Source organism: Paenibacillus sp. FSL W8-0186 (genome assembly GCF_037969765.1).
Classification (GTDB): domain Bacteria; phylum Bacillota; class Bacilli; order Paenibacillales; family Paenibacillaceae; genus Fontibacillus; species Fontibacillus woosongensis.
The window spans coordinates 2,902,672-3,133,357 of record NZ_CP150207.1 but is presented as its reverse complement, the minus strand read 5'-3'; the positions used below and the strand labels follow the sequence as shown (position 1 = coordinate 3,133,357).

The window sequence follows — 230,686 nt, the reverse complement described above, 5'->3', positions numbered from 1 at the left end:
GTAGTTATGGTCTCCCAGACGCGGCCACAGCAGGTTCCTGATAATTTTCTCGTCTATCCATTTGTTCCTCAATTAAAAATGTTGCAGCATGCTGAGCTGTTTATCTCCCATGGTGGAATGAACTCGGTCATGGAGTCGCTGTGGTATGGTGTTCCCCTTCTGATGGTGCCGCAAAGCTCCGACCAACCGCTTGTAGCCGCCCGGGCCGAGGAGCTGGACCTAGGCAGAAAGCTGGAATTACAAACGATTACGCCAGACCTGCTTCTCGCGAAGGCGGAGGAGATTCTCGCGGATTCAGCAATTCGCGAAAGCGTACGCTCCATGCAGTCGATCCTGCATCATGGCGGGGGAAGCCAGCGGGGCGCGGATGTGATTCAGCGGTACTTTGCTGCTCATATACGGCGAGAGCAGTTGTTGAATTCAGTGACTGAGCAGAATTAACAAGCAAGCCCGCAAGGGCTTGTTTTATTTCGATCGATAATATAACAGTTTGGTAATTGCTGGACGATAATGTAGTAGGACAGGACGATCAATGCTATTGTGTTCGGACAACCCTCCGAACTTGAGCTAATCGAACGATTACAAAAGATGCTATTAAGATCCTATTAAGATCTAATTCAAGCAATCCAGTTGATTTTGTTAAATTCTTTGCTGATATGAACATTCAAGCGGGCAAGAATGTTGACGTGAATCCATTAGCGCTAATTAACCAACAGCAGGATTTAGATATAAGTTCACGCGAAGCCGAAATTAAATATGCATTGTCTCAAGTAATGAATCATTCAGATCAAAGAATCTAACTATCAAATCAAAAGGGCATTGTAGATTATAAGTTTTAAAGGGGAGAATATATGTTATTTATAGAGCAGAAAATTAACAGAGCTACCAAAAATAACGCAAGAGGATCGTTTATTCAAACCGTAAGGTTATTTGCAAAATATACGAAAAAAGACTGGCTGTCACTAACATCAAAGCAAAGTTGGCTTACTCGTATGAAGGCATTTTATCTGTATATAGAAGCGCTTCTTTATTCAGAACAAGTTGAAAAAGTGGAAAACCAATATTTTGAGTTATTCAAAAACATTTACACTAGAGGTTGCGATACTTATGGATATGACAAGACTGCTTCTTTATTGTTGCAGCTTGTAGAAGGCAGCTTAGCTGTGTTTCAACAATATGTAGACCCTGGAAAGGTCATGCGAACTTTTGGTCCTTTATTAGAATCAGGGCGATTGAAGCCTGAGATCATCTTTAAGATGACGTATTATATGGCTCTTGCGAATGTGAAAGATGGAAACCTTGTGGATGCAAAAGCAAAGCTTTCTTCCGGGTTGGAGACGAAAGAGCCTTTCTGGAACAGCAAATGGCAGGAGCTTTGCTGCACTGTAGAGGAGTTACTAGATCCCGGGACTGGAGCGATGAAAGCGAACAATTCTTTGTTTGAGGAAATAGCTCATGGTCAGCGATGGATTGGCGACACTGCATTAAGTCCCGATGGTTCTTTAACGGCCGTAATGTATATGGGTGGACTACTAAAAATATTCAAGACTGAAAGTGGAGAAGAAATATTTGTTTGTACAGATCATGTTCTGCTCTTTGAAGAAGAAAAGGCTACTCATATGAGACTAGCATTTAGTCCGGATGGATGCTTTTTAACATTAGGTTTAGGTGTGGGTATTGTGAAAATTTACGATATGAAGCTGTTTAAGCTTCATGCGGAATACCATCTTCCGGGTCTGTTTTGGGAGGACATAGAACCCAATGCTTATTATAAGGAATATACCTATGTCCAGTTCAGCCCATTCCAGAAATATATGGTTGTAGTACCTACTGCTGAAAACTACGACCCGCAAGGGGATAATGGTTATCCGATACCTGAACAGTATGGAACATTCTATATTATAGATTTCAGCACTGGAGATGTAGTATTTGAGCATACCTATAAGGATCGAAAAATAGGTGCCGTTTCCTTTAGCCCAGATGAGCAATTATTTGCAGTTGCTTTATTGGGCGAAGAAGTGGACATTTGGAAAATCCAATCCCAGTCATTAATTTTTACAAGCAACGATTTCGTTTGGCTTGGACTTAGCGATCGTGTAGGTATGACACAAACCTTGTCATTCTCGGCTCAAAGCGACAGATTAGTATACGCAGCAAAAGAGAATAGACTAGTCGTTGTAAAGTTATTTCAACCAGATGCAATTTATTCAATAGACTTGGGCGGTAATTATAAGGCTTGTGCCCTGCATGTAGATTCTCAAGATCATATTATTGCAGTTAAATACATATCCAATAGACCTGTGATCCTTTGTAAATGGAAAATGAGCGATTTTAAAGAAGAGGTACTATTTACAGGAGGTACTTATGCGGTAAAGGAACTACTTGTAGATGAAGATCATGATGAATTATGGCTCTTCGACACGTCAATTGCTGAGCTTCGAAAATACAGTACAGGTAGTCTGGTTCGCAAATGGGATCCTTATGGCTGGTGGTATTCATACAGTGTGATTTTTAGTTCAATTTCAATTAGCAGTCAGGTTGGTATGGTAGCCATAAGTCATAAAGAAGCCGTTCGGATCGGGCGCTCAGAAAGGGAACTAAGCTAGGAGGAATATTTATATTTTCTTATCACAGTTTACCTCTAAAAATACAACAGCGAATTGATACGCTGATCGCAGAGAAAAGGTACGGGTTTGTGCAGACTTACGGCTTGCATGAGGATCCATATCACGTTTTGAACTGGGTAGTATATTCTGCTAGAGAGCGTGGCAGATTTCAAAGGGTATACTTAGGATCAAATTATATTGGAAAAATGGATAGAGATAATGAAGATGAATGCTACCGCCGTATACTTTCCAGGCTTTATTACATCACGGAATATATTTCTCAGGTTGATGAACATAGTAGGCTGCTGCTACTATCCAGAATCCATTGCGTGAGGTTTGTAGAGGATTCCACGGTGAAACAACCGGTGGTATCTTACATCAAAGTATCACCAGATTATGGATTCGAAAACACTAAAATAGTAATCAGGATGAGACGCTATGATTGGGACGCTATCCGGGATTTTGTTGCTGGAAATTTCCGCAATGAGCTTTTGCATGGAGTTCTTTATGCACTATTGGGCTATAGTGGAGAAGGTGAGCATCCTTATATTGATTACAACTTCACCAAATGGTTCCGGGCATATAAATTTACACCGTGGCTGAACCGATTAGGGGTAAAATCCGGGGCTAAGGCGATTCTTGCATTGAAAAACTGGCAGCGTTTCTTCATGAAGGAATCAATTAACGGTGTAGATTATTTGTTTGGGATTCCGCATCCAAGCATACCGGATAATGCGAAGATATTTACAAGAAGAGCTCTTAACCTGGAAACTGGTCAAATGGTTCGCGAAGGTACGATGGAGGACATTAGAGTTTTTACTCAAATGCTAAATTTATACCTGGAAGAAGCTTTAGTCAAATGGGTGAAGTCGAGCTGCAAGGTCAAGATACTAGAGCAGGATGAAAGTGTTCGCAACAATACGACCGTTCGGTTCGATGGTACATTCTTACGTATTTATTTGCCCGCTGATGTTCTAACGCCGTGGAGTAATCGCTTTGAAGGGCATGCTCGTTGTTTGGAGCTTCATTATTCAGTCCCCCAATTGGGAACCCTGATTTATATGATGATGATGTACAGCTTTGGTTTGTTGGATATTTCTAAAGGCTTAGCCCGGCAATTTAGTGATTTAAGGCTTAGTATCACTACAACTCGTTTTATGGATGACGAAACTCAATTCGAGGAGGACAACGGGACTAGGCTCATCAAGATGAAAGTTGGCGGTATTTCTTACTTAGCCTTGTTCCGGTTCCGTTCTTCTGTCTGGTATATCCTGAACCTTCAGGAAGGACGAGTGATTTCAACAGAAGATGCGGAATATCGTGTTCTTTTGGATGCTCTTGGAGTAAGATAAATAATGAAGCAAGGATTTACAGAGCATACTAAACGGGTAATCCTTCTTATCCGGAGCGGCTAGAATACGACAACTAACGTGAAAAGTGGAGATACGATGACAGAGAATAAAACAACAATTGCAGAAGCAGGATGGAAATTTGATAACAGCTACGCTCGGCTTCCTGAAATATTTTACACCTTGCAAAAACCGTTGCCCGTGCGCGCACCTGGACTGGCCGTGTTTAACGAGCCGCTTGCGGCATCCCTGGGATTGGATCCTCAAGCGCTGCAAGGCAGCGCAGGCGCGGCCGTGTTCGCGGGCAATGTGATACCCGAAGGAGCTTTGCCGCTCGCTCAGGCTTATGCCGGGCATCAATTCGGTTATTTCACGATGCTGGGCGACGGCCGGGCCGTGCTGATCGGCGAACAGATCACGCCGCAAGGGCAGCGGGTGGATATTCAGCTGAAAGGATCGGGCCGGACGCCATATTCCCGCGGCGGGGACGGCCGCGCGGTGCTTGGGCCCATGCTGCGCGAGTATATTATCAGCGAAGCGATGCATGCGCTTGGCATCCCGACGACACGCAGCCTCGCGGTGGTAACGACGGGACAGACCGTCATGCGCGAGTCGGAGCAGACCGGGGCGATATTGACCCGTATCGCGTCCAGTCATTTGCGCGTCGGCACGTTTCAATATGCCGCGCAGCGGGGAGAGGGCGAAGAGCTGCGTGCGCTGGCCGATTATGCGTTAAAGAGGCATTATCCCGAAGCGGAAGAGGATACGGCGGCAGGCGGGAATCACTATCTGGCCCTGCTTCGGCAGGTTATTCGCCGCCAGGCTGAGCTGATCGCAAAGTGGCAGCTGGTCGGTTTCATTCACGGGGTGATGAATACCGACAACATGACGATCAGCGGAGAGACGATTGATTATGGGCCATGCGCCTTCATGGATGCATATGATCCGGCGACCGTCTTCAGCTCTATCGACAGTCAGGGCCGCTATGCCTATGGCAATCAGCCCTATATCGGCGCATGGAACCTGGCGAGATTCGCGGAAGCCCTGCTCCCGCTGCTGCATGAAGACGAGGAGCAGGCGCTTAAACTGGCGGAAGAGGCCATTGCCGGATTCACCGAACAGTTTCACGGCTACTGGCTGGCAGGGATGCGGGCAAAGCTCGGGCTGTTTAACGCGGAGCCGGAGGATGAAGCGCTCATAAAAGAGCTTCTTAAGCTGATGCACAAACACCGCGCAGACTACACGAATACGTTCCTTGCATTAACCTTTGAGCGGTGGCAGGACATATCCTTGGTTGAGGATGAGGCATTCGAGCCATGGCTTCAGCAGTGGCGGGAACGGTTAGGGAGGCAGGAGGAAACGCAGGAAGCTTCGCAGCAGCTTATGCGCAGCAGCAATCCTGCGGTCATCCCGCGCAATCATCGGGTGGAAGAGGCGCTTGAAGCCGCCGAGAAGGACGGAGATTACAGCCTGATGGAGCGGCTGCTCGGCGCGCTCGCGGATCCTTTTGCCCATACGGAAGAGCAGGCGGAATATTGTAAGCTGCCGGAGCCATCCCAGCGCCCGTATCGAACCTACTGCGGCACGTGAGAAAAATTATAGATTGTACGAGAGCAGGTAGTGAAGCGAATATAGAAAGAGCAGGGGACAGCGGCAGAAAAGGGCTTGATGGCAAGCCCTTTTTTGCTGTGCTTCGTTTATATTTCATCTTCTGTTTTTGAAGGCCGGTATGCTAAACTTAAAATAATCATCACTCGGATTAGGAGCAGTTTATGCGTACATATTGGGTTTGGTTGACTTTGTTTGGCGCATCCTGGGTTTGCGCCCTTCTGCATGTATCTTCGAACGCGGCGATGCTCGCTCCAAGATTGATGGGCAGCGCCTTTTTCTTTGCCGCTTATTTTATTTCTCCGCTTCTGCGGGCGAAACCGCTCCTGCTGATGATCAATCTGAGCGCAGCATCAATTACAGCGAGTATCGTGTTATGGCCAGAGTCTTCAGGCACAGCTAATCCTTACGCAATTCTAGTGTTCACCCTGCTCGCAGGAAAGGCTGTTTTCAGATTGCCGCAGGCACATGCCTGGTTCGCAGGCGTTGTAATTGTGCTAAGCGCCATTGCTCCTGAAGCGGCACAATATCCATCTTTGCCTCCCGTCTATCTTGCTTTGTATGCGGTCATGCTTGCGGCGGGGCTGATTGTCTTTCGCATAAGCTGGAAGCGGGGAGAGGAGGCGGAGGCGCGAAACGAAGCCTTGCTAAGCGAGTACCGCAAAATGAAGCGGCGCGTCGCTTCCGATGAGGAACTGGCCCGGCAGGAAGAACGCGCCCAGATTGGCCGGGAAATTCATGATTCGGTCGGGCACAAGCTGACGGCGCTGTTAATGCAGCTCGAAGTGTTTCGCTTGCAGGCCAAAGGCGAGACAGAGTTGCAGGCCCGGCAGCTGAAGGAGCTGGCGCGGGAGAGTCTGGAGGAGACGAGAAGCGCCGTCAAGGCTCTGAAGCGGAGTGAGCCTGGCGGATTACCGGCAATCATGAGGCTGATCCGCAAGCTGGAGGCGGAGAGCCTGATCAAGATCCATTTTACAGTGAAGCATGGGGCGATGTCCGCGCCGTTAACAAATGAGCAGTCGATCGCGGTATATCGCGCCGTGCAGGAAGCCCTGACGAATATCATGAAGCACAGCAGATCCCGGGAGGCCGAGGTCACTTTTGAAGCGCCTGGGGGCAGGGTATTCCGCTTTGAGATTGCGAACCCTGGAACTCCAATCGACCATTTCAAGGAAGGCTTCGGGCTGCAATCGATGCGGGAACGGATGGAGAGCCATCATGGCCGGCTGGAAATCCTTCAGCACCATGACCGTTTTATTGTAAGCGGCGTGCTGCCGCTAAACTTACATATGACCCAAGGAGAGACGACCGGATGATCAGAATATTGCTGGCCGAGGATCAGGCGATGGTTCGCCAAGGCTTAAAAATGATGATAGAGACAGATGACCAGCTTCGTGTTACGGGGGAAGCCGCCAATGGCCGGGAGGCGGTCGATTTGAATGAACGGTATTTGTTCGATTTGGCCATTCTCGATATCCAGATGCCGGTTATGGACGGTCTCGAGGCGGCGCGCATCATTCGCGGCAGATGGCCGGAGCGGAAAGTGCTGATGCTTACTACGTTTAACGATGATGAATATGCGCTGGAGGCGTTGAAATGCGGTGCGAGCGGATACCTGCTCAAGGACGCTGAACCCGAAGCTTTGATTCGCTCGATCCGCAGCTGCATGTCTGGCGGATTATCTTTGCAGGACGATGTGGCAGCCAAGGTCATTCCACGCTTGCTTCGCCGAACCGAAGCGGAGGAAGAGCGTTCCATCGATCCTGCTATTACGCCGCGAGAGCTAGATGTACTCAAGCTTGTCGGCGAAGGACGCAGCAATCGGGAGATTTCCGAAGAACTGGGGCTGTCCGTTGGAACGGTGAAAAATCACATGAGCCAGCTGATGGATAAGCTGGAATTACGCGACAGGACCCAGCTTGCCATTTATGCGATCCGGCATAAGGTCGTATAGAAAGAAAGTAAATTTTACATCCATGACTGGAGTCATGGGTACAGAGCAGATGGATGACGGTAGACAGTGTGAGCACTGTCTTTTTGTTTGTATACTGAGCCATAGATTAAGGATTTGCATGCGGAATTGCGAATTGAAGGAGGCAGAAGACATGATTGAAGCCTTGGAGCTTAGAAAGACATTCAAGGGAAAAGCCGCTGTAGACGAGGTGAGCTTCTATCTGGACGAGGGGGAATCCGTTGGCCTGCTAGGGCCGAATGGCGCGGGAAAATCGACGACGATTTCCATGATATCTTCTCTTTTAAAACCGAATGCGGGAGATGTAAGACTGAACGGAACGAGCGTCATTGGCAAGCCGCAGCTCATTCGCCAGGTGCTTGGCGTCGTGCCGCAGGAAATCGCGCTTTATCAGGAGCTGAGCGCTTATGAGAATTTGAAATTTTTCGGCGGGTTATACCGCCTCAAGGGTCAACAGCTAGAAATGAAAATCCAGGAGCTGTTGGAGATTGTCGGGCTGCGCGATCGGCAGAACGAGCTGATCAAGACGTATTCCGGCGGGATGAAGAGACGGATCAATATCGCCGCAGCCCTGCTGCACGATCCGAAGATCGTGATCATGGATGAGCCGACGGTGGGCATTGACCCGCAATCCCGGAACCACATTCTGGAGACCGTCCGATTATTGAATCGCGAGAGAGGAACGACGGTCTTATACACAAGCCACTACATTGAAGAAGTCGAGCAGCTCTGCAGCCGGATTTACATTATGGATCACGGCCGGATCATCGCCTCGGGGACGAAGGAAGAGCTGCGGCGGATTTTATCCGGGGAAGACACGCTGCTGCTGCAGCTTGATAAGCCAAGCCCAGAGCTGGTTCAGGAGCTTCGATTGCTTCCTCCGGTCCGGCAGGCCGATGAGACAGAGAACGGGCTTAGGCTGATTGCCGCGAAGCAAAGCGATCTGTTGTCCCAAGTTGTTCAAGCGGCTGAACGGCATCATGTTCAGATCACCAGCATACATGTACAGACGCCAAGCCTGGAAGATGTCTTCCTGCATCTGACCGGGCGGACGCTTAGAGACTAGGGGGGAGCCCAAGTGATCCCGTTTTTGAAAAAGGATTTACTCGTATTTTGGAGGGATAAGAAGGCATTGGCGGTTTCGCTTGTCATGCCGCTCATTCTGATTGCCGTGTTAGGATTCGCTTTACCGGGCTGGATCGAGAATCCGGCGAAATTGCTTGAGATGAAGGTTGCTCTTGTGAACCTGGACGATGAAGCAGCCGCAGTACAGCAAATACAGAGCGAGCTGGGTTCTGATCCGGGTACGGAGTGGATGTCGCCCATTCAAGCTTTAACCGGGCTGCTTCAATCCGAAGAGGTGAGGAGCTTCGTTCATCTGCAGGAGCTAAGCAGCGAGGAGGCGCGCCGGCAGCTTGAGGAGGAACAGATCGAGGCCATCATCACCATACCGGATGGATTTTCACTGGGGGCATTTCATAAGATGCTGCTGAATGAAGGCGATGGGGCCGAGGTGCAAGTAACGGCCAGGGAAGCTTCGCTCCAGGTCGATGTGCTCAAGGAATGGATTACAGGACTTATGCATTCCATGAATTTCCATGCTGCATTGCAGCATGCGGGGGGCCAGGAAGTGGCTGCTGCAGCTGCTGTCGTGCTGGCTGAGGGAGACGCTTTGGGCGGACGTGAGATCATACCTGGAGCCGAGACGGTGACCTCGTTTCAATATTTCGCTTTGGCGGTCAGCATTGTATTTGCTTTGCTCTTATCGACGACTTCATCGACCAAAGCATCGGCAGAGAAAAGGGAGCAAACCCTGCAGCGCATCCTGCTTACAGGCTCGCATCCAATGAAGTATTTATCAGGGAAAATGAGCTCAACCTTCTGCTTCTCTATGCTTCAGTTTGCAGTAGTAATTCTGGTGTCGCATTTAGCTTTAGGCATATTCCCTGGACGTTCACTGCATTTTTGGCTAGGCATGTTCTGTGTGCTGGTTTTTCTCTCGCTTTGTGTGGGCGCGCTGGCGGCCCTATTCACTGCCCTGGTGTTCCGGCTTGAAGACTCCGTGGCAAGCGGCCTTTCTTTTCTTGTCATTTTAATCGCCGGGACGATCGGCGGCAGCTTCGCACCGATTTACGTGCTGCCGGGATGGCTGAAAGCCGCAGGAGAATGGACGCCGAACGGGCTGTCCCTGGCAGTGCTTCTGGATTGGCTGCAGACGGAGACGAACGCAAGCCTGACCCTGCCGCTGATCAAGCTGGGAACTTTCGCTTTGGCTGCAGCCGGCTTGGCCATATGGCTGTTTCCGAGAAGGGGGCGTATCTGATGAATCCGATATTTTTGGCGCAATGGATGAAGGAGAAGCGTTCTCCGATGATGGTAATCGCATTTTGCGGTCTAAGCATACTTGCTACGCTGATATTCGGGCTGGGCATGGACCAAAAAATCAAAATTGGCGTTTTTCCGGCGCAAGGCGTGGAATCCTCCATGACCAAGCAGTGGATTGAACGCCTAAATGAAGGCGATGCGATTGAATTCTTTCTGCAGGACGAACAAGCGGCGCGTTCCGATGTGCGCGGGGGCCGGGCCGACGCGGCGCTTCAGGTCAGTCAGGCTGATTATCGTCTGATTGCGTCCATCGAGAATCCGAATGTGCAGATTGTGGATCGTCATATCCGCGCCGTATTCTTAGAAGAATTGCAATTGCGTGCAGCCGAGTCTTACACAGCAGATGCGGCGGGGTTTCGGGATGAAGCCAAGCGATATCTAGAGCAGCCGCCTATTACCATAGAGGTGCTCGCGATGGACGGAAGCGAACTGCTCCATCACAATATGGGTCTGCAGCTGCTGTTTACGTTTACGTTATTTCTAGCGGCCTTTACGGTCGGCTTTAAAGTCAATGCCATCACGATGGAGAAAGCATCCGGCATCTGGAGTAGGATGGTATTATCGCCGATCCGCAAGTCGGAGATGTACCTCGGGCATTTGCTCTACAGCATGCTGATTGGTTTTGTACAAATTTTAGTCGTTCTGCTGTTGTTCCGTTATATTATTGGATTCAATATGGGGAACCATTTTGGTATGCTGATTGTGGTTGTTGCACTGTACACACTGACGATCGTGGCTTTTTGTATGCTGCTCGCTGGAATCGTCAGAACCCCCGAACAGTTTAACATGGTGTTTCCGTCTTTAATTCCACTGATGCCTCTCATCAGCGGAGGCTACATGCCGCCGGGGACGATTACGAATCCATTCCTGCTGGGAATATCCGAAATATTCCCCTTGAAGCACGCTTTGAATGCTCTCACGGAAATTGCAATTTACGATAAAGGCTGGCTGGATATTTTTCCACCGCTGGCTAAGCTGTGCATCATTGCTGTGGTCTGCATGGGGATTGGCATTAATTTGATGGAGCGGCGCAGGGGTTAACTTATGTGATTATGGGACATAAACAATGGTGATGTCATGTTATTGTAGGAATTAATTATTTTGATTCACAGGGAGGGGCCTTATAGAGGCCCCACTCTTTATTAATTAGGCTAAACAGATCCCAACCGAAGCATTTCAAGATATTGTTGAGATGGATGAGACTTACTTTCTGTACTCGGAAAAAGGCAAGCGAAATATCATTGAACGCAAGCCACGTAAACGTGGTGACAAAGCTAAATATCGTGGTATAAGCCATGATCCAGTGTGCGTACTGGTTCCCCGTGACCGTCAAAAAATTACTCTGGCGTTCTTGGACGCCGGCGAATTCGAACAACGAAATTGGACGAAGCGATTGGTGGTCATTTATCCGACTCCAACGTACTATGCACTGATTCGTGGAGGGCATTCAGTTCCTATGCGAATGCTAAAGGCTTAGCTCATTACCGATTCAAGTCCGACAGCAAGGAATATGAGAATACCGCATCAATTAAGAAAAATATGTTGGTCAAATCATGCCTATTTACTGTGACCGACACGAATGCCAAACTTCGGCTTTCTGCTTATTCTTGTTAAGCTAACGGGCGGTCTAATTCAAAAAAACTGCTACGAATCTTATTCAAATTGTGATAGTATTGTTGAAATATCTTCCAAGGGGATGATTTAGTGAAATTTGTTATAATATTTGGTCCTCAGGCGGTAGGAAAAATGACAGTAGGACATCAATTGGAGAAGGTAACTGAACTAAAGTTGTTCCACAATCACGTAACCATTGAAATGTTAGCTCCCCTATTCGGTTTTAATCATGAAATGTGGAGATTAGTAAATAAATTTCGTCAAGACATATTTGAAGCCGCCGCTGATAGTGATATGTATGGAATGATTTTCACTTATGTATGGGGATTCGATTTGCATGAGGATTGGGACTACGTTGATAAAATTTGCAAAACAATCGAAGATAAAGATGGCGAAGTGTATTTTGTTGAGCTTGAAGCCGATCTTGAGAAAAGAATTGAGCGTAACAAGACTCCTCACAGACTTGAACACAAACCAACAAAAAGGAATGTTACTCGTTCTGAACAGGATCTATTACAGACAATGGAGCAACATCGATTAAACTCCTTTGAGGGAGAAATTAAAAGAGAAAATTACATCAGAATTAACAACTCGAATTTAAGTGCTTGTGAGGTTGCTGAAATCATTAAGAACAGATTCGCTTTATAATGATTTTTATTGTTGTACTAACGGATAACGATAGCAATAAACCGCCTATTCTACGAAGGCGGTTTTCTTTTGGTCAAATATCAACATTAGAATCTAACATAGACATTAATTAAATAATCTTTTTGTATTTCCATTCTTCCTTGAGCAAGCCATAAATAATCCTATCATGATATTCTCCGTTCAAATATTCATAATTTTTAAGTTTCCGCTCGCCACGTTAATTTCAACTTTTTTAAGGTCTAGTTCTTCAAAGGAATGGTTAATCAATAGCTTGGCTGCTTTTGTAGCTAAACCCTTACCTATGTATTCATCTCCCAACCAATATCCTATCTCGGTTTTTCTTGCCTTCCAATCCATATATATAAAAATCCGATAGAGCCTGCAATTGTTCCTTTATGCCAAATGCCAGCCCAATATCCATTATTTTCGGATAATCTTTTAAAGATTTTTCTATAAATGTTAGGGAATCTTCAACTTTATTAGTTATCGTGGGAAAAGTAAGCCATCTGCCTATATTTTCTCGACTGCTATCAATTAATTGATATAATAACTCTTTTGCGTGTCTAGGCTCTAACACTGCCAGATAATTTTCTTCGTCTATGGCCGCTTTATACATTTTCAATCCCCCTTATAAACATCTGCTATTTGGTAAATTTTTATAGTGTAACTGTATCATACGTTACTTCCGTTGAACATAAGCACCTTATAGCACGTAAACAGCCGGGTCGGATTGACCCGGCTGCTGCTTTTATAAGGATTGGAACAATACGACGACGGAGAGGATCATTGCCGCTATTCCGGCTACTTTGCACATGAAATAATAGAAATCACTTGGCTCAGCCTCTCTGACCCAAAGCCAATACATCGACATTTTGAAAAGAATGTTTTGGAATTTCTCATATCGGTACCCACACCATCCGTAAATGAAGATGAGAATAGATAAAACAAATAAAATCGGCTCGCCTTGCTTCTCGTGGTATTCCGAATAAGCAGCGGTGACAAGCCCGCTGGGATTAAGGAGTTCAACTTCGCCTTTTGGCAAAATTTTTTGTCCGTTGGAGTCAAAGGCGGTTATGGGGACAAACCAATCTCCGTTCTCATCGTAACTCACAAGCAGACCGCCATGGTCATTGACCTGAAACAGCCTGCCGTTTGGATAAGCCACTTCATATTTGATGTTAAACGGATCCCCTAGCTTACGAATGGCATACTCTTCATTGTTGATAGTGATTTTACGATTACTGCCTTCCTTATGTACTTTGATTGGGGGCCCTGACAAGCTGTGATATTCGGTAACATTGTCTTGCTCAAGGGCTTGTTTATACTTATGCTGCTCGAAATAGAACACGGATTCATTGAAATAGGAAAGGAAAAAAGGAACGACTAACATGATAAAGAGCAGGATGCCAGCGATCGCTAACAGGGTGGAGACCTTTATTCGTCTGAGTGAAACCGAATTGTTCATGAGACCTCTCTCTTTCTGAGCCTGTAATAATTATGTTACGCAAGAAGAGAACCTTAGGTTGCATCAACCAATGAGGTGATTCGACAGCGATACCTGAGCATTTGTTCCGCTATGTAAACTTATATAACAATAATAAGCGTAACTGTACATATACATTAGAAAGATTGATTTGCAAAAGGAGGGGGCGAAGATCGGGCATTCGTTTGGAGCAAGCGTTCCCAGAAGGGAAACAGGCGAGAAGATTACCGGGGCAGCCCGCTATATTAATGATTTTTCGAGACCGGGGCTTTTGCATGCCAAAATAGCCGTTAGCCCCCATGCCCATGCGAAAATTAAATCGATAGATACGTCGAAAGCCTGGAGGATACCAGGTGTAAAAGCCGTCATAACCGGTGAATATTACCCGGTATTGACCGGGTCCCCTTTGGCAGACCGGCCGCCTCTAGCAATGGACAAAGTAAGATATTATGGCGAGCCTGTTGCTCTGGTGGTCGCGGAAGAAGAGTACACTGCCGAGATGGCTGCGCTTCAAATTCAAGTGGATTATGAGGTTCTGCCTGCTGTCTTTAGTCCAAGCGAAGCTTTACGGATCGGCGCACCGCTCCTTCATGAGCAGCTGGCCGCATATGAAAGAAGTGAACAGGTCTACCCGGAGCCCGGCACGAATATTGCGAACCGGACTAGAATCCGCAAAGGGAATATGGAGGAAGGGTGGAGGAATAGTGAGCAAATCGTTACGGTTCAGGTCCGATTGCCTCAATCGGATCATGCCGCGATGGAAGTGCGATGCAGTATAGCAGAAATTAAGCCCGGCGGCAAAGTCAGCATCCATTCCGCTTCGCAATCCCCTTATGTAATCCAAAAGGATATTAGCCGCTACTTTCATATTCCGCTTCAAGAAGTCACCGTTCACACTCCGCTGGTAGGAGGAAGCTATGGCGGCAAATCGGCAGTTCAGTTAGAATATCTCGCTTATTTGGCTTCGCTTGCCGTTGGCGGAAGAGCTGTCAAAATGGCAAATTCCAGGGAGCTGGACATGGTCTCCTCTCCGGTTCATATCGGATTGGAATCGACAATCAAGCTTGGCTGCACCCGGGAAGGGAAAATCATGGCCGTAGAAATTCTGCATCTGTTTGACGGCGGGGCCTATTCGGACCGGGGGCCGATTATGAGCCGTGCCGGAGCTACCGATTGCACAGGGCCTTACCGCATTGATAACGTCCAATGCGATTCCTTATGCATGTATACGAATCATCCCTATTCGACTTCCTTTCGCGGCTTCGGACATCCGGAGCTGACGTTCGCTATGGAAAGGGCTATGGATATGATGGCGGACCGATTAAATATGGATCCTCTAGAGCTTCGTTATATGAATGCCATCGGACCGGGAGATACAACCCCGACGCAAACCCTGTTAAATAGAAGCAATATCGGTGATTTACCGGCATGCATTGCCAAATTGAAAACGCTGATCCATTGGAATGACCGTCCACAAATCGAAACAAACGGCCATCTCGTCAAAGCGAAAGGGATATGCTGCTTTTGGAAAAACTCAAATACGCCAACCAATGCCGGGGCGGGGGCTATGATCAAATTTAATCCGGAGGGAAGCATTCATCTGCTATGCGGTGCCGTGGAAATTGGCCAAGGCACCAGGACGGCCCTTACTCAAATATTGGCGGAACGATTCCGCATGGATGATCGGAAGATAGAGATTCATATGGACATAGATACTGATAAAGACCCCGAGCTATGGAAGACGGTCGCTAGCCGGAGCACCTTTTTGGTGGGGAATGCGATTCTGCAGGCCGCTGACGATGCAATCATGCAGTTAAAAAACCTGGCTTCTATCGTACTTCAATGCCCGCCGGCAGACCTCGATGTCGGCGGAGGGAGAGTCTTCCGAAAAAACCGCCCCGAGACAGGAGTAGCTATCGAACAAATCGCCAACGGATACACCTTCCCGAACGGCAACACGATCGGAAGTCAGGTTATCGGACGCGGAAGCTACGCGATGCGACATTTAACTTTTTTGGACCCTGTAACAGGCAGGGGGAATCCTGGACCGGAATGGACGGTAGGCGCACAGGCCGTTGAAGTGGAGTTAAATACAAGAGATTACACCTACAGAATCGTTAAAGCAGCAACAGTCATCGATGCCGGCCGGGTTATTAACCCGGGTTTTGCCCGTGCTCAGGTTACGGGCGGCATGAGTATGGGGTTAAGCCTTGCCAGCCGGGAGGCATTTCGCTTCAATCCAGACGGGGCCATATTGAATCGCCAGTTTCGAACTTACAAGCTCATTCGCTATGGAGAACAGCCCGAGTACATCGTGGATTTCGTCGAGACACCTCATCTGGAAGCGCCATATGGACTGCGCGGAATCGGTGAGCATGGCTTGATTGGCATGCCTGCAGCACTGGCGAACAGCTTGTCAGCAGCTGCTGGCGTAGAGCTTAATCAGCTGCCCCTGACGCCGGAGATGATTTGGAGGACAATTCATGATTCCGTTTGATTTTGAATACTACCTACCTTCTACCATTCAGATGGCTGTAGATTTATATCAGCATCTGCACGAACAAGGGAAGAGGCCCCTGTATTATGCTGGAGGGACGGAAATCATTACCTTTGCCCGAGCCAACTCTATTCACCCGGGAGCTGTTATCGATTTGAAGTCCATTCCAGAGTGCAACGTACTCGCGATGCAGAAGGATATGCTGATTATTGGTGCGTGCGTGACGTTATCGGCTTTGTCCGGAGCCAACCCGTTTCCGCTGCTCAGTGCAGCGGCACAGGGAGTCGCTGACCAAACCGCCCGGAATAAAATCACGCTGGGAGGCAACATTAGCGGCAAAATTCATTACCGGGAGGCCGTTCTTCCCTTGCTTGTAGCGAATAGCCGGATGGTAATAGCAGGAACTCACGGGACCAGAGTGACTTCTATTCATCAGGTCTTCAACCAACAACTGAGGCTTGCGGGCAGAGAGTTTATTGTCCAGGTTCAAATCGATCGCGACTATACATCACTGCCATTTGCGTATTTCAAAAAACGGGAGATTGGCCATGTCGGCTACCCGCTCGTTACATTAGCTGCGCTTAGGATGAATGATGAGATTCGCACCGCCTACAGCGGTGTGTGCGCATTCCCTTTTCGATCCGCGGAAATCGATGAGGCGCTGAACGATTCATCCTTACCGCTTGAGGCAAGAATTGAACTGGCCATCAGTCATCTTCCTGCACCATTACTGGATAATGTGGAGGGTTCACCCGCGTACCGGGAATTTGTATTGAAGCAAACGATGGCTGATGCAGTACATAGACTGGAAAGAAGGTGAAAGAATGTCCTCCTTGGATGCCGATCAACATCGAGTCGAATTGCAGGTGAATGGGGAACAGCGAACGGTCCGGGTGAGGGCTGCCGAGACCCTGTTGTATACGCTTCGCGATCATCTCGGGCTCACAGGATGCAAGCCGGGTTGCAATAACGGAGACTGCGGCGCGTGCACGATTCTCGTTGATAGCCAGCCCATGAAATCATGCCTGATGCTCACTGTGGAAGTCTGGGGGAAGCAAATTACAACGATCGAGGGACTAATGGGCACTGACATTCAGTGTGCTTTTGCCGAAAATCAGGCCTTTCAATGCGGTTACTGTACCCCTGGATTTATCATGAACTGTGAAGGACTGCGGCATGCCTATCCCCATGCCAATGAAGAAATTGTTCGAATATGGCTGGAATCCAACATATGCAGGTGTACCTCCTATGAAGAAATTCATCGCGCCGTAAAGGATGTCTTTACACCTCATACGGATAAATGAAGGAACCTATAAGCTTTGGAGCTGAGGAGGGGCAGGTTTGGAAGAAATTCATCGTATTGTGGAAACGATTCAGCAGACCAGTTTAAGAGGCGTACTTGCGACGATTATTCATGTGGAAGGGAGCGCGTATCGCAAAGAAGGAACCTCCATGCTGTTTCTTGAAGACGGTTCGCAAATCGGGGTGCTCAGTGCAGGCTGCCTGGAAGCTGCGCTGGCGCACAGCGTGCCGGATATTCTGGCCTCAGGGACTTCGCGCAGATTCGCGTTCGATATGCAATCCTCGAACCCGCTGTCCTGGGGGGAAGAAACAGGCTGCGGCGGTGTTGTTCATGTAGCGTTGGAACCGGTCAATGATGTGCTGGCAGCGCATTTAGGCACTTTAAAAAAATATTTGGAGGTTCGCTCCGAAGTTAAGCTGGTGAAAAGGTTTGACGCTGATGGCTCGGTGATTGATTATGGATTCCTGACCAGGGATCAGCACCCGTTCGGGGAGTGGAGGGGAGAATTCCCGCCATCGCTGCTGGAATGGACGCCGCCTGGACAATCGCCGAACAGCGGAATGAAGTTCGTGGCAGCCCTGCAATCGGATGTTTTTGTCCATACCTATTATCCCAAACCGCGGCTGATTCTGTTTGGTGCCGGACCAGATGCCAGACCGCTAGCCGCTATTGCCGCGAAAACTGGTTTTTCCGTCACCGTCACTGACTGGAGGACCGATTATTGCGAGCGGCGTTATTTTCCGGATGCCGAATCCATAATCATAGGTTTCCCTGAGGAAACAATGCAGCTGATTCATGTGACACCCGACGATTACGCTGTCGTGATGACGCATAATTTCAGGAGGGATCAGCAGCTGATTCGGTTGCTGTCTGAACGGCAGCTGGGTTACCTTGGCATCCTGGGATCGAAGACTAGAACGGAGCGCTTGCTGCGAGACAGGCCGGTGCAGATGAAGGTCCATTCTCCGGTAGGACTTGCGATTGGTGCAGAGGGACCGGAGGAAATCGCAGTGAGCATTCTCGCAGAGATCATCCAAACGTACAGAACAAAAAGAAAACTTAGTAGTGATTCCCGGTGATGGGAAATCCAATCGTTGGCATCTATTTGGCGGCAGGGCATAGTACCCGAATGGGTTCGGATAAACTTCAGCTCCCACTCGGTTCCATGAAGCTGGGAAATTATGCGCTGGCCGCGGCTCTAAATTCTCAACTGGATTATGTTGTGGTCATACGAAACGACGCTGCGGGGGATTGGATGGATGATGCCTTATACCGGGATCCGGTCAGACGGAAATGGTCTTCCATTTACTGCCCAGAAGCCCGTTTGGGCCAAGCGCATTCTCTTCGTTGCGGCGTAAAGGCCGCGCTCGCGTTGGAAGCGGCAGCCGCGATGATATTGCTGGCGGATCAGCCTCTAATTACGGATGCGATGATTAATGAACTGCTTGCCTATTTTAAAACACAGCAACGAGCCAACAGCAGCGTTGGTTTCACGGCCGCAAGTTATGAGGGACTGCCAAGACCACCCGCTATTTTTGCTCGGCGAATGTTCCCGCAGCTTCTGGAGCTGCAAGGCGACCGGGGAGCCCGTCATCTTATCCGTAAGGAAGGGACGGGAAATTGCCTCGATTTCTCCATCCCAGATCTGTTCATGGATGTAGATGACGCAGAAGATTATCGGGCTTTGCTGGATAAAGTCGCTGCTAGACGGAAATCCTGAACGACTTGTTGGGCGTTCGTATATAACGCGATCGGGTACTGATAGTTTTCCATATGGGCAGGCGTCTTTATTTGTGGGATCGCTTCATCGGTAACCAAGCTGCAGGCCGCCGGATCATCGAAAGTGCCTCTCCAATCCGTAATTAGCTTCGCTAATACGTTCAAATGCGCGGCCCACGTCCGCTGATCCTCCGCTGCAAATTTGCCGCTTTCGGACCAGTTCGTGAATATTCGGATCATGTCGGCAAGATTGGCAAACCCTGACCGGAGCTGCTCCATCTGCCGGTTTAATTTTTTTAAGGCGACGCGTTTTTTGCGGCCCAGCGGATTGAATCGCAAGCTTTGCTCGGCTTTGTTCAACTCGGTTGTCGTTTGATGAAGCTCCTGGAATAAGGATTGCAATTCGGTTTGCAATGTATTGGCTTCGTATGAAGGGGAGCCTGCATTAACCCAATGTGCTGCATTCATGTAATGATGGGATAGATGGCCCGCGAATTGTCTCATCTTTGTTTGCGCTTTGTTTACGGAATCAGGGGGGAAGATGAATATCTGGATGAGTAAGGCAACGATCGCGCCGATCACCGTATCGCGGATTCGATCCAGGGGATAGCTGGGCATTTTGTTGTGAAAGTACAGCACTAATAAAATGCTGAGCGCAACTTGGATTAAGAGGTCATGCTCCAATTTCAGCCCTGTTACGATCAAGGCGCCAACAAGAAGAAGCAGTCCGATGCTCCAAGCGTTCAAACTAAGATATGGCGCTATAGCTGCAGTAAAAAGGACGCCAGCGACGGTGCCGATGACCCGCTGCCATGCAAACTGCACGGACTTGTCCACGGTTAATTGAATCGACAAAATGACCGTCAGAGGAGCTAAGTAAGGATGTTTAGACCCAGCCCATTCCGCGATCGCCCAGGACAATGCTGCAGCTAATGGGGGTTTCCATACCATCCCTTTGTATTTGATAAAATCGATCCATTTAGATGTCATCTGGTTACTCTCCATATTTAGCTTTAAAGTCAGCATTATTTTTCCCATTTCTACCGGATTGATGTGCTTGAACCGAAATCAATGGCGGTATAACTTGTCCATCCACAAGCAACGCCCCCAAGCTTTAAATAGCTCGGGGGCGTTAACTCATTCCTTTTATTTGATGGAGGCTTCATAAATCTCTTGTATGGATTTGGACAACATGGCATTGAATTCATCATCTGATTGCCCAGCGGTAAGCCCTTCGGCAAGAGCCCGGGAGAAGCTGGCGATCAATCCATGATTGCGCGCCAGTCTGTCATTGGCTTCCGCTTGCGTATAACCGCCCGACAAAGCCACAATTCGCACAACGTGCGGATCCTCCATGAAGTCGCTGTAGAAATTATCCTCCGTTGGAATCGAAAGCTTCAGCATAACCTTTGCGTCTTGATCCAGGGCAGACAATTGAGCGGAAATTTCATCTTTTAAAATGGTTTCCGAAGCTCTCTTATCCGCACTGTGAATATCGACTTCCGGTTCAATAATCGGAACCAGTCCCTTATCTATAATTTGCTTGCCGATGGCAAACTGCTGTTCAACGACTTTTTTGATTCCTGCAGAATTGGCTTCCTTGATGATCGAACGCATTTTCGTTCCAAAAATGTTGCGTTTGACCGCCCGCTCCAGCAGGTCGTCTAAATCCGGGATGGGCTTCATCAGCTGAACTCCGTCTTCCAGCTCAGCGAGACCTTTATCGACTTTTAGAAAAGGCACAATGCCTTTTTCCTCCCATAGATAATCGGCCGTATGCTTCCCGTCGATCAACCGGTCCATCGTATTCTCAAATAGAATGGCCCCCAAAATGTACCGGGAGTCAAACGCACTGCTCTTGATCATACGCGTTCTCATCTCGTGAACCAATTCATACATCTCTTCTTCGCTGGAGTAGCTGCTTTCATGAATCCCATACTGCAGCAGAGCCTTTGGAGTACTTCCGCCGCTTTGATCCAGGGCTGCTATAAAACCCTTTCCCTTATGGATTTGCTCAAATTGCTTTGTGTTCATCAATGCTCCTCCTTCCGTGAAATGGAACTGAATGGAATCTTGATCTCATCAATTATAACATTCCAGTGGCAGGCATTCCTAATTTGGGAAGGGGAGGAGCGAGTAGCTATTTTCTTATTAGTTCAAAATTGTCAAAAGCTGCCCAGTTATTAGCGTTCGCATCCGTCCAAATGCCAATTTCGATTTGGCCGTTAGTAACTGGGATGTTATCGATCGTATAATTCGGTATCGGACTGCTTCCCATATTCGCAGCCATTTCAGGAGCGCCGAAGTTCTTCGCAAATAGCCTTAGCACATACCGCCTCAAGATAGTCTCCATTCATGGTCATGTTATCAAATAAATTGGCCATCGCCAGATGCATGTGGAAATCCGAAGCGAGACGCGGATAATTTGATGTGCTGTTATGAATGACGTTTCTGCTCGTCCACATGCTCGACAAAGTGAAGCTGGTCTAGCTGTTGCATTTTGGATCAGGTTATCGCTGCCCCGGAGCATATCCATTTCCGCCTTCACCTTTATATTGAGGCTTTTGGAAATGCATATTTTGGATCGTAAGAGAACGGGATTGCATGATGGTCACACCGTAAGACAACAAATGATAATCCCCGGTATTGGAACTTGGCTTGTAGGAATTAACGTTGTCCAGCCAGCTGTTCCTGGCATTTACGAACGTGATTGCTTTAGAGTCATGCACATCATAGGCTCCTGTATCGGACTTATTGTAATCCAGATCTCTCCAGCCTGAATAGAGAGATGGCGCTCCATGAGGATAAGTTAGTGGAGCGGATTGTTTATGATCGGGAAGGGATCGGGTAGAGCTGACAGTTTGCTATATATAAAAAAATCAAACGATTTTACTGTTAAGTTTTAGTAAAATATCCGATATAGTTTGTATGATAAGGAACTATATTATCAGATAAAAAACTGTATGAAAGCCGGAGAATCGAATGGAGAATAAAAGAAAGTTTTTTGAAGAGTTTTTTGAACTTGAGAATTATGATATTGAATTTGAAATAAAAGAAATTATTAGTAGATTTCGACAGTATAGACCATCCGAGGTTTTTTGGTTGATAAATAGTTTGATTATGGATAACACAAGATATGCTTTTGAAAATAGAGAGAAGCGGGTTTCCCCCAAATTGGTAAATAGATTATTTTATTTGTATAAAAAGAATTCAGCTATTAATAGTAATATGAAGATTAAGAATAGACCTAACGAGTTAGAGTGGTTGAGGGAAAAGTTCATTAAAATAGTAAACTATTACTGCATGGAACAGTTTAATCAGAAAGAAGAGTTGGAAGACGTTCATATGTCTTTACGGAATTTTCATTCCCAAAATTTTATTAATTATCATTTTGATTATCCCAATACCGCTTGGTTCCAATACTTGCTTGCTTTAGAAATCAACAGTAAGGCTATTGATAAAATTTTTATAAAAGATAATCTTACAACTCTTGAAATAGAAAAAGGTCTATTAATTTGCATTCTATATGATTTTATATATCATACTTGTCAAAAAAGCCGACTTAATGACCTATTATACGAAAAAGAAAAATATAAATTTGAGAGTTTCTTGACTAGCTTTTCCATGAAACAGTTTTCACATATTCTAAGAAGGTTTGGAGTTAGGGATAAAGAGTTTATTGCTAGATTTTTTCCAGTGTTAAAAAATGTAGAAGAGATAAATATGAGTTATCCGACTGATAAATATTATAAAGAAGAGTTCTCCATAGGGATTTGTCATAATGAGAGAATATTTTTCCCCCGTTCAAATTTTGTACTTGATGAGTTCTGGAATTTTATATTAGAACATGAAGAAATGGTTGGTAGGAAAGACGATTTTGTTGAAGATTACACAACTATGTTACTAATAAACTTTTTTGGAGAAGAAAATGTATACTGTAATTTGTTCGATGAAAATGGTGCTGAACAAGATATTATTGTTCTTTATGGAGAATATATATTATGTTTTGAGTGCAAATCGGAATTGTTAAAAGAGCCATTTAGGGATTCCAATAAATCTCAAAAAAGAATGCAGCAAAACTTTAACAGAGTTATTCAAAAAGCTTATAAGCAAGGATTAAGGGTTAAAAATAATATAAGAAATAACATGTGTAGGTATTACGACAGTGATAAGAAGGATCTCCGTAAGATAATACTGGATCTAAATAAGTATGATTATAAAAAAGTGACTATGGTTTGTGTAACTATTAATAATTACTTAAATCTATCTAATCGTGTGAATATGTATCTTAAATTTGAAGATGATGAAAAAGCTTATCCTTGGGTTATTGATATATTTAGTTTAGAGCATATCCTTAATAAAATAAGCTCTATTAACAGAGGTGAAGAATACTTTATTAAATACGTTAGGGATAGAATTAAATCATATCTAGGTTTTCAAGCTATGGGAGCGGAAGAACTGGAGTGTTTTGGGTATTATTTGCGTTATGGAGAATTTAGTAACTCTCTAGATGGCTGGGTGACTACAAATTTAGGAAATGGGTATGCAACATTTGTTTTGGATTATATACCTAGCCCGGAAATTAATTTTATGTATTTATATTTTTGGGAACTTGCTTCCGTTACTGAACAAGATTAATTGCGAAAAAGACATTCCATCAGGAGAAAAACCTATCTTTATATATATTGGGTATAGTTATTTATTGACCCACACGTACCTGTCACTAATGAGAAATTCGTAAATATTGATGTAAATTAGAAATTGACGGAGATTTACCTTATACATTAAATAATAAATTACATCCCAACCACCCAAGAGCTGTCTACAAGGTCTTCATACCTTGCAGACAGCTCTTCTCTTTCCCCCAAACCCCCTTCAAAAACACACAAAACTTCTTTTGTCAAGGAGTGGAAATTAAGGAATAAACCTTGAAAACACCTCATTGTCTAGGTAGTGAATCAGGTATATGCTCAAAGATGTAATTGGAAGGATCAACCAAATCATGAGAGGGGAATGGGTTTGAAGAGAACGATGAGAACGATTGCATTCCTGCTGGTCTCTATCATGCTTACCGTATTGGTTGCGGCTTGTAACCAAGGCGGGGGCAAGGTCGATGTAGGGATTGTGCTGCCGACCAAGGATGAGCCCAGATGGGTGCAGGATGAGCAAAGATTCAAGGATGCTCTGAAGGGCACAAATTATTCGACGGAGATTCTATTCAGCCAAGGATCGTCTGCGAAAGAGAAAGAAAATGTAGACTCCTTGATCGCCAAAGGCATTAAAGTGCTGATCATTTGCCCGCAGGACGGGGACGCAGCCGCTGCTGCGGTGGAAGCGGCCAAGAAAGCGGGCGTTAAAGTCATCTCCTATGACCGTCTGATCACGAACACGGATGCGGTAGATTACTATGTCACGTTCGACAGTGTCGCCGTTGGCAAGGCGCAGGCTCAATACTTGGTCGATCACGCGGCCGGCAGCGGTCAACCACTGTACCTCTACGCAGGAGCTGCTTCCGACAACAATGCTTTCCTGTTCTTCCAGGGGGCATGGGAGGTGCTGCAGCCTAAGGTGGCGGACGGCACGTTCAACATCGCCAACTCCAGCGAAGCCGTTGCCCTCCAGAGCACAGCGGAGCTATCCCGCGACCAGATGAGTAAAATCATCGGCCAGGTCACGACGAATTGGGATCCGAACGAAGCCAAGAACAAAGCGCAAACCCATCTCACTGCGGCAGCCGCCGGGGATAAGGGAGATGTCGTTATTCTGGCTCCAAACGACGGTACGGCCCGTTCAATTGCAGACGTATTTGCTTCGGATGGCGCAATCACGAGTTTTGTGGTCACGGGTCAGGATGCGGAAAAGGCATCGATCCAGTACATTATCGACGGCAAGCAATCGATGACGGTATTCAAGGATGTCCGTACGCTGGTCAAAGACGCGATGGGCATGGCCGTAACGCTTCTGGACGGCGGATCGCCGGATACAACCGGATCTTATAACAACGGCACAATCGATGTGAACGCCAAGCAAACCGACGTCATCGTTGTTGACAAAGACAATGTGCAGACCGAGCTCATTGATTCGAATTATTATGAAGCCAAAGAATTTACGGGACTATAATTCTTCATTAACTATAGCCAAGAAGGAATAGTGATAGACGTGTCTATCACTATTCCTCATGCTGTGAGTGGTTGAATTCTATCAGTCCTGTGTAAGGAGTGCGGGAGCGATGAGCGAATACTTGCTGGAGATGAACAGCATCTCCAAGGAGTTTACGGGCGTAAAAGCGCTGAGCAGCGTGAATTTTAAAGTACGCAAAGGCGAGATCCACTGCCTCATTGGCGAGAACGGCGCCGGCAAGTCAACGCTGATGAAGGTGCTTAGCGGGGTATATCCGCATGGTACATATTCGGGGGATATCGTCTTTGAAGGACAGGTCCAGAGCTATGCCAATATTAACGACAGTGTAAGAGCCGGCATCGCGATCATTTATCAGGAGCTGGCGCTGTTCCCGGATCTGACGGTTTATGAAAATATTTTTGCCGGCAATGAAGTGGAGCGAAGAGGGGTCGTGGACTGGAACCGGACGATCGTACGTGCGAAGGAAATGCTTCGTAAGGTGAAGCTGAACGTAAACCCGGAGACGCTGATCAAGGATTTAGGCGTGGGCAAGCAGCAGCTGGTCGAAATCGCAAAGGCGCTGAGCAAAGATGTGAAGCTGCTCATATTGGATGAACCAACCGCGGCGCTCAATGAAAATGACAGTGATAACCTGCTCAAGCTGCTGCGTGAATTGAAGGAGCAAGGGATCACCTGCATCATGATCTCCCACAAGCTGAAGGAGGTCATTGAGATCGCGGATCAGGTCACCGTGCTGCGCGATGGCCAGACGATCGTCACCCTGGATGCGTCCAAGGACGAAATTTCGGAGAACGTGATCATTAAGAGCATGGTCGGCCGGGAAATCGACGATATTTATCCGAAAAGAATGGATAAGCAATTTGGCAGCCGTATTCTCGAGGTGCGAGGCTGGACGGCGTATGATCCGAATCTGGGCCGTGAAGTCGTGAAGGAGGTTGATCTTCATGTATGCAAAGGGGAAATCGTCGGCATCGCCGGTTTGATGGGATCGGGGCGTACGGAACTGGCGCAGAGCATATTCGGCAACCCGAAAGCTTATAAGCTGCAAGGCGAGCTGTGGGTAAAAGGAGCTAAAGCCGTGTTCCGCCATCCGAAGGATGCGATTAAAGCGGGCATAGCTTACGTGACAGAGGATCGCAAAGGGGACGGGTTGTTTCTGCTTCAGGACATCAAACAGAATATTTCCGCAGCGAATGTACATTCCATCTCCGACCGGGGTGTTATTAACAACAATGAGGAAGTAAAAATCGCCGGCAGCTATAAGCAGTCTCTCAATATTAAAGCCCCATCTGTCGAGCAACTGGTCGGAAACTTAAGCGGCGGCAATCAGCAGAAGGTATCGCTCGGCAAATGGCTGTTCGTGCAGCCGAGCCTGCTGATCCTGGATGAACCGACGCGGGGCATCGACGTAGGCGCCAAGTTCGAGATTTATACGATCATGAACAAGCTGATCAGCCAAGGGCTTAGCATCCTCATGATCTCCTCCGAGCTGACCGAAATATTGGGCATGAGCGACCGGATTTATGTCATGGCCGAAGGAAGAATTAAGGGTGAGCTGCCCATTGAAGAAGCGGATCAGGAAAAAATCATGAAGCTTGCCACGTAATAGGAGGAAGACCGGTGAAATTATTAGGCGAAGCAAGATCGTTGGTAAAGGCGAACATACGGGATTATGGGATGTACATCGCTTTGATTATCATCATGCTGACGTTTTCGATTCTGACGGACGGACTGTTCATGTCGTCCCGCAATATCAGCAATCTGATTGATGCTACTGGTTACATTGCAGTATTAGCGGTGGGAATGACACTGGTTATTGTCATCAGGCATATTGATTTATCGGTCGGTTTTGCGGCGGGTTTTCTAGGGGCAATTGCCGCTATTTTGCTAACCCAGATGGGAATCCCCTACTATCTCACAATTCCTATCATTTTGGGGTTGGGTATTGTCGTAGGCTTGTTCAACGGCTTTCTCGTGGCGCAAATCGGCATTCCCTCGTTTGTGGCCTCTCTGGCGGGCATGCTGATTTTCCGGGGCGCGCTGCTGCGGGTCACGGAGAAGAGCGGAACGATCATCATCAAGGATGAGCAGTTCAACGCGATCGGCAACGGGTTTGTACCTGCGATTGCCTATGTGAACGGATTGAATTTGTTCTCGCTAATCTTGGGACTGCTCTTCATTGCGTTCTATATTTATAGTGAAATCTCCAAGCGCCGGAATAAGCTCAAATACCATTTCGAAGTTATTTCGGGACCGATGTTTACGATCAAGGTGGTGTTCATTTCTGCGATTATCGCTTATATCACCTGGATCCTGGCCGGTTACAACGGATTCTCTTGGACAGTCATCATTATGCTGCTGGTGGTCGCGGTCTATCATTTTTTAACGACTAAAACGGTGCTCGGACGTCATATCTATGCCGTCGGCAGTAATCCGGAGGCAGCGAACTTAAGCGGCATTAGCGTCAAAAAGATTACGTACATCGTTTTCGGTTCCATGGGAATGCTGTCCGCGTTATCGGGCATTTTGTTTACAGCCCGCCTTCAGTCGGCGACGACAACGGCGGGTACGCTGTTCGAGCTTGATGCGATTGCGGCGGCTTACGTCGGCGGCGTATCGGCGGCCGGGGGCGTAGGGAAGGTCACGGGCTCGATCATCGGCGCCATCGTTATGGCTTCGCTATCCAGCGGCATGAATCTGCTTGGCGTCGGCATTTCCTATCAATATATGATTCGCGGGGCTGTGCTTGCGATTGCGGTCGTATTTGATGTGATGACACGGAGGAAGAGAGCTTAAGGCCATGGGGCGGCCTGATTCCATAATAACGAGGGATACCAATAGGGATCAGGTCGCCTTGATCATAGATCGCTAAATTTTTTGCTCATTTACTTACTTAATATTCATAATATTCAAATATATGGAGTTCTGGGCGATATATATAGAAGGAGGTGGTTCATTTGATTGCTTGATAGATTATATCACTTTATTTATCATTGATGGGTAATTTTGTTGGTTTCGATTTGATTTATAACGAAATTAAGGTGATGCAGACGAATCTTTAATCTTCATATTTATAAATGAAGGGAATGATCGTTGATGAAGCTGAAGATTTTATCCATTACCAAATGGACTTGCGAAACCGGTATCGGTTGCTTTGGAAACAATGAATTGCAGTACTCTAAATAGAATGAATTCTCATGGGAGGCCTAATTATGATTAGAAAAAAACTGTTATTACTGCTATTGAGCCTATCCTTGCTCTTTAACTTTTCTGCGATAATTACGCCGTCTGAGGCGGCTCCGGGAGACCCGGGGCGGATTGAAGCCGAGGATTTCATGGACATGAGCGGGATCGAGCTGGAAGAGAGCTCCGAAGGCGGATTTCATATCGCTTATGTGGACGGCGGGGACTGGATGGATTACAGCGTCAATGTGGAAAACGCCGGAACCTATTTAGTCGAATTTAGTGTTTCCAGCCCCTATGATGGAACCCAGCTGCAGCTCCAGAAGGCCGGACAGGTGCTGGCCACGTTAACCGTTCCGAATACGGGCGGCTGGCAGAACTGGGAGACGGTGTCGGCAAGCGTTCAGCTCCCTGCGGGCAGCCAGACGCTGAGAGTGTATGCCGTGACCAATGGCTGGAATTTGAATTGGCTGAACTTCAGCTCCAGCACCGAACAAGGAGAGGTCAGCATCCCGGTGACAGGCCCCTATGCCCAGTACTTGGAGATGGGACTTAGCCCAGCGGATTTGAATCAGGTGACCACATTAAAAACGCAAAATACGAGCGTCAATCACACCCTGAAATATAACGCGGGAACAACGGTAACCTTGGGTGTGAACTACATGGTGGAACAGAAGCAGGTGCTGTTCAAAACAACCGATCAGAACGGCAATCCGCTGCAGGGAAATCCGCTGACCTTTACGGTGCATTTAGGTTCGAGCATCCAAGTGGATATTATAGATCAGGCGGTTGTAGCGGTGCCCGTATTCACACCGAACGGGGGAACTTATGCAACGGCACAAAATGTAACGATAACGAGTGCGACCCCAGGAGCTGCCATTAAGTATACGACCGACGGTTCAACACCTACCTCAGCTTCACCAACGTATACCGGACCGATTTCCGTGACAGCTACGGCGACGGTCAAAGCGATTGCCACCAAGGCAGGTATGACCGATTCAGCGGTGGCTTCCGCGACATATACGATAGGCTCCGATTCTGGTGCAAGCAATTTGGCGCTGAATAAGCCAGCGATGGCATCCAGCAGTATCGGCGGGAATGCGGCAGACGCTGCATTTGACGGCAACAGCGGGACGCGCTGGGAGTCGGAATTCAGCGATCCCCAGTGGATTTACGTGGATCTCGGCACGAATCATACGGTGACCGGGGTCAGGCTGCATTGGGAGACAGCCAGCGCCAGGGCGTATAAAATCCAGGTCTCCACGGATGCCTCCGACTGGACGGATGCATACACCCAAGCCTACGGAACGGGAAATACCGAAGACATTACCTTTGATCCGGTAACCGCCAGATATGTACGGATGCATGGGACGGAGCGGACTACCGATTACGGCTATTCGCTGTGGGAATTCGAAGTATTTGGCCAAACGACGCCTTTGCCGCCCAAAGTATCTGCCCCTGTGTTTACTCCAGCTCCAGGCACTTACACATCAGCGCAAAGCGTGACGCTGACAAGCGCCACGGCGGGAGCGGCAATTAAATATACGACGGACGGCTCCACGCCGACCCAGGCTTCCGCAACCTATACCGGACCGATTCAGGTTCCAGTTACAACTACGATCAAAGCGATCGCTGTCAAGCCTGATATGACTGACTCGGAGGTCACAACGGGTACCTATACGATTACGGCATTTAAGGTGGTATCCCCGGTGAACGGCCAAATGGTGACGACGACCCGCACGCCGACTTTGACCTGGGAGCCCAAGGCAGGGGCGGTGAAATACGAAGTCTGGGTGAACCTGACAAGAAACGACTATGATTGGAATGCTCCAGGGAATTTGCTTGACCGCTTCACGAAGGTAGCTGAAGTGACGGGTACCCAGGTCAATGCGCCATCTCTGGTAGACCGCTGGACATATAAATGGTACGTCGTTGCCGTGGACGGAAGCGGCAATAAGAGCCAGTCCGATATTGGGCAGTTCAGCGTGTATCTTCCGTATATTGAGCAAGTGGATGACGGCGTAAATATCATTAACGGCAGCCGGGATTTGAACAAAAATGGCACCATCGAACCTTACGAGGATTGGCGCAACCCGATCTCCGTACGCTTGGACGATTTAATGTCGCGGATGACGACGGAGGAGAAAATCAATCAGCTGTTCTTCTCACCGGAATCACTCGATGGACTGAATGAGAAAGCGGGATATGTGTTCTCTTACGGCACGACCAATTTCATGACGGATGCGCAAATCAAAGTCTCGCGTACGCAGCGTCTTGGGATTCCGATTGCTTTTACCGGAGATAAAATCCATGGCTGGAAGACGGTCTTCCCGACCGGGCTTGGCCTTGCAGCTACCCGAAATCTCGACCTCGCCTGGCAGGCTGGCGACCTGCAGCGCCGCGAGCAAAAGGCTTGGGGCTTCACGGGAACGCTGTCTCCGGTCGCCGAAGTGAACACGAAGGTTCTCTATCCTCGCGTTCAGGAAGGAACGGGGGAGAATGCCGACTATTCCGCAGCGATGATGCGCGCCATGATCGCCGGCATGCAGGGCGGACCGGAGGTAAACCCGAAATCGATCATGATTACCGTCAAGCACTGGCCTAGCCAAGGTGCGGGCGGAGAGCAGACGGTAGTCTATGATAGCACAACGATCAAATGGCATATGAAGCCATGGTATGCTGCGATGGATGCGAACCCGGGAACGGTGATGCCGGGTTATGGCTCAGCCCCTTTCCTTGACCCGAACAGCGAAGGGGCGGGCGTCAGCAAGCCGACCCTGGACTATTTGCGGAATGTCATCGGCTTCCAGGGGGTAGTCATGACGGATTGGCTGGCTTCAGCCACCGACATTTCCGTACGAAGCATCCGCGCAGGCAGTGACGTCATGGGCGGAGCCGTAGCTTCGGGTACCGATTTCAATACGCTAGTCAATGCAGTAGGCATGTCGCGAATCGATGAAGCAGTGCGCAGAGTGCTGGAGCTGAAATTCAAGCTGGGTCTGTTCGAGAATCCATATGGCGATCCGGATTACCCGACGACGATCTGGCACAGCGTCGAGAGCAACAACATTGTCAATGAAGCAGCTCGTCAATCGCTGACCCTGCTCAAGAACAACGGTGTTCTTCCATTGAAGGTGAATAACGGAGATACCCTTGTCGTAGCAGGACCGCGGGCAACAAGCGATGATTTCGCGACCTACAATATTGCGAACGTGATTTGGCAGTCGATCTATCATGACAATCCTCAGGCCAAATCTTACTACCAGGGAATCAAAGACCGGGCGGGGACGGGCGTCAATGTCGTGCTGAATGATGCGGCGCAGGCGAAAGCAGCCATCGTTGTGATCGGGGAGAAAAGCTATACCCATGGCACGGAATGGCCGGATAAGCAGCCGACCATCCCTGCGGATCAAATCGCCCAGATCGACAAATTCCACAGCCGCGGCATTCCGGTCATCGCTGTCGTTGTCATGCCAAGACCTTATGTCTTGACGGACATTCTCGACAAATGCGCAGCTGTTGTCGTTGTATACCGCCCGGGGAACGGCGGAGGCACGGCGACCTCGGAGCTGCTGTTCGGCGACTATTTGCCAACAGGAAAGCTTCCGTTCCAGCTTCCGCGCTCCGTCGACCAGATCGGAACGGATCACGTGAACAACCAGCTGGAGAAATGGGATCTGCCTTACGACCTCGGGGCAACCGAAGGCGAACGCGCCCAAATTCGCAGCTACATTAACAATAACCAGCCGGTGCCAACCGACTTTGGTGATCCTCTTTTCCCCTATGGATATGGACTGCAAAACTTTAATCCTTCACGATAAGTTAAAATTAGGACGTCGAGAATTCATTCTCGGCGTCTTCTCATTGGCAAGAAAGTAATCGATTAACGGCACGCATGACGATCGAATTTCGAATGCTATTTGGAGTTATGTATATTTAAAAGAGATAAATAAAACGGCAAATACTTATGTAAGAATTTAGAATCTTAATTGTACAGGGGATACGTGGGATTTTATCAATTACAAAATTATTGTATTCCAAAAAAATTCAAAGAGGAAATCCGGTATCAATTCTGAGTAATCTTAGTGATACTGGTTCTATTAGGTGAATATTGATAAACAACCTTATTTAGGGAAAAATAAAAAACGCCCACACTTGAGCGTTTCAATGAACATTAAAGTTGAACAGCATCAAAGTTATTTTCTGTTATCAAAGGTTTGATCTTATTGGCGATATTATTAACCTTCCAGTTAATTCTACCACCGTTAAACATTAATGTAGATATTCCGCCGAATGAATTTGAATAGTTAATGTTTAAATAATATTCAGCTTTTCCCCTTACTATCTCCCCTAGTGTTATGATTTGAGTCATTTCTATATCTGTTTTTACTTCTACCGCTCTAATCTGATGAATTGCCAGATTAAATGTTGTGCCGCCACCTACAACAGTAAGGTTGTCTTTGGTTAAATAAAGATCACAATACGTATATTGGGTAATCGGAAGACCTGCAACATGGTGAAGTTTCGTTGATACAATAAGACCCAGTTTCTTTAATTCCATTTTCTTTGCTTGTCTAGCAAGAACTGCTTTTGATTTTCCCTTTACAAGAAGCCCGCCCACAAAAAAAACAACCGCAATAATGATAAAAAAACCGCCGTCTTCAAGTTCGGGAATCAACACATCAAGCATAAATAATATGAAGAATATAGCAGCAATAATAAATAATATCGTTGCACTAATAACTCTAAGAGCTTTCATCTTTCTTCTCCCCCAGCAGGTAATATTACCCATAATATTAACATAATTTACGGGAGTATATTACTATTGATTTATTTTTCTAGATGTACATTGGAATCATATTGGGAATCATGGGCTTTTTGATGAAATTTATGTTCATGAATTAGAGAAAGATTGATTATTGAGAGGAATACCAGGCTTGACTGTTGAGGTTATTCGTAGAGATGACGAATCTTCCTAACTTTCATCCAAGGAAGGCTAACATCCTTTCGAACGTCTTTTGGCAGTCGATCTACCATGACAATCCTCAGGCCAAATCTTACCATCAAGGCATTTGGGAATCCGCTATATTCCCTTACGGCTACGGCTTGCAGAACTTTAACCCTTCACCATAAGCGGAGAGGGGATAGGCCGACTAAGGGAGATAAACACCATAGATTGAGGTAAAACATCATTCATGAGGATAGAACGCAACAGTTGGAGGTAAAGCTCGATTAGTAAAAGTAAAGCAATAGCGTAGAGTTAGTTGAATCCTATTCATTGATGGAGCAAGGCTTCACCGTAGGCGAAGACGCCGAGATTTTGATCTCGGTGTCTTCTTTTTGGCGGATTGATGATACAATATGTACGACTTGACGTATTTTGGAAAAAAGGAGATTGCCTGAATTGAGAATGCAAACGGGGAAATCAGCGCGTATTTTTAAGGCGGGGCTCGTCATTGTACTGCTCATGATCATTTCTGGATTGCTCGGCTCAAACGACAGGAAAGACCAGGATGTCTTCGGTCCGTATTTGTCGCAGGACAACTACGCCTTTTCGCTGCTGATCCTGGCGGAGGAGACCGACTATACCAACCAAACTTACATACTCAATGAGATGATAGGTGCGTATCCGGGCTATTTTAGCCAAGCAGGTGTATTGACCATAGACTCGGGTGAGGGCAAGCAAATTCGCGATGAAGTGGACATCCGCCAAATTCCGGCCTATATTCTGCTGGATGATACCCAGGTTACCCTTGTCGAACATAATCTGGAGGCATTTAGAAGCGAATCTACGCAAATGATAGAAGAGAGGCGGCTTTCCCGCTAACCGTAACAGGACACGATCGGCTTAGTCTGAGGCTAAGAGGTCGTGTTTTTTTTGCTCGGGTGCACGCTGACTATCTGCTTATGGACCCTGGTTCCACTATTTCCGAAAAAAGCCATAACAAGCGAGACTAACGGACCGTAGTTCCGCTATTCCATCATATGGGGCTGGAAGCAGGTGCTTTTTGAGCAAATAAGTTCATCTGTGTCCGCTAGCTCGTGAAAAAAGGAGAAATGGTGCAAATAGCGCATCTGGTGTCCGTTCCCGAGAGCAGACCGACGGTGATTCGCCCATCACTTCCCATCAAATCCTATCAAATCCTATCAAATCCTATCGACTCCCTATCAAGAGACTATTTGCAGCTGTAACTGCGGTAGTCTCTTTGTCTATTTCAGAGAGAGCCGATAGAGCATCGGGCGAATGTTATCCAAAATACAATCTTTTAAGGGAAAATATTCAAATAAATAACGATTTCTTCCGATAACAATAGAAAGTCTCAAAATTTTCAAATTCGGAAGGAGCGAAGATTTGTGAAGCATTTGGATGAAACGATGATCGCCATGCTGCAGAGGCAGCAAGCCCAGCAGACGCAGGAGAATGCGGCGGCCGGGAAGACGTGGCAGGATTTTGCCGAGGTGAAGCTGGATCAGCCGTTTGTACAGGTAGGGCGGGAGACGCTGTCTTTTCAGCGGTACGCTTTGTTCGAGGATCAGTTGTCTTTGGTGATGCCCAGCATGTTCAAGCCGATGACCTCGCAAATGGCAGCTTTGAAGTACCCGTCAGAGCGCAGACCCCAGCTGATCTACACCAACGCGCTTAGCACGATTAATGTCGCCTTCAATCATACTGCAACTCCGGTGCGGGGCAGGGAGATTGAGGAATTCACGCAAGGCATCACGCAGATTCTCCGCCGAACGCAAAAAATTCTCAAATGGTACGGAGACGGCGTAGTTCAGTCGCCTAATGCAGCCGTCGGTTATTGCGAGTTCGTCACGCCGGTGATGAATGGAAGCATTTATAACTTCATGTTTTTCCTTTCGCTCGAGGGCCGGGCGCTCATGTGCACCTTCAATTGTCTGGATCAAGAGATGAACGATTGGAGGCCGGTAGCTAAGAGCATCATGGCATCGCTGCGTATGACGGACAAAGATGCACCTTCTGACCTCAGGGAATCGGGACAGGGAGGTGCGGAAGTATGACAGAGGCAGCTCTTACTTACGACAGTCTGGTCGTCAGCCCGTTTGAGCTGGTGAATTTGCTCGAGCTGACGATTGCGAAGAAAGTGAATGATCACGCTTGTTTGAAATTCACGGGCATTGTGTCTGAGGAGGTAAAGGACAGCTATGTGCTCATGTGCGATGCCAGAACCACCGTAAAGATCAGCCAGCGCAACGAGCAGGGCACACTGTCCCCGCTGTTCTGCGGCATCGTGCGGAACATTGCCGTGAAGGCCGTCCGGGGCGTATATCATTTGGAAGTCGAAGCGGTGTCGCATACCTTTGAGCTGGATGTGAAAAAAAGAAGCCGTTCCTTCCAGAATAAAAATATGACGTATCCCGACCTGCTGAATGTGGTCAAAGCGCCTTACCCGGGCATTGACATTATCGACGAGGCGACCGGAGGCGGGGCAATCGGGCGGTTCACGATGCAGTACCTGGAGACGGATTGGCAGTTCCTGACCCGGCTGGCCTCGCGGCTGCGCACCGTGCTGATTCCTTCGGTCGTCTTTGACGAGCCTAAATTCTTCTTCGGCTTGCCGGATGGCAGCATCAAAGGAGCGATTAAGGAGAGCCACTATCAAATCACGAAGCGGATGGACCCGTATCGCCATACGACGCAGAACACAAGCGCCAAGGTCCAGGAGAACGACTATATCTATTACGAAGTAGAGTCGGAGCGGGTGTTCCAGCTTGGGGATACTGTCCAGTTCAAAGGGTCCTTGCTGTATGTCATTGAGGCATGGACCGAAATGAAGCAAGGTCAGCTGACCCACCGCTATACTTTAAGCTCCCGGGAGGGGCTGCGGCCGAATCCTTTTTACAATGATCAAATTATCGGCGTCTCCATTCAGGGACAAGTCATTGCCGTACAGAAGGACACGGTCAAAGTTCACCTCGCCATCGACGATGTCCAGCAGGCCAGCGATGCGCATTGCTTTCCGTATGCCTCGGTATATACGGCCGAGGGGAACAGCGGCTGGTATTGCATGCCTGAGGTCGGCGACCATGTGCGCGTCTATTTTCCCGGCAACCGGGAGGAGGAGGGCGTGGCCAGCAGCTCGGTGCGGCAAAATTCCGACGAAGGCGAGACGAACAAGCTGGGCAACCCCGATCACAAATATTTCCGGACAGCCGCTGGCAAGGAGCTGATGATGACGCCGGAGGAAGTGGTCATTACAGGAAAGGACGGCGAGATATTTATCCGCCTGAGCGAGAGCGGCGGCATCGAAATATCCAGCAGCAAGGAAATCAAGCTGGTTGCGAAGGAGGACATTCTGATGAATGCCGAGCAGAATATTACGATTTCCGCCAAGGAGAAAATTACGCTGACGAGCAACGAGACGAGCACCATCGAAATGGACGGCCGCACGGTGATTTCGGGACTGGAGCTGAAGACGAACTAATCCTGGTTCTCCGGTTCAGGAAGGACAAGAAAGGAGCGATCAAGTTGAGGAATGAAAGTGCGCTGGCTCATTTTCGCGACGAGGTGATTCGTCCGCAGCGGCAGATCATGCTCGAGCAGCTGGAACAGACTTATCAAGGCTGGCGTCCGGAGCTGATCAGGGAGTTCATCGCTTCGTTTCGGGCCTGGTGCCGGCAGCTGCTGGAGCTTCAGGCTGCGGGGAAGAAGGAACGGATCGGCTATTTGACCTATTCGATGCTGCGGACGGCGATGCAAAACGGAAAGATGACGTATTTAGGGGAGGCGCAGGACGAGAACTGGTTTATGGATCCCCAGCCCGTCAGATGCAGCTATGAGGCCAAATGGGCTTACTTGCCGCTGGAGAAGTGGAAGGAAGCGGTCATGTCCAGACGGCGGGAATATGCGGGACAGATCAGCGAGATGGATGTGGAGATGGAAATGCAGCATGAAGCCGCCTATGTTCATGGCTATGTCGTTGCGTTAATTCGCCAGGCGATGCCTGAAGCTGTGCGGCTGGAGGAATTCATCCAGCTTGATAAGGAGGCGGTGGTTGAAATCCGCGTAGGCGAGTATTTGGATCACAGCGAGGTCGTCTATAAGCTGGACGAGCGGAATTTGGACAGCGCAGAGGTGAAGGAATGGCTTGAGGCGGGAAAAGAGGCCGAATACGCTTACGAGGTATACCGCAAGCTGGATTTGGCTGACGGGGATTACAGCGCATTGGATTTTCGCTACGCACGGTTCGAGGATACGCGGTTGAAGGACAGCCAGCTGGCGGAATGCATGCTGGTCGGCACGCGCTTTGAGAGATGCATGCTTGCAGGCGCGAACTTCTCAGGATCTTTCTTGCATGAAGCCAGCTTTGAGTATTGCGGCCTGCAAGGGGCGGATTTCAGATTCGTTGAAGGGATGAGCGGTACGGCAGGCACGGAGGAATGGGACATTCCCGGGTTCATTGGCGTGAATTTTGCCGGGGCGGATTTATCCGAGGCCGATTTCACGAGTGCGAATCTGCGCGGTGCCCGGTTTATCGGCGCGAATCTGACTGGTGCTAGCTTTATTGGAGCCAATGTTCAGGGTGCTGATTTTACGAATGCGGTATTAACGGACGCTGATTTTACCGGTGCCAACCTGGACGGAGCGCTCATCGATGAGAGCATTGCCGGTACCAGTACCCAGGCTGCGCGGCGAGCCTTGCTTGCTTATTTCACCGAAGCCGAGAGAGAGGTGAATCTCGATGGAGCTTGATTTGTTCAAGCTGAGCGTGGACGAGCGTGTGCATGACCCGGCTGTTCCTGTGGGTGTTTTTGCGGAGATCACCAAAGAAATGCTGACGGAGGAAGGCTGTCATGCGCTCCATGAAGTCAGCTTGCAATTTGCGATCCAGGACGCCGAGCGGGTGCAATACCCGGATTATTTGGAGCATCCGCTGCCCTTGTTATCGACCCGGCTGAAGCTATTAGTCGAGAAATTCTGTCCGCGGATGAAGTTCTTCGCGGTGCGTTTGCTGGATCTTCGGCGCAAGCATAGCGAGACCTATTGGCTGATGATCCCGCCGCGGGTTGGCTGTTTGTCTGCGGAGAGCGAGTTTCGGCCGGATGGGGCGCTTCGTCGTCTCGTGGTAGAGGGAGAACAGCTAAATTCATGGATGCTGTTCCAAGTGGCCGGTATTGCGGAGACACAGATTTTGGTTCATCTGGCGCTGGCGGAAAGCCTATTGCGCAGAGATTTTGACGGAATCCGGTTAACGCGCGTTGAGCGGACGGGGACTGGAAGCAGCGAAGCTGCTTACGGCAGTTGAGAAAGTTGAGTGAACCCGAGCGAGGAGGTTGTTCGAAGATGGAAATTGTCGGTGCATATTCCACCAATGAAACAGCAGGCGAAGAACAGAAAAGCTATGTCGTGGCCGGTGCAATCTTAAGCTGCAGCTGCGGAACGCAATTGAACCGGCTGAAGACACCGCTGTGTCATGGCGTGCATTTGAAGGAGAAGGCGCAAATGAATGTTGCGGATTATGAGCCTATGGTGAATATCATCCCTTTTGGCAACTGCTTCAGCATGCTGAATCCGGCGGTGCAGAACGGGGAGATGGATATCGAAGGTTTGCAAAAAGCGCCTTGCGTTCCCGTCATTGCAGAGAAATGGGCCGGGGGTAAAGAGGATGTTCTGATTGAAGGAGAGCCAGCGCTGCTCAGCGACTGCACGACCTTTTGCATCCACGGCGGACTTATTCAGATTGAGGACGACGGCCAGGAACTCGATGGAACGTCGGTGGGGTGAGTCAGGTAGGAAAAGGAACGGATTTATTTTGGAAAATGAATACCAGCTGTACGAATCATTTAGCGACAGACAGGAGGTAATGATGTGCAAGCAGAGTCGACACAGGCAGCAGCAGGATATGGCCAAGTGCGGCTCGTGTGGCCTTACCGCATACAACAAATTAGCGAGCTGCGACTAGAGCGGAACGTAGGTGAGCACGCCAGGCTGTGGTTAACCGGGATTGTGCCGGAGGAAGACAAGGATCGTTATATTCAAGAGGCTAGAAGTCAGGACCCGATCGCGTTGGAAGAAACGGACGAGCAGGGAAAGACCAAGCGTACTCTGTTCCAGGGGATTCTGGACACGATCGCGGTTCGCGTTGTGCGGGGCATATACTATGTCGAGTTGACGGCTGTTTCCTGCTCAGCCCTGATGGATGTTCAAGCCAGAACCCGTTCTTACCAAAATCGGGAGATGAAATGCAGCGAATTAGTAGAGTCGGTCCTAGCGGCTTACCCTGGATCGGATTTTATCGATAACGCCATGAGCCATCAGCGTATCGGCCAGTTTACACTGCAGTATAAAGAGACCGACTGGCAATTTCTGAAGAGGGTAGCTTCGCGGTTTGGGGCTGTCGTCATTGCGGAATCTGCGGCAGCGTCTCCGAAGCTGTGGATGGGGCTCCCTCTGGGCCGGCTTCATCCGCTGCCGGAAGATACCCCTTATACAATTCAGCGTGATTTAAGTGCTCTGGAGGAGGCGCGTGGTGACGGAGCTGCGGATTTGCATCCATATGATTTTACCCGCTATGCGGTAGACCTGGTGAACTGGTATCCGCTAGGCGATATCCTGGCATTCGCGGGACAGGAGCTGGTCATCTTCTCTGCGGTCACGCGATTTACAGGAGGAGAGCTGCGGCATCAATACATACTTAGCCCGGAGAGAGGCATCCGGCAGAACAAAATTCTCAATACGCCGCTGGCGGGAGCCTCGCTGGAAGGGAAAATCATCGATGTCCAGAAGGACCAGGTACGCGTCCATATGGATGTGGACGGGAAGCAGGCGAAGGAGGAAGCAAGCTGGCTGCCCTATTCTTCGATTTATACCGCCGAGGGCAATAGCGGTTTCTACTGCATGCCGCAGCAGGGAGATTCGGTGCAGGTGTATTTTCCAAGCCCGCGGGAGGAAGAAGCGATCGCGATGAGCTCGATCCGCCGAGGGGGCCAGCTTTCGCCGAAGATGGAAGACCCCAGCGTCAAGTATTGGGGAACCAATTACGGCAAAGAAATGAAGTTCGGAGGCAGCGAGCTAACGCTAACCGCCACGGAAGGAAGCCTGTTTATCTCCTTGGAGGACGAAGCGGGCGTGCTGATTCAGAGCGACTCTGGAATAATCATGGCGAGCAAGAAGGATTTGGAGCTTGCTTCGGAGAAGGAAATAAAGATCGAAGCGGAGACAGCGATCTATCTGGTGTGCGGTGACAGCAGCATCGTCATGGACGGGGATACGGACATCCAGGGAACGGAAATCGTTCTGGAGGGGCTGCAGAAGTGCCCGGTATACGTCGAAGATCTGGAGCCGGAACCGGAGGCGCCTTTTGTATCCGAAGTAGAGCCGCCTGAGAAGAAGAAGAGCTTCTGGGAGAAAGCACTGGATGTGGTTCAGGTCGGTCTGGATGTCGCGGGGCTGATCCCGGGGCTAGGAGAGATCGCCGACCTCGTGAATGCAGGGATCTATCTGGCTCGCGGCGACTATGCGAATGCGGCATTGTCTGCAGCGGCGGCCATTCCATTTGCCGGATGGGCGGCGACTGGGGCGAAGTTCGTCAAGCGCGGCGTCGAAGCGTTCAAGACTGGGCAGAAGCTGATGAAGGGCGTAGACCGGGCGGTGGACGCCTTCCAGGCGGTGAAGAAGACGGCCAGCATGGCGCCGAACGCGATGAGGCAGGACCTCGGCAAGGTATGGACGTCAGCCCGGAAGCTGGGCAACAACCTGGGGCTGGGCGAACAGCTCGGGAAGATCAAAAATGCCATGCAGCGCTTGTCAGTCAGCCATCCAAGGCTCGCCCACGCCGTAAGCACATCGGCTAGCGTCAGCCAGCACGTCGCCATGCAATATACCCGCAGCTTGGCGATAGAAGCCGCTATGGAAGCAGGCGGCCGGATCGAATTCATCGGCGACTTCATCGAGCAGATCGGCGGAGACAAGATGCGTGCCGCGCTCACCTGGGTATCTATCGCTACGAACAAGGGGCGGGGGAAGGGCACTACTGGCCTTAACCGCAATCTTGGCTTTACCAGTGGGGGTAATGGTGGCTTTGGGAAGCGTGGGGGAAGTAATGGGGGGACGAACAATCTAATTGACGAAAGGGCAAAAAAGGCAGGACTTGATTTAACGCCTAAATCTAGTCCGTATACGCAATTAGGATCTAAAACAAAAAAGAAATTAGAAGATAAGGTAAACAACCGTACTATAACTAAAGAAGAATGGAAAAGGCTTGAATGGAATAAGCGGCTTGCGAGTCGAAGGGATGCAGGTGTTAAGGAATTTTGGCAACAAGAGAAGAGAAGGATTAAAATGGGGGAAGCGACAACCAGAAATTGGTCCCAGGAACAAAGAGAAGCAATATTAAGCAATAAAGTTCCTACTTTTGGAGGAAAGCCAATTACTGGACATCATGCCTACAGTGTTTCAAAGTATCCTCACCTTGCAAATAGAGGAGAGATTATTTATCCTGCTACAGTAAGGGAACATTTTACTCGTTGGCATGGGAATTCATATAGAAGAAGTCTACCCGGTAAACCCTATAATCCTTCATTCCCAGAGGAATTTTAATTTCGGATTTAAAAGATATAGAAGGAGGAACTCAATTGACAAGAATATTTATGACACTGCAATCTATAAGTAATAGTAATTTGCTAATGATAATTAAGAAACATACAGGTTTGGGTATATCAGAAATTAGGGACCGTATTAGTAATGACAAACCCCTTATGGAAGTTAATTTCGTTAATAATGTTGAGATGGAAAAAATGAAAGATATTGTCGAAGATCTAATTAAATATAATGCGAATTTTAAACTTTTTGAACAGGATGAAGACTACAAAGAGGAGTTACCTCTTGAACATTTTATGAACAGTTTTGAAATGTCACGACAAATAGCAGAAGATAGAGAGAGAATGGATGATATTTTAATTGAGGAAGACGAATAAAAGAAAATTAGGAAAGAAGCCAAATGCTGACTTAGCCTCATTAATATAATAATAAACATAATCCATGTAATATCCGGTGAACAGTTTTTCTTTTAGTAATTAATTACATCAGATGTTAGTCTTATTCCGTAGTAATGTATTTTCCTTAAATTGAGCAGGTCAATTATGGCTGTAGATCACCATGATTGATCTGTTTTTGTTATCTTCGTAATCATAAGATGATTAATTCATCAAAGGTGCCACTGTCCAACTATTTAGAGTAAGTATTATTACCGCTTTATGTAATTTAGCTCAATGATGTTTTCGGAATATTTGGTAACACCCAGTTAACGATACAGTTTATGTGCGTTTAGATTATTTAGGATGGTAGAAGTTGTAATATGCAAAGGAGTGAAGAAGTTGGCAGAAAAATTAGTACCGACTTTGTTCGGAATATCAATGTACCCAACCGTCTCATTAGATAGTGAGGAGTTAATAAATCAATACCTGGATGTATTTGAATCGGATGAGAAATTTGTACCAATAGAGTGGGGAGACAGTGAACTAATAAAATTAGATTATTGTCGAACTGAAGCTATAAAAAGGGTAAGCGATGGAAAAGTATCAGAACTCTACCTTCATCGAAATAAATCTATTAAATACACGGGTTATGTAGATGTACAAGCTGATCCAAGATCATATCTCAGTTTAAAGTTTGATAAAACTATGTCCCGGAAATATTGGTCACAATTTTTTGAATTATCTAATCAATTGGCCAATATTGTAAGACCTCGTTTCGGGAGCACACATATATTTTGGCCAGCAAAATACCCATGGAATAATGAACGAGAGCGTGATCTTGTATGGATGAATATAAGCGCGCAGCCTATACCCGTTAGATTTCTTCCTAATGGTCCGCTGGGCTTAGGTATGCGAACATATTTTGGAGGTCACGTTTTAGAAATGTTGGGTAGAGATTTTTTAAAACGAACACCAGCAATAGTCACGGAATTAGAATGGGGTGGTATTTGTATAGATTTATTGGAAGAACCATGGGAAGCAGATGTCGAAGAAGTATTGGATATCTGGCTTAAGGTGATGGATTATTTCTGCAGCTCCAAAGCGTTTGCAATTCCAAGTTTTGATGAAGATCGGATGGGTGTATCATTCAGTCCTAATCAAGCATGGGAAGATTATTTAAAAAGTTAATTTATACAAAAGGTAGGTGTCATATATGGAGGAGCATTCGAATGAAATAGATAAAATAATGGGACTCATTAATCAAGCTAGAATAGATGAGGAAATATTAGATTATATAGAAATGGGCGGTCTTGATCTCTCATTTACAGACTTATCCAGTCTTAAAGCGGATCGCATCATGGCTCATAAAACAAATTTTAGAGCAGCAACCATGTTAAATGTTTCATTTCGCGATTGTGAATTTGATAAGGCCAATCTTGAAAGCTGTAATTTGGAAGAAGCGGATATAGCGGACTGTGTCTTCAGTGAGGCGAATCTTCGTAAAGCACAGATGAAACATGCAGAAATCCGGATTAGTACCTGTATAGAAACTTGCTTTGATGAGGCCGAATTTTCTTATGGTAATTTATCAGGAACGACTCTTATTGAGGCTACATTCAGGAATGCGAATCTAACAGGTATAAGTGCAGTAGAAGCGTTCTTTGATAAAGCTATCTTTAATGGTGCAAATCTCTTAGATGGAGACTTTTCGGGATCTGACTTTATTGACGCTGATTTATCTGATGTTCAAGCTATGAAAGCGAATTTTACTGATGCAAACTTGTCAGGTGCAAATTTAACTAATGGTAATTTTCACGATGCTGACTTCACTAATGCAGACCTGAATGGTGTTATTTGGAAGGGCGCTAACATAGAAGGAGCCAAATTTGATAATGGTTTTAGGGAAATCATTTTAAAACAAATATGATTAAGTTTTCATTTCGGCGGTCATCTAGATTATATAGATGGCCGCTTTTTATATTTGGATTTCCAACTTAACTTACGAGATAGAACAGAATATCCGATAAAGTATATGGGGAATTTGGAAGATTTTAATCATTGAAGCCTAATTTCCCAATTGACAAATGATTAACCAGAGCAAGGGAGCGATTTTCTTGATTAGACATGGAGGACATTGATGAAGAGGATTATTTGCCTTGATACAAAAATATGAGCTTTAATTGCTAAAAGTTTTACTGAGTTTATACATGATTATTTGTAAATCAACAATAGAAACTATAAGTTTACGCCAAGTGATAGCCAGTTACCCGTAAAAATACAAATGAAGAGGAAATGTCAATTGAAATGAACAATTTTACAAATCTTATGAATAGCATTTGGTACGGAGAGTTTTCAGATTCTACGAGTTTACTTATTAAAGAAAACATCAAAAGTGCAAAGACGGAACAAGACATTATATTTGGACTCATAGAACTTTTTAAGTTGGGGGATTTTACACAAAAACCACTTTTATTGCAATTATTAAACCAGACTCAAGATGAGGCAGTATTAAATCTTTGTATTCGGGTATTTTGTTCAGTATGTACGCATGAAGATTTAAGAGACTCGAATAATTTTAGATTTTTAGAAGGGGCGACAGAAGATACGGTTAATACTTTTGCTTCAGCAGCAGTTACGACCTTATCTATAGATGTAGTACCCTATCTACTAGCCTTACTTGAAGATTGGGATGAAATTAATGATACTTCGATCATCATAAGGGATTCTATTGATGCATTTATTAACTTTGAAGAACAGTTAGGCAATGATGCAAGTGTGGAAGAGATTGGTCAATATTATTTGGATTACAGTAGTGGATGTGATTCAGAAATGTATTATTATGATCAGAAATTGGCTTTTCCCGGCGATCTAGCAAAAAAATTAATAGAAAGAGTTATGACTGCCGCTAACTCAGAAGAACCTTTAGAAATGGAATTAGTTCCGTCTTTATTGTCCATTTGGTCTGGAATAAAAGTTCCTGGCGATTATTGGACGGTAATAAACGCAGATAACTACAGCGATTTCATTATCTATGTCGAGACGCTATCAGAGAAAAACTGGGTAAAAGGACAAAAGTATTTTTACGGATATCAAGTTTAAATTGAGTAATTTATTATACTAATAGTGAAATAAAACTTGCTTGAGTATATGTTACTTAACCAAGGTTTATTTTTAACTCCCAAAAATGAGAGTTGTTTTTTAGAAGTTCAATTCTGCTGAGATCCGGTATTGTCCGCAGAGGTGGTAATACTGTTTGCGGACGATAGCGATCGCGGCAAAGGTTGTGAAACGTAACATCGAGGCTTTCAAGACAGGAAAGAAGCATTGACTATTCCAAAGAATATTCATCAATTAAATATCATAAAGGGGTTCGAAGATGAAGTTAATAACAGTGAATACGAAGGCTTTTTGATTTCTAAAAATAGGGCAAGCAATACAGAATGATCTAACATTTGAGAAATAGCATACATAGCCCATACCATATAAGGTTCAAATTATTCACTCTACAAATATTTAATGGAAGGATGGTAGAAAAAATGTTTGATTATTTAAAACAGTATATTTTTGATGATCCTGAAGATGATGTTGTCTGGGAGAACAAACATGCATTTTTTAGTATTGATGAAGGTGAGATAGAAGAAACTGAGGAGATTTTAGGAAGAAGATTACCGCTCGAACTATAATCCTTTTATGAAAATATAGGCTATGGATTTTTTGGTATTGGGGTAGGTAGTAAAGTAAACCGTGTAATATCAGCTATTGAAATAGCGGATTTTGTTAAAGGAATAAATGATTACGACAATGACCCTAGAAGAGAGGATTATAATGACCCTCGTAAAATGGTGTTTTTCGAGGTATCTTCCGACGACTTTATCGTAATTGATCTGGGGCAGGAAAACTTAAATGGACAGTGTCCGTTATATTATTTTGACAAAAGAATAGCTGATTCTATTGAAGATTTTATAGTGAAAATGGATCAAGATCCGAATTATTATATTAATTATTAAACCTAGCAAACAAGAAAATACATCACCAACAAAACCTAAAGGAGAAAAAATGAAGCCTGTGTCAATAAACAGTCAATTAACTATAAGGAACTTATGGAAAGGTTGTATACTTGCGTCGATAGCACATGCAATAATGGTTGCTCATTACCCTGAGCTAGCATATGAACATTCTTGGGATGGTGATAACTATAGTGTTATTGATGGTTCGGGAGGAAGAGGAACAATTACATTTAAAGCCAATTATATTGTTGGTGCTTTTCGAAATGAGAACTATACTCGAACGGATATTCCTACAGCTTTAGATTTTTTTACTGGTGCCCCTAAAGATGTTTTTGAATTGGCTATAAATGAAACTCTCGAATATCTGCTTGATGAAGATGAGGATGGCACGATTTCACCGTCAATCACTACTGCATTTTGGGGTGATAACGATTCTATTACTTCAGTTGATAATATCGTAAGAATGATACAGTGTGGTGCATATTTATTAGAAAGGCAGTTCATGGAGATTGAGTATGCAATTGAATCTTGGCGGGAGTATTATGATATGACACAGGATCAAGTAAATTTATTAAAGTCTTTATATGAAAGAAAAGTAAATAAACCTTATGGAAAAATCACTTTGTCAAAAGATGAAATTGAAATAATTGGAGCAGAAAGTCCCGAGGGTATGAGTGAGAGTATGACGTCGTTTGAAGAAATAAGGGTATACTGGGGGCGGTAAAGCCCTGAACTTTATCATCGATTCACCAGTTTATAGATAGATTAGAAACGATAAAGCTAAATAAATTAATTTATTATATATATGGTGTAGTAATAAAATTAATAATACTTATGAAATAAATTTATTAAAGGAAGAAGCGAAAATGTCAAAAATTATGGATGATTTTATTGTTGAAGAAATTGCCCCCCTAAGCGTTATTGAAAAATACAAGAATGATATACCCACGAAGGTAGTTGAAATATGGGAAGGTCACGGATTTGGTAGTATTAATAATGGATATCTCAGGGTTGTGAATCCGGACTATTTTCAAGAAATAATAAAAGATACATATAATAGGCATGAATTGGCTACTCCATTATTCACTACAGCTATGGGTGATATTTTGGTTTGGGAAGATGATTATTTATTGTCGCTTAATTATCGGAAACATGATGTAAACGTAGTTGCAAAGAATTTCAAGTTCTTTTTTACCGATATATTTGATGCTTATTACTTGGAAAATGCACTTGATTGGTCTCCTTATCCAGATGCGATAAAAAAATATGAAATACCTGCTTTTGACGAATGTTTTGGTTATGTTCCTCTTCTTGCGTTAGGAGGAGCAGAGAAAGTTGAAAATTTAAAGAGAGTGAAATTCAAGGAGCACATCTATATGATAACTGAACTCATGGGTAAAATTAAATGATCTTCAAATAAGAGGGAAGTAAATTCATCATATATTATGAACCAAGATGTTGCTGTTTAGTGAATAACCTAATATTTTTATTACATATTCATTCTTAATAATAAGCTAACTTTGAACAGGTAATTATGGTTTTATACCACCATGATTGACCTGTTATTTTTTGCCGAGATTTAAGTTTTTGTCAAAACATTAAGTAAGCATTTAATAGTTGTCCCTCCTAGAAGGGTATATAATATCGGTTATCAGTTTGGCTGCATATTATATAGTTCATTAAAGATTATCAATTCTACTTTATACGAATATCGTATATTTTGGGCTGAATGCTGGTTCGTTGTTGTAAAATATGTAATTGATGTTTAACAACCAAATTATTAGTGAAAGGATGTAACGTCAATGGATAGCATTATAGAAAAAATCTATAATGGATCGCTGCAGCCAGACGCGTACATAAATCCACAAGATCCCGAATACCGCAAGCTTACGAAGCAAACCTCTGATCTCATGGAGGAATGTCAGAAGAGATTCTCCGAAAATGACTTTAGATTCATTGAAGGCATCATCGATTTATATGGGAAGACTTACTCTATGCATTCCACAGCGTCATTTGTCCATGGCTTTAAAATCGGCGCAATGATGATGATCGAAGTATTGGATGAAAAGGGCTAAAGGGCTGACGAAACAGCCCTGGAGAGTCACTTGCTGAGAGACCTGCTTGTAATTAAACAGGCTTTTTATATGTAAATCGATGCCTGGAGTGCATTCCGCACTCTATGTTCAATCCATAATAATGGTTAGTGAATCCTTGCTTTAAAATATACCCTCTTTGATACAAGTAGGTTTACATGCCCCACATGAGGTGCATTTTCCCCAAGTACAAAAGAAACAAGTCTTATTTCGATCAACCGTGCCTGATTTACATTTCCAACAATAAATCGGAATAGGTTTCCGATTTCTTTGTTGCTCCATTAGTTTTTCTCTGTGTTGTAAAATCCGGGGATATAACTCTCCTCTTTTATTCAATTCTGATAATTGTAGGAGGTTTTCATCCCTTGCACTATTTGATATTTCTGAATCAAGTAACCCTTGGAGAAATCTTTGGTAATACTGAGCTGTTGTTTCAGACTTCCCAAAGAAACCACTAACTAGGGAAGGGCCGGCGCCATTATCAATAGCAAAGAGGCATCTTTGTAAAATGGTATAGAAGCTGCGTGAATGTATGAGCATCTCATCTTTTCGAGCGGCAATATTACGTTTTTTCTGCTCTCTTTCCTCTTGCCATTTTTGAGAGAGCTGCTTCAATTTTTCTTCGTCCTCTTTTAACTGATCTGCAGTTTTATGGATCAGCTCGAATTCAAAACCATAGGTTGTAACTAATTTTTCAGTAGCAACAATTTTTGCAAGGGGAGCCTCATAAGGCCGATGAATATACCCTATGTATGCCGAATCATAATAAACATCGGTTCCAATATGATCTTGACTTGGTCTTAATTCGACGATCATTCCTTTTTTTAAAGATCTAGCGACACGCACATCTTGTCCAACTTTTTTATCCAGTTTTATCATGTGAAGTGAAGTCTCCTACATCCTTATTCTCGTAGAAATCATAATGTTATCGTATCACTAGCACTTCATAGTTAAAAGAGAGAAATCGATCTACTTTGTTCAGTCTTCAGTTATAACGCAGATGTTTGGGACTTTTGAATATAAATCCAAAAACAAGCGGCTGCTGATTCAGCAACCGCTTGTTCCAAATCTATTGAATTCTCTTCCGCAACAGGAGCAGCAGCCAGATGATGCCTGCGGCCAGAATCGTGTGGCCGAGTCCGGCGATGTGCGGCAGGAAGCTGATGTCGGTGCCGTTGATTTGCAGCATGCCGCGAACTGCCATGGCGGCGATGGAAATAATAAGCCCGAGGTTGTACACGATATACCAGGCTCCGAATGATTTTGCTTCATGCACCTGGAACAGCTTGGCCAGGATCAGGGCGACGGTGAAGAAGAGGAAGCCCAGCACCAAAATATGCGTATGAAGGGCCACGAGAACGGTCTGCCCGGTGAAGTCGCTATGCTTGGTGATTTCGCGATAGGCTACGCCGGCAAGCAGGCCGAGAATGGCGTAGAAGAAGGACGTATAATACAATTTTTTCATGATGAAGTCTCCTTTAAAAGTAGTTCGTTCTAACTTTACGGAGAGTATAGCACGGTTAAATGAACGCAATATGAACACATTATGAAGGATTTTTAACAAAGTGATACGTTTCACATTCAAGCGAACAAGAAAATAAGCCGCCGGTTCGAGGCCGACAGCTCATTTATAAATATGCATTAATAGGAATAATTATTCACGGTAGTTATAGAAATGCTAGATTATGAATGGCTGTTTTCTTCACTTCCGTTAACCACGATCTCCAGCTCACCGGTCGTGGAATCGATCAGCAGGCCGTGAACCGGGATGTTTGGCGGCAGCAGCGGGTGTTTTTTCACGATTTCGACGGTATGGGTGACGCCTTCTTTTTCGTTGCTGAAGCCGCGCAGCCATTTTCTCAGCTTAATTCCGGAGTTCTCCAGGGTGTTCAGCACGTCGTCGGAAATTCCGCGTTGCTTGATTTCGCCGATCATATGCTCCGAGTTCAATGAAGCCATACCGCAGCCGGTGTGACCGACGATGAATACTTCCTCCGCTTGAAGCTCATAAATGGCGACCAGCAGACTCCGCATAACGGATCCGAAAGGCTGGGAAATGACAGCGCCGGCATTTTTGATGATTTTCGCGTCGCCGTTCCGCAGGTTCATGGCTTTAGGCAGCAGCTCGACTAGCCGTGTATCCATGCAGGTGACGATGGCGATTTTCTTGTCCGGGAACTTGTCCGTGATGTACGCTTCGTATTCCTTGTCCTGGACGAATTTCTTGTTATGCTCCATGATTGTTTCAATTTGACTCATAGTTGTTACCTCCTTAATTGCTGTTATCTAATTCTGATTTGCTTCCTCACGACGATCGGCAAGACGCATATTCGCTTTGTACAGCTGGGAGACGCCTTCTAAACGGAAGGTTCTGCTGGACTGATCTCCCTGAAGGAACAATTTTTCCTCAAAAAAAATGGCTTGCTGACGGTTTATCCAAATGGGATACGAATCGCATTCCACTTTGATATCTTGCGGACCCGGCTCGCTGACGAGCTCCAGTCCCGGGATGCCGCTCATTCCGCATCCGCAGCCCTCCATGTCATAAACGAGGCGCAAATGGCCTGGCCGTTCGCCTAGCAACTCGTGAATGATGCGGTCAGCTGCGAAATCCAGAGTCAATTTCATGGGAAAGCTCCTTTACTTAGGTTGCGACTAACGAGATCATTCGTATCGGAATCATCACAAAAAACATGGTTTCAAAATTTGATTATACGGTTTGTAAAAAGTATCATCAAGAGGAGAAGTTAAATTTCTGGATAGAGGTGGGAAACAATATGAATCAGACAACCGCTTCAACATGGGAACAATTTCAAGGACTACTACACAAAATCAAAAGCTATCATGAAGCTGTAGCGCTGATGCATTGGGATCTTCGCACCGGCGCGCCGAAGAAGGGGGCACAGGGCCGTTCCGAAGCGATCGGCGTGCTGATGACGGAAGCATTCAAGCTTCAGACATCGGAGGAAATGGGAAAAATGCTCGCAGAATTGAATTCCCCGGCCGTATATAGCGAGCTTGACGAAATAAAACAGCGGATCATTACGGTCACCCAAGAGGAATACGACCGCAGCGTGAAGATTCCGCCTCATAAATATCAAGAATATACCGAGCTCACCGCTCTAGCGGAGACGCTATGGGAGGATTTCAAGGAAAACGGCGATTACGCCGGGTTCGAGCCTTATTTGGGGCAGATCGTAGAAAAGACGAGTGAATTTATCGATTATTGGGGGCCGAAGGCGACGCGTTATGATACGCTGCTCCATCTGTATGAACCGGATTTGACGGTAGAGAAGCTGGATCAAGTGTTCGGCCAGTTAAGGGATCGTCTTGTACCATTGGTGGAAGCGATCAACGGGGCATCCAGCCAGCCGCAGGCTCCTTTTATGAATCAATTGTTCGATAAGGCGCAGCAGGAGAAATTTGGCATGTTCATGCTGGAGCAAATTGGTTATGATTTCGAAGCCGGCCGCGTGGACGAGAGCGTGCATCCTTTTGAGATTACTTTAAATCAGGGAGACGTTCGGATTACGACAAGCTATATGCAGGATGACGTGACCTTTGCCTTGTTCAGCTCCCTGCATGAGGGCGGGCATGCTCTGTACGAGCAGAATGTGGATTCTGGCCTTGCGGGAACCCCGCTTGGGGAAGGGGCGTCCATGGGAATCCATGAATCCCAGTCCCGGCTGTGGGAGAACTTCATCGGCCGGAGCCGGGAGTTCTGGACACGATACTACGGCGATCTGCAGCAGCATTTTCCAGAGCAGCTAAAGGACGTTACAGTAGATGAATTTTACAAGGCGATTAACCGGGTCGAGAACTCGTTAATCCGCATCCAGGCGGATGAGTTGACCTACAACCTCCATATCATTATCCGTTATGAAATCGAGAAGCAGCTGTTCAATGAAGGCTTGTCGGTCAATGATCTGCCGAAGGTGTGGAACGAGAAGTACCAGGCTTATCTTGGGCTTACGCCGCCGAATGACAGCCTTGGCGTACTGCAGGATGTACATTGGTCCGGCGGCAGCTTCGGTTATTTCCCATCCTATGCGCTGGGCAACATGTATGCGGCGCAAATCGTGCATACGATGCGCAAACAGCTGCCGAACTTTGACGAGCTGATCGCCGAAGGGAACTTCGCCCCGATTAAGGAGTGGCTGACCGAGCAAATCTATAAATATGGAAAAAGCCAAAAACCGGCGGAAATCATCAAACGGGTCACCGGCGAGGATTTGAATCCGGATTATTTGGCCGAATATTTGGAGCAGAAGTACAAAGCGATCTACGGGCTGCAATGACCATTAGATTAATCACTAGACCAACCCTAGATCCATGGAAACAATAGAATACAGAATGGAAGCCGCATAGGCTTCAATCTCCAAACCAGGGGCCGTCGCTAAGGATATACGACATATCGTTAGCGGCGGCCTCTTTGTGCATGTCATAACCAAATCAAGGGCATTCGCATATTCTTTACTAAAGCTTCAATAAGAAAGAGGTGACGGATATGAGGGTTATGCGTTATGCCGCAGGCTGGATTGCACCGCTATTCATCTTCCTTGCGCTGCTTGGCGGCTGCGGAGGGGACGGACAGACGCATAAAGTAAGGATCGGAGAAGTGACGCGCTCTGTATTTTATGCGCCGCAGTATGTCGCTTTGGAGAAAGGTTTTTTCAAAGAGGAAGGATTGAATGTGGAGCTGCAGACGACAGCCGGGGGCGATAAGACGATGACGGCTCTATTGTCTGGTGCGATTGATGTGGCGCTGGTCGGAGCCGAAACCTCGATATATGTCTATCAGCAGGGAGCGGAAGATCCGGTGATCAACTTCGCGCAGCTGACGCAGACAGATGGCACTTTTCTAGTATCCAGGGAGCCGATGGATGATTTTGACTGGTCACAGCTCCAGGGGGCGGTATTTCTTGGGCAGCGCAAGGGCGGAATGCCGCAGATGGCTGGAGAATTCACGCTGCGCAAGCATGGCATTGATCCTCAAAGTGATTTGGAACTGATCCAGAACGTCGATTTCGCCAATATCGCTGCCGCCTACGCCTCTGGAACAGGGCAGTTTGTCCAGCTCTTCGAGCCGCAGGCCTCGATTTTCGAGCGGGAGGGCAAGGGCCATGTCATCGTATCCTTTGGTACGGAGAGCGGGCGGCTGCCTTATACCGTATTCATGACAAAGCAGAGCTACATGAAGAAAAATGACGAGATCGTCCAGAAGTTCACGAACGCGGTCCATCAGGCGCAAAAATGGGTGCAGGAGCATACGCCAGCGGAAACGGCCAAAGTGATATCGCCTTATTTCAAAGATACCGATCTGGATATTCTCGAGAGCGCTGTAAAGCGTTATCTGGAGCAGGGCTCCTATGCGGAATCGCCGGCCATCGCCGAGGAGGCATGGAATAATCTGCTGGACGTCATGGAAGGGGCGGGAGAATTAAAGGAACGGGTATCCGTGGCTGAACTGGCGGACAACAAATATGCCGAAGCTGCTGTTCAGGCATCCCCATCGCCATGAGGAGAGGAAGGTGATCAACCGCATGGTGCCTGTCATTCAACTGAAGGATGTTGATCTTGCCTACGTAACGGATCATGCAGCGACGCTGGCACTCCAGGATATGAATCTGTCCGTGGAGGACGGGGAATTGGTCAGCTTGGTCGGTCCGAGCGGCTGTGGCAAGACGACGCTGCTGTCCCTTATGGCCGGGCTGATCTCCACCTCCAGAGGGCTGGTGCTGCTCCATGGCAAGCCTGTAACCGGGCCTACGCCCGAGGTAGGCTATATGCTGCAGCAGGATTATCTGTTTCCGTGGCGGAGTATTGTCGATAATGTTCTGCTCGGTCTTGAATTAACGAATCGCCTCACCAAGCAAAGCGCGGAACTGGCCGAGGAGCTGCTGGAGGGGATGGGACTGTCCGGGACAGCCCAGCTCTATCCGCATCAGTTGTCCGGGGGAATGAGGCAGCGGGTGGCGCTGGCCAGAACACTGGCGACGAACCCGGACTTACTGCTGCTGGATGAACCCTTTTCCGCGCTCGATTACCAGACGAAGCTTCAGCTGGAGGATCTCGTAGTCGATACGCTCAAGCAGCGAAGAAAAACCGGCATCCTCGTAACGCATGATTTATCCGAAGCGATTGCAGTGAGCGACCGGGTCATTGTGCTGGGCTCCAAGCCGGGCAGAATTCGCAGCGTGTTTGAAGTGCCGAAGAATATACGCGAGGCACTGCCGTTTTATGCGCGTGAGGAGCCGGGATTCAATGCACTGTTCCATGAAATTTGGGGAGAACTTGAAGCGTCCGAAAGAAGGGAGTGAGTCTGATGAGTAGGGAGGAGCAGCGCTTAGACTATCTTACCGACAAGGATCGCCATAACCGTAAGGGTGTGGATTCGCAGACTTGGCTGGCGCAGAAATGGCAGCAGCATCTGCTGGCCAAACGAAGAATGAAACAGGGCGTATTTGCTGTTCAGGCCAGCATATTGCTGCTGTGCATACTCCTCTGGGAAATAGCCGGGCAGCTGAAGTGGATCGATGTGCTGATTTTCAGTTATCCCTCCAAGGTAGGGCAGCAAATTGTGAAAGACATCGTCAGCGGGGAGCTCTGGCCGCATCTTGCGATGACAGTATCCGAGACCGTGGTCGGCTTCCTGCTAGGCACGCTGATCGGGACGCTGCTTGCCGTCGTCATCTGGTGGTCACCGTTTCTGTCCAAAGTGCTTGATCCCTATATGGTCGTCTTCAACAGTATGCCGAAGGTCGCCTTAGGCCCGATATTCATCGTGCTGTTCGGTGCCGGATTTACCGCGATCGTCGTCACGACCTTGTCCATAACGGTCATTGTTACTACGCTTGTCGTATACACGAGCTTCAATGAAGTTGATGCCAACTACACGAAAGTAATCCGCACCTTCGGCGGCAGCCGCCAGGACGTGTTCCGCAAGGCGATATTGCCCGCCTCGTTTCCGACCATTGTCTCCACGCTCAAAGTGAACGTCGGCATGGCCTGGGTAGGCGTGATCGTCGGCGAGTTTCTGGTCGCCAAAATAGGCCTGGGCTATTTGATCGTCTACGGCTTTCAAGTATTCAATTTCACGCTGGTACTGTCCAGCCTCGTTATTATTGCGCTCGTAGCTACCGCCATGTACCAGTTTGTCGTCTATATCGAGCGCAAGCTCGTGCGCGAGCGCTAGATCGTTGTGCATGCAAGCTCGCCTTCCCGATTTCATGACGTTCGAGGACAGCTCAGCTCGACCGGTGTGGGGTTGGGGAGGTTTTTTGAATGGAACTAGTTGATGGAAGGCGAATCTAGAAGTAGACGCAAGTAATTGAAGTGCGGCCGGGGCACGGTAAAGGGACAGGCTCTGGTAGAAGAGGGGGAGAAGGAGTATGTGGATCGAAACCGACAACAAGCAGTAGCTTATGGAAAGTAGTTGCTTATGGCAAGAAGTTGCTTACGGAAAAGTTGCTTACGGACCTACGTTCCGCTATTTGTGCAAAATGGGGTAAAATATAGTAGTAACGGACACAGGGGAAGCTATTTCAAGAAAACGGGCCCGAAATAGAGCAAAAGTAGCGGGATAAGGGCTTCTGGGTCCGTAAGGGAACGGGAAAGCACTCTTTTGCGGTAAATAAGGGCTTCTGGGTCCGCTAGGACCCGTCTAAGTAATGAAACTCCGGCGGCGTTGACTACAACAAATTCAGAAACTAACGGAACTACCGATACCACCGAACTACCGGCACTGGAACTACCGGAGCCACCGGAACCACCGAACTATCGGCACTGGAACCACCGGAACCACCGAACTACCGCAACAACCGCAACTACCGCAACAACCGCAACTACCGCAACAACCGCAACTACCGCAACAACCGAACTACCGCAACAACCGCAACTAACGCAACTACCTGAACTAATGGAAATAATGATGTAACTAATGGAAGTAGTGACGCGGGAACCATGGGAATCCACTGGAGCTGTTGGCTTGCTTGGAGTTGTTGGGGCTGTAGGAACTATCGGAACGAGTGAGCGGTTAGAGGGATTTCAGATGCTGAGGCTTAGCCGTGCTTAGCATCAGAATTGTCACTGTGCTTTTGCCGCAAACCTAGTACGATACTAATAAAATGCCTAGTGGCAGCATAATCAAGTGAACGTATTTTTTCAAACTAATCTTTGTTCTATAAAGGGTGATGGCATGGGGTTTCGAGTCATAAAAACGGCGATTGCAACGCTAATCGCTATTATTATCGCAGATGCGTTTAATATTCAAGGGGCGCTGTCGGCAGGGCTGCTAGCAATTTTAGGTGTGGATGTGACGCGGAAGCGGAGCCTGCTAACGGTGTCTTCCCGTTTTTTCGCTTCGGTTCTCGGGCTGCTGCTCGCGTTCGGCTTATTCTTTATCCTGGGCTTCCATATTTGGGTGCTTGTCCTGTACATATTGATCGCTTTCCCGCTCATGTCGCGCGCGCATTTCAAGGAAGGAATCGTAACGAGCTCCGTTGTCGTATTTCGCGTTTTTGGCGGGGAGGAGCTAAGTTTGCATGTGATGCTGACGCAAATCGAGCTGCTATTGATCGGACTGGGTTCGGCGATGGCCGTGAATCTCATCTACATGCCGAATGAACAGCATAAATTAAGCGAAATTCGTCATAAAATCGACGAGCTGTTCGCGGAAATTTTTAGCCACATTGCCCTGACACTTCACCATCCGCAGCATGTATGGGACGGCAAAGAATTGATTGAGGCCTCCTCTCTAATCAAGGACGGGCTCGCCAGAGCGAAGCGCGCGCTGGAGAACCAGCTTGTTTCGCCTGATGAATCGTGGAGTGTGTACTTCTACATGCGCAAGCAGCAGCTGGAGCGGATCGAATCGATGCTGGAGCTCATTGCGCAGGTGTTTCAGCGGATGCCGCAAACGGATATCGCCGCCCTGCTGTTCGAGCGATTGAGCCTGGATGTGACCAAAGAGGAATATACGGGCCGAACGGAGGCTATGCTTGCAGAGTGGGAACAGGAATTCAAAAAAATGGAGCTGCCCTCCACGAGAGAGGAATTCGAAGTTCGCTCCGCTGTACTACAAATCTGCCGCGAGCTGGCGATGTATCTGGAAATTGCCAAAAAAGATAAAGTTCCCACGTTTTCTAAGACATAAGATTCTGCGCTCGGGCTTATGTTTGTATGGTGCGCGAGCGGTCTGTCTTCCTAGAAGGTACTTCGATTGACGTTTTTCTTTAGATATAAGCAAGTCTAAGCATCCTGGGTTCATCATCCTTATATCGCAAGAAAAACTACCTTTAAAAGCGGTCTGTCTTCCTAGAAGGTACGTCGATTGACGTTTTTCTTATTATTTTACTTCGTCCAATCAACATTCGCCTATGTCCTGCATACAATTGTAGTGAATGATGTATGGAGGAGGTTCGAACATGTCATCGAAATATCAAAGTAGAGAGATTATAACGAAAGCGATCTGCGGCAAAGGTCGTAAGTTCTCTACCGTAACCCATACCGTGACTCCGCCTCATAAACCGACCAGCATACTTGGCGCGTGGATTATAAACCACCAGTATGAGGCGGTCTCCGCAGGCGACGGAATCGAAGTTATTGGTAGTTACGATGTGAACATCTGGTATTCCTTCAGCAAAAACTCCCAGACCGAGGTAGCCAAAGAGACGATTTCCTATGTAGAGCACGTGCCACTGAGCTATGTAGACTCCAGGCACCGCTCTTCAACGGTGGAAGTATCCGCGGAGGCAACGCAGGAACCGAGCACCGTTGAAGCCGGCGTATCTGGGGATGGCCGTGTATCCATCCGCGTAGAGCGGGAGTTCGCCGTCGAGCTTATCGCTGAAACGAAGATCAATGTCCTCGTTGTGCCGGGCGGCGGTTACGAAGACAAGGAGTTCGATTTTGGTTCTGATCCGGGGGATTACGAAGATCTGGATCCGGATCTCCTCGACGACGAGCTGTAGCTTCGGGAGGACACGCGCTAGGTGAAGATAATCTAATATATGCGGCAGGGGCGGCGTCGTCGAGGGCGGCTGCCCTCTTTTTGTATAAAAATAAAAAATATACACCAATCATCGCCGCCACAGGAGGGGACGAGAAAATGGAGGGACTTCGCCCGATCGGAACGCGGACTCATATCATCCGCGGAGCATCTGCGCAGAAACTGCTTGATGCAATAACGGCGCTGTCACAGTCCGTAACGGACCAGGTGGGCAGCGGCGTAAGGCCAGTAAGCATATCGAGGCGCCCACTGTCAGGCTCAAAGGAATGGATAGAAATCAGGTTCTCTGAAAAAAATCCACAGGTGCAAGACGAGAACAATAGCTTTCATACGATCAATGGTCACTTGAACGAATTTCTCGTATGCCCGATTGCGAAACGGCAGAAGCGCTTAAGCATAAGCGGGTTGAACGCTGTCCTGGCTTTTGACGGAGCGGGACCTCAGCTCACGCGCAGCAATCGCAGACTGCTACGCCGCTTCGTCGTTCAAGTCTTTCACTTAAAAGCGACTTACATGGCTGAGCTAGGTGTCGGGGGAACCCGCCGTCCGCTGCCGCAAGGAGAGGAAGGACGCCGCACGCTGCTGGAACGCCGCCTGGAGAAAACCGCTATCCGGGCGCTTTATGCTTTGCAGCTGGAAATGGGAGAAGTGACACTTCAGGCTGGCGAGGATGGGAAGTTTACGGTCGAGCAGGTGACAGCAAATCCAGATTACCGTACGGAGGAACAGGCTATGCTTGCTGCCAAAGCGATGTGGCAAACAGCGGAGGAGTTGTGGAAGCATCAAGGTACTGCAAAAAAAAGCCGCCCGGCGGTGCTCCTGGGGATGGACCCGGAATTTCTGCTCTTTAACCGGGCGACCGGCAAAGTGATTCCGGCTTCCCGGTATTTAGGGTTCGCTGGGGAGGCGGGATGCGACTCTTTGAGGTACCGGGGGGAGCGCCGCTTTCCGCTTGTGGAGCTGCGGCCCCAGCCTGCCGTCGAACCGCGCGAGGTGCTCGTGCAATTGCTGCACGCCTTCCGGGTCGCTTACCGCTTCATCGAGGATAAGAAGCTGTTGTGGCAAGCCGGGGGAATGCCGCAGCGGGGTTTTCCTTTAGGCGGGCATATCCACTTCAGCGGCATTCCTCTGACCTTCGAGCTGCTGCAGGTGCTGGATAACTATCTGGCGCTGCCTGTAGCTGCCATGGAGGATCGCCGGAGCTTCGGGCGGCGCCCGCTTTACGGTTATTTAGGGGACTTTCGGCTGCAGCCGCATGGGGGATTCGAATATCGGACATTGCCCAGCTTCCTGATCTCGCCTGTAGTCACGAAGGGCGTCGTCGCGATTGCCGCGCTGATCGCCGGGAATGCGGGCCAACTGCCCCGCAGGCCGCTGAACGACGGAGGAATGCAAGCCGCTTTTTACCAAGGGAATCAGGAACAACTGCGAGAAGTGCTGCCACAGCTGTATGCCGATCTCCAAAAGCTGGCGGATTACCCCCGATATGAGGGTTATATTGCGCCGTTCATGGAGGCGGCATGCTCTGGGCGAACCTGGGACGAGACGGTGGATATTCGCAGGTCTTGGAAATTGGAAAATCATTCGTAAGCGGAGGGCGCTTTTGATATAATAGAAGTCTACGAAATGGGCATGGAGGATGATCATGGCAACCTATACGCCGATGATTCAACAATATTTGAGTGTAAAAGCCCAGGCGCAGGATGCGTTTCTTTTCTTCCGGCTGGGCGACTTTTATGAAATGTTTTTTGACGATGCGATACTGGCTGCAAAAGAACTGGAAATTACGTTAACGGCCAGAGCAGGAGGAACCGACGAGAAAATTCCGATGTGCGGCGTTCCTTACCATTCTGCCGAGAATTACATTCACCGGCTAATTGAGAAAGGGTACAAGGTTGCGATCTGTGAACAAACGGAGGACCCGGCAGAAGCAAAAGGCGTAGTGCGCCGGGAAATCGTGCGGGTCGTTACTCCGGGTACGGTCATGGAAGGGAAAACGGTCGGCGAGAAGGCGAATAACTACATTCTATGCATTACGGAGCGGCAGGGCATGATGGCTATCGCCTCCTGCGACCTGTCCACCGGAGAACTGTATGCCAGCTCTGCTCCGGCCAGCAAGGAATGGCTGAGGGACGAGGTTGGGCTATACGATCCGTCCGAAATTATCGGGGACGGCGCGCTGCTGGATTGGCTGCGCGAGTCCAGCAGTCCTATCGGCAAACCGACCGTATATACGCCGTGGGATAAAACGAAGGACGAGCTCGGCCGCAAGCAGTTCGGAGAGGCGGCTTGGGTACGGCTTGAGCCGGAACGCCGCGACTGTGTGGCGCTGCTGGTCGGCTATTTAAGCGAGACGCAGAAGCGTTCCCTCGGGCAGTTGACAAAGATCTCGGCATATGAGCCGGAGAACTTCATGATTCTTGATCCGTTTACCCGCCGCAATCTGGAACTGGTCGAAACCGTGCGTGAACGATCCAAACGCGGTTCGCTGCTGTGGCTGCTGGACCGGACAGAGACGTCGATGGGGGCGAGAATGCTGCGGCGCTGGATCGATAAGCCGCTGCTGCACCGCAGCCTGATCGAGGAACGGCTGGAGGCGGTCGATCATCTGTACGGGTCTTTTATACTGAGGGAGGATTTGAAGGAAGCCTTAAAGCAGATCTATGATTTGGAGCGACTCGTAGGCCGGATTGCCTTTGGCAGCGCCAACGGGCGCGATCTTATCGCCCTGAAGCAGTCCTTGCGCCAGGTGCCGGCAATCAAGGCGCTGTGTCAGGCTTCGGCTTCAACGACACTCGCCCGGGTTGCAGTAGAGATGGATGAGTGCGTTGATCTGGCAGATCAAATCGAGGCGGCGATTGCGGACGAGCCGCCCGTATCCGTCCGTGATGGAGGCATCATCAAAAAAGGCTATCACGAGCGCCTCGACGAGCTGCGGGAAGCGGGAACGAACGGCAAGCGCTGGATTGCTGAGCTGGAAGCCGCCGAACGCCAGGCTACCGGCATCAAATCGCTGAAGATCGGCTACAACAAAGTGTTTGGCTACTATATTGAGGTGACAAAAGCAAACTTGTCCCTGCTACCGGAAGGAAGGTACGAGCGGAAGCAGACGTTGGCGAATGCGGAACGGTTCGTGACGCCGGAACTGAAGGAGAAGGAGACGCTGATTCTCGAGGCTGAGGAGAAAATGGTCGACCTGGAGTACGCTTTGTTCACCGAGCTGCGTGAGCGGATCAGCGGGGAGATCACCCGTCTGCAGCGTCTGGCCGAGCAGTTGGCCGTGATTGATGTGTACCGTTCCCTTGCCGCGGTGGCTGCGGATAGCGGATTTGTGAAGCCCGTGCTGACGGACGGCTATAATATGGTCATCGAGCAGGGACGGCATCCGGTCGTGGAATCGGTTATGAGCGATGCCGCATTCATAGCCAACAGCACGAAACTGCAGCAGGAAGAAGCGAGCATTTTGCTCATTACGGGTCCGAACATGGCCGGAAAAAGCACGTACATGCGCCAGGTGGCGCTTATATCGATTATGGCGCAAATCGGCAGCTTCGTGCCTGCTGCGTCGGCGGAAATTCCAATGATTGACCGGATTTTTACACGTATCGGCGCGGCCGACGATTTGATCGGCGGACAAAGCACCTTCATGGTTGAAATGGCCGACATTCAGGTCATGACCGAGAAAGCCACCTCGCGCAGCTTGATCATTATCGATGAGCTCGGACGCGGAACGTCGACGAGTGAAGGTATGGCCATCGCACAGGCGGTTATCGAATACGTCCATGATCATATAGGCTGCAAGGCGCTCGTATCCACGCATTTCCATGAGCTGGCCCATCTGGAATCCAGCCTGTCCGGCCTTAGCAATTATTCGATGGCCGTACAGGAGAGAGGAGACAAGGTGCACTTCCTGCGGAAGCTCATTCCGGGCGCGGCGGATTCAAGCTACGGCATCTACTGCGCCAGATTGGCCGGGCTGCCGGGCGGAATCATCGACCGTGCGTATGGACTGCTGCAGGACTTCGAGCAGGCGGCAGCAGAGGTCGCTTCTGGAGGCGTTGAGCGCCGAAGCGGGCAGGCCGTCCAGCAGTCAGCAGAAGCTGCGGATGGACGAGTCTCAGGAGTCGCTGTACAATCGGCTAATCTTTCAGGCGGACTTGCACAGGCTGGCTTACAGGGTGAGGCGGCAGGGCAGCGTGTACTTAAGGAGATCGAGGCTGGTGACGAGGCATGGTCTGGCGGCGCAGTTCTGCATCAAACAGGGACGGAAACTGTGAAGGAAGCCGTGGCGGAAACCGCAAAGCAGGCTTGGAGCGCAGCGTCGCCGCAGGAACCGGGTAAGTCAACGGCCGCTGAGGGAGTCGAAGGGTCGAAGGAAGCGGGTAAGTCAACGGCTGCTGAGGGAGTCGAGGGGCCGCAGGAACCGCATCAGTCAACGGCCGCTAAAGAGATCGAGGGCCCGAAGGAGGCATCCTCCTCAGCGCCAAACGAGCCGCCGGGAAATGGGGAAGTCGTGCAGCTCTCTATTTTTGGAGACGAATTGCCGGTCGCAAAAGCAAGATCTTCTGAGGAAGACGCCAAGGTGCGCAGCATACTTAATATGGTGAAGAATGCGGATCTGCTGAATATGACGCCGCTTCAGGCGATGCAGCTGGTCAATGATTTGAAGATGAAGGCTAAAAATTTATAATTTATGTAAGGTGAACTCCACAATGGGACGAAGGGAAGGGAAAACATCTCTTGAACCTATTTCATCTAGGAAATCTAGGAGAAATAGCGGTTGTAGGAGCGATTTACGTTCTTGCCTCCCATTCATTTTTATCGTTTAACTTATAATAATTGGATTTATTGCGGTTAGTTTCTGCGGTAAAAAAGGGAAAATAGATTTAAATGGATTTCATGTCGTTAGAAGCAGGGAAATTGCCAATGATGGGCTGGATGTTTGGTTTTAGGTGTATAAAATCCATCTATTTCCCTAAAACAATTGTTTAGAGCCTTATTAGATGCATGAATTCCATTTAAAATATGACGTTTGGGATTTGTACCCTAGTACGGTATCTTGTGTACGTTACAATGGTCTATAGAATCTTAATGTACATCAGCTAATATTTAGTGAACTAGACCCTTACTGGCAAGGGAGATCATCCAAGAAATCCGGGAGGATCATTAGTTCATCTTATACTTACAAAATCCCAGATAAGTGCAGGAAGAGGTGAGTGATGATGGCCCATATTGTTGTACTGGACGAGCATATTGCCAACCAGATTGCCGCTGGGGAAGTCGTGGAGCGCCCGTCTTCGGTCGTCAAGGAGCTGGTCGAAAACGCGGTTGACGCGGGAGCCCGCAAAATTGACGTTCAGGTCGAGGAGGGCGGGCTGCAGCTGATCCGGGTCACGGATAACGGCTCGGGGATCGAGGCGGAGGATTGCGAGAAGGCGTTCTATCGCCATGCGACGAGCAAGCTGCTCTCCGGGCGCGATTTGTTCCAAATCCGCAGCCTCGGGTTCCGCGGCGAGGCGCTGCCGAGTATCGCGGCTGTCGCCAAGGTGCAGCTAGTGACGAGCAGCAATGACAGCGGCCTTGGCCGGGTCATCGTGATCGAAGGCGGCTCCCTGAAGCAGAACGAGGAAACGGCCGCCCCGAAAGGAACGGATATTACGATCAAGGAGCTGTTCTATAACACGCCGGCCAGATTGAAATACATGAAGACGATCCAGACGGAGCTCGGGCATATCTCCGACGTGATGTACCGTCAGGCGCTGGCACACCCTGAGATCGCCATCACGCTCCGCCATAACGGCAATACACTGCTGCAAACGCAAGGCAACGGAGATTTGCTGCAGGTGATCGCGTCAATTTACGGGATCAATGCTTCGCGGGCCATGGTTCCGATCGCAGCGGACAATCTGGATTACAAAATAAGCGGCTTCGTCGGGCGGCCTGATCTGACCCGATCAAACCGCAGCGGCATGTCCACGATCGTGAACGGCAGGTATATTCGCAACCAGGGACTGTATCAGGCCATTCTGCGGGCTTATCATACACTGCTGCCGATCAATCGCTATCCGCTGGTCGTACTCCAATTGGAGATGCACCCTTCCCTGGTCGATGTGAACGTGCATCCGTCCAAGCTCGAGGTCAGGTTCAGCAAAGAGGCCGAGCTGAACGCGTTCGTCGAGGAGAGCATCCGCCGGCTGCTGCAAGGCCAGGTGCTGATCCCGCAGGTCGTGAAGCAGACCATCGGCAAGGGTGCGAACCGCTCGGTTATTCAAGAGCAGTTCCACTTCCCGGCGGCTCGCACAGACGCCGCTAGCGCCGGGCTGTCCCCGCACGGCTCCGCAGACGCGGGGCACGCCCCAGCGCCAGGCCCCGCAGCAGCGGAGCCTGCGCCTGCGGCGGGCGCGGAGCGCCGCACGGACCGCGTTGGTGGCGAAGCCCAGCACCAACGCCCCGCCAGCGGCGCCGAGCGCCCTGGCAGCGCGTACAGCCTCGGCCGTCAAGAGACGGCCGCAGGCTCCGCCGCGCTGCGCGAAGCCGCCCCGCCTTACGGCGGCGGGGCAAGCGCCTCCCCCGGCCGCGATGGCGGGCCGGGAGCGACGCGGCTGTGCGGCCAGCGCCGCAGCCGCAGGGCCGCCCTGCGGGGCGCGGGGGAGCTGCCGCCTATGGGGGCGGCAGCGGTTATACCGCCCCGCAGGCGGGCGGCCGCATGCCGGAAGCGCTGTACGGCTCGCCAGAGGCGGCGCCGGAGCTTCCGGCCTTCCCGGAGCTGACCCTGATCGGGCAGCACCACGGAACATACCTGATCGCGCAGAACGAGGACGGGCTGTATCTTATCGATCAGCACGCCGCTCATGAGCGTGTCAATTATGAATATTTCTATGAGAAATTTGGTCACCCGGCGGACGCTTCCCAGGAGCTGCTCATTCCGATCACGCTGGAATTTACGTCAGCGGAAAGCGAGAAGCTCAAGGAACGGCTGAACTGGTTCGAGAGCGCTGGGGTCATACTGGAGCATTTCGGCGGCGGCACGTTCCGCGTCGTCTCCCATCCCTACTGGTTCCCTTCGGGGGAGGAGGCGGCCATCATCGAAGAAATGGCCGAGTGGGTGCTGCAGGAACGGCAGATCGACCTGGCGAAGCTGCGGGAGAAGTCTTCGATTCTTGTCTCCTGCAAGGCATCGATCAAGGCGAACCAGAAGCTGACACCAGAGGAAGCAACAACCCTTATCCAGAGGCTGGCAGCCTGCAAGCAGCCGTATACCTGTCCGCATGGTAGACCGATTGTAGTCAGCTTCTCGACCTACGATTTAGAGAAGCTGTTCAAACGAGTCATGTGATCGGAGGAAGAAGATTGATAATTACGACCGGAGAGCACAATGCGCCGGCCGCCGTGGAGCGTGCCGCCGCCCTTGCAGGCAAGGCCGGCTGCCGTTTTGTCCCAAGGAACCGGGCATCGATGAAGCGGCTGACCGAACGGTATCCCGGCGAGGATATCCTCGTCGTACTCGAAGGCGGAGCGCGTCTGCACCGCCCGGGCGAGCAGCCGATGGCCTTCCATCCAAGCATGTCGTTCGTGCGGGCGAAGCGGCTGTTTAAAGGCGAGAAGGACACGATGCTGGAAGCAGCGGGCGTCCGGCCGGGCGACACGATCATCGATTGCACGGCCGGGCTCGGTTCGGATTCTATTATGTTCTCGCTTGGCGCGGGGCCAGAAGGCAAGGTGATTGCGATGGAAGATTCACTGCCGCTATGGGCGCTGCTTTGCGAAGGATTGGCTTATTATGAGTCCGGGCTGCAGCCTTTTGATGAAGCTTTGCGGCGCATTGAGCCAAGGCATGGCCATCATCTGGGGCTCCTTGAACAAATGCCGGATAAGAGCGCGGACGTCGTCTATTTCGACCCGATGTTCCGCGATCCGGTGCTGGAATCCTCCTCCATTTCGCCGCTGCGCGCGTTCGCCAATAACAGCTGCCTGGAGGAGGCGGCTATATTCGAAGCCTGCCGCGTTGCCCGGAGGACGGTCATTTTGAAAGAAAAAATCAGCAGCGGCGAGTTTGAAAGACTGGGCTTTCGCGTCCCGGGGCGCGTCCGGTCCAAAATAACGTACGGAGTGATTACCCTTTGAACAGGCAACATAAACCCAGGCTGCTCGTCCTTGTCGGGCCGACGGCCGTTGGCAAGACAAAACTAAGCATCGAGATTGCCAAGGCTTTCTCCTGCGAAATTATTTCCGGCGATTCGATGCAGGTCTACCGGGGTATGGATATCGGTACGGCTAAAATTACCCCGGAGGAGACACAGGGAATCCCCCATCATCTCATCGACGTCCTGGAGCCGGATGAGCCGTTTTCGGTGGCCCAGTTCCAGGAATGGAGCAAGCAGCTGATTACGGAAATCCATGAACGGAACAAGCTGCCGTTTATTGTCGGAGGCACAGGCTTATATGTCGAATCGGTCTGCTATGAATATCAATTTACGGAAGCGGGAATAGATGAGGCATTCCGCGAATCGCATAAACGCATGGCCGAGGAAGAGGGCGTGGAGGCGCTGCACCGGAAGTTAGCCCTCATTGACCCTGATTCTGCGGCCAGGCTGCACCCGAATGATGTGCGCCGGGTCGTGCGGGCGCTGGAGATTTATCATCTGACGGGGGAGACGTTATCGTCGCAATTGGAGGGCCAGAGTAAGCAGTCGCCCTATGAATTGTGCTTAATCGGTTTGACAATGGACCGTCAAATGCTTTATAACCGTATTGAACAGCGAATCGACGAAATGATCGCTAACGGACTGCTAGATGAGGTAAAGGGACTGCTGGATAAAGGATATAACCGGGATATGGTATCCATGCAGGGACTCGGCTATAAGGAGATGGCTGAACATCTTCAGGATGGTGTGCCCCTTCATGAAGCGATAGAGAAATTAAAGAGGGATACCCGGCGGTTCGCCAAGCGTCAGCTCTCTTGGTTTCGGCGGATGAAGGACATTTCGTGGATCGACGTGGGCGACGGCCAAAATTTTTCCGGGAATTTAAATGCCGCTCATGCTATAATAGCAGGAAAGTTTCCCACTGATCTTGAATATAATTCAAAACACTAATGATTTCTATTGGGGGTACGGCAAATGAACAAGTCCATTAATATCCAAGATACGTTCTTGAACCAATTGCGTAAAGAGAGCATCCCTGTTACCGTCTTCTTGACCAACGGTTTTCAGATTAGAGGGACGATTAGAGCATTTGATAATTTTACGATCGTGATCGATAGCGACGGACGCCAGCAAATGGTGTACAAGCATGCGATTTCGACGTTTCAGCCGCAGCGCAACGTTTCGCTGATGCAGGAAAATCAAGGCGAAGCTTAAGCCCGTTGAAACTTTTTTAAAGCTGTTACGTTTAATGGTATAGGAAATGGAGCGGAGCAACCTGATACAAGGTTGTTCTTTTCTTTCCTGTACAATGTGACACTGGCAAGAAGGGAGTCAGAGATAACCATGTCTACGAAGAGACCTTCCAGATTGGAAAGAAGCAGCAGGCCGGATTCGAAGGCGGCGAAGCCGAAAGCCAAGAAAAAGAAGAAGCTGACGGCTAAACGAATATTGTGGACTTCGTTTTTTACGATTGCGTTAGCTATATTTTGCGCCATTGCGGGTTACCTGTATATTACGATTAACGGCGAGAAAATATTGGCCGAGAACAGAGAGAAGCTGACGGTATACGAGACGTCGAAGGTGTACGACCGCAACGGCAACTTGATGGGTGAATTGTCGCTGGAAAAAAGCGAGCCCGTCACGTCCGAGCAAATTCCGAAACTGCTCAAGGACGCATTTATTGCGACGGAGGACAAACGATTCTACGAGCATAACGGTGTCGACCTGTGGGCGATCGGCCGGGCCGCCGTTAAGGATGTCGTCGCTCGCAAGCTGGTTGAGGGCGGCAGTACGATTACCCAGCAGCTTGCAAAAAATATTTTCCTGGACTTCGACAAAACATTCTTCCGGAAAGCGACGGAAGTATCGATCGCGATGGCGCTGGAGCGCAACAACACCAAGGATGAAATCATTACCTTGTACCTGAACCGGATTAACTTCGGCGGTACGGTGTACGGCATTAAGGCTGCATCGATCCGCTATTTCGGCAAGAGCGACCTGAACGATCTGAAGTTGTGGGAGATGGCCACCTTGGCGGCGATGCCGAAAGGGCCGTCCAAATACAATCCGCTCCGTAATCCGGAGCTGTCGATGCAGCGCCGGGCGGTTGTTCTCCAGCTGATGTATGAGCAGGGATACATTACCCAAGCAGAGATGGAGGAAGCTAAAGCGGTCGTGTACGACTACGTCCCTCCGACAAAAGGCCAGAGCTTCGAGGCCTTCAAGGATTATGTCCTGGATGAAGCCGAGGACAAGTGGGGCATGACCGAAGACCAGCTTAACCGCGGCGGTTATAAAATTTACACCACGATGGATATGAAGGCGCAGAAGGCGCTGGAGAAGGCGTTTGAGAACGACGATTTCTTCGAGAAGAGCAAGGATGACCAGCAGGTTCAGGCCTCGATGGTCATTATGAACCATGAGAACGGAAGTCTGGTTGCGCTGCTTGGCGGACGCGATTACCAGCGGAAGGGCTTCAGCCGTCTCGACAGCCGGAGGCAGCCGGGTTCAACGTTTAAGCCGATCGTTTCCTTTGCGCCGGCGCTGGATACTGGGAAGTTTACTCCCGATTCTATGGTTAGCAATGAGAAGCAGTGTTTCGGCAACTATTGCCCTAACAACCTAGGCGGGTCATATTCCAAGACGATAAGCTTTAGAACTGCATTAACGAAATCGATCAACATTCCTGCGGTATGGCTGCTTAATGAGGTGGGCGTCTCTACCGGCGTGAAATATGCGACGGAAATGGGCATCACCATGGATAAGGACGACCGCAACCTGGCGGTTGCTCTCGGCGGTTTGACGCATGGAACGAATACCCTGGAAATGGCCGCGGCCTTCAGCGTTTTTGCGAACCAGGGGAAATATAACGAGCCGTACTCGATCAAGTCTATTGTCGATCATAGCGGCAAAGAGGTTCACAAAGCGGATGCGCCGAAGCAGAAGCAGGTGCTTAAGGAGCAGACCGCGTATCAGATGACGGAGCTGCTGCAGGATGTCGTTAACGAGGGAACGGGGAAGAAAGCCCGCCTTAACCGGCCGGTTGCCGGTAAAACGGGAACGACGCAGCATGGCATCAAAAACCTGAAGAGCAGCAAAAACCGTGACGTCTGGTTTGTCGGCTATACGCCGGAATGGACGGGAGCGGTCTGGATGGGTTACGACAATCCGGATAAAGATCACTTGCTGAATGGAAGCAGCGGACAGACCGCAGCGCTGTTCGCGGCCGTGATGAAGGAAGCGCTGGAAGGCGTTCCAGTCAAAGACTTCCCTGTGCCGAAGAACATGCAGGAGACGAAGCCGCCTGAGGATCAGCTTGACACGCCGAGCGGCCTAACGGCTTCCTATAGCGAGGATACGCAGACGGTATCCTTGAATTGGAACGGTGTTGACCAGGAAGGCGCTGTCTACCGTATTTACCGTAAGGAAGCCTCAGAAGCCGAATTCACCTATTATTTGGATGCAGCAACGGCATCGATCGAGGATTTGAGCGTTGTGCCGGGAACGAGCTATGAGTATTACGTTACTGCGTACGATCCGGTAAATGATGCCGAGAGCGGCCCGTCTAATAAGGTAACAATCGATATTTCCGGAGGGGAACCGATGGACGATATCGACCCAGGGCAGGAAGAGCAGATTCCATTCCCGCCGGATGATGGCCAGAACGGCGGCGCTCCAGAGGGAGGCCAGGGTGGAGACGGCCAAGACATCCCAGGTCAAGGCCAAGGCAATGGAAATGGTCATGGCAATGGCCAGGGCAACGGGAACGGGAACGGGAACGGCCATGGTCATGGCAATGGTTCTAACGGCGGCTCAGGCGCGATTCCTGGTCAAGGCGGAACCGGAGACGGCAGCGGTAATTCCGGAGGAGCCGACGGCTCCGGCGGTGCCGAATCCGGCAGCGGCGGTGCGATTACACCTCCGCCAGAGGACGGTGGCTTAGTTGATCCATTCGCTGATCCTGCCGCAGGGTTGAACACAGGAGGTTAAGGCAAGGCTAAAGGCCATAATTAGAGGCAATACCGATAACACCGGCAGTCTTATGAACAAGACTGCCGGTGTTTTTGCTGCTTAGCGGAAAGAAACAGTTAATATTGCTGAATTGTATAATTTCAGTTTTGTGACTCTCTTTCAAATATGGTAAGCTGAGATTACATTGTGTTGAAAGGGTTTATACCATGAAGCGAAAATTTGGAGACCGAGCGAACTGGCGACGCATTACACAGCGTCAATTTAAATCCAAGTATGTGGAAAGCGACAGGTTTACCGGCTATGTGACGTTGTACACTATTTTTGCGCTGCGAGATCCCTTGTGGAAGACTTACGGGGGCCATACCTTTCGCATTGCGGATAAAGGCTATACCTGGCTCCAATATTATCCGAAAGGATGCCGCTATGTTGTCACGGCGATGTTCGATGACAAGGGCGAAATTGTCGAGTGGTACATTGATGTATGCAAAAATCAAGGCATTACTGATCAAGGCGTTCCCTGGTTCGATGACCTGTATTTGGACATCGTTGTGCTGAAGAATGGGGAAGTATTCCTGATGGACGAGGACGAGCTGGATGAAGCGCTGACCAAGGGCGATATTACGGTGAAGGATTATGATATGGCAATGGAGACGGCTCGGGAAGTGCTGGACGCAATCAACCGGCATCAGTTCCCTTATTTTGAAATGTCCCTTGAGCATTTCCGCAGCGGCTTTATGGATTCCGAGCCGTTCCGTTCTGGAGGTTAAGATGATTCGTTTTGGGAGAAGGACAAGGAATCGTTCATATTTAGGCATGCAGGATAGGCGCAAACGGCGCCCGCTATACATTCGGCTGCTTCGTTGGGGGATCGTGTTCGCCGTGTTATGCGTTTGCTGGTTCCTGTACGTGCTGGCACAGATCGGCAGCGTGGAACGCAGCCCTGCCTTGGCGACCATGGATACGCCGCCGGCGGATGTCGGCATTGTTCTAGGGGCTGCCATGTGGGGAGATCGGCCAAGCCCGGGACTTGAAGAGCGGCTTCGCCATAGCCTTAAGCAGTACGAGGCCGGCAAGTTTAAGATGTTTCTCCTTACGGGAGGCTTGGATCAGGAAGGCTACAAGTATACCGAGGCCGAAGGCATGGCGAATTATTTGGCCGAGCATGGCGTCCCTCGGGAAGCTATGCTGCTAGAGAATGAGGCAACCAGCACGTATGAGAATTTGAAATTCAGTCAAGAAATAATGAAGGAGCATGGGCTTGTCTCCGCGCTTATCATGACCCATACGTTTCACGGGAATCGCTCCCTTGAAATCGCCAATGCCTTGAATTATCAGCATCCAAAGCTGTCCCTGACGAAGTCGAATGTGCTGAAGCCGGTTCCGAATACGCTTCGCGAAGTGCTTGCGTACACGAAATGGAAGCTGGATCAGGCCGCCCTTGCGCTAGGTCTGGATTTATAGTCTTCTAATAATGGTTCGGAAGAGAGAATACACTGGAGGAAGAGAGTGATCCTACCCCTTATACGAAGAGGTGATTCTACGATGCCAGGGCATGTTGTGGCCAGAAGCGGATCTTCCGAAGAGAGGCCTTCCAGACAGATCAACGTAATTCTCCGAAACCCCGAACCCCCCGTCGTTACGCAGAGCCTAGCGGAGGCTGAGCACCAGTCAACGGCCAAAGCGATCCCTCAGCAAGGTGCGTTCGCAGAAATACAAAAGGAATTAGACCAACTCATAGGACTTAATCACATTAAGGACTTAATGTATGAAATATATGCGCTGCTGCAAATTACGGATATGCGCTCAGAAGCAGGGTTGCTGTCGAACCCGCAAGTCTATCATATGGTGTTCAAGGGAAATCCGGGCACAGGCAAAACTACGGTGGCCAGAATCGTCGCGAAGATGTTCCAGCGGCTTGGCGTGCTGAGCAAAGGCCATTTGATCGAGGTGGAGCGTGCGGACCTTGTGGGGGAGTATATCGGCCACACAGCGCAGAAGACAAGAGACCTCGTTAAGAAAGCGCTGGGCGGCATACTGTTTATCGATGAAGCGTACAGCCTTGCGCGCGGAGGCGAGAAGGACTTCGGCAAGGAAGCAATCGACACGCTGGTGAAATCGATGGAGGATCAGAAAAACCAGTTTATCCTTATCCTGGCCGGTTACTCGGATGAAATGGACTTTTTTTTGCAATGCAATCCGGGGATGCCCTCGCGTTTCCCGATCGTGATCGATTTTCCAGATTATACCGTCGATCAATTGATCCAAATTTCAGAAGGCATGGCCAAGGAACGGGACTATATTCTGATGCCGCAGGCGATACTCAAATTAAAGCAGCATCTGCTGCGGGAAAAGTGTGAGGGCGAGCATGCCTTTAGCAATGCCAGATACGTCCGCAACGTCATTGAACGTTCGATTCGCAGCCAAGCGGTCCGCCTGTTAACGCAGTACAGCGGCGGATCGCCCGGCAAACTGGAATTAATGACGCTGCGGCAGGAGGATTTGAAGCTGGATCTGAAGGAAGAACGGCGCCTATAAGGAGCAAAGATGAATGACGAATTCGCTGTACGAGACGAATACGGAATTACCTGACCGGGCGATCCTGGTCAGCCTGACTACGCAGGAAGTGAAGAACGGCGGGGTCGACCCCGCCTATTCCATGGATGAGCTGGTGCAGCTGGCACTGACCGCAGGGGTCGAGGTGGCGGACACCCTTGTCCAAAACCGGGATAAGCCCGATCCGAAATGGTTTATCGGCAAAGGGAAGGTCGATGAGTTGCACGAAGCAATCCAGGATTTTAATGTGACCACAGTCATCTTCGACCAGGAGCTGTCGGGGGCTCAGGTACGGAATCTCGAGGATATTCTCGATGTAAAGATTATTGACCGGACGCAGCTGATTTTGGATATTTTCGCCCAGCGCGCAAAGACGCGGGAAGGGATCATTCAGGTGGAGCTGGCTCAGCTCACCTATTTGCTGCCGCGCCTGTCCGGCCATGGCAAAAATTTGTCCAGGCTGGGCGGCGGAATCGGCACCCGCGGTCCGGGCGAGAGCAAGCTGGAGACGGACCGCCGGCACATCCGGCGGCGTATTGGAGAGCTGAAGCGGCAGTTGGAGGAAGTGACCCGCCACCGCAAGCTGCACCGGGAACGCCGCAAGGAGACGGGCGTCGTTCATTTGGCATTGGTGGGTTACACCAACGCCGGCAAATCGACGCTGCTCAAAGCGTTGACTGCGGCGGACGTATATATCGAAAATCAGCTGTTCGCCACGCTTGATCCGACCACCCGTTCATTGGAGCTGCCGAGCGGCAAAGAGGTCATCATCACCGATACGGTTGGCTTTATTCAGAATTTGCCGCATGATCTGGTTGCCGCCTTCCGGGCCACACTGGAGGAAGCGAACGAAGCGGACCTTATTTTACATGTCGTTGACGCTTCTTCGCCGATGCGGGAGGATCAGATGGAAATCGTGCAGCGGATTCTGGAGCAGCTCGGCGCGGGAAGCACGCCGCAGCTCGTGCTGTTCAACAAGAAGGATATGTGTTCCCCGGAGCGGCTGGAAATGCTTCCGTCCGGAAAGGGATACCTCAAAGTGAGCGCCTTTGATGAAGGCGATCTACTGCGTATCCGGGAAGCGGTACAGCAGCATTTGTACGGAGGGACTTTTACGTTCCGCATTCCAGCGCAGCGCGGGGATCTTGCTTCCTTGCTATATCGCGTAGGGAATGTGATCGATAGAAGCATTGAGGAAGACGTCATTGTCTACCGTGTCATCCTTAACCAGAAGGATTATGAGAAATACGGCTCGGCGCTGGCGTCTTATCGAATGGAGCATAACACATAACATCATCGGCTGCGGCCGGGAAATTAAATAAATTGATATACATGGGCAGAGGAGAGTTTTGACATTATGGCAGTTTTTGCAGAAGAAATCGTAGCATGGCTGGAAGAAGCGGAGCAGCAGGTTGCTAGCCAGTTTAAGGTGATCGACCGCATCGTCGACCGGAACCAGTGGAAGGTGATCGAAGCGTTCCAGCGGCATCAGGTTAGTGATTATCATTTCTCCGGCTCCACAGGCTACGGTTATAATGATCGCGGGCGCGAAGTGCTTGATCTTGTGTATGCCGATGTATTCGGCGCCGAGGCGGCACTGGTGCGTCCGCATTTTGCGTCGGGCACGCATACGATCGCTACGGCGCTTTTTGGTGTGCTTCGCCCTGGCGATGAGCTGCTCTACATCTCGGGCACGCCGTATGACACCCTGCATAAAGTAATCGGTCATCCAGGCGATGGAACAGGGTCGCTGCAAGACTTTGGCATTGGCTATGACGAGGTGGCATTGCTAGAGAACGGAGAGATAGATTGGGAGAGTGTGCGCGCGAAGGTGACCGAACGGACGAAAGTGATCGGAATTCAGCGGTCCCGCGGCTATGATTGGCGCAACTCCTTTACGGTAGCCCAGATTGGCGAAATGGTTCGCCAGGTGAAGGAAATCAAACCGGACTGCATCGTCTTCGTCGATAACTGCTACGGCGAATTTGCCGAAGAGCTGGAACCAACGCAGGTTGGGGTCGACCTGATGGCGGGCTCTTTAATCAAAAATCCAGGCGGCGGCTTGGCGGAGACGGGAGGCTATATTTGCGGCCGCGCGAATTTGGTGGAGCTCGCCGCCTATCGCTTAACGGCGCCGGGCATCGGCGCGGAGGTAGGAGCCATGCTGGGAACGACGAGAGGCATCTACCAGGGATTGTTCCTCGCTCCTACGACGGTGGGACAGGCGATCAAGGGCAGCATTCTCGCCGCTGCCGTGTTCGAGCGTGCTGGGTTTGAGAGCCGTCCAAGCTGGAATGATACCCGGACTGATTTAATTCAAGCCATCTCCTTCAGCGGGCCTGAGCATCTGATTGCATTTGTGCAAGGAATTCAGCGCGCCGCCGCCGTGGACGGATACGTCGTGCCGGAAGCCTGGGACATGCCGGGCTACGAGCATCCGGTCATTATGGCCGCAGGCACCTTTATACAGGGAGGCAGCCTGGAATTATCGGCAGATGCGCCTGTACGGGAGCCTTATATCGCGTATATGCAGGGCGGACTCACTTATTCGCACGTGAAGTTCGGTCTATTGACGGCGCTGCAAACGATGAAGGATCGGAATTTGTTATAAGACGATGTATTTGTTAAGGAAAACAGACCGCGATTTGCGGTCGTTTTTTTTGAAAGTGTCCAGCTCGGCTGAAAGCTATGAATGGATCATTTAGAGAAATCTAGTGAAAATCTAATAAATACCTTACATGCTTGTTGACATGTCAGGTTATCTGACATAGAATATTTTTCGTGAAATATATGCGGAAGGTTGAGAGCGGTGAGTGAGGAAATTCGCAGAAACATGGCTTTGTTTCCGATCGGTATCGTCATGCAGCTTACTGATTTGACAGCACGGCAGATTCGTTACTATGAGCAGCATCAGTTGATCATGCCGGCCCGTACCTCGGGGAACCAGCGTCTTTTCTCGTACAACGATGTGGAACGATTGCTGGAAATTAAGAAATTGATTGAACGGGGCGCTAATATAGCGGGAATTAAACAAGTCATGGCACCCGTAGTCAAGGAATCTCCGGAGACGACGGTCATGACGGAGGATACCGAAGAGAAACGGAAGGAACTGACGGATTCAGAGCTTTATCGCCGGCTGAAGCAGGAGCTGGTAACTGGGAACAGACGGGGTCAGGTTTCGCTGATCCAAGGAGAGTTATCCCGCTTTTTCAAAATCTAGTAAATCGATAGGAGAGAGAGATCTTGAGTTATTCCAAAGAAGACATTTTACGCATTGCCAAAGAAGAGAACGTGCGATTTATCCGTTTGCAATTTACTGATTTGCTCGGAACGATCAAGAACGTAGAAATTCCTGTCAGCCAATTGGAAAAAGCGCTTGATAACAAAATGATGTTCGACGGATCTTCCATTGAAGGATACGTTCGTATCGAGGAGTCCGATATGTATCTGTACCCGGATCTGGATACGTGGGTTATTTTCCCATGGGTGGCCGAGGATCGTGTGGCACGGCTGATCTGTGATGTGTACATGACGGATGGCACACCATTCTCCGGAGACCCGCGCAACATTCTGAAGCGCGCGCTGAAGGAAGCGGAAGCGATGGGATATACCGCCATGAACGTAGGTCCTGAGCCTGAATTTTTCCTCTTCAAAACCGATGAAAAAGGCAACCCGACGATGGAGCTGAATGACCAAGGCGGTTATTTCGACCTTGCTCCAACGGATCTTGGGGAGAACTGCCGTCGCGAAATCGTCCTCACCCTCGAAGAAATGGGCTTTGAAATTGAAGCATCCCACCATGAAGTTGCTCCAGGTCAACATGAAATTGACTTCAAATATGCAGATGCCATCAAGGCGGCTGACCAAATTCAAACATTCAAGCTTGTGGTGAAGACGATTGCCCGTCAACACGGCTTGCATGCGACATTCATGCCTAAACCGCTGTACGGCGTAAGCGGCTCCGGTATGCATTGTCACCAATCCTTATTTAAAGGGAACGTCAACGCGTTCTATGATGAAAGCGACAGCCTTGGTCTTAGCAAAGACGCTCGTCATTACATGGCCGGTATTTTGCAGCATGCCCGCGCATTCGCTGCGGTAACGAACCCAACTGTTAACTCCTACAAGCGTCTTGTTCCAGGCTACGAAGCGCCTTGCTATGTGGCTTGGTCGTCCAGCAACCGCAGCCCGATGATCCGTATCCCGGCATCTCGCGGATTAAGTACGCGCGTTGAAGTTCGCAACCCGGACCCTGCTGCCAACCCATACCTGGCCCTGGCTGTTATGCTGCGAGCTGGCCTCGACGGCATCAAGAACGAACTGCCGCTTGTTGCGCCAGTTGACCGCAACATCTATGTGATGTCTGAGGAAGAGCTGATTGAGGAAGGCATTCCAAGCCTGCCGTCCGATCTGAAAGAGGCGCTGAACGAAATGATCAAGAGCGAAGTCATTTGCGATGCGCTTGGCGAGCATGCCCGCACTCATCTGTATGAATTGAAAGAGATCGAGTGGGATATGTATAGAACTCAAGTTCACGAGTGGGAACGCGACCACTATATGACGTTGTATTAATAGAGGAATCCCCTGACGCTGTGAGCGTTAGGGGATTTTTTTGTACATATTGATTTGTTCTAGTTGTCTACATTAATTCTCATAAATAATGATCAATTAGTTGGTAATACTACCATGTGTATTATCGAATAAAATGAAAAAGGAGTAGAGGCAATGTCTGAGGTTAGAGGATTAGGGTTAATTCCATCCCCAATAGATAAGCGGGATATTTTGATGTCATCTATTTTGCCGGAGTTTTCAATACCTCGACAGTTTGTGGTTGAGAATATCACGCCTGTCAGAGACCAAGGGCCGGACGGAACATGTGTAGGTTTTGCTTGTGCTGTAGGGATGAAGGAATCTCAGGAACAAAAGGAGCATAATAAATATATTGAGCTATCACCGAGATATCTGTATCAGAAATGCAAGGAAATTGATGGTATTCCTGAAGCGAATGGAACGTATATTCGGGTTGCCATGGAAATTTTATATCATATAGGGGTTTGCGAAGAAATATTTTGGCCATATCATCCAACACAAATTGGCCGACCAATGCCAGGGGCTGATGAAAACGCCAAGAACTATAAAGTGAAGTCATATTGTAATATGGGCAAATCGTTGGATACAATGAAGAGAAGTTTAGTTGTAAACGGCCCTTTTGTCATCGGTGTTACCGTATACGACAACTGGAGAAATCCCGAGGTAGGGAAAACAGGAAAAATACCATTGCCAAGTGGAAATATCCTGGGTGGTCATGCACTATGTGTTGTTGGCTACGACGACGACACACAAATGTTCAAATTTAAAAATTCTTGGGGGGATAAATGGGGAGACAGGGGCTTTGGTTATTTACCTTATCCATACACAGAAGCGGATACCTATTTCGAGGCGTATGGGGCAACGGATTTAATTGACGACGTTGAGGCGTTGGTAAAAGCCAAGGAAAAAGTGTTGCAACAAATGGGTGAAAATTTTAAAGAAAATGCAAAGCCTGGTGACTGGGGCGGAGAGCAAAAAATAAACTATCATTAAAAGAAAGTCGGGTAATACATGGTTATAGCCATTGAAGAAAAAGATAACGGAAAAGTGATCCGAGTAAAGAAGGGTGAAAGGCTTATAATTTCTTTGCCTGAAAATGCTTCAACAGGATATACATGGCTAGAAGAGGTTGGTCCTGTTAGAAATATGCTGAGCCTTGAAAAGGAAGAATATGATGGCAATCACTCCGTCATCGGGGCACCGAGTGTTCGAAATTGGACATTTATAGCCATTAAGGCCGGACAAGGTAACATAAAGTTTCATTATCAAAGACCTTGGCTGGAAGAGGCTATAAAAAGCTTTGAAGTCACCGTTGATATTGTTTAGGGTATTGGGTAAAAGTATAAAATAATTTAGCCTCAAACATGCGTTTATACACCTACTGTTTGGGGCTATTTGTAAATCCTTAAAACACTAATTACTGATTTTATGAAAAGAGGATCATGTAACTAGATGTCAGAACCAGGTAACTAGATGTATTTCATGCAGTTAGTTCATCGGTATTGGCCGTGTTAAAGGGAACTAACTGCAGAACTTACATTTAGATTTAAGCTTTTTTGAACGAATGAGCTCCATTCAGGCAAACTAACTGCATGTTTTGCATTTAGCTCATGTATTTTTTATAAAAGAGCTTAACTAGTTGTATTAAATACAATTAGATTTTACGGACAATGCCCCCCCCAATTTGCGATTGGATATGTAAGCATATATTGTATATTTATAACAATGTATCTTTTTAAGGGAGGAGTCATTAAATCACTAATTTTCTATTTGATGCCGTTTTATTCATAGCGCTATGCTGTATCCTGAACGAGATCATTAAATATTTGGATCGCCGAAACCATGATGAGCCTGCGCCATGGCAAGTAAAGCTATGGCTCGTACCGTTACTGGCCCTACTTATGCTAGCACCAATCATTGGTTTTGCTTTCTTGTACAGTCTATTCTTTTATTCCTTTTCGGAAATAAGCAGCATAATGGATTATGAGCAATATCCTGATTTGCTTGTGTTTTCCATTTACATCATCGTTGGCTTTCTTATATTTGAGACTTTGATTAATCCTCTTATAATTGCGGTTATAAGATATATTTTGAATAGACAAATATCTGTTTATGCAAAAAATGCGATAACAATTATTGCTGATAGTATTATTATTTATTTGCTTGCGGGTTTGTTCAAAGGGATATTTATAGAGAGCATTTGGGCTGCCTTATCTGTATCCGTCTTCTATCATATTTTCGAGTGGATTTTGATTTGGGCTCTGGATCACTTTAAAAAGAAAGATTAGATGCTCCTCCAGCTTGAATACCAATATTCCAGCAGGACTACCGGAAGGCGACAGATTTATCGAAGATGGAGGTGTCAGTAGTCTTGCGCAAAAACAGTATAGGAGAACGCGCATTATTATGGCTCGTGTTCGCGGGAATTCTCCTGGTTTTGATCTCTATTTTAGTATCTGCAGTCTATTCGCTGCAAAGCTTCTATTTTATTCAGCTCCGCATTTCTTCGATGGGATCGGCGTTTGCATTTATAGGATTATTGTTGCTGGGGCTTGGTTTTCTAGGCGTGATCGGAACCATGCTGGACAGCCTGCGGAGACATTTGTTCAAGGATCGGCCCGTATGGGCAGCCCGTCTAGTGCAGGAGAGTCTGCTAATTGCTATTTTTGGTGTGATGCTCTATGTGATTGATCAATGGATAGACGGCGTGGAAATCGGTAATATTCAAACGGAGATTTTACTAGCGTTATTCCTGTATGGCCTGATCACCCTGCTAGGGAAGCTTGGTGATCAAATTAAAAAGCAGGATGCGAAAAACAATGGAGAAGCATAGCTCAACTGCAAAAATTCCCCGGACCCAACTGCAGGCCCATACCTGAGCATTGGCTGAATCGAGAATCCCCTGGCGCTGTGGGAGCTAGGGGATTCTTCTGACTGGACTAGTCGAAACTATTTTTTAAGAACGTTCAAAGCGGCTCTTAATTTTCTGGCAAACACGATTGGATTTTCAACTGATTCAATATGCAGATAGATCAATCTAGGCTTTTCAAATAACCAATGGTTATGAATTGCGGTTACTTTGATATTTCGTTTTCGAACTGCATTAATAAAGCGCTGCACCTCGGACTGTAGTAGTGTAATTTCCCCAGTGTTAAGAGTCGTTCCGTTTTGGAGGGATTGAATCGTTACTTCATGTTCAGTTTCATAATTTCTTCCAAGGATTTTTGCATTTAATTTTCTTTCAATCATGATCGAGCAGCTTTTGCCATTAGACATGCCTGTTCCGCCAAGGATATTGGCCAGGCGTTTACAAAGGGCTTCTGAGATTTTCATAGGATCAGCTCCTTTCCTGATGTAACACAATATGTAGTTTGTAAGGAGAATGAATGTATCAGTGACTATTTATCGATAAATGTACTAAAGGTGAATGAAGGAGCTGCTATGACTGAGTAGCTTTAGAAACGCTAATAATGATCGAATCCTTGGCTGATTTGCCATGTATTATTGGAGAGCATATAAAAAGAGTAGCAGCAATGTCTGGAGTTAGAGGAATTAGGGCTAATTTCATCCCCAAAAGAAAAACGGGATATTCATTTTTGCCTACTTCGATAGCGAGCGAGCGATCTATAGGGGGCAGGTCTCCGGAAGCGGCAGCCAGGAGTGGAAGAGGATCTAGCAACAAGTTTCAAAGAATTACTGCAACAACAAATAACCCCATCATAGCTGCTTAAAAGCAAGTCACGATGAGGTATCAAGGTTAGGGAAATAACCTGGGCTCTATCCTAAACATAAATTTAAGAGATGTAATTCAAATTTCTGCAAAAACAATATAATCAATAGTTCCACTAGGTTTTAAAGCATGATCAAGCATTTCTTTGGATTCTAAATAAATTGAGTTATGAACTAATACAGAATTCGGATCTTCGTCTAAAACTCTGCAGATAAGCCCAACTCCTATTGATTCAGTTGTTATATTTCGATTTGTACCGTCCGCTTCCTTTATCTTCGGAAAGTCAAAATTGAATGAGCTTATTGCCGCCCAGCAAGCTTTTACAGGTGAATCAAACTTAACAACTTCATCAAACGTAAAGAAGCTTGGATCCGTTGATGTATTCATTCTGATCGCAGCACGATTTCCGCTTGTTACAATTCTAAAGGTTAGCGCCATAATCTAAGTCTCCTCGAAGTTTATGTTGAATTAATAATTATTTTCGTCATTTTTCAATATTGTTCTTTCAAAATTGTTCATGCTTATCTTTCTAAAATCAGAAGAATTCATATGCTTTAGTTCTTCCCTTGCAACTGACTTAAATTTACTTATTACATCTAATCTATCTCCACCGGTGTCATCGCCTGGGCCGTTGCCAGCGCCACCGCCTGAAGTTGGTTCTTTAGGCTCTGGTTCAGGGTCGGAGTCACCAGGTTGTCGTGGATATATTCCATATAGTTCTTTATCAGACAAAATAATAAAACCCCCTCTACATTAATTTTATGTATTATTTCGCTGTGGAAATTAAATCATTCATACAAAAATTTGGGAAATCTCGAGGTGGACACGGTCCAGATACAAAGTGAGGGAATAACACCCCATTGCCAGCGCTTACACTTGCGGGTAGGATAGTCATTGAGGTGATGGGGATGGACAAAAAATGGCTGGCCGCCGCGGCGGTCTTGATCGGCTTACTTACATATCTGTTTATCGGCTTCGCGCATCATTCCGGGAAAATGAGCAGCATTGTGAGGGAATTGCAGGGACATGAGGGGAATGGGACACAGCGATATCATATCGTGCTCATTGAGCAGGAGCGCTATCATCCGTATTGGGAAATGGTAGAGAAGGGGGCGCAGCAAGCGGCGGAGGAGTATGGGATCGATATCGAATTTGTCGGGGCGGTCCGCAACAACATGGACGAGCAGTTGAATTTGCTGGAGAAGGCGATTGCCGCCCGCGTGGATGCGATTATTGTACAGGGGCTGAACGAGGAGAAGTTTACACCGCTAATTGATAAGGCGGTGGCGCGAGGCATACCGGTCGTTACGATAGATACGGATGCACCGGATAGCAACCGGCTGGCCTACGTCGGAACGGACAATTTGGCCGCAGGGGAGAGCTTGGGCCGCTTGGTCGTTGAAAGAACCGGCGGATCCGGCAAAATCGGCGTCATTATCGGCAGCGAACTTGCTGAGAGCCAGCTGCAGCGCCTGGACGGGCTGAAGCAGGTTGTAGAGCAGTACGGCGGTCTGGAGATTGTCGCTGTGCGCAGCTCCAACATCTCACATATGGAGGCGATTCAGCAGGCGTCGGAGATGCTGCGGGAGCATCCGGAAATCAGCATCATGGTTGGCACCAGTGCCACGGATGCGTTAGGGATGCTGCAAGCGGCCAAGAGCTTGAAGCGGGATGATCTGGCGATTATCGGCTTTGACAACCAGAAGGAGACGCTGGCTGCGATTCGCAGCGGGGGGATTCAAGCGACGGTGGCGCAGCAGCCCTACTTGATGGGCGGAACGGCGGTGAAGCTGCTATATGACCATTTCCAGGGAAGGCAGCTGCTTCCCGCATATTATACCGAGGTTAAAGTGCTGGATCGCAGCAACGTGCAGGAGGGAGAGAGCTTATGACGATCCGCAAAAAGCTGTTTACCGTTATTCCGCTGCTGGTGCTTCTGCTGAGCTCGGTTTCTTTTTTCCTGTTCGAGAGCGGCAAGACGGTGCAGGAAAGCTATCATCTCATGATGAACCGAATTCTGTTATATAAAGAAGTTTCCTATGAGGTCGGGGAAAATATGCGGTCGATGAACCGCTATATTATGCAAATGGACGCGGAAAGCATGCCGGAGGTTATCAAGCATCTCAACAACGTAAAAATGCTGCGAGCGGAGCTGGACAGCCTGGCTACCATCGGTCCCAGCGATCTGCCGCTGGTCAACTACCGCAATATTATCGATACGTTTATCGAGCAGGCGGAAGGGATGATCGCCGGAATCGATGATCAGGATTCGGGCACAATGGCGGGGCAGTATATTGAAGCAGAGAGAACGGAGCGCTTCATTCGCGAGGAAGCCCAGGCGCTTGTCGACCTTGAACTGGAGCAGTACAAGCCGATCTATCAGGAGATGATGTTTACATCGGAGCGGTTGAATACGCTGGGCATTTTGCTCGTAATCACCATGGGGGCGCTCAGTATTCTGCTCGCCCTGTGGCTGTCGAAGAGCATTACGGAGCCGATCCGCCGCCTTGTGGCTACCGCGAAGCAGATTTCAAAGGGACGGATGGATACGAAGGCGCCGGAAAGCGACAGCCATGATGAAATCAGCATTCTCTGCCGCGCCTTTAACGGCATGATCGATAACATACAGCGGCTGATGGCGGAAAATATGGACAGTTTGGAGAAAGACCGTCTGGTCAAGGAACTGGAGCTGAAAACGCTGCAAAGCCAAATTAATCCGCATTTTCTGTTCAATACACTGAACTCGATTTCCAAGCTCGCCTACATCGAAGGAGCCACACGGACGAGCGATCTTGCTGTTTCCGTCTCGCGTCTGCTGCGATACAATTTACAGAAGCTGGATCAGGCGGTTCCGCTCCGTGAAGAGGTGGAGCATGTGACCGAATATATCAATATCCAGAAGGCGAGGTTCCGCGACCGGATCGAATTTGTAATGGACATTGACGAACGGGCGCTGGACTGCATGATCCCATGCCTGACGCTGCAGCCGATTCTTGAAAACGCATTCGTGCACGGCATCGAGCAGATGGAGGCGGGCGCGATGCTGAAACTCGGCATTAGTTATTCGGAAGACAGCGTGGAAATCGAAATTCGCGACAACGGCATCGGAATGAGCGAAGAGACGGCGCAAATGCTGCTCCAGTCCATTCGCGAGGCAGCGCCGCGTTATGGCGGCAGGAAAGGACAATCTACCGGTCTAGGTACGCATAATGTATTCAAAAGATTGCATTTATTCTTCGATGGGCAGGAGCGGATTGAGATTGACAGTGCAGAGGGGGAGGGTACTGCCGTGCTCTTTACCCTGCCGTTTCGTACAGCGGCTTAAAAGATTAAATTTTCTATATGGGGGGATAGCCAGTGTACACCTTGCTTATTGCGGATGATGAAGCCCTTGAACGTGAGGGGCTGGAGCTGATGATCCGGCATATGCTGCCGGATACCTTTAAGTTTCTCCATGCGGAGAACGGCAGACGTGCCATTCAGCTTGCAGAGGAGGCGCGGCCGGATTTTATCTTTATGGATATCAAGATGCCTGGGATTCAAGGGCTCGAGGCGGTTAGGGAAATACTGGCGAAGTATCCGGCGACAAGGATCGTGATGATTACGGCCCATGATTACTTCACCTATGCCAAGGAAAGCCTGGCATTGGGGGTACGGGACTATCTGCTTAAACCGGCCAAGCGGGAGGAAGTGCTCGAGGTGCTGAAAACGCTGATCGCGGAGACGGAAGAGGCGCGGCGGGAGAGGGATGAGCGGCTGGAAATGCAGGAGAAGCTGTCTCAGCTGCTGCCGCTGGCGGAGAATGAGCTGTCACTCATGCTGATGCTGGAATGCGTGCAGGAGATCGAGGTGGAGCAGCTGGCCCATTTATTGAACTTGCAGTGGCCGAAGGGATATGCGATGGTGCTGTCTTTTGCCCGGCATGCCGCCAAAGATTGGGAAGGTTTCCAGCTCGTCAAAAAAGAAGTCTACGAAGCTATCAAGCAGTTCGCCAAGCCGAATCTCTCCTGCCTGGTCAGTCCCGTGGTCGGGCACCAGATGGCGTTATTTATTCCTTTGCCTCCTGGTCAGCCGGGGTATTCCCAGCGCGTGAAATCGCTCGAGTGGGGCGAACGTGTAAAGAATCTCATCGAGGAACGATTCCATCTCACCGTGTCTGTAGGCATTGGTTCAATCCGTGAAGGCTGGGACGGGATGAGCCGGTCTTACCGAGAAGCCGTCCGCGTATGCGCGGATGATCAGGATCTCTTCAGTGTCCGGCATTATGACGATATTGCGCAAAGCTCGGGACAGAGGGTTATTACGCTTGACGAAGAGAAGAAGCTGCTGGATGCGCTGCTGCGGCAGGATAAGCTGGAGGCGGCGAACCGGTTTGCCCTGTTCTGGGAACGGCTGATGGAGAGCGAGCCTGCCCATTTGCCGCGTCTGCGGGGAGAGGTGATTGGATTGCTCTTATATTTAAGCCGGAGTACGCAAGCTGGGGATGGGGCGGAATTAATCAGTACTTTAAGCGCCATAGAGGACCGGGAAACATTAAGGCAGGGCGCGCAGCTGTGGCTGGATACGTTCATCGATGGCCTGAAGGAGGAAAAGGAACGCGGCCGTTCGCATGTGCTGCAGCGCGCGCTGCTCTATATCGGCCAGAAGTACAAAGAAGACATCTCGATGGAGCAGAGTGCTGAATACGTGAATCTAAGCCCGTATTATTTCAGCAAATTGTTCAAGCAGCATACCGGTGAGAACTTCATTGATTATGTAACACGGCTGCGTATGGAAGAGGCCAAGAGACTGATCGGAGAACAGCGCCTCAGCTTGAAGGAGATTTGTTTTGAAGTCGGTTATAATGACCCGAACTATTTCAGCCGCGTCTTCAAGAAGACGACGGGAATGACACCTACCGAGTATCGCCAGCAGTTAGAGAAGCCAAGTCCTTGTTGAACAACAAGGACTTTTTTGTTGTATAGAACAAAATTGTGCTATGAAAGCGCTGTCCATGAAAATCATTACATCAGGCCGCAATTCAATGAAGGTGGAGAGCAAACAAATGCAGGTCATTGTCCGCCCGCAGGTTCTTTTCCGGTGCTAAGATTTAATTGTAAGCGCAATCAAATCAATTTATCCGATGAAAAGGGGCGAAGAAAGAGTGAGAAAATACGGTCATTTGTTACGGTTAAGCTTAGCTGCATTGTTGCTGGCATCTTCATTGGCAGGCTGCGGCGTGGTGTCGGACGGCAGCGCGAATACGAAGAACAGCGCAGGAACAGGAAATGCAGCAACAGGCAAAGATGACGGCAAGATCGTCATTGGGCTGTCGATGGACACGCTGAAGGAGGAGCGCTGGCAGAAGGACCGGGATATTTTCTCGGCCAAGGTCAAGGAGCTCGGCGGGGATGTGAAGGTGCTGGCAGCGAACGGCGATGATGCCACGCAGCTTAGCCAGGCGGAGCAGCTGATTTCACAGGGCGTCGACGTCCTTGTCGTTATCGCGCACAATGCGGAAGCGACCGCGCCGATCGTAGAAAAGGCGCATAAAGAAGGCATCAAGGTTATCGCGTACGATCGCATGATCAATAATGCAGAAGTGGACTATTACATTTCTTTTGACAACGTCCGGGTCGGGGAACTGCAGGCTCAGGCGGTCATCGACCAAGCGCCGAAAGGCAACATTGTCTACATCGGCGGAGCCGATACGGACAACAACGCGCATATGTTCAAGACGGGGGCTATGAACATTTTGAAGCCGCTGGAAGAGAAAGGCGACATCAAAATCGTATATGACCAGTTCTCCAAAGACTGGAAGCCGGAAGAAGCCTTGAAGAACATGGAAAATGCGCTGACCGCCGTGAAGAACGACGTGCAGGGCGTTGTAGCAGCGAATGACGGTACGGCAGGAGGAGCAATTCAGGCCCTGACCGCTCAAGGCATGGCTGGCAAAATTCCGGTATCCGGACAGGATGCGGATTTGGCCGCGGTGCAGCGGATTGCAGAAGGCACGCAGCAAATGACGGTGTATAAGCCGATTAAATCGATCGCCACAAAAGCGGCCGAAATGGCCGTGGCAGCTGCAAAAGGTGAAGACATTGCCACGGACACGTCCGTTTACAACGGCAAATTCGATGTACCGTCCGTATTGCTCGATCCGATTCCGGTCAGCAAGGATGAGCTCTCTATTCTAATCGAGGACGGCTTCCACAAGCTGGAGGATGTCTACAAGAACGTTCCTAAAGATCAATGGCCGCAGCAGTAAGCTTTAGCTAAGTGAATCCGGCAAGGGATCAGCGGGGCAGTTGAAGTTCGAGCGGAAATTGCAAGAGGCTTCAGCTGTCCCTCCCTTTACGATAACTCGGCGTTAGAAGGAGATAGAGCCTATGTACGTGTTAGAGATGGTGAACATCAGCAAAGAGTTTCCGGGCGTCAAGGCGCTGGATCAGGTGAACTTTAAGCTGCGGAAAGGCGAAATTCATGCCTTGTGCGGCGAGAACGGGGCGGGCAAGTCAACGTTGATGAAGGTGCTGAGCGGTCTGTATCCGGCGGGAACCTATAGCGGGGATCTGCTCATCGGCGGAGAGAAGAAGGAGTTTCACAACATTGTAGATGCGGAGAAGGCGGGCATTACGATTATTCACCAGGAGCTGGCGCTCGTGAAGGATATGACGGTGGGCGAGAATATTTTTCTCGGGGCGGAGCCGCAAAGGCACGGGGTTATCCGCTGGGATGAGCTGTATCACAATGCTGCCTTGTGGCTGAAAAGAGTAGGGCTGAACATTTCGCCGAATACGAAAATCGGCAGCCTGGGCATCGGCCAGCAGCAGCTCGTAGAGATCGCCAAAGCGCTGTCCAAGCATACGCAAATTCTGATCCTGGATGAACCGACGGCGGCATTGACCGAAAGTGAAGTCGCTATTTTGATGAATATTCTGAATCAGCTCCGCAGCGAAGGGGTTTCCTGCATTTATATTTCGCACAAAATGCCGGAGGTGTTCGAGTTGGCGGATTCGATCACGGTGCTGCGCGACGGGCAGACGGTAACGACGCTGGACCGCCATGAAACGAACGATGACCAGGTTGTGTCGCTCATGGTCGGCCGCGAGCTGACGGAGCGTTATCCAAGGGTGGAGCATACGCCTGGGGAGATTGTGCTTCAGGTTAAGAACTATAATGTATGGCATCCCGAGAAACGGGACCAGAAAGTGATTGAGGATGTAAATTTCACTTTACGCAAGGGAGAAATTTTAGGAATCGCCGGATTGATGGGGGCCGGGCGTACCGAACTGGTAAGCAGCTTGTTTGGTGCCTATGAAGGACGCGCTACAGGAGAAGTATTGATCGAAGGCAAGCCGGTGCGCATCCGGTCGGTGACCGATGCAATCGAGGCGGGTTTTGCCTTGGTCAGCGAGGACCGCAAGCGTCAGGGACTCGTGATGAATATGGACGTGAAGACGAATACGACGATGGCTGCGATGAGCAAAGTGTCAAAGCTTGGAGTCATTAACGAAAATGAAGAGATTAGATGGGGCCTTCGGTATGTGCAGGATTTAAAGACGAAAACAGCTTCGCTCGAAACGGCCGTAGGTACGCTCTCCGGGGGGAATCAACAGAAGGTTGTCATCGGCAAATGGCTGATGTCCGATCCGAAAATCCTCATCATGGATGAGCCGACCCGGGGGATTGACGTTGGAGCGAAGTACGAAATATATCATTTGATGAATCAGCTTGTTGAGCAAGGCGTAGCCATTATTATGATTTCCTCGGAGCTGCCGGAGGTGCTGGGCATGAGCGACCGGATTCTGGTAATGAGCGAAGGGGAATTCGTACGCGAGTTCGATTGGCGTGAAGCGACGCAAGAAAATATTATGCAAGCCGCAACGGGAGGGAAATAACTATGCTACAAAATGAACTTCAAAAGCAGGAAGCTCCCGCAGCGAAAACGTCGCTCTGGGGCAGCCTATTCGGCAAAATGGACGTCCGCGCTTATACGATGGTTGGAGCGCTCGTACTCATTTGGGTCCTGTTCGGGATACTGGATCCTACATTTTTGACCGCACGTAATCTTTCTAACCTGTTTACGCAAATGTCAGTCACTTCGATTCTGGCCATCGGCATGGTGCTGGTCATTGTCGCGGGCCATATCGACCTGTCGGTCGGGTCAATTGTCGGCCTGACGGGGGGGATTGCTGCCATTCTGAGCAACTGGATGGGGCTTCCGCCTATCATCGTCATCGTCGGCACATTGGCAGCTGGGGCTGTGCTCGGGCTGGTGCAGGGCTGGCTCGTCGCCTATAAAATGATTCCTGCTTTTATCGTAACGCTCGGCGGGATGATGGTGTTCCGCGGCGTACTGATGGGCGTTACGGAGTCAATGACGATTCCGGTGTCCGATCCAGTGCTGGCCATGCTGGGCAATGCTTACTTTGCCAGAGGATTCGGGATTATTATCGCAGCGATCGCTATTGGATTGTTCGTGTGGAGTGCCTTTAAAAAGCGACGCTCCCGCCAGAAGTATGGCTTTGAGGTAGCTCCGCTTGGTGTGGATATTATTAAAGTAGCCGTAGTCTCTTTGATAATTGTCTCCTTTGTCCTGATCATGAACAACTACAAGGGCATTCCGTTCCCGATTATCTTTGTCATCGCGCTGGCCGTTATCTTCTATTTCTTGTCTACGAAGACGACGTTTGGACGACATATTTACGCCATTGGAGGAAACAAGGAGGCGGCCCGCCTATCGGGGATTAATATCCACCGGAAGACGATGATGATCTTCCTGCTGAGCGGTTTGCTCAGCTCGATCGCCGCTATCGTCTTAACGTCCCGCCTGGCCTCAGCGACGATCACCGCGGGAACGATGGCCGAGATGGACGCGATTGCCGCTTGCGTCATCGGCGGCACCTCGCTGATGGGCGGCGCGGGGACTGTCATCGGTGCGCTGATCGGCGCCCTGGTCATGACCTCGCTGGACAACGGCATGTCGCTGATGGGACTTGAATCGTTCTGGCAGTATGTGGTCAAGGGTTCCATCCTCGTCTTCGCCGTCTGGCTGGACATTTCCAACCGCCGCAAGGGTGTGAAATAAGTAGATTTAAGCTAATTGAATATGCTGTAAATCAAGACCTTGGGTTTCTCCTGATGGGGAGGAATCCGGGGTCTTTCATCATCCATTTGATTTTCATATTAATTTTCATTAAATTATTTATATGTAAATTTTACTGAAAGGGTTGAAAAGATGGCAGAAACCAAGCCAAGCATCGGAAAGACAAACAGGAGAAAGGAGAATTTAAGCAAACCAGTTGAACTTATTTCAAAGATCTTTTTTATCACCATAGGAGCGATTATCGCCGGGGTTGCGCTGGAGCTCTTCCTTGTGCCGAATGCAATTATTGACGGCGGAATTACCGGGATTTCACTTATGCTGACGAACATTACGAATATTCCGTTAGGGATTTTCCTTTTCGTGATCAACCTGCCTTTTCTATTTGTCGGCTATAGACAGGTCGGGAAGAAGTTCGCATTTGCTTCGCTGTACGGTATCGCGGTACTTTCTTTAACGACGGGTTATTTGCATCATGTGGAGGCTTTTACGAATGACAAATTGCTGGCCGTTCTATTTGGCGCGCTGTTACTCGGTCTGGGCGTCGGTCTGGTATTAAGGCTGGGGGGGACGACGGATGGTGCGGAAATCGTAGCTATCTTGATCTCGAAAAAAGTTAATGTTTCCGTAGGGCAGATCATTCTTATTATCAATATCGTTATTTTTATCGTGGCCGGCTTCCTGCTCGGTTGGGATTCGGCGATGTATTCGATTTTCACTTATTATATCGCCTCCAAGGTCATGGATATTATCGTGCAGGGTCTTGATGAATCCAAATCGGTAACGGTCATCACAAGGCAATATGAAGAAGTAGCGGAAGCTATTATGAATAGCCTCGGGAGAAGCACAACTTATCTGTACGCGAGGGGCGGAATCAGTAAAGAGGAAACTCAAGTGATTTACTGTGTAGTCAGCCGGCTTGAGTTATCCATGCTGAAGACGGTCGTTCGTGAAATTGATCCCAAGGCCTTCATTGCAGTTGAAACAGTGTCTGATGTAACAGGCGGCAGCTTTGCGGATGAAAAAGCGCATTGATGCGTTAAGGGAGGGTGCAGCCATGCTTCCCTAAAGGAAGTGGGCATGGGGTATTCTGCGTTGACGCATCGCTGTCAATCAGCGGTCCTGGGGCTTATGCTCCAGGGCTTACTGCTGTTTACAGCAGCTATTCATCTCAGCTATGATCGGGATAACAGTAGTACCAGGCAGAACGAGCAGGGTTACGTATAGATAAATCGTTGAACGAGGGGGAGAGACTTCATGGGAATAAGGGAAATAGTGATGATGGGGTTAATGCTGTTGGTCCTCATTTTGGCTGTCCTTGGCATAGCGGCTGCAATGGTGAAGAAGAAGCGGGCTGCGGAACTTCAGAGCAATGTCATTTACTTGCCTAAGAAGCGTACCTCCAGTAAAAGTTCGGATATGACCACTACGCGCAACCAGAAATGCTCCCGGTGCAACCAAGCGAAGAAGCTGGTGTTTTATTCGAATGACTTCGGCCATATTGCCGGTTTATGTAAAAATTGCAGAAAGGACATCGGGGATAAGCAGGAGCTATATCCGATATAATGCATGGATAGCAACATAATTAAAAAGAAAGAGCATACCCTCGCGGTAGCTCTTTCTTTGATTTGCTAGTGCAGATCACGGAACAGGCCGATGACTTTGCCCAATATAGTCACATGGGTCAAACGAAGCGGCTCCATCGTCGAATTCTCAGGCTGAAGGCGAATATGATCCTTCTCCTTGTAGAATGTCTTGACCGTCGCCTCGTCATCCTCTGTCATTGCGACGACGATTTCTCCGTTATTGGCTGTTTGCTGTTTCCGTACGATAACATAGTCTCCGCTATGGATTCCTGCCTCGATCATACTGTTGCCAACGACAGACAACATAAAGATTTCGCCTTCTCCGGCATAATGCTGCGGAAGCGGGAAATAATCCTCGATATTCTCGGTAGCCGTTATAGGAACACCGGCAGTGACTTTGCCGATGACAGGCACACGGGCCACGGAATGGGCAAACTGACCGATGCCTTCCGCATCGTCCTGCCCCAGCAACTCGATCGCTCTTGGCTTCGTTGGATCACGCCGGATAAAGCCTTTCTTCTCTAGCCGATCCAAATGACCGTGTACCGTGGAACTGGAAGCTAGTCCTACAGCTTCGCCGATTTCGCGCACGGAGGGCGGATAACCTTTCAATCTTACTTCAGAGCGAATAAATTCAAGAATAGCTTGCTGACGGCTAGAAACCTTCGACATAATCCATCAACCCCATTTAGTAACGTTTGGAAAAATTATAACATAGAACTTCCGTTCGTACAAACATAAGTTCTAAATAATGTATGGCAGAATTGAAATGCGGCTAATGCTATGAGGAAATACATTTCAATATAACTAAAGATCTATGTCGAAAAAAAGGGGAACAATTGTTCTAAAAAACTATTGAATCAAACAAATGTTCGTGTTATTATGAATTCAATTCATAAGAACATCTGTTTGGAGTGATAATATTATGTTGAGATACAGTACATATCAGAGCATTTATGATCGTAAGGCTGATTCGCGCAATGAGGGGGCGCTGCGGAAGGGTGCCGCCAGATTGAATGAAGCGATTGCTAACTCCATTTCGAATATATTTGCAAGAATAACTTTGTTTAAGTTGTTGGTGTTTATTCTGTTCGTAGTTATTGCCTGGGCTGGAATGGCGTCAGCGGTAGCCTCATCACCTGACCATGATGTTGTAGAATCAGAGTCCGTTGTGGTCAAGCGTGGCGACTCCCTGTGGAAGATTGCCGCAGCTCATAAACCGGGCAATATGGATACGAGGGTATATGTTACGGCGATTCAGCGGGCAAATGGCTTGGCCGGAAGCAATATTCAGCCAGGGGATATCCTCGTCCTGCCAACGAAATGAGTTTAGGTTCAGCTATTCATAAATATCGATTCATGTTCTAAATGTGCTTTACGCCAAAGAAGGAGCCGCAAGTCTTATTTGCGGTTCCTTCTTTGTGTTAGTTACGTATTAATTGTAATGTCGGGCGCAGAGATGGTTGGCGGGGTCGTTAAATCAGACGCGGCTCCAGCAAAGCTGGCGACCTCAAGCGTTACGGGCGTTCCGATGAGGAGATCTGTAGTGGCAAGCACCAAGCTTGCCGTCATAAGCGTAGATAAGGAGTTTTGCTGCAGAACTCCGTTGATATAGACGTTGAAATAGTCGTTAGCTGCCGTAATTGTGGGCAGATCCGTAATAGGAGCGTCATCGTCGTCCGTAAAGCTGGCAGCAAGAATCGTCGTCTCAGTGGCTCCAATCATGTCGGCAGTGATAGCAGCGAAGTAGCGCGTTGTAACGGGATTAATGGTCGTTGTAATTACTCCCCCGGAGGCAATCGGCGCGGAGGCGGTGGCTGTAAATACCGGTTTGATTACAGGCATGTATTCACCTCCTTTATTGTAGATTGACAAAGCGAGTGGTTATCGAATGCAGAAGCTGCCTGCTGTCGATCCAATATATAGAATGAAAGCTTGCGGGGGGGTGAAACGGCGATTAACGTCTGCACAAAAATATGGATTTAACGTTATCCGGCGTAGATATATGTCTACTCCTCTAAATCTACAGAGACATATGATATACAATTACTCAAACGCGGAAGGTGTTCATCATGTCTACAACTGCGGCCAAGCATAAGAGGAATGGTAAAGCGACAAATAGAAATACTGGAATGAAAGAGTTAATCAGACAAGGCTGCAATAAAAGAAGAAAAATTTTAATAAGAAAGAAGAAAAAATGCCGTCAGCGTTCCATGCGGAGAAATCAGCGATTTTGTTCAAGGCAGAGTGGAAGGATCATCCAGCGGATCATCGGGCAGGGGCCGCAAGTAGAACGGGGGGAGTCCTGCTCGCCGAGTCGAGCAGGGCTGGTGAGAGGGAATGGCGCACCAGGTCTGCCGGGAAAAGAGGGGACAGCGGGAGCACCTGGTCCGCAGGGAGAGTCGGGATTGCAGGGGGCGCCGGGCGCCATAGGGCAAGCGGGATTACCGGGCGCTCAAGGCGACCGAGGTATGCCAGGCCCTCAAGGCCCACCAGGGTCACAAGGTCCTGAAGGCCCACAAGGCTCCCCGGGCGAAGTTCCTGGAATAACGATCCTGCCGAGCGCCTTTCGTTATTTTTATTTTCCTCCCGAGGAATTGACAGGTACTGTCCGTATTCCGGCTGCCTGGTTTACAGATGATGACGGCAGCTTGGCTTCAGAGTTCCAAGGGATGGGGATGAACGGATATTCAAATTTATTCATTAATGGAGTCATGCAGGAGCGCAGCTTGTACCGTTTGACTACAGCGGATTTAACACTTATTCTTGAAGAAGATACTATATTGGCCGGGGCGCCGATTATCGTGGAGAACATCTCGTTTGCAGCTCGGATTCAATAGCTGAGTTCTTCAGAGTCTGGTATCTTGACAACCTTTATCAGTCATGTCAATGTTAAAGGGAATTCATGAATTTATGTGCAGGAGGAAACTATGGATATAGATGCAATGGTACGGCGTATTAATGAATTAGCGCGCAAGAACAAGGCTGAAGGACTAACGGAGGATGAAATGCTGGAGCGCGCTCAGCTCCGGGAGACGTACCTTCAGAACATAAGAAGAAATTTCCGTCAGCAGTTAGAATCAATTGAAGTGGTGGATAAATAAGGCCGGCCTATAGGTCCGGCTTTTACATAAGAGTAAGGAGGTTCAAATCTATGGAATACGCATATCTTGGCAAAAGCGGTTTGGCTGTATCACGGCTATGTTTGGGAAGCATGACCTTCGGCGGGCAGACAGATGAAGCGGAATCGGCCCGCATGATCGCCGCCTTTTTGGATCAGGGCGGCAATTTTATCGATACGGCCGATGTGTACACCGAAGGACGCTCTGAGGAAATCGTCGGCAAGTACATTAAAGACCGCCGTTCGGAAGTCATTCTCGCTACGAAGGTTCGGATGCGCACCTCTCCGGACGTGAATGGCTTCGGAGCTTCCCGCAAGCGAATCATGGACGGAGTGGATGCGAGTCTGAAAAGGCTGGGCACGGATTACATCGATCTTTATCAAATTCACGTCTGGGATGCGGATACGCCAGTTGAGGAGACGCTGAGAGCTCTGGATGATCTGGTGACCTCCGGCAAAGTACGTTACATAGGCTGTTCGAATTATTTGTCATGGCAATTAATGAAAAGCCTGGGCATCAGCGATTTCAGAGGGTACTCCCGCTATATTTCTTTACAGCAGCAGTACAGCCTGGTGAACAGGGAAGCGGACCGTGAGCTGGTCTCCTTATGCGCTGAAGAGAAGGTCGGCATCATTCCATGGGCTCCGCTTGGCGGCGGATTCTTGACCGGCAAATACCGCCGGGGCGAAACGCCGAGTGAAGGCCGCCTGGGAACCGCCAAAACAGGGGAAAGCAGCTGGCAGTACCGCGCAGAGGATAAGAACTTCGCGATTCTGGATACCGTATTGGCTGTAGCGGAAGAAACGGGCAAAACCCCTGCACAGGTCTCGCTCAATTGGCTGCTGGAGCAGCCATGCATCACGTCTCCGATTTTCGGTGCGAGCACATTCGCACAATTCGAGGAGAACATGGGTTCGGTCGACTGGAGACTGCCGCAGGAGCTGCGTCAACGCCTGGATGAAGCAAGCGCGTTGCCTGATGAATATCCCGCCCGGTTCCTGAACAAATTTAGGAGAAATATTTAAATCATCTAGGAGGAAGATGGATGGCTTCATTTGACAGAAAAGTTGAACGCAATCAGATGAAATTAAACAAGAAAGGGAAGAACCCGCAGGGCAATAAGGCCGGACGAACTGGCACAGGAAGCAGGATGGGAGCCCGGGGAGACGGGGATGTGTTTAAAGGCAGAAAAATCATCCTTCCATTACTGCTTATTTTGCTGGCTGGATTGTATGCAGGCGTTGCGCTGGCAGGCGGCAGTGCTGAGGTTAGCACAACGATGTTCTGGCTAACGATCGTCCTTTACGTCATTTTGGCCATAGCATTGTTCCTTAACAAGCCTTATTTGCGGATCAATAAAAATTATTTGTTCACGGCCAAGCTTAACCGGGACCGGATGCTGGAAGCGGGGCAAATTAGCAAAATCACAGCGACTCCAAATAAAATCACCATTACGCCGAAGGCCGGCGGACAGAACTGGGTGTTCTACCGTAAAAGAAATTTGTTCGATACGCCAGCGATGGCAGAACGGCTAGAGACTTTTGCGAAAACACATAAAGTGGATTTCGTTAAAGAATAAACAATTTATCGGGAGAAGAGAGGACAAGAGAACGAATGACAATCAAAGCGGTTTGTTTCGATTTGGATGATACCTTGCTATGGGACGAGCGCAGCGTAAGTGAGGCTTTTTCCGAAACCTGTTTGCAGGCTCAAAGAGCGGTTGGCACCGATCCGGCGAAGCTGGAGGAGGCCGTACGCAAAGAGGCTAGAGCGCTGTATGAATCGTATGAGACTTTTCCGTTTACCAAAATGATCGGGATCAATCCGTTTGAGGGGCTATGGGCTCATTTTTCGGCGGGAGAGCAGCCTGAATTCCGCAAGCTGGAGCAGCTGGCTCCCGTGTATCGCAAGGAATCCTGGCGCCGCGGCTTGCTTGCTTTAGGCGTAGACAACGAGGAGCTTGCTGCGGAGCTTGCCGAACAGTTCGGCAAGGAAAGACGTTCCCGTCCGCATGTGTACGAGGAGACGTTCCAGGTCTTGAAGGAGCTGAAAGGTAAAGTCAAGCTGCTTCTATTGACCAATGGCTGTCCGGCACTGCAGCAGGAGAAGCTGGATGGGGTTCCGGAGCTTGCGCCATTTTTTGACGAAATTATTATTTCCGGTGCGTTCGGCAAGGGAAAACCGGATTCTACAATATTCCGGCATGCCTTGGAGCGGCTAGGAGTTGAGGCGAACGAGGCCATCATGGTCGGGGACAAGCTGACTACGGACATCATTGGTTCGCTTGGTGTAGGCATGACTGCAGTATGGATCAATCGTGTTGGCCATACGCGTGACGACCAAATCGTTCCGACTTATGAAATTAAGCACTTATCCGAGCTTCATGATATTATTGCTGCGAATTAGCCATTTATAAAATAATAAGCAAAAGCTGCTTCCGGTGTCCCATAGGGAATCGAAAGCAGCTTTTTTGGATTCATGAGATTGGGCTTATGCCTTTTTAAAAGTAGGATCATCATAAGGGTGAGCGATCCAGCCATTCTCTTCGACGAAGAGGCGGACAGCCACGACCTTGCGTTCGTCTGTCAGGGTGAAGAAATGGGCTGTATTCTCCGGTACAGAGATAAGATCTCCAGGCACGAGATTCACGTCGAAATAACCTGTATCTCCATCGCCTTTAATGATAAATGTTCCTGCACCGGCAACAATGACGCGAATTTCATCTTCTGTGTGCGTGTGAACCTGCTCGAATTTGGCGAGCAGTTCCTCAATGTTTGGTGTCGCTTCGCTGAGTGTGATGACATCCCATGTCCGGTAACCGCGGCGTGCAACCAGGTCTTGAATTTCTGCATCAAAGGTGTTCAGAATTTCGCTTTTTTGTTCGTCAGACAAGGTGAAATTGTTTTGGAGCCCGGCAGGCAGCTTGCTCACATCCCAGTGCTCATAAATTACTTCATATTGATTTAGGAATTCCCGAACATTATCGTCTCCTGAAATAATTTCGTTCGTATTTCTTATTCTGATTTCCGCCATAGGATTACCCCGCTTTCTTATGGATATGATTGAATTATATCCGATACGTCCCCGGGTTGTCGACACTTAAATTCAGTTGGGTCCGAGCTGCTTGAACTTAGTCCGTAAAAGGGTTTGCTGACTCAAGTAAATTGGTTAGCACCTTTTCTTTAGCGCTTTGTTCTGTTAAACTAAATGTTAATGTTTTGTGGGAGGGATTAAGATCATGAGTAAGCCAAGCATGGAGTCCAGAATGAAAGAACGAATATTGATCCTCGACGGTGCCATGGGTACGATGATTCAGCAGGAGGATTTATCGCCGGCCGATTTCGGAGGCGAAGAGCTGGACGGCTGTAATGAAATGCTCGTGCTCACCCGTCCTGACGTGATCCAGGGGATTCACGAGAAGTACTTGGAAGCCGGAGCAGATTTAATATCAACGAATACATTCGGTGCGACATCCGTCGTACTGGCCGAATACGATATACAAGACAAAGCACGCGAAATCAATCTGGCGGCTGCGCGTCTGGCGATTGCCGCTGCCGAGAAATACAGTACGCCGGAACATCCGAGATACGTGGTCGGAGCGCTCGGTCCGACGACGAAGACGTTATCGGTTACTGGTGGAGTTACCTTTGACGAATTGATCGCCAGCTATGAAGAGCAGGCACTCGCGCTCGTTGAGGCGGGCGTAGATGCCCTGCTGCTGGAGACGTCGCAGGATACGCTGAACGTCAAGGCGGGCAGCATCGGTATTTCCCGCGCCTACGAAGCTGCGGGCAAGAAGCTGCCGCTTATGATTTCGGGTACGATCGAGCCGATGGGCACGACGCTGGCCGGACAGAACATTGAAGCGTTTTATGTTTCGCTGGAGCATTTGAAGCCGATTTCCTTCGGTCTTAACTGTGCTACTGGACCGGAATTCATGCGGGACCACATCCGAACTTTATCTGACATGTCGAGTGTCGGGGTGAGCTGCTATCCGAACGCAGGGCTGCCGGATGAGAACGGCAAATACCATGAATCGCCGGAATCGCTGGCGATGAAGATGGGCGCCTTCGCGGAGCAGGGCTGGCTGAATATTGCCGGAGGCTGCTGTGGAACGACGCCGGATCATATCGCTGCGCTTGTGAAGACGATGAGCCAGTATGCTCCAAGGGAAATGAACGGCAAGCATCCCGCAGCCGTGTCCGGAGTAGAGGCCGTATATCTTGAGGAAGACAACCGGCCGATTATGATCGGCGAACGGACGAATATTTCCGGATCCCGGAAGTTCAAGCGACTGATCAAAGAAGAGAAGTTCGATGAGGCTTCGGAAATTGCCCGTTCCCAGGTGAAGGGCGGGGCAATGGTCATCGATATTAACCTGCAGGATACGGATATTGATGAGGCCTATGCTGTTAAGAATTTTTATCCGATGGTCACGAAGAAAATCAAGGCACCGATCATGATCGATTCTACCTATGATCATATTATTGAACTGGCGCTAAAATATTCCCAAGGTAAAGCGATAATTAACTCTATTAACCTTGAAGACGGCGAGACGAAATTCCAGCAGATTGTTCCGCTTATTCATCGTTATGGCGCGGCTGTCGTCTGTATTCTCATTGACGAGCGTGGACAGGCCGTATCCCGTGAAGCGAAGATGGAGGTTGCTTCGCGCGCTTACGATCTGCTTGTGAATAAATACGGCATGCAGCCGGAGGATATTATTTTTGACCCGAATATGTTCCCGGTAGGCTCGGGTGATCCCCAATACATCGGCTCTGCGGTGGAGACGATTGAAGGCATTCGGATGATCAAGGAGAAATTTCCGAGAGCGAAAACGATCCTTGGTCTGAGCAACATCTCCTTTGGATTGCCAGACGCCGGCCGTGAGGTGCTCAACTCCGTTTATTTGTACCATTGTACGAAAGCCGGTCTCGATTATGCGATCGTCAATACGGAGAAGCTGGAGCGTTATGCTTCGATTTCCGAGGAAGACCGAAAATTGGCGGAGGAGCTCATTTTCAACACGAGCGACGAGACGCTGGCAGCCTTTGTGGCCGCATTCCGGGACAAGAAGGTTGAGAAGAAAGCCAAAGCCGATAATTTGACGTTGGAAGAGCGCCTTGCCAATTACGTCGTGGAAGGCAGCAAGGAAGGGCTGATCCCTGATCTGGAGGAAGCTCTGAAGAAATACAGCCCGCTGGAGGTCATCAATGGACCGCTGATGGCGGGGATGGAAGAGGTTGGCCGCCTGTTCAACAACAACGAGCTGATCGTTGCGGAGGTGCTGCAAAGCGCTGAGGTGATGAAGGCCTCGGTCGCTTTCCTGGAGCCTTTTATGGAGAAGAACGAATCCTCGGTGAAGGGTAAAATCCTGCTTGCTACTGTAAAGGGAGACGTTCATGATATCGGTAAGAATCTGGTTGAGATCATTTTGTCCAACAATGGTTACCAAATCATTAATTTGGGTATAAAAGTACCACCGGAGCGTATTATTGAGGCTTATCGCGAAGAGAAGCCGGATGCGATCGGCCTGTCCGGACTGCTTGTGAAGTCTGCGCAACAAATGGTATTAACTGCTCAGGACTTGCGCAACGCAGGAATCGAGGTGCCGATTCTAGTTGGTGGTGCCGCGTTGACCCGGAAATTCACGAAGACGCGGATTCGTCCGGAGTATGACGGCATGGTCATTTACGCCAAAGACGCGATGGATGGTCTCGACTTAGCCAACAAACTTATGGATCCGGTCAAAAGAGAAGAAATGCGCCTGGAAATGGAGGCAGAGCAGGAAGCCGAGGGCAGCGTTGCCGTGGCAGTCAAGGAACTGCCGCAGCTGACGCGTGTTCAAAGATCCAACATCTCGACCGATGCGCCGGTTTTCACACCGCCGGATCTGGAACGCCATATCCTGCGCAATTATCCGATAAGCCATATCATTCCTTATATCAATATGCAAATGCTGCTGGGACATCATTTGGGATTACGCGGCTCCGTTGAGCAGCTGCTAGCTAAAGAAGATTCCAAAGCGGTTCAGCTAAAGGAAACCGTCGATCAAATTCTGTACGAAGCAGTCACCGACGGGATCATTCAGGCTCAGGCGATGTATCAATTCTTCCCTGCGCAATCGTCCGGAAACGAAATCATCATCTATGATCCACAGGATCATACGAAGGTGCTGCATAGATTTGACTTCCCGCGTCAGCGTGTTGAGCCGTACCTCTGTCTGTCCGATTTCCTGAAATCCGTCGACAGCGGCATCATGGATTATGTGGGCTTCCTCGTCGTTAGCGCCGGGCAAGGCATTCGGGACCGTTCCGAGAAGCTGAAGGAGCAGGGGGATTACCTCCGCTCTCATGCGCTGCAGTCCGTTGCTCTGGAGGTAGCCGAAGGGCTTGCTGAACGGGTTCATCATATGATGCGCGACACGTGGGGCTTCCCTGATCCGCAGGATATGACGATGAAGCAGCGTCTCGGTGCGCGTTACCAAGGTATCCGGGTATCGTTCGGTTATCCGGCTTGCCCTGACCTCGAATACCAAGGTCCTTTATTCCAGCTAATGAAGCCGGAGGATATCGGAGTAGAGCTGACGGAAGGCTTTATGATGGAGCCGGAAGCATCGGTATCTGCCATGGTATTTGCTCATCCGCAGGCCCAGTATTTCAACGTCGACAAAGCCTAGTAATACTTCGCAAAACCCTCCGTACCCCGGAGGGTTTTGACCATAGAATAGGCAACTACACCTACAGCTCAAAGGAGAGAGAAGAATGGAGCTTTACTTTTTAGGAACTAATGCAGGCGTTCCATCTTTGGAGCGTAACGTGACCTCGGTCGCCCTTCGCATGCTTGAAGAGCGCCGGTCCTTCTGGCTGTTTGATTGCGGAGAAGGAACGCAGCATCAAATTCTTCGTTCTCCTCTCAAACTCAGCAAACTGGAGAAGATCTTCATCACACATCTGCATGGGGACCATTTATTTGGTCTGCCGGGGCTGATCTCCAGCCGCGCCTATCAGGGCGGTGAGGATCCTTTGACGATTTATGGACCGCGAGGGCTAAAGCAATATATTCATACCAGCCTGGAGCTGAGCGAGTCGCACATCAGCTACAGCCTGGATATTGTCGAGCATGACGGAGGAGTTCTGTTCGAGGATGATTCGTTCAGGGTAGAAGCCTCATTGCTGGAGCACCGGGTAGCCAGCTACGGATACCGGATTACGGAGAAGGATTTGCCCGGCAAGCTCGACACTGCCACAATGGAGAGCTACGGCATTCGTCCTGGGCCGCTCTATGGCAAATTAAAGCGCGGCGAGAGCGTGGAAGCTCCGGACGGGCGGATTCTTCACGCCTCCGAAGTACAGGGCAAACCGAAGAAAGGAAGAATCATCACGATTCTAGGAGATACCCGTCCATGCGGCTCCGTACTGCCTCTAGCACGAGATGCGGATGTCCTGGTTCACGAGTCGACGTTTCTTCATGAGATGAAAGATACGGCGCATACTTATTTTCACAGTACGGCTCGCCAGGCCGCGGAAGCGGCCCGTGAAGCGGGCGCCAAGCGCTTGTTCCTGACGCACCTGAGCTCGCGTTATAAATACGAGGATCAAATCATGCAGCTGGAACGCGAGGCACAGGAAATATTCCCGGACGCCGTAATCGCTAGAGAACACGTATTGTACGGGATAGAACGGACATCAGGCTCATAAATATTTTCCGGGAAAGCGCAGGAAATGACAGGCCGCTTCAAAGTTTGCTAAGGACACGGCGAGGGCAGGTCCCCGCTTCGATGCCTTTCGACTTGATGTGGTTCTATTTTACGGAATGAGCATACAAAATAGGCGGGAAATTTGCTTCCGCTTTGTTTTTCTATGTAGAATAAATAGAAGCAAACATTACGGGAGGGTGCGGATTGAAGAAAATTCCTTTTGTTCTGCATGGCTTTGGTACAATCGCGAAGACGCATATCGTTGCGCTGCGGACACTGCCAGTTCTTAAGAAAACTCCATTTGTGCCGGTGCTGGACACATTAGTGACACGGAAACCGGATGTACATAAAGAGCAAGCCTTAGCCATGGGTTTTGCGCACATCACGGACGACATCGAGGAAGCGGTAAGCCGGGAATCGGCGGCTGCGGTCAGCGTATGTACTCCAAATGCCCTGCATCCCGAGAGTATTCGCGTGGCTGGCGATGCGGGCAAAGCACTTTACTGCGAGAAGCCGATTGCCGATAATTATTATGAATCCGTGCAAGCGGCGGATCAATATCCCAAGCATTTAACTGCACAGGTTGCGCTAATGTTCCGCTATCATCCGGCCGTTCAGCGGACTTCCGAGCTGCTGCGGCAGCAGAGCATCGGCCAGGTGCTGCAGTGTAAAATATCTTATCTTCGCTCCGGCTATCTGGACCAGGAACGCCCTTTCAGCTGGCGGGTCAGCAGCGAACTGTCCGGCGGCGGGGCCATTACCGATATTGGAGTTCATGCGCTTGATCTCATTTGCCACTGGTTTGGAGATTTAGCGCAAATCGGCGGTACAACGGAGACTTTCGTAAACGAACGCCCCGCTCAGTCGGGGGACGAACGCAAAGTGGCTATTCAAGTCGATGATTGGGCGGCCATAAATTTTGAGACGGTTACGGGTGTCCGTGGTATGGTGGAGGTGTCGCGCATAGCATGGGGAAGCGATGCCTTTGCGGTTCAGATTGTCGGGACCAAAGGAAGCATCGTTATGGATTTGGAAAAGGATGTTATTCCGCAGGTTCACCTGCTTCGAGGCGCGCTCACCCACATGCCTGAGCCTGTAGGCCTCAAACTTCTCCCTGATGCTAAGGCGACGATGGGCATATTCGTCGATTCCCATTTTGCCGCGCTATATCATTTCATGCTGAGACTTGCCGGAGATGATGAATTTGCAGGGCTGGCACCTACGCTTGCTGACGCGCTGCGCGTAGAGAAATACGTTGATCAAGTGCGGAAGAAGGAGTGGGAGCGTTGACGAACTGGAAGGCATATCTGATTGACCTAGACGGCACGATGTATCATGGAAATCGCATGATTCCCGGGGCCGATCAACTAATTAATGCAATGAAATATAATGAAATCCCCTATTTATTCGTAACCAATAACTCCTCGCGTACGCCCGCTGACGTAGCCGAGCATTTACGCCAATTGGGCATACCCGCCGAGACGGAGGATGTATGTACGTCGGCTGTGGCTGCCGCAGAGTATATTGCAGGCCTGCAGCCCGGAGCTAGGGTAGCGCCGATTGGGGAGCATGGATTGATTGAGGCGTTGAAGCGGGCCGGGTTGACCATCGATTCGGAGCAGCCTGAATATGTGGTGCAGGGCATTGATCGCTCCTTTACCTATGAGAAGCTGGCTCAAGCCGCTAGGTGGATTACAGGCGGGGCGAAATATGTGCTGACGAACCCGGATTTGCTGCTGCCGGGTCAGGATGGCTTAATGCCGGGGGCAGGGACCATTTCCGCGGCGATCGTAGCGGCTTCTGGCGTACAACCGGTCACCATTGGGAAACCGTCGGAAATTTTGATGAAGCATGCCATGGACCGTTTGGGCGTACGTCCTGATGAGGCCGCGGTAATTGGCGATAATATGTATACGGACATCTCAGCCGGAGCCCATGCGGGGTGCGGCACCATACTGGCGTTGACCGGAGTGACGACCCGCGGCAATTTGTCTGATCTTCAGGCAAAAACCGGAGTGAGGCCGGATCAAATTTGCGACAGCTTGGCCGATGTTCAGTCTCTGGTCGTCAGTTCGCTGAAATCAACAAGATAGGTTAATGAGATAGAGAAGGGAAAGATGACAATGCCGGAACTGCCGGAAATGGATAATTATCGAATTCAGCTATCCAAGCATATTTTGGATTTGCCTATAACAAGAATCGCAATTCACCGGGAGAAGTCGGTAAATCTGGAGCCTGAAGCTTTTACGAATGCTTTGCTGGGCAGACAAGTTATTTTTATTGAGCGGCGGGGCAAACATTTACTGTTTCATTTGGACAACGGCCGCCGGCTCTTGCTGCATTTGATGCTTGGCGGACTTTTGTACCTGGGCACTTTGGAGGATCGTCCGAACCGCAGCACGCAAGTCGAGATTTCGTTCGAAGGCGGCATGGTGCTGTATTTTATCGGCCTTAGACTAGGTTATTTGCATTTGCATACCGCAAAGGAAGCGGAGGAGCTGCTGTCGGATTTGGGCCCGGAGCTGCTCGACCGAAAAATGAACGAAGAGAAGTTCAAAGCGATTTTCAGCAAGCGACGGGGCAGCCTGAAGACCGCGCTCGTAAATCAGGAAATCGTTGCCGGAATCGGCAACTGCTATGCGGATGAGATCGCGTACGCGGCTGGATTGCGGCCATCCGCCAAGCTGCAAAATATGAGCGAGGACGATTTGTCTGCGCTATATCAAGCGGTTCGCGACGTTCTGATCCACGCTACCGAAGCAGGGGGCTATATGGAGCTTCCGTTGACAAAGGATGACAAGCTTACAGGCGGTTTCAATGACCTATGCCAGGTGTATGACCGGGAAGGGGAAAAATGCTACCGCTGCGGGGACGAAATCGTCAAGACCGAAATTGCCGGCAAAAAGGTTTTCTACAGCCCGGGCTGTCAGCATGACCGCTAAGAAGCCAATCGTCGGCGGGCATCTCAGCATCCGCAGCGGATATGCGGGAGCCGCGCAAATCGCGATTTCGTCCGGTGCAGGCGCGTTTCAATATTTTCCAAAAAATCCGAGAAGCTTGTCGGTGAAAGATTTTGACCGCCAGGATGCCGAGCGCTGCCGCACGCTTTGCGAACAGCACGGAATACGGTCTGTGGCCCATACTCCCTATCCGAGCAATTTGGCGGTCGATTTGCATGCAGCGCCTGATCAGTTTGCAAGAACCGTTCATTCGCTGCGGAATGATCTTGAAATTGCAGAAGCATGCGGATCTATGGGAATAATTGTCCATTTTGGCACATTTAAGACTGAAAACCCCTTACAAGGTTATCAAAATATTATACAATGTATAAATAAGGTGCTGTCCGGCTGGGAAGGCAAAGCTAAGCTGCTTATTGAGAATCAGGCCGGTGACCATGGAGACATGGGCATGACCTTGGAGGAACTGGTTCAGATCCGTAAGCTGTGCCAATCGCCCGAACGCATCGGCTTTTGCCTCGACACCTGCCATGCTTTCGCTTCGGGAATGTGGGTCGGGGAAGCTGACAATATCTTTGCCCGCAAAGCGGCCGAATTGGATTATTGGAGCGGATTAACCGTAATCCATCTCAATGATTCCAAATATCCAGCACATTCACGGAAAGACCGGCATGCCCGGGTTGGGTCGGGCTACATTGGCGAAAGAGGCTTCCGTAAGCTTCTGCAACTCGATCAGGTGCGGGGAATACCATGGATTTTCGAGAGTGAGAAAGGCGAAGATGGAACCTATAGAGAAGATATGGAACGGGTGAGGCGGTGGGTGAAAGCCTGGTGCTGAAATTCCGCGGGAAAGGACGAAGAACATTGATTCATGTGTATATGGATGATTTGCGGCGTTGTCCCTCAGGGTTTACGTTGGTTAGGACCGTCGATGAGTGCATAGAGCTTCTGCGGATTTCCGAAGTCGACATCTTGTCGCTGGATTACGATATGGGGCCGGGCGAGAAGACGGGGGCCGAGGTGGCTGCAGCCATCGCGCGGGAAGGATTGTATCCTAGAGAGATTTTCTTGCATACATCAAGTATGGCCGGGAAAAAAAGCATGTACGAAATTTTATACCAGAACAAGCCGGAGTGCGTTATTTTGCATAATGGACCGATTCCATTTGAACGCCTGGATGAAATCGAGGGCATGGCTAGAAGAAGTGCCCGCAATTAGATGAGTTCACTTTAAGGCCGTGCTGGATGGCGGCCATTACTTCTGGGGGTTTTGCGTTGACTAGTCAAGATATTTCATTAAGCGGATCAGGTGAGGCGACAAGCCCGGAGAGCCAGTGGATCTGTACAGCCAATCACGGCTTTGCGCCGTATGCGCAAGAGGAGCTTCGCCGATTATTCGGTGCGGTGAAAAGTACCGTGCTGATACCAGGAGAAGTGCTTCGCGTAACGCTGCAGGAACCAGCAGAACGTGTGATTGCTGCGATTTCGGAGAGGCCGCCTGTTTTTCTGAGACATATATTCCAAATTGATTGGGAATGGAACGGACTCGGACAAGATGAGTTTGCGGAGGGAATGGAGAAGCTAGCGGCAAATGCGCTTTCCGACCAGCGGCTGAGAAATGCGGCAAAAATTGCCGTACAGCCTAGGAAAACTGAGAATTCGCTTTGGAGCGGTCCCGCAGCAGAGCTAAAAGATCTGATCCAAAGCAAATTAAGCGGCTTGAACGCAGACTTCGTCGTTCGCGATGCCGAATATATCCTCTCGGTGTTCGTAGGGAAAGAGTCCCTCTATGCCGGAGTATCGCGGCCGGCTGATAATATTTCAGACTGGAACGGCGGTGCTGTGCGCTTTCAGCGGGAGGAAGGGCAGATATCCCGGGCGAAATTCAAGCTGCTCGAGGCCGAGCTGGTCTTCGGCGTTGATTTTACGGCGTTTCGCGAGGCGCTGGATATCGGCGCCGCTCCCGGGGGCTGGACTTCTTTTCTGCTAGAGCGGGGGCTTAGCGTGACGGCGGTGGATCCAGCCAAAATGCACCCATCGCTGCTGAATGCTCCGAATTTAACCATACTTAGAAAAAATGCCGGCGAAGTGAAGCTTCGGGAGCATCAGTTCGATTTGCTGGTCTGCGATATGAGCTGGAGCCCAAAGCTGACGGCGAAGCTGGTTAGCGATTTGTTGTATACGTTGGCGCCCGGCGGAACGGCCATCGTTACGGTCAAGCTGTTGAGCAAGAAGCCGATGGCTCTTACTCAAGAGGTGATCGGTATATTTCAGGAGTCTCGTCTGCAGGTGCAAAGGGCGAAACAGCTGTTCCATAATCGGGACGAAATAACACTATATATGATTAAATATTAATATCATTAATTAAAAGGGCGGCAAAAAGGACTTTACAAAACGCCGTTCGATCACGTATACTGGTTCCAAAATTATACAAACAGCCAATAAAGGGAAAGTATCCCATGATTATGCTCCGGCAAGACCGGGCATCAAGCATGGATGCTTTCCCTTTTTTTGCGCGTGGAAGGAGGTTTCCGCTTGCCATTGATCGAGGTGCTGGCTGCCGGCGAAATCATTGCGGGCAGATATAGAATTGAACGCATGATTGGAGCAGGCGGCATGAGCCGGGTCTATCTGGTATCCGATCTGAAGCTGCCTGGCAAAGCATGGGCGATGAAGGTAGTCGCTCCAGCGATGCATTTCAATATTTCTTTGGAAGAGGAGGCGGCGCTGCTAATTGCTTTGGATCATCCTAGATTACCAAGAATTATAGACATCTCTAGACCGTCCGAAACGGGTCACTTGTACATGATTATGGACTATGTAGAAGGAGAGCATCTAGACCGCTACGCGGAAAGGCAAGGAAGTGAATTGACCCTGCCTTCTTTAATATCCATCGGGCAGCAAATTTGCGAAGGTCTTCAATATTTGCACTGCCATGAGCCGCCGATCATCCACCGGGATTTGAAGCCTGCCAATCTGCTGGTGGACCAGCATGGGGAAATCAGGTTTATCGATTTTGGAATTGCCCGGAGATACAAGGAGGATCAGGCGGAGGATACGGTGTTGATCGGTTCGGCAGGCTTTGCCGCCCCAGAGCAGTATGGGGGCAGGCAAAGCGATTGCCGGACGGATCTATATTCCTTAGGAGCGGTTCTCCTTTACCTCGGAACGGGGGGAGCGCACAGTGTTTGGTCCGAGGAGGCGGCAAGCGTAATTCGCAGGAATGGTTATGAGCGATTGCTTCCTGTTTTGCAGCGCTTGCTGCAGGCCGAACCCCAGGACAGATACCCATCGGCGATAGAGACTAGCCGGGCGCTATCGTTGATTGCGGGGGCTCGGGAACACGAGGAGGCTGGACGGCCCAAACGCTGCAGCGTGATTGCAGTAATGGGGGCGAGTCCAGGAATTGGGGTTACCCATACGGCAATCATGATCGCTCATGCGTTATCCCGTTACTCCAAGCGTGTGGCTGTCGTTGAGATGGAGGCGGGCGCAGCAGCGTTTACACAACTTGCCCAAGCGGTTACAGGACGGGCGAAATCGAGGGCGGATCATGCTTCCGTACCGCAGCGGTTTCGAATTCATGCGGTCGACTATGTACGTCATCCCTCACGGGCTGAGTGGATCGAACTGCTTGCTGAAGGATATGAGTTCGTGATCTGCGATCTTGGTTCCACCGGGCGCAGGGAGTTGATTGAGGAGTTCTCGCGGGCTGATTTGCCGATCCTCGTCGTTTCCGGGGCTGAATGGCGGGAGGAGGAAGCGTTAAGCATCGGGTTTCGGGTTGGCGAAGCCATTCGGCGCAGATGGGTCTGCTTCATCCCCTTGGGCGGGAGGGGGGCACAACGCCGGCTTCGCAAGCATTTAGGCACCGATCGGGTGTATGAGATTGCTGAGGAGAGCGATCCATTTGAGCCTGGCCAGGCAATGGTGGGCGAATTGATGAAAGTATGTTATCCCGAGGCAGCGAAGAGTTCACGGGTGGAAGTGACGGGCTTTGGTTTTAGGAGAAAACGTTGGAAAGGAAGCGGTAACTAGATGTCCAGATTGAGGCAGCGGACAAAGCAGTTGATGATTGCCGGATTGGCGGGCGCAGGAATTGTTGGTCTCCTGTTTGCCGGTTATGCCATATATCAAGCGAGGCAGGTTCATCACATGAGAACTTCTCTTGTTCAAGAGTATGAGAGCAAAATTCAGGAGCTTAAAGAGGAGAAAGAACGCCGATCGGTATCCGGATGGGTGCTTGCCCGGGATATCTCCGCGGGACATCCTATCCGTTCTGAGGATTTAAGAAGAGTGGAGCTTCCCGCGGACAGCGTGCCCGCCAATTTCATGAAGTCTAAAGAAGAAATCGCCGGAAAAAGCGTCAAGATTGCCTTGACGTCACAGACGCTGCTAACACCCGGGTTATTGTACGCGGACGAGCCTACGCCCCATGATCTGCGCTGGAGGGAAATGGGCTTTGTCCAGCTTCCCGCCGCGCTTCAGAAGCATGACGTCGTAGACGTGCGCATTCAATTCCCGACTGGTCAAGACTATATTCTGCTGTCCAAGAAGAAAATTGAGCAGTTGAACGGGGGCTTGGTGACGGTAACGCTGAATGAAATGGAAATATTGTCCCTTTCCAGTGCGGTTGTGGATGCGTATTTGCATAAGGCTTCAATATACGCGCTTGCATACGTGGAGCCGCAGCTGCAGGCAAAGGCCATCCCGACTTACCCGGCAAACAAGGCCGTATTGGAACTGATTAAGAAAGACCCCAATATTGTTTCACGGGCCGAGCATGCTTTATCCCATTCCACAAGGCAAATATTAGAAGCTGATTTGTCCGTCTTGTCGCCCCAGAATGCAGTGGAATTCGCAGGGCGCCACGCCGATCGAAACGCAGAGGCAGCGTCTTCCGGCGATAGTTTCGAGATGGTGCCTAATACGTATTAAGGAGCTGATAGTGGTGGTGCGTTGGATATTTGCGGGCGCTGCGGATAAACGAGATTTGCTGCTTTACATCTGCAAGGTGTTGGCCACTTCAGGACATCGAGTGCTTCTGATCGATGCCACTGATCGGGGGAAATACCGTTATGTGATCGGCGGAATTTCTGGAGGGAAGGAAATTACCGAGTTTAACGGGTTTGACGTCTTTCGGGCAGGGCCCGAAATGGAGGAGCCGGAGAGCTGGGAAACTTACGATTTCTGCCTGTATGATGTTAATCACTTGATTCCGGCGGGCTGGCATCTATGGAGCGAGGCAGGGCAGGTGGTCTGGGTCGCAAGCTATGACCGTTATGAAATCGCTGGAAGCTGCGAATTTTTCAGCCGTTTATTCGAGATGTGGCCGCAGCTTAGCGGGCTGAAAGTACGCCCTGTGTTTACGCGGGCGATGGACACTTATGTTGATGAGCGATATGTAATGAGCTTGATGGAGCAGTTGCCTATCGACTGGACGGAAGCGAATATTCGAATCCCCTTTGATGAAATCAATGTTGCCGTGCAAACGGAGAATGAGCATTCCCAAACCTTGCGCTTGAACCGGATTACCCGTGCTTATAAAAGGGCGATTGCCGATTTGATAAGCCAATTGGCCGGATGGGAATTCAGAACGGTACAAAAAGCGCTGCGCAAAGCGGAAAGGAGGCAGGCATGAGTAAAGTCGTTTTTTGGGATATGGGATATGGCGGCTCGGCAGAGGTCGCTGCGGCCTTTGGAGTACAAGGGGGCCTGCACGAGAAATATCATCTGCTGCTCATGAATTGCGGAGCTGCCGGTACAGGCATAGAGGAAGGATTTTCATTGCGTGATAAGGAGATGGAGGACGATCTGGGCTTGCCCGTGCAGGATCATGGCATGGAGGCGCTAATCCGCCTTGCCGAAAGCGAGCGTTTGCTTCAGGCTGACATGAAGGATTACACTTATCCGCTTTTGCCAGGACGGCTCGATATGGTTGATGGCCTTAAGCCGGTAGGCGCCGGCACGAGTGAGATGCTTCTTTCTGCAGAGCTGGGAGCGATCCTCAATATCGCCGAACGATACTATGACATCATTGTTATGCAGTTATCCGGCGTCCATGCTCTTGTACAGAACAACTGGCTGCCTCGCAGTGAAGATACGCTTGTTGCGGTACTTCGGCAAAATCGGGTCGAACTGGATACTTTTTTTGAAATGAACGGCAGCATGGAGCGGACGGACAGCGTGATGCCCCAAGCTATTGTCATCCACCAGTATGATGCCGCTTCGAAATGGAGTCTGCAAAATATTAAGCGCCGTTATAACTGTGAGGTGCCGATGATCGGTATTCCGTATCATACCGAGTTTAGCGATGCTTGGAACGGCCAGGACATCATCGCCTTCTTCCGGCGGTACAGGTTGTTGAAGGGGCGCGGGTACGAGAGGGAGCAATTTTTATTTAGCTGTAAAGAGCTTGTTCGCCTAGCGCTTTCAGCGAAGGAGCGGGCCAGCGACACCGCGCTGGACAGCAAAGTGAAAGGAGCATGATCAGTGACCCAATTTGCTAACCTGCTCGGTATATTATGCGTCCTGCTGTCGGGTATCGCCTATGTTTGGATCAAAGCCCGCTACGCCGAGAAGACCCTCGCCCAGCCGGCATTTCATGAAGAGTCCGCTCCAATAGATACGCTTGTTGCCTATGTAAAGAAACAGCTTCATGAATTGAGCAGGGCTCAACTGAATGATTGGGGCATGAGCGAGGACGCCTGGCAGCGTAAATTAAAGAGCCGCGCAGAGCTCCGGAAAGCGCTTCGGGGCTGCACCTGGGGCGACCGGGGTGATAAAAGGTACGTGAAATCCTATATTAAAGATTTGCTGATCAAGGGCTGCGGTGTCAATGAGCAGACGATCGGCAAGTATATCCCTTTCCACCATCGCGAACGGCTGACGGCCCAGGACCGGTTCGAAATTGTCTTGTATTTGTATGCTCAGCGCTTCGGCGATGAGGCTTTAGCGATGCTGATTGAGACCTATCGGCTTGATGAGCCCAAGCAGTCGAATGGACATGATGACGCTGCCTATTACGAGATTAACAGCGAGGATATCGACGAGGTGTTTTATGCCGAATACCGGGAGCTTGCCTTTCGGGAGAAACTGGATATTCTCGTACAGCGCGTCTATCAGCAGTATAAAGGCTTTTCGGTGGTAGACGAGATTAAGGAGCAGCGAATTGACGGGTTTAGCGGGGGAGTGAACGGCATTGCTGCTATGGATGATGACTGGGATTCCGTGGGATCCCTCCCCCAGTTTGGCTGGGAAAGCCGCGAAAAAACGGGTGATGAAGACGGTCATGCAAAATCACGGATATGGGAAAGCGTCTGGATTTTTTATATGGGCAAAAGCATTCGTCTGTCCTTCCTTAGTTTTGGGGAAGAGGCGGAACTTAAGCGGGTTTGCCAGAACATATATAAATACAATTTACCTGGCCAGCTAACCGAGGCTAACGGTTACAAGGTCAATGAAATGAAGGATGGCTCCCGGGTTGTCGTCGTTCGGCCGCCCTTTGCCGAATCATGGGCCTTCTTCGTCCGGAAGTTCGATTTGCGCAGCGCAGCGCTGGAGCAGCTAATTGTCGGGGAAGATGCCGAACTGCCGATAGGCTTGCTCAAATTTCTGATGAAAGGCAGCAGGATTACGTCGATTACCGGCTCTCAGGGCTCAGGCAAAACAACACTACTAATGGCCTTGGTGAAGCATATTTATCCCATCTATACTTTAAGGGTTCAAGAGATGTCCTTTGAACTGAACTTGCGCAAGCTGTACAGCAATAGAAATATTATGACGTTCCGGGAGACGGAGTATATATCGGGGCAGGCCGGGCTGGATTTGCAGAAGAAGACGGACGGTACCGTGAATATACTTGGCGAAGTGGCCACCGATGATGTAGCGTCCTGGATGATTCAGATGGCCCAGGTGGCCAGCCTGTTCACCCTGTTTACCCATCATGCCAAAACGTTTCGCGATCTGATCGAATCGCTGCGCAATTCCTTGCTTAAGACAGGCATGTTTCGTGATGAACAGATCGCAGAACGGCAGGTCGTCAGCGTTATTGATTTCGATGTCCATTTGCGGAAGGATATGTCCGGCCAGCGGTATATCGAAAAAATAACGGAGTGCGACCGCGAGAAGCAAGGTTACCGTGAAAGGGTAGTGCTGGAATACCGGGACGGAACATATATCCCTGTCGAGCCAATTTCCCTGAGCATGAGACAGGAAATGGCCGGAGAAATGACGGCCGAGGACAGCGCGGCTTTTGCGCGTTTTCTGGATCGTTACTGGAGGGAAAAGATTGGAGCTTAGAACAGTATTAATCTGGATTCTAATTATCTCTGTGCTGCTATGCATTGGTTTATGGGCCGCCTCTAGGCGTATTTCCAGTCTCGAATCTGTTACGGATAGCAGTCAAAGCATAGCGGCTTACGTTCGCAAGCATATCACCGCTTTTCTGCTGAGATCCTATGCCATATTTCTAAAAGTGCCTCCCCTGCGATACTATGTCCGCAAGGTACGCGGGAAATTGTCGCTGATGCATACGTATGCCGAATTTGAGCTGCGCAGGAGAACGATGATGCTCGTTTATGCGCTCCTGCTTACTTTCGGCCTGGGCATCACCTTGCTGACCTGGATGAACCCGAACATCATGTTTTTCGTGACGCTATTAATTACGGCTGCGGTTCTACAGGGACTGTTCCTGGACGGTTTCGTAAATCGCCTTGAACGCAAACTGTTGGAGCATATGCTGGAGTTTTTTGCAGCAGTGCGCCATGCCTACCATCGTCACGGCATGATTACCGATGCGATTGACGAAGCAGCGGAAGGGCTCGGTGAGGAGATCGGTGCCCAAGCCTACCGCATCCATGAGGCCTTGACTGCACCTAAGCAGCAGGAAGCGCTGGAGCAATATTACGAGACAGCGCCCAGCAGGTTCTTAAAGGCGTTTGCGGGAATATCCAGCTTGGTAATGGAATTCGGCGACAAGACTTCGAAGGAGGGTTCGGTGTTTTTGCGGGCGGTGGCCAGTCTGACGCAGGAAATTCAACTCGACCTTATTCGCCGTACTAAACTGGACTACTTGCTGAAGGGGCTGCATGTTATCGCCCTTGCGCCTATATTTTTTACAAAACCGATCGAGATGTGGGCCAGGCGGAACTTCCCGCTCATGGATCATTTTTATTTAAGCAAAGCTGGGATTGTGCTCAAGATTCTCATTTTTTTGATCATACTGATTTCCTATATTTTGCTGCAAAAATTAAAAAATGAAGAAGATACAGCATACCGGGCTTCCGGAAGTAAAATATGCTGGGAGGCCAGGATTTACAAAATCCGCTGGGTAAGAAGCACCGTCCAGTGGTTCGTTCCGCCTCGATCTTCGTTTTCATACTATCGGCTTACGCAATTGTTCAAGGACAGCAATCTGCAAATGAGAGTCGAATGGTTTCAACTAAGGAGGGTCGGTCTCTTTCTGGTAGGTTTCATATCGACAATTGCTCTCTGCATTGCACTGCACGTGGTCACTTATCAGCAAATCCTCAGGGAGCCGCCGCAGAGCACAATATTTTTCGGCGCGATGACACCTCAGGAGAAGGAAGGGGCCGAGAGGCTCGCTGCCTTGGAGAAAAAGGCGATGGAAAAGATGAATACTTCCCAGGCTGGTTATGATGCCGTTTTGAAATCTGCCGAGGCAGCCCTCGAAGCCCAGGAGCAAACGCTGAGCCAAGACGAGTTGACCGCCATGGCGGTCCGGATCGTTGATAAGCTCAACAGGCTTGACCGTGAGTATTTGAAATGGTGGGAGGTTGCTGCCGCTCTGGCCGCAGGCTGTCTGGCATTCGCGTTGCCGCTTTGGCTGCTGTGGTTCCAGCGCAAAATGAGGCTTTCGGATATGCTCCAAGAAGTCTATCAATTCATGACGATGGTGGGGATTTTTAAAGAGTTGGAGCGGATTTCAGTGGAAGAAATTTTGGAATGGCTCTATGTATATGCCGTCATTTTCAAAGCGCCGTTAGAGAAATGCCTGCTCAACTACAGTCAGGGCGGAGAAACGGCTCTACAAGAAATGAAAGCAGAAGTTGCTCTCACAGAGTTCAGGCGGTTCGTGGACAAGCTGCTGCTTGCCGCAGAGAAAATTACCATTGCTAAAGCATTTGATGATCTGGAGCATGAGATGTCGTTTCAATTCGAGCGCAGGCGCTTCGATTACGAGAAATCGCTGGATACCCGGGCAGAACTCGGCCGAATGATTGGTTTTACGCCAATGTACAGCCTCGTATTCGCTTATTTGGTCATCCCGCTCATATGGATGAGCTTCAAACAGATGGATTTGTATTTCGAACATATTCAGAAATTATAACGATTTGGAGGAATGAAAAAATGAATAATGCTTCATCCGCATTAAAAGTTGCAGCCGGCATTTTCCTGACGATTGCGCTTATTACAATTGTGGTTATTTTGTTCGTATCCGCGCAAGAGGCCACCAAAACGGCGCAGAACAATTTCTCGGATATCCAGACCGAATTGTCGCAGGCGTCGTTTACGGTTTACGATGATACAACCGTCAGCGGATCACAGGTAACGAATGCCCTCAGAAAGTTCAAGGACCGGGAGCAATTCGGAATCCAGGTGAAGACCGGAAAAAATCAGAATGGCCAGTGGTACGGCAATATGCTTCGTGTGGGCAACCAAGTGCCGATTGAAGATTTCGGAGCCGTCATTAGCGATAAGGTCGGCAATATCAACAATTCTTGGAACGAAATACTGGATGAATATGTCAATCCGAGCGGCAAGTTCAAAGCAAAAGTAATTAAAGATAATTCGAACGTTGTAAGAGGAATTATTTTTACGCAGACGACTGTGCTTGCATCCCCTTAATAATGACATGAATAGAGCGCTCAAGAGCTTTCTATGGCTGCTCATTGGTTGTATGGCGTGTCTTAGCGCTATGTGGCTTGCGTTAGATCAGTCCCGGCTGGAGCAGGACGTCTTGGATCAATTAATCCCTTTTACGCAGGGTCAAAAGGACAGTATCCATACTGCGATCGGTATTGAAATACAGGCTGAGCGGTACAGCGGAGCTGAAATCATGCACAGCTTGGGAGAACTGGCCAGAAAAGGCGTCGTCGTTGAAATAGACGGGAGGATGGCGGATTTGAACGAAGCGGGCAGCGATGATTATTCTTTGCAGGATGCGGCTGTAATGAAAGCAGCAGCCCTCCTGGACTTAAAGGCGAGCTATCATGTGCTGATGGATTACGATTTCGCAGGCCGCGTGCAAAAAATAGCTTTTCATAAGGAATAAAGGGGCTGAACGATGTCAAACGCTTTATCTAAAATTTCTGCAGCGCTATTGGCCGTCGTCTTGCTGTATTTGGTTCCGGCAGTTCAATCGGCACAGCGGGAGGAGGATTATCGGGCGCTCGCGGCATACAACACGTTGGTTCGGTTTGCTGATGCGGTCCGAAATAAAGGATATTTATCGGCATCGATGTACAGGGATTTTGTCCATGAGCTTGGTGCCGTTGGAGGCGAATACAAGATCGAACTCGTGCACCGTCACAAAAAATATCATCCGGAATACAGCGATCCTTCCGATCCTGATTCCTTTCTAGGCGGATTCAGCATTCATTATGAAGATTATTATGACCACGACATATTGCCGCTGCTTTTTCCTGAGCAAGCTCCAGCCGGCGCAAGCGGGCGCCCCAGGTATGAAATGGAAATTGGCGATTATTTCACGGTAACCATTACCGGTTTGGAGCGAACGCCGATAACGGTGCTGAATGATTTTTTATATGGAGCTGTAAAGCCCGGCGGATGGAATGCCATGAATTACGGGGGGATGGTGCTCAATGAAGATTACTGATTGGGCGATGATTTTCGTGCTGATCGCTTCGCCCTATCTATGGGTTCTTCATCTGCATACCGGGGACCTAAGGGAAGCTCACCGGCTTCAGCTGCGCTATACCTCGGCTCTCCGCACGGCTGTCCAGGATGCTGCTCATGCGCTCAATCTAAATGAGCTGCAGTATTACGAAACCGGATATGGTTCGGCGAAATTTATGAGAACGGATAAGGAGGAAGCCCTGTCAGCGTTCATCGAGACGTTGTCAATTCATTTAGGTATTGAGAATGATCCGATTGCCCAGAGGGCCATGCTGGCTTATATACCGGTAATTGCAGTCATTGAATATGACGGATTTTCTATTTATGCTGTGCATGAGAGCAAGGAGGCCGGGACGGGCGAGTCTGATTTATCGCATCGCTGGAGGCCGAAAAAACCGTATGTATACACGGATCAGTCCGGCAACAGTATCGCATTTACGCTGGATAATCGGGTAACGGCATACGAGAGCCGATCGGGCGGGTGGCTGAGAGGGAGACAAAGCGAGCTCAGCCTTGCGACGGCCATACCATTGCTGCAGGACGCTGAAGCGTTTGAACAAGTTAGGCGAGCGACGATTGTGCGAACCATTGAAGAGAACATAGCAGGATACATGAATCGTCATAACGAATACGCAGCACGGATCGGAGTAAATTATCTTTTTACATTACCGGCCTTATCCCAGGAGGACTGGACGAATACGCTCAATGATATCGGAGTCATTGTGTTTGTGCAGGGCATTCCGGTGGGTGATCGTTATTATAATAATTATGCCTTTGGCGGTGGGCGGCTGGTGCAAAGCAAGCTGCTGGTAGGAGGCATCGATGAAACGACGGGCCTTCATTACGTTTTTCGGGAAGGCTGCCCGCCCCGCTACCGTATTGAACAAGTATTCACGAACCGCAGGGATGCGGCGGCTAAGGGATATTTTGAGAATACTTGCCGCTGACGCTTAAATAAAAACTGTTTCAGACCTTCTCCCACTTATGCTAAAATAGGTTCTTGAATGTCATATAGAAGGAGTAAGGGTCGCTAATATGAGTTTATTAACTGTAGAGAACGTCTCCCACAATTTCGGGGACCGTACTTTGTTTAAGAATGTCTCATTTCGCTTGTTGGCCGGTGAGCATGTCGGCCTGGTTGGGGCAAACGGCGTAGGCAAGTCCACATTAATGAATATTTTGACCGGACAGCTCCTGAAGGATGAAGGCAAGGTCGAATGGACGCCGAAGGTACGGTACGGATACCTCGATCAGCATACGAAGCTGACACCTGGCAAGACGGTTCGAGATATATTGAAGGATGCATTTCTTCCGCTGTTAGAGCTGGAGAAGGAAATGATGGAGATTACGGAGAAAATGGCCGAAGCCTCGCCCGAGGAGTTGGAGCTGCTGCTGGAGCAGATGGGCGAAATTCAGGAACAGCTGGATATCGGCGATTTCTATTTGATCGACGTGAAGGTTGAGGAAATGGCGAATGGGTTAGGTTTGTCCGCGATCGGCCTTGACCGCGACGTCTCGACTCTAAGCGGGGGGCAGCGGACGAAGGTGCTTCTGGCCAAGCTGCTGCTGGAGAAGCCGAACGTCCTGCTGCTTGACGAGCCGACGAACTATTTGGATGTGGAGCATATCCAATGGCTCACGAACTATTTGCAGAACTATCCGTACGCCTTTATTCTCATTTCGCATGATACCGAGTTCATGAATAAAGTCGTCAGCGTCATTTATCATTTGGAATTTGCCAAACTGACGCGCTATTCGGCGAATTATGAGAAGTTCCTGGAAATGGCCGACATCAATAAAAATCAGCATATTGAGGCTTACGAGAAACAGCAGGAGTTTATCAAGAAGCAGGAAGATTTCATACAACGCAACAAAGCTCGGTATTCCACTTCCGGCCGGGCAAAGAGCCGGGAGAAGCAGCTGGATCGTCTGGAGCGGATCGACAAGCCCGAGGAAGCCGCTAAGCCGGTTTTCGGCTTTAAAGAGTCGAGAGCGAGCGGAAAGACGGTATTCGAAGGCATCGACTTTGAAATTGGCTATACGCATGCGCTGCTGCCCAAAATGTCGATGACGATTGAGCGCGGCGAGAAAATCGCGATCGTCGGCTGCAACGGCGTCGGTAAATCCACGCTGCTAAAGACGATTCTTGGCAAGATTCCGCCGATTAGCGGCAAAACGTATCAGGGGGACTTCCTGTATCCGGCTTATTTCGAGCAAGAGGTACGCCCAGGAAACGGTACGCCGATCGATGATGTATGGAATGAGTTTCCGCATCTGAACCAGCATGAAGTACGGGCGCATTTGGCGCGCTGCGGCTTGAAGAATGATCACATCACCCGCCAGCTCAAAGCGCTAAGCGGTGGCGAGCAAGCCAAGGTACGGCTGTGTAAGCTGATGATGCGCGAGACAAACTGGATATTGTTCGACGAGCCGACGAACCATCTGGACGTAGCAGCCAAGGAGGAGCTGAAGCGTGCGCTGAAGGAGTTCAAGGGGACGGTGCTGCTCGTATCTCACGAACCCGACTTCTACGAAGATTGGGTAACGAAGGTTTGGGATGTCGAGCAGTGGTCTACGAAATAAGGCCATTGTGCAGCAGGTATTCATAGTTTTCTGATGAAAAGGAGCGGAGCGGGAATGCAAGGCAATCGATCTGAAACCTCGGCAGCAGTTTTGTCCGCGGAAACAAGAGACCGGACGGACCGGTATTCCAGGCAGGAACGTTTTGCGATGATCGGTCCGGAAGGGCAGCGCAAGCTGTCGGAAAGCGCTATTCTTATCGTAGGCGCTGGAGCGCTGGGCACAGGCATTGCGGAAACGCTCGTACGGGCTGGCGTTGGGCGTGTAGTCATAGCGGACCGGGATTACGTGGAATGGAGCAATTTGCAAAGGCAGCAGCTGTTCGCGGAAGAAGATGCCGAGCTCCGGCTGCCTAAGGCAATCGCTGCCCAGAAACGGCTGCAAGCGATTAATAGCGAAGTGACCATTGAAGCTCATGTCATGGATGTGACTTATACTGAAATAAGCTCCTTATTGCCGGGAATCCAGCTTATACTGGATGCTACCGATAATTTTGACACGAGAATGGTTATTAACGACATTTCCCAGAAGAAGGGTATTCCTTGGATTTACGGTGCCTGCGTAGGCAGCTATGGCATTACGTATACGATATTGCCAGGGAAGACCGCCTGTTTGAATTGTCTGCTGGGCTCGATTCCGCTGGGCGGCGATACTTGTGATACAGCAGGGATTATTCCGCCAGCGGTTCAGACGGTTGTTGCCCATCAGACGACAGAAGCGCTGAAGCTGCTCACGGGCCAGACCGAGCATCTTCGAGGAACGCTGCTGACCTTTGACTTATGGCGCAATGAGCAGGCAGCGCTCAAGATGGATGCGGCGCGGAAGCCAGACTGCCCGTCCTGCGGCCCGCAACCAGCCTATCCCTATTTGTCCCATTCGGGCTCACGAAAGACCGAAGTGCTCTGCGGCAGGGATACTGTCCAAATTCGTCCGGCTACACCACGGGAATGGAATTTGGAGGAGACGGCCAGAGCCCTGATGCGTCTTGGGGAAGGGACGGCAGAATTCAATAAGTTTCTGCTATCCTATACGATTGGAGAGCGCCGGCTGGTATTATTCAAAGACGGGCGGGCATTGGTCCATGGAACGAAGGATATTATAGAAGCCAAAGTGCTTTATGACAGGTACTTCGGCTAAAGTAAGATAGAAGCAGCTAACCATTTCCGTTAAATTCGGGAATGGTTTGTTTGCATTTTGTCCATCTTAATTAATAAATTCGGGATGTGGAGCAGAAGGTGGGCGGCGAATCGTATGGAAGTTCACATATTATCGGCAGGAGGGGAGTCCCGGGAGAGCAGCCGTTTATACCGGCAGCTGAAGGAAGCGGGATATGACGTCACTTGGTTTCGCAACAAAGATGTGACGAAGGAAGAGCTGCTTAAACAAAGGCCAGACATTATGCTGGTTGAAAAAGGGCTGTCGGACGTCGATGCCATGGCGCTGCTTAAAGCTCATGAAGGCGTGCTATCATTTCCCGTCGTAGCCGTGCTTCTTGAACGAAGTACAGAGCAGCTTGTCGAGGCATTCGCAGCCGGAGCGAGCGACGTCGTAGACGGCAGCGTCCCTTTCGAAGAGCTGGCCGTACGTATGGAGCATTGGGTCAAGCTGTTCATGAGATTAAACGACGGCCAACCAAGCGAAATCATTTTCGAGGATTTGCGTATTGAGCCGAAAAGCCGCAAAGTATTCCGGGGAGGGGAAATCATCAAACTGACCCCGAAGGAATATGATTTGCTCGTCTATCTCGCGAAGCATGCCAATACCGTGTGCCATCGTGATGATATTTTACAGGAGGTATGGGGGTATGACTTTGTGACCGGCACGAATGTCGTAGATGTATATGTCCGCCATTTACGCAAAAAAGTCGACCGCGGCCGCGCTCGAAAGATTATCCATACCGTCCGGGGAACTGGCTATATGATGCATTGAAGAACAAAAGAGGCCTCCTTGACAGAAGTAATCTGCCGGGAAGCCTCTTTTGCAAGATGATAGAAGATCATGTGTCAGTTATACAGTCCCATTGCAATATCGTAAGCATCTGCTGATGCTAACATTCGGACGTAATCGAATCAATACAAACTACAGTACGCGACGAGCTTTGATGTAAGTTCTTTTCCATGTTCCGGAGTTCAAATCAGAGATCGTTACCCCAGGTTTACCGTAAGTGTGCAGGATTTTACCGTTGCCCATATACACGGCTACGTGTGTAATATTGCTTCCTGTCGAACGGCTGCCGCTGGAGAAGAAGACCATATCGCCCGGACGCAGGTTCGATTTGGATACCGCTTTACCAACTTTGGATTGGGCAGCAGATGTACGTGGCAGGTTAACTCCATATTGTTTGAAAATATGTTTCATGAATGAAGAGCAGTCGAATACTCTTGTAGTTGAAGTCGATGCACCGAATTTATAAGGTGTGCCCATATATTTTTTTCCGAAGTTAACGACTTGAGTTCCCTTAGAAACAGCAACGCTTTCTGCGCTTTGAGGAGCAGCAGCCGCTTGTGTCGTACCGCCTCCGCTTGCAAGCAAAGTTCCAAAGCCAATAGCTGAAACGATACCTACCGTCAATACTTTTTGGGATATAATGTGTAATTTCATGTTGTTGTGTACCTCCAAAGTTTTTGTTTTGACCGGCTCGATTTGAAGTATAACAGGTTTGATACCAGCTATATTTTGGTAGAATTGCGGAGCGCGCTGTCTCCCATAGCTTTGAAGGCGTTTATTAAAATATCATTAAAGTTTACAAAAAATTAAGAATATAGAGTAAATCCATGCTAAGAAAAGGAAAGAAACCTTGATGCAACAAGGTTTCTTTCGTGTGTAACTAGAAGTTACAATTTTGTCTTAAATTTTGTGTTAATCCCGGCTTTGGATGATTAAAAGCAGACCGCTCTCGATCCGGATGGTTCCTTCCTGACCGATAAGACGATTGCTGATCCCAAGCGATTGCCCCATCCGAAGCGTTGCATTGTCTAGGGGGTACATGAACCCTTCCAGTGTTATCCCGGTCACTTCCGGCGTAAGAGGAACCAAAGATGCGTAGGTGAAGCCGCGCTCCTGGATGGTGATGGTGGAGCCGGTAAGCGTAATATAGTTGTGGGTGTCGTAAATCGCGCTTTGGACCTGGTGCTGCAATCCCCGGAGCATGATTTGAATGTTGGCTAGCGTATGATCCATCCTTGAACCGGTCACGCCCATCATGATGATTTCTGTGGCTTCATTGTCCATGGCGGTCACATAGGCCAGCTCGGTATCCGTCAAATCTTTATTTATTGGATCACATGTAATGATTTTGCCACTGGCACATTTAACCTTCTCCAGCTCCTCCGGTGTAATGGAATCAAAATCTCCGACGGAGATATGAGGGTGGATATCATGCTCTACGAGAAATAATGCACCGCGATCTGCGCCTATAACCAGATCATTCTGCCTGATCTCCTCCAAAAATACAGGATTCATATTGCCGCCTGCAAAAATGAGCACTCTTTTCTCAGTCATATCTCTACTTCCTTTCATTTTGCGGAACATGCTCCAACTCCAGTATAAAACAGATTTAAGGCTTGCACAATTTTACCAGGTCAGACTACAATAGTTTTAGTGCGTGCATTATATAAGAAGCAAAAAGAGAAGCCGCAGCGGCTTCTCTTTAAATCAAGGTGATTTGAAAGCGCCACCAAGCTCTGGAGGCTGCTTATTTTTTGATGATTGCTCGCATTATTTCAAAAAATGCAGGAGCGCTTCAGGCAGCTCGTTCTGCCAGAAACCCCATAAATGCTTGCCGTCTTTTTCAAGGTACCGTATTTGGGCGCCGCGCTCTTCCAAGAGCGATTTGGTCGCCCGGTTCAGCTCCACAAAATTATAGGTTCCTGTATCTGTCGTGTAATTGTCCTCCTGCAGACCGACGATCATATATAAGGAAAGGAAGGACAAGTCGGATTCTGCGGCTACCAGTTGCTGGGTTTTTTCGTAAAACGCGCCGGACAAGCTGATCACTTTGGAAAACAGTTCAGGTTTTTTCATAGCGATATGCAGCGAGATGGTGCCTCCTAGCGAATCTCCGGCCAAAATACGTTCGTCCGCTTCGCGGCGAACCGGATATTTGCTCTCAACGTAGGGAATAATTTCTTCAGTGAAGCAGGAAATATAAGCGTCGAAGCGGTTGCCGAAAGGGGCATACTCCTCGGTACGCACCGATGTATCAACCTCGACGCCCACAATGATGAACGGGTCAAGCCCTTCATCCAGGATGAGGCGGTTCGCATGAGTAGCGATTCGGCCGTAATTGAAAAATTCTTCTCCGTCCTGACAATATACGACAGGATAACTGAGGATTTCATTATAGCCCGGAGGCAAATAAATCCGCAGCGACCGCTTCTCGCCCAAGTATTTACTGTCGATTTCTTCCTTGACGATCGTTCGTTTTAAATAGCGCGAATCCGTCATAATACAGCACGCTCCCGTCTTTGCATTTTGCTTTTAAATGGCTGATAAGTTAAGATAACCGTTAGAGTAAGTGTTCCATTCACTGGTTTTAAATCTGGCTTCTGTTATAGTAAAAGTGATACGCTGTTATACATACAAAGATAAGTATAAAGTACAAATTACCGGAATATCTTTGACTTATTGAGTGAAACAGATGTATAATAATTCTATAACAGCAGCACATGATAATCAAATTTTTTGTCGAGGTGAAGAAAATGAGCAAGAACAAGAGCAGGGTTCCTTACGAAGTATACACTGAGGAAGTCGAAGCTTTGTCCGTGCTATCCCCGGACGGTGAAATCGTTAACAAAGATAAAGTTCCTAATTTAAGTGATGATCAATTGAAAGAGTTAATGTACCGCATGGTATTTACCCGTACATGGGATGAAAGAGCCATTAACCTGGGCCGTCAAGGCCGTCTTGGATTCTATGCGCCTGTATCCGGCCAAGAAGCTACGATGGTGGGCAGCGAGTTCGCTCTGAACAAGGACGACTTCATTTGCCCGGGCTACCGTGATATGCCGCAGCTCGTATGGCACGGTCTTCCGCTGTACCAAGCGTTCCTGTATTCCCGCGGACATCAGCACGGAGGTCAAATTCCGGAAGGCGTCAACGTACTTATGCCACAAATCATTATCGGCGCCCAAGTGCTCCATGCCATGGGTATCGCAATGGGTTACAAACTGAAGAAGCAGCAGCAAGTCGCAATCACATACACAGGTGACGGGGGATCCTCCGAGGGCGATTTCTACGAAGCACTCAACTTTGCTGGAGTTTATAAACTGCCGGTTATTTTCTTTGTGCAAAACAACGGATATGCGATCACAACTCCGTTCTCCAAACAAACTGCAGCTCTATCGATCGCTCACAAAGCGGTTGCAGCAGGTATCCGCGGCGTGAAAATCGACGGTATGGACGTGTTTGCCGTTATCAGTGCTGTTCAAGAAGCAGCTGAGCGCGCTCGCAACGGTGAAGGTGCTACATTGATCGAAGCCGTTACTTACCGTTTCCGTCCACACTCCTTGTCCGATGATACTTCCAAGTACCGTACGAAGGAAGAAGAAGGCCAGTGGAGCGAGAAGGATCCAATCGCACGTCTTGCCAAATACCTGGAGAAGAAAGGTCTTTGGACAGAAGAAGATACCGCTCGTGTGAAGGAAGAAGCCAAAGCTACGGTTAACGAGCATATCAAGAAAGCAGAACAAACCGAGAAAATGACCATTCCTGGTCTGATCGATAGCATGTTCGAAACGACGCCTAAACATCTGGAAGAGCAAAAAGCAGATTTCCAGTAAGACGATAAGCAGGACCTAAGAGCATTAATGAATGCTTGGCAGTAAAAGTCTGATTGTTTCTTAATGAGGAGGATATGAATCTAATGGCACAAATGAATTTAAAAGAAGCGATTCGTGATGCGATGCGCGTGGAATTAGAACGTGACCCTAACGTTCTGATCTTCGGGGAAGACGTCGGTAATGTCGGTGGCGTATTCCGTGCTACGGAAGGCTTGCAAAAACAGTTCGGCGAAGAGCGCGTATTCGATACGCCGCTTGCAGAATCCGCTATTGGCGGTATGGCAGTAGGTTTGGGTATCCAAGGATTCCGCCCGATTGCGGAAATCCAGTTCGTAGGTTTTATCTTTGAAGCGCTCGATCAAATCGTGGTTCAGGCAGCCCGCATGCGTTACCGTTCCGGCGGCCGCTACAACGCGCCGATCGTATTCCGTACTCCATTTGGCGGGGGCGTTAAAGCAGCTGAGCTGCATACAGACGCTTTGGAAGGTTTGATCGCGCAAACTCCGGGTATTAAATTAGTGATTCCATCCAACCCTTACGACGCTAAAGGTTTGATGATTTCTGCTATCCGCGACAACGACCCCGTATTTTTCATGGAGCACTTGAACCTGTACCATGCTTACCGTGAAGATGTACCGGAAGGCGAATACACGGTTGAAATCGGTAAAGCGAAAGTTGTCCGCGAGGGCTCTGACGTAACGATCGTCGCTTACGGCCTAATGGTTCACACGGCGGTTAAAGCAGCAGAAGAGCTTGAGAAGAACGGCATCAAGGCAGAGGTAATCGACCTCCGCACGCTCGTGCCTCTTGACATTGACACCGTTATTGAATCGGTGAAGAAAACGAACCGCGCTATTATCGTTCAAGAAGCGCAAAAATCTGCAGGTATCGCTGCAGAGGTCATCGCTCAAATTAACGAGAAAGCGATCCTTCACTTGGAAGCGCCGGTTCTTCGCGTAGCTCCTCCGGATACCGTCTATCCGTTCGCGCAAATCGAAGATCAATGGCTTCCGTCTCCGGCTACGATTATTGCAGGAGTGAATAAAGTACTCGAATTTTAATCTTAATGAACTAGGAGGTCTTCCAGGTGGCTAAATTTGAATATCGTTTCCCTGAGCTTGGCGAGGGGCTTCACGAAGGCGAAATTATTAAAATGCATATCAAAGTCGGCGATAAAGTAACCGACGACGATATTATTATGGAAGTGCAAAACGACAAGGCGGTCGTTGAGGTTCCTTGTCCGGTTAATGGTACGGTGCAAGAGGTGTTCGGTACGGACGGCGCCGTGTTCCGCGTGGGTCAAGTCGTTGCCGTTATCGACGCTGAAGGCGACATTCCAGAGCAAGAGGGCGCCCCGGAAGAGCATAGCGCTCAAGAAGCCGATGCTGCACAAGGCGGAGCGGATACGAAAGATTCTCCAGCAACTGAGAATCCGGCGGCTGGCAAGGACAGCGCTGCTGCTCCAGCGGCACCTAACCGCGAAATTCTGGCTACGCCTAGCGTACGTAAATTCGCTCGTGAGAAGGGCGTAGATTTGAGCCAGGTTCAAGGCTCCGGCAAAGCAGGCAAAATTACACGCGAAGATGTGGAAGCATTCCTGAGCGGCGGCGGAACACCGGCTGCAGCCCAAGAGAGCGCGAAAGCTGCAGAAGCGGCTCCAGCAGCAGCTCCGGCAGCGGTTAGCGTAAGCGCCGAAGAAGAGCGCGTACCGTTCAAAGGTATCCGTAAAGCAATCTCCAATGCGATGGTTAAATCCGCGTACACGGCTCCTCACGTTACGATCATGGACGAAGTTGACGTAACTGAGCTGGTAGCGTTCCGTACGCGTATGAAGCCGATCGCCGAGAAGAAAGGCACGAAAGTGACTTATCTTCCGTTTATCGTCAAAGCGCTTGTTGCAGCTGCTCGTCAATTCCCTGCGCTTAACGCTTCGATCGACGAAGAGAACAACGAGATTGTATACAAAAAACATTACGATATCGGTATCGCAACCGATACGGACAACGGTCTGATCGTGCCGGTGATCAAGGATGCGGATCGCAAGAGCATCTGGATGATCGCAGACGCGATTCGCGATTTGGCTGCCCGCGGACGCGAAGGCAAATTGTCCCCTAACGAAATGAGAGGCAGCACGATTTCGATTACGAACATTGGCTCTGCCGGCGGTATGTTCTTTACTCCGATCATTAACTACCCTGAGGTAGCTATTCTCGGAACTGGCCGTATTAGCGAGAAGCCGGTTGTGAAGAACGGGGAAGTTGTCGTAGCTCCGGTTATGGCCCTGTCCCTCAGCTTTGACCATCGTCTGATCGACGGTGCTACTGCTCAATACTTCATGAACTATATCAAAGAGCTGCTCTCCAACCCTGAGCTGCTCGTAATGGAGGTATAACAACATGGTCGTAGGAGACGCTTCTCTTGATATTGATACACTGGTAGTCGGTGCAGGTCCCGGCGGATACGTGGCAGCCATTCGCGCTGCCCAGCTCGGACAAAAGGTACTGATCGTAGATAAATCGGAGCTCGGCGGTGTGTGCTTGAACCGCGGATGTATTCCTTCCAAAGCATTGATCTCCGCTGCACACCAATATGAGTCTGCAAAACATGCGGATGCATTCGGTATTTCTGTAGAGAACGTAAAAGTGGATTTCTCGAAAACACAGGAATTCAAAAACAGCGTCGTCAAAAAAATGACTCAAGGCGTCGGCGGTTTGTTGAAAGGCAACAAAGTCGAGGTATTCAATGGCGAAGTGATGTTCATTAATGAGAACGAAGCTCGCGTATTCAACGAATACGAAGCACCTCGTTACCGTTTCAAACATTGCATCCTGGCAACGGGTTCCCGTCCGATCGAACTCAAGCCATTCCCATTTGGTGGACGCATTCTGTCTTCTACTGAAGCGCTCGAGCTTCAAGAAATTCCTGAGAGCCTGGTCGTTATCGGCGGCGGATACATCGGTGCAGAACTTGGCCAAATGCTGTCCAAGTTCGGTACGAAAGTAACGATTATTGAGGGCATGGATACGGTACTGCCTGGCTTCGATAAGGATATGACTCGTCTTGTGGCGAAGAGCATGGAGAAAACAGGCATCGAGATCGTAACGAACGCGAAAGCGGAAAGTGCGGTGCAAACCGACAAGAACGTTACGGTTAAATATTCCGTTAATGGTGAAAGCAAAGAAATTACGGCGGACTACCTGCTTGTTACTGTAGGACGTCGTCCAAACACAGATGGAGAGCTGGGTCTTGACCTGGCTGGCGTTGAGCTGGACGATCGCGGGCTGGTTAAAGTCGATCATCAAGGCCGTACATCCAATCCGAAAATCTTCGCAATCGGCGATATCGTCCCTGGCCTGGCACTCGCTCACAAAGCTTCTTACGAAGGTAAAGTGGCGGCTGAAGCCATTGCAGGACTGCCATCTGTTGTCGATTACAAAGCGATTCCTTCCGTTGTATTTACGGATCCTGAGTGCTCCAGCGTCGGCTTGACCGAGAAGGACGCGAAGGAAAAGGGTATCAAAGTGAAATCGGGTAAATTCCCGTTTGCGGCCAACGGACGCGCTACATCCCTGAACCAGCCAGACGGCTTCATGAAGCTTGTCGCCAACGCGGAGAACGACCTTGTCATCGGCGCACAAATCGTTGGTATCGAAGCATCCAACCTCATTACTGAAATTGCGCTGGCGATTGAAATGGGCGCGACGCTTGAAGATATCTCCCTGACGATCCACGCTCACCCAACACTGGGCGAAATCGCGATGGAAGCAGCAGAGGTTGTCGAAGGCAAACCGATCCACATTATTTCACGTTAAATTCACGTAACTCCTAAGAGTTACACAAACTCCTAAGCATATGGATGAGCTGCTTCTGCAGGTTTACATAAACCTGCGGGCAGCTCTTTTTTTATCACAAAAGAAATAATTACAAAATAAGAGTGTATCTGGTAAAATTCATGTGTTACGCTAATTCTATAGCTCTATTTAAATTTAAAGAATTACAAAAAATATACCAAGAGCTGTTAGATTAATGGTAAGATGTAACTATAGTTTACAAAGCTTGTATGTTAATATGAAATCGCTTGCGGAGAAGGGAAGGACGGATGGATGCAGTATAAGGACAAGGCCAGATCCTTAGCTGTTGCAGCTTTGTTGGTAATTGGCATAACGGTAACCCCTCCGGTGGAAGCGGATCATCCGTTAATTGTAACGTTGGATGGACAGCAACTAAAGTCCCGGTTTGAAGTAACTGACGGGGAAGTTTACGCCCCGCTTCTTCCTCTAGCCAAAGAACTAGGTTATACAGTGAACTGGAACAAGCAAAGCGATAGAATAGATATCGTATCCGATTCGGATAGAGCGGGCAATGGTCGGGGAGATGAAATTACGAAACAGCAGGTAACGGACTGGATTGTTGAACAAGGGAAAGAAGACAATTATTATGTAGAGGGTTTGTCCTACGAACTGATCGACCTCGATGGGGATGGGGAAGCAGAAGTAGTAGCTGCGATCGACGGGGGAGTGCATCTTGGCCATTATTTTATGTTTGACCGCGATGCAAGGGGGAATTATCGACTGATTTTCGAGAGCCCATGGAAGGTAGAGACCTTAAAGCCGGGAGCGCCTGTTCGAGTAGGCGATAAGCTGCTGTACGAGACCGTGGAGCGAACCGGAGGCACTGGACTGGACGTTGAAATCGTCCATCTCTGGTACATGGAGGAAGGACGGGTTGTAGAAGCCTGGAAGGGCATCACGAAGGAAATGAATGCGATGATACCGGGATCTTATTCGCTCACTGTGGCAGGGTACCATATCCAGGACGATGTGCTTTACTTTTGGAGGACGTTAAGTTTGCTGGAGGATGACGCTGAGACCATTCAGGGAGCCCCGGCAACAACAATGAATACATTTGCGTTTGACGGAGTTTCTTTTCAGGCAAAATGACAACAGCAGAAGTTCAGTAAGAAGAGTGCGAAGGCGCTCTTTTTTTGCGCTGGCTTATTGTTCTTTGGTCATCAATACAACGCAACAGGAAGAAATGGCTCCCATGACTCATAAAATAAACAGCAAAAGGCTCGAAAATACCTGAAAGCGTGGTGATCAAGCTGGAGCGCCCTCTTCAGATTGGGATGATCGGTCTAGATACTTCGCATGTCAGCATTTTTGCGGCGCTACTGCATCGCCATCAGGCTGCGGATGCTTCCTGTCTCCACGGCATAACGATTGGCTGCGCCTATCCTGGCGGTTCCTCGCGCATGGAATTAAGTTACAGCCGTGTGGACCGGTATAAGAACGAACTAATTCAGGAATATGGCGTGCCCATGCTTGGCAGCATCGAAGCTGTTGCGGAAGCGGCGGATGTGATCATGATCGAGTCGGTTGACGGCAGCACGCATCTGGAGCAGTTCAGTAAAGTGGCTCCTTACGGGAAACCGGTATTTATTGATAAACCCTTTGCCACATGTCTTGCTGATGCACGGGCCATAGTCGCTCTTGCCGAACATTATAGCGTGCCGATCATGAGTGCCTCATCACTTCGTTATGCTTCAGCTTTGACAGATGCGCTAAAGCGTGTTGGCCACGGCGATATTATCGGGGCGGATGTGTACGGGCCGATGCCATTCGTGCATGGTCAGGCGGATTATTTCTGGTATGGCATTCACGCAGCAGAGATGCTGTTCGCGATTATGGGGCATAGCAGCTGCCAGGTTCATACGCTTTGCAGCGGCGGTCATGAAGTGATGACGGGGACCTGGGCGGATGGCCGGATTGGCGTTGTGCGGGGCAGGCGGCAGGGCGGCAGCTTTGGTGCCGTCATTCACAGAGAGCGCGGCAGTGATCATGTAGGTATTCACCCTGGAGGCAAGCCGTATTATGAGAGCCTGCTGGAGCAGGTCGTTCATTTTTTTCGCAAGGGAATATCTCCGGTAGCTCCGGAGGAAACCCTTGCAGTAATCAGCTTCTTGGAAGCCGCAAACCGCAGTAGGGAAACAGGCATGCCTTATGACTTGTAATCACCGGAAAGTGCTTTTTTTGTCATTTAAATAAGCGGCCAATTGCTTTACAATATGATGTAATTACATAAGTGGCGGCAGATGCATGACTGCAATGGAAATTGCTGCTTTATGGAGGGGATTGGAATGATTCAAGGTCTGTATGAGGCGCATTTGCCGGTCAAAAATTTAGAGGCCTCAATGGCCTTCTACAGCAAATTGGGACTAAAATTAGCCTGGCGGGATGAGGATACGGCGTTTTATTGGATCGAGGAAGGTCTCAGTTGGCTCGGACTGTGGGAAGGCTCGGAGTATGAAACTCCCTACCATCCGTCCTTACGGCATATTGCGTTCCGCGTGGCATATGACGATTTGAAACGATCCCTGGATTGGCTCGCATCGATCGAAGTCGAGGCTGTTCCATTTGGGAGCAGAAGCACGGTACAGCCTTTTGTACGGCCGAACCAAGGCAATGCTTCGGTTTATTTCAACGATCCGGACGGCAACAGTCTTGAGCTGATCTGTTATATTGAGGTGCCAGATGAATTAAGGCACATTACGGATAAACTCTCCTTGAACGAATGGGAAAAGCTCTCGGGAGTTTTTTCGTGAGATGAATAAACTGTCATTGAGCAAGGGCGGGGGTACGGATGCAGAGCGTGTAAAGCGGCTACTTAGGGATTGCGAGCCGTTGATACAGGATTTGCGCGCTGTTAGGAGTCTGGGATTGCCTGACTGTTATATTGCTGCCGGGTATATTCGGGGTTACATATGGGACTGCTTGCATGGCTATGACGCTCGCCTTCGCCATGAAGATATCGATGTAGTTTATTTCGATCCACGGCTCTGCAGTACAAAGCGGGATGAAGCGCTGCAATTGCGGTTGATCGAAGAGAGCGGCAATCCGCGATGGTCGGTGAAAAATCAGGCGCGAATGCATATCCGCAACGGAGCTCCGCCCTATACGTCAACGGCGGATGCGATGAGCAGGTGGCCAGAGACCGCCACGGCTATTGGAGTTCGTTTGACAGATCAAGATGAATTGGAGCTGTGTGCTCCTTATGGTTTGGACGATTTGTTGTGCATGGTGGTGCGGCGAAGTCCTCTTTTTACGGATCAGCTATACTATTTGGAGAGGGTTCGCAGGAAAAACTGGCTGCAGGACTGGCCTTTGCTCACTTGGATCACCGATTAATCCTCAACGCTTGCAAAGATGCTTAATTGATGCTGCATTCTGGTGCCGGGGGAAACTGCAATGATGGTTGTTTTAAGAGGTTTCAGGTTCGGGATGATTTTGCAGCTGGCTGTTGGCCCTGTATGTATATATATTTTTAATGTGGCGAGCAAGCAAGGGCTGCTGGAAGCAGCGGCCGGGGTGGCGGCCGTCACCTTCGTCGATGCGATGTTCATCCTGCTGGCTGTCTTTGGCGTAGCTTCCTTTATGGAGCGGCCTGAAGTTAACCGGGGATTGCGCATATTCGGCTTTGCCGTGCTGCTTGCATTTGGGATGAACCTGGTATTATCGGCCTTTGGCATAGAGCTGCTGTCCCATTTTCGCATATCGAACGTTGCTGAGGTGGACAGGCCTTTTCTGTCCAGTCTTCTGCTTACAGCCTCCAATCCGCTAACGATTGTATTCTGGGCGGGATTGTTTACAGCCAAAATTGCCGAAGGCGGTTTAAGCAAAACAGGGATTTATGCTTTTGGCTTAGGAACGGTATTGTCAACGCTGGTTTTCCTGCTGTTTGTCGCCTTGGGCGGCAGCATTATCGGGCAATTTCTGCCCAAGACGCTGCTTCAAATACTGGACGGCGTTGTAGGCGTATTGATTCTGTATTTTGCGGTTAGAATGATTCGTTCATCTTAATGTAAGGGGAAAGGAAGTAAGTTCATATGAGACGTGTTGATGTCGTATATACGCTGCTGCTTAATGAAGACGAGACGAAAATCCTGATGGTCAAAAACTATAGCAGGGATGCATGGACCCTTCCGGGAGGCTCGGTAGAGCAAGGAGAGACGCTGGAAACGGCAGCGATCCGCGAAGCGAAGGAGGAGACCGGGCTGGACGTGGAAATCGGCGGCGTAGTGGCAGTCAATGAAGGCTTGTTTACGGAGCTTGGGCAGCATGTCGTCTTCGTGACTTTCCGCGGGCGGATTACCGGAGGTCGGATGGAGATTGTCAGGCCGGATGAAATTGCAGCCATCGAATGGATCGATGTAGAGCGCGCCGATGAGCTGATGCCCTATTACAAGGAGAAGCTTAGGGATATTGTGCGCCGAGGCGCCGAGGTAGCCTATTATGACGAGGGCGTTCGCGCGAAGTAATACTGCAGTTGGCGTATCTTTAAACGAGTCTATGCTCCCAATCTGCGGAACACTTTGCTATAATGAGTTAGAATTTGATAATAGACTATAGTACGGGGTGCGATACATGAAAGCATATTTAGATTTACTGCAGGATGTGCTGGATAACGGAACGGTCAAGGAAGACCGCACGGGCACGGGCACGCTGTCCGTATTCGGCCGCCAGCTTCGCTTTGATCTGAGTCAAGGATTTCCGCTTGTCACAACGAAGCGAATCCATTTGAAGTCGGTTATTCATGAACTGCTATGGTTCCTCAAAGGGGACACGAATATAGCTTATCTAAAAGAAAATGGCGTTCGTATTTGGGATGAATGGGCGGACGAGAACGGCGACCTTGGTCCGGTGTACGGCTCGCAGTGGCGATCCTGGGAAGCGCCGGACGGCAGAAAGATCGATCAGATTGCCAACGTGATCGAAGCAATCAAGAACAACCCCGATTCACGCCGCCATCTCGTCAGCGCCTGGAATGTGGCGGAGGTCGATAACATGAAGCTGCCGCCATGTCATTTCGTGTTTCAATTTTATGTGGCGGACGGGAAGCTGTCGTGCATGCTGACGATGCGGTCCGTCGATACATTCCTTGGTCTGCCATTCAATATTGCCAGCTATGCGCTCTTGACCCATATGGTGGCACAGCAATGCGGGCTTGAGGTTGGCGAATTCGTCTGGTCCGGCGGGGATGTCCACATCTATAGCAATCATTTGGAGCAGGTAAAGACGCAGTTGACACGAGAGCCTTATGAGCTGCCGCAACTGGTGATCAAACGCAAGCCGGATTCGATCTTTGATTACGTGTATGAAGATTTCGAGTTTGTTGGTTATCAGCATCATCCGGCGATCAAAGCAACGGTAGCCGTATAGCATCCGCAGTTGAATAGAGGAGAACAAAGGGGGAGGGCTATATGGGCATTTCGCTAATTTGGGCCATGGATCAAAATGGCTTGGTTGGGAAGGGCAATGATTTGCCCTGGAGATTGCCAAACGACATGAATTTTTTTAAACAGAACACTAAGGGCAAAACGGTCGTCATGGGCCGAAAAACATGGGAGTCCTTAAGAGTCAGGCCGCTTCCTGGACGCCGGAATATCGTACTGACGGGTGACCGTTCATATAAAGCTGAGGGTGCCGAAGTAATGCATTCAGTAGACGAGGTTTTGGAAATTGCGAAGGACGTTGATTTGATGATTATCGGCGGAGGCAGCGTGTACGGGCAGTTTATTCCGCATGCCGACCGTTTGTTCGTTACCCGGATCGACGCAGCGTTTGAAGGAGACGTCCATTTTCCGCCGCTGGACTGGTCGCAGTTTGCCTTAGCCGAGGAGATCCCTGGTATTCGGGATGAGAAAAATGTATATGATCACCGCTTTATGATCTATGAACGGCGCAAGGGCTAAAGAATAGAAATTAAACCAGCAATCTTCTAAAATATGATATAATAGAGTGTGCATCGGAGCTGCGCGGAGCGCAGCTCTTTGTTTTGGCTATGACAGGAAATGAAGACGTAATTGTAATAGAAAGGCGGCTTAACCGATGAAAACGCTCGTAATCGCAGAGAAACCGGACATGGGTCGAACGATCGCTGCCGTCATCGAACCGAGAGCGAAAAATAATCGATCGTATTTGGAAGGCGAGAATTACATCATCACTTGGGCGATCGGCCATTTACTAGGACTGGCGGAGCCGGACGCTTATGATGAGAAATACAAACGCTGGAACTTCGGCGATTTGCCGATCCTGCCCGATCGATTCAAGATCGTGCCTAATCCGAGAACGAAGGATCAGCTGAAGACCATCGGCGAAGTGGCCAAGCGCTGTAATTGCATCGTCAATGCCTGCGATGCCGGGAGGGAAGGCCAGTACATATTCGCTTTGATCCAACAGCAGCTGAAGCTGACGCAGCCCGTTAAGCGGCTGTGGATTTCCGATTTGACGGCGGAGAGTATCCAGAAGGGCTTCGATTCATTGCATGAGGAGGCGGAATTTGAGAATTTGACGCAGGCGGCGAGAGCGCGAAGCGAAGCGGATTGGCTAATCGGCATGAACGCGTCGCGCGCTTTTACGACTAAGCATCGTACGCTGCTGTCCGTCGGCCGGGTGCAGACTCCGGTGTTGGCGCTTATTTACGACCGGCAAAAGGAAATCGAGAGCTTTGATTCGTTGACCTACTATGAAATTAAGGCGGAGCTGGAGCAGCTTGGCCGCAAGTATACGGGGACCTGGCAGGGTGATCGTCTAACAGATGCGGAGAAGGCGGCAGCTATCGCGGATAAAGTGCGGGGCAAGGCAGGCCGGATTAGCGAGTACGAGGTCAAGGATACGAAGGAATATCCGTTCAAACTGTATGATTTGACGCTGCTGCAGCGTGACGCGAACGCCAAATACGGCTATTCGGCCAAGAAGACCTTGGATCTAGCCCAGGTGCTCTATGAACGGCATAAAGTGATCTCTTACCCCCGGACGAATTCTAACTATGTGACAGAGCAAAATATCGACGGGATGCATAAAGCACTGCATATGCTCAAATCCGGTCCTTACCAGCAGCTGGTGGAGGGGGCGAATCCTAGGCTTGTGCACGTAGGCAATAAATCGGTCTGCAACCCGGCGCGGGTCGAGGATCACCATGCGATCCTGCCGACGCTTCGGCGGGCCGGGACGCTCAGCAAGGAAGAGCAGAATGTGTATGATCTGGTGATTCGCCGCTTTCTCTCGCATTTCTATCCGCCTGCGGAGTACAAGCAGCATACCGTGCTCACCGAGGTTGCCGGCGAAACCTTCAAGACGAATGTGAAAGAACTGCTATCCCTGGGCTGGAAAGTATGTCAGCCTGAAGATCCGCGGGCTGGCAGCCGTGGGAAGAAGAAGGATGAGGAAGAGGAGCAGGAAGAACTGGTTAGCGAACCGTTCCACGTCGAGAAGGATAAGCCAGTTCAGTGCCTGGATGCACAGGCGAAGGAGAAGGCTACCCAGCCGCCAAAGGCTTATACGGAGGGGACGCTGCTGAAAGCGATGGAGAGCGCTGGGAAGCAGCTCGAGAACGAGGAGCTGCGGGACGCGATGAAAGACGCAGGGCTCGGCACGCCAGCTACACGGGCCGCGACGATTGAACGCCTCAAAAACGTCGGTTACATTACGATGCAGGGTAAGCGGATTACCGTAACCCAAAAAGGAAGGACGGCCATCGAGCTCATTCGCCATGCCGGTATCGAGCTGCTGACCTCGCCGGAGATGACCGGGCAGTGGGAGCGCAGGCTATACCAAATTTCGAAGGGTGAGGCGGCCAGAGAGAAATTCATGGAGAACGTCAAGCGCTTCACGCTGTCGATCATCGATAAAGTCCGGGTCCAGCCAAAGGCGGATGCTTCCCTATTCGAGATCAAGGAGGAAGAGCGGAAGGGCGGGCGCGGGAAAGGCCCGAAAGCGAAAAGTTCGGCCCAGCGCAAGGCGTCTGGTTCAGAACAGAGCGGAGGAAACGAACTCAAAAGACCGGACACGGCAGAGAAAAAACGCGTAAGCGGCTCAGCGCCAGGCTCATTGCAGCCGCTTGCGCCCTGCCCGCGGGAGGGCTGCGGCGGCCAGCTTATCGAAGGGCGCAAAGGGTATGGCTGCACGCATTATAAACAAGGCTGCGGATTTGTCATTTGGAAGGAATACGCAGGTAAGAATATTTCCGTGAATATGCTGACTTCATTGGCCGGCAAGGGTCAAACGCAGCTGCTGACCTTCAAGCAGCCCGAAGGCGATTTCAAGGCGCGGATCGTGCTCGCCGATTCCATGAGCGGGAAGCTGGATTTGCAGCGGGCCGAAGAATAGTCTGCAAGCGTTTATCAAAAACCAAAAATGAAATCAGGTTGCCTAGAGTTAGGCAACCTGATTTCTGTTTGTAAATAACGGTTTGAAACCTGAGGCAATTTACCTGTTCCGGATCGTCATCGCCAGGCTTTCGGCGATAATGCCGGGTACTTGCTCCAAGGAGGATATCGTGTACATCGACGTATCTGCAGGCTGCTTGATATCAACCAGATTATAGGACCATTCCGTAGGATGCTTGATATAGATCGAGTTAATTCCCGCGGCTACCGCCGGGGCAATATCCGTGCGGAGGCTGTTGCCAATCATCCAGGTGCGTCTGCGGTTGAAGTGCCGCGACCGTAAAATTTCCTCCAGCGCCTCGGCATTTTTATGCGTGCGGATGTAGATTCGGTCGCCAAAGTACGAGGACAGCTTCATCCGTTCGATTTTGCGCTGCTGGATCGACTCGTCGCCGCCCGTATATAAGTTCAGCTCATGGCCTTGCTCGCTCAGCAAATTGAGCGTTTCCACCATGCCGGGGTAGGGCTCTACTTCCTGGTCGTATACGCTCATGCCAAGCTGGGATAGATGCTCCTCCTCGATCAGGTTGGTTTCACGGCCGATTAATGAGCTGAAATAACGGTACGTGTCCACGAGCGATTCCGCAAAGTGGCTGCTAACGAAGCCCAGCTTCTTGACGCCGGCAACGTCAATTTCTGTTTGTTTGGCAAGGATTTCACGTGCCGTAAGCCGCTCTGCCCCAAACCATTCCAACAGCTGGTCAGCGAATCGCTCCAGAATTTGATCGAAATATTTATTGCAGTAAATCAGTGTGTCGTCCAGATCAAAAATGATTTGCTGGCGCAGTGTATCACTCAAAACAGGTCACTCCTTTGTACAGCGGGAAACAATATTACTATAACCGGATATAGGATTCCAAAAACATTTGCAGCTCAGCTGCCCCATCCGGCCGGATGCTGAATTTCTCCGTATCGACGTCGACGAGATGTACGCGAAGCAAGCCAGCCACGCGCAGGCGCATCAGATGATGCATCAGCTTGTCTTCGGATTCGTGCAGGTTACTGACCATTTCCTGCAGTGATTTTGGTTCATTAGCGACATAGCGGAGCAGGCGAAGGCGTTCTGGATTGGCCAGTGCCCGCGTTAGCCGCAGCAGACATGTCGGCGGTTCGTCTTCGTCTAGCTCAGGAATATCGATCGGATATTGGATCAGCAGTGCACCGTTATAGAAGCAATAGGTATTGATGGGCCGGAAATGTATGGATGGGACAAGCACAACCTGTTCGCTTGGCAGCCCCGCTTCAAGAACGATTCCGCCTGAGGCGTATTCTACGAGCGCTTCAGGGTCCATTTTATGCAATAAGGTGGATTTCTCGGCTGCATCCTCTTCTAAGAGAGGCGTATATTGCGGAGCAACATCGATAAAGTACAAATCATTCCATTTCCGAAGCAGCGGGACATAACTACTGCGAATACGCTCGACTTCTTTAGTATTCATATCGGGAATATAGGATTTAATACTATGGTGAAGAGTATCATTTGCGGCATGCTCCAGGTCGTCGAGAAAGGCGTCGATGCTATGGCTGGAACGATCCATCGCCCAGGCATACAGCACATCGTAATCGGAAAAAGGGAACTTTGCGGCAGCGGCGAAAGCCTGCTGTGCATCCAGGTTAAAACGGGAGCCGATATCTTCCAGCCACTCCAGTCCTACATCCAGATTATTCACCCATTTGCGGGTCGTAAATACTATGAAGCTGCTGATGAGCTCATATATTGGAGAAACGTCAACTTTGACATTGTATGTCATGACAAGAAACCTCCCTGACATCTTTACATCCATATCCATTATGGCTTGTTTGCTATGAGATTGTCTACTATAATGTTTATTGTTATAAGCCCGGGTGGAATGCCTGATTTGAATTATAACCTACAAATGATTGTGGAAAGTCGTCATCTGTTGACGATTTTCTTTCTTTTTAGCGAAGGAGCAGAACTACATCTATGGAATATCATCACAAACGCTTGTTTTCACCAGTATTTATTCTGATCTTAGTCATTATTGCCGCTGGACTAAGCCAGGGCTTGCTTCTGCCCGTTCTATCCATATTTATGGAGGAGCGGGGGATCTCCTCCTCCGTAAACGGCTTGCATGCGGCTGCCCTTTACATCGGCTCCTTCGGGATGTCTCTTGTCGCGGTAAAGGTGCTGGAGAGGATTGGCTTCAAGAAGCTGATTCTCGGGGGAATGGTGCTGGTTATGGTGGCACTTCCGCTATTTCCGCTGATCTCGAATCTCGAAGTCTGGTTTATCCTCCGCCTGCTGGTGGGCATAGGCGACAACGCGCTGCATTTTGCATCCCAGCTCTGGATGATGCTCATCACGCCTCCGAATCAGCGAGGCAGAAATATTTCCATCTATGGGATGTCTTACGGCATTGGATTTTCTATCGGGCCGCTGGCCATCCGGCTGCTGCCTTACGGGCAGCTTGTCCCGTTCCTGCTGCTCGCCATTCTGTTCGCTTTGGTTGCCTTACTCGTATACCTGCAAATGCCGGATACGATGCCTGACAAACTGGACGAGGGAAAAGGGAAAGCCTCCGGCTCACGAAAAACGCTGCGAATATACCGTTTGGCCTGGTTTGCATTAATTCCGTCGGTGCTCTATGGCTATATGGAGGCTGCGATGAATAGCAATTTCCCGATTTATGGGCTGCGCACGGGGCTGACCGCAGGCGAAATAGCTACATTATTGCCGTTTTTCGGTATCGGCGGACTGATTCTGCAGCTGCCGCTAGGCTACTTAAGCGATCGGTATGGACGTAAAATTATTCTTATGATTGCGGGAAGCCTGGGCGGCCTGCTATTCCTCATCGTTCCTTTAATAGGAAGCGATTATTTTGGACTTCTGGTGATCTTCATGCTTACCGGCGGCCTGGTCGGTTCGTTTTTCTCGCTTGGCTTGGCCTATGCAGCCGATATTTTGCCGCGGCATCTGCTTCCTACGGCCAACGTGATTGCTTCCATTCATTTTAATATCGGCAGCATCGCGGGTCCGAATTTGGGCGGAGCTGCCATGCATTTCGGTTCGGCCGGCTTGCTGTTCGTGATTCTCGGTTTGTTTTATTTGACATTTTCGGTGGCAGGTTTGCTGTTTCGGCCGGAAGCTGGGAATAAATCATAAATTATGAACATGGTGTAATGGATTTTCAGAGCTATTTCCAATAAACTAAAGGAAGAGAAGCATTGACCAAAGGAGAATCGACATGTTTAAGGTGAACAACCTCAAGAAATCGGTAGAAGGCAATACCAAAGAAGTACTGCACGGGATTAGCGCCGAGTTTGAAGCGGGAGAAATGATCGGAGTAATCGGGCCCAGTGGAAGCGGCAAGAGCATTTTGCTGCAATGCCTCGCCCTGCGGGAAAGCTGGAATGATGGAGACTATACCTGGGATGGCAAATCAGTCATTCGCGGCGGCGGCAAGGGAGCGGGAAAATTTCGTTCCAAATGCGCATACTTGGAACAGAATCCTACACTTAACCCCGAGAAAACCGCGCTGAAAAACGTGCTGATCGGCCAAGCCGGACAGACATCGCTGCTAAGGCGTCTGACAGGCATGGTTCGCTCGGACGATTATATGGGCGCGATGGACGAGCTGGAGAAATTCGGCTTGCTGGACAAAGCGCATCTCAAAGCGGGCAATTTAAGCGGCGGTGAACGGCAGCGCGTGGCGATTTGCCGGGCGCTTGTGCACGGCGCGGGCTTTATTGCGGCGGATGAGCCGGTCATCGGACTGGATCCACACTCTGCGGACAAAGTCATGACTACGCTCAAAAGTTTATGCACCGAACAGGGAAAGACGGTCATCGCGGCGCTGCCGATCGAGCTGGCGGAGCGGTACTGTACGAGAATTTGGGGCATTTACGACGGGCAGCTCCAGCTAGATGTGAAGGGAAGACGTCTAACCGGCGAAGAGAAGCGGCAAATCGACTTAGCATGAAGAGAGTGATACGATTGAATTTAACCAGATGGCTTCCCCTTCTGGGAAGCGCATTGCTGCTGCTTGTGCTTAGCGGATGCAACTTTATGATGGATCCGAAGCTGCTGATGAAGACGCCCGAGCTAAGCTCTGATAAAGAGACGCTGAGAAGCGTCATCAACGCCGAACTCAAAGGTGCGGTGATTCGGCCTCGCGACGCGGCGGACATTAGCTCAATCCGGGTGGTCGATCTCAACAAGGACGGCATCATGGAAGCGGTGGTTTTCTACGAGACACCGATGGAGAAGGTCAAGGTTCATGGTCTGATTCTGGAAAACCGGGACAATACGTGGATACCAAAGGTCAGATTCGATGGAGAAGGCCAGGTGCTTGAATCCTTTGAACTCAAGGAAGTGACCGGGAACGGTGAGATCAATATCGTTGCCGGGTTCTCGAGCGGGGAGAAGCAAACCCAGAAAGGCTTAATCGTCTATTCCTATACGGGAAACTCGGTGGAGCGGATTTTGGAGCTTCCATATAACTATTTCATCATCGATGATCTGAATGATGACGGCCAGCTTGATATTACAGTTGTATCGCTCAGGAAGGATCAATATACGACGATAACGACTTATCAATATGACCAATCATTTCAGGAGTTGGCTAAGCTGCAGCTCGATGATGCGGTAAGCGGTTATTACAACGTTGTTCATGGCAACATTACGCCGGATAAGCGCGGAATTATTCTTGACGCTATTTCGGGCGAGCATTCCGGATATTCTATCATTATTGTGATGGAAGACGGTCAGCTTGTAGATCTCATACCTGACCAGAGTGCGACGTTGAAGGATTACCAGATCATGAGCGGTGATGTCAATGATGACGGTATTCTAGAAATCGGCATGCTGGAAACCCCGAGAGGCTGGGAATACATCGCCTTTGACGATATTCCTTGGCTGTTCTCGTATTATCGCTGGGATCCGAGCAATGGTTTGACTTTTGTTATGCAGCAATATATGGATTTGGAAGGCCGGTTCTATTTCAATCTTCCGAAGGAATGGTGGGGCAAAGTAACGATCGATATTAAATCCATCAAGGATGAACATATCAATTTCATCGATATCGATACGAATGCGACGCTCGCGGAAATCCGCTTCTTCTCTTTAGCGGAGTGGGAGCAGTTCAAGGAAGACTGGGAATTGCTCGCGCGCGACAATGATAAAGTGATCGGTTTCCTTAGCCATACCGATTTAAGAGTGAATAAAGGCGAGAAAGAAATTAAGCGATAATCGCTTCATGCAATCAAAAGGGAGGAAGGCAAAGTTGAGCAAAGTGTTAATCTTGGAAGACGAAGAATCCATCCGCAGCTTTATCGTGATCAACCTGAAGCGCAATGGCTTTGAAGTAATCGAGGCGGCGGACGGCAATGAGGCATTGGACCGGTATAACAGCATCCCGGACATCGATATCGCTTTGCTGGACGTTATGGTGCCGGGAATCGACGGTTTCGAGGTATGCCGCAAAATCCGGGAATCGAATGAACGGATCGGCATCATTTTTCTAACGGCCAAGGTGCAGGAGCAGGATAAGGTATATGCTCTCTCCGTCGGAGCGGACGACCACATCAGCAAGCCGTTTAGTCCGACTGAACTCATTGCCCGTATCCAGTCCTTGCTAAGACGGGTGAATGTGTACAGGGAGAGCAGCGCGAAGGTATCCTTTACCTCTGGGCCGTTCACACTCGATTTGATCAGCAAGCAATTCAAGAAAAGCGGACAGCTTATCGAGCTCACCCCAACTGAGTTTTCACTTATTCAGTATTTTCTGGAGAAGGAGAACACGCCGCTGAGCCGCGATCTGCTGTTGGATCATGTCTGGGGCAAGGAATATATGGGCGACCCCAAAATTGTTGACGTAAATATTCGCAGACTGCGTCAAAAAATCGAAAACAACCCTTCCGAACCGGCCTTCCTGCAAACCGTATGGGGGCACGGTTATAAGTGGAAGGGCGAGGGGCAATGATCAAAAAAGGAATCGGGCGCCAAATCGTCCTGCATTATTTCATCGTAGTATTTGTAACCCTGTTTATGGTTGAAGTCATATTTGCCTTCGCCTTGCGGACATATTACTACCAAACGATCGAGAACCATATGTCCAACCATGCTACAAGGACAACGGATTATTTCCAGAGATTTGTGAAGCTCTATGCAGAGAGGGATCCGGACTATTTCACGGAGATTCTCCGCACGTTCGAGCTGGATAATACGGAGCTGATGGTCTTAAACCGGAAGGGCGAGGTGAAGGCCAGCAGCACGCAGTTTCAGGCGGACAAGCCCATTCAGACGAGCGACGTGCCGCAGGCGGTCGCCGGAGGCGTCGGCAAATGGGTAGGGCGGCAGGCCACTGGAGAATGGGTCATGGCCGTATCAACCCCTCTGCAAGTCCGTGGCGAGAACCGCTATATTGTCAGGTATGTTACCTCCCTGGAGGACGTTAATGCCAAGCTGATGAACATGACGCTGCTCTCCGTGGGCGTTGGCTCAGCCGTACTGGCTCTGGTGACGCTGTTCAGCATCGGTCTCGCCAACTCGATCGTCAAACCGATTAATAACATTAGGGCTGTTTCCGCGCAGATGGCTAAAGGAAAATTCGATGCGCGGATTAAAGGAAATTATAAATACGAGCTCGGAGAACTGGCGGCGACCTTGAACTATATGGCCGAGGAAATTGTCCGCAGCAACCAGATCAAGGATGACTTCATCTCGTCGATTTCCCATGAGCTGCGAACGCCGCTGACCGGCATCAAAGGCTGGAGTGAAACATTAACCTCCGGCGGCTTCGACCCGGAAGAAACGAAGATCGGCATGCAGATTATTTCTAAAGAGACGGAACGGCTGATCGGCCTTGTCGAGGAAATGCTCGACTTCTCCAAGCTCCAGCAAAATGAGATGAAGCTTGTCATCGGTAAGGTGAACCTGAAGGAGCTGCTGCAGGAGACAATGCTTAACGTATGGGCCAAGGCCGAGCAGAAGCAGATCCAGCTGAAGCTGGATGATCGCGCGGAGCGTCCTGTGATTGTCGTTGGAGATGGCAACCGTCTGAAGCAGGTATTTTTGAATCTGGTGGATAATGCGGTTAAATTTTCAAATGAAAACAGCTGGATTCATCTCGTCATCACTTTAAAAGATAGCAGTACGGCTCTCGTGCAAGTGATCGACAGCGGAATTGGGATTAGTGAAGAGCATTTAGGCAAAGTGAGCGACCGCTTCTTCCAAGTGAATCATAACCGGGGCGGCACGGGGCTCGGGCTGGCCATCAGCAAGCAGATTGTCGAACTGCATAAGGGTGAAATGCAAATCCATAGCGAGCTCGGTGCAGGGACCACCGTATCTGTTACGCTGCCTCTGCTGGAAATGGTAGGGGAAGCAGGCTCTGGCGCGGAAACGGCGGAAAGGGCGGATACTTCGGGTCTGTTAACTGGGAAGGAACAAATGGGTCAAGATGGGATGAACGAGGATGCATAATTTATGGGAAGAGATCACTACACCGCACGGATCGTTTGCGATTGCGCTTGCCGCTGCACAGGACAAGGATACCGTCCGCGAGATGCTGATCGAAGCGGCGGAGTGGATGGCAACCCTTGGCGTGCAGCAATGGAATCCGCAACAATTTACGGCAGCGGAGATCGATCGGTATTTTGCCGAACGGGAAGTTTACCTGCTTATACGTGAGGATCAGCCAGTCGGGATGTTTACACTGCAGAGCAGCGATCCCGAGTATTGGGGGCCGCTGAATGAAGAAGGCTGCAGCTATCTGCACCGGTTAACGGTCCGCTCTTCCTGGCGAGGCAAGCAGTTGGGGGAAGCGATGATTGCATGGGCCGCCAAGCGAACGAAGGAGCTCGGCAGAAGAGCATTACGCTTGGACTGCTGGGACGGCAATGCAAAGCTCAACCGCATGTACGCCGGCATGGGATTCGTTCATAAAGGCACGGGCAAGAAGCAGGGCAGGGGTTATAACCTGTATGAAATGAATTTAAATTTGCAGTAATGTTGAAGAGCGGATCATGAGGATCCGCTCTTTGTTATATACATAGAATATGGAGTTGGACAAAGCTTCTTAGGATGACAGTCCTTCTGCCCGCAAGCGAGCCGTATTGTCGTATACTTCCTTGAGTAAGCGGGAAGGCTGGGTACGGACGGCAGGTTTTGCCAGCACGGTCTCGTTAGGACCGATCACGATGATTTCGTGTGCGGTTCCCTTGATCACCGCTCCATCCTTGATAACGGCACCTTCGCCGATGATCGCTCGCTCAATGAGCACATTGCGGCCGATTTCAACGTTCGGCATGACGATACTGTCCTTAATCTTAGTATGGCGGCCAATGATCGATCCGCCAAAAATGACCGAACGTTCAGCACAGCCTTCGAGGGTGCAGCAATCGTGAACCATGGATGCTTTAATTTCCGCGCTGCGGGTTTTGACAGAACCCAGCTTCGTACGCATTTCACGCGTATACATCGGCCATTGCTCATTCGGAAACGTCCAGTCGCTGCCGCTCAGCAGGTCCATGTGAGCGTCCCACAGACTTTGGACAGTACCGACGTCGCGCCAGTACCCTTTAAATTCATAGGCATGCAGCGGCATGGAACCGGCAAGCATTTTAGGGATGACGTCTTTGCCGAAATCATGGCTGGAGTGCGGGTCATTAGCATCTTCGATCAAATGCTGCTTCAGGAAATCCCACTTGAACAGGTAAATACCCATGGAGGCCAGGTTGCTTGCTGGCTGCTCCGGCTTTTCGGCGAATTCTGTAATCCGCTGCTGTTTGTCGATAGACATGACGCCAAAACGATGGGCTTCCTCCCAGGGTACCGGCATAACGGAAATGGTCGCCAAAGCTCCTTGCTTGATATGGGATTTCAGCATTTCGCGATAATCCATGTGATAAATGTGATCACCAGACAAAATAAGGACGTTATCGGGTGAATAGCGGTCCACGTATTCGATGTTTTTATAAATGGCATCGGCGGTGCCTACATATTCATTGTTTCCGGTATTGTCCCTGCCATAAGAAGGGAGCAAAGCGATTCCGCCATTCTCCGTTCTGGGCAATCCCCATGCCTCGCCGTCTCCGATATGCTGGTGGAGTGAATCTGCTTCATATTGTGTCAGAACACCGATGGTATCGATTCCTGAGTTTACGCAATTGCTGAGAGGAAAATCGATAATACGGTATTTGCTGCCAAATGGCACTGCCGGTTTAGCCTGTTTGGACGTGAGAGGAGATAATCTCCGGCCTTCCCCTCCGGCCAACAGCATGGCAATGCAATCCTTTTTGTTCATGTCGTTTTCCCTCCCTGTGGATTTTCAATGTAGTACTTACATAAACGAGATGTGCAGCCCTTGAAACGATCAGAAGATAAAATGGATGAAAAGTTACATTTTATTTTTTCAACCAGAAATTCGTTATTCAGTCCGGAAATAAATGGGTAAATTAGTTGTTGGAACATTTAGAAAAGCAGGTGATCATTCCTTGTTATTGTCAGAGCGATCGTCCAAGCAAGCCATTTCAGCAAGCGATATTTACTTATTTCATGAAGGTACGCTGTATCGCAGTTATTTCACGTTCGGTGCGCATCGGGCGGTTGAGGACGGCCGTACAGGTGTCCGATTTACCGTGTGGGCACCCCATGCGATTCGTGTGGGCCTTGCGTCGGACTGGAATGAGTGGAGTGGGCAGAACGATTTATTATATAAGATACCCGATTCGGGAATTTGGACTCGCTTTTTCCCCGGTGTTGAAGAAGGAACTTTTTACAAGTATGAAATAACGGGACCAGACGGTGATACTTTCCTAAAAGCTGATCCATATGCCTTTCATGCGGAGGTCAGACCGGCGACGGCATCGATTGTGCGATCATTGTCAGGCTACAAATGGAATGACGGAAAGTGGAGAAGCAAGAACAGAGTGCCGTTTCAGAGACCACTAAACATTTATGAGGTGCATTTCGGCACGTGGAGGCAAAAACCCGGCGGCGATTTTTTCACTTATCGGGAGATGGCTGACAAGTTAATTCCTTATGTCGTAGATATGGGCTACACCCATATTGAAATCATGCCGCTCGCCGAGCATCCTTACGATTTGTCCTGGGGTTACCAGGCTACTGGTTATTTTGCGCCTACGAGCAGATATGGCGAGCCTGAGGATCTCATGTATTTCGTTGATTGCTGCCATCAGGCGGACATCGGGGTACTGCTGGATTGGGTACCAGGACATTTCACTAAGGATGCTCACGGGCTGCGTATGTTCGACGGGACACCGCTGTACGAATACGGCGATCCGCTAATGGCTGAGAAGCCGGGCTGGGGAACGCTCAGCTTTGATTTCTCGAAGCCGGAAGTACGTTCCTTCCTCATTTCCAATGCTTTGTATTGGATGGATGTTTACCATTTTGACGGTCTTCGCGTCGATGCGGTCACCAGCATGATCCGTCTCGATTTTGAGAAGCAGGCTGGTCAGTACCGGCTGAATGATCAGGGCGGCATTGAGAATGTCGAGGCGATATCCTTTCTGCGGCAGCTCAACCGTACTGTATTCCAGTATTATCCTCACGCATTAATGATGGCAGAGGAATCCAGTGCATGGCCGCTTGTGACTGCGCCGATCGAGGATGGCGGGCTTGGATTCAACTACAAGTGGAATATGGGCTGGATGAACGATACGCTCGAATATGTCGAGAAACAATTTCAGCAGCGGCCTAGCCATCACAATTTACTAACCTTTCCGATCTGTTACGCTTATTCGGAAAATTTCATTTTGCCTTTATCACATGATGAAGTTGTTCATGGAAAAAAATCATTGCTGGATAAAAATCCGGGCAGCTACGAAGAGAAGTTTGCCGGGCTGCGGCTGCTGCGCGGGTATCAGCTTACTTCTCCCGGGAAGAAGCTGCAATTCATGGGCGGTGAGTTTGGGCAATTCATTGAATGGAAGGATCAGGACCAGCTGGACTGGTTCCTTCTGGATTATGATTCGCATCGGTGCATGCTGGAATACACGGCTGCTTTGAACAAGCTGTATTTGCAGGAGCGGGCACTGTGGGAACTGGATCATTCCTTCGACGGCTACCAGTGGATCAACCCGCATGATGCCGCTCAAAGTGTGATTTGCTACTTGCGCAAGGGCAAGAAAGCGGGAGATACGCTGCTTGTGATCATTAATTTTCAGGCCGTCCCGCGAACGGACTACCGTGTAGGCGTGCCTAAACCAGGAGAATATACGCTTATATTCAACAGTGACGATCTGGCCTTCGGCGGTAACGGGACAATGATAAAAACTAACCTGGCCTCTGTTAAAATACCTTGGCATGAGCAGTCCCATAGCGTAGTCATGGATATAGCTCCCCTAAGTATGACGATTTGGAAGAAGACGTTGAAGCGACAAACTGCTTCAGCGAAGAGGAGGACGAAGAAGAAATGAAGATTCTGTTCGCCGCGGCGGAAGTTGCGCCGTTCATCAAGACGGGTGGCCTTGCCGACGTCATTGGAGCATTGCCTAAAGCGCTGCACGAGGCCGGACACGATGTCCGGATCGTGCTGCCGAAGTACCGGGATATGTCCGCTGCTTACAGTGACCTCCTTGAACACTGGGGGGCGGTTGAAGTTCCCGTTGGCTGGCGCCGGCAGTACGGTGGCATCGAGTATTTGGCTTGGGAGGAAATCCCGGTTTATTTTATCGATAACGAATACTACTTTGGCAGGGAAGGAGTGTACGGCTACTGGGACGATGGGGAGAGATTTGCATTTTTGAACCGGGCTGTGCTGGAGATTCTGCCTGCGATCGATTTCTGGCCAGACGTACTGCACTGTCATGATTGGCACACCGCGATGATTCCCCTTTTACTAAAGGAACACTTCCGCCATCAACCTAATTACGCTGGCATTCGTACCGTATTCACGATTCACAATTTGCTGTATCAAGGGCTATTTCCTGACGAGGTGCTTGGTGACCTGCTGAGCTTGCCGCACACTTATTATACGCCGGAGGGCGTCGAATATAACGGTGCTGTAAGTTTTATGAAAGCAGGCTTGGTGTTTTCAGATCACGTTACAACAGTAAGCCCGACTTACGCGGAGGAAATCAAGACACCGTATTACGGTTACGGGTTGGATGGACTGCTCCGTTCTCTCGGGGACCGATTGTCGGGAATTGTCAACGGCGTGGATACGAAGCTGTACAATCCGGCGACAGACGAGGTACTGGCCGTCCGGTACAAGTCAAGCGCAAAGAAAAAGCAGGAGAATAAGGAGGCTTTGCAGGAGGAATTGGGTCTGCCTGTATCTGCCAGGACGCCTCTCGTAGCGATGGTTACGCGGCTTGTTGAGCCGAAAGGTCTTGATCTGGTCATCCGCATTTTGGACGAGTGGCTGGCCTCTGACGATGTTCAATTCGTCATTCTTGGTACAGGCGACAGGGCGTATGAGGATTGGTTCAGGGAAGCGGCGCATCGTCACCCTTCAAAGCTGTCGGTGCAATTGCTGTTCAGTGACGCATTGTCCCGGAAAATATATGCGGGCAGCGACCTGTTCCTGATGCCCTCCAAATTCGAGCCCTGCGGAATTAGCCAGCTGCTGGCGCTGCGTTATGGCAGTATCCCGGTCGTTCGTGAAACCGGAGGGTTGAACGATACGGTGAAGTCCTACAACGAGGCGACCGGAGAAGGGAACGGATTCACGTTTGCGAATTTCAATGCCCACGATTTGCTGTACACATTGCGCCGGGCCATCGAATTTTATCATCAGCAGGATCACTGGAAACAGTTGCTTCGCAATGCCTTTGCAGGAGATTACAGCTGGGCGGTGTCGGCCAAGCAATATATCGATATCTATGAACGAGTTGCAAGAGATGCCTGAACAACGGCAAATCCCCCAATCCTTCGATTCAACTCGAGGAGTTGGGGGATTTGTAGTTTCCAGCAGATCACGCCAGCTAGTTCAGCATACGGCACAGTATGCGGTATCCAAACGGATCAAGGCTGATATTCATGATGCCTTTGTCCGGCATCACGCGTTCGCCTGTCAGAGCATCATACCAGTCGTTCGTGTCCATCGGATGCGACAGCGTACGCTTCTTACCGGTATTGTTCATCCAGATCGTAAAATGGACCTTGTCGTCGAGCCGCTCGTAAATGATACAGGGATCATGAATGTCCGCATGCAGGAAGCGGAAGCGGCCTTGGCGCAGTGCGGCGTGTTTCTTACGCAGAGCAATCATCAGTTTATAGAAATCATACAGCTCGCGATCCTGTTTATGAGGATCCCAGACCATACATTTGCGGCAATCGGGATCGCCATTTCCTGATATACCGACTTCATCGCCATAGAAAATGCATGGTGTTCCCATATAGGTGAAGAGAAAGACGACGCAGAGCTTCAGTTTACGCTTGTCATGTCCTACGCTGGTCAGCAGCCGCGGCGTATCATGGCTGCACAGCATGTTGAAAATAACCTCATTGGTTTGCTGCGGATAACGCATGATGAGCGAGCCCATTTCATTGGAGAAGCTGTACCCGTCCATGCCTCCGTTAAAGAAGGTTAGCACTTTGTCGGCGAAGGGATAGTTCATGACGGAATCGAACTGATCCCCGAGCAGCCAGTTGAGGGAATCGCTCCAGACCTCTCCGATAATATAAGCATCCGGATTGGCCGCTTTGACGACTTTTCTGAAATCGCGCCAGAAATGATGGTCAATTTCATTGGCGACGTCAAGGCGCCACCCGTCAAGATTGATTTCTTTGATCCAATATTCCGCTACGCCAAGCAAATATTCCTTCACTTCAGGATTCGCAGTGTTGAATTTCGGCATATTGCCAAAAAATCCGAACGTATCGTAAGTGGGAATGCCGTTCTTTATGGACACTGGGAATTCATTAATATGGAACCAGTCAATATACTTGGAATCCTGCCCATGCTTCAGCACATCCTGAAAAGGAGGAAATTGCTCGCTGCAATGGTTGAACACGGCGTCCAGCACAACTCGGATCCCTTTGTCGTGACAGGCCGCGACTAACCGCTTTAACAGCGCGTTGTCCCCAAAATGAGGGTCGACATTCTTATAGTCGACGGTGTCGTATTTGTGATTGGAGGGGGAGGTGAACAGTGGTGTGAAATAAATAGCATTAATACCCAGGTCGACTAAATCGTCTAAATGATCCAAAACACCTTGCAGATCGCCTCCAAATAAATTATCGATCTTTGGCGTTCCTCCCCAGGGTTCCGTTGGCTTAGGATCGTTAGACGGGTCGCCGTTCGCAAAGCGCTCGGGCATAATTTGATAAAACACAGCCTCTTTGGCCCATTCCGGTACTTTGAAAACGTCAATCTCATGAATATAAGGAAATTCGTACAACTCGCCCGGCGGAGTAGGCGGCTCATGTCCGATCCCGCTGTCCTGCATATAAACCGTTTCGCTGCCGGCAACCAGTTTAAAGGCGTAGGAGAGCCGTTTGTATTTCGGCTTCACGGCGATTTCCCAGTAATCGAACATCGCGTCATGGGCCGCTTTTTCCATGGCCAATTCTTGATAGGTCCTCTGCCAGTCGTACTTGTCCCCGGTCATGGCGAATACTTGCTCTATATCGTCTCTTTTGGTGCGCACACGCAAATGAATCGTTGTCGGATTATAAGCATAAGCCCATTTATCGCGAGGCACGTGGTACAAAGCTTCAAGCAGCATGCGGCCACCTCCTTAACATCTGCTACAGCTAATTAATAACCAACTCTTCCTTGGTATGAACCATTATTCCCTGAATAAGAGGAGGCCATGAGCCGCGTTTTATAATGTATAAAATCATTGATTCAGGTAACGCGATGATGTGATAAAGTTCATTGTTATTGATAAAAGGAATGAAACAGGAGGGTTCGAAGAGTGGATTTTAATGGCAATCATATAGGTTCTATTCGGGAAATGATCTAAATAACATGAAGAAGAGCAATTGACCGTGGGTATAATAGATGCAGAAAGGATGAAAGAAAAATGTCGAAAATTTCTTTTGCATATATATGCATAATGATCTATAATTAGCCCAGTGAAATCATGAGACGATGATTAATTTTCATAACTTAGCAAGGAGAGAGAGACATGAAAAAATGGGGTACATTATTGATGGCGGTGCTGTTGCTTACGACTGTACTGGCAGCTTGCGGACAAGCCAAAGAAACCAAGGACAGCTCGCAAGGAACTGACACGCCGGCAGCAAAAAAGCTGGTTCTTGGATTGAGCGCCGATTTCCCGCCATATGAGTTCCATATCAAGAATGACAAAGGGGAAGACGAGATCGTCGGATTCGACGTGGAAATTGCTAAAGAAATCGCCAAGGATATGGGGGCAGAGCTCGAAATCAAGGATATGGTGTTCTCATCCCTGCTCAATGAGCTAGGCAGCGGCCGGGTGGACATCGTCATTTCCGGATTGAGCCCGACGCCTGAACGTGCGAAAGAAATTGAAATGTCGCAAATCTACTACAACGCCAAACAGGCAGTCGTTGCCCGCGAAGCGGACAAAGATAAATATTCCACGCTTGAATCGCTGGAAGGCCTTAAGATCGGCGTTCAGAAGAGTTCGATCCAGGAGGACATCGCTAAGGAAATTCCCGGTGCGAAGCTGACCTCTCTGGCGAAGATTTCTGACATCATCATGCAGTTGAATTCGGGGCGTGTTGATGTAGCTATTATCGAGGGCCCTGTTGCCGAATCGTTCGTGAAGAATGTTGACGGCATCGTCATTACCGATGCGGAGCCGGTAACGGAGGATGAAGGCTACGTCGTAGGCATTAAGAAGGGCAACAAGGAGCTGCTGGACCAAGTGAATGCCACATTGGATCGCCTGATTCAGGACGGCAGCATTGAGAAATTCGTACAAGAAGCCAGTGATCTGTCCATTAGATAACTTGGCGTTGGCAATGCGATGAAAAGACAACCTGGCAGAAAATAGCGGAGCAAATTCGCTATTTTTCTGTTTTTTAACGAAACGGGCGCTGTAATTGGAGGTATGATAGGCTTATGAACTTTTTTACTGATTTTGCAACGATGTTTTGGGAATACCGTAGTTATTTTCTAACCGGACTGCAATACACGCTATGGCTTGCCGCGTTAGGCGTATTGTTCGGGTTCATTCTCGGATTGTTTGTCGCTTTGATCCGGATGTCTCCATGGGGAATCATACGCTTTATCGGACATGCCTGGGTTGAGTTTCTACGTGGAACGCCGATGCTAGTACAGCTGATGATCATTCACTACGGCTTGTCTTACATGTTCGATATCAATTTTGATCCGATTGAATCGGGGGCGATTACGCTGTCCATTAACAGCTCGGCTTATTTAGCGGAAATATTCCGCGCGGGCATTCAGGGCGTAGACCGCGGTCAAAGCGAAGCAGCGCGTTCGCTCGGAATGACGCAGGGTCAAACGATGCGTTTCATTATTATTCCGCAGGCGATCAAAAACGTGCTGCCGGCGATTGGCAACGAGTTCGTCGTCATCGTCAAGGAATCGTCGATCGTTTCCTTTATCGGGGTGACCGAAATTATGTTCCAGGCAGGCGCCGTTCAAGGGATTACGTACAACGGCATGATGCCGTTCCTGATCGTTGCCGTGATGTATTTTATCGTCACTTTTACGCTTTCCCGCATTTTGGGCCGTTTTGAAAGGAGGCTGCAGGCTAGTGATAACCGTTAAGAATTTGCATAAAAAATTCGGCCAGCTGCATATTTTAAAAGGCATTGACCTGGAAATCAACCGCGGCGAGGTCGTTGTCGTTATCGGGCCGAGCGGATCGGGTAAAAGCACCTTCCTGCGCTGTCTGAACCGGCTTGAGGAGCCGTCCAGCGGCGAAATCCATTTCGAAGGAGAGCTTATTACCGGTAAGAATCATAATATTAACAAAACCCGTGAGAAGATGGGTATGGTATTCCAGCATTTTAACCTTTTTCCTCACAAAACGGTGCTTGAGAATATTATGATGGCTCCGCTCCAGGTGAAAAAACAGGCGAAGCAGGACGCAGAGGCCTTCGCGCTTCAGCTGTTGCGCAAAGTGGGTTTGGAGGACAAGAGCGGGGCTTACCCTTCCCAGCTGTCAGGAGGACAGAAGCAGCGCATCGCCATCGCTCGCGCCCTGGCGATGGAGCCGCATGTGATGCTGTTTGACGAGCCGACGTCCGCACTCGATCCCGAGATGGTGGGCGAGGTTCTGGAAGTCATGAAGGAGCTGGCGACAGGCGGGATGACGATGGTGATCGTCACGCATGAAATGGGCTTCGCCCGCGAGGTCGGCGACCGCATCTTGTTTATGGATCAAGGCGTTATTATCGAGCAGGGCAGCCCGCAGCAGGTGTTCGGTTCGCCGCAGAATCAGCGGACGCAGGATTTCTTAAGCAAAGTTTTGTAATTGGTAATTAGAATAGCATTGCGAAGGCATGACCACGGGTCATGCCTTTTTGGTGCTGCCTGCAATAATTTAAATTTTTGTTACGGTTTCCGTCCATGTTTTTTCTTGATAAATCCTGGTTTTAATACCATTGGTAACATTTGCATGGCCCATAGGTTACAAAATTGTGATATATTCATTACGGCCGAAACACTGCCAAGGCAGGTGCGGGGGACGACTTATGACGAGCAATGCAAGTACAAGGTGACAAGCATGGCATGTCTTGGGGTGAAGCGCTGATGATCCGGCGCCGGGAGCTATCCTTTTTTCCGAATCCGACAACTAACTCCGCAGGCCAAGTTAAAGGAGGAGCATCATGTTTAAACAACGTAAAAGTCTTCGCAAATTGGGAATGGGGATTAAGTCAGCGGTGATTGCAGCAGGGTTGTTAGGTGCGCTGCAGGCCGTACCAGCATATGCCGATTCAGTACATACGGCGAAGAATGGGGACACCTTCTATTTTCTCGCCAAGCAGTACGGGGTCAATTTGGACAAGCTGATGAAAGCGAATCCGAGCATAGAAGCAACGAATATTTACGAAGGTTTAAAAATAACGATTCCGGGACAAAACATGCAGGCGCTTTCCGTCTCTGGAAGCGAGGCTCAGCCGCTCTCTACGCTAAAAGTATTAACGGCGGACCGGGTCGTACAGGCCTGGGGCAAATCGTTTAACTACAAATCCACAGTAAAGGTCAAAGCGACAGCTTACTCTGCGGCTGCCAGCGAAAACGGGAAATGGGGCCCTGTCGACTATTATGGAAATCCTTTGAAGCTCGGAACGATCGCCGTTGATCCAAACGTCATTCCGATGGGCACCAAAGTGCTGGTCACCGGACACAGCCATCCTGATTTGCCGAAGAACGCCTTCGTCGCCACAGCGACCGACCAGGGCGGCGCGATCAAAGGGAACCGCATCGACATCTTTATTCCGGCGAGCCCGCAAAAGGTTAACGAGTTTGGTTATCAGGATGTCACGTTATATGTGCTGGATTAATACAAATTTAAGCCATGATTAGATCATATTAAAAAAGGACGTCCACTGCGAGATCTGGGGATCTGCAGGGATGTCCTTTTTTTGCTTGCAAGCAGGTGCTGCTTATAGTGCTTTCTTATAAGATAGCAGCTGGGGAATCGTTACGAAGCGATAGCCACGATTCCGCAGCACCTTAATAATATCCGGCAGAGCCTCGATAGTTCCCGTCAAATTGGAACCCGTACCGCCCCCGGCATGCTGCAGCACGATGGATCCCGGACCGACGGCGCTGAGCACGTTACGCTTGACCTTCTCTTTGCTTAGCGCTTTCCAATCGAGGGAATCGACGTTCCAGTTAATGATTTTGTAGCCTTGCCGCTTGGCCCATTTGAGCTGCTCCTCGTTAATTTCTCCGTAGGGGGGACGAATGAGGCGAGGTTTGTAACCGATAATCCGTTCGATCACTTTCTCGGTTCGCTCAATTTCGCTTTTGAATTCCTGGACGGATTGTTTCTTAAACAAAGGGTGGCTGTAGGAATGGTTGCCGATGATATGTCCTTCATGGTGAATTCTTCGCAGCAGCTCCGGATGCTTCTTCGCCCGGCTGCCTACGACGAAGAAAGTGGCTTTGACGCCATGTTTCTTCAGTATATCCAACACTTTAGGGGTGAAGCGCGGATCGGGAACATCATCGAAGGTCAGGGCAATTTGCTTGACCTCAGGACCACTGAACTTGAACGTTTCCGAGTATTTCCGCCGGAGCTCTCCCAGCGTCATTGGCTTAGCTTCGGCATTTACGGCTTGTTCGGAGGAGGTGGGTTCCGGCTTTGACACGGGTTCGGCAGGCGCGGGGGCCATTCCCGTTACTAGCGCCAGGCATAACAGCCATGCGGCCGGCGCCTTGAAGAGTTTGGACATGGATACCTTCTCCTTTGATCGCTGAATGGTTATTTACTGGTATGCCCAAAACTTCACATAAATATGACCGCTCCTGCAAGGGTGTGCTATTTGTCACAGACTTGCCCGCGCAAAAATAGCATCTTAGATAAAGCAGTGAAGCAGTAGGTACGCTTATTTGTTAGTGAGGTGAGAGGCATGGCGGTTGTCATGGTAAATGTAGAAGTTGCCCCGAACATTTTCAGATTAAAGGCTGCAGGATCATATACGGGACGGATGGGCCAATTCTATATGGTTCGGGCATGGGATAAGTATCCTCTGCTCTCCAGGCCGCTCAGCATCTTTAACCGGGACGAGGGAGGCATTGAGTTTCTATATCAGTTAGCGGGGGAAGGGACAAAGCTACTCAGCGCTTTGCGGCCCGGAGATGAGCTCCAATTGGAGGGCCCGTTTGGAAATGGGTTCCCGGAAGTGCCGGCTGAAGAAAAAGTCGCTCTGGTCGGGGGCGGGATCGGCGCAGCTCCGTTGTTCTATGCGCTTTGCGAGTATTCTGCTGCGGACGTGTATTTGGGATTCAGCCGGGAGGCTTACTTGGTGCAGCAATTCGAAGCGGCGACGACCGGCAACGTGATCGTGGATGTGGGCGGCATTGTGCTGAAACAGGTTGATTTTAACGCTTACGATACCATTATTGCTTGCGGGCCGGAGGCGATGCTCCAGGCTGTGCAGCGCCGGAAGCAGGAATCCGCCAGTCCGGCCAACGTGTACGTATCGCTGGAAAATCGCATGGCCTGCGGCATTGGGGCTTGTCTCGTATGCAGCGTAAAATGCCGGGATCAACGGCGTAAGGCCTGTGCGGACGGACCGGTATTTTTGGCGGAGGAGGTAGTGTTCGAATGATAGATTTATCGTGCAGCATCGCGGGCGTACATTTTAAAAATCCGGTCGTTATGGCTTCAGGAACTTTTGGCTTCGGCCGGGAATACGGCTCTTTGTACGATATTAACCGGTTGGGCGGCATCTCCGGTAAAGGATTGACCCTGCATCCAAAGGAAGGCAACCACGGAAATCGCGTATTCGAGACGCCTTCCGGCATGCTGAACAGCGTTGGCTTGGAGAATCCGGGCGTAGCGTCATTTTTGCGCGGGGAATGTGAGTACTGGGCAGGCTTGAAGCTTGCGAGAATCGCTAATCTGGGCGGCAATACTCTGGAGGAATATGTGGAAGGAGCACGGCTGATCGAGGAGGATGCTCTCCGCCGCAGGGTGTCAGGAAACCAGGCCGTTGATATGATCGAGCTTAATATATCCTGTCCGAACGTCAAAGCAGGCGGGTTGGCCTACGGTATTAAGACGTCGGTTGCCCGCGAGGTCGTCAGGGAAATCCGCCAGGCGACGACGCTGCCGTTAATGGTCAAGCTATCTCCGAACGCCGAAGATATCGTGCAAATGGCGGTCATGTGCGAGGAGGAAGGGGCGGATGCTGTCTCTCTGGTTAATACCTTTTCTGCCATGAAGATCGATATCTATAAGCGGCGCAGCGTGTTTGACAATCTGTACGCCGGTCTATCGGGTCCGGCAATTAAGCCGATCGCATTGCGGATGGTACATCAGGTGAGCAAAGCGGTCACTCTTCCGGTAGCCGGGATGGGAGGTATACAAAGCGCTGAGGATATTGTCGAGTATATTATGGCAGGGGCAGCGGTTGTTCAGGTAGGGACTCACAATTTCGTCCATTTGCGGGCCGGGGAACAGCTGGTTGACGGGCTGCAAGCTTTTATGAAGCGAGAAGGGATCTCGTCATTGGATGAGATTCGAGGAGTTGTTTAAATGGAACATTTTGCGGATATTGCCCTGCAAGAGATGGCTGTTGGCAAGGATATTCTGCTCATTGTTTCCGGGGGAGAACGGCATATCGGAGCGTCGTCAACCGCCTACTGGAACGAAGGCCAGATCCATGTCCAGACTTGCGCTGTGCCTGGTCATAAGGAACATGTATTAAGCGAAGGACTGGCGATGCGGGCCGCCGAAATACTGCGCCGGACGGTCACACTCGTCATGGGCATTCATTATGATGAGCTTAGCCGCGAGGAGATTAACGCGATTAGCGGGCATGTCTCCCGTCTCATGGAGGAATTCTTGCTCCGGCAGGCAGGCACCGGGTTTGAACATCAATCAAATCAGGGTAATGAATAGGAGCGGACCTTGCAAGGTTGCTCCTTTTTTCATCCAAACATTGCTTTTCGAGTGAGCTAGGCGATAACATGGATAACATAAACTTATTTGCAGGATAGGGAGAATGGAGGATTTGCATTGGTGCAAGGGAAGATAAATGAAGATAAATTTCGGCGCAGCGCCGTATCGGTTGAGGAGGCCCAAGCTAAGGTGCTGGCCCATGTCCGGCCGGCCGAAAGCGAGCTTGTTCCGATATTGGAGGCAGGTCATCGCGTTCTCGCCAGCGACGTACAAGCTCCGCATCCTTTTCCTCATTTCCGCCGATCAGGGATGGATGGTTATGCCATACATAGCTTGGATACGAAAGGATGCCATAGCGGCCAGCCCGTTCAACTGGAGGTCATTGACGAAATTCCCTGCGGCTCGCTACCTTCAGCAAGCGTTGGCTGGGGAACAGCCTCCAGAATTATGACCGGAGCGAAGGTGCCAGACGAAGCGGATGCCGTCATTATGCTCGAGATGACTGAAGCCATTGAACAGGACGGGAAAAGGTATATTCTCATCAAACGAGAGGTCGAGCCGGGCAAAAACATTACACCGGCAGGCTTCGAGCTTGCCGAAGGCGATTTAATCATGGAGAAGGGTCGGCGCGTCGGGCCGGGTGAAGTATCGGTGCTGGCTACGTTCGGCATTCACCAGGTTCCTGTAGCGAGAAAGCCGAGAGTAGCCGTTTTCTCCACCGGTTCGGAGCTGCTTGCCATCGATGAGCCGCTGCAGGACGGCAGAATCCGCAACAGCAACACATATATGCTAGTCCATCAAATTCGGGAGGCCGGGGGCGAGCCCTATATGCTTGAAGCGATTGAGGACGATCTCTCGGTGGCACGGCAGCGCGTAAAGGAGGCTTTTGCCGAATATGACATCGTCATTACGACCGGGGGCGTCTCCGTTGGCGACTATGATATCATGGCCGAACTAGTGCGGGAGCAGTCGCTGGAGATGTTGTTCAACAAGGTGATGATGCGTCCGGGGAGCGTCACTACCGCAGCCGTAAAAGAGGGGAAGCTGTTGTTCGCCCTTTCCGGAAATCCCGGAGCGTGCTTCGTCGGCTGTGAGCTGTTCGTCCGTCCGTTTATCGGGGCGATGCTGGGCAGTCGAGAGCCGTTCCTGCCAAAATTTCAAGCGGTGCTAGGCAGGACTTATGCAAAGGTGAACAATTTTACCCGGTTTGTCCGAGGCAGCCTGGCGTTCGAGGATGGACGGCTTGTTGCCTATCCGGCGTCGCTGGATGAATCCAGCGTCATGATCACGATCAAAGACAGCGATGTGCTCATCGTTATACCCCCTACAAATCAAGGAGTGCAGGCGGGACAACTCGTCGATGTGCTCATGCTGCCCGGAGGAAGCCGGGGCTGAGTACTAGAATAATATTACAATGAAAGGGGAGGGGCATGTATGCCGGTTATCCAAATTGTCGGGTATAAAAACAGCGGCAAAACGACGCTGATCGGCAAGCTGCTGGAAATTTTCAATGCCATGAATTTGAGGGTCGCCGTCATTAAGCATGACATTCATGGATTTGAAGCGGACCGCGAGAGCACCGACACGTTTCGTCACCGCCGGGCTGGAGCGGTGGCGACGGCCATTACTTCTCCCTGGCGCACTGCGATCATAGAAGAACGGGAAACGATGCTCAGCGGCCTGATCAATCATTTCGAAGCCTATGATTTGACTATAGTAGAGGGTTTCAAACAGGAGGATTATCCGAAGATTGTGCTGATCCGCAGTCGGGAGGACCTTCCGCTGCTGGAGGAGTTGACGGAAATACGCGCCGCCGTATTCAGGCAGGAGGCAGGGGAATGCTTGGATAACGATGGTACTGGCGGCGTGCTGACTGGCTCCGGTCTTCCGTGTTACCGTATTAATGACGTTGAAGAATTAGCTAAGCTAATTATCGTATCGGTACTGTCATTGAATCATTGACGAGAAATCCCCCTCTGGGCGATCCAGAGGGGGATTTTCATATGCATAAGGATATATCGGTTAGGAGTCGGAGCTTGCCCGCCGCTCGATGGCTTCGGACATCGTTTTGTCGGTCAGGTGGGCATATACTTCCGTTGTCTCAGTTGAGGCATGCCCAAGCTGCTCCTTGGTTTTGTAAATATCATTTTGCAAGTAGTAATCGGTCGCGAACGAGTGGCGCAGCTTGTGAACTGTTAAATAAGGTTTGCCGAATCGTTTTGCGTATTTGATGATCATAGCCTGGATCGCCCGCTTCGTCATCCGTTTCCCTTCCTTCTGGCCATTCGGAAGGGCTACGAACAACGCCTTTTCCCGTTTGGGCGTATTGTAGCGCGTTTGGCGCAGCTCTAAATATTCGGTCAACTCGTCCTTGGATTGCTCGCGGAAGTATACCGGTGTTTTAAAGGTCTCGTCATTGTTTCCTTTTCGATATACATAAATGATTTTATTGGTTATATCGAGATCGTCGATGTTCAAATTGACGACCTCGGAGACGCGCAGGCCCGAATTGAGGATTAGGCTCGCGATGCAGGCGTCCCGTTCTTTATTAAGCTCGTGAGCATATAGCGCCTGCTTGTTATTTTGCACGTCGGCTCCGTAGCCTTCGCGGATATATCCGATGAATTCCAGCAGTTCATCCTCTTCGAGCAGCTTTCCTTTCAGCTTGGCCGCCGTATCCTTGGGTTTATGTATCCGTTTAATCTCGACTTTAGCCATGATATTGCGCTTTAGGAGGGGATAAAACTCCTCATCCTCAGCGATTTGGCTTAAATAGTGGAAAAGCGAGCGCAGGGACGACATTTTGCGTGATATGGTAATTTTGGAGTTATTGCCTTCCACTCGCGTCGTCAAATGAAGGCGGAAGCCTACGATGCTGTCCATCCGCAGCGTCTCCAAATCGAGCAGCGTTATTTCGGCGTTCGATGCTGCGGAAGAGAGGCCTTCGGCGCGAAGCCAGTTAAAGAACGCTTCATAGTCGCGAATATATTCCAGCAAGGTCGAGGGGGAAAGATCCGGGAGCTTGTAATCAATGAATTGCTGGACGAACCAGGGCATATGAACAACTTTTTCATCCAGTTTTTTCCGATCTATCGCTTTTTGTATATTCATAAGGGCTGTACCTCCGAATCCAACAATGTTGATTCTATTGTAGCATAAACCAATCGCACACTGGCGAAGGAGGGCGCAACGAGAAAACGAGGAAACGAAGAAATAAGTATTATATAGCTTGAATTTGCCGGCATTACGGCGTTATAATGAAAAACACACTATATGAAAAATTCATAACAGAAAAGCTAATTTATTGCGCTTCCTAGTCACTTTATATATCATTCAACACACAACTCGGTCTAGTGAATTCATTCAGGTAAAAAGGCGCTGTTCAAACAGCGGAAGCAAGGAATTCTAACGGTTGCCACAATCGTTATTCAGCCGAAAATGAGCTCTTAGGAATTCTAACGGTTATCATCCACGTTATTCACGCCGAAATCGTTGTAGCATTACATAAATTGCTAGAACAGCGGCATATACAACCGTTAGATTCTCAAACAGTGATACATCCGGCGAAATAACAGCGATAGCAACCGTTAGATAGTGTTAACCGTCATACGGCAACTGATAGGTTCATCAACTGTCGGCATCAAGCGATAGGTAACGTCATCAACCGATAGTTACATCAACAGTCAGACGCAGTCGTAGGCATCGTCAATCACCAACTATCTGGCGGTGTAAGCGTTAGGCAGCAACAGTCGATAGGTTACCACACCTGTCAGCATCAATAGTAACATCACCTGTTAACGTCACCTGTGAGCAACAACTATCAGCATTATTCGTAACATCATCTGTCAGCGGCAATCGTAGGCTGGAGTCAACCGTTTGGCCGCATGCGAAATAATTAATAGTATTAACTAAAGGCCTGTGGCTAGAAATGTCGATGAAGGTGATGTTCTCACTCATATTGGAAGAGGTTCTAGAAGATAGGCGAGGGAGAACCAATCGTGTTCCTGTTTCTTGGCAGAGATGACTTGCACACCTGAATGAAAACCTATTTCGGTAAGAATACCGGAACGCTCATAGGCGGTGTCCCCGTCCGTTTAGCCAACTGGGTGAACAGTGTATATGCGAGACTTGCCACAGCATTTGTTTCTGATCTAACAATGCCTTAATGCGCAAACAAACCTGAGGTCGAAAGAACCCCAGGTTTGTCGTCTTATAAATCCAATTTTTCGATTTCGGATTTTAGCTTATTCGCGGAATGCTGGAATTTCTCCAGCTCCTCTCCGCTGAGCTTCAAGTCAAGCACTTCACGCACCCCTGTACGGTCAACGATGCTTGGCACCCCAAGATATACGTCGGACACCCCGTTATAGTTGCTTAACAGGGTAGAGACATTGAGCACGGAGCCTTCGTCCTGAAGAATGGAAGTAACGATCCGATCCAGTGCGAGCGCGATAGCATAGAAGGTAGCACCTTTGGCATTGATGATTTCATAGGCCGCATTTTTGGTGCTGTTAAAAATGTTGGTGCGTTCTTCCTCGGTGAATTCCAGATCAATGCCTGCAACGTTGGCCAGGCTCCAGAGCGGAACCTCCGTGTCGCCGTGTTCGCCGATAATGTGCGCATGAATGCTGCGCGGGTTGATTTTCTTGTTCTGGCCGATCAAATAACGGAAGCGTGCGCTGTCCAGAAGCGTTCCAGAACCGATTACGCGGTTGGATGGGAAGCCGCTTTTCTTGAGGGATACGTATGACAGAATGTCCACAGGATTGGTTGCAACGAGAATGATCCCGTGGTTATTGTATTTTACGATATTCTTGATAATGCTGTCGAAAATTCCCGCATTGCGCTTAAGCAGGTCAATCCGCGTCTCGCCAGGCGCTTGGGAGGCTCCGGCCGCGATGATGATGATGTCAGCGTCTTTGCAATCGCTGTAATCGCCCGCCCACAGCTTGACGCCGCCGGTAAAAGGGAGGCCATGATTCATGTCCAGGGCTTCTCCAAGGGCTCTGTCTTTGTTGGCGTCGATAAGCACCAGCTCGGATACGCTTTCGCGAAGGAGCAATGTATAAGCCGTGGTCGCTCCTACAGCACCTGTTCCAATAATAACAACTCGGCTAGATCGCAATTGTGTTGTCAATTTTTCATCTCCTTCTAAACATATGACGAATATGTATTCACCTGATTTCATTGTACATGAATCATTTCAAATTAAAAGCATGTAGCTAAAGTTTTAATGGCTAAAATTTGAGCTTTACGCTGCGGACTTCAATATGGAATACGTCAGGCTTTTGCTATTTTTTGAGTTTTTTCACAGATTCTAAATGAGAACTTTGTAACCAGAGGGTAACCTTTCTGTAAGGACGTAACCCCTCTTTTTATATTATTCTAGTAATACACATGGAGAGAGGGAAATGGTGATAAGCATGATGATGTCGAATAACAACCAGATGGAAACTAGAAAAAAAATTCGCAAAAGGCCGCGCAAAAAATTCAGACAGCCTATTATTTTATTGGCATTAGTATTATCCTCTGTGGCTTTAATTATGTCCGCAATCGTAGGGATATCGCAAATTAATTTCAAATCTGTTAAAACGAACAGCGCTTCAGTTGTTATCCCTAAATTAGCCGGAGGCAACGAGAAAGCCCAGCTTCCAGACCAAATTCCCACGGAAGCCGAGCCTGATTCTGAATCCACGCAGCCCTCGAAGAATAACCATGAACCGCAGAACAGCAAAGATTCACCAGCCGGCACTAACGAGCCGTCCAACGCACCCAAAGCTGCCCAACCTAAAGTGGCTTACCTGACCTTTGATGACGGTCCAAGCAAGTATACTGACGATATTGTAGCCATACTGAACGAACATGGTATTCATGCTACTTTTTTTGTCATAGGAAACCAGATTAAAGGTTATGAGGGTTCCATTAAAGCCGCATCTGAACAGGGCAATTACATCGGTTTACATAGCATGACCCATAATAAAAAGATATTGTACAACAGCGGCAGCTCTGCTAATTTCCTGAAGGAATTTAAGAAGGTACAGGGCATGGTTGAGGATATAACTGGAACAGCTCCTTGGCTCATTCGCGCGCCCTACGGCAGCAAACCGCAGATTGGCAAGGAGTTCCGCAACGATATCGTGAAAGCAGGCTTTAAAATGTGGGATTGGACGATAGACTCCAAGGATTGGAAATACACGGGGAAGCCGGATAAAATCATGCAAGAAGTCAAACGCCAGGTGCATCGGGACGTAGAGGTTATTTTGATGCATGAGAAAGAGCAGACGGTCGAAACCTTGCCGCAAATCATTCAATATTTAACGGATAAGGGTTATGCTTTTGCCGTTTATAAGCCGGAGCAGCATTTCTCCGTCAATTTTGCCGGGGATTCCCGCTTGTAATTTCCTTACTGGAAGCTATTAATCTATGATTTCTATCTTATGATATAATATGAAATGCAGCTTGAACCTGGTAAGCGAGGTGCTGATAGTTGAGTTTATGGTATAAATTAACCGGAGCGCTGCTGATTTCTTGCCTGCTTCTGACAGCATGTTCCTCCCAGCAAGGCGAGACAGTAAGTCCGGTTCAGGATGAACCCGTTGAGGAAGGGCAAGTCATTACGATTGAGAATCCACAGGTACTAACGGAGCAGACAGCCGCCAATACAGAAGACGGGAAGCAGTATCAAATTCAGACGAGGCTGACTGACTTCCATCTGCTTAGCGAGAATGCGGGCATTGCCTGGGGGGCGACTCGCAGTGAGCTGCGCCTGTATCTTACGCAGAATAGCGGCAAAACCTGGACAAGCATATCACCGGCCGCTTCCGTGCAATTTCCGTATCATCCTAAATACAATCGTGATATTTTCTTTTACAACGAAACATATGGCTGGATTGTTCGCAATCCTGTCGGTTCAAGCGATGCGATTGTGCTGCGCACCCGTGACGGCGGAGCTACCTGGAAAATCGCTGCTCTTCCGGGATCGGAGCAGGTTGCTGCGATTTATTTCACGGACGATTCTCATGGCTGGATATTAGCGGCGAAATCTTACCCGGAAAAGGAAGAAAAGACGCTGTACCAAACGGAAGACGGGGGAGCGACATGGTCCAAAATCATGGGCAGCCTCTCTTCTTCGGATGCCGCTCTCGAACATCTGCTTCCGAGCTCCGGAAGCGAGCTTTCCATGGTGTTCCGTGACCGGATGCATGGCTATGTTAGTATGATCAGCTCAGGCATTCCCAAGCTGTACACGACGGATAATGGCGGTATCAGCTGGTCTGAGGTCAAGGACTTCTTCTCTACAGCTAAATACAAATCCTGTGAGAAATTTGTGGCAGGGGAGCTGCAATTCTTTTCTACAGAACCATTCCTTTCTTCAGAGCCATTTTTCTCTTCAGAACCGTTAAACGGCTGGATACCGATCGGGTGTGTGAAAGAGAAGAGCACGAAATTCAACGGCTATTTCACGGCAGACAATGGGGATACGTGGAATTTGGCTCCATTTAATTCGTTTTGGCAGGACGGATTAAACGAGTCTTTAGCCCCTGCTTTTATAAGCAGCGAGGAAGGGTGGTTGTTGCGGGACTCCAAGGTGTATCACACTCTGGATCAGGGCAAGACCTGGACGCTGCTGCCGGAAAGCAAAGTATTGACGAAGATCCTGACGGATTATCCGGAGATTGTCAAAGTGAGATTCTCGACAGCTGAAGTCGGTTGGCTGCTCGTAGCGCAAAGCAATCAGAAACGGTCATTATTGCTTCAAACCCTCGACGGCGGCGTCAGCTGGCGTGTATTATAGCTTAATCAGCAGCCATTTATTCCTGTATCAGCGGGAATAAATGGCTTTATTTTTATGGATACAAAAGAAAAATAAAAGTTCATACAATTGTGAAAATAATCACATTGTCGGAGGGGAGGTGTGTGATATATTTAACTCAGGAAGAACAATGCTTAACAGATTAAACAATAGGAGAGATTAAGATGAAAACGGATCAAGATCAAGTAACCCGCAACCTGCTGCAATTTTGTTACCATTGTGAGGATGCGCATTTGTGTACGACAGAAGAAGCCTGCAAAGCCTGCTGGGCCGAAAATGGATGGTATGAGCCGGAAGCAGAAGCGGCCGGCGCGGAAGAAACTCGTCAATTGCTGCAATTCTATTATGCATAGTATTCACTCTATAGTAAGGGCACGATCAGCATAACCTTCGGTTCAAGGCTCAGGAACCGGAGGTTTGTTGTTTTAGACCCAGGAATTTATCACGGGGCCTATGACAAGTTTCACTGCCCAAGGCATATACATAGAAGAGAAGAACAGGGACGACCAAAGAACCATTAACATTGTTCTACTACCGGCATTAATGCGAGGAGGGAGAAGGATGCAATCTTGGGTGGAAATGTTCGGCGTCATGAACACTGCGCTTCCTATTTTCTTCATTATCATCCTAGGGATCATTCTCATTTCTGTTGGCCGGGGAATACTAAGGTACGCGATCAACTCCAAGCAGCCGCTGCTCATTGTCTCAACAATTATCGTGGGCAAACGTACGGAGGTTTCTCATCGCCATAACACGGATACGGCAGTAAGCCAGATGGACAGCAAGTACTTCATCACTTTTGAGGTAGAAAGTGGAGACCGGCTGGAATTTCCGGTAAGTGGACTGGAGTATGGACAATGTGCGGAAGGGGATCAAGGGAAGCTGTCTTTTCAAGGAAATCGCTACCTGGGATTTGAACGTTTAGGCAGATCGTCCCGGAATATGGATGATGGGTATCGTGACTTGAGGAGAAATTATTGAATTGTTCCAAGCAGGCTGCCGCTATGGTGCCTTACAAATAACAGCAAGAGAGCTGTCCAGGCCGGGCAGCTCTCTTGCTGTTTGATTGTCATGAATAAGATAGCGCTTTAACGTTGGCCGTGTTGGCCAGAATATCCTGGGCGACCTTGCGCCCGCTTGAGAAGGCGCGTTCAGCCAGCTCTCCCTTGCCTTCGCAGCCATCCCCGCAGAAATAGAAGGGAACCTGATCCAGCCTATTGGGCAGCAGCTTATTTGAATGGATGTTCTTGACGCTGGCGACCATGGCCTTCTTCGATACACGCTTAACCGCCGTATTGTCGCGCCAGCCCGGGTAGTAAGTATCAAAGAGCGCTTCCATCTGCATGGTCTTGCTCTCCAGATATTGCTTCTTCTGTTCTTCATCCGCAAAATCATCATTCAAGTAGGCGATGCCCTGCAGCAGTTGCCCGCCTTCAGGAACAACGGTATGATCCGTCGCCGAGACGTCGCTGATGAACAGCTTGTTATTCATATCGCTGATATAGTGGAAGGGACGATTGATGATCTTGGAGAATCCGACGTCGTATACCAGCACTTCTGTTGATGTATTGTTTTTGTAAGGTTCAAGGGACTGGCCCCAAGGTGTCGATTCCAGTAATTTAGCGACTTGCTGTACTGGCATAGCGAAAATGACCTGATCAAAAACTAATGAATCGCGAGTTTTGGTGTTCAGTATGAATTTGTCATTTTCCATCGTAATCGATTCAACCGGCTCCTTAACGGCAATTTCCCAATCCTTGTTCTGGGAAATCTTATCCACCAGCTGATTCGTAATGGTTGACCAGCTGCCGAGGATGTAGTTTACCGGCTTGTGCGAGAGGAACAGGTTATGGTAGTATTCGGCGATTACTTCGCCGGATACGCGTCTCGCTTCTTCCGGGGTGATGAAGAAATTGGAGCTGACTAGATGCTCCCACAGCTCTTTGACGTCAGGAGAAGCGTTAGACTTATTCAAATATTCGCCTAACGTCGGATAATTTTTCAATTGATGAATATTAGTGATGACCGCAGCGACTTCTGCAACAAAACGAATTTTCTCCATCGTTGTAAGTACGCCAGTCTTCATAATATTTACGAAATCAAGCGGAGCGGGAGTGAGTTGTCCATGCTTGGCATATACAACATTCCGTTTGTCTACCTGCTTGCTGTTAAAACGGAGGTTCAGCTCGTTCTCCATATCCAGCAGCGTATGTCTGTCGATGCCGTAAACCGCATGTGCTCCATAATTCAGCGTGAAACCTGATTTCTCATAAGTAAAGGCTCTACCGCCCAACTGTGGGCTACGCTCGAACACTGTTCCCTGTATACCCGGACTGTCGGACAGATAAGCAGCGGCCGTTAACCCTGAAAGTCCACCGCCAACAATCGCGATTCTCATTAGTCGTACCTCCCATTCGTTTTGTGAAGCACAGCTTAAGCGCTTCTCGCAACATTCTGCTCCGACTCCATATGTTCGAAGCATGGATTCATTATTAGTATATGCTATTCATGTAAGCGCGTCCATAGAAATAGACACGATTTGTTCAAAAATGAAATCGCATTCATCGCAAACCTTCGCCATACCGGATTGACAATGCAACAAACAACAAAAAAATAGGCACAAATATGGGCGGATGCACATAGGATATATCGTTCATTAGAGATTGAAGGAGGAAAGCCACTTGGCTGTCATAAAAGCAAACTCCGAGGATGTCAGACTGCTGGCCCGTCTGATGCGTGCGGAAGCAGAAGGGGAAGGCGAACTAGGCATGTTGATGGTCGGCAACGTCGGCGTTAATCGGATACTCGGCAATTGCCTTGATTTCAGGGATATAAGAACCATGAACCAAATGGTATTTCAGTCGCCCGGAGGGTTCGAGGCCCCTCAAAAAGGCTACTTCTATCAAAGAGCCCGCGATTCCGACATCCGCCTGGCCAGAAGGGTGGTTAACGGTGAGCGCACATGGCCAGCGAGCAATGCTTTATGGTTCTTCAGACCGGAAGGCGAATGCCCTGGTACCTGGTACAACCAGCAAAACACAGGGCGATTTAAGGCTCATTGCTTCTTCTCCCCAACCTTTGAGAATTGTCCTTCTGTATTTTAACGGGAGCTGTCTCCCTTCACAAACAATAAATTAAGGAGGTATAATTCCATGTTCAATCCAAATTACCGGCCGGTCACCTATAAGATCGGCAACAGCCCGTCAGGAGCTTTCGCCGGGGGTAGCACTTATTCTCCACAACAGCAACTGCCAATGCAGATGCAAGGGGGAGGGGGAATGCAGCTGCCGTATCCGCCGCAGGTGCCAAGCGGCAGTCCGATGACGCCGACGGGTACGGTCGTACCAACGGCAACTCCACAATTTGAGCAATCCTATATCGAGAACATTTTTCGCTTGAACCTGGGCAAGGTGGGCACATTTTACATGACTTATGAGAACAACTCCGAATGGAACGCGAAAATATTCAAAGGCGTCCTCGAAGCGGCTGGCCGCGACCATATCATTATCAGCGACCCAGCAACGGGAGTACGTACAGTTCTGCTCATGGTGAATCTGGACTACGCTACTTTTGCTGAACCGCTGTATTATCAATATCCGGGAACGATCGGAAATCCGCAGACGTCAAGATAGCGGGCTTTCATATCCGATCGCCAGCGATACGCAAAACAAGGCTGCCCGATCGGGCAGCCTTGTTTCATTCTGTTGATCTATTTGTGTTCATTCATATGGGAATTGGCATCAAATCGATAGGAAAAGCCAGCAAAAGCTAGGTATCGATGTACCAACCGCAACTTTAGGTGGAAAACAAAATAAATTAGCCCTTTACTCTTGTCTGTTGTCATACCATGCCGTTTGACTGTGTAGTGTATAATAATATAATTAGATGTAAAAGGTCATGAACCTGTTCACAGTCAAATTAATTCAAACCGCGAAGGAGGTGCACCTGTTCTCCGCTTTTTGTACAGCGGGAATAGGAATCGTATTGACTGACCCTTTACCGAGTATTTACCACGTGGGACTTATGATTATATTAGTTCTGCTTAACGGATTTTTCGTCTCGGCTGAATTTGCGATTGTGAAAGTTCGCGCAGGCCGAATCGATGCCTTGATTGAGGAGGGGAAGAAGAGCGCCATCACGGCAAAAGGACTCATGAGCCGTCTGGACGGTTATTTGTCCGCATGCCAGCTGGGCATTACGCTTAGCTCTCTTGGTCTAGGATGGCTTGGTGAGCCGGTTGTGGCGCGTCTGCTGAATCCGATTTTTCAGTTCGCGGGGATAGGGAGCAAGGCCGCATACACCATTTCGCTGGCGACGGCATTTTTGCTTATCGCCGTGCTGCATATCGTTCTTGGGGAGCTGGCGCCGAAGACGGTGGCCGTCCGCAATGCGGAGAAGGTTACCCTGCTGTCGGCACGCCCCATGCAAGTGTTCTACCGACTGATGTTTCCGATGATTTGGGTGCTGAACGGCTTGTCATCCGGCCTGCTGAAAATATTCGGCATCGAGCCGCTTAAGGAGCAGCATGATTCAGCGCATACTGAGGAAGAAATCAGGGTGATGATGAAGGAGAGCAGCGAGAGCGGTCTGATCGATAGTACCGAGATGTCCCTCGTGGATAACATTTTTGAATTTGCGGATACAACGGCAAGAGAAATCATGATACCTCGTACCGAAATGATCTGTCTGTATACCCAGAACACCTTGCATGAAAATTTGGAAATCGCTTTAGAGGGAACACGTACACGTTATCCGGTATGTGCCAACGACAAGGATCACGTGATCGGCTTTATTCATATAAAAGATTTGATACGTTCGAACTCGGCGAATTATTTAGACCTGCTTCGTCCAATAATGGCTGTGCCCGAATCCACCCACATCAGCGACTTGATGAAGCGCATGCAGCGGAACAAGACGCAAATTGCGATATTGATTGACGAATACGGCGGTACGTCCGGACTTGTCACGCTGGAGGATATCGTCGAGGAAATCGTCGGTGAAATCCAGGATGAATTTGACGAGGAACGTCCCGGGATTGAGCAAATTGGCGAGGATACCTATTCTATCGACGGGCTTATGCTGATTGAAGCGGTAAACGACCGATTCGGCCTGGAGCTGGATTCGGATGATTACGATACGATCGGCGGCTGGTTATATTCGAGAATCCAGGTGCTGCCGCCACAGGTCGGGCAATCTGTCGAGAATGATGGCTATATTTACGTAGTAGAACAAACCGACAACAAGAGAATATCGCGCGTGAAGCTCGTGAAGCAGGAGTTGATTCCGCTAGAGGGAACCGGCGCGTAACATAGATAACAACGGAGAAGAAGGGTGCCCGAAAGGGCACCCTTTCTTATATATCTAGGCCATTTGCGATTTTCAGAAGATCTTCTTTATCCAAACCGCCTGCAGCCATGAAGTAGATATCGCCGATCATGAAGGTAATTTGTTGCGTTTTCCCCGGAGTAAAATAAGCGATGGTGCCATTGTTCAAGGTCACCGTCTCGATGTTCTCTTCATAGGGCATGCGGATGATCTCGTCCTCCTTCAGCGTCTTGAACATCATGGTCAATTGCTGGTTGTGCCGCGTTTCGAACAGCAAATATACGCCTTCGATCTGTCCGCTCCCCGCGGGTCCAAGGGCAGAGCCCTTTGCGGTAATTGGTTCTGCCGAATTAAATATATATCCTCTAGGCATATAGGTGATCTTAGGAAGCGAAAAAGGGAGGCTCTCCCTTAAATCGTTCAGCTGCGTCTTCATGGACAACGGAAATACTTTCGGACATGGCGGCTGGCTGACGTCTGCTTCGTCATAGGAAGCATTCAGCGCATATGTTACGCCGCTTTGGTCCGGATGCCGCCCTTTGCCAAAAATGATCTGGCTCATGCCGTTGCCCCAGCTCCTCAATTCCTGATAAATAGGGGAGACTGCTTCCGTCACGATTGGCGGCGTGAACAGAATTGCGCTAAACAGCATAAATGCGGCAACCAAAGCAATGACCTCGTAACGGCGCAGCCATTTCCAGCGTTTGCGGCGTCTAACCTGCTTCATGAGCTTTGGCTGTAATGCATTCCAGGATTGTTGCTTATAAGCGTTGGTATAGGGAGGAAGCTGCTTGGTTGCCTCGTCAAAGGCTTCATCAAACAGTATGTTAAACTCCGCGGGATATACGGCTTCGCGGGGACTGCTTCGTTTCAATATGGTCACCCCACTCTTTATACAGCATTTTTTTGATTCCTTCTCGCGTACGGTGCAATCGCTGTCTAACAACATCTTCGCTAATATGGAGCCTTTCGGCGATTTCTTTATAGCTCAGCCCCAGTTTCCAACGGTATTCCATCAGTAAGCGGTATTCCGGCTTAAGTTTATGTAAGTAATCGATGATGGCTTCTTCCATTAGTTTCGTTTCCACGATTTGCTCAACGGAGCCGGTGGGGTTGATGAATGGATCTATTTCTATATAAACACTATCCGCATCCAAATGGTTACGGTACTTTTTGCTTTTTCTTAAAAAATTGATGGCCGTATTCCGCGTAACGACTTTCAGCCAGGATTTCATCCCGACTTCACTGTCGAAGGCAGGCTTGCTCGCAACGACTTTAAGGAAAGCTTCCTGTATAATATCTTCGCTGGTTTGATGATCTTTGATCATATAATAAACTGATCCATAGACAAGATCGTAGAAAGCATAATAAATTTCTTCCTGAACGCTCTCGGCTAAGTCGTAAAAATCAGCGACGAGCAACCATTTCAGGCGTTCCGACATGATTTTCTCCTCTCCGGTTCCCCTAACGGTTTTTCATATTCATCTATAAGCATTCTACATGATTTCTGGCGGAAGAGGAATCTTTTCCCTCTACATGAAAACTTACACTGAATTGTGAATCTTTCAGTTGTTCATCAGCAGGGTGGTGACGCGCCTGTTACTTTAATCTACAATAGAGTAGTTGGATGTCATACATATTAAATAGGTGCATCGGGAGAGGAGCTTAGCATTAAACATGAAACGCTTAATTTGGATGGGTTGTTGGGCGTATTTGCTAATCGGTCTAGCGCACGTCGTCGTCGGGTCGATTATGCCTAACCTGCTTGAGCATTACGGCAAGGAGTACACGGCCGGCGGAAGCCTGATTTTTGCGCAGTTTGCCGGTTTTCTGGTAGGGGTGCTTGTTTCACCGCTGCTTATATCCAATTTTGGTAAAAGAACAGGGCTGATCATCGCGACAGGGATGCTTTGCATCGCCGAAGTTTGCTACACGATGCTGCTTCCGTGGGAATGGATGTATGTGGTCGGGACGGTTGCCGGATTCGGATTTGGCATGATCGAAGCCGTTATCGGCACGCTGATTATCGTAGCGGTAAAAGAAGGCACGGCCGTTGCGATGAGTAAGCTCGAGGTATTTTTCGGGGTCGGAGCCTTGGTCATGCCGCTGATCGCTGGCTGGCTGATCCGGACGGAAATGTGGCGTTTTTCCTTCCTTTTTATCGCTTTGTCGGCTTTGCTGATGCTGCTGGCCTGGACGAAGAGTGACTTTGGAGAATTAAACGATTTGCTGAATGCGAAGGAAGCCAAACGGGAGAAGAAGGGGGCACTGTTAGCACAGTACCAGGGAGTACGGGGGCTGCTGCTTGCCGTCTTTACGATCTTCTTCTTCCTTTACGTCGGTACGGAAATGAGCTTTGTTAACTTTCTGCCATCCTTGCTAATAGAGAAGCTGGGGACCGACAAATCGACTGCTGCCCTCAGTGTTACCTTGTTCTGGATGGCCATGACGGTAGGCCGCGTATTCTGCGGGGTCATTGCAGAGCGCATTTCCTACGGCCGTTATGTGCTGTGGAGCTGTGCTGCTAGCCTGGTGCTCATATCGCTGTTTGCCATTACTGGGCAGTTATCAGTAATGTTCGTTCTTATTTTGCTGTTCGGACTGTTCATGTCGGGGCTGTTCTCGATCGCCCTTGTATTCGCCAGCAAGCTGCTGCCTGGGGCCGAGGAGTCTACGCCTAGCATCCTTATCGCTGCAGGGGGGACAGGAGGGGCGGCTCTGCCGCTCGCTATGGGCAAAAGCATGGACGTCGTCGGAGCGGATACATCCGCCTGGCTGCTGTCCGCGTTCGTCGCCCTGCTCTTGATTCTTAGCATTTCGGCTATCTTTATCGAACGATTTCGTGCAAAACGTATTGCCGAAGCCTGAGACATTTGTCATAATCAATGCAGGATGCTGCAGAGGAGGTAACCAATCGTGAGCTGGATGTATGTTGTTATTATCGCTCTGGTCATAATCGCAGGAATAGGGACGCTATGGGTGGGGGCATCTAAACAGAACCGGACAGGCAACCCCAATTATGATAAGCGGACGACGAAAAATATCGTAGGGCTTACGGTGATGTACGCCGCTTCCGTTATTGTCATTTCCGTATTGGTTGCAATGATTCTCGATTGATAAGCGAATCAGTGCCCAAGAAGCGAAGAGCCAAGCAAGCGCAAAGATGCGCCGGCTTGGCTCTTTTTCCCTTCAAATGGCGAAAGATTAGATCGCCCAATTGCCTTTGGCGAAAATTTGCTCCTGTTCGCCGTCTGCTGAAATGCCGTAAATGTCCATTTCCCCGGAGCCGATCATGAAGTCTACATGAACCAGGCTTTGGTTCAGGCCAGCTTCCTGCAGCTGCTCCTGCGACATGGTCGTGCCGCCGTTCAGCGTAAAGGCATACCCTGCGCCGATGGCCAAATGGTTAGAGGCATTCTCGTCGAACAAGGTATTGTAGAACAGGAGGCCGGATTGGGAAATTGGCGACCCGTGCGGTACCAAAGCTACCTCACCGAGGTAGCTTGCGCCCTCATCCATCTCTACAAGCTGCTTCAGGGTCGCTTCACCTTGCTCGGCCTTATAGCCGACGATTTTGCCATTCTCGAAGGTTAAGGAGAACTTATCGATGATATTGCCGCTGTAGCTCAGCGGTTTCGTGCTGGATACCGTGCCGTTGACACCGGTTTTCAGCGGGGCGGTGAAGACTTCCTCGGTAGGCAAATTCGCCAAGAAGCTGACGCCTTTATCGTTATCGCTCTCTGCAGCTACCCATAAGTGGTCAGCCGGAAGCTCGATCGTCAAATCCGTTCCTGGAGCGACATAATGCAGCTTCTGGAACTTCTTGCGATTAAGGTAATCCGCTTTCTGGCTCAAGTTCGCGATATGCTCCTTCCAAGCTGCGACCGGATCAGGCTGGTCTACGCGTACGGTGCGGAAGATCGCTTCCCATAGCGCAGGGACCTGCTGGTCTTCCGGCAGATTCGGAAATACTTTGGCAGCCCATGCTTTGGAAGGGACAGCAACGATTGACCAGGTGAAGAAGTTAGCCATTTGGAGCTGGCGATATTTAGTCATTGCTTTGGAATAGGTTTTCTGGTGATTGGTCAGACGCTCCGTTGGTACTCCGTTCAACAAATCCGGATCCGAGGAAATGACATGCAGCACGGCTGCATTGTTCTCTACGTATTCCAGCATTTCTCCGGCATACCATTTTGGCTCGTCGAGGAAAGAATCGTCCGCAGCCATATCATAGCGCAGGCGGGTAACCGTATCGTCGCTCCAATTGACTTTCACAAAGCGGGCCCCTTCGTTGTAAGCCTCCTTCACGATCAGACGGACCAATTCAGCGGAATCAATCGTCGCATTAATGATCAGATTCTGCCCTTTCTGGATTTGAACACCAATCTTGACGGCTAGCTCCGCATATTTCTGCAATTTCAGATCGAAATCAGTCATATTTGTAACTCCTCCATAGTGACATAGATAATTCTAGCTACCTTATATTGTACTACGAAACGGAAAGTGTATCCAAGCGAGCGGGTCAGTTCTAGGCATGATTCCATTATCCGATGATAAAATCGCCTTCTGGATAACGAAACAGCTCCTTTTTGGATTTAGGAGTCAAAGCGTATACTAGAGTCAGCGGTCCAATCCGGCCGAGGAACATCACGAGTCCGAGCACCACTTTGCTGAAATCTGTCAGCTTCGTCGTCACGTCCAGGCTCAGACCGGAGGTCGCGAACGCCGAGGTTGTCTCAAATAGAAGCGCGAGAAAGGCCCGGTCTTCCACGGCGGATAGGATCATGGCAGTAAGGATCACAAGAAACAGAGCCAGCCAAGTCTGCGTGATCGCCCGCAGAATGGACTCTTTGGACAGACGTTTGCGAAAGAATACAATATCTTCTTTGCCCCGCAGCATGGAATACATTGCGCCGATGAGGATGGCGAACACGGTTACTTTGATTCCGCCTCCTGTAGAGCCTGGCGCGGCCCCGATGAACATCAGCAGCAGAAGCAGGAACTGGGTCGATTGCTGCATGTCCGACACGCTTAGGGTCGACACTCCGCCGGAACGTGCGCTCACGGAGTGGAATACCGCTGCAAAAATCTGATCCGTCAGCGACAGCTCCTGAAATGCGGGAGATTTGAATACCTCCATCACAAAAATAAGCAGCGAACCGGCGATGATAAGAATCCCTGATACGGTGAGCACGACTTTGGAATGCAAGGACAGCCTGCGAGTTGTACGGAACGACAGCAAGTCTGCCAGTACGATGAAGCCGATGCCGCCAAGCACGATCAGGACGATGACCACAATATTGACAAAGGGATCGCTGACGTAAGCGGAAAGTCCGCTATAAGGACCATGTACCGCTCCGAACAAGTCAAACCCTGCGTTATTAAAAATTGAAATACTGTGAAATACTCCATAATAGAGCGCCTGACCCAGAGGCATATCAAAAGACCATCTTATGGCTAGCAGCAGAGCTCCGGCCGATTCGATGACAAAGGAGTAAATCGCCACCCGCCGAATCAGTGAGACGAGTCCTTCCAGCGTGTTCTGCTTCATCGCCTCCTGAAGCACCAGGCGGTCGCGCAGGGAAATGCGCCGGTTGAAGGCGAGAGCGATTAAGGTTCCCATCGTCATAAATCCCAAGCCGCCGATTTGGGTAAGAATGATTAACGTGAGTTCGCCGAATAGCGAAAATTGCGTTGCCGGATCGACCACAACCAGCCCGGTTACGCAGACGGCTGACGTCGCCATAAAAAATGCGTCCACCAGACCGAGCTTCTGGCCGCTCGCCGAGGCAGGCCCGAGGGACAGCAGAAACGTGCCGATGACGATAATAAGGGTAAATCCAAAAGTTAATACTTTGGCAGGGGATAGTGAATCTTGCTTTTTTTTGCGCTTAAGCACTTTGGTATGCACCTCAATATAGACTTCTTGAAATTGAAACAAAACATGTTACGATAAATAAAGCTGAGCAAGCCTTTGGCTTGGCCGAAGGTTAGCGCAGGTATACCGATTATAGAGCAATTTTAACAAAATTCACACCGTTCTTCGCAACAAAATTAATAGAGCAGAGGAGAGACGTCAGAATGGAGCTGCACATCGTTGAAGCACAAATGCAACGGCAGGAGGATGGCACTTACATAGGCAAAACGATTTTTAAAGTTGCATCGCATAAAGCCAATTACGAAATTACGTTCTTCAGCAAGAAGGGGGACGATTGGGACTACAGTCTGCATTATGCGGATGAATCCGGGATTGAGGAGCAATTCCTGCTCGTCGATGCAAGGATCGAAGAGGATGACGAAATGTTTGACCGGCTGCTGGATGCGGCATGGGATACGCTGCCAGCCGAATAAGGAGGAGGCGACAAGCGGCGACTTTACACTGTCCGAAGGGGAGGAGATTGCTTGCTGCAAAAGCCGTTTTACCGTATCTGCCTTGGCATCATCATGGTTCTGACGATCATTTTATTATTGTCCAAGGTTAGCTTTATTTTTATTCCGCTCGTTACTTTAATTAATATTCTAATTGTGCCGGTTATGCTGTCGGGATTTTTGTATTATTTGCTCCGGCCGATTGTGCAGTTTCTGGAACGGAAAGGCTGGAACCGGATGCTGTCCATTCTGGCCATCTACTTGCTGTTTGCTGGCGTGGTTACGGTCTTTCTGATCGTTGTGTGGCCTCCGCTGCAGAAGCAGGTGACCGATTTCGTGAATAATGTGCCGCTGCTGCTTCGCGAGCTGCAAGCCCAGTTCAATGAAATCCGGCAATCCCGGCTGTTCTCCATGTTCAGTGAACAGAACGCGCAAATATCGAACAAGTTAACAGAGTATATCAACTCCGTGATTGAAGCGGCCACTAAATCGATCTCCCATGTCGTCACTTTTCTGAATGATTTCTTCATCGTCGTGGGAACGGCGCCGATCCTTCTATACTACATGCTGAAGCAGGATGACCGGGTGACCCCAACCTTGACGCGGATGCTACCGAAGCGTTATCGGCGTGACGGCGAGCAGGTTATCCACGAAATCGATAACGGGCTCAAAGGTTTTATTGCCGGGCGAATGATTAGCGCTGTACTGCTGGCTGTCATGGGTTTTGTCGGCTTTTGGCTGATCGGTTTGCCTTATCCGCTGCTGCTGGCCATCGTCGGGGCGCTGTTCAATTTCATCCCTTACTTCGGTCCGTTCCTGGGGGCTATTCCCTGTGTGATCGTGGCATTTACTGAATCTACATCGATGGTAATTTGGGTCATCGTGATCGTCGTAGTTTCCCAGCAGATCGAAGGCAATTTGATCTCCCCGTATATTTATGGGAAGACGATCAACATCCATCCGCTGACCACAATTATTCTGTTATTGATCGCCGGCGACTTCGCGGGCATTCTGGGCATGATTCTGGCAATTCCCGTATATATGATGGCGAAAATCATTATCGTGCGCATGTATCAATTGTATTTGGACAGCAGGAAGGGGGACGAGGAGGACGCATCACTGCAGGCGGCTGTCCCAGCCTCGGAGGATGTGCATCGCTAGTCTCATTTCCTGATCATGGTGATCAAAGTCATATCTCCATTCCATCCCCTTGGGAGATGATGATGCTACAGGCTATCATTAATTCTCGGGGGATGATAAGTATGGCAGTAACCGCCAAAGGCGGGAAGTACTTCTACGCATGGAGTACGATACTTCCTGACGGATCTTTTTGCCTGCCGGATCAGGCCCTGCAGGAATACAATATCACGTTGAACTCCAAAATTATCTTAATGTCGGGCCGGAATACGGCGAAGGGTTTCAGTGTCGTCTGTAAAGAATTGATCCCAAATTCGCCGCTTGCGGCGATTTTTGGGAGCTTGCCTGAGCTGCAGAACCACTCCCTTCCCGAAGGGCAGGCCGTTACCTTTAAGGAGCGCATGTTCTGCTGGGTGCTGCTGAGCAAGGACCGTTATATCAAGCTTCCTCTCCAGACATGGCAGCAGTTCGGTTTGCATCCTGGCGATAAGCTGCTCAGCATGCGCGCGACCCATTTGGCCTTCAATATTCTGTCGGAAGGTCCTTATATTGAATTGGCCAAGCAGATGCAAGATATTTTAGAATACAAGTAGCAGGTGAATGGGTATTTATGATATGCGGTTCCCCTGCGGGGCATCCTTTTCCTACCGGAGAAATGGATGTCTTTTTTATTTTTGCGGTGATCACGGTGTATAATGAAATAAGCAAAACGGAATGGATTTTCGCTTTAGCTATCTTCGGTTTACATAACTATAATTATGTTGATTATTGGAGGGCTGCGTATGAATGCACATGAAATCGATTTTGAAATTTATGGCAACGAAATGCAGTGCGTCGAAATTCAGCTGGATCAGGGGGAGAGCGTAGTCGCCGAAGCAGGAAGCTTCATGATGATGGATCAGGACATTCGGATGGAGACGATTTTTGGCGATGGCAGCGACAATGGCGGCGGGCTGGTCGGTAAGCTGATGGGAGCGGGCAAACGGCTTCTAACCGGGGAAGGCTTGTTCATGACCGTCTTTTCGAACGAGGGCTATAACAGACAAAGTGTCACCTTCGCATCTCCCTATCCGGGCAAAATTATTCCGCTCGATCTTCAGATGCTGGGCGGGAGAATTATTTGCCAAAAGGATTCCTTTCTCTGTGCTGCCAAGGGCGTATCGGTAGGTATTGAGTTTCAGCGCCGGCTCGGCACTGGCTTCTTCGGGGGCGAGGGCTTTATTATGCAGAAAATTGAAGGAGACGGGCTGGCGTTCGTCCACTCCGGCGGTCTCGTTCTGGAGAAAAACCTCGCGCCGGGCGAAGTGCTGCGCCTCGATACAGGCTGTCTGGTTGCGATGACGGCCGGAGTCGATTATAACATCGAGTTCGTGAAGGGAGTCAAGTCAGCCTTGTTTGGCGGGGAAGGGCTATTCTTTGCTACGCTGCGCGGACCGGGCAAAGTGTGGGTGCAGTCCTTGCCGTTCAGCCGTATGGCCGATCGCGTGCTCTCGGCGGCCCGCTTCTCGGGACGAAAGGATGAAGGCAGTATTTTAGGCGGTCTGGGCAATTTGTTTGAAGGAAGATAAAGCAAATTAGTCTCAGGCCTCCGACCTCCTATTGACAATCCGGCACTAGTGTAACTACACTTGTTACAGTATAGGCGGGAGGGATATGTATGACGATCAGTTCACGATTCGCCGTCGCTATTCATATATTGACCGTGCTGGAAACGAACCGGGGAGGCGTGAATACGTCCGAGTATATTTCGGACAGCGTGAACACCAACCCGGTGGTAATTCGGCGCATTACAGGGATGTTAAACAAAGCAGGCCTCGTAGAAGCAAGGCCGGGCGTTGCCGGCTCGAAGCTGGCAAAGGAAGCAGACGATATTACGCTGCTGGACATTTACCAGGCTGTCCATGCTGTGGATGAGAATGGCCTGTTTGCGGTTCATGACAAGACGAACGATAATTGTCCGGTAGGACGCAACATTCAGTCGACAATCGAACCTGTTTTTGCTGAAGCTCAGAAGGCGATGGAGAGCACCCTTCAGAAGGTTACATTGCTGGATATTGTGCGCGATTTGGAAAGTAAGCCATAACCGCCTTGTGATGCCCTGAGTTCATAGAAACGGTAGCAATATGGATAAAAGAAGCTCAAAAGGCCGATTCTTCGCAAGAGTGAGTCGGCTTTTTGAGCGTGCAGGCTTTGGCTTAAGCTTCCTGCTTTTCGATTTTGGCGACGTTGTTGAGCTTATGCCGTACAGGATGCTTGGCCAGTTTCTTGGCCACGATTTTAGCCTCGAAGGTAATGGTATCTCCAATGTCTAGTCCGGTCTTCTTCATGGTTGCGCTATGGCTTGACCAAGCGTCCCCGATTTCGATTTCAGGCTCAATGACATTCGCATTCTCATAGATGACGACCTCGTCGTCGTTATCGGAGAAGTGATTGGGGATGGTCGTAAACTCCTTGACAGTAGCCACCATTTTCACTTTGCCCTCCGGAAGCTCCAGCTTGGTTTTTTTAGCTTTTTTACTGCTGGTTTTAGGGGCCTCTTCAGCCGCAGCCGGCAATTTATCGTCCGTATTGTCGGCTGGGATCGCTTTCTCCTGCGCTGGAGCGGCGGTAGCTTCATTTTTAGCTTCGTGTTCCGCTTCCGCATTGGCTGCCTTAGACGAGCCTGTTTCATTGCCCTTATCGTTCGGCGCTTCCGCCGCGTCTCCGGCTTTAATGCCATAGCTGGCGGCCTGCATTTCCTTCAGATAGGAAGGATGGATACAATGCATGTGATGGTTCGCTAATTCGATGACAGCCGTAATATGATCGACATAGCCGATAATGCTGCATGCTTCATTTAATCCATGGCCTTTATAGTAGAAAGTTTTGATTTTAGCCGCTTTGTCGGATAGCAGGCCCCATTCCTTGCACTTATCGATGAGCTCTGCTTCGTCCGAGAAGGCCGTATACGTATCCGGTTCGATCAGAAACGAATGCACCATATATTTTCTCCGCCTTTATTGTTTATTCCATTCTATTTTATCATGTTTTGCTCCAATTAGCGGCATGCTCAGTACAGGAATCTCCATAAGTAGAACGTCGCATATGCCTCCCAATTGGTCCACGGCGCGGCCAGTGTGCGGATTTCCTGCTTTGTCGGCTTGCGGTCGCTGCCCGTTACATGCTTAATTGCGTTATGCAGTCCGACATCATCGATCGGAAAGGCCGAAGGCATCCGCAGACAGCGCATTAGCACATAATTAGCTGTCCATGGCCCGATGCCGCGAATGGAAACAAGCATCTGCTCCGCCGCCTTCAAACTGCCGGCATTCAACAGCTTGTCTTTCGTCAATTCCCCTTCGGCAATTTGCCGGGCTGCACCGATAAGGTACTCGCATTTTTTGACGGTCATTCGCAGCCCGCTTAAATCTTCGACCGTTAGCCCGGCGATGTCGGCTGCGGAAGGGAAGAGCCAATACTGCTCTCTATCAACACTTACTTGTTTGCCAAAACGCTCAACAAGCCGTCTTTTCAACGTATAGGCATAACCCAGACTGATTTGCTGTCCGAGAATTCCCCAGCTTACCGCTTCGAACAAATCGGGGATGCCGATCACCCGCAATCCATAAAAAGAAGAGACCGCTTGCGTCAGAAGCCGATCCTCTCTGGCCATCTCATAAAAGGGAAGAAGCTCTCGATCCATGTCGAACCATTCTCTGACGTATTTCGCGACTTCCGATTGCAGCCATGGACTGATGGGCGCAGTGCCGCCTTTAATAGTTACTTTTAGTGAACTGTCCCCGTGAGCACTGATTTCTATGATCGATATGTGTTCCTTAATGGTGATTGCCCTGCTGACCCGTCCGTCCCGGATCTGATATAGGCATTCATTGGGCGATCTTAATAAGTAAGCCAAATTTTGCGCAAAGCTAAATGGCTCGGGAACGTCTATCATCAGGTTCATCTCTGTGCTTGCATCCAAAGTTATTCCTCCATTCCGGCTGATTAGAGCTCATTCTAGTTGTAACATGAAAGCTGGTTTAGCAGTTTCGATATCTTGCTTTTACATTCGGAAATACGTTCAATTCGGCGAATCTGGAGTTATACTGGTTTATGGAGGCGAAGCAATATGAGAAAACAAGGCCAGCAGTTAACCGAAGAATTATGGCAAGCGATCGTAGGGAATAATGCGATTTACGACAACCAATTTATTTACGCTGTGCAATCGACGGGGATTTTCTGCCGGCCTTCCTGCAAATCCCGCCCGCCAAAGAGGGAGCATGTCCGAATATTTGCCAATGCGGAGGAGGCTTTATCCGCGAATTTTCGCCCCTGCAAAAGATGCAAGCCTGCTCATGGCCGGCTTCCAGACGCTGAATGGGTGGAGCAGATTGCGGGGTATATGGATGCCCACTACCGGGAGAAGCTCACCCTGGATATTTTGGCTGAAATGTGCCATGGCAGCCCATATCATCTGCATCGCACCTTTAAGCGAATTAAAGGGGTGACGCCAGCTCTGTATCTGCAGCAAAGGAGATTGAACACGGCGACAAAATATTTGCGCACAACCGACAAAGCGATAGCTGAAATTGCCGAGACTGTTGGTATCGGCAGCACTTCTTATTTTATCACCCTTTTTAAAAAAGCGACGGGACAGACCCCGTCAGAATACCGCGAATGCGTGCGTGAATAGAACAGGAGGTTCATTATTATGACAGTGTTAACGGAAGCTCCATTATACTGGGCATTGCTGCAGATGGATCATTGGAGCATTCATATTGCCGCAACAACCCGGGGACTGTGCTATGTCGGTTCTCATGACCAGCCGTATGCGGAGCTGTCGGCTTGGGCAAACCGGAGATTCCCCGGCTGCGGCTTGAGGGAGGACGAAGCGAGAATGCGTCCCTATGCGGAGGAATTGAGTCGATATTTGCGGGGAGAGCTCGAATGCTTCAACCTTCCATTGGACGCTCCCGGGACTGAGTTTCAACGGATGGTCTGGAAAGCGCTCGCCGAAATCCCTTATGGCTGTACGGAATCCTATACAGGTATTGCCCGCAAAATCTCTAAACCGTCCGCTGTACGGGCTGTCGGGGCCGCGATTGGGGCAAATCCGTTATTGATCGTCATTCCATGCCACCGTGTCATAGGCAGAAATGGAGCCCTTACGGGGTATCGCGGCGGGCTGGACATGAAGGCGCGTTTAATCGAACTGGAACAGGACCATGGAAAACAGGCAGGAGCCATTTATGAGGTCCTTTGAAATTTTTGAGCCTGCCAGGCTTTGCACCGCAAGAAAGTATGTTAAAATGGTATAGAAAAACCTGAAATAAGATTTCTATAAATTAACAAAGATGTAAATATGATACAAAAGTCCTATTGATTTGCGAATCATCCTCCACTAATCTGTGGTTGAGAGAAAATGTTCACAAATTTGTTAAAAATTGCAGACGTGTGCATAAACTCTCCACACCATATCGGGAGGATGATTTGTATGAAGAAGAAAGTTAGTTTTTTTCTCGCCCTATCGTTAGTGATGACACTATTCGGTGCGCTCCATGCATCCGCAGCGTCCATTACGGTAGACTCTACAATTATCGTTAAGGCAGGAACGACGTTTGACGGTAAAGGCCAAACTTATGTTGCCAACCCGAAAACCTTAGGCGACGGCAGCCAGGCTGAGAATCAGAAGCCGATTTTCCGCCTGGAGGCGAACGCCACGCTGACGAACGTCATTATCGGGGCGCCGGGCGCTGATGGAGTTCACTGTTATGGAAACTGCAACATCAACAACGTAACATGGGCGGATGTAGGTGAAGATGCACTTACTCTCAAATCTTCTGGAACCGTTAACATTAATGGTGGAGGCGCTTACAAGGCGTACGACAAAGTATTTCAAATGAATGCGGCTGGAACGATCAACATTAAGAATTTCAAAGCGAACGATATCGGCAAGCTTGTGCGGCAAAATGGCGGTACCACTTTTAAAGTTGTGATGAACGTAGACAACTGCGACATTTCCAAGGTAAAAGATTCGATTCTGCGTACAGACAGCAGCACATCAACCGGGAAAATCACGAATACGAGATATTCTAGTGTTCCTACCTTATTTAAAGGCTTTGCATCCGGCAACACAAGCCAGTCCGGAAATACGCAATATTAATCGTTTAGCCTGTTACGGCCTGCGAATGACATGCACGTGTTGTCATTCGCAGGTCTTTTATATATTTTAAAAATATAAGTGTTGACCTTCTCGCTACGTAAAGGTGTACAGTGATGTTGTCAGGAGGTGATCCCATGGAATATACCATACAGAAGCTGGCCCGGCTAGCCGGAGTCAGCACGAGAACGCTTCGCTACTATGACGAGATTGAACTTCTTAAGCCGGCAAGAATCAACTCGTCCGGTTATCGCATCTACGGCCAAGCAGAAGTAGATCTGCTGCAGCAAATTTTGTTCTACCGTGAGCTGGGCATTTCACTGGAGCAGATCAAAGCGATCATCACCTCGCCCAGTTTTAACAGCGTTTTGGCGCTTAAGCAGCACCGGGAACAGCTCCTTGACAGAAGAAGGCAATTGGATGTCCTGATTGGAAATGTGGATAAGACGATTGCTATGCATGAAGGGAGAATAAGCATGACGGATAAAGAGAAGTTTGAAGGGTTCAAACAGCAATTGATCGACGATAACGAGCAGAAATTCGGCAGGGAAATCCGTGAAAAATACGGGAATGAAAAGGTTGACCAGTCCAACTTGAAATTTCGCGGGATGACGGAGGAGCAATACGAAAAAATGACGCACTTAGAGGAAGAGTTCAAGCGGACGTTGGCCGAAGCATTTAGAACCGGCGATCCAGCTAGCGAAATTGCTCAGCGGGCGGCGGATCTGCACAAGCAGTGGCTGTGCTATTCTTGGAATGAATACAGCGCAGAAGCTCATGCCGGGCTGGCGCAGATGTACGTGGACGATGAGCGGTTCACCGCTTATTATGATGCAGAACAGTCCGGTACGGCACAGTTCCTTCGCGATGCAATTCTCATTTATACGGGAATTTGATTCATCCCTGCGTAGAGCGGGTAATAATGAACAAGTGGGAAGTGGCCATAATCAATGAACAGACGGAACGGCAGAATCCTGTATTCCGAAAGGTAGTTGATTTACCATGTACTCTCTCAAAAGGAAGAGAAAATCGATCTTGCGTCGATTGTTCTCTGGCAAGGCACCCTAGCTATTGGAAGGCGGCTGCGCCATAAATGGTAACCCCATAGGGGGAGCGCCATGATGGGTTGCGCCATAAATTGAAAATGACTTGAAGCTACCGCTTCCCACGTTTAAAGACTCTGCGCCCTTGGCGCGGGGTCTTTTTTGCTTTAACGGGCGGCGGGTTTGCAATTATTAGTTTTCCTAATCAAAGATATAAGATCATTCTAATTGACCACCAGCACACGCTATGATAAGTTTTATTAAATGATAAATTAGATAGTAATACTAGGAATTAATTTAAATTCTATGTATGCTGCGTGAGGTGGATATTGTTGGAACTACAAGTGAGTAACAGCCCATTTAGTCAAGAGCAGGCGGAGCTGCTCAATCGCCTTCTTCCTACGCTAAACGATCATCAGCGTATTTGGCTAAGCGGATATTTGATCGCATTGCAAGGAGCCGGTGCGCCTACCGCTGCAGCTAATCTCGTTCAGGCAGTTGCGGCCGCAGAACCGGCCATTTCCAAGGAAGTGACTGTGCTCTATGGCTCGCAGACGGGGAACAGTCATAATCTGGCTGGAAAGCTGTCGAAGAAGCTGGAGGAACAGAGCTTCCAGGTCACTTTGGCGTCGATGAGCGATTTCAAGCCAAATACACTGAAGAAAATTGAGAACCTGTTTATTGTCGTAAGTACACATGGCGAGGGAGAACCGCCGGACAGCGCTATCGCCTTCTATGAATTCCTTCACAGCAAGCGGGCTCCGAAGCTCGAAGGACTGCGTTATTCCGTCCTTGCGCTTGGAGATACATCCTATGAATTCTTCTGCCAGACGGGGAAAGATTTCGATAAACGCCTGGAGGAGCTTGGCGGCGAACGGATATCTCCGCGTGTGGATTGCGATGTTGATTTCGATGAATCCGCCGCAGAATGGATGGGGAATGTCCTCGAAGCGCTCGGCAAGCTATCAGCATCCGGCGCTTCGGTCAGCAGCACAGCTCCTGCGGCCGCAGTCAGCGGCACGGAGTCCGAATATTCGAGAAGCAACCCGTTTTCCGCGGAAGTGCTGGAGAACCTGAATTTGAACGGCCGCGGCTCGGATCGGGAGACCCGCCATATCGAGCTATCGCTGGAAGGCTCGAACCTTCAGTATGAACCGGGAGACAGCCTGGGCATTTATCCGGAGAATCATCCGCAGCTGGTCGAGGAGCTGATCGCGGCTATGGGCTGGAACGGCGAGGAAACGATCACAGTAAATAAGAACGGAGAACAGCGGACCCTTCGGGATGCCCTGCGCCGCTATTATGAAATTACGGTATTGACTAAACCCCTGCTGGAGCAAGCTGCGCAGCTAAGCACAAGCGGAGAGCTGAAGCAACTGTTTGAAGCCGGGCGTGAACAGGAGCTTCGAGCCTATCTGGCTGAACGCGATCTGCTCGATCTGGTTACGGACTTCTCTTTTGCGGGAGTAAGCGCCAGCCAGTTCGTGTCGATTCTGCGGAAAATTCCTGCACGCCTGTACTCCATTGCCAGCAGTCCGAAAGCATATCCGGACGAGGTGCATCTCACCGTCCGCACCGTCCGTTATGAAGCGCATGGCCGCAACCGTTACGGGGTTTGTTCAGTTCAGCTTGCAGAGCGGGTAGAGCCGGGGGATACTTTGCCGGTATTCGTTCAGCATAACCCAAGCTTTAAGCTGCCGGAGAATCCTGATACTCCGATCATTATGATCGGGCCGGGAACGGGAGTTGCGCCTTTCCGGGCTTTTCTAGGCGAACGGGAAGAGACGGGGGCGGAAGGAAAGTCGTGGCTGTTCTATGGAGATCAGCATTTTTCAACGGACTTCCTGTATCAGGTGGAGTGGCAGCGCTGGCTTAAAGACGGCGTACTGACCCGAATGGATGTTGCGTTCTCCCGGGATACCGACAAGAAGGTCTACGTCCAGCACCGGATGCTCGAGAAGAGCAAAGAGCTCTACAAGTGGCTGCAGGAAGGCGCGGTGGTGTATGTATGCGGGGACGAGAAGAAGATGGCCCATGACGTGCATGCCGCCTTGGCTGCTATTCTTGAACAAGAGGGCGGTCTTAGCCCGGAGGAAGCTGCAGAGTATTTGACGCGGATGCAGCAGGAGAAACGTTATCAACGGGATGTATATTAAGCGGGGAATCCTGGAGATTACGAGAGGAGAATTGCCAATATGTCAGACAACAATTTAATGTCGCCGAACAGCGCGCCGCATAGCGACGTTGAAGATATTAAGATAAGAAGTAATTATTTGCGCGGAAGCCTGGAAGAGACGCTCCAGGATCCGATAACCGGATCCATACCGGAGGATGATAACCGGCTGATGAAATTCCATGGCAGCTATATGCAGGACGATCGGGATTTGCGGAACGAGCGTCAGAAGCAGAAGCTGGAGCCGGCCTATCAATTCATGCTGCGGGTGCGTGCCGCAGGCGGCGTCGTAACGCCGGAGCAATGGCTCATGATGGACAGCGTATCGCAGAAGTACGCAAATGGAACGATCCGCTTGACGACGCGGCAATCGTTCCAGCTTCACGGGGTCATCAAGTGGAACTTGAAGAAGACAATCCAGGAAGTAAATGAAGCCATGCTGAGCACCTTGGCCGCTTGCGGTGATGTGAACCGTAACGTGATGTGCAACCCGAATCCGTACCAATCGGAAATCCATTCCGAGGTATATCATTGGGCCAGCAAAGTAAGCGACCACCTTGATCCGCAAACGAAGGCGTACCATGAGATTTGGCTGGACGGCGAGAAGGTCATCGATAGCAATGATCAAGCCGAGCAGGAGCCTATCTATGGACGCGTCTATTTGCCGCGGAAGTTCAAAATCGGCCTAGCCGTCCCGCCGTCGAATGATGTCGACGTTTTCTCGCAGGATTTGGGCTTCATTGCAATAATTGAGGACGGACAGCTAAAAGGCTTCAATGTTACGGTGGGCGGTGGTATGGGAATGTCCCACGGTGATGTGAAAACTTATCCGCAGGTATCCAAAGTAATCGGCTTCTGCTTGCCGGAGCAAATCATCGATGTGGCGGAGAAGACCGTCACGATACAGCGAGACTACGGAGACCGTTCCGTCCGGAAGCATGCGCGTTTCAAATATACGATTGATGACCGTGGTATCGATTGGTTCGTTCAGGAACTGACAACTCGCCTGGGATGGAGCCTGCAGGAGGCAAAGCCTTTTCACTTCGAGCATAACGGCGATCGTTACGGATGGGTGAAGGGCAGTAACAACAAATGGCATTTTACGCTATTTATTCAGAACGGAAGAATCAAGGATGAAGCGGATTACAAGCTGATGACGGGCCTGCGGGAAATCGCCAAGGTTCATACCGGGGATTTCCGGCTTACACCGAACCAGAACTTGATCATCGCAAACGTCAGCAGCCAGAAGAAGAAAAAAATCGAAGGCTTGATTCAGCAGTATGGACTTACCGACGGCCTGCATTATTCTGCGCTGCGTAGAAACTCCATGGCCTGCGTGGCGTTCCCGACCTGCGGCCTCGCTATGGCTGAGTCAGAGCGTTATTTGCCGACATTGCTCGACAAGATCGAACCAATGCTGGAGGAGTCCGGTCTGCAGGAGGAAGATATCGTCATTCGGATGACAGGCTGCCCGAACGGCTGTGCCAGACCGATGCTTGCTGAAATCGCCTTTATCGGCAAAGCGCCAGGCAAGTACAATATGTATCTTGGCGGAGGGTTCTCTGGGAACCGCTTGAATAAATTGTACAAAGAAAATATCGGCGAGGCTGAAATTCTGGAATCCTTACAGCCGATCATTACTCATTACTCCAAAGATCGCCAAGAAGGCGAGCATTTCGGCGATTTCGTCATTCGAGCCGGTTACGTTCAGGAAGTCACCGACGGCCAGAATTTCCACGCTTAAAATAAAGCCGAGTCAAGCATAGCGTCTCACTGCCAAGTGAGGCGCTATTTGTTTTTTTGTCTTAAAAAGTTAATTATTGACATGAAAAAAATATTATGTCATTATTGTGTCAATATTGAATCTATTAAATGAAAATCGAATAGTAGGGGGCCGATTTATGAAAATCAAAGATATGATGTATGTGGCTTTATTTGCTGCAGTCATGGCTGTTTTAGGTTTATTGCCTCCTATTCCGCTCCCGTTCATCCCCGTGCCGATTACAGTTCAAACGTTGGGAGTCATGTTGGCCGGAAGTATTTTAGGCGCTAGACTAGGAGGATTAAGTCTGCTTATCTTCGCAATCATCGTCCTCGCAGGAGCGCCTCTATTGTCCGGTGGAAGAGGAGGCTTGTCCGTCCTGGCCAGTCCAACCGGAGGTTACTTCTTAAGCTGGCCGATCGCTGCATTTTTGATTGGATACATGGTGCAGCGCATGGGTGCACGCATCAACCTCTGGAAATTGATATTGATCAATGTGGTTGGCGGAATCCTGATCATTTATGCCGTCGGCATCCCTTACATGTCCTTCATGACGGATGTACCGCTTGGGAAAGCCATTATTGGCAACATCACCTTCATCCCTGGCGATCTGCTGAAGGTCGTTGTCTCTTCACTAATTGCAATCAGAATGCTGAAGGTAAGTTCAGTTATGCTCCGCCAGGCGAACAGCCGCTCACACAAAGCTTAAATCTCCCTACCATTGCGAATACGTAAGGTTTGCCTCCACTTGGCAAACCTTTTTTCAACCAAACATTTCCATTGCTTCTGCACTACTAACATCAATTGGAGGTCTTGCCATGATTCATTTTTCGGGCGTCTCATTCCAGTATCCCCAGCAGGACTGCGTTCTCAGCGATATATCCTTTACGATTTCACCCGGTGAATATGTGATTATCGCAGGAACAAACGGCACTGGGAAATCCACGGCAGCCAAGCTGATCAACGGGCTGCTGCTGCCTACGGAGGGAGAGGTTCGATATAAGGAGTACCGGACCAGCAATGAACGGGAACTGGGAACGATACGACAAAAAATCGGGATTGTCTTCCAGAATCCCGAAAATCAGATCGTTGCTTCTACCGTGTATGAAGATGTTGCTTTTGGCCTGCAGAATCTCTGCTTGTCCCCGGAAGAGATTGCCACGAAAGTGAAGCTCGTATTGGAACGCGTAGGCATGCTGGATAACATCCATGCTGATGTCGATTCCTTATCGGGCGGTCAGAAACAGAGAATAGCGATTGCCGGAATTCTGGCTGTAGAGCCGGATGTAATTATATTCGACGAGTCGACTTCAATGCTTGATCCGGAAGGCAAACAGCAGGTGCTGGGCCTCATCAGGGAACTGAATCGGAAGGGGATCACAATCATTTCAATCACTCATGATATGGAGGAACTGGCCGAGGCATCTAGACTGATCGTTCTGGATCATGGATGTATCCGGTACGACGGTCCGCCGGGCAAGCTGTTCGAGGAGGACTATCTGTCGATTCCCGGCTTGGCGGCTCCTTTCGCTGTAAACGTAAGGGACGCTTTGCGAAGCAAAGGGATTCCGCTCCCGCGCAACCTATTTTGTATGGAAGATTTGGTGGATGGATTATGGAAATTACATTAAATGACGTATTTTACTCCTATAACGCTGGAACGCCGCTCGAGAACGAAGTGCTGCGCGGACTCAATTTGAAGCTGGACAGCAATAAAATTACCGCTGTAGTAGGAAGGACGGGCTCTGGCAAATCTACCTTCGTCCAACATCTTAATGGACTGCTGTACCCGACGCGGGGAAGCATTCACGTTGGCGACACCATCATCAGGAGCGGCAGCAAAAGGAAGCCCGTTCTCTTTGACAAAGTGGGCATCGTATTTCAAATGCCGGAGCACCAGTTGTTTGAGGAGACCGTTCTAAAGGATGTTTCCTTTGGTCCCAACCAGTTAGGCTGGCCGCAGGATCTGATCCGAGCCAAGGCGCTGGAGGCGCTTAGGCTGGTTGGTCTGGACGAATCTTTCGGAGATCGGTCGCCATTTGAGCTAAGCGGCGGGGAGAAGAGGAGAGCTGCAATTGCCGGAGTGCTGGTAATGGAGCCTTCCGTGCTTATTCTGGATGAGCCTACGGTAGGTTTGGATACCGAGGGCAAAAAGTCGCTTATGGAGCTGTTTCTCAGCTGGCGCAAGGAGAAGCAGCGCACGCTGGTCATTGTAACCCATGATATGGACCTATTGGCCGAGTACGCTGAAGACGTCATCGTTTTCGAGAGTGGTAAAGTCAAACTCAAAACAGATCCGCTTACCCTCTTTACGTATTATCGGCAGGAAATTGAGGCGTTAGGACTAAAGCTCCCGCTGGCGCTGTCCCTCGTCGAGCAATTAAACGCCAAGCTGTACACCCCTATAATGGTTGAGTCCGTGAAGAAGGAAGCGATTCTGGCGCAGCTCGCCGATCATTTCCTTATCGCCAGCGGAAAAGGAGGGGTCTGAAGCATGGCCTTGACCCAGCATTTGATATTTGGCCAATACATTGATAAGAAATCGCTGGTCCATGAGCTCGATCCGCGAACGAAGCTGTTGATCGTCATGGCCTTCATGATTTCGGCGCTGCTCCTCACGACGCTTGTCTCTTACGTTCTGCTGGCGCTAATGGTCGCGGCCGCCATTGCCATTTCCAAAATACCGCCCACCTACATCATCAGAGGATTAAAGCCGGTATGGCTGATTGTGATCATTACTTCGGTCTTTCATATTTTCTTGACGCAGGGCGGAGAGGTGCTGATTCAACTTGGCTCTGTGTCCATCTATGAGCAAGGCGTGCTTAAGGCGATTGCGATTGCTGTACGCATCATTTTACTGTTAGCTATGGCCACCTTGCTGACGTTAACGACGAAGCTGAGTGATTTAACCAGCGCCATTGAAACACTGCTGTCACCGCTGCGCAGAATAGGAGTGCCGACACAGGAAATCGCCATGATGATGACTTTAACGATCCGTTTTATTCCGATTCTCCTGCAGGAAACCGACAAAATTATGAAAGCCCAAAGAGCCAGGGGCGTTGATTTCGCTTCCGGCAACATAGTCAAAAGATTGCTGAACTTTATCCCGATTATTGTACCCGTCCTGATGCTGGCGTTTCAGAAAGCCGAAAGTGCCTCCCAGGCGATTGAAGCCCGGGGTTATCAGCCAGGAATGCAGCGCACACAGCTAAGAACACTTGCTTTGCAAGCCATCGACTTCAAAGCGCTACTCGTGTCGGGACTATTTATGTCCGTGCTGATCGCGCTCAGAATGTGAGGAGGAACGATGCGAATATATCCATGCACTCTTGAAGCATACCGCGACCTTATTGCCGTATCCCTTGGCCGCAAACCTCCGGATGTTTGGTTGAAGAATGCAGCCTATCTCAACGTATACACGGGACAAGTTGAAAGGGGTCATATTTACGTTTCCGGCAACCGGATCGCCTACGTCGGAGACAAGGAATTTGCAGTATCGCCGAATACGCAAATCATTGAACTGGAGCAGAGGCAAATCGTCGTTCCCGGTTATATTGAGCCTCATGCGCATCCCTGTCAAATGTACAACCCGTTCACATGGGGCGTTAGCCAGCTCCGTCAAGGGTCCGTGTTATCGATTAACGATAACTTGTCCCTGCTTATGCTCCTTGGCGAGCGGGCGATCTCGTTTATTGAGGAATTAGACCAGATTAGCAGCCATATGTTTTTGTGGTGGTGTAATTTTGATCAAGTGCAGGCTGGCGACCGGGATTTGCTCAAAACGTGGCTTGCTCATCCGCTTGTCATTCAAGGCGGTGAAATTACGGAATGGTTTCAGCTTCTTCAGGGGGATGAGGAGCTGCTGGAACGGCTGCATCTGTTAAAGAGGGCGTGTTTGCGAGTAGAAGGTCATCTGCCAGGCGTCTCCTATGAAAAAATCAGCGGGATCGCGGCGGCGGGTATCGGAGCGGATCACGAGTCTCTAAATGCCGACGATGTGCTAAAGAGATTAAGGCTCGGGCTATACGCCAGCCTCAGATATTCTTCCATACGCCCGGATCTGCCGGATATTTTGGCTGGCCTGGCCGGCGATCCGCGTTTTAATTTGAGCCGCGTTATGCTTACGAGCGACGGCCCTTCGCCGCATTTTACGGAGGAGCACAGCATTCCCGCCATGATCAAGCTGTGCATGGAAGCCGGCTTATCCGCCGCTGAAGCTTACAGGCTGGCTACCCTGAATCCGGCGACGTACTATGGGCTCGATGAAGATCTGGGCGGCATTGCCCCCGGCAGGCTTGCCAGCTTCAACGTTCTGGACTCGCTGAACGAGCCGGCTCCGCTCCACGTTATGCAGCAGGGGACATGGCGCATCTGGGACCGGGAAGACATGCAGCCAGCCGATGAAGCTGCGGTCGCAAGCTGGCTACATTCCTATTTTCCGCCCCCAAGAGTGCCTGCCGAGCTGGTCCCGGGACAGGTCCGTGAACAAGGCAGCACAGGTATTGAGCTTGTCAACGATGTCATTACGAAGCCATACGAATTTATTGCTGGTGAACCGCTGGAGGCCGAGGAGAGCTTCATGACGCTGCTTGACTCAAAAGGGAAGTGGACACTTCATACCCGTATAAAAGGCTTTGCTTCTGGGGTTACGGCGCTGGCGAGCACTTATAGCGCATCTGGCGATACTTTGCTGATCGGCAGGAGTGAAAAGGGGATATGCGACATATTGCAGGAGCTGAACAAGCGTGGCGACGGGATACTGGCTTATTTCATCAACGGGGAGAAGCTGCATATCCCCCTTCCGTTAGGCGGCATAATGAGCGCCGGGAACATAAAAGAGATCAGCGAATCCCTCGGGCTTTTTGCGCATCGAATGAAGGAACACGGCTATCGGTTTCGCGATCCTGCCTATACGCTGCTTTTTCTGACCGCTTCCCATCTGCCTAACATACGCATGTCTGCGAAGGGACTGTATCTGGTTAAGAACGGACATGTGATTGCCAGTCCTGTTCGACTGGATACCCGTTAGATGTCTTTACCAAACATTCTGCAGAGAAGGTGATCCTTATGCTGATTACGGAGGCCGTTCAAGCACACGCCGACGGACAACCGAAGAAAACTGCGCTCGTCGTCGATCACCGCCGGTTGACATACCAGGAGCTTGACAAGGCCATCAACGAGGCGGCTTGCGAACTTATGGCCTTTGAGAATAGCTTTGATCAAGCTGGGCATACGCTTGTCGGCTTCTTGCTGCATAACAGCGTGGAGTTCGTGCAATATTTTTTGGCTGCGGCAAAGCTCGGGTTATGCTCAGCGCTATTCGATCCGAAATGGGCCGATGCAAATATCGAAGCGATTTTAGAGGAGTGCAGGCCGGCTATTTTGGTTGTTGGCATCGATTTGCTGCCTCGCTTGGCCAGTGTTCCTGATACGACGAAGCTGATCGTCATCGACAGCGATTCCGCAGTACCGGAGGAAATTAGGAACCATAGCTGTGAAGGCAATGCGACTGCCGCCAGAACTGGTTCAACCGGGTACCGATTTCCCCGTAACTCAACCCTGGACAGCATATTCTATATGGGGTTTACTTCAGGAACCACCGGAATGCCGAAAGGCTTTCTCCGTGCTCAGCATTCATGGATGGAGAGCTTCGCTCAGGCCAAGGAGGCATTTGGCTTAAGCGAAGCCGACCATGTTCTCGGTACCGGGCCGCTAGTTCACTCTTTGACGATTTATGCGGCGATTCAAACCTTGTATCTTGGCGGAACCTTCTATCTCCCGCGAAAATTCAAGGCCGCGCCGGCGCTGGCTATGCTGGAAGACTGTCCCATTACCCATATTTATCTCGTTCCAACGATATTCGAAGCGCTGTACCATGAAGCGATCTCGCAAACCCCTGTTTTTGCTGCGCCGCAAGTAAAATCATTAATTACGACGGGAGACAAGTGGACACCGGAATCGAAGGTGAAGGCAGGGGAGGTCTTTCCTCAGGCAGGCATTTACGAATTCTATGGCGCTTCCGAGCTCAGCTTCGTCACGGTGCTGGATCCGGCAGGCAACGAAGCTAGACCGGACTCGATCGGCAAGCCGTTTAACGGAGTGGAGGTGTCCTTGCGTAAGCCTGACGGTACAGAAGCAGGGGCAGGCGAAGTGGGACAGATTTATATCAGAAGCAGCATGATTTTCTCCGGCTACTTCAATAATGCAGACGAAACGAAGCAGGTTATCCATGGAGAATGGGCAACGGTAGGAGATCTGGCGATGAGGGACTCAGAAGGCTTTCTCTATATGGTGGGCAGAAGCAACAATATGATCATCAGCGGAGGGCTTAACATTTACCCCGAAGAGATCGAGAAAATTTTGCTGTCGTTGGAGGAAATCGAGGAGGCCATTGTAGCTGGATTGCCTGACGCCTACTGGGGGCAAAAGGTTGTGGCTCTCGTGAAAGCAAAACAAGACGCGGTCATCAGCGATCAGGATATTATGGCGCACTGCCGCAAGCGGCTGGCCAGCTATAAATGCCCGAAGGAAATTTTGCGGGTCGAATCTTTCCCTTACACGAACAGCGGCAAAATATCACGCGCGTCCATCCATGATTGGCTGGCCGGAAGGGTGGTGTGAGTATGTCCATTCCTGTGATTGTAGCTGCCAAACGAACGGCCATCGGCAAATATGGAGGAATGTTCAGGGAGATTCCGCCCGAGGTGCTCGCCGCAGAGGTGATTCGAGCTATTCTGGGCGAAACCTCCGTGAACCCTGGGGATATCGATGACGTAATCCTCGGCAATGCAGTTGGCCCTGGCGGCAATATCGCCAGATTGTCCGCTTTGACCGCCGGACTCCCGGTGGAGGTTCCAGGAGTTACGGTCGATCGTCAGTGCGGTTCGGGTCTCGAAGCGATCCATCTGGCGGCGCGGCTGATTCAGGCTGGAGCAGGCGAGATCTATTTGGCGGGCGGTGTGGAGAGCACAAGCCGAGCGCCGTGGAAGATCGATAAACCTCTTTCATTATATGGCCGGGGATTTCCTGCTATTATGGGCCGCGCAAGGTTCTCGCCTGATTGTATCGGTGATCCGGACATGGGCAAGGCCGCAAACAATGTCGCTGAACTCTACGGGATCACCAGGGAGCAGCAGGATTTGTATGCGCTTCATAGCCAAAAAAAGGCTGTGGACTCGATCCGCAGCGGGCGCTTTCAACGCGAAATCGTGCCAATCACCATTACAGCAGACCGGGAAGCAAAAATCATCGATACGGATGAATGTCCGCGCCCCGGCACAACGCTCGAGAAGCTTGCGGCTCTGCCGCCCGCATTCGATGCCGACGGCACGGTAACGGCGGGCAATGCTTGTCCGGTCAATGACGGTGCAGCGATCGTCCTGTTGATGTCACTAAAGATGGCCCGCTCATTAGGCTTGCAGCCTGTCATTCAGTTCGTCGATTCGGCCGCAGCTGGCGTTGATCCGAATTATTTAGGGATCGGTCCTGTACCCGCAGTAAGCAAGCTGCTCGCAAGAAACAGCCTGAAGGTAAGTGATCTCGATATTCTGGAATTCAATGAAGCTTTTGCCTCGCAGGTGCTGGCCTCTCTGCAGCAGCTGAGCATACCGGAGGACATCGTCAATGTCGGCGGCGGAGCTATCGCGCTGGGTCATCCTTACGGAGCCTCCGGTGCCATTCTCGTCACGCGCCTGTTCAGCGAAATGCGGAGCATGGACGCTGCAAGGGGCATGACGACGCTTGGTATCGGCGGCGGACTGGGGCTCGCAACGTTATGGGAGAAATACGAATAAAAAGGAGGCGACAACATGCAACTTAACCAGCAAACTGCAGTGATAACCGGCTCCAGCCGCGGTATCGGCCGGGCGATCGCCCTTAGAATGGCACAAGAAGGTGCCCGGGTGGTCGTTAACGGTACCGATGCAAGCCGTGTTAACGAGGTGGTTGAGGAAATTCACCAAAACGGCGGCGTCGCGATCGGCATCGCCGAATCAGTCCATACGATGAAGGGGGGGGCCCGGATCATCTCTGCGGCGATGGCGGAGTTCGGCCAGGTGGATATCCTGGTGAACAACGCTGGAATTATCCGCGATAAAATGGCGCACAAGCTTAGCGAAGAAGATTGGGATGCTGTAATCAACACCCATTTGAAAGGAGCCTTCTCCTGTATTCATGCCGCGCTGCCCGGCATGAGGGAGAGAAGACAGGGCTGCATCATCAACATGACATCGACAGCAGCCTTAACCGGAACGGCGGGTCAGCTTAACTACAGCGCGGCCAAAGCCGGATTGCTCGGTATGACGTGGACGCTGGCGCTGGAGCTCAGTGATTACGGAATTAGCGTCAATGCCATCGCTCCAGCGGCCTTGACGGACATGTCGGCTCCGTATGTCGAGCGGGCGAGGCGGGATGCGGAGGCTGCGGGCCAAAGCCTCCCTGATTATTGGCGAATCGGAACGCCTGAAGAGGCGGCCGAGCTGGCAGTGGCGCTAAGTCTGCCTCAATGCCGGGAACTTAGCGGTGAAATATTCTCCGTTAATGGCGGCGATATTGGATTATGGGCACGTCCCAAACATGAATTGCTGACCTCGCGCAAATCGGGACATTGGATGGCCAGCGAAATTGCCGCCGAGTTATTGACCAAATCCTCAAATTGATGTAGCTATGGAGGAATGCCTTGTTGAAGAAGAAACGAATATTTATCGGCATGATGGCCGGAATGGGCAGAGTCAACCGTTGCTTGCCCATCGCGCTCAAGCTTCGAGACATGGGGCATGAGGTCGCTTTTACGATTTGGGGAAATGCGGGTGCAGCCATGGAGGAGCTCGGCTTTGAAGCTATCCCGATTCCGCCTATTCCGGAGCCGAAGGGCCAGACATTCGATCCCGATTTTGCGGATTTCCATCAATTTCTGGCGATGATGGGTTATGCTGACGCGGTATATATGAAGAACGAGCTTGAATCCAGGCTGGGTGTAACGTCAGCCTTTAAGCCGGATCTTGTGCTCACAGATTCCAGTTTATCGGCCGCTTTCATTGCCCGCAAGCTTGGAATTCCGCTCGTTTCCATCCACCAGTCCTGCTCCCTTCCCGGAGGCGTGCCATTTAACCCAGAGGCAGCGGCAAGACCGATAGAGAACGGCGCCGGTCATGCAAGTGATGCCTTTGATGCCGGTAATGCTGTCACTGAGGCGCTAAACGAAACGCTTGCTTTGCACGGACTGGAACAGAGCGACAATGTCCTGGCCTTCTTGGCCGGCGACTTAGCAATTGTGCCAAGCATCCCAGAATTTGATCCCGTAGATCCAAGGGTCCTCTCAATCCCCCTGGAATATGTCGGTCCGATCGTCTGGAGGGATGACAGCGTGGCAGGTTTGCCGCAGTCCTGGCTGGCCGAGGAGAGGAGCATGGCAGGGAAGAGACGTGTATTCGTGTATACGAGCAGGCTTGTGGAATGGGGTGTCGAGAGCGGCGGCCATATTTTCAGGGAAGTGGTCCATGCGCTGGGTCATACTTCTACGGAAATATTGATCGCTACGGGCTTTAATCCGCTGGAAGGGGATCAGGAGAAAATTCCTCCGAATGTGAGCTTTGCGACTTACGTATCCGGGGTGATGGCGGCAGAGCGAAGCGATATTATGATACACCACGGGGGGCACGGGAGCTGTATGACGACGCTATTGACAGGCACACCTTCATTGATGATTCCTACCTGGGCGGAAAGGGAATTCAACGCTAGGCAGCTGCAGCAAATAGGCGGCGGCCGTATGATCCGCCCTTACGAGATGACGGGTCAGCGGCTGGCGGAAATGGTGGATACGATGCTCGGCGGGGGGGCTTTGGAGCAGGCGCGAACATTACGGGACAGCATTGCTTCCCGTAATTACGGAGGCGCAGAACGCGCTGCCGCCTTAATTAATGAACTGCTATAGGCATTGCGCATAGATTGACCTTAATAAAAAGGAGTTATCGGCTTTGCCCTATCATTTTCGGCCACGATGCAAGTTCCCAGGGTGCGAGCCGAGAAAGGAGAATTTATGAAGGCTAGCATTGTCATACTGGCCTATAATCAGCAAGAAATTATCGAAGCTTGCCTGATTTCCCTATCCCGCCAATACCTGCAGGAGGGGGACGGCTTCGAGGTCATCCTCGTCGATAACGGGTCAACGGATGGCACAGGGGAAATGATTCATCAATTGGCGGTAAATTACCCGCTGACTTATAAATACATCCCTGACACGGTGGAATCGAGCAGAGCTGTTTCCCGTAATCAGGGCATTGTGAGCGCAAGCGGTGATATCGTGATTTTTCTGGATGGGGATCAAATTCCCGGACCGGGATTCGTCGCCGAGCATTTGCGCGTTCATAAATTTGCGGAGGACAAGCTTGTCATCGGCTTTAGAAGATATTTGGAGCAAGGAGCGATCGCTGGGGGGCGAGGAAAAGCGCTTTTTGAAGCAGGCAGCTTGCCGCCCTTCGAGGAAGATGAACGGTTTTGGTTGATGGAGCGGTTTTCCGAGAATGCCGGAGCGCTCCGAACGGCCTGGCATCTGTTCTTCAGCTGCAATATATCGGTCAGAAGGGAGAGACTGATCGGAGCCGGCATGTTTAATGACGGTTTCGCGGGCTGGGGACTGGAGGACAGCGAGCTCGGCTACAGGCTGGAGCAGGGAGGCGGTTCGTTTATTTTCAACAAAAACGCGCTTGCCTATCATGTGCATCATCCTTCCGAATTCAATGAGGCCCGCTACGCTGGCTGGCTGGCGAATTTGCAGCATTTCATCTCCCGTCACCCGTCCTTTGAAGTAGAAGCGCAAAAAATCCTGGCGGAATTTTTCAATCCGCAAATCAGAATTTCCTGGTGGGACTGCTATGTAAGGTTCGAAAATGTCGTCCGGGCCTATCAAGGGTATGAGGGGGGCCGTTATCCCGTCAGCATTATCGTGATTTATAAGCATAGTACCGAAGCGGTCAATGCGATTACTTCCGAGGCAGCAGGCAGGGAAGTCGCCGTGATCGATCAAACCGAATTATCCGATCTCGATCTTATCTGCCAGTCGATCAGGCAAGCTTACGATGTGCTCTACTATAAACACCCTACCGAGAGGCAGCTTGTCGACCTGTACCGCCTATTTGCAGCAAGAGGAATTTGGAGGCAGCAGGTGTTCGATTAAGTTGGGATCGCTTTAATATCGGATTATCATCGGATCACATTCATAAGGAGCTGAAAAGAAGCATGAATTTTGAACTGACCGAAGAGCAAAAGCATATTCAACGCACCGTACGCCAGTTTGTTGCTGATGAGCTCATTCCTTTGGAGCGCCAGCTGCTTCTCAACGAGCGAGAGGGGAAGGAGGGGATCAGCCGGGAGCAGCTTAGGGCGCTTCAGAACAAAGCTAGAGATCTCGGGCTTTGGGGCATCGAAACGCCGCAAAGATATGGAGGAGCCAATCTGGGAACGATCACAAGTGCCATCGTAAAAATGGAGCTGGGCCGCACCTGCGTTCCTTTTGTGCTAGGCGGGGAGGCGGATAACATCCTGTTCATGTGCAATGAAAAGCAGATGGAACGGTATCTGTACCCGGTCATTGCCGGGGAAAGACAGTCCTGCTTTGCGCTTACCGAACGGGCAGCCGGGTCGGATACAAGCAATATCCAAATGTCGGCCAAGCGGACGGTTGGCGGATGGATTTTGAATGGCGAGAAGGCTTTTATTACGAATGGAAACGAGGCGGATTTCGCCATTGTCTTTGCCGTGACCAATCCATCAACCGGCAAGAACAAAGGTATTACCTGTTTTCTTGTCGACCGGGAAATGGGCTGGACGTCGGAACCGATTCTGACGATGGGCGGAGATAAAAGCCCCTCCTTGCTGACGTTTGACCATGTGCTCGTTCCCGATGAGAATGTGCTCGGCGAAGTGGATCACGGGCTCACGATGGCAATGCAGTGGATCAGCAGAGGACGCTGGGTCGTTCCGGCCATTGCGGTCGGGGCGTCGGAGAGGCTGCTGCAGATGGCGATCGATTATGCGAACGAAAGGGTGACCTTTGGCGAAACACTGGCTTCCAGGCAGAGTATTCAATGGATGATTGCCGATTCCGCGGTTGAGGTCGAGGCGCTGAAATGGCTTGTCCTGCATACGGCATGGCGGGTGGAAAAACAGCTTGATGCGCGTCATCATGCCTCCATGTCGAAGTTGTACGGTGCGGGCGTCGCCAACCAAGTCGTTGACAGGGTGCTGCAAATTTACGGCGGCATGGGTTATTCCAAAGATCTGCCGATCGAGCGCTGGTACCGGGAGATGAGAGTATGGCGCATCTATGAGGGAACGGATGAAATTCAGCGGATCATTATTGCGCGAAACCTGCTGAAAGGAAATGTGAAGATCGGTCATTGGGATTAGGCGAGTACATAATCGGCCGAACCGCTGTATGCCAATATGCGCTGCGATTGACCACTCGTAAAAGGAGCGTCCGCATAAGATTCAGAACACGATGAATCAGGCTCAGGCCGAACGATAGAAACCTCCAGGAGGCAATGGATAACCGGATTATTTTGGGCTTCTGCTTCATTGAGAATATCACCGTCGATGAAAGTCTCTTTGTCCCCAGGCTGAGAGGGGACTACGGACTGAACAATAACCTTGGCGAACACGGTGTCCCCTTCCACAATAGGCATGCGAAAGCGGCATTCCAAATTCCTGAGCGTCATAGGCGCGGTTTGCAGCTCCTGCAGCAGATTTCCGACCATGCCTAATACGAGCATGCCATGAGCCACCCGGCCGGGCAGCCCGAATTCTACTGCCTTCTGGGCATCCAAATGGATGGCATTGTAATCGCCGGAAGCTGCGGCATAAGCGACAAGCATCTCCCCGGTTATCGTGCCGAGGCAGGCATCGATCAGTATGGTTCCCGGAATGAGAGAGCTCTCCTTATCCCATAGGCCGTACAGCGCGGAAGGTAAAGTATGCCGGGCAATCCTATGGGTAGCTGGGTTGGTATGCGATTGGGGCCGCGGCTGTGGTTTTGGCTGATCCAGCAGAAGAAGGGTGGTATTCGCCTGCAATATGAGTTCCTCATGCGCATTCCTGACATCCATCACGCAATTCAGCAATTGCATTGGTCCTTGGGAACCTTCCGTTTCCCGTATGCTTGCCAGGTGAATTTGCCAGATAATCTCCTCATTATAGGGAAGAACCCGATAATACTGCAGCGTCTGCTGGCCGTGAATGATAGTTTTGCCGCCTTGATCGTCTGGCAGCCAGGGAAGCTCTACGTTCTGCCACAGCGTAATAGGATACGTCAGAGGAACGATGGTAACACTAGAACGAAAGGCTGCGGGAAAGCCCTGCAGAAACGCACCGGTTCGTTCCTTGGTAATGATTGTGCGCTGCGGCGGTACTGAAGTTAGCTGCCATTGATCCATCATCGAGACTCCTCCATTCAAACAATAAAATGCGCGATACAAATGTATATTCCATAAAATTCCTCCCCTTTAATATAGCCGATCATTTCAAGCTGCTGCAATAAATAACGTCCAAACCTGATTCTACGATGAATCGGGTTTATTTTGTTTCCCTATAAAATCAAGCAAAAATACAGACAAGCCCAGCTGAAACACAAAAACAAAATAAAACCAATTACTAAATAAACAAAAACAGATATAAAAAAAGAAATAATTATGTATTATTGTTGACTTTTATGGTATTTTGGGATTAGGATGATGTCATACCTTATTTTATTAAGGAGATGGGTATGGAATGAAGAACTACATTGCCGTAGATATCGGCGCCTCGAGCGGCCGCCTGGTGAGGGGAACCCTTCATCAGCAGGAGCAGAGGATCGAACTGCAGGAAATTCATCGCTTCAGCAATGCTTTTACCGAAACAGAAGGGCATGATTACTGGGACATCGATTACTTATTTGCTGAAATTATCAAGGGATTGCAGCAAGCCAAGAAGGAGGGGATTGAAGCCTGTACGCTTGGAATCGATACGTGGGCTGTTGATTATGTACTTCTTGACGATAATGGAAAGCGCATTCATGAGGTGTACGCTTACCGGGACGGCAGGACAAAGGACGCCCCGGATCGTCTGCACCGAACGATTAGCAGAGCCGAGGTGTACAGCAGGACAGGAATTCAAGAGCTGCCGTTCAACACGTTGTACCAGCTCTATGTTCATGAAGACGATCAGCTCTCCCAAGCCGCCAAAATCATAATGGTACCGGACTATCTATATTACCGCTTAACCGGCAAGCTCATAAACGAAGTGACGAACGCCTCGACCATGCAGCTTCTGAATTTGGCAGAGAGAGATTTTGACAGTAAACTTCTCGGGCTGTTGGGATTGCGCCGCGAACAATTCGGGAAGCTTACGGAGCCGGGCGTGAAGCTGGGAAGAATCTCACCTGAGCTGCAGCGGCAGTACGATTTGCCCGATTGCGAGCTCATCGTTGCTCCGACCCATGATACGGCCTCGGCCGTTGCGGGGGTTCCGGCTCAGCCGCATACGTCCTGGGCATATATCAGCAGCGGGACATGGTCTTTGCTGGGTGTGGAGCGCAGAACTCCGCTGAACACGGCCGAGGCAATGAACGCCAATTATACGAATGAGTGGGGCGTTTACGGCACGTATCGTTTCCTCAAAAATATTATGGGACTCTGGATGATCCAGGAGGTGCGCCGCGAGACGCAGAATGCTTACAGCTTTGCCGCGCTGGCGGAGCTGGCGATGCGGGAAAAGCCGTTTCAGCACTTGGTTCCTTGCAATGACCAGCGATTCTTAAACCCCCGCAGCATGACGGAGGAAATCCGGGCTTGCTGCCGGGAGACGGGGCAGCCCGAGCCGGATACGATCGGCAAGCTGGCGCGCTGTATCTTTGACAGCCTGGCACTGACCTACAAAGACAGCATCCAGGAGCTGCAGAGACTGACGGATCAGCGAATCGATACGCTGCATATTGTCGGCGGCGGAGCCAATAATGAGCTGCTCTGCCAGTTAACCGCAGATATGGCGGAAATCGAGGTTATAGCGGGGCCATCGGAGGCGACCGCTCTAGGTAACATCGCTGTCCAGATGATCAGCTCGGGACAATTGCAGGGAATGGAAGAGGCCCGGGGGATCATCGGTAATTCGGTTCCGTTAAAGCGATACGAGCCACGGCCTATTCATGAAGAAGAAATGGACGCTGCCGGCGCGCGCTGGGAGCAAATCAAAGCGAGATTGGTTCAGCCCCGCTGAAAATATACCAATACTATTATATCAATACTATAATCGCTATTATCTTAAACAATCGGAGGTTATCACATGGTACAAAATTTATGGGATTCTTCTAAAGCATCCGCACTGCAGGGAGGACTCGACCAACTCGTTTACCGCTCCAATCTCATAGGCTCAGACCGCCGGGTGTGCAACTGGGGCGGCGGAAATACTTCAAGCAAGACCGTAATCAAGGATTTTAGAGGCCGTGACGTTGAAGTGATGTACGTCAAGGGGAGCGGTTCGGATCTTGCGACAATGAAGCAGGGAAATTTCACCGGTCTGCGTATGGAAGACATCCAGCCGTTATTCGAGCGCGAAGCAATGTCTGATGAAGACATGGTCGCCTACTTGGTAAATTGCATGATCGATTCCAAACATCCGCGCGCTTCCATCGAAACACTGCTGCATGCTTTTCTGCCGTTCAATCATGTAGACCATACGCATCCGGACGCCATTATCAGCCTGTGCTGCGCAGATAACGGCAAAGAGATTGCGAAGGAAATTTTCGGAGACCGCTTCGTTTGGGTCCCTTACATCCGACCGGGATTCACGCTGTCGAAAATGATTGCCGAGGGCGTCCTTAATAACCCTAAGGCCGAGCTTGTATTAATGGAGAAGCATGGGCTGGTTACCTGGGGTGATACCTCTGAAGCCTGCTATGCCAAGACGATCGAAATCATCAATGAAGCCGAGCGCTACATCGAGTCCCGCGTTAATGAGGCCACTTTGTTCGGCGGCTTAGTTCATCAGCCGCTGCCAAGCGAAGAGCGCAAGAACATCGCTGCCAAGCTCATGCCTTCGATTCGCGGCGCGGTCAGCGATGGCAAGAAAATGATCCTAACTTTCGACGATGAAGAGGATGTGCTCGCCTTTGTCGGCAGCAGGGATTCGGCCCAGCTGTCCCAGGTGGGGGCGGCCTGCCCGGATCATCTCGTGCACACGAAGGTTGTTCCGCTCTTTATTGACTGGACGCCGGATGCAAGCGATGTCGAAGGGCTGCGCAGGAAGCTGATTGAAGGTATCGCTGATTACAAGCAGCAGTACAAGGCCTATTTCGAGCGGAACAAGAATGAGGGCGATGTCATGTTCGAAGCAGCTCCGCGGGTTATTCTCATACCGGGACTTGGAATGATCAACACTGGCAAGAGCTGGGCCAATTCCCGAGTCAGCGCGGCCTTATACCATCGCGCGATCGCAGTTATGCGCGGTGCGACGACGCTCGGCAAGTTCGTCTCGCTCAGCGAGAACGAGTCATATAACGTAGAATATTGGCCGCTTGAGCTGTATAAGCTGTCCCTGGCCCCGGCCGAGGCGGAATTCTCCCGTAAGGTAGCATTCATTACGGGCGGAGCAGGCGGCATCGGCAGCGCGACGGCATGGCGCCTCGTTAGCGAAGGAGCGCATGTGGTGCTGGCGGATCTGAACTTGGAAGGCGCGCAGCAGGTGGCCGTGGAAATAAACGGGAAGTTCGGCGATAACGTCGCTTTGGCCGTAAAAATGGACGTCACCAATGAGGACATGGTGCGCGCCGCATACGAGCAGGCAGCCCTGCATTATGGAGGCGTTGACATCATCGTCAACAACGCGGGACTTGCGACTTCGAGTCCTTTTGACGAGACCTCGCTGCAGGAATGGAATCTGAACATGAACGTGCTGGGAACCGGTTATTTTCTCGTGGCGAGAGAAGCCTTCAAGCTGATGAAGGAACAGGCTCTTGGCGGCAGCATGGTGTTTGTAGGCTCCAAAAATTCGATCTATGCGGGTAAAAACGCCTCAGCCTACAGCTCGGTGAAGGCGCTGGAAGCTCACCTGGCCCGCTGCATCGCCGCAGAGGGTGGTGAATACGGCATCCGCGTGAACACGATTCTTCCAGATGCGATCCTGCAGGGTTCGGCCATTTGGAACTCGAATTGGCGCAATGAGCGGGCCGCGGCTTACGGGATAGAGCCGGATCAGCTGGAGGAGCATTACCGCAAGCGCACAACACTGTTAGTCAATATTTACCCGCAGGACGTAGCCGAAGGGATTGCCTTTTTCGCCTCCTCCAAGGCGGATAAGACTACGGGCTGCATGCTGACGATCGATGGGGGAGTACCGGCAGCATTTACGCGTTGAGGGTACATGGTGCAACATCTTAATATTAGGGAAACATCGCCTATTTTTTCATAAGTGATTCGCAGAATTGAATTCTCATGGGATGAAGAGGAGGACTTGTCGATGTCGGATAAAGCGTATATGTTATTTGAAGAGCAGCAGAAGCTGCGGGGGATCGATTTGGAGCAGGTAAAGACCAGGCTGAAGAAGCTAAAAATCGAAACGCCATCTTGGGGTTACGGGGATTCTGGAACGCGTTTTAAAGTGTTCCAGAAGGTTGGCGTACCGCGAAATCCGTTCGAGAAATTTGAAGATGCCGCCATCGTGCACCGCCTCACGGGGCTATGTCCTTCTGTGGCGATCCATATTCCGTGGGATCACGTCGATGATTACGGGAAACTAAGAAGCCATGCCGAGGGGCTTGGACTCTCGATCGGGGCTGTTAACCCAAATCTGTTTCAGGACGACGATTATATGCTGGGCAGCGTCACGAACAGCGATCCGGCCATTCGCCGCAAAGCGGCAAATCATTTGCTGGAATGCGTGGATATCGCCAAGGAGACAGGCTCGAAAGATCTGAGCCTGTGGTTTGCGGACGGAACAAACTACCCGGGTCAAGGCGATCTCCGCAAGCGCAAGCATTGGATGCTTGAAGCATTGGCGGAAATGTACAGCGCGCTGACGCCCGATATGCGCATGCTGATCGAATATAAAGCGTTTGAGCCGGCTTTTTACCATACAGATATCGCCGATTGGGGCATGGCTTACAACTATGCCCTCAAGCTGGGGCCGCAGGCCGAGGTTCTGGTTGACACGGGGCATCATTTGCCAGGAGCCAACATCGAGCATATCGTGGCTTATCTGATTGATGAAAAGCGGCTGGGCGGATTCCATTTTAACAGCTATAAATATGCGGACGACGATTTGATCGTCGGTTCGATGAATCCCTATGAATTGTTCCTGATTTTCTACCAAATCGTGCTTGCCGCCAATGATGCGGATGAGGAAGTGCGGGGAACGGTGGAGAAAATCGCATTTATGATCGATCAGTCCCACAACATTGAACAGAAAATACCAGCCATGATCCGCTCCGTGCTGAATGTGCAGACACAGTATGCCAAGGCGCTGCTCATCAATCACGAAGAGGTCGCGGAAGCGGCTGGGCGGGGTGATGTCCTCGGTGCGGAGGACGCGGTGCGCCGTGCGTTCGAATTCGATGTCACACCCCTGCTGCATGCAGTGCGCGAGGAAGCCGGGCTGCCGGTCGATCCGATGAAGGCCTATCATGCTTCCGGCTACGGGGCGGGGATCATGGCCAGAGGCAAGGGCGGTGCAAGCTGGTAGCTGGCAAGACCGTTCTGCCATTCTAATGAAGAAAGATATGGAGTGAAGTAGGAATGCTGGTAGCTGAACGCTATGAATACATCGTACAGATGATCAATGAGAAGGGAAGCATGCGGGTCTCGGAGCTTAGCGAGCTGTGCGGCGTTACCGAGGAGACGATTCGGCGCGATCTCGACCGCTTGGAGCAGGCCGGGCGGCTTCGGCGCTCCCATGGTGGAGCCGTGAGCATCAAGCCAAAGGGAGATGTGCCGGAGATCCCTTATGCAGAACGCGAAATTACGCACGCCGAGCAGAAAATGCGGATCGCGGATGAGGCGGTCAAACGGATTCAACCGAATGAGCGCATCCTGCTGGATGCGAGCACGACCGCTTGGTATATGGCATCCAAGCTTCCGGATATCCCGCTTACCGTGCTGACCAACTCGATTCGCGTCGCTACCGAGCTTAGCGGCAAAGAGAAAATCGAAGTGATCTCCACGGGCGGGCTGCTGGCGAGCCGCTCCATGTCGTTCGTCGGCCCGCTCGCTGAGCGCTCGCTTGAATCATATTATGTAGATAAAATGTTCCTCTCCTGCAAAGGGGTTCATCTTGATCGCGGGGTCAGCGAATCGAACGAGCTGCAGGCCCGCATCAAGCAAAAGATGGTGGCTATCGCCGATCAGGTGATTCTGCTGGCCGATGCCAGCAAATTCGGGCAGCAGAGCTTTACCCATGTCATGAACCTCGAGCAGGTGAGTGCGATTATTACGGACGAGGGTATTGCGGAGGAGACGCTGGCCGCTCTATCCGACCGGTCGATATCCGTAACGGTCGTGTAATGGGCGGATGCTGAAGATTCAGACGGCTCCAGGAAGAGAGGTTTGCCATGAAAGTATCCTTATTTATCACTTGCCTTAGCGACGTCATATATCCGCAAGTCGGCGAAGCGATCGTGCGCATCCTTGCCCGGTACGGCGTTCAGGTGGACTTCCCTGAAACCCAGACCTGCTGCGGGCAGCCTTCTTATAACAGCGGATACTGGGAGGAGACGCGAACCGCTGCCCGAACGCTGCTGCAGGCTTTTGATGACAGTGATTTTGTCGTATCGCCTTCGGGCTCATGCACTTATATGATCCATCATTACAGCGAGCTGTTCAAAGACGAGCCCGAGTGGCTGGACAAAGCGAAGCGCCTGCAGGAGAAAACCTACGAGTTCACGCAGTTCCTCGTGAAGGTGCTCGGCATTACCGATGTCGGCGCAAGGTTCCCGCATAAGGTCACCTATCATCCTTCCTGCCACGGCAGCAGGCTGCTCGGGGTGAAGGAGGAGCCGATGCAGCTTCTCAGCAATGTGAAGGATTTGCAATTCGTGCCGCTGCCGTATGCCGAGGACTGCTGCGGGTTCGGAGGCACGTTCGCGATTAAAATGCCCGATATCTCCGGCGCCATGGTCACCGAGAAGGCGGAGCATGTGAAGGAGAGCGAAGCTGAGGTGCTCGTCGGGCTGGACATGGCCTGTCTTATGAACATCGCGGGCCATTTGCGCTACCGCAATGAACCGGTGCGGGTGATGCACCTCGCGGAGCTGCTCTATGAAGGGATGCGGGTAACATGAGCACGACGAATCCGATGGCGGTTGACGTGAAGAAGAGAGCCGAACTGGCGTTGAACGATGATTTTCTGCGCAAAGCGGTTCGTTTTACGACGGAGCGGCTCAAAAACGGCAAGCTAAGCGCCGCCGAAGAGCTCAGCAATTGGGAAGCGTGGCGCGAAAGAGGGCGTGAGATCCGGCTGCATACGATCGCTCACCTGGACTATTATTTGAACTTGTTCGTGGATAACGCCCGCAGTAACGGGGTGCATATTCATTTTGCGGATAATTCCGCGGAGGCTGTGCAGATCTCTTTGGAGATCGCCAGGCAAAAGCAGGCGAAAAGCGCAGTGAAATCAAAGTCTATGGTTACCGAAGAGCTGCATTTGAACGAGGCGCTGGCCGGAGAAGGCATCGACGCGATCGAGACGGATTTGGGCGAATATATTATCCAGCTGGCTGGAGAAGGGCCTTCCCATATCGTTATTCCTGCGATTCATAAAAACCGGTATCAAATTGCCGAGCTCCTCTCGAAGGAGGCTGGTGAGCCGCTGGCTGCCGATACGACCGTGCTCGCCGGCTTCGTGCGCAAAAAGCTGCGCGAGAAGTTCCTGGAAGCCGATCTAGGCATTACCGGCTGCAACTTTGCCATCGCGGAGACGGGCTCGATGGTGCTCTTCGAAAACGAAGGCAACGCGCGTATGGTGTCTACGGTTCCCAAGACGCAAATTACGTTTATGGGCATGGAGCGGATAATTCCGTCCTTTGCGGATTTGGAAGTGATGGCGACTCTGCTGCCGCGTTCGGCGACGGGACAGAAGCTGACGATGTACATGTCATGCATTTCAGGCCCGCGGCGGACGCAGGATGCGGACGGCCCGGATGAAATGCATATCATTATCGTCGATAACGGGCGTTCCTTGCAGCTAGGCGATCCGGAGTTCCAGGAGCTGCTGAACTGCATCCGCTGCGGCGCCTGCCTGAACGCCTGTCCCGTCTACCGCCACATCGGCGGCCATGCCTACGGCGGCACGTACAGCGGCCCGATCGGCGCCGTGCTGACCCCAGCCTTGAACGGTAACGTCAGCGAGTGGAATGATATCGCCAGTGCATCGAGCCTGTGCGGGGCCTGTTACGAGGCTTGTCCGGTGAAAATACCGCTGCATGACATGCTCGTCTCCTTGCGGCGGCGCAAGGTGGAGCAGGGGCAGGGGAATAAACTGGAGACGGCTGGCATGAAGGGCTTTGCCGCGGTTGCCGCCAATTCCAAACGGTTTGCCGCTGCCGTCAGGGCGGCACAAATCGGCCAAAAGGCGATCGTCCGTGATGGCGGCATTCCGCTAAAGCTTGGGCCGTTAAAGGGCTGGAACAGCTATCGTATCGCACCATCTGTCGCCAAGCAGACCTTCCGGCAGCGCTGGGCTGAATTGGAGCATGAGCTGCAGGAAATGGGCGGATGGCGTGATCCCCACCCAGCGGATCATGGGCAGAAAGAGGCTGAAGGTGACGGCTTGAGAACAGCCGCAGATGGCGCAGCCGCCCGTTCGGTGGATGCGGCGATCCGTGAGCGGATGGAGCGTATCATCCGGCAGCGGCAGCAGGGAGGGGATCAGAATTGAGCAGTTCACACACGCAGGATGAATGGCTTGTCAGGATGGAAGCCCAGTCAAGAGCCAAGCAGGAGCAGTTCATGAACCGCATCGCCCAGCGGCTCAACCGGCCGCGAATGACGGAGAGGCCAGGGCAGCCCTTCCGCGGGGCACCTGACTTCTGGCGTACGTTCGAATGGAACGAGCAGGAACGCATCGAGCGGTTCACGCAAAATTTCCTGAGCGTCGGCGGCCATGTCGAGCGATTGGGTTCGATGGAGGAGGCCAGCGACTTTATCGCGGCCAAAGCCCGCGAGCTCGGCGCGAATTACATCGTCAGGCAGCAGGAATCCGCATTGGAGCAGCTCGGCCTAGAAGCGAAGCTCGCGCAAGCTCAGGTATCCGCTTGGAATTCCGATGGTTCCGGGCCTGACTTTTGGAAAGCGCGTGCCGCCGAAGCCGACATCGGAGTTGTCATGGCTGATTACGCTGTCGCTTACACGGGCTCTGTGGCCGTTTTGTCCTCTCCGCATAAAGGACGTTCCGTAAGCCTGCTGCCAACGGTGCTTATGATCCTCATTCCCGCCGAACGGTTAAAGACGAGACTGGGAGAGGTCCTGCCTGAGTTCGATGAGCTAGGCCAGGGTCGGCTGCCCGCCGGTATTCATTTCATCTCAGGGCCGAGCCGTTCCTCGGATATCGAGAATGATCTGACGATTGGCGTGCATGGCCCAGGAATTGTGTATGCCTTGATTGTTGGGTGAACATCGCACTGAGAAATATGGAATATCGCAGGGAAGCCGAGGAGAATTAGCAGAATACGAGATCTGAAAAGTTTAATAAGAGAATACTAGAAAAAGAATATCATAGGACCGCTAATTCAGCGGTTTTTCTTTTTAATTTTTCTCCCGGTTTGGTAAGATGTGTATAATAGAGGCAGTTCCTAAAAATATCCATTCACTAGATTGGTTCATATCTTTCGAGGAGCAGGAGGTGGACTATTGGAGTTTCCCGTCTACATACATATCGGCGGATTGCGGATTCACCCTCATTTCTTGTTTGAATCACTCGCCTATTTCATCGGCTTCCGGATCTATGTTTGGCGGCGCAAAAAAAGCGACATCTCAACGGTCAACATGTTCTGGCTGATCGTCGGCGCGGCGCTCGGCGCTTCCCTGGGCTCCAAGCTGCTCTTTTGGCTGGAGAATCCGGCATGGCTGCTGTCCATATCGGAACACTGGAGAGAGCTGTTCGGAGGCAAGACGATCGTCGGCGGACTGCTGGGCGGATTGATTGGTGTCGAGCTGACCAAGAAACTTGTAGGCATTACGCGTTCAACCGGGGACGAATTTGCATTTCCCCTGATCATCGCGATGGCGATTGGGCGGATCGGCTGTTTCTTGACCGGCCTGGATGATCATACGCATGGCACGCCAACGGCCTGGATTACGGGTTTCGACTACGGGGACGGAGTATTGAGGCATCCGACACAATTGTATGAAATTGGATTTCTGTTTTTTCTGGCCTTTGCGCTGTTTGCGGCGAAGAAGACAAGCGCTGCACGCAGGCAAGAGCTGCCCAATGGCCTGATCTACATATGGTTCATGTTCGGGTATTTAGCGTTCCGCTTCGTCATTGACTTTATTAAGCCGACGCCGCATCCTTATTTCGGACTGAATAATATCCAGCTAGCCTGCGTGCTCGGTATGATGTATTTTGCGTATCGCATGTTCGCGGTTAGCCGTAATGCGAATATTCTGAAAGGGAGCCATGCCTCATGACGACAAAAAATCGACCGTATTTATTCTACGAGCTCACGAACAGCATCTGCTCGAAATGCCTGAAGAAGGTGGAAGCGAAGGTCATTATTGAAAACGATTGCGTCTACCTGTCGAAGTACTGCTTCGAGCACGGGCGGGAAAAAGTGCTCATCTCAACCGACGTCGAGTATTATAAACGCTGCCGCGAATTCATCAAGCCTTCGGAGATGCCGCAGCACTGGAATACGCCCATTCGTTATGGCTGTCCATACGATTGCGGATTATGCCCCGATCACGAGCAGCACAGCTGCCTGTCCATCGTGGAAATCATCGATCAATGCAATTTGAAATGCCCGATCTGCTATGCCGATTCCTCTCCGGACAAGAAGCTGTGGCGCTCTCTGGAGGAAGTTGAGCGAATGCTGGACGCCGTTGTGCGCAATGAAGGCGAGCCGGACATCGTACAGATCAGCGGGGGTGAGCCGACGATCCATCCGCAGTTTTTCGAAATTCTCGATATGGCCAAGAGCAAGCCGATTAAGCATCTGATGGTGAATACGAACGGCATCCGCATCGCGCAGGATCGGGAGTTCGTGAAGCGCTTGGCAGACTATTTACCGGGCTTCGAGCTGTACTTGCAGTTCGACAGCTTTGAACGAGAGGTGCTGCAGGAGCTGCGCGGCGCCGATCTGCGGCAAATCCGCGAGAAGGCGATCGCACATTTGAATGAATTCAATATTTCCACGACCCTTGTAGTCACGTTGAAAAAAGGGCTAAACGACCACGAAATTGGCGATATTATCCAATACGGCCTTAAGCAGCGGGCCGTGCGCGGCGTTACGTTCCAGCCGATCCAGGCGGCAGGCCGGACGGAGGATTTCGATCCCGCCAAGGATCGGCTGACGTTAAGCGAGGTCAGGCAGTCGATTATCGATCAGTCCGGTGTGTTCGAGGCCGAAGACATGCTTCCGGTGCCCTGCCATCCGGACAGCCTCGCGATGGGTTATGCCTTGAAACTGAATGACGGGGTCATACCTCTTACTCGTATGGTTGATCCGCAGATTTTACTAGAGGGCGGCCGCAATACGATCGTGTTCGAGCAGGATCAAAGTTTGAGGGAGCATATTTTCGAGCTGTTCTCCACCAACCATTCGCCGGAATCATCAGCCATGTCTTTGAAAAGCTTGCTCTGCTGCCTGCCGTTTGTGCAGGTTCCCGAGTCGGTAAGCTATGACAATGTGTTCCGCGTCATCATTATGCAATTCCTCGATCCGTATTATTTCGACGTGCGCTCTGTCAAGAAGTCCTGCGTGCATATCGTTCATCCGGACGGAAGAATTATTCCTTTTGATACATACAACATTTTTTACCGGGGTGGCCTGGAAGAGCGCTTAAAGGAGATAAAAGCTGAAATGGAGGGAAGAAGAGAATGAGCGATGGCCCAAACGAGCGGGAGAAGCCTGAGTTAGTCCAACCTCAAGAAAAGATGACGGCGGGGGAGCAAGACCCGATGCAGGAACAGATGCAGGAGCCGTCTCAAGAGACGCTGCAGGAGCTACCCCGGGAACCGCTGCATGAACCGCCAAAACGTAACCATACGAACGAGGTATTCAAAGGGATCGGAATTCTGGCGCTGCTTCATCTTTTGCTCATTTTTATCCCCCTATCCTATTTCTTTATTGGCATAGCCCAGATTGTCTATTTAATCCCTGCTGCGGTGGTGGCTTTTGCGAAAAAACGGGTTGGCATCGGACAGGGACTGTTGATTGGCGGAGCTGTTACATTTCTGCTGAATGCGGCTTGCTTTGGCGTCGTCATGGCCAATTTTTAATTTCCCGCAGATACGCTATAATAGCGATAGAAATGAAGGGAGATGAATATGTTTGTTGTTTTTGGCATCATTGCATTGCTTGTTTATGGCCTGTTAGTCTTCTATATCGGCCGAAGCTGCTGGGGTTGGCTGAAGGAAGGCACCCCCACCTGGTTCAAGTACGTCTACATAGGAGTTGTTGTACTGCTGGCCGTTTCTTTTCTGCTAGGAAGAATCGGAGAGGGTCTCGTGCTGTTCCAGATTCTCGGCGCGTACTGGATGGCCGTATTTTGCGTACTGCTGCTCGTACTGCCTGTCGTTCATGTCAGCTTGTGGCTGCTGCGGCTAACGAAACTGCCGCGTTCCACAGCGAAGAAGGGGGCAGGCGCCCTTGTGCTGATTATACTGCTGGCTACCATTGGTTATGGCAGTTTTAACGCCTATAGTCCCGTTGTCCGGGAATACCGCGTGGACATTCCGAAGGCTAGTCCGGCTGCTCCGGAGTTGAATATCGTCATGGCGGCAGATATGCATTTCGGGGTGTTATCCGGAAAGCAGCATGCGATCCGGCTAGTGGAGCGGATCAACACTCTGAAGCCAGACATCGTCTTATTCCCGGGGGATATTGTGGATGACGATCTCCGTCCATACGAGCAGAAGGGGATCGATAAAGTTCTAAGCGGCATCTCCGCACGGTACGGCGTCTATGCTACCTTGGGCAATCATGACCGCTACAGCGGGCAAATGAAGCATTTGATCGATGTCCTCGAGCAAGGAGATATGAAGATTCTCTACGATGAAGCCGTTACGATCGATGACAGCTTTACGCTAATCGGGCGTAAGGACCGGATTGACCGGGAACGTGCTCCGCTTAGCGGGCTTGTCCAAGGACTGGATGCGTCCAAACCGCTGATCTTGCTGGATCACCAGCCTTATGACCTCGATATCGCCCAGCAGGAGGGGATCGACCTGATGCTGTCAGGCCATACACATCGCGGACAGATTGCGCCAGCGCATCTCATTACCGGCATGTTATTCGAGAACGATTGGGGTTATTTGCAGAAAGAAAACCTGCATTCTATCGTCACGTCCGGCTTCGGCTTCTGGGGCCCGCCGATCCGCATTGGCAGCCGGTCCGAAATCGTACAAATTCATGTTACATTCACGGAATGAACTAAAAAAGAGACCGGCGACGGTCTCTTTTAATTATCTTATTGCTGAATCTCATAGATTTCATAGAGTTCATCGAGCATTAGATTGGCAGCTTTAATGCCGCCAGCTGTGTTCCAAATCGCATCGCTTACTTTATAAGCGCGTCCGTTCTTTACCGCGCCAAGGTTTTTCCACAATGGGTCGTTTGTCCATTCCTGTTCGGTCGCATTTGCTTTATCGTCTCCGGTTTCATAAGTGAAGTAGAAGAGGCGATCCGCATCTGCTTCCGGCAGACGCTCCTTAGTAATTTCATCGACGAAGGAATCCTTCGCGTTCTTCGTCATGTCCGTGCGTGCCAGACCGATCTGGTCAAAGATAATGCCGGAGAATGTATTGGTGTGGTAGACGCGAGTTTTACCTGCCATGAAACGAACGACGGATACGGTTTCGTTCACTTTGTCGCCGGCTTTCGCCTTGAAGTCTTCGATGCGTGCATCGAATGCGGCCATCAGTTCATCACCTTCTGCAGATTTGCCAAGCGCTTCAGCATATAGCTTGAAGTTGATTTTCCATTCGCCGCGCAGATCCTCGGCCATGACGGTCGGAGCGATCGCTTTCAGCTGCTCGTAGACTTTCTCCTGACGCATTTTGTTTCCGATAATCAGATCGGGCTGCAGACCAGCGATCAGCTCCAGGTTCGGCTGGCTTTCCTCGCCGACTACAGTTACGCCTTCCATCTCATCTTTAATGTGGTCATACCAAGGATCTCCCGTCCAGGATCGAACGGCGCCTATAGGCTTGACCCCCAGCGCGAGCAAGGCTTCGGTTCCTTCATTGGTTAGAACAACGACCTTTTGCGGCGTGCCTTTGATTTCGGTTTCTCCCATGGCATGCTTCACTACGCGAACCTGATCATCATTGCCGGAAGCTGCATTCTCAGATTGCGAGTTATTAGCCGGAGCAGGCTGGTTGTTTCCACCCGCCGAGTCCTTGCTGCCGCATGCGGTAAGCACCAGGAACAGTGCCAAAAATAGCGCGGCTATTTTGAAGGTGTGGCTCAGTTTATGATTTGTTTTGTGTACGAACATGAATATTGCTTCCCCCTAATATGATGTAGTGTCTCTGTCTGAGAATCATTATCAATCACTGACACTATCAAACTATAATCGACAGGAGAATTGCTGTCAATAAAAATATGAGAATGATTCTCATATTCATTGACATTACCGGCTGCTTCATCTAAAATTCATAAAGAGTTCATGTGGGATTTTTCGCAGAGATTAAGTTGGAAGCGTGGAAAATGATGAGAGTCGTATATATGATCGCATCACTCGTCGCTCTTGGAGCGATAATGATAGCAAGCATCGCATTTGGGGTAACGGATATCCCGCTAAGCACAGTATGGGAATCGCTTACTCATTTTAATGGAAGCAATGAACATTTGGTGATTCTCACTACGAGGATACCGAGAGCGCTGATCGCGGCTTCGGTAGGAGCCTGCCTGGCGGTAGCCGGAGCGGTTATGCAGGTGATGACGCGAAATCCGATCGCTTCCCCAAGCACGCTTGGCGTTAACTCGGGAGCTGCATTTTTCATTATGCTGGCTTCGGCTTGGCTAGGGGTGTCCGGAATGCACGCTTTTACGTGGGTCGCGCTGATTGGAGCCGCCATTAGCGGGGGAATCGTCTTTCTGCTGGGGAGCATTGGCAGGGACGGCATGTCGCCGGTCAAGATCACGCTTGCCGGGGCATCGATGTCGGCATTTTTTGCTTCGCTGACTCAGGGGTTGATGCTGACAGACGGCAAAATGTTCGATCAGATTCTCGTATGGCTTGTCGGATCGGTAGCCGGGCGGGAAATGTCCCAATTGCAGGCGGTATGGCCGTATATGCTAGCGGGCATGATCATTTCGCTATTGCTGTCCAGGCATTTAAATGTGCTGGCCATGGGCGATGATGTCGCTCAGGGGCTCGGCCAAAGCACGGCGTACATCAAGTTGTTCGGCGCGCTGGCGGTAATACTGCTGGCCGGCGGTTCAGTCGCCGTAGCCGGACCGATTGCGTTCGTGGGCATTATCATTCCACATATCGTCCGTTACCTGGTCGGCACGGACTTTCGCTGGATATTGCCTTATTGCGCAGTTCTCGGCGCTATTTTACTGGTCGCCGCCGATTTGGGTTCGCGCTACATCGCTATGCCGAAGGAAGTTCCTGTCGGGGTAATGACTGCGGTCATCGGCGTACCGTTCTTTGTTTACATTGCTAGGAAAGGCAGACGCACGTCATGAGCAAATACAAGCCGCTACGTTCAGAGGGCGCCAAATTTTCCGTGTTGATTGAGAAAAAGGCTGTCTGGATTTCCTTCATACTATTCATTATCTGTCTCGCTGTCATGATCGTGAGCACCGGATCGGGAAGCCAGTTCATCTCGCCGATTGATGTTATCAAAGTGCTGGTGGGCAAAGGGGAGCCTACCTATGAAATTATTATCATGAAGCTCCGTTTGCCGCGAATTGTCATTGCGGTGCTAGTGGGAGCATCCCTGGCTGTTGCCGGTGCGGTTCTGCAGAGCATTATCCGCAATCCGCTGGCTTCTCCGGATGTCGTCGGGATTACGGAAGGGGCCTCGCTTGGCGCCGTTTTGTTTATTTTTATGTTTGGCGGCACGGTGTCAATTCATTGGATGCCGCTGACTTCTATAGCAGGAGCCTTTCTGGTTACAGGGCTGCTGTACGTCCTATCCTGGAAAAAAGGCGTTGATCCGCTGCGGCTGGTGCTGATCGGCATCGGACTGTCCGCCGCGATCAAATCGATCTCCTATATGTTAATTATTTCCGGGCCGCTGCAATTGGCTCAGCGCTCCCTAACCTTTATGACCGGCAGCATATACGGGACGTCTTGGGATAAAGATGTTCTGACGCTCCTGCCATGGGTGGCGATTCTATTGCCGCTTACCTGGCTGCAGTCCAGGAACGTCAACATTCAAGCGCTTGGGGACGAGGTGGCGAGCAGTGCCGGGGCGCACGTGCAGAGGCACCGAATAGGGCTTCTGGCATTAAGCGTAGCGCTCGCCGGGGCTGCAATCGCGATTGCCGGAGCTATCGGATTCATTGGATTAATGGCTCCGCATATGGCGCGCAAGCTTGTCGGTTCCTCTTTTGGGAATGTGCTGCCCGTCAGCGCTCTGCTTGGAGCGATCATTCTGCTGTTGGCTGATTTGGCAGCACGGACGGCGTTCCTGCCGAATGACATTCCTGCAGGAGTGTTGACGGCTGCTATCGGGGCTCCGTTTTTTATGTATTTGCTGTATCGCAACCGAAACCGCTATTAATTCAGGAGGAATGCTATTATGGGTACGCTGGAAGCGAAGGAGCTCGGATTGTCATATGGAAGCGCCTATATATTCGAAAATTTGAATCTCTCCATACCGGAGGGGAAAATCACCGTGTTCATCGGCAGCAACGGATGCGGCAAATCGACGCTGCTCCGCTCTATGGCCAGACTCCTGAAGCCGCAGCAGGGCACGGTTATCCTGGCGGGCAGCGATATCTCCAGCATGTCAACGAAAGAGGTTGCGAAGAAGCTGGCGATCCTCCCGCAGGGCCCGACGGCTCCCGAGGGGCTGACCGTGCTGCAGCTCGTCAAGCAAGGAAGATATCCCTATCAGAGCTGGCTGAAGCAGTGGTCGCAAGAAGACGAGCAAGTTGTTCAGCAAGCGCTAGAAGCGACAGGCATGAGTGAACTGGCTGAACGCCCTGTAGACGCATTGTCGGGCGGTCAGCGGCAGCGGGCATGGATCGCCATGACTTTGGCTCAAGAGACGCCGATCATCCTGCTGGATGAACCGACGACATACCTCGATCTGACGCATCAAATCGAAGTTCTGGATTTACTTTATGAGATGAATGATCGCGATAAGCGGACGATTGTCATGGTACTTCATGACATTAATCTTGCTTGCAGATATGCGGACCATATTGTAGCGATTCGAGATGGACGAATTGAGGCGCAAGGAGCGCCTAATGAAGTCGTAGACGAGCAGCTTATCGAAAACGTCTTCCGGCTCAAATGCGAGATCATTCCGGATCCGTTATACGGCACACCGCTGTGCATTCCGCATGATAATTGCCGGCTGCGGGCTGCCCGCGCACTGGCGCAGCAGCAGCAAAGAAAGGTTGACAGCCCGCCTCGGGATTCAATTTCTGAAGAGGGAAACCATGAGGAGGAAGAAACGGCTGAACCGAAGAGGGAGTTAGTTGCTGCCTCATCCGCCTCGGTATAAGGTTGGAATCTGTTACGGTTTATAGGTATTTGTACGGTATTAACCTCGCTAATTAGCGAGGTTTTTAGTTTTTTGGGCTCTTTTCTGTATTATTATTTAATGATGTTAATTATCCCGAACAGGGAATTGATTATTTACGGCGAATTTTATGTAAAAGGGAGTGATTCTGTTGACTATAAATGCGGTTCTTTTTGATTTGGATGGAACGCTGCTAGACCGTGACGCATCACTGTTAAAGTTTGTGAGGGACCAGTACGATCGTTACCCCGAGTTACAAATCGTTGAAAAAGAAAGTTTCGTTCAACGGTTTATCGAGCTTGATCATCATGGTTACGTATGGAAGGACAAGGTATATCAACAGATGATGGACGAGTTTTCTATTAAAAACATGGACTGGACCTTACTTATAGAGGATTACATAAGAAATTTCCAAAAGCATTGTATCGGCTTTCCTAATTTATTGAGCATGCTTACTCAATTAAAAAACCATAACATCAAATTGGCATTGATCTCCAACGGTTTTGGGCAATTCCAATACGATAATTTCAAGGCGTTACACATTGAACATTTATTCGACGAGGTTTTAATATCGGAATGGGAAGGGCTGCGGAAACCTGATAAAGCAATTTTCAATCGCGCTTTGACGAAACTGGGCGTAAACGCCGAAAATGCTCTCTTTGTTGGAGATCATCCTGATAACGATATACGAGCTAGTCGTGACGCTGGAATGAGAGCGGTTTGGAAACGTAATCGTCAGTTCGAAACGGTTGTTGATGCTGATGCCGTAATTGATGATCTAGAGGAATTATTTGCTGTTGTATTATCTTTTGGAATAATGCCAGGAGCATAGTTTTTCACCGATATCCTTGTCAACACCAGGAAGCTAAACACCACCTCGGTCATTAACAACCACATATATTTCTCCTTTACCTTCTATGACCTCTGAACTGGCATGCAGAGAGAATAGAGGTTTACTTGCTATAAAAAATAAAGTATATTGTAAAAAGTATCTCGTTAACGTCGATAATGTTTGTCCGCGTTAGCAGGTATAAGATCAATAAAAAGGCGTGAGACACACAAATGCACATGAAGACGGGCGTTGAGCAATCCGTGTATGCCATACTCCTGCTCAGCCTGCTGCCTGAAAAGGCAGTGCTGCCAGGGGAAGCGATCAGCCAGCAGTTGGGCGCCTCGGCTACTTATTTTCAGAAATTATTGAGAAAATTAGTGAGCGCTGATCTCATCACATCCGTCCCTGGCGTCAAAGGCGGCTTCAAGCTGAAAAAGAAGCTGGAGAATATCCGGATTTATGACGTGTATCTCGCAATAGAGGGACAGCAGACACTGTATTCCTCATGCGGCACCTTGAACGATATGCTCGAGCTGCCTGCAGAGGAGCAATGCTGTCTGTTGACCGATTTGATGGAGGAAGCGGAGACAGCCTGGAAGTCCGTGCTGAAGCGCCAAACCGTCGCCGATCTGGCTGCAGAAATGCAGGAGGAGCGGTTTAGAGGCAAATTGGAGTGTTTACAAGCGTGGATCAAGGAAAAAATGGTTGTATAGCGTAAGCTGGCAAAGCTTATTACATGTGAAGGAAGGGAATTATATGAGCCAACATCATAAAAAACTAAGCGAAGTTTCATATTCCGTATTGGATCTTGTGCCAATCACAAAAGGTGGTTCGCCAGCCCAATCTTTCAAGAACAGTCTTGATTTGGCCCAGCATGTCGAGCAATGGGGGTATCGGCGATACTGGCTCGCCGAGCATCACAATATGCCGGGGATTGGCAGCTCGGCGACTTCAGTTGTTATCGGTTATATCGCTGGCGGAACAAGCACGATACGAGTTGGTTCCGGCGGAATCATGCTGCCCAACCACTCGCCGCTAGTCATCGCTGAGCAATTCGGCACGCTGGAAGCCATGTATCCCGGACGGATCGATCTCGGCTTAGGCCGTGCTCCGGGAAGCGACCAGAGTACGATGCTGGCGCTTCGCCGCGATCCTCGCGCGAACGGTCATGATTTTCCAGATCAGCTGCAGCAGCTGCGAAGCTACCTGGATGAGAATTCACGGCATAACCGTGTAAGGGCGATACCCGGGGAAGGCCAAGACATTCCCATCTGGCTGCTCGGTTCCAGCGGCTTCAGTTCCGCACTAGCAGCAAAGCTGGGATTGCCGTTTTCATTCGCTAGCCATTTCGCCCCTGAACATACAGTTGCGGCGTTAACGCAGTATAAATCCCAGTTCCAGCCCTCTGATGTACTGGATAAACCATATGCAATGGCCGGGATTAATGTGTTCGCGGCCGACACGACGGAAGAGGCGGAGTACCTCGCGACTTCGTTCCAGCAACAATTCCTAAGCCTGATCCGTAATCACCCTGGTCAAATTCCGCCGCCAGTCGAGAGCATGGAGAACATTTGGACGGAGTATGAGAAAGCCTTGGTCATGAAGCAACTGAATGCTTCGATTATCGGCAACCCGGACGAAGTCAGGGAGAAACTACAGGCGTTTATAGATAACACAGGGGCGGATGAGCTGATTATTAATACGACGATGTATGATCATAAAGCGCGCGTTCGTTCTTACGAGCTTGTTGCCGAGATTACCGGCATGAAGAACTGAGTTAACGTAATATATATTATGTAAACTTAAATAAAAGGATTCCTTTTTCTGGATTGGTGTAGTATTATAATATACGAACAAAGGTTCTTCTTTGTTCAGCACCTTAGTCAGGCATTTCTGCGTATTACCAATCCATGATAAGGTGGTATCCAAATGGCGCTTCAATGTAATCAGATTTTTGTAAATTTGCCGGTAAAAGATTTGCCCAAGACGAAGAATTTCTTTGAACAGGTTGGATTCGAATTTAATCCCCAGTTCACGGACGAGAAAGCAGCCTGCCTGGTCATAAGCGAGCATATTTATGCCATGCTGCTGAGCGAGGCCTATTTCAAGACCTTTACGAAGAAAGACATCCCGGATACAAAGGAAAATGCAGAGGTGATTGTCGCTTTGTCCGCAAGCAGCCGGGAGCAGGTGGATGAAATCGTGGAACGGGCTCTTGCTGCAGGCGGCCAGCCTTTTAATGATCCAGTAGATCACGGGTTTATGTACACTCGGAGCTTCCAGGATCCTGATGGCCATTTATGGGAGGTCGTATATATGGACCCGGCCACGATTGAACAGGGTTGAATCGATATATTTAATAATGTGAATTAATATGATTAATCATATTAACCAAATGCAAACAAACAAGAAATCGCTTTTGATTGCAAGAAAGAATAGGATATAAATTTAAATCGAGGAAGCCTCCTTAGGTAATCACCTGAGGAGGCTTCTTATTTTAGGTGGATTGAAACAGGGATTGTTAATTAGGATCCATGAAGCTTTTCCGTCGAAGAGGTTATTCATCATTTATGTTGCAAATGCAACAATATTATATTAAATTATTGGTATGCCAATTTGTTGCATTTGCAATAAAATACCTGCTAAGGAGTTTAATTATGAAAGAAATTCTTCGTGAAATTGGAATGATCGCAAGGGCGCTGGATTCCATCAGTAATATAGAATTTAAAGAATTTGATCTTACAAAAGGGCAGTATTTATACCTCGTGCGAATATGCGAATATCCAGGAATCATTCAAGAAAAATTAGCTGAAATGATCAAGGTCGACCGATCAACAGCTGCTCGTGCTATCAAAAAACTTGAAATTAGTGGCTTTATAAAAAAGAAAGAAGATCAACATAACAAAAAAATAAAAAAACTCTTTGCAACAGAGAAAGGGAAACATATTTATCCTTTTATTATAAGAGAACATGATTATTCCAATTCCGTTGCTTTAGAGGGATTTTCAGAAGAAGAAGCAGAAGCTATTTTCCATTTTATCCAGAGAATAAGAAAAAATATAGAAAAAGATTGGGAACTTGTAAAAAAGGGGAATAGGAGAAACTATTGATTATTAAAGGAGCCCATATTTTATGAATATAGAAATAAAAAGATGCAACCATGAAGATTTACGCAACCTTCAAGCCATTGGTGTTGAAACATTTCATGATACATTTAAGCATCAGAATTCATCCGAAAATATGAAAGCCTACTTGGATAAGGCTTTTAATTTGAAACAGTTAGAAAAAGAACTATCAAATACTTCTTCCCAATTTTATTTTATTTATTGCAATGAGAATGTAGGCGGTTATTTAAAGATAAACATAGATGATGCTCAATCTGAAGATATGGGCAAGGATTCGCTAGAAATCGAGAGGATCTATGTAAAAAAGAATTTTCAAAAACAGGGGCTTGGCAAGTATCTTGTAAATAAAGCTTTGGAAATTGCAATGGAGCGTAATAAAAAGAAAATCTGGCTAGGTGTATGGGAAAAGAATGAGAAGGCCATTGCGTTTTACAAGAAAATGGGGTTTATTCAAACGGGAGCGCACTCTTTTTACATGGGTGATGAAGAGCAGATAGACTTTATTATGATCAAGCACATATGATTCCCTTCCGGGAACGTATGTGCTATAATAAGTACGCCAAACACGTATTTTGCGCACTTTTGATCTAGAACGATTTGTTTTCTTAGAGACAGCTAGTTATCAAGTTGATTTTTCGCAAAGTTAACCTATAAATGGTAAAAACATCAATGTAAGAGGGATTGCTTTGACTACGAAATATTACATCGAAGAAGTTTATGCCGAACCGCTTCAAGCCTTTACGATTTGGATGAAACAATCAGGATATACAGAGACGACAAGAAAAGAATATTTAAGAGAAGTATATGACTATTTATTCTCCTTAGATGAATTGCCTGTGCAACAGGCGGGGAAATTGAATGTTGTCAGCTTTCTGGTCTCCAAACAGGAATCCGCGGGGGATAAGACAAGGAATCGGACTTTGTCCGCGATCCGTTCATTTTATGCTTCATTGATCGATTTTGAACTGGCGACCAGAAATCCGGCGTTAGAGGTCAAGAAATCAAAGACGGAGAAAAATAAAATTCCAGTCTATCTGGAGGAGCAGGAACTCAAGAAGGTGCTCACTTATGTCGATGGTCGTTACCGGGATAGAAATCTGGCGATTTTCCTATTGATGGGTTACTGTGGTTTGCGGGTAGGAGAGGTTCACCGCATGAATCTCTCTCATTTCAAGAAAGATAAGGGGACGCTCGAAGTACTGGGCAAAGGCCGGAAGTGGAACGAGATCCCGCTGCCTGAGTTGGTCGTTGAATACCTGGCGAAAGTGGAGGAGGAGCGCATCCAGCCTTATAGTGCAAAAGAGGAAGCCTTCTTCGTCTCTCAGAAGGGAAGAAGATTATCGATTCGTCAAATTCAGAAGATTGCGGCGCATGTCTTCGATGCCTTCAAACAGGATCACCCGCAGTTGACCGATATGAAATTATCCTGTCATAAGCTGCGGCACTCCTTTGCTACCATGCTGCTGAGAAACAACGTAGATATTCGCGTGGTAAAGGAACTGCTCGGTCATGCCTCCATTGAAACAACAATGATCTATACGCATATCAACGATGAGCAGAAGCGCAGTGCGATGACGACGATTGAAGTGCCGAAGGTTTGAAGATTCAGCATGCAATGGAATGAAGTTCAACTTAAGCTACAAGGACAACAAAATCCCACGCTGCGTGGGATTTTTGATTTTCATTCGTATTTTATTCTTCAACAGGTCTTTTTACCTGAAGGGGCGGAGGGATTAGCCAGCCCTTATCTTTGTTCATTTGAAGAATGCGCAAGCCCAATGCAGCTTTAGTAAGGTGATATTTGGCAAATAATGCGCCGACATCTTCTCTTATCGATTGTCCCATAACCGAACTGCAGGCTGCAAGACCAAGCGCATTCTCCGCTGCAATTTTTGCAGCAATTTCAGGATCTGTAAATCTTGCTCCCGCTGGAATATCTTCAAGCTTAGCTGGGGGTCTTTCTGGCAATACAGGCGCGGGTGCAATACCATTATCGGTGAGCAGGGTGTCACACTCTTTAATTTCTAATTTCGCCTGTTCAATTAAAGCTTCGAGAATTTTCTTAAGATCCTCGTCACCGGCGTGGTTGAGGAAGGCCTGGTAACAGGAAACCGTGCCTTTAGCCATCATGGATGCTTGCCATACGCTGAAAATTTCACCATAATGCATCGGTTCGTCTTTGGGATTACCGCTTAATATACCCATATCGTTTATTGTCTCTCCTTTTATTATAATCACCGTCATTATTCACTTCATCCTGATGTTTTATGCTTCTTACTTAACATCATGTCATCTCATGATACTTGGAGAAACATGGCAGACTCCTCCTTGCATTCCCCCTAGTCGACCAGCGCAAACTCATAAGGACGTAAATTTGCATAAAAGGAGATTATCGTGATGTATTTCTATAAAGAAGATTTAATTAATTTGATCGTCCCAGATCAGCCTGATCCGGCAGCAGCGAAGGTGCTGCAAGAAACATTAGGCGGGAGATTTGGCGAGATGCGCACCATGATGCAGTTCTTCTTTCAAAGCAATAACTTTCGTGGCAACGCAACCCAGTTTCGGGATTTGATACGAGGCGTGTTTCTGGAAGAATTAAGCCATGTCGAGTTGGTTCAGCATACCATCAACCAATTGCTCACCGGTGCAGGCGCTTCTGGAGCAGGCGATTCGGGCTTGAATGCAGCTCCGCTAGATGAGGCCGTCAAACATGCCAACCCCCATCACTTTATTATGGGCGCGCAAAGCTCGCTGCCAGTCGATGCAGCCGGAAATCCCTGGAATGGAAATTATGTGTATGATCATGGCAATCTGATCAGCAATTTATTGGACAACGTTGTTCTGGAATCAACGGGAGTGCTTCAAAAGACAAGAATTTATGAAATGAGCAACAACAAAGCGTTTCGTGAAACACTGGCGTTTCTGATCGTTCGCGATAATGCCCACCAGAACGCTTTTGCCAAGGCCTTGGAAACATTGGGCGTTGAATGGGGCAAGCTGTTTCCTGTTCCAAACTATGATATTAACAAATACCCGGAATGCAAGAAATACGTCGATATGGGCTTTCACAATGCGCAATTTAATTTCCGGCTGGATCCTACGCGGATTGCTGAAATCTTTAGCGGCCAAACACCAAGCCGTAACGGCGGGGAGCTGCAAGTGGTTGCACCGCCAGAAGGATATCCGCTGCCTAGCCTGCCTGAATTGGCCAATGAGCATAGCCCAGGTCTTCATGATTTGAATACTTGAGCTGTTAAAAAAGTAATAGCGAAACAGAAACAGGCCTCGCAATCCTTATTAGGATTACGGGGCCTGTTCTGATTGAAATGTCCTTGCTTTATTGCTCTGTTATCTTGATTTCCTTGATCTGGACGGTCTCTGTTGGTGAACTCAGTTCACCACGCGGGCCGCCGGGTTCAACTGGTGTGGCTGCAATATCTTGGACGACATCCATACCAACGATGACCTTGCCAAAAATAGTATAGTTGGGCTTTAGGTTTAGGGACAGGCTATCTTCACCCGTGCAGATGAAAAATTGGCTGCCATTCGTATCCGGTCCGGCGTTGGCCATCGCAACAATGCCCGGCTCGTATTCGTAGTCCGTCTTTTCATCTTCAAATCGATACCCAGGGCCTCCGCCACCCGTGCCTTCCGGATCTCCAGTTTGAATCATGAAGGATTCGATGATCCGGTGGAAGGTGACGTCATTGTAAAAGCCTTGCCGCGACAGGAATACAAAGTTATTAACCGTCTTTGGCGCGTCTTTGGCGAACAGCTCGATCATGAAGTTCCCCTTCGTCGTCGAGAATTCGGCGGTGTACGACTTATTCGTGTCGATCTCCATGGCCGGAGGACTGTCCCAGCTCATTGTTTGCTTTGGCGGTTCAGGCGCCGTAGATTGCTCTGCGCTATTGCCGGCAGATTGTTGTTGATTTGCTGGTGCTTCCTGTGCTTCTTTGTCCTTGCCGCAACCGCTCATGATCATAGCAGTCAGCAGAAGGAGGAATGGGAATACTAGTAGCTTTGTTCTCATAAGTGCTGGTCCAACTCCTTTGTAGCATTTGTAACAAATCATGTTCTATCATACCGGCATTTCGCGGAAAATTCCAGTTTGTATGGTGTCAGGTTTGTTCCGGGTTTGCTGAAGTTGTGTGTTT

The 230,686-nt window shown here is 49.7% G+C and carries 217 protein-coding genes, 3 pseudogenes and 1 riboswitch (2 of these 221 running past the window's edge); of the genes and pseudogenes, 180 read left to right on the top strand and 40 right to left on the bottom strand.

What is annotated here, in order from left to right; translation table 11 throughout:
* The 12 genes and pseudogenes from MKX50_RS14115 to MKX50_RS14060 form a co-directional block, all read left to right on the top strand.
* On the top strand, nt 1-441 hold the final stretch of the coding sequence (locus MKX50_RS14115; RefSeq protein ID WP_339157242.1) for a nucleotide disphospho-sugar-binding domain-containing protein. It extends 720 nt beyond the left edge of the window; the window shows 441 of its 1,161 coding nt (coding positions 721-1,161); the start codon falls outside the window, past its left edge; it ends in the stop codon at nt 439-441.
* A 215-nt stretch (nt 442-656) separates the two neighbouring features.
* Nucleotides 657-800, top strand: a complete 144-nt coding sequence (locus tag MKX50_RS14110; RefSeq protein ID WP_339157241.1) for a hypothetical protein — start codon at nt 657-659, stop codon at nt 798-800.
* Nucleotides 801-851: 51 nt separating this feature from the next.
* Nucleotides 852-2,606, top strand: coding sequence for a WD40 repeat domain-containing protein (locus MKX50_RS14105; protein WP_339157240.1), 1,755 nt, complete (start codon nt 852-854; stop codon nt 2,604-2,606).
* Between the two features lie 353 nt (nt 2,607-2,959).
* Nucleotides 2,960-3,958 (top strand): hypothetical protein, encoded by a 999-nt coding sequence (locus MKX50_RS14100; RefSeq protein WP_339157239.1) that lies wholly within the window; start codon nt 2,960-2,962, stop codon nt 3,956-3,958.
* A gap of 96 nt (nt 3,959-4,054) precedes the next feature.
* Nucleotides 4,055-5,545: a YdiU family protein gene (locus tag MKX50_RS14095; RefSeq protein ID WP_339157238.1), complete on the top strand. Its 1,491-nt coding sequence runs from the start codon at nt 4,055-4,057 to the stop codon at nt 5,543-5,545.
* Nucleotides 5,546-5,727: 182 nt separating this feature from the next.
* Nucleotides 5,728-6,879: a sensor histidine kinase gene (locus tag MKX50_RS14090; protein WP_339157237.1), complete on the top strand. Its 1,152-nt coding sequence runs from the start codon at nt 5,728-5,730 to the stop codon at nt 6,877-6,879.
* Complete coding sequence (locus MKX50_RS14085; RefSeq protein ID WP_213592049.1) at nt 6,876-7,517, top strand: response regulator transcription factor; 642 nt, start codon at nt 6,876-6,878, stop codon at nt 7,515-7,517. The genes MKX50_RS14090 and MKX50_RS14085 overlap by 4 nt, the downstream gene beginning before the upstream one ends.
* Nucleotides 7,518-7,668: 151 nt before the next feature.
* On the top strand, nt 7,669-8,601 hold the full coding sequence (locus MKX50_RS14080; protein WP_213592051.1) for an ABC transporter ATP-binding protein: 933 nt from the start codon (nt 7,669-7,671) through the stop codon (nt 8,599-8,601).
* Nucleotides 8,602-8,613: 12 nt separating this feature from the next.
* On the top strand, nt 8,614-9,858 hold the full coding sequence (locus tag MKX50_RS14075; RefSeq protein ID WP_244996517.1) for an ABC transporter permease: 1,245 nt from the start codon (nt 8,614-8,616) through the stop codon (nt 9,856-9,858).
* Nucleotides 9,828-10,961: an ABC transporter permease gene (locus tag MKX50_RS14070; RefSeq protein ID WP_339160127.1), complete on the top strand. Its 1,134-nt coding sequence runs from the start codon at nt 9,828-9,830 to the stop codon at nt 10,959-10,961. The genes MKX50_RS14075 and MKX50_RS14070 overlap by 31 nt, the downstream gene beginning before the upstream one ends.
* A gap of 133 nt (nt 10,962-11,094) precedes the next feature.
* Nucleotides 11,095-11,534: pseudogene (locus tag MKX50_RS14065) on the top strand (IS1595 family transposase); the annotation flags it as partial.
* Nucleotides 11,535-11,624: 90 nt separating this feature from the next.
* The gene (locus MKX50_RS14060; RefSeq protein ID WP_213592055.1) at nt 11,625-12,182 is read left to right on the top strand and encodes an AAA family ATPase; all 558 of its coding nucleotides are present in this window, start codon (nt 11,625-11,627) and stop codon (nt 12,180-12,182) included.
* Nucleotides 12,183-12,362: 180 nt separating this feature from the next.
* On the opposite strand, the gene MKX50_RS14055 is transcribed toward MKX50_RS14060, so the two are convergent.
* The 3 genes from MKX50_RS14055 to MKX50_RS14045 all read right to left on the bottom strand — a co-directional run bounded on the left by MKX50_RS14055 (nt 12,363) and on the right by MKX50_RS14045 (nt 13,647).
* Nucleotides 12,363-12,539, bottom strand: a complete 177-nt coding sequence (locus MKX50_RS14055; protein ID WP_244996518.1) for a GNAT family N-acetyltransferase — start codon at nt 12,537-12,539, stop codon at nt 12,363-12,365.
* Nucleotides 12,490-12,798 carry a hypothetical protein gene (locus MKX50_RS14050; protein ID WP_339157236.1) on the bottom strand — a complete coding sequence of 103 codons (309 nt, stop codon included), beginning with the start codon at nt 12,796-12,798 and terminating at the stop codon, nt 12,490-12,492. The genes MKX50_RS14055 and MKX50_RS14050 overlap by 50 nt, the downstream gene beginning before the upstream one ends.
* A gap of 132 nt (nt 12,799-12,930) precedes the next feature.
* Nucleotides 12,931-13,647: a hypothetical protein gene (locus MKX50_RS14045; protein WP_213592057.1), complete on the bottom strand. Its 717-nt coding sequence runs from the start codon at nt 13,645-13,647 to the stop codon at nt 12,931-12,933.
* A 169-nt stretch (nt 13,648-13,816) separates the two neighbouring features.
* On the opposite strand from MKX50_RS14045, the gene MKX50_RS14040 reads away from it, so the two are divergent.
* From MKX50_RS14040 to MKX50_RS14020, 5 genes are read left to right on the top strand one after another with little or no spacing between them, the layout of a single operon-like run.
* The gene (locus MKX50_RS14040) at nt 13,817-16,162 is read left to right on the top strand and encodes a xanthine dehydrogenase family protein molybdopterin-binding subunit (protein WP_339157235.1); all 2,346 of its coding nucleotides are present in this window, start codon (nt 13,817-13,819) and stop codon (nt 16,160-16,162) included.
* Nucleotides 16,149-16,982: an FAD binding domain-containing protein gene (locus MKX50_RS14035; protein WP_339157234.1), complete on the top strand. Its 834-nt coding sequence runs from the start codon at nt 16,149-16,151 to the stop codon at nt 16,980-16,982. The genes MKX50_RS14040 and MKX50_RS14035 overlap by 14 nt, the downstream gene beginning before the upstream one ends.
* 4 nt (nt 16,983-16,986) lie before the next feature.
* Nucleotides 16,987-17,466, top strand: coding sequence for a (2Fe-2S)-binding protein (locus tag MKX50_RS14030; RefSeq protein WP_339157233.1), 480 nt, complete (start codon nt 16,987-16,989; stop codon nt 17,464-17,466).
* Between the two features lie 37 nt (nt 17,467-17,503).
* A complete protein-coding gene (locus tag MKX50_RS14025) occupies nt 17,504-18,544 on the top strand; it encodes an XdhC/CoxI family protein (RefSeq protein ID WP_339157232.1) in 1,041 nt (346 codons plus the stop codon).
* Nucleotides 18,544-19,185: a nucleotidyltransferase family protein gene (locus MKX50_RS14020; RefSeq protein ID WP_244996560.1), complete on the top strand. Its 642-nt coding sequence runs from the start codon at nt 18,544-18,546 to the stop codon at nt 19,183-19,185. Before MKX50_RS14025 ends, MKX50_RS14020 begins: the two co-directional genes overlap by 1 nt.
* On the opposite strand, the gene MKX50_RS14015 is transcribed toward MKX50_RS14020, so the two are convergent.
* From MKX50_RS14015 to MKX50_RS14000, 4 genes are all read right to left on the bottom strand, one after another.
* Nucleotides 19,140-20,174, bottom strand: a complete 1,035-nt coding sequence (locus MKX50_RS14015; RefSeq protein WP_213592069.1) for an aromatic acid exporter family protein — start codon at nt 20,172-20,174, stop codon at nt 19,140-19,142. The genes MKX50_RS14020 and MKX50_RS14015 overlap by 46 nt on opposite strands.
* A gap of 156 nt (nt 20,175-20,330) precedes the next feature.
* Nucleotides 20,331-21,218: a fructose bisphosphate aldolase gene (locus MKX50_RS14010; protein WP_213592071.1), complete on the bottom strand. Its 888-nt coding sequence runs from the start codon at nt 21,216-21,218 to the stop codon at nt 20,331-20,333.
* A 106-nt stretch (nt 21,219-21,324) separates the two neighbouring features.
* A complete protein-coding gene (locus tag MKX50_RS14005) occupies nt 21,325-21,537 on the bottom strand; it encodes a hypothetical protein (RefSeq protein WP_339157231.1) in 213 nt (70 codons plus the stop codon).
* Between the two features lie 157 nt (nt 21,538-21,694).
* Nucleotides 21,695-21,913, bottom strand: a complete 219-nt coding sequence (locus MKX50_RS14000; protein WP_213592075.1) for a hypothetical protein — start codon at nt 21,911-21,913, stop codon at nt 21,695-21,697.
* A gap of 253 nt (nt 21,914-22,166) precedes the next feature.
* Here MKX50_RS14000 and MKX50_RS13995 point away from each other — a divergent pair, with 253 nt between their 5' ends.
* The 5 genes from MKX50_RS13995 (at nt 22,167) to MKX50_RS13975 (ending at nt 32,329) form a co-directional block, all read left to right on the top strand.
* A complete protein-coding gene (locus MKX50_RS13995) occupies nt 22,167-23,822 on the top strand; it encodes a hypothetical protein (protein WP_213592077.1) in 1,656 nt (551 codons plus the stop codon).
* Nucleotides 23,823-24,203: 381 nt separating this feature from the next.
* Complete coding sequence (locus tag MKX50_RS13990; protein WP_339157230.1) at nt 24,204-25,304, top strand: sugar-binding protein; 1,101 nt, start codon at nt 24,204-24,206, stop codon at nt 25,302-25,304.
* Nucleotides 25,305-25,413: 109 nt separating this feature from the next.
* The gene (locus MKX50_RS13985; RefSeq protein WP_213592081.1) at nt 25,414-26,931 is read left to right on the top strand and encodes an ATP-binding cassette domain-containing protein; all 1,518 of its coding nucleotides are present in this window, start codon (nt 25,414-25,416) and stop codon (nt 26,929-26,931) included.
* 14 nt (nt 26,932-26,945) lie between these two features.
* Nucleotides 26,946-28,121 (top strand): sugar ABC transporter permease, encoded by a 1,176-nt coding sequence (locus MKX50_RS13980; RefSeq protein ID WP_213592083.1) that lies wholly within the window; start codon nt 26,946-26,948, stop codon nt 28,119-28,121.
* 416 nt (nt 28,122-28,537) lie between these two features.
* Nucleotides 28,538-32,329 (top strand): chitobiase/beta-hexosaminidase C-terminal domain-containing protein, encoded by a 3,792-nt coding sequence (locus tag MKX50_RS13975; protein WP_339157229.1) that lies wholly within the window; start codon nt 28,538-28,540, stop codon nt 32,327-32,329.
* 353 nt (nt 32,330-32,682) lie between these two features.
* Here MKX50_RS13975 and MKX50_RS13970 read toward each other — a convergent pair whose 3' ends face one another.
* A complete protein-coding gene (locus MKX50_RS13970; protein ID WP_213592086.1) occupies nt 32,683-33,267 on the bottom strand; it encodes a hypothetical protein in 585 nt (194 codons plus the stop codon).
* 645 nt (nt 33,268-33,912) lie between these two features.
* Between MKX50_RS13970 and MKX50_RS13965 the strand changes: the two genes are divergently transcribed.
* The 15 genes from MKX50_RS13965 (at nt 33,913) to MKX50_RS13895 (ending at nt 48,528) form a co-directional block, all read left to right on the top strand.
* Nucleotides 33,913-34,335 carry a hypothetical protein gene (locus tag MKX50_RS13965; protein ID WP_213592088.1) on the top strand — a complete coding sequence of 141 codons (423 nt, stop codon included), beginning with the start codon at nt 33,913-33,915 and terminating at the stop codon, nt 34,333-34,335.
* Nucleotides 34,336-34,862: 527 nt separating this feature from the next.
* A complete protein-coding gene (locus tag MKX50_RS13960) occupies nt 34,863-35,531 on the top strand; it encodes a hypothetical protein (protein WP_213592090.1) in 669 nt (222 codons plus the stop codon).
* Nucleotides 35,528-36,955 (top strand): contractile injection system protein, VgrG/Pvc8 family, encoded by a 1,428-nt coding sequence (locus tag MKX50_RS13955; protein ID WP_339157228.1) that lies wholly within the window; start codon nt 35,528-35,530, stop codon nt 36,953-36,955. The genes MKX50_RS13960 and MKX50_RS13955 overlap by 4 nt, the downstream gene beginning before the upstream one ends.
* Before the next feature lie 44 nt (nt 36,956-36,999).
* On the top strand, nt 37,000-38,223 hold the full coding sequence (locus tag MKX50_RS13950; protein WP_213592094.1) for a pentapeptide repeat-containing protein: 1,224 nt from the start codon (nt 37,000-37,002) through the stop codon (nt 38,221-38,223).
* Nucleotides 38,213-38,776 carry a serine protease gene (locus tag MKX50_RS13945; RefSeq protein ID WP_213592096.1) on the top strand — a complete coding sequence of 188 codons (564 nt, stop codon included), beginning with the start codon at nt 38,213-38,215 and terminating at the stop codon, nt 38,774-38,776. The genes MKX50_RS13950 and MKX50_RS13945 overlap by 11 nt, the downstream gene beginning before the upstream one ends.
* Before the next feature lie 38 nt (nt 38,777-38,814).
* Nucleotides 38,815-39,255 (top strand): DUF4280 domain-containing protein, encoded by a 441-nt coding sequence (locus MKX50_RS13940; protein WP_213592098.1) that lies wholly within the window; start codon nt 38,815-38,817, stop codon nt 39,253-39,255.
* 84 nt (nt 39,256-39,339) lie between these two features.
* On the top strand, nt 39,340-42,069 hold the full coding sequence (locus MKX50_RS13935; protein ID WP_339157227.1) for a contractile injection system protein, VgrG/Pvc8 family: 2,730 nt from the start codon (nt 39,340-39,342) through the stop codon (nt 42,067-42,069).
* A 35-nt stretch (nt 42,070-42,104) separates the two neighbouring features.
* The gene (locus tag MKX50_RS13930; RefSeq protein ID WP_155612760.1) at nt 42,105-42,446 is read left to right on the top strand and encodes a hypothetical protein; all 342 of its coding nucleotides are present in this window, start codon (nt 42,105-42,107) and stop codon (nt 42,444-42,446) included.
* Nucleotides 42,447-42,884: 438 nt separating this feature from the next.
* Complete coding sequence (locus MKX50_RS13925; protein WP_244996561.1) at nt 42,885-43,634, top strand: hypothetical protein; 750 nt, start codon at nt 42,885-42,887, stop codon at nt 43,632-43,634.
* 25 nt (nt 43,635-43,659) lie between these two features.
* Complete coding sequence (locus tag MKX50_RS13920) at nt 43,660-44,373, top strand: pentapeptide repeat-containing protein (protein WP_213592104.1); 714 nt, start codon at nt 43,660-43,662, stop codon at nt 44,371-44,373.
* Between the two features lie 377 nt (nt 44,374-44,750).
* Complete coding sequence (gene imm47 / locus MKX50_RS13915) at nt 44,751-45,545, top strand: Imm47 family immunity protein (protein WP_339157226.1); 795 nt, start codon at nt 44,751-44,753, stop codon at nt 45,543-45,545.
* Nucleotides 45,546-45,982: 437 nt separating this feature from the next.
* Entirely contained in the window at nt 45,983-46,129 is a 147-nt protein-coding gene (locus MKX50_RS13910) for a hypothetical protein (RefSeq protein WP_155612757.1), read from the top strand.
* Nucleotides 46,130-46,586: 457 nt separating this feature from the next.
* Nucleotides 46,587-47,177, top strand: coding sequence for a hypothetical protein (locus tag MKX50_RS13905; protein WP_230873933.1), 591 nt, complete (start codon nt 46,587-46,589; stop codon nt 47,175-47,177).
* 142 nt (nt 47,178-47,319) lie between these two features.
* Entirely contained in the window at nt 47,320-47,862 is a 543-nt protein-coding gene (locus tag MKX50_RS13900; protein WP_155612755.1) for a T6SS immunity protein Tdi1 domain-containing protein, read from the top strand.
* A gap of 393 nt (nt 47,863-48,255) precedes the next feature.
* Nucleotides 48,256-48,528: a DUF6809 family protein gene (locus MKX50_RS13895; RefSeq protein WP_339157225.1), complete on the top strand. Its 273-nt coding sequence runs from the start codon at nt 48,256-48,258 to the stop codon at nt 48,526-48,528.
* A 141-nt stretch (nt 48,529-48,669) separates the two neighbouring features.
* On the opposite strand, the gene MKX50_RS13890 is transcribed toward MKX50_RS13895, so the two are convergent.
* The 4 genes from MKX50_RS13890 to MKX50_RS13875 all read right to left on the bottom strand — a co-directional run bounded on the left by MKX50_RS13890 (nt 48,670) and on the right by MKX50_RS13875 (nt 51,174).
* A complete protein-coding gene (locus MKX50_RS13890; RefSeq protein WP_339157224.1) occupies nt 48,670-49,425 on the bottom strand; it encodes a hypothetical protein in 756 nt (251 codons plus the stop codon).
* A gap of 190 nt (nt 49,426-49,615) precedes the next feature.
* On the bottom strand, nt 49,616-50,011 hold the full coding sequence (locus tag MKX50_RS13885; RefSeq protein WP_339157223.1) for a DUF2871 domain-containing protein: 396 nt from the start codon (nt 50,009-50,011) through the stop codon (nt 49,616-49,618).
* Nucleotides 50,012-50,229: 218 nt separating this feature from the next.
* A complete protein-coding gene (locus MKX50_RS13880) occupies nt 50,230-50,805 on the bottom strand; it encodes a carbonic anhydrase (protein WP_155612751.1) in 576 nt (191 codons plus the stop codon).
* Between the two features lie 27 nt (nt 50,806-50,832).
* Nucleotides 50,833-51,174: an iron-sulfur cluster biosynthesis family protein gene (locus tag MKX50_RS13875; protein WP_339157222.1), complete on the bottom strand. Its 342-nt coding sequence runs from the start codon at nt 51,172-51,174 to the stop codon at nt 50,833-50,835.
* Nucleotides 51,175-51,323: 149 nt separating this feature from the next.
* Between MKX50_RS13875 and MKX50_RS13870 the strand changes: the two genes are divergently transcribed.
* The 24 genes and pseudogenes from MKX50_RS13870 to MKX50_RS13755 all read left to right on the top strand — a co-directional run bounded on the left by MKX50_RS13870 (nt 51,324) and on the right by MKX50_RS13755 (nt 80,647).
* Nucleotides 51,324-52,844, top strand: a complete 1,521-nt coding sequence (locus MKX50_RS13870; protein WP_213592116.1) for a carboxypeptidase M32 — start codon at nt 51,324-51,326, stop codon at nt 52,842-52,844.
* Nucleotides 52,845-53,062: 218 nt separating this feature from the next.
* Nucleotides 53,063-54,067 carry an ABC transporter substrate-binding protein gene (locus tag MKX50_RS13865; protein WP_339160124.1) on the top strand — a complete coding sequence of 335 codons (1,005 nt, stop codon included), beginning with the start codon at nt 53,063-53,065 and terminating at the stop codon, nt 54,065-54,067.
* Between the two features lie 22 nt (nt 54,068-54,089).
* The gene (locus tag MKX50_RS13860; RefSeq protein WP_339160123.1) at nt 54,090-54,866 is read left to right on the top strand and encodes an ABC transporter ATP-binding protein; all 777 of its coding nucleotides are present in this window, start codon (nt 54,090-54,092) and stop codon (nt 54,864-54,866) included.
* A 128-nt stretch (nt 54,867-54,994) separates the two neighbouring features.
* A complete protein-coding gene (locus tag MKX50_RS13855) occupies nt 54,995-55,741 on the top strand; it encodes an ABC transporter permease (RefSeq protein WP_244996569.1) in 747 nt (248 codons plus the stop codon).
* A 1,002-nt stretch (nt 55,742-56,743) separates the two neighbouring features.
* Nucleotides 56,744-57,700 (top strand): aromatic acid exporter family protein, encoded by a 957-nt coding sequence (locus tag MKX50_RS13850; protein WP_213592121.1) that lies wholly within the window; start codon nt 56,744-56,746, stop codon nt 57,698-57,700.
* 271 nt (nt 57,701-57,971) lie between these two features.
* Nucleotides 57,972-58,517, top strand: coding sequence for an outer spore coat protein CotE (gene cotE, locus MKX50_RS13845; RefSeq protein WP_155612958.1), 546 nt, complete (start codon nt 57,972-57,974; stop codon nt 58,515-58,517).
* Between the two features lie 80 nt (nt 58,518-58,597).
* On the top strand, nt 58,598-60,145 hold the full coding sequence (locus MKX50_RS13840) for a hypothetical protein (protein ID WP_339157221.1): 1,548 nt from the start codon (nt 58,598-58,600) through the stop codon (nt 60,143-60,145).
* A gap of 55 nt (nt 60,146-60,200) precedes the next feature.
* Nucleotides 60,201-63,245 carry a DNA mismatch repair protein MutS gene (mutS, locus tag MKX50_RS13835; protein ID WP_339157220.1) on the top strand — a complete coding sequence of 1,015 codons (3,045 nt, stop codon included), beginning with the start codon at nt 60,201-60,203 and terminating at the stop codon, nt 63,243-63,245.
* Between the two features lie 532 nt (nt 63,246-63,777).
* A pseudogene (gene mutL / locus MKX50_RS13830) lies at nt 63,778-65,891 on the top strand (DNA mismatch repair endonuclease MutL).
* 14 nt (nt 65,892-65,905) lie between these two features.
* On the top strand, nt 65,906-66,679 hold the full coding sequence (locus MKX50_RS13825) for a class I SAM-dependent methyltransferase (RefSeq protein WP_213592125.1): 774 nt from the start codon (nt 65,906-65,908) through the stop codon (nt 66,677-66,679).
* Nucleotides 66,676-67,650: a tRNA (adenosine(37)-N6)-dimethylallyltransferase MiaA gene (miaA, locus tag MKX50_RS13820; RefSeq protein ID WP_213592127.1), complete on the top strand. Its 975-nt coding sequence runs from the start codon at nt 66,676-66,678 to the stop codon at nt 67,648-67,650. Before MKX50_RS13825 ends, miaA begins: the two co-directional genes overlap by 4 nt.
* Nucleotides 67,651-67,674: 24 nt before the next feature.
* A complete protein-coding gene (gene hfq / locus MKX50_RS13815; protein ID WP_213592129.1) occupies nt 67,675-67,914 on the top strand; it encodes an RNA chaperone Hfq in 240 nt (79 codons plus the stop codon).
* Between the two features lie 129 nt (nt 67,915-68,043).
* The gene (locus MKX50_RS13810; protein WP_339157219.1) at nt 68,044-70,689 is read left to right on the top strand and encodes a PBP1A family penicillin-binding protein; all 2,646 of its coding nucleotides are present in this window, start codon (nt 68,044-68,046) and stop codon (nt 70,687-70,689) included.
* A 188-nt stretch (nt 70,690-70,877) separates the two neighbouring features.
* Nucleotides 70,878-71,438, top strand: coding sequence for a DUF402 domain-containing protein (locus MKX50_RS13805; RefSeq protein ID WP_213592132.1), 561 nt, complete (start codon nt 70,878-70,880; stop codon nt 71,436-71,438).
* 1 nt (nt 71,439) lies between these two features.
* On the top strand, nt 71,440-72,132 hold the full coding sequence (locus MKX50_RS13800; protein ID WP_283924776.1) for a YdcF family protein: 693 nt from the start codon (nt 71,440-71,442) through the stop codon (nt 72,130-72,132).
* An 81-nt stretch (nt 72,133-72,213) separates the two neighbouring features.
* The gene (locus tag MKX50_RS13795; protein WP_213592134.1) at nt 72,214-73,206 is read left to right on the top strand and encodes an AAA family ATPase; all 993 of its coding nucleotides are present in this window, start codon (nt 72,214-72,216) and stop codon (nt 73,204-73,206) included.
* Nucleotides 73,207-73,219: 13 nt separating this feature from the next.
* A complete protein-coding gene (hflX, locus tag MKX50_RS13790) occupies nt 73,220-74,515 on the top strand; it encodes a GTPase HflX (RefSeq protein ID WP_339157218.1) in 1,296 nt (431 codons plus the stop codon).
* Nucleotides 74,516-74,581: 66 nt separating this feature from the next.
* The gene (locus tag MKX50_RS13785) at nt 74,582-75,835 is read left to right on the top strand and encodes a methionine gamma-lyase family protein (protein WP_339157217.1); all 1,254 of its coding nucleotides are present in this window, start codon (nt 74,582-74,584) and stop codon (nt 75,833-75,835) included.
* Between the two features lie 198 nt (nt 75,836-76,033).
* Complete coding sequence (locus MKX50_RS13780) at nt 76,034-76,444, top strand: MerR family transcriptional regulator (RefSeq protein WP_244996532.1); 411 nt, start codon at nt 76,034-76,036, stop codon at nt 76,442-76,444.
* A 23-nt stretch (nt 76,445-76,467) separates the two neighbouring features.
* A complete protein-coding gene (glnA, locus tag MKX50_RS13775) occupies nt 76,468-77,796 on the top strand; it encodes a type I glutamate--ammonia ligase (protein WP_213592138.1) in 1,329 nt (442 codons plus the stop codon).
* A gap of 153 nt (nt 77,797-77,949) precedes the next feature.
* Nucleotides 77,950-78,807 (top strand): C1 family peptidase, encoded by an 858-nt coding sequence (locus MKX50_RS13770; protein WP_213592139.1) that lies wholly within the window; start codon nt 77,950-77,952, stop codon nt 78,805-78,807.
* Between the two features lie 18 nt (nt 78,808-78,825).
* Nucleotides 78,826-79,140 (top strand): protease inhibitor I42 family protein, encoded by a 315-nt coding sequence (locus MKX50_RS13765; RefSeq protein ID WP_213592140.1) that lies wholly within the window; start codon nt 78,826-78,828, stop codon nt 79,138-79,140.
* Nucleotides 79,141-79,640: 500 nt separating this feature from the next.
* Nucleotides 79,641-80,102: a hypothetical protein gene (locus MKX50_RS13760; protein ID WP_339157216.1), complete on the top strand. Its 462-nt coding sequence runs from the start codon at nt 79,641-79,643 to the stop codon at nt 80,100-80,102.
* A gap of 83 nt (nt 80,103-80,185) precedes the next feature.
* On the top strand, nt 80,186-80,647 hold the full coding sequence (locus MKX50_RS13755) for a hypothetical protein (RefSeq protein ID WP_339157215.1): 462 nt from the start codon (nt 80,186-80,188) through the stop codon (nt 80,645-80,647).
* 116 nt (nt 80,648-80,763) lie between these two features.
* On the opposite strand, the gene MKX50_RS13750 is transcribed toward MKX50_RS13755, so the two are convergent.
* Complete coding sequence (locus tag MKX50_RS13750) at nt 80,764-81,147, bottom strand: DUF1259 domain-containing protein (protein ID WP_213592142.1); 384 nt, start codon at nt 81,145-81,147, stop codon at nt 80,764-80,766.
* 137 nt (nt 81,148-81,284) lie between these two features.
* On the opposite strand from MKX50_RS13750, the gene MKX50_RS13745 reads away from it, so the two are divergent.
* Complete coding sequence (locus tag MKX50_RS13745; protein ID WP_339157214.1) at nt 81,285-81,545, top strand: hypothetical protein; 261 nt, start codon at nt 81,285-81,287, stop codon at nt 81,543-81,545.
* A 77-nt stretch (nt 81,546-81,622) separates the two neighbouring features.
* Here the strand turns inward: MKX50_RS13745 and MKX50_RS13740 are convergent, their stop codons facing one another.
* Both MKX50_RS13740 and MKX50_RS13735 read right to left on the bottom strand, forming a co-directional pair.
* On the bottom strand, nt 81,623-81,982 hold the full coding sequence (locus MKX50_RS13740) for a hypothetical protein (protein ID WP_213592144.1): 360 nt from the start codon (nt 81,980-81,982) through the stop codon (nt 81,623-81,625).
* A gap of 30 nt (nt 81,983-82,012) precedes the next feature.
* Nucleotides 82,013-82,276, bottom strand: coding sequence for a hypothetical protein (locus MKX50_RS13735; protein ID WP_213592145.1), 264 nt, complete (start codon nt 82,274-82,276; stop codon nt 82,013-82,015).
* A 176-nt stretch (nt 82,277-82,452) separates the two neighbouring features.
* Between MKX50_RS13735 and MKX50_RS13730 the strand changes: the two genes are divergently transcribed.
* The 8 genes from MKX50_RS13730 to MKX50_RS13695 all read left to right on the top strand — a co-directional run bounded on the left by MKX50_RS13730 (nt 82,453) and on the right by MKX50_RS13695 (nt 92,195).
* On the top strand, nt 82,453-83,436 hold the full coding sequence (locus tag MKX50_RS13730) for a sugar-binding protein (RefSeq protein WP_213592146.1): 984 nt from the start codon (nt 82,453-82,455) through the stop codon (nt 83,434-83,436).
* Nucleotides 83,433-84,869: a sensor histidine kinase gene (locus MKX50_RS13725; protein ID WP_213592147.1), complete on the top strand. Its 1,437-nt coding sequence runs from the start codon at nt 83,433-83,435 to the stop codon at nt 84,867-84,869. The genes MKX50_RS13730 and MKX50_RS13725 overlap by 4 nt, the downstream gene beginning before the upstream one ends.
* A gap of 32 nt (nt 84,870-84,901) precedes the next feature.
* Nucleotides 84,902-86,482, top strand: coding sequence for a helix-turn-helix domain-containing protein (locus MKX50_RS13720; protein WP_213592148.1), 1,581 nt, complete (start codon nt 84,902-84,904; stop codon nt 86,480-86,482).
* Nucleotides 86,483-86,687: 205 nt separating this feature from the next.
* Entirely contained in the window at nt 86,688-87,791 is a 1,104-nt protein-coding gene (xylF, locus tag MKX50_RS13715) for a D-xylose ABC transporter substrate-binding protein (protein WP_213592149.1), read from the top strand.
* A gap of 121 nt (nt 87,792-87,912) precedes the next feature.
* Complete coding sequence (locus MKX50_RS13710) at nt 87,913-89,424, top strand: xylose ABC transporter ATP-binding protein (RefSeq protein WP_213592151.1); 1,512 nt, start codon at nt 87,913-87,915, stop codon at nt 89,422-89,424.
* 2 nt (nt 89,425-89,426) lie between these two features.
* Nucleotides 89,427-90,614, top strand: coding sequence for a sugar ABC transporter permease (locus tag MKX50_RS13705; RefSeq protein ID WP_339157213.1), 1,188 nt, complete (start codon nt 89,427-89,429; stop codon nt 90,612-90,614).
* Between the two features lie 150 nt (nt 90,615-90,764).
* Nucleotides 90,765-91,664, top strand: a complete 900-nt coding sequence (locus MKX50_RS13700; protein ID WP_213592155.1) for a YitT family protein — start codon at nt 90,765-90,767, stop codon at nt 91,662-91,664.
* Between the two features lie 222 nt (nt 91,665-91,886).
* The gene (locus MKX50_RS13695) at nt 91,887-92,195 is read left to right on the top strand and encodes a hypothetical protein (protein ID WP_213592157.1); all 309 of its coding nucleotides are present in this window, start codon (nt 91,887-91,889) and stop codon (nt 92,193-92,195) included.
* 65 nt (nt 92,196-92,260) lie between these two features.
* Here the strand turns inward: MKX50_RS13695 and lexA are convergent, their stop codons facing one another.
* Nucleotides 92,261-92,887: a transcriptional repressor LexA gene (lexA, locus tag MKX50_RS13690; RefSeq protein ID WP_155612932.1), complete on the bottom strand. Its 627-nt coding sequence runs from the start codon at nt 92,885-92,887 to the stop codon at nt 92,261-92,263.
* A gap of 253 nt (nt 92,888-93,140) precedes the next feature.
* Here lexA and MKX50_RS13685 point away from each other — a divergent pair, with 253 nt between their 5' ends.
* Entirely contained in the window at nt 93,141-93,542 is a 402-nt protein-coding gene (locus tag MKX50_RS13685) for a LysM peptidoglycan-binding domain-containing protein (RefSeq protein WP_213592158.1), read from the top strand.
* Nucleotides 93,543-93,643: 101 nt separating this feature from the next.
* Here the strand turns inward: MKX50_RS13685 and MKX50_RS13680 are convergent, their stop codons facing one another.
* Entirely contained in the window at nt 93,644-94,060 is a 417-nt protein-coding gene (locus MKX50_RS13680; protein ID WP_213592159.1) for a DUF4183 domain-containing protein, read from the bottom strand.
* 368 nt (nt 94,061-94,428) lie between these two features.
* Between MKX50_RS13680 and MKX50_RS13675 the strand changes: the two genes are divergently transcribed.
* From MKX50_RS13675 to MKX50_RS13655, 5 genes are all read left to right on the top strand, one after another.
* On the top strand, nt 94,429-95,055 hold the full coding sequence (locus MKX50_RS13675; RefSeq protein WP_339157212.1) for a DUF4183 domain-containing protein: 627 nt from the start codon (nt 94,429-94,431) through the stop codon (nt 95,053-95,055).
* A 90-nt stretch (nt 95,056-95,145) separates the two neighbouring features.
* Nucleotides 95,146-95,319 (top strand): DUF896 domain-containing protein, encoded by a 174-nt coding sequence (locus MKX50_RS13670; RefSeq protein WP_074048641.1) that lies wholly within the window; start codon nt 95,146-95,148, stop codon nt 95,317-95,319.
* Between the two features lie 50 nt (nt 95,320-95,369).
* The gene (locus MKX50_RS13665; RefSeq protein ID WP_213592160.1) at nt 95,370-96,362 is read left to right on the top strand and encodes an aldo/keto reductase; all 993 of its coding nucleotides are present in this window, start codon (nt 95,370-95,372) and stop codon (nt 96,360-96,362) included.
* Between the two features lie 20 nt (nt 96,363-96,382).
* The gene (locus tag MKX50_RS13660; protein WP_213592161.1) at nt 96,383-96,916 is read left to right on the top strand and encodes a hypothetical protein; all 534 of its coding nucleotides are present in this window, start codon (nt 96,383-96,385) and stop codon (nt 96,914-96,916) included.
* A 35-nt stretch (nt 96,917-96,951) separates the two neighbouring features.
* A complete protein-coding gene (locus tag MKX50_RS13655; RefSeq protein ID WP_213592162.1) occupies nt 96,952-97,743 on the top strand; it encodes an HAD family hydrolase in 792 nt (263 codons plus the stop codon).
* Between the two features lie 84 nt (nt 97,744-97,827).
* Here MKX50_RS13655 and MKX50_RS13650 read toward each other — a convergent pair whose 3' ends face one another.
* Nucleotides 97,828-98,370 carry a cupin domain-containing protein gene (locus MKX50_RS13650; protein WP_213592163.1) on the bottom strand — a complete coding sequence of 181 codons (543 nt, stop codon included), beginning with the start codon at nt 98,368-98,370 and terminating at the stop codon, nt 97,828-97,830.
* A gap of 205 nt (nt 98,371-98,575) precedes the next feature.
* Here MKX50_RS13650 and metH point away from each other — a divergent pair, with 205 nt between their 5' ends.
* The 21 genes from metH to MKX50_RS13545 all read left to right on the top strand — a co-directional run bounded on the left by metH (nt 98,576) and on the right by MKX50_RS13545 (nt 122,381).
* Nucleotides 98,576-102,016, top strand: a complete 3,441-nt coding sequence (gene metH, locus MKX50_RS13645; RefSeq protein ID WP_213592164.1) for a methionine synthase — start codon at nt 98,576-98,578, stop codon at nt 102,014-102,016.
* A gap of 85 nt (nt 102,017-102,101) precedes the next feature.
* Nucleotides 102,102-103,037: a ribonuclease Z gene (rnz, locus tag MKX50_RS13640; RefSeq protein ID WP_213592165.1), complete on the top strand. Its 936-nt coding sequence runs from the start codon at nt 102,102-102,104 to the stop codon at nt 103,035-103,037.
* A 203-nt stretch (nt 103,038-103,240) separates the two neighbouring features.
* The gene (locus MKX50_RS13635; protein ID WP_339157211.1) at nt 103,241-104,326 is read left to right on the top strand and encodes a Gfo/Idh/MocA family oxidoreductase; all 1,086 of its coding nucleotides are present in this window, start codon (nt 103,241-103,243) and stop codon (nt 104,324-104,326) included.
* On the top strand, nt 104,323-105,129 hold the full coding sequence (locus MKX50_RS13630) for a TIGR01457 family HAD-type hydrolase (protein WP_213592167.1): 807 nt from the start codon (nt 104,323-104,325) through the stop codon (nt 105,127-105,129). The genes MKX50_RS13635 and MKX50_RS13630 overlap by 4 nt, the downstream gene beginning before the upstream one ends.
* A gap of 30 nt (nt 105,130-105,159) precedes the next feature.
* Nucleotides 105,160-105,978: a DNA-formamidopyrimidine glycosylase family protein gene (locus MKX50_RS13625; RefSeq protein ID WP_213592479.1), complete on the top strand. Its 819-nt coding sequence runs from the start codon at nt 105,160-105,162 to the stop codon at nt 105,976-105,978.
* On the top strand, nt 105,968-106,831 hold the full coding sequence (locus tag MKX50_RS13620) for a deoxyribonuclease IV (protein ID WP_339157210.1): 864 nt from the start codon (nt 105,968-105,970) through the stop codon (nt 106,829-106,831). The genes MKX50_RS13625 and MKX50_RS13620 overlap by 11 nt, the downstream gene beginning before the upstream one ends.
* 29 nt (nt 106,832-106,860) lie before the next feature.
* Complete coding sequence (locus MKX50_RS13615) at nt 106,861-107,211, top strand: cyclic-phosphate processing receiver domain-containing protein (RefSeq protein ID WP_244996571.1); 351 nt, start codon at nt 106,861-106,863, stop codon at nt 107,209-107,211.
* 56 nt (nt 107,212-107,267) lie between these two features.
* Complete coding sequence (locus MKX50_RS13610) at nt 107,268-108,347, top strand: SAM-dependent methyltransferase (RefSeq protein ID WP_339157209.1); 1,080 nt, start codon at nt 107,268-107,270, stop codon at nt 108,345-108,347.
* Between the two features lie 180 nt (nt 108,348-108,527).
* Nucleotides 108,528-110,030 carry a serine/threonine-protein kinase gene (locus MKX50_RS13605; protein ID WP_339157208.1) on the top strand — a complete coding sequence of 501 codons (1,503 nt, stop codon included), beginning with the start codon at nt 108,528-108,530 and terminating at the stop codon, nt 110,028-110,030.
* Nucleotides 110,031-110,930, top strand: coding sequence for an SAF domain-containing protein (locus tag MKX50_RS13600; RefSeq protein WP_283924746.1), 900 nt, complete (start codon nt 110,031-110,033; stop codon nt 110,928-110,930).
* 13 nt (nt 110,931-110,943) lie between these two features.
* On the top strand, nt 110,944-111,633 hold the full coding sequence (locus tag MKX50_RS13595) for a hypothetical protein (RefSeq protein ID WP_339157207.1): 690 nt from the start codon (nt 110,944-110,946) through the stop codon (nt 111,631-111,633).
* Nucleotides 111,630-112,481 carry a hypothetical protein gene (locus tag MKX50_RS13590; protein WP_339157206.1) on the top strand — a complete coding sequence of 284 codons (852 nt, stop codon included), beginning with the start codon at nt 111,630-111,632 and terminating at the stop codon, nt 112,479-112,481. The genes MKX50_RS13595 and MKX50_RS13590 overlap by 4 nt, the downstream gene beginning before the upstream one ends.
* A 3-nt stretch (nt 112,482-112,484) precedes the next feature.
* Entirely contained in the window at nt 112,485-114,293 is a 1,809-nt protein-coding gene (locus MKX50_RS13585; RefSeq protein WP_339157205.1) for an ATPase, T2SS/T4P/T4SS family, read from the top strand.
* Complete coding sequence (locus MKX50_RS13580) at nt 114,283-116,343, top strand: hypothetical protein (protein WP_339157204.1); 2,061 nt, start codon at nt 114,283-114,285, stop codon at nt 116,341-116,343. Before MKX50_RS13585 ends, MKX50_RS13580 begins: the two co-directional genes overlap by 11 nt.
* 20 nt (nt 116,344-116,363) lie before the next feature.
* A complete protein-coding gene (locus MKX50_RS13575; protein ID WP_213592183.1) occupies nt 116,364-116,861 on the top strand; it encodes an ABC transporter permease in 498 nt (165 codons plus the stop codon).
* A gap of 7 nt (nt 116,862-116,868) precedes the next feature.
* Nucleotides 116,869-117,288, top strand: a complete 420-nt coding sequence (locus MKX50_RS13570; protein WP_339157203.1) for a hypothetical protein — start codon at nt 116,869-116,871, stop codon at nt 117,286-117,288.
* A gap of 12 nt (nt 117,289-117,300) precedes the next feature.
* The gene (locus MKX50_RS13565; protein WP_213592187.1) at nt 117,301-117,852 is read left to right on the top strand and encodes a hypothetical protein; all 552 of its coding nucleotides are present in this window, start codon (nt 117,301-117,303) and stop codon (nt 117,850-117,852) included.
* Entirely contained in the window at nt 117,839-118,819 is a 981-nt protein-coding gene (locus MKX50_RS13560; RefSeq protein WP_213592189.1) for a hypothetical protein, read from the top strand. Before MKX50_RS13565 ends, MKX50_RS13560 begins: the two co-directional genes overlap by 14 nt.
* Nucleotides 118,820-118,907: 88 nt before the next feature.
* Nucleotides 118,908-120,455, top strand: a complete 1,548-nt coding sequence (locus tag MKX50_RS13555; RefSeq protein WP_213592191.1) for an ABC-F family ATP-binding cassette domain-containing protein — start codon at nt 118,908-118,910, stop codon at nt 120,453-120,455.
* 54 nt (nt 120,456-120,509) lie between these two features.
* Nucleotides 120,510-121,589, top strand: coding sequence for a ThiF family adenylyltransferase (locus MKX50_RS13550; protein ID WP_213592192.1), 1,080 nt, complete (start codon nt 120,510-120,512; stop codon nt 121,587-121,589).
* 114 nt (nt 121,590-121,703) lie between these two features.
* On the top strand, nt 121,704-122,381 hold the full coding sequence (locus MKX50_RS13545; RefSeq protein ID WP_339157202.1) for a response regulator transcription factor: 678 nt from the start codon (nt 121,704-121,706) through the stop codon (nt 122,379-122,381).
* 150 nt (nt 122,382-122,531) lie between these two features.
* Here MKX50_RS13545 and MKX50_RS13540 read toward each other — a convergent pair whose 3' ends face one another.
* The 3 genes from MKX50_RS13540 to MKX50_RS13530 form a co-directional block, all read right to left on the bottom strand.
* A complete protein-coding gene (locus MKX50_RS13540) occupies nt 122,532-123,053 on the bottom strand; it encodes a C40 family peptidase (protein WP_339157201.1) in 522 nt (173 codons plus the stop codon).
* Nucleotides 123,054-123,311: 258 nt separating this feature from the next.
* Nucleotides 123,312-123,953: a thiamine diphosphokinase gene (locus MKX50_RS13535; protein ID WP_339157200.1), complete on the bottom strand. Its 642-nt coding sequence runs from the start codon at nt 123,951-123,953 to the stop codon at nt 123,312-123,314.
* Between the two features lie 216 nt (nt 123,954-124,169).
* Nucleotides 124,170-124,898 (bottom strand): alpha/beta hydrolase-fold protein, encoded by a 729-nt coding sequence (locus MKX50_RS13530; RefSeq protein ID WP_339157199.1) that lies wholly within the window; start codon nt 124,896-124,898, stop codon nt 124,170-124,172.
* A 254-nt stretch (nt 124,899-125,152) separates the two neighbouring features.
* Between MKX50_RS13530 and pdhA the strand changes: the two genes are divergently transcribed.
* From pdhA to MKX50_RS13465, 13 genes are all read left to right on the top strand, one after another.
* On the top strand, nt 125,153-126,232 hold the full coding sequence (gene pdhA / locus MKX50_RS13525) for a pyruvate dehydrogenase (acetyl-transferring) E1 component subunit alpha (protein WP_055107997.1): 1,080 nt from the start codon (nt 125,153-125,155) through the stop codon (nt 126,230-126,232).
* Between the two features lie 83 nt (nt 126,233-126,315).
* Nucleotides 126,316-127,293 carry an alpha-ketoacid dehydrogenase subunit beta gene (locus MKX50_RS13520; protein WP_213592202.1) on the top strand — a complete coding sequence of 326 codons (978 nt, stop codon included), beginning with the start codon at nt 126,316-126,318 and terminating at the stop codon, nt 127,291-127,293.
* A gap of 26 nt (nt 127,294-127,319) precedes the next feature.
* Nucleotides 127,320-128,624 (top strand): dihydrolipoamide acetyltransferase family protein, encoded by a 1,305-nt coding sequence (locus MKX50_RS13515; RefSeq protein WP_213592204.1) that lies wholly within the window; start codon nt 127,320-127,322, stop codon nt 128,622-128,624.
* Between the two features lie 4 nt (nt 128,625-128,628).
* Nucleotides 128,629-130,044: a dihydrolipoyl dehydrogenase gene (gene lpdA, locus MKX50_RS13510; RefSeq protein WP_213592206.1), complete on the top strand. Its 1,416-nt coding sequence runs from the start codon at nt 128,629-128,631 to the stop codon at nt 130,042-130,044.
* A gap of 291 nt (nt 130,045-130,335) precedes the next feature.
* Nucleotides 130,336-131,172 (top strand): hypothetical protein, encoded by an 837-nt coding sequence (locus MKX50_RS13505; RefSeq protein ID WP_339157198.1) that lies wholly within the window; start codon nt 130,336-130,338, stop codon nt 131,170-131,172.
* A gap of 149 nt (nt 131,173-131,321) precedes the next feature.
* The gene (locus tag MKX50_RS13500) at nt 131,322-132,242 is read left to right on the top strand and encodes a Gfo/Idh/MocA family oxidoreductase (protein WP_339157197.1); all 921 of its coding nucleotides are present in this window, start codon (nt 131,322-131,324) and stop codon (nt 132,240-132,242) included.
* A gap of 126 nt (nt 132,243-132,368) precedes the next feature.
* Nucleotides 132,369-132,833, top strand: coding sequence for a VOC family protein (locus MKX50_RS13495; RefSeq protein ID WP_339157196.1), 465 nt, complete (start codon nt 132,369-132,371; stop codon nt 132,831-132,833).
* Nucleotide 132,834: 1 nt separating this feature from the next.
* Nucleotides 132,835-133,416 (top strand): nucleotidyltransferase family protein, encoded by a 582-nt coding sequence (locus tag MKX50_RS13490; protein WP_213592212.1) that lies wholly within the window; start codon nt 132,835-132,837, stop codon nt 133,414-133,416.
* Nucleotides 133,417-133,476: 60 nt separating this feature from the next.
* Nucleotides 133,477-134,088, top strand: a complete 612-nt coding sequence (locus MKX50_RS13485) for a LysE family transporter (protein WP_244996541.1) — start codon at nt 133,477-133,479, stop codon at nt 134,086-134,088.
* A gap of 26 nt (nt 134,089-134,114) precedes the next feature.
* The gene (locus MKX50_RS13480) at nt 134,115-134,546 is read left to right on the top strand and encodes an NUDIX hydrolase (protein ID WP_213592214.1); all 432 of its coding nucleotides are present in this window, start codon (nt 134,115-134,117) and stop codon (nt 134,544-134,546) included.
* 106 nt (nt 134,547-134,652) lie between these two features.
* On the top strand, nt 134,653-135,447 hold the full coding sequence (thyA, locus tag MKX50_RS13475; protein ID WP_213592216.1) for a thymidylate synthase: 795 nt from the start codon (nt 134,653-134,655) through the stop codon (nt 135,445-135,447).
* Between the two features lie 41 nt (nt 135,448-135,488).
* Nucleotides 135,489-135,980, top strand: a complete 492-nt coding sequence (locus MKX50_RS13470; RefSeq protein ID WP_213592218.1) for a dihydrofolate reductase — start codon at nt 135,489-135,491, stop codon at nt 135,978-135,980.
* A 136-nt stretch (nt 135,981-136,116) separates the two neighbouring features.
* A complete protein-coding gene (locus tag MKX50_RS13465; RefSeq protein WP_339157195.1) occupies nt 136,117-138,396 on the top strand; it encodes a DNA topoisomerase 3 in 2,280 nt (759 codons plus the stop codon).
* Between the two features lie 99 nt (nt 138,397-138,495).
* Here MKX50_RS13465 and MKX50_RS13460 read toward each other — a convergent pair whose 3' ends face one another.
* Nucleotides 138,496-139,254, bottom strand: a complete 759-nt coding sequence (locus MKX50_RS13460) for an HAD hydrolase-like protein (RefSeq protein WP_213592222.1) — start codon at nt 139,252-139,254, stop codon at nt 138,496-138,498.
* Nucleotides 139,255-139,291: 37 nt separating this feature from the next.
* On the bottom strand, nt 139,292-140,206 hold the full coding sequence (locus MKX50_RS13455; protein ID WP_339157194.1) for a helix-turn-helix domain-containing protein: 915 nt from the start codon (nt 140,204-140,206) through the stop codon (nt 139,292-139,294).
* 194 nt (nt 140,207-140,400) lie between these two features.
* On the opposite strand from MKX50_RS13455, the gene MKX50_RS13450 reads away from it, so the two are divergent.
* The 6 genes from MKX50_RS13450 (at nt 140,401) to MKX50_RS13425 (ending at nt 146,425) form a co-directional block, all read left to right on the top strand.
* A complete protein-coding gene (locus MKX50_RS13450; RefSeq protein ID WP_213592226.1) occupies nt 140,401-141,579 on the top strand; it encodes an MFS transporter in 1,179 nt (392 codons plus the stop codon).
* Between the two features lie 82 nt (nt 141,580-141,661).
* Nucleotides 141,662-142,396, top strand: a complete 735-nt coding sequence (locus MKX50_RS13445; protein ID WP_213592228.1) for an ATP-binding cassette domain-containing protein — start codon at nt 141,662-141,664, stop codon at nt 142,394-142,396.
* A gap of 5 nt (nt 142,397-142,401) precedes the next feature.
* Nucleotides 142,402-143,664 (top strand): hypothetical protein, encoded by a 1,263-nt coding sequence (locus MKX50_RS13440; protein ID WP_244996573.1) that lies wholly within the window; start codon nt 142,402-142,404, stop codon nt 143,662-143,664.
* A gap of 34 nt (nt 143,665-143,698) precedes the next feature.
* Nucleotides 143,699-144,397 carry a response regulator transcription factor gene (locus MKX50_RS13435; RefSeq protein WP_213592232.1) on the top strand — a complete coding sequence of 233 codons (699 nt, stop codon included), beginning with the start codon at nt 143,699-143,701 and terminating at the stop codon, nt 144,395-144,397.
* Nucleotides 144,394-145,899, top strand: coding sequence for a HAMP domain-containing sensor histidine kinase (locus MKX50_RS13430; protein WP_339157193.1), 1,506 nt, complete (start codon nt 144,394-144,396; stop codon nt 145,897-145,899). Before MKX50_RS13435 ends, MKX50_RS13430 begins: the two co-directional genes overlap by 4 nt.
* Nucleotides 145,892-146,425, top strand: coding sequence for a GNAT family N-acetyltransferase (locus MKX50_RS13425; RefSeq protein WP_213592234.1), 534 nt, complete (start codon nt 145,892-145,894; stop codon nt 146,423-146,425). Before MKX50_RS13430 ends, MKX50_RS13425 begins: the two co-directional genes overlap by 8 nt.
* 69 nt (nt 146,426-146,494) lie before the next feature.
* Here MKX50_RS13425 and MKX50_RS13420 read toward each other — a convergent pair whose 3' ends face one another.
* Nucleotides 146,495-147,721, bottom strand: a complete 1,227-nt coding sequence (locus MKX50_RS13420) for a glucose-1-phosphate adenylyltransferase (RefSeq protein ID WP_213592236.1) — start codon at nt 147,719-147,721, stop codon at nt 146,495-146,497.
* A 196-nt stretch (nt 147,722-147,917) separates the two neighbouring features.
* Here MKX50_RS13420 and glgB point away from each other — a divergent pair, with 196 nt between their 5' ends.
* Both glgB and glgA read left to right on the top strand, forming a co-directional pair.
* Nucleotides 147,918-149,858 carry a 1,4-alpha-glucan branching protein GlgB gene (gene glgB, locus MKX50_RS13415; RefSeq protein WP_244996575.1) on the top strand — a complete coding sequence of 647 codons (1,941 nt, stop codon included), beginning with the start codon at nt 147,918-147,920 and terminating at the stop codon, nt 149,856-149,858.
* Nucleotides 149,855-151,291 (top strand): glycogen synthase GlgA, encoded by a 1,437-nt coding sequence (gene glgA, locus MKX50_RS13410; protein WP_213592240.1) that lies wholly within the window; start codon nt 149,855-149,857, stop codon nt 151,289-151,291. Before glgB ends, glgA begins: the two co-directional genes overlap by 4 nt.
* 76 nt (nt 151,292-151,367) lie before the next feature.
* Here glgA and MKX50_RS13405 read toward each other — a convergent pair whose 3' ends face one another.
* Entirely contained in the window at nt 151,368-153,113 is a 1,746-nt protein-coding gene (locus MKX50_RS13405; protein WP_339157192.1) for an alpha-glycosidase, read from the bottom strand.
* Between the two features lie 405 nt (nt 153,114-153,518).
* Between MKX50_RS13405 and MKX50_RS13400 the strand changes: the two genes are divergently transcribed.
* The 4 genes and pseudogenes from MKX50_RS13400 to MKX50_RS13385 all read left to right on the top strand — a co-directional run bounded on the left by MKX50_RS13400 (nt 153,519) and on the right by MKX50_RS13385 (nt 156,855).
* Complete coding sequence (locus MKX50_RS13400) at nt 153,519-154,325, top strand: transporter substrate-binding domain-containing protein (protein ID WP_213592244.1); 807 nt, start codon at nt 153,519-153,521, stop codon at nt 154,323-154,325.
* A gap of 140 nt (nt 154,326-154,465) precedes the next feature.
* Nucleotides 154,466-155,113, top strand: a pseudogene (locus MKX50_RS13395) (amino acid ABC transporter permease); the annotation flags it as partial.
* Entirely contained in the window at nt 155,100-155,822 is a 723-nt protein-coding gene (locus MKX50_RS13390; protein WP_213592248.1) for an amino acid ABC transporter ATP-binding protein, read from the top strand. The pseudogene MKX50_RS13395 and the gene MKX50_RS13390, both read left to right, overlap by 14 nt.
* 172 nt (nt 155,823-155,994) lie before the next feature.
* Nucleotides 155,995-156,172: riboswitch (cyclic di-AMP (ydaO/yuaA leader) on the top strand.
* Between the two features lie 5 nt (nt 156,173-156,177).
* A complete protein-coding gene (locus MKX50_RS13385) occupies nt 156,178-156,855 on the top strand; it encodes a 3D domain-containing protein (RefSeq protein ID WP_213592250.1) in 678 nt (225 codons plus the stop codon).
* A 102-nt stretch (nt 156,856-156,957) separates the two neighbouring features.
* Here MKX50_RS13385 and MKX50_RS13380 read toward each other — a convergent pair whose 3' ends face one another.
* Complete coding sequence (locus MKX50_RS13380) at nt 156,958-157,752, bottom strand: polysaccharide deacetylase family protein (protein ID WP_213592252.1); 795 nt, start codon at nt 157,750-157,752, stop codon at nt 156,958-156,960.
* A gap of 177 nt (nt 157,753-157,929) precedes the next feature.
* On the opposite strand from MKX50_RS13380, the gene MKX50_RS13375 reads away from it, so the two are divergent.
* The 5 genes from MKX50_RS13375 (at nt 157,930) to mobB (ending at nt 161,888) form a co-directional block, all read left to right on the top strand.
* The gene (locus tag MKX50_RS13375) at nt 157,930-158,631 is read left to right on the top strand and encodes a dihydroorotate dehydrogenase electron transfer subunit (RefSeq protein WP_213592254.1); all 702 of its coding nucleotides are present in this window, start codon (nt 157,930-157,932) and stop codon (nt 158,629-158,631) included.
* Nucleotides 158,628-159,560 carry a dihydroorotate dehydrogenase gene (locus MKX50_RS13370; RefSeq protein ID WP_213592256.1) on the top strand — a complete coding sequence of 311 codons (933 nt, stop codon included), beginning with the start codon at nt 158,628-158,630 and terminating at the stop codon, nt 159,558-159,560. The genes MKX50_RS13375 and MKX50_RS13370 overlap by 4 nt, the downstream gene beginning before the upstream one ends.
* Complete coding sequence (locus MKX50_RS13365) at nt 159,561-159,926, top strand: hypothetical protein (RefSeq protein ID WP_213592258.1); 366 nt, start codon at nt 159,561-159,563, stop codon at nt 159,924-159,926.
* Nucleotides 159,927-160,043: 117 nt separating this feature from the next.
* Nucleotides 160,044-161,321 carry a gephyrin-like molybdotransferase Glp gene (glp, locus tag MKX50_RS13360; RefSeq protein ID WP_339157191.1) on the top strand — a complete coding sequence of 426 codons (1,278 nt, stop codon included), beginning with the start codon at nt 160,044-160,046 and terminating at the stop codon, nt 161,319-161,321.
* A gap of 39 nt (nt 161,322-161,360) precedes the next feature.
* Nucleotides 161,361-161,888 carry a molybdopterin-guanine dinucleotide biosynthesis protein B gene (mobB, locus tag MKX50_RS13355; RefSeq protein ID WP_213592262.1) on the top strand — a complete coding sequence of 176 codons (528 nt, stop codon included), beginning with the start codon at nt 161,361-161,363 and terminating at the stop codon, nt 161,886-161,888.
* A gap of 60 nt (nt 161,889-161,948) precedes the next feature.
* Here mobB and xerS read toward each other — a convergent pair whose 3' ends face one another.
* Together xerS and MKX50_RS13345 are read right to left on the bottom strand one after the other, a co-directional pair.
* Nucleotides 161,949-163,037: a tyrosine recombinase XerS gene (xerS, locus tag MKX50_RS13350; RefSeq protein WP_339157190.1), complete on the bottom strand. Its 1,089-nt coding sequence runs from the start codon at nt 163,035-163,037 to the stop codon at nt 161,949-161,951.
* 1,099 nt (nt 163,038-164,136) lie between these two features.
* Nucleotides 164,137-165,063, bottom strand: coding sequence for an L-lactate dehydrogenase (locus MKX50_RS13345; RefSeq protein ID WP_213592264.1), 927 nt, complete (start codon nt 165,061-165,063; stop codon nt 164,137-164,139).
* Between the two features lie 274 nt (nt 165,064-165,337).
* Here MKX50_RS13345 and MKX50_RS13340 point away from each other — a divergent pair, with 274 nt between their 5' ends.
* The 4 genes from MKX50_RS13340 to MKX50_RS13325 all read left to right on the top strand — a co-directional run bounded on the left by MKX50_RS13340 (nt 165,338) and on the right by MKX50_RS13325 (nt 168,720).
* Nucleotides 165,338-166,324 (top strand): polysaccharide deacetylase family protein, encoded by a 987-nt coding sequence (locus MKX50_RS13340; protein WP_213592265.1) that lies wholly within the window; start codon nt 165,338-165,340, stop codon nt 166,322-166,324.
* Nucleotides 166,325-166,413: 89 nt separating this feature from the next.
* A complete protein-coding gene (locus tag MKX50_RS13335; protein WP_213592266.1) occupies nt 166,414-167,721 on the top strand; it encodes a YCF48-related protein in 1,308 nt (435 codons plus the stop codon).
* Between the two features lie 182 nt (nt 167,722-167,903).
* Entirely contained in the window at nt 167,904-168,092 is a 189-nt protein-coding gene (locus MKX50_RS13330) for a hypothetical protein (RefSeq protein WP_213592267.1), read from the top strand.
* Between the two features lie 208 nt (nt 168,093-168,300).
* Nucleotides 168,301-168,720 carry a DUF2500 domain-containing protein gene (locus tag MKX50_RS13325; protein WP_213592269.1) on the top strand — a complete coding sequence of 140 codons (420 nt, stop codon included), beginning with the start codon at nt 168,301-168,303 and terminating at the stop codon, nt 168,718-168,720.
* A gap of 88 nt (nt 168,721-168,808) precedes the next feature.
* On the opposite strand, the gene MKX50_RS13320 is transcribed toward MKX50_RS13325, so the two are convergent.
* The gene (locus MKX50_RS13320; protein ID WP_213592270.1) at nt 168,809-170,137 is read right to left on the bottom strand and encodes an FAD-dependent oxidoreductase; all 1,329 of its coding nucleotides are present in this window, start codon (nt 170,135-170,137) and stop codon (nt 168,809-168,811) included.
* A 283-nt stretch (nt 170,138-170,420) separates the two neighbouring features.
* Between MKX50_RS13320 and MKX50_RS13315 the strand changes: the two genes are divergently transcribed.
* The 3 genes from MKX50_RS13315 (at nt 170,421) to MKX50_RS13305 (ending at nt 173,046) form a co-directional block, all read left to right on the top strand.
* Nucleotides 170,421-170,843 (top strand): cell wall hydrolase, encoded by a 423-nt coding sequence (locus tag MKX50_RS13315; RefSeq protein ID WP_213592271.1) that lies wholly within the window; start codon nt 170,421-170,423, stop codon nt 170,841-170,843.
* A gap of 48 nt (nt 170,844-170,891) precedes the next feature.
* Entirely contained in the window at nt 170,892-171,371 is a 480-nt protein-coding gene (gene gerQ / locus MKX50_RS13310) for a spore coat protein GerQ (protein WP_213592272.1), read from the top strand.
* A gap of 391 nt (nt 171,372-171,762) precedes the next feature.
* Nucleotides 171,763-173,046: a hemolysin family protein gene (locus MKX50_RS13305; RefSeq protein WP_213592273.1), complete on the top strand. Its 1,284-nt coding sequence runs from the start codon at nt 171,763-171,765 to the stop codon at nt 173,044-173,046.
* A 46-nt stretch (nt 173,047-173,092) separates the two neighbouring features.
* Here MKX50_RS13305 and MKX50_RS13300 read toward each other — a convergent pair whose 3' ends face one another.
* Both MKX50_RS13300 and MKX50_RS13295 read right to left on the bottom strand, forming a co-directional pair.
* On the bottom strand, nt 173,093-173,938 hold the full coding sequence (locus tag MKX50_RS13300; protein ID WP_339157189.1) for a DUF4367 domain-containing protein: 846 nt from the start codon (nt 173,936-173,938) through the stop codon (nt 173,093-173,095).
* On the bottom strand, nt 173,892-174,506 hold the full coding sequence (locus tag MKX50_RS13295; RefSeq protein ID WP_213592275.1) for a sigma-70 family RNA polymerase sigma factor: 615 nt from the start codon (nt 174,504-174,506) through the stop codon (nt 173,892-173,894). The genes MKX50_RS13300 and MKX50_RS13295 overlap by 47 nt, the downstream gene beginning before the upstream one ends.
* A 235-nt stretch (nt 174,507-174,741) precedes the next feature.
* Here MKX50_RS13295 and MKX50_RS13290 point away from each other — a divergent pair, with 235 nt between their 5' ends.
* Nucleotides 174,742-175,932: an MFS transporter gene (locus MKX50_RS13290; protein WP_213592277.1), complete on the top strand. Its 1,191-nt coding sequence runs from the start codon at nt 174,742-174,744 to the stop codon at nt 175,930-175,932.
* A 57-nt stretch (nt 175,933-175,989) separates the two neighbouring features.
* Nucleotides 175,990-176,181 carry a hypothetical protein gene (locus MKX50_RS13285; protein WP_244996576.1) on the top strand — a complete coding sequence of 64 codons (192 nt, stop codon included), beginning with the start codon at nt 175,990-175,992 and terminating at the stop codon, nt 176,179-176,181.
* Between the two features lie 87 nt (nt 176,182-176,268).
* Here the strand turns inward: MKX50_RS13285 and MKX50_RS13280 are convergent, their stop codons facing one another.
* Nucleotides 176,269-177,501 (bottom strand): aminopeptidase, encoded by a 1,233-nt coding sequence (locus MKX50_RS13280; protein ID WP_213592281.1) that lies wholly within the window; start codon nt 177,499-177,501, stop codon nt 176,269-176,271.
* 106 nt (nt 177,502-177,607) lie between these two features.
* Nucleotides 177,608-178,963 carry a potassium transporter TrkG gene (locus MKX50_RS13275; RefSeq protein ID WP_339160117.1) on the bottom strand — a complete coding sequence of 452 codons (1,356 nt, stop codon included), beginning with the start codon at nt 178,961-178,963 and terminating at the stop codon, nt 177,608-177,610.
* Nucleotides 178,964-179,145: 182 nt separating this feature from the next.
* Between MKX50_RS13275 and MKX50_RS13270 the strand changes: the two genes are divergently transcribed.
* The 5 genes from MKX50_RS13270 (at nt 179,146) to MKX50_RS13250 (ending at nt 182,653) form a co-directional block, all read left to right on the top strand.
* The gene (locus MKX50_RS13270) at nt 179,146-179,415 is read left to right on the top strand and encodes a hypothetical protein (protein WP_213592283.1); all 270 of its coding nucleotides are present in this window, start codon (nt 179,146-179,148) and stop codon (nt 179,413-179,415) included.
* Between the two features lie 51 nt (nt 179,416-179,466).
* A complete protein-coding gene (locus MKX50_RS13265) occupies nt 179,467-180,594 on the top strand; it encodes an AI-2E family transporter (protein ID WP_339157188.1) in 1,128 nt (375 codons plus the stop codon).
* Nucleotides 180,595-180,686: 92 nt separating this feature from the next.
* Nucleotides 180,687-181,163: a hypothetical protein gene (locus MKX50_RS13260; RefSeq protein ID WP_339157187.1), complete on the top strand. Its 477-nt coding sequence runs from the start codon at nt 180,687-180,689 to the stop codon at nt 181,161-181,163.
* Between the two features lie 189 nt (nt 181,164-181,352).
* The gene (locus MKX50_RS13255) at nt 181,353-182,138 is read left to right on the top strand and encodes a TIGR00266 family protein (protein WP_339157186.1); all 786 of its coding nucleotides are present in this window, start codon (nt 181,353-181,355) and stop codon (nt 182,136-182,138) included.
* 89 nt (nt 182,139-182,227) lie between these two features.
* On the top strand, nt 182,228-182,653 hold the full coding sequence (locus MKX50_RS13250; protein WP_213592286.1) for an Rrf2 family transcriptional regulator: 426 nt from the start codon (nt 182,228-182,230) through the stop codon (nt 182,651-182,653).
* A 112-nt stretch (nt 182,654-182,765) separates the two neighbouring features.
* On the opposite strand, the gene MKX50_RS13245 is transcribed toward MKX50_RS13250, so the two are convergent.
* The gene (locus MKX50_RS13245) at nt 182,766-183,551 is read right to left on the bottom strand and encodes a hypothetical protein (protein WP_213592288.1); all 786 of its coding nucleotides are present in this window, start codon (nt 183,549-183,551) and stop codon (nt 182,766-182,768) included.
* 68 nt (nt 183,552-183,619) lie between these two features.
* Complete coding sequence (locus tag MKX50_RS13240) at nt 183,620-184,531, bottom strand: DNA-3-methyladenine glycosylase (protein WP_280530420.1); 912 nt, start codon at nt 184,529-184,531, stop codon at nt 183,620-183,622.
* Between the two features lie 147 nt (nt 184,532-184,678).
* Here MKX50_RS13240 and MKX50_RS13235 point away from each other — a divergent pair, with 147 nt between their 5' ends.
* From MKX50_RS13235 to MKX50_RS13155, 17 genes are all read left to right on the top strand, one after another.
* A complete protein-coding gene (locus MKX50_RS13235; protein WP_213592290.1) occupies nt 184,679-185,242 on the top strand; it encodes a bifunctional transcriptional activator/DNA repair enzyme AdaA in 564 nt (187 codons plus the stop codon).
* An 18-nt stretch (nt 185,243-185,260) separates the two neighbouring features.
* Nucleotides 185,261-185,812, top strand: coding sequence for a methylated-DNA--[protein]-cysteine S-methyltransferase (locus MKX50_RS13230; RefSeq protein ID WP_280530421.1), 552 nt, complete (start codon nt 185,261-185,263; stop codon nt 185,810-185,812).
* A 231-nt stretch (nt 185,813-186,043) separates the two neighbouring features.
* Nucleotides 186,044-186,712 (top strand): pectate lyase, encoded by a 669-nt coding sequence (locus MKX50_RS13225; protein ID WP_213592292.1) that lies wholly within the window; start codon nt 186,044-186,046, stop codon nt 186,710-186,712.
* Between the two features lie 134 nt (nt 186,713-186,846).
* The gene (locus tag MKX50_RS13220) at nt 186,847-187,605 is read left to right on the top strand and encodes a MerR family transcriptional regulator (RefSeq protein WP_213592294.1); all 759 of its coding nucleotides are present in this window, start codon (nt 186,847-186,849) and stop codon (nt 187,603-187,605) included.
* A 479-nt stretch (nt 187,606-188,084) separates the two neighbouring features.
* Nucleotides 188,085-189,908, top strand: a complete 1,824-nt coding sequence (locus MKX50_RS13215; protein WP_339157185.1) for an assimilatory sulfite reductase (NADPH) flavoprotein subunit — start codon at nt 188,085-188,087, stop codon at nt 189,906-189,908.
* A gap of 39 nt (nt 189,909-189,947) precedes the next feature.
* Nucleotides 189,948-191,669 (top strand): assimilatory sulfite reductase (NADPH) hemoprotein subunit, encoded by a 1,722-nt coding sequence (gene cysI / locus MKX50_RS13210; protein WP_213592298.1) that lies wholly within the window; start codon nt 189,948-189,950, stop codon nt 191,667-191,669.
* A gap of 157 nt (nt 191,670-191,826) precedes the next feature.
* Nucleotides 191,827-192,396 carry a biotin transporter BioY gene (locus MKX50_RS13205; RefSeq protein ID WP_339157184.1) on the top strand — a complete coding sequence of 190 codons (570 nt, stop codon included), beginning with the start codon at nt 191,827-191,829 and terminating at the stop codon, nt 192,394-192,396.
* Nucleotides 192,397-192,505: 109 nt separating this feature from the next.
* Nucleotides 192,506-193,318 (top strand): energy-coupling factor transporter ATPase, encoded by an 813-nt coding sequence (locus tag MKX50_RS13200; RefSeq protein WP_339157183.1) that lies wholly within the window; start codon nt 192,506-192,508, stop codon nt 193,316-193,318.
* Nucleotides 193,303-194,178 (top strand): ATP-binding cassette domain-containing protein, encoded by an 876-nt coding sequence (locus MKX50_RS13195; protein WP_213592302.1) that lies wholly within the window; start codon nt 193,303-193,305, stop codon nt 194,176-194,178. Before MKX50_RS13200 ends, MKX50_RS13195 begins: the two co-directional genes overlap by 16 nt.
* Nucleotides 194,179-194,181: 3 nt before the next feature.
* Nucleotides 194,182-194,985 carry an energy-coupling factor transporter transmembrane component T gene (locus MKX50_RS13190; protein ID WP_213592304.1) on the top strand — a complete coding sequence of 268 codons (804 nt, stop codon included), beginning with the start codon at nt 194,182-194,184 and terminating at the stop codon, nt 194,983-194,985.
* Between the two features lie 9 nt (nt 194,986-194,994).
* Nucleotides 194,995-196,716, top strand: a complete 1,722-nt coding sequence (locus tag MKX50_RS13185; RefSeq protein ID WP_339157182.1) for an adenine deaminase C-terminal domain-containing protein — start codon at nt 194,995-194,997, stop codon at nt 196,714-196,716.
* A gap of 38 nt (nt 196,717-196,754) precedes the next feature.
* Nucleotides 196,755-198,308, top strand: coding sequence for an AMP-binding protein (locus MKX50_RS13180; protein WP_339157181.1), 1,554 nt, complete (start codon nt 196,755-196,757; stop codon nt 198,306-198,308).
* 2 nt (nt 198,309-198,310) lie between these two features.
* Nucleotides 198,311-199,480: a thiolase family protein gene (locus tag MKX50_RS13175; protein WP_339157180.1), complete on the top strand. Its 1,170-nt coding sequence runs from the start codon at nt 198,311-198,313 to the stop codon at nt 199,478-199,480.
* 15 nt (nt 199,481-199,495) lie between these two features.
* Entirely contained in the window at nt 199,496-200,344 is an 849-nt protein-coding gene (locus MKX50_RS13170) for an SDR family NAD(P)-dependent oxidoreductase (protein WP_213592312.1), read from the top strand.
* A gap of 23 nt (nt 200,345-200,367) precedes the next feature.
* Entirely contained in the window at nt 200,368-201,618 is a 1,251-nt protein-coding gene (locus MKX50_RS13165; RefSeq protein WP_339157179.1) for a nucleotide disphospho-sugar-binding domain-containing protein, read from the top strand.
* Between the two features lie 105 nt (nt 201,619-201,723).
* Complete coding sequence (locus tag MKX50_RS13160) at nt 201,724-202,860, top strand: glycosyltransferase (RefSeq protein ID WP_339157178.1); 1,137 nt, start codon at nt 201,724-201,726, stop codon at nt 202,858-202,860.
* 62 nt (nt 202,861-202,922) lie between these two features.
* The gene (locus tag MKX50_RS13155) at nt 202,923-204,092 is read left to right on the top strand and encodes an acyl-CoA dehydrogenase family protein (protein ID WP_339157177.1); all 1,170 of its coding nucleotides are present in this window, start codon (nt 202,923-202,925) and stop codon (nt 204,090-204,092) included.
* Here MKX50_RS13155 and MKX50_RS13150 read toward each other — a convergent pair.
* Entirely contained in the window at nt 204,089-205,117 is a 1,029-nt protein-coding gene (locus MKX50_RS13150; protein WP_339157176.1) for a MaoC family dehydratase, read from the bottom strand. The genes MKX50_RS13155 and MKX50_RS13150 overlap by 4 nt on opposite strands.
* Nucleotides 205,118-205,448: 331 nt before the next feature.
* Between MKX50_RS13150 and rhaB the strand changes: the two genes are divergently transcribed.
* From rhaB to MKX50_RS13095, 11 genes are all read left to right on the top strand, one after another.
* Entirely contained in the window at nt 205,449-206,930 is a 1,482-nt protein-coding gene (rhaB, locus tag MKX50_RS13145; protein ID WP_339157175.1) for a rhamnulokinase, read from the top strand.
* A 66-nt stretch (nt 206,931-206,996) separates the two neighbouring features.
* Nucleotides 206,997-209,066: a bifunctional aldolase/short-chain dehydrogenase gene (locus MKX50_RS13140; RefSeq protein ID WP_339157174.1), complete on the top strand. Its 2,070-nt coding sequence runs from the start codon at nt 206,997-206,999 to the stop codon at nt 209,064-209,066.
* Nucleotides 209,067-209,168: 102 nt separating this feature from the next.
* On the top strand, nt 209,169-210,389 hold the full coding sequence (gene rhaI / locus MKX50_RS13135) for an L-rhamnose isomerase (protein WP_213592326.1): 1,221 nt from the start codon (nt 209,169-209,171) through the stop codon (nt 210,387-210,389).
* A gap of 53 nt (nt 210,390-210,442) precedes the next feature.
* The gene (locus MKX50_RS13130) at nt 210,443-211,207 is read left to right on the top strand and encodes a DeoR/GlpR family DNA-binding transcription regulator (RefSeq protein WP_213592328.1); all 765 of its coding nucleotides are present in this window, start codon (nt 210,443-210,445) and stop codon (nt 211,205-211,207) included.
* 47 nt (nt 211,208-211,254) lie between these two features.
* Complete coding sequence (locus MKX50_RS13125) at nt 211,255-211,983, top strand: (Fe-S)-binding protein (protein ID WP_339157173.1); 729 nt, start codon at nt 211,255-211,257, stop codon at nt 211,981-211,983.
* Nucleotides 211,980-213,578, top strand: a complete 1,599-nt coding sequence (locus MKX50_RS13120; protein WP_213592332.1) for a LutB/LldF family L-lactate oxidation iron-sulfur protein — start codon at nt 211,980-211,982, stop codon at nt 213,576-213,578. The genes MKX50_RS13125 and MKX50_RS13120 overlap by 4 nt, the downstream gene beginning before the upstream one ends.
* 35 nt (nt 213,579-213,613) lie before the next feature.
* Nucleotides 213,614-214,312, top strand: a complete 699-nt coding sequence (locus MKX50_RS13115; RefSeq protein ID WP_213592493.1) for an LUD domain-containing protein — start codon at nt 213,614-213,616, stop codon at nt 214,310-214,312.
* A gap of 237 nt (nt 214,313-214,549) precedes the next feature.
* On the top strand, nt 214,550-215,329 hold the full coding sequence (locus MKX50_RS13110; RefSeq protein WP_339157172.1) for a prolipoprotein diacylglyceryl transferase family protein: 780 nt from the start codon (nt 214,550-214,552) through the stop codon (nt 215,327-215,329).
* The gene (locus MKX50_RS13105; RefSeq protein ID WP_339157171.1) at nt 215,326-216,741 is read left to right on the top strand and encodes a radical SAM protein; all 1,416 of its coding nucleotides are present in this window, start codon (nt 215,326-215,328) and stop codon (nt 216,739-216,741) included. Before MKX50_RS13110 ends, MKX50_RS13105 begins: the two co-directional genes overlap by 4 nt.
* Nucleotides 216,738-217,139, top strand: a complete 402-nt coding sequence (locus MKX50_RS13100) for a hypothetical protein (RefSeq protein ID WP_339157170.1) — start codon at nt 216,738-216,740, stop codon at nt 217,137-217,139. Before MKX50_RS13105 ends, MKX50_RS13100 begins: the two co-directional genes overlap by 4 nt.
* A 48-nt stretch (nt 217,140-217,187) precedes the next feature.
* The gene (locus tag MKX50_RS13095) at nt 217,188-218,291 is read left to right on the top strand and encodes a metallophosphoesterase (protein WP_339157169.1); all 1,104 of its coding nucleotides are present in this window, start codon (nt 217,188-217,190) and stop codon (nt 218,289-218,291) included.
* 38 nt (nt 218,292-218,329) lie between these two features.
* On the opposite strand, the gene MKX50_RS13090 is transcribed toward MKX50_RS13095, so the two are convergent.
* On the bottom strand, nt 218,330-219,358 hold the full coding sequence (locus tag MKX50_RS13090) for an iron-siderophore ABC transporter substrate-binding protein (RefSeq protein WP_339157168.1): 1,029 nt from the start codon (nt 219,356-219,358) through the stop codon (nt 218,330-218,332).
* 215 nt (nt 219,359-219,573) lie between these two features.
* Between MKX50_RS13090 and MKX50_RS13085 the strand changes: the two genes are divergently transcribed.
* From MKX50_RS13085 to MKX50_RS13040, 10 genes are all read left to right on the top strand, one after another.
* Nucleotides 219,574-220,557 (top strand): iron ABC transporter permease, encoded by a 984-nt coding sequence (locus MKX50_RS13085; protein ID WP_213592495.1) that lies wholly within the window; start codon nt 219,574-219,576, stop codon nt 220,555-220,557.
* Nucleotides 220,554-221,600, top strand: a complete 1,047-nt coding sequence (locus MKX50_RS13080; protein ID WP_213592344.1) for an iron ABC transporter permease — start codon at nt 220,554-220,556, stop codon at nt 221,598-221,600. Before MKX50_RS13085 ends, MKX50_RS13080 begins: the two co-directional genes overlap by 4 nt.
* Before the next feature lie 18 nt (nt 221,601-221,618).
* Nucleotides 221,619-222,551: an ABC transporter ATP-binding protein gene (locus tag MKX50_RS13075; RefSeq protein WP_213592346.1), complete on the top strand. Its 933-nt coding sequence runs from the start codon at nt 221,619-221,621 to the stop codon at nt 222,549-222,551.
* A 169-nt stretch (nt 222,552-222,720) separates the two neighbouring features.
* Nucleotides 222,721-223,401, top strand: a complete 681-nt coding sequence (locus tag MKX50_RS13070; protein ID WP_213592348.1) for an HAD family hydrolase — start codon at nt 222,721-222,723, stop codon at nt 223,399-223,401.
* Between the two features lie 230 nt (nt 223,402-223,631).
* Nucleotides 223,632-224,114 (top strand): Rrf2 family transcriptional regulator, encoded by a 483-nt coding sequence (locus MKX50_RS13065; RefSeq protein ID WP_155613186.1) that lies wholly within the window; start codon nt 223,632-223,634, stop codon nt 224,112-224,114.
* Nucleotides 224,115-224,157: 43 nt separating this feature from the next.
* A complete protein-coding gene (locus tag MKX50_RS13060; RefSeq protein ID WP_213592352.1) occupies nt 224,158-225,177 on the top strand; it encodes an LLM class flavin-dependent oxidoreductase in 1,020 nt (339 codons plus the stop codon).
* Nucleotides 225,178-225,330: 153 nt separating this feature from the next.
* On the top strand, nt 225,331-225,747 hold the full coding sequence (locus MKX50_RS13055; RefSeq protein WP_213592354.1) for a VOC family protein: 417 nt from the start codon (nt 225,331-225,333) through the stop codon (nt 225,745-225,747).
* A 311-nt stretch (nt 225,748-226,058) separates the two neighbouring features.
* Nucleotides 226,059-226,511 carry a MarR family transcriptional regulator gene (locus MKX50_RS13050; RefSeq protein WP_213592356.1) on the top strand — a complete coding sequence of 151 codons (453 nt, stop codon included), beginning with the start codon at nt 226,059-226,061 and terminating at the stop codon, nt 226,509-226,511.
* Nucleotides 226,512-226,533: 22 nt separating this feature from the next.
* A complete protein-coding gene (locus MKX50_RS13045) occupies nt 226,534-227,049 on the top strand; it encodes a GNAT family N-acetyltransferase (protein ID WP_213592358.1) in 516 nt (171 codons plus the stop codon).
* Between the two features lie 163 nt (nt 227,050-227,212).
* Nucleotides 227,213-228,127 carry a tyrosine-type recombinase/integrase gene (locus MKX50_RS13040; RefSeq protein ID WP_213592360.1) on the top strand — a complete coding sequence of 305 codons (915 nt, stop codon included), beginning with the start codon at nt 227,213-227,215 and terminating at the stop codon, nt 228,125-228,127.
* Nucleotides 228,128-228,218: 91 nt separating this feature from the next.
* On the opposite strand, the gene MKX50_RS13035 is transcribed toward MKX50_RS13040, so the two are convergent.
* Nucleotides 228,219-228,731, bottom strand: a complete 513-nt coding sequence (locus MKX50_RS13035; RefSeq protein WP_155613234.1) for a DUF3231 family protein — start codon at nt 228,729-228,731, stop codon at nt 228,219-228,221.
* Nucleotides 228,732-228,923: 192 nt separating this feature from the next.
* On the opposite strand from MKX50_RS13035, the gene MKX50_RS13030 reads away from it, so the two are divergent.
* Nucleotides 228,924-229,778, top strand: a complete 855-nt coding sequence (locus MKX50_RS13030; RefSeq protein ID WP_213592362.1) for a manganese catalase family protein — start codon at nt 228,924-228,926, stop codon at nt 229,776-229,778.
* An 88-nt stretch (nt 229,779-229,866) separates the two neighbouring features.
* Here MKX50_RS13030 and MKX50_RS13025 read toward each other — a convergent pair whose 3' ends face one another.
* Nucleotides 229,867-230,562: a peptidylprolyl isomerase gene (locus tag MKX50_RS13025; RefSeq protein WP_339157167.1), complete on the bottom strand. Its 696-nt coding sequence runs from the start codon at nt 230,560-230,562 to the stop codon at nt 229,867-229,869.
* An 88-nt stretch (nt 230,563-230,650) separates the two neighbouring features.
* On the bottom strand, nt 230,651-230,686 hold the final stretch of the coding sequence (locus MKX50_RS13020; RefSeq protein WP_339157166.1) for a DoxX family membrane protein. 477 nt of this gene lie beyond the right edge of the window; 36 of the gene's 513 nt are visible here — the last part of the coding sequence; the start codon falls outside the window, past its right edge — the gene reads right to left on this strand; it ends in the stop codon at nt 230,651-230,653.

Excerpts from the sequence above, each read along its gene's own strand:
- MKX50_RS13080 (WP_213592344.1), top strand. The coding sequence starts at position 220,554 with ATGAGCAAATACAAGCCGCTACGTTCAGAGGGCGCCAAATTTTCCGTG.
- MKX50_RS13900 (WP_155612755.1), top strand. The coding sequence starts at position 47,320 with ATGTCAAAAATTATGGATGATTTTATTGTTGAAGAAATTGCCCCCCTA.
- MKX50_RS13905 (WP_230873933.1), top strand. The coding sequence starts at position 46,587 with ATGGTTGCTCATTACCCTGAGCTAGCATATGAACATTCTTGGGATGGT.
- MKX50_RS13695 (WP_213592157.1), top strand. The coding sequence starts at position 91,887 with ATGGGAATAAGGGAAATAGTGATGATGGGGTTAATGCTGTTGGTCCTC.
- MKX50_RS13235 (WP_213592290.1), top strand. The coding sequence starts at position 184,679 with ATGAGAAAACAAGGCCAGCAGTTAACCGAAGAATTATGGCAAGCGATC.
- MKX50_RS13255 (WP_339157186.1), top strand. The coding sequence starts at position 181,353 with ATGAATGCACATGAAATCGATTTTGAAATTTATGGCAACGAAATGCAG.
- MKX50_RS13075 (WP_213592346.1), top strand. The coding sequence starts at position 221,619 with ATGGGTACGCTGGAAGCGAAGGAGCTCGGATTGTCATATGGAAGCGCC.
- MKX50_RS13420 (WP_213592236.1), bottom strand. The coding sequence starts at position 147,721 with ATGAACAAAAAGGATTGCATTGCCATGCTGTTGGCCGGAGGGGAAGGC.
- MKX50_RS13375 (WP_213592254.1), top strand. The coding sequence starts at position 157,930 with ATGGCGGTTGTCATGGTAAATGTAGAAGTTGCCCCGAACATTTTCAGA.
- MKX50_RS13920 (WP_213592104.1), top strand. The coding sequence starts at position 43,660 with ATGGAGGAGCATTCGAATGAAATAGATAAAATAATGGGACTCATTAAT.
- MKX50_RS13035 (WP_155613234.1), bottom strand. The coding sequence starts at position 228,731 with ATGGGTATATTAAGCGGTAATCCCAAAGACGAACCGATGCATTATGGT.
- MKX50_RS13740 (WP_213592144.1), bottom strand. The coding sequence starts at position 81,982 with ATGGCGCTAACCTTTAGAATTGTAACAAGCGGAAATCGTGCTGCGATC.
- MKX50_RS13365 (WP_213592258.1), top strand. The coding sequence starts at position 159,561 with ATGGAACATTTTGCGGATATTGCCCTGCAAGAGATGGCTGTTGGCAAG.
- MKX50_RS13995 (WP_213592077.1), top strand. The coding sequence starts at position 22,167 with ATGGAGAATAAAAGAAAGTTTTTTGAAGAGTTTTTTGAACTTGAGAAT.
- cotE (WP_155612958.1), top strand. The coding sequence starts at position 57,972 with ATGTCATCGAAATATCAAAGTAGAGAGATTATAACGAAAGCGATCTGC.
- MKX50_RS13125 (WP_339157173.1), top strand. The coding sequence starts at position 211,255 with ATGAAAGTATCCTTATTTATCACTTGCCTTAGCGACGTCATATATCCG.
- MKX50_RS14020 (WP_244996560.1), top strand. The coding sequence starts at position 18,544 with ATGGGAAATCCAATCGTTGGCATCTATTTGGCGGCAGGGCATAGTACC.
- MKX50_RS13875 (WP_339157222.1), bottom strand. The coding sequence starts at position 51,174 with ATGAAATTGACTCTGGATTTCGCAGCTGACCGCATCATTCACGAGTTG.
- MKX50_RS13655 (WP_213592162.1), top strand. The coding sequence starts at position 96,952 with ATGACAATCAAAGCGGTTTGTTTCGATTTGGATGATACCTTGCTATGG.
- lexA (WP_155612932.1), bottom strand. The coding sequence starts at position 92,887 with ATGTCGAAGGTTTCTAGCCGTCAGCAAGCTATTCTTGAATTTATTCGC.
- MKX50_RS13800 (WP_283924776.1), top strand. The coding sequence starts at position 71,440 with ATGATTCGTTTTGGGAGAAGGACAAGGAATCGTTCATATTTAGGCATG.
- MKX50_RS13465 (WP_339157195.1), top strand. The coding sequence starts at position 136,117 with ATGAAAACGCTCGTAATCGCAGAGAAACCGGACATGGGTCGAACGATC.
- MKX50_RS13400 (WP_213592244.1), top strand. The coding sequence starts at position 153,519 with ATGAAAAAATGGGGTACATTATTGATGGCGGTGCTGTTGCTTACGACT.
- MKX50_RS13810 (WP_339157219.1), top strand. The coding sequence starts at position 68,044 with ATGTCTACGAAGAGACCTTCCAGATTGGAAAGAAGCAGCAGGCCGGAT.
- MKX50_RS13685 (WP_213592158.1), top strand. The coding sequence starts at position 93,141 with ATGTTGAGATACAGTACATATCAGAGCATTTATGATCGTAAGGCTGAT.
- MKX50_RS13670 (WP_074048641.1), top strand. The coding sequence starts at position 95,146 with ATGGATATAGATGCAATGGTACGGCGTATTAATGAATTAGCGCGCAAG.
- MKX50_RS13170 (WP_213592312.1), top strand. The coding sequence starts at position 199,496 with ATGCAACTTAACCAGCAAACTGCAGTGATAACCGGCTCCAGCCGCGGT.
- MKX50_RS13260 (WP_339157187.1), top strand. The coding sequence starts at position 180,687 with ATGATAAGTATGGCAGTAACCGCCAAAGGCGGGAAGTACTTCTACGCA.
- MKX50_RS13745 (WP_339157214.1), top strand. The coding sequence starts at position 81,285 with ATGATCGAATCCTTGGCTGATTTGCCATGTATTATTGGAGAGCATATA.
- MKX50_RS13385 (WP_213592250.1), top strand. The coding sequence starts at position 156,178 with ATGTTTAAACAACGTAAAAGTCTTCGCAAATTGGGAATGGGGATTAAG.
- MKX50_RS14030 (WP_339157233.1), top strand. The coding sequence starts at position 16,987 with ATGTCCTCCTTGGATGCCGATCAACATCGAGTCGAATTGCAGGTGAAT.
- MKX50_RS13380 (WP_213592252.1), bottom strand. The coding sequence starts at position 157,752 with ATGTCCAAACTCTTCAAGGCGCCGGCCGCATGGCTGTTATGCCTGGCG.
- MKX50_RS13295 (WP_213592275.1), bottom strand. The coding sequence starts at position 174,506 with ATGTCGGAACGCCTGAAATGGTTGCTCGTCGCTGATTTTTACGACTTA.
- MKX50_RS13535 (WP_339157200.1), bottom strand. The coding sequence starts at position 123,953 with ATGACTGAGAAAAGAGTGCTCATTTTTGCAGGCGGCAATATGAATCCT.
- MKX50_RS13870 (WP_213592116.1), top strand. The coding sequence starts at position 51,324 with ATGAATCAGACAACCGCTTCAACATGGGAACAATTTCAAGGACTACTA.
- MKX50_RS14110 (WP_339157241.1), top strand. The coding sequence starts at position 657 with ATGAACATTCAAGCGGGCAAGAATGTTGACGTGAATCCATTAGCGCTA.
- MKX50_RS13505 (WP_339157198.1), top strand. The coding sequence starts at position 130,336 with ATGCAGTATAAGGACAAGGCCAGATCCTTAGCTGTTGCAGCTTTGTTG.
- MKX50_RS13220 (WP_213592294.1), top strand. The coding sequence starts at position 186,847 with ATGGAATATACCATACAGAAGCTGGCCCGGCTAGCCGGAGTCAGCACG.
- cysI (WP_213592298.1), top strand. The coding sequence starts at position 189,948 with ATGTCAGACAACAATTTAATGTCGCCGAACAGCGCGCCGCATAGCGAC.
- MKX50_RS13025 (WP_339157167.1), bottom strand. The coding sequence starts at position 230,562 with ATGAGAACAAAGCTACTAGTATTCCCATTCCTCCTTCTGCTGACTGCT.
- MKX50_RS13030 (WP_213592362.1), top strand. The coding sequence starts at position 228,924 with ATGTATTTCTATAAAGAAGATTTAATTAATTTGATCGTCCCAGATCAG.
- MKX50_RS13650 (WP_213592163.1), bottom strand. The coding sequence starts at position 98,370 with ATGGCGGAAATCAGAATAAGAAATACGAACGAAATTATTTCAGGAGAC.
- MKX50_RS14080 (WP_213592051.1), top strand. The coding sequence starts at position 7,669 with ATGATTGAAGCCTTGGAGCTTAGAAAGACATTCAAGGGAAAAGCCGCT.
- MKX50_RS14010 (WP_213592071.1), bottom strand. The coding sequence starts at position 21,218 with ATGAACACAAAGCAATTTGAGCAAATCCATAAGGGAAAGGGTTTTATA.
- MKX50_RS13130 (WP_213592328.1), top strand. The coding sequence starts at position 210,443 with ATGCTGGTAGCTGAACGCTATGAATACATCGTACAGATGATCAATGAG.
- MKX50_RS13540 (WP_339157201.1), bottom strand. The coding sequence starts at position 123,053 with ATGAAATTACACATTATATCCCAAAAAGTATTGACGGTAGGTATCGTT.
- MKX50_RS13325 (WP_213592269.1), top strand. The coding sequence starts at position 168,301 with ATGCAATCTTGGGTGGAAATGTTCGGCGTCATGAACACTGCGCTTCCT.
- MKX50_RS13060 (WP_213592352.1), top strand. The coding sequence starts at position 224,158 with ATGAGCCAACATCATAAAAAACTAAGCGAAGTTTCATATTCCGTATTG.
- MKX50_RS13550 (WP_213592192.1), top strand. The coding sequence starts at position 120,510 with ATGCAAGGCAATCGATCTGAAACCTCGGCAGCAGTTTTGTCCGCGGAA.
- gerQ (WP_213592272.1), top strand. The coding sequence starts at position 170,892 with ATGTTCAATCCAAATTACCGGCCGGTCACCTATAAGATCGGCAACAGC.
- MKX50_RS13865 (WP_339160124.1), top strand. The coding sequence starts at position 53,063 with ATGCGTTATGCCGCAGGCTGGATTGCACCGCTATTCATCTTCCTTGCG.
- MKX50_RS13560 (WP_213592189.1), top strand. The coding sequence starts at position 117,839 with ATGAAGATTACTGATTGGGCGATGATTTTCGTGCTGATCGCTTCGCCC.
- MKX50_RS13455 (WP_339157194.1), bottom strand. The coding sequence starts at position 140,206 with ATGACATACAATGTCAAAGTTGACGTTTCTCCAATATATGAGCTCATC.
- MKX50_RS13705 (WP_339157213.1), top strand. The coding sequence starts at position 89,427 with ATGCTACAAAATGAACTTCAAAAGCAGGAAGCTCCCGCAGCGAAAACG.
- lpdA (WP_213592206.1), top strand. The coding sequence starts at position 128,629 with ATGGTCGTAGGAGACGCTTCTCTTGATATTGATACACTGGTAGTCGGT.
- MKX50_RS13665 (WP_213592160.1), top strand. The coding sequence starts at position 95,370 with ATGGAATACGCATATCTTGGCAAAAGCGGTTTGGCTGTATCACGGCTA.
- MKX50_RS13305 (WP_213592273.1), top strand. The coding sequence starts at position 171,763 with ATGATTATATTAGTTCTGCTTAACGGATTTTTCGTCTCGGCTGAATTT.
- MKX50_RS13940 (WP_213592098.1), top strand. The coding sequence starts at position 38,815 with ATGGAAATTGTCGGTGCATATTCCACCAATGAAACAGCAGGCGAAGAA.
- MKX50_RS14055 (WP_244996518.1), bottom strand. The coding sequence starts at position 12,539 with ATGGATTGGAAGGCAAGAAAAACCGAGATAGGATATTGGTTGGGAGAT.
- mobB (WP_213592262.1), top strand. The coding sequence starts at position 161,361 with ATGCCGGTTATCCAAATTGTCGGGTATAAAAACAGCGGCAAAACGACG.
- MKX50_RS13765 (WP_213592140.1), top strand. The coding sequence starts at position 78,826 with ATGGTTATAGCCATTGAAGAAAAAGATAACGGAAAAGTGATCCGAGTA.
- MKX50_RS13545 (WP_339157202.1), top strand. The coding sequence starts at position 121,704 with ATGGAAGTTCACATATTATCGGCAGGAGGGGAGTCCCGGGAGAGCAGC.
- MKX50_RS13625 (WP_213592479.1), top strand. The coding sequence starts at position 105,160 with ATGCCGGAACTGCCGGAAATGGATAATTATCGAATTCAGCTATCCAAG.
- MKX50_RS13890 (WP_339157224.1), bottom strand. The coding sequence starts at position 49,425 with ATGATAAAACTGGATAAAAAAGTTGGACAAGATGTGCGTGTCGCTAGA.
- MKX50_RS13230 (WP_280530421.1), top strand. The coding sequence starts at position 185,261 with ATGACAGTGTTAACGGAAGCTCCATTATACTGGGCATTGCTGCAGATG.
- MKX50_RS13340 (WP_213592265.1), top strand. The coding sequence starts at position 165,338 with ATGGTGATAAGCATGATGATGTCGAATAACAACCAGATGGAAACTAGA.
- MKX50_RS13555 (WP_213592191.1), top strand. The coding sequence starts at position 118,908 with ATGAGTTTATTAACTGTAGAGAACGTCTCCCACAATTTCGGGGACCGT.
- MKX50_RS13195 (WP_213592302.1), top strand. The coding sequence starts at position 193,303 with ATGGAAATTACATTAAATGACGTATTTTACTCCTATAACGCTGGAACG.
- MKX50_RS14005 (WP_339157231.1), bottom strand. The coding sequence starts at position 21,537 with ATGGAGACTATCTTGAGGCGGTATGTGCTAAGGCTATTTGCGAAGAAC.
- MKX50_RS13225 (WP_213592292.1), top strand. The coding sequence starts at position 186,044 with ATGAAGAAGAAAGTTAGTTTTTTTCTCGCCCTATCGTTAGTGATGACA.
- MKX50_RS13925 (WP_244996561.1), top strand. The coding sequence starts at position 42,885 with ATGTACCCAACCGTCTCATTAGATAGTGAGGAGTTAATAAATCAATAC.
- MKX50_RS13770 (WP_213592139.1), top strand. The coding sequence starts at position 77,950 with ATGTCTGAGGTTAGAGGATTAGGGTTAATTCCATCCCCAATAGATAAG.
- MKX50_RS13050 (WP_213592356.1), top strand. The coding sequence starts at position 226,059 with ATGAAAGAAATTCTTCGTGAAATTGGAATGATCGCAAGGGCGCTGGAT.
- MKX50_RS13565 (WP_213592187.1), top strand. The coding sequence starts at position 117,301 with ATGTCAAACGCTTTATCTAAAATTTCTGCAGCGCTATTGGCCGTCGTC.
- xerS (WP_339157190.1), bottom strand. The coding sequence starts at position 163,037 with ATGAATATACAAAAAGCGATAGATCGGAAAAAACTGGATGAAAAAGTT.
- MKX50_RS13280 (WP_213592281.1), bottom strand. The coding sequence starts at position 177,501 with ATGACTGATTTCGATCTGAAATTGCAGAAATATGCGGAGCTAGCCGTC.
- rhaI (WP_213592326.1), top strand. The coding sequence starts at position 209,169 with ATGTCGGATAAAGCGTATATGTTATTTGAAGAGCAGCAGAAGCTGCGG.
- MKX50_RS13795 (WP_213592134.1), top strand. The coding sequence starts at position 72,214 with ATGCCAGGGCATGTTGTGGCCAGAAGCGGATCTTCCGAAGAGAGGCCT.
- MKX50_RS13490 (WP_213592212.1), top strand. The coding sequence starts at position 132,835 with ATGAATAAACTGTCATTGAGCAAGGGCGGGGGTACGGATGCAGAGCGT.
- MKX50_RS13085 (WP_213592495.1), top strand. The coding sequence starts at position 219,574 with ATGAGAGTCGTATATATGATCGCATCACTCGTCGCTCTTGGAGCGATA.
- MKX50_RS13270 (WP_213592283.1), top strand. The coding sequence starts at position 179,146 with ATGGAGCTGCACATCGTTGAAGCACAAATGCAACGGCAGGAGGATGGC.
- mutS (WP_339157220.1), top strand. The coding sequence starts at position 60,201 with ATGGCAACCTATACGCCGATGATTCAACAATATTTGAGTGTAAAAGCC.
- MKX50_RS13570 (WP_339157203.1), top strand. The coding sequence starts at position 116,869 with ATGAATAGAGCGCTCAAGAGCTTTCTATGGCTGCTCATTGGTTGTATG.
- MKX50_RS13150 (WP_339157176.1), bottom strand. The coding sequence starts at position 205,117 with ATGATGGATCAATGGCAGCTAACTTCAGTACCGCCGCAGCGCACAATC.
- MKX50_RS13895 (WP_339157225.1), top strand. The coding sequence starts at position 48,256 with ATGGATAGCATTATAGAAAAAATCTATAATGGATCGCTGCAGCCAGAC.
- MKX50_RS14015 (WP_213592069.1), bottom strand. The coding sequence starts at position 20,174 with ATGACATCTAAATGGATCGATTTTATCAAATACAAAGGGATGGTATGG.
- MKX50_RS13520 (WP_213592202.1), top strand. The coding sequence starts at position 126,316 with ATGGCACAAATGAATTTAAAAGAAGCGATTCGTGATGCGATGCGCGTG.
- MKX50_RS13425 (WP_213592234.1), top strand. The coding sequence starts at position 145,892 with ATGCATAATTTATGGGAAGAGATCACTACACCGCACGGATCGTTTGCG.
- MKX50_RS14045 (WP_213592057.1), bottom strand. The coding sequence starts at position 13,647 with ATGAACAATTCGGTTTCACTCAGACGAATAAAGGTCTCCACCCTGTTA.
- MKX50_RS13785 (WP_339157217.1), top strand. The coding sequence starts at position 74,582 with ATGGCAGTTTTTGCAGAAGAAATCGTAGCATGGCTGGAAGAAGCGGAG.
- MKX50_RS14105 (WP_339157240.1), top strand. The coding sequence starts at position 852 with ATGTTATTTATAGAGCAGAAAATTAACAGAGCTACCAAAAATAACGCA.
- MKX50_RS13450 (WP_213592226.1), top strand. The coding sequence starts at position 140,401 with ATGGAATATCATCACAAACGCTTGTTTTCACCAGTATTTATTCTGATC.
- MKX50_RS13675 (WP_339157212.1), top strand. The coding sequence starts at position 94,429 with ATGCGGAGAAATCAGCGATTTTGTTCAAGGCAGAGTGGAAGGATCATC.
- MKX50_RS13660 (WP_213592161.1), top strand. The coding sequence starts at position 96,383 with ATGGCTTCATTTGACAGAAAAGTTGAACGCAATCAGATGAAATTAAAC.
- hfq (WP_213592129.1), top strand. The coding sequence starts at position 67,675 with ATGAACAAGTCCATTAATATCCAAGATACGTTCTTGAACCAATTGCGT.
- metH (WP_213592164.1), top strand. The coding sequence starts at position 98,576 with ATGAGTAAGCCAAGCATGGAGTCCAGAATGAAAGAACGAATATTGATC.
- MKX50_RS14050 (WP_339157236.1), bottom strand. The coding sequence starts at position 12,798 with ATGTATAAAGCGGCCATAGACGAAGAAAATTATCTGGCAGTGTTAGAG.
- MKX50_RS13430 (WP_339157193.1), top strand. The coding sequence starts at position 144,394 with ATGATCAAAAAAGGAATCGGGCGCCAAATCGTCCTGCATTATTTCATC.
- MKX50_RS13115 (WP_213592493.1), top strand. The coding sequence starts at position 213,614 with ATGGAAGCCCAGTCAAGAGCCAAGCAGGAGCAGTTCATGAACCGCATC.
- MKX50_RS13700 (WP_213592155.1), top strand. The coding sequence starts at position 90,765 with ATGGCAGAAACCAAGCCAAGCATCGGAAAGACAAACAGGAGAAAGGAG.
- MKX50_RS14095 (WP_339157238.1), top strand. The coding sequence starts at position 4,055 with ATGACAGAGAATAAAACAACAATTGCAGAAGCAGGATGGAAATTTGAT.
- MKX50_RS13065 (WP_155613186.1), top strand. The coding sequence starts at position 223,632 with ATGCACATGAAGACGGGCGTTGAGCAATCCGTGTATGCCATACTCCTG.
- MKX50_RS13180 (WP_339157181.1), top strand. The coding sequence starts at position 196,755 with ATGCTGATTACGGAGGCCGTTCAAGCACACGCCGACGGACAACCGAAG.
- MKX50_RS13090 (WP_339157168.1), bottom strand. The coding sequence starts at position 219,358 with ATGTTCGTACACAAAACAAATCATAAACTGAGCCACACCTTCAAAATA.
- MKX50_RS13885 (WP_339157223.1), bottom strand. The coding sequence starts at position 50,011 with ATGAAAAAATTGTATTATACGTCCTTCTTCTACGCCATTCTCGGCCTG.
- MKX50_RS13590 (WP_339157206.1), top strand. The coding sequence starts at position 111,630 with ATGAGTAAAGTCGTTTTTTGGGATATGGGATATGGCGGCTCGGCAGAG.
- imm47 (WP_339157226.1), top strand. The coding sequence starts at position 44,751 with ATGAACAATTTTACAAATCTTATGAATAGCATTTGGTACGGAGAGTTT.
- MKX50_RS13185 (WP_339157182.1), top strand. The coding sequence starts at position 194,995 with ATGCGAATATATCCATGCACTCTTGAAGCATACCGCGACCTTATTGCC.
- MKX50_RS13285 (WP_244996576.1), top strand. The coding sequence starts at position 175,990 with ATGTATGTTGTTATTATCGCTCTGGTCATAATCGCAGGAATAGGGACG.
- MKX50_RS13850 (WP_213592121.1), top strand. The coding sequence starts at position 56,744 with ATGGGGTTTCGAGTCATAAAAACGGCGATTGCAACGCTAATCGCTATT.
- MKX50_RS13100 (WP_339157170.1), top strand. The coding sequence starts at position 216,738 with ATGAGCGATGGCCCAAACGAGCGGGAGAAGCCTGAGTTAGTCCAACCT.
- rhaB (WP_339157175.1), top strand. The coding sequence starts at position 205,449 with ATGAAGAACTACATTGCCGTAGATATCGGCGCCTCGAGCGGCCGCCTG.
- MKX50_RS13620 (WP_339157210.1), top strand. The coding sequence starts at position 105,968 with ATGACCGCTAAGAAGCCAATCGTCGGCGGGCATCTCAGCATCCGCAGC.
- MKX50_RS13470 (WP_213592218.1), top strand. The coding sequence starts at position 135,489 with ATGGGCATTTCGCTAATTTGGGCCATGGATCAAAATGGCTTGGTTGGG.
- MKX50_RS13045 (WP_213592358.1), top strand. The coding sequence starts at position 226,534 with ATGAATATAGAAATAAAAAGATGCAACCATGAAGATTTACGCAACCTT.
- hflX (WP_339157218.1), top strand. The coding sequence starts at position 73,220 with ATGACGAATTCGCTGTACGAGACGAATACGGAATTACCTGACCGGGCG.
- MKX50_RS13370 (WP_213592256.1), top strand. The coding sequence starts at position 158,628 with ATGATAGATTTATCGTGCAGCATCGCGGGCGTACATTTTAAAAATCCG.
- thyA (WP_213592216.1), top strand. The coding sequence starts at position 134,653 with ATGAAAGCATATTTAGATTTACTGCAGGATGTGCTGGATAACGGAACG.
- MKX50_RS13730 (WP_213592146.1), top strand. The coding sequence starts at position 82,453 with ATGGACAAAAAATGGCTGGCCGCCGCGGCGGTCTTGATCGGCTTACTT.
- MKX50_RS13120 (WP_213592332.1), top strand. The coding sequence starts at position 211,980 with ATGAGCACGACGAATCCGATGGCGGTTGACGTGAAGAAGAGAGCCGAA.
- MKX50_RS13945 (WP_213592096.1), top strand. The coding sequence starts at position 38,213 with ATGGAGCTTGATTTGTTCAAGCTGAGCGTGGACGAGCGTGTGCATGAC.
- MKX50_RS13205 (WP_339157184.1), top strand. The coding sequence starts at position 191,827 with ATGAAAATCAAAGATATGATGTATGTGGCTTTATTTGCTGCAGTCATG.
- MKX50_RS14085 (WP_213592049.1), top strand. The coding sequence starts at position 6,876 with ATGATCAGAATATTGCTGGCCGAGGATCAGGCGATGGTTCGCCAAGGC.
- MKX50_RS13200 (WP_339157183.1), top strand. The coding sequence starts at position 192,506 with ATGATTCATTTTTCGGGCGTCTCATTCCAGTATCCCCAGCAGGACTGC.
- glgA (WP_213592240.1), top strand. The coding sequence starts at position 149,855 with ATGAAGATTCTGTTCGCCGCGGCGGAAGTTGCGCCGTTCATCAAGACG.
- MKX50_RS13805 (WP_213592132.1), top strand. The coding sequence starts at position 70,878 with ATGAAGCGAAAATTTGGAGACCGAGCGAACTGGCGACGCATTACACAG.
- MKX50_RS13140 (WP_339157174.1), top strand. The coding sequence starts at position 206,997 with ATGGTACAAAATTTATGGGATTCTTCTAAAGCATCCGCACTGCAGGGA.
- MKX50_RS13405 (WP_339157192.1), bottom strand. The coding sequence starts at position 153,113 with ATGCTGCTTGAAGCTTTGTACCACGTGCCTCGCGATAAATGGGCTTAT.
- MKX50_RS13290 (WP_213592277.1), top strand. The coding sequence starts at position 174,742 with ATGAAACGCTTAATTTGGATGGGTTGTTGGGCGTATTTGCTAATCGGT.
- MKX50_RS13095 (WP_339157169.1), top strand. The coding sequence starts at position 217,188 with ATGTTTGTTGTTTTTGGCATCATTGCATTGCTTGTTTATGGCCTGTTA.
- MKX50_RS14090 (WP_339157237.1), top strand. The coding sequence starts at position 5,728 with ATGCGTACATATTGGGTTTGGTTGACTTTGTTTGGCGCATCCTGGGTT.
- MKX50_RS13575 (WP_213592183.1), top strand. The coding sequence starts at position 116,364 with ATGAATAATGCTTCATCCGCATTAAAAGTTGCAGCCGGCATTTTCCTG.
- MKX50_RS13480 (WP_213592214.1), top strand. The coding sequence starts at position 134,115 with ATGAGACGTGTTGATGTCGTATATACGCTGCTGCTTAATGAAGACGAG.
- MKX50_RS13600 (WP_283924746.1), top strand. The coding sequence starts at position 110,031 with ATGTCCAGATTGAGGCAGCGGACAAAGCAGTTGATGATTGCCGGATTG.
- MKX50_RS13245 (WP_213592288.1), bottom strand. The coding sequence starts at position 183,551 with ATGGTGCATTCGTTTCTGATCGAACCGGATACGTATACGGCCTTCTCG.
- MKX50_RS13970 (WP_213592086.1), bottom strand. The coding sequence starts at position 33,267 with ATGAAAGCTCTTAGAGTTATTAGTGCAACGATATTATTTATTATTGCT.
- MKX50_RS13105 (WP_339157171.1), top strand. The coding sequence starts at position 215,326 with ATGACGACAAAAAATCGACCGTATTTATTCTACGAGCTCACGAACAGC.
- MKX50_RS13880 (WP_155612751.1), bottom strand. The coding sequence starts at position 50,805 with ATGAGTCAAATTGAAACAATCATGGAGCATAACAAGAAATTCGTCCAG.
- MKX50_RS13855 (WP_244996569.1), top strand. The coding sequence starts at position 54,995 with ATGAAACAGGGCGTATTTGCTGTTCAGGCCAGCATATTGCTGCTGTGC.
- MKX50_RS13160 (WP_339157178.1), top strand. The coding sequence starts at position 201,724 with ATGAAGGCTAGCATTGTCATACTGGCCTATAATCAGCAAGAAATTATC.
- MKX50_RS13710 (WP_213592151.1), top strand. The coding sequence starts at position 87,913 with ATGTACGTGTTAGAGATGGTGAACATCAGCAAAGAGTTTCCGGGCGTC.
- MKX50_RS13445 (WP_213592228.1), top strand. The coding sequence starts at position 141,662 with ATGTTTAAGGTGAACAACCTCAAGAAATCGGTAGAAGGCAATACCAAA.
- MKX50_RS13330 (WP_213592267.1), top strand. The coding sequence starts at position 167,904 with ATGAAAACGGATCAAGATCAAGTAACCCGCAACCTGCTGCAATTTTGT.
- MKX50_RS13175 (WP_339157180.1), top strand. The coding sequence starts at position 198,311 with ATGTCCATTCCTGTGATTGTAGCTGCCAAACGAACGGCCATCGGCAAA.
- MKX50_RS13485 (WP_244996541.1), top strand. The coding sequence starts at position 133,477 with ATGATGGTTGTTTTAAGAGGTTTCAGGTTCGGGATGATTTTGCAGCTG.
- MKX50_RS14070 (WP_339160127.1), top strand. The coding sequence starts at position 9,828 with ATGGCTGTTTCCGAGAAGGGGGCGTATCTGATGAATCCGATATTTTTG.
- MKX50_RS13750 (WP_213592142.1), bottom strand. The coding sequence starts at position 81,147 with ATGAAAATCTCAGAAGCCCTTTGTAAACGCCTGGCCAATATCCTTGGC.
- MKX50_RS13530 (WP_339157199.1), bottom strand. The coding sequence starts at position 124,898 with ATGACGGATTCGCGCTATTTAAAACGAACGATCGTCAAGGAAGAAATC.
- MKX50_RS13860 (WP_339160123.1), top strand. The coding sequence starts at position 54,090 with ATGGTGCCTGTCATTCAACTGAAGGATGTTGATCTTGCCTACGTAACG.
- pdhA (WP_055107997.1), top strand. The coding sequence starts at position 125,153 with ATGAGCAAGAACAAGAGCAGGGTTCCTTACGAAGTATACACTGAGGAA.
- MKX50_RS13910 (WP_155612757.1), top strand. The coding sequence starts at position 45,983 with ATGTTTGATTATTTAAAACAGTATATTTTTGATGATCCTGAAGATGAT.
- MKX50_RS13495 (WP_339157196.1), top strand. The coding sequence starts at position 132,369 with ATGATTCAAGGTCTGTATGAGGCGCATTTGCCGGTCAAAAATTTAGAG.
- MKX50_RS13155 (WP_339157177.1), top strand. The coding sequence starts at position 202,923 with ATGAATTTTGAACTGACCGAAGAGCAAAAGCATATTCAACGCACCGTA.
- MKX50_RS13680 (WP_213592159.1), bottom strand. The coding sequence starts at position 94,060 with ATGCCTGTAATCAAACCGGTATTTACAGCCACCGCCTCCGCGCCGATT.
- rnz (WP_213592165.1), top strand. The coding sequence starts at position 102,102 with ATGGAGCTTTACTTTTTAGGAACTAATGCAGGCGTTCCATCTTTGGAG.
- MKX50_RS13320 (WP_213592270.1), bottom strand. The coding sequence starts at position 170,137 with ATGAGAATCGCGATTGTTGGCGGTGGACTTTCAGGGTTAACGGCCGCT.
- MKX50_RS13975 (WP_339157229.1), top strand. The coding sequence starts at position 28,538 with ATGATTAGAAAAAAACTGTTATTACTGCTATTGAGCCTATCCTTGCTC.
- MKX50_RS14035 (WP_339157234.1), top strand. The coding sequence starts at position 16,149 with ATGATTCCGTTTGATTTTGAATACTACCTACCTTCTACCATTCAGATG.
- MKX50_RS13985 (WP_213592081.1), top strand. The coding sequence starts at position 25,414 with ATGAGCGAATACTTGCTGGAGATGAACAGCATCTCCAAGGAGTTTACG.
- MKX50_RS13055 (WP_213592354.1), top strand. The coding sequence starts at position 225,331 with ATGGCGCTTCAATGTAATCAGATTTTTGTAAATTTGCCGGTAAAAGAT.
- MKX50_RS13190 (WP_213592304.1), top strand. The coding sequence starts at position 194,182 with ATGGCCTTGACCCAGCATTTGATATTTGGCCAATACATTGATAAGAAA.
- MKX50_RS13725 (WP_213592147.1), top strand. The coding sequence starts at position 83,433 with ATGACGATCCGCAAAAAGCTGTTTACCGTTATTCCGCTGCTGGTGCTT.
- MKX50_RS13955 (WP_339157228.1), top strand. The coding sequence starts at position 35,528 with ATGACAGAGGCAGCTCTTACTTACGACAGTCTGGTCGTCAGCCCGTTT.
- MKX50_RS13250 (WP_213592286.1), top strand. The coding sequence starts at position 182,228 with ATGACGATCAGTTCACGATTCGCCGTCGCTATTCATATATTGACCGTG.